At 33.9% G+C, this 230,686-nt stretch carries 217 protein-coding genes, 2 tRNA genes, 2 pseudogenes and 1 riboswitch (2 of these 222 running past the window's edge); of the genes and pseudogenes, 113 read left to right on the top strand and 108 right to left on the bottom strand.

Going from position 1 to position 230,686, the window contains the following annotated elements; genetic code table 11:
- The 3 genes from CJ739_RS02400 to CJ739_RS02390 form a co-directional block, all read right to left on the bottom strand.
- Positions 1-842, bottom strand: partial view of a RagB/SusD family nutrient uptake outer membrane protein gene (locus CJ739_RS02400; RefSeq protein ID WP_162880101.1) — the 5' portion only. 631 nt of this gene lie to the left of the window's left edge; the window shows 842 of its 1,473 coding nt (coding positions 1-842); the start codon lies at positions 840-842; the stop codon falls past the left edge of the window.
- Between the two features lie 10 nt (positions 843-852).
- Positions 853-3,978 (bottom strand): SusC/RagA family TonB-linked outer membrane protein, encoded by a 3,126-nt coding sequence (locus CJ739_RS02395; RefSeq protein ID WP_117172460.1) that lies wholly within the window; start codon positions 3,976-3,978, stop codon positions 853-855.
- A 117-nt stretch (positions 3,979-4,095) separates the two neighbouring features.
- Complete coding sequence (locus CJ739_RS02390; RefSeq protein ID WP_236951587.1) at positions 4,096-5,721, bottom strand: POTRA domain-containing protein; 1,626 nt, start codon at positions 5,719-5,721, stop codon at positions 4,096-4,098.
- A gap of 246 nt (positions 5,722-5,967) precedes the next feature.
- Here CJ739_RS02390 and rpsL point away from each other — a divergent pair, with 246 nt between their 5' ends.
- From rpsL to CJ739_RS02210, 36 genes are all read left to right on the top strand, one after another.
- Positions 5,968-6,381 carry a 30S ribosomal protein S12 gene (gene rpsL / locus CJ739_RS02385; RefSeq protein ID WP_100616309.1) on the top strand — a complete coding sequence of 138 codons (414 nt, stop codon included), beginning with the start codon at positions 5,968-5,970 and terminating at the stop codon, positions 6,379-6,381.
- Between the two features lie 22 nt (positions 6,382-6,403).
- Entirely contained in the window at positions 6,404-6,880 is a 477-nt protein-coding gene (gene rpsG, locus CJ739_RS02380; RefSeq protein ID WP_117172458.1) for a 30S ribosomal protein S7, read from the top strand.
- A 6-nt stretch (positions 6,881-6,886) separates the two neighbouring features.
- Entirely contained in the window at positions 6,887-9,013 is a 2,127-nt protein-coding gene (gene fusA, locus CJ739_RS02375) for an elongation factor G (RefSeq protein ID WP_117172457.1), read from the top strand.
- A gap of 11 nt (positions 9,014-9,024) precedes the next feature.
- On the top strand, positions 9,025-9,330 hold the full coding sequence (gene rpsJ / locus CJ739_RS02370; protein WP_111309258.1) for a 30S ribosomal protein S10: 306 nt from the start codon (positions 9,025-9,027) through the stop codon (positions 9,328-9,330).
- A 237-nt stretch (positions 9,331-9,567) separates the two neighbouring features.
- Positions 9,568-10,185, top strand: coding sequence for a 50S ribosomal protein L3 (rplC, locus tag CJ739_RS02365; protein ID WP_117172456.1), 618 nt, complete (start codon positions 9,568-9,570; stop codon positions 10,183-10,185).
- Entirely contained in the window at positions 10,185-10,814 is a 630-nt protein-coding gene (gene rplD, locus CJ739_RS02360) for a 50S ribosomal protein L4 (RefSeq protein ID WP_117172455.1), read from the top strand. The genes rplC and rplD overlap by 1 nt, the downstream gene beginning before the upstream one ends.
- 5 nt (positions 10,815-10,819) lie before the next feature.
- The gene (gene rplW / locus CJ739_RS02355) at positions 10,820-11,110 is read left to right on the top strand and encodes a 50S ribosomal protein L23 (protein WP_117172454.1); all 291 of its coding nucleotides are present in this window, start codon (positions 10,820-10,822) and stop codon (positions 11,108-11,110) included.
- A gap of 10 nt (positions 11,111-11,120) precedes the next feature.
- Positions 11,121-11,945 carry a 50S ribosomal protein L2 gene (gene rplB / locus CJ739_RS02350; RefSeq protein ID WP_117172453.1) on the top strand — a complete coding sequence of 275 codons (825 nt, stop codon included), beginning with the start codon at positions 11,121-11,123 and terminating at the stop codon, positions 11,943-11,945.
- A gap of 3 nt (positions 11,946-11,948) precedes the next feature.
- Positions 11,949-12,227, top strand: a complete 279-nt coding sequence (rpsS, locus tag CJ739_RS02345; protein ID WP_117172452.1) for a 30S ribosomal protein S19 — start codon at positions 11,949-11,951, stop codon at positions 12,225-12,227.
- A gap of 6 nt (positions 12,228-12,233) precedes the next feature.
- The gene (gene rplV / locus CJ739_RS02340) at positions 12,234-12,641 is read left to right on the top strand and encodes a 50S ribosomal protein L22 (RefSeq protein WP_117172451.1); all 408 of its coding nucleotides are present in this window, start codon (positions 12,234-12,236) and stop codon (positions 12,639-12,641) included.
- A 9-nt stretch (positions 12,642-12,650) separates the two neighbouring features.
- A complete protein-coding gene (gene rpsC, locus CJ739_RS02335; RefSeq protein WP_117172450.1) occupies positions 12,651-13,382 on the top strand; it encodes a 30S ribosomal protein S3 in 732 nt (243 codons plus the stop codon).
- A 21-nt stretch (positions 13,383-13,403) separates the two neighbouring features.
- Positions 13,404-13,823 (top strand): 50S ribosomal protein L16, encoded by a 420-nt coding sequence (gene rplP / locus CJ739_RS02330; RefSeq protein WP_117172449.1) that lies wholly within the window; start codon positions 13,404-13,406, stop codon positions 13,821-13,823.
- Positions 13,824-13,836: 13 nt separating this feature from the next.
- Complete coding sequence (gene rpmC, locus CJ739_RS02325; RefSeq protein WP_117172448.1) at positions 13,837-14,028, top strand: 50S ribosomal protein L29; 192 nt, start codon at positions 13,837-13,839, stop codon at positions 14,026-14,028.
- Between the two features lie 12 nt (positions 14,029-14,040).
- Complete coding sequence (gene rpsQ / locus CJ739_RS02320; RefSeq protein WP_117172447.1) at positions 14,041-14,298, top strand: 30S ribosomal protein S17; 258 nt, start codon at positions 14,041-14,043, stop codon at positions 14,296-14,298.
- 2 nt (positions 14,299-14,300) lie between these two features.
- Positions 14,301-14,669 carry a 50S ribosomal protein L14 gene (gene rplN / locus CJ739_RS02315; protein ID WP_100610627.1) on the top strand — a complete coding sequence of 123 codons (369 nt, stop codon included), beginning with the start codon at positions 14,301-14,303 and terminating at the stop codon, positions 14,667-14,669.
- Positions 14,670-14,683: 14 nt separating this feature from the next.
- Positions 14,684-14,995 carry a 50S ribosomal protein L24 gene (rplX, locus tag CJ739_RS02310; protein ID WP_117172446.1) on the top strand — a complete coding sequence of 104 codons (312 nt, stop codon included), beginning with the start codon at positions 14,684-14,686 and terminating at the stop codon, positions 14,993-14,995.
- A 2-nt stretch (positions 14,996-14,997) separates the two neighbouring features.
- The gene (gene rplE, locus CJ739_RS02305) at positions 14,998-15,549 is read left to right on the top strand and encodes a 50S ribosomal protein L5 (protein WP_117172445.1); all 552 of its coding nucleotides are present in this window, start codon (positions 14,998-15,000) and stop codon (positions 15,547-15,549) included.
- 3 nt (positions 15,550-15,552) lie between these two features.
- Positions 15,553-15,822, top strand: coding sequence for a 30S ribosomal protein S14 (rpsN, locus tag CJ739_RS02300; protein WP_117172444.1), 270 nt, complete (start codon positions 15,553-15,555; stop codon positions 15,820-15,822).
- Positions 15,823-15,890: 68 nt separating this feature from the next.
- Positions 15,891-16,289, top strand: a complete 399-nt coding sequence (gene rpsH / locus CJ739_RS02295; RefSeq protein WP_117172443.1) for a 30S ribosomal protein S8 — start codon at positions 15,891-15,893, stop codon at positions 16,287-16,289.
- An 11-nt stretch (positions 16,290-16,300) separates the two neighbouring features.
- A complete protein-coding gene (rplF, locus tag CJ739_RS02290) occupies positions 16,301-16,843 on the top strand; it encodes a 50S ribosomal protein L6 (RefSeq protein WP_117172442.1) in 543 nt (180 codons plus the stop codon).
- A 10-nt stretch (positions 16,844-16,853) separates the two neighbouring features.
- Positions 16,854-17,210 carry a 50S ribosomal protein L18 gene (gene rplR, locus CJ739_RS02285; RefSeq protein WP_117172441.1) on the top strand — a complete coding sequence of 119 codons (357 nt, stop codon included), beginning with the start codon at positions 16,854-16,856 and terminating at the stop codon, positions 17,208-17,210.
- A 6-nt stretch (positions 17,211-17,216) separates the two neighbouring features.
- Entirely contained in the window at positions 17,217-17,741 is a 525-nt protein-coding gene (rpsE, locus tag CJ739_RS02280) for a 30S ribosomal protein S5 (RefSeq protein WP_117172440.1), read from the top strand.
- An 11-nt stretch (positions 17,742-17,752) separates the two neighbouring features.
- Positions 17,753-17,935, top strand: a complete 183-nt coding sequence (gene rpmD, locus CJ739_RS02275) for a 50S ribosomal protein L30 (RefSeq protein WP_117172439.1) — start codon at positions 17,753-17,755, stop codon at positions 17,933-17,935.
- Between the two features lie 14 nt (positions 17,936-17,949).
- Entirely contained in the window at positions 17,950-18,402 is a 453-nt protein-coding gene (gene rplO, locus CJ739_RS02270) for a 50S ribosomal protein L15 (protein WP_117172438.1), read from the top strand.
- 15 nt (positions 18,403-18,417) lie between these two features.
- Complete coding sequence (gene secY, locus CJ739_RS02265; RefSeq protein ID WP_117172437.1) at positions 18,418-19,764, top strand: preprotein translocase subunit SecY; 1,347 nt, start codon at positions 18,418-18,420, stop codon at positions 19,762-19,764.
- A gap of 9 nt (positions 19,765-19,773) precedes the next feature.
- Positions 19,774-19,989: a translation initiation factor IF-1 gene (gene infA / locus CJ739_RS02260; RefSeq protein WP_028289261.1), complete on the top strand. Its 216-nt coding sequence runs from the start codon at positions 19,774-19,776 to the stop codon at positions 19,987-19,989.
- A gap of 85 nt (positions 19,990-20,074) precedes the next feature.
- Positions 20,075-20,191 carry a type B 50S ribosomal protein L36 gene (gene ykgO, locus CJ739_RS02255; protein WP_074961360.1) on the top strand — a complete coding sequence of 39 codons (117 nt, stop codon included), beginning with the start codon at positions 20,075-20,077 and terminating at the stop codon, positions 20,189-20,191.
- A 2-nt stretch (positions 20,192-20,193) separates the two neighbouring features.
- Complete coding sequence (gene rpsM, locus CJ739_RS02250) at positions 20,194-20,568, top strand: 30S ribosomal protein S13 (RefSeq protein WP_117172436.1); 375 nt, start codon at positions 20,194-20,196, stop codon at positions 20,566-20,568.
- Between the two features lie 101 nt (positions 20,569-20,669).
- Positions 20,670-21,062 (top strand): 30S ribosomal protein S11, encoded by a 393-nt coding sequence (gene rpsK, locus CJ739_RS02245; protein ID WP_117172435.1) that lies wholly within the window; start codon positions 20,670-20,672, stop codon positions 21,060-21,062.
- A 180-nt stretch (positions 21,063-21,242) separates the two neighbouring features.
- Positions 21,243-21,848, top strand: coding sequence for a 30S ribosomal protein S4 (rpsD, locus tag CJ739_RS02240; RefSeq protein WP_117172434.1), 606 nt, complete (start codon positions 21,243-21,245; stop codon positions 21,846-21,848).
- A 94-nt stretch (positions 21,849-21,942) separates the two neighbouring features.
- Complete coding sequence (locus tag CJ739_RS02235; protein WP_117172433.1) at positions 21,943-22,935, top strand: DNA-directed RNA polymerase subunit alpha; 993 nt, start codon at positions 21,943-21,945, stop codon at positions 22,933-22,935.
- 139 nt (positions 22,936-23,074) lie between these two features.
- On the top strand, positions 23,075-23,551 hold the full coding sequence (rplQ, locus tag CJ739_RS02230; protein WP_117172432.1) for a 50S ribosomal protein L17: 477 nt from the start codon (positions 23,075-23,077) through the stop codon (positions 23,549-23,551).
- Positions 23,552-23,663: 112 nt separating this feature from the next.
- Positions 23,664-24,770 carry a glutamine-hydrolyzing carbamoyl-phosphate synthase small subunit gene (gene carA, locus CJ739_RS02225; RefSeq protein WP_117172431.1) on the top strand — a complete coding sequence of 369 codons (1,107 nt, stop codon included), beginning with the start codon at positions 23,664-23,666 and terminating at the stop codon, positions 24,768-24,770.
- Between the two features lie 152 nt (positions 24,771-24,922).
- Positions 24,923-26,215, top strand: a complete 1,293-nt coding sequence (gene eno / locus CJ739_RS02220) for a phosphopyruvate hydratase (RefSeq protein ID WP_117172430.1) — start codon at positions 24,923-24,925, stop codon at positions 26,213-26,215.
- A 173-nt stretch (positions 26,216-26,388) separates the two neighbouring features.
- Positions 26,389-27,675: a citrate synthase gene (locus CJ739_RS02215; protein ID WP_117172429.1), complete on the top strand. Its 1,287-nt coding sequence runs from the start codon at positions 26,389-26,391 to the stop codon at positions 27,673-27,675.
- 65 nt (positions 27,676-27,740) lie between these two features.
- Positions 27,741-28,655: a dimethylarginine dimethylaminohydrolase family protein gene (locus tag CJ739_RS02210; protein ID WP_117172428.1), complete on the top strand. Its 915-nt coding sequence runs from the start codon at positions 27,741-27,743 to the stop codon at positions 28,653-28,655.
- Between the two features lie 7 nt (positions 28,656-28,662).
- Here CJ739_RS02210 and CJ739_RS02205 read toward each other — a convergent pair whose 3' ends face one another.
- Positions 28,663-29,604, bottom strand: a complete 942-nt coding sequence (locus CJ739_RS02205; RefSeq protein WP_117172427.1) for a LamG-like jellyroll fold domain-containing protein — start codon at positions 29,602-29,604, stop codon at positions 28,663-28,665.
- A 164-nt stretch (positions 29,605-29,768) separates the two neighbouring features.
- Here CJ739_RS02205 and ctlX point away from each other — a divergent pair, with 164 nt between their 5' ends.
- Complete coding sequence (gene ctlX / locus CJ739_RS02200; RefSeq protein ID WP_117172426.1) at positions 29,769-30,704, top strand: citrulline utilization hydrolase CtlX; 936 nt, start codon at positions 29,769-29,771, stop codon at positions 30,702-30,704.
- Positions 30,705-30,982: 278 nt separating this feature from the next.
- Here the strand turns inward: ctlX and CJ739_RS02195 are convergent, their stop codons facing one another.
- On the bottom strand, positions 30,983-33,037 hold the full coding sequence (locus CJ739_RS02195; RefSeq protein ID WP_117172425.1) for a tetratricopeptide repeat-containing sensor histidine kinase: 2,055 nt from the start codon (positions 33,035-33,037) through the stop codon (positions 30,983-30,985).
- Positions 33,038-33,478: 441 nt separating this feature from the next.
- On the opposite strand from CJ739_RS02195, the gene argS reads away from it, so the two are divergent.
- A complete protein-coding gene (argS, locus tag CJ739_RS02190; RefSeq protein ID WP_117172424.1) occupies positions 33,479-35,254 on the top strand; it encodes an arginine--tRNA ligase in 1,776 nt (591 codons plus the stop codon).
- A gap of 27 nt (positions 35,255-35,281) precedes the next feature.
- On the opposite strand, the gene CJ739_RS02185 is transcribed toward argS, so the two are convergent.
- From CJ739_RS02185 to rsfS, 6 genes are all read right to left on the bottom strand, one after another.
- The gene (locus CJ739_RS02185) at positions 35,282-35,548 is read right to left on the bottom strand and encodes an acyl-CoA-binding protein (protein WP_117172423.1); all 267 of its coding nucleotides are present in this window, start codon (positions 35,546-35,548) and stop codon (positions 35,282-35,284) included.
- Positions 35,541-36,197, bottom strand: coding sequence for a phosphatidylserine decarboxylase family protein (locus tag CJ739_RS02180; protein WP_117172422.1), 657 nt, complete (start codon positions 36,195-36,197; stop codon positions 35,541-35,543). The genes CJ739_RS02185 and CJ739_RS02180 overlap by 8 nt, the downstream gene beginning before the upstream one ends.
- On the bottom strand, positions 36,187-37,008 hold the full coding sequence (locus tag CJ739_RS02175; protein WP_117172421.1) for a phosphatidate cytidylyltransferase: 822 nt from the start codon (positions 37,006-37,008) through the stop codon (positions 36,187-36,189). The genes CJ739_RS02180 and CJ739_RS02175 overlap by 11 nt, the downstream gene beginning before the upstream one ends.
- 1 nt (position 37,009) lies before the next feature.
- Positions 37,010-37,618, bottom strand: coding sequence for an LUD domain-containing protein (locus CJ739_RS02170; RefSeq protein WP_117172420.1), 609 nt, complete (start codon positions 37,616-37,618; stop codon positions 37,010-37,012).
- 122 nt (positions 37,619-37,740) lie between these two features.
- Complete coding sequence (gene ftsH, locus CJ739_RS02165; RefSeq protein WP_117172419.1) at positions 37,741-39,678, bottom strand: ATP-dependent zinc metalloprotease FtsH; 1,938 nt, start codon at positions 39,676-39,678, stop codon at positions 37,741-37,743.
- Positions 39,679-39,687: 9 nt separating this feature from the next.
- Positions 39,688-40,059: a ribosome silencing factor gene (rsfS, locus tag CJ739_RS02160; protein WP_117172418.1), complete on the bottom strand. Its 372-nt coding sequence runs from the start codon at positions 40,057-40,059 to the stop codon at positions 39,688-39,690.
- A 95-nt stretch (positions 40,060-40,154) separates the two neighbouring features.
- Between rsfS and CJ739_RS02155 the strand changes: the two genes are divergently transcribed.
- The gene (locus tag CJ739_RS02155; protein WP_117172417.1) at positions 40,155-40,886 is read left to right on the top strand and encodes a biotin--[acetyl-CoA-carboxylase] ligase; all 732 of its coding nucleotides are present in this window, start codon (positions 40,155-40,157) and stop codon (positions 40,884-40,886) included.
- A 167-nt stretch (positions 40,887-41,053) separates the two neighbouring features.
- Here the strand turns inward: CJ739_RS02155 and CJ739_RS02150 are convergent, their stop codons facing one another.
- Entirely contained in the window at positions 41,054-41,449 is a 396-nt protein-coding gene (locus CJ739_RS02150; RefSeq protein WP_117172416.1) for an SRPBCC family protein, read from the bottom strand.
- Between the two features lie 72 nt (positions 41,450-41,521).
- Positions 41,522-42,166, bottom strand: coding sequence for an orotate phosphoribosyltransferase (gene pyrE, locus CJ739_RS02145; RefSeq protein ID WP_117178679.1), 645 nt, complete (start codon positions 42,164-42,166; stop codon positions 41,522-41,524).
- A gap of 183 nt (positions 42,167-42,349) precedes the next feature.
- Here pyrE and CJ739_RS02140 point away from each other — a divergent pair, with 183 nt between their 5' ends.
- Together CJ739_RS02140 and CJ739_RS02135 are read left to right on the top strand one after the other, a co-directional pair.
- Positions 42,350-42,931 (top strand): NUDIX hydrolase, encoded by a 582-nt coding sequence (locus CJ739_RS02140; RefSeq protein WP_117172415.1) that lies wholly within the window; start codon positions 42,350-42,352, stop codon positions 42,929-42,931.
- Positions 42,932-43,042: 111 nt separating this feature from the next.
- A complete protein-coding gene (locus CJ739_RS02135) occupies positions 43,043-44,707 on the top strand; it encodes a SulP family inorganic anion transporter (protein ID WP_117172414.1) in 1,665 nt (554 codons plus the stop codon).
- 114 nt (positions 44,708-44,821) lie between these two features.
- On the opposite strand, the gene coaD is transcribed toward CJ739_RS02135, so the two are convergent.
- Together coaD and CJ739_RS02125 are read right to left on the bottom strand one after the other, a co-directional pair.
- Positions 44,822-45,277, bottom strand: a complete 456-nt coding sequence (coaD, locus tag CJ739_RS02130) for a pantetheine-phosphate adenylyltransferase (RefSeq protein ID WP_117172413.1) — start codon at positions 45,275-45,277, stop codon at positions 44,822-44,824.
- A gap of 202 nt (positions 45,278-45,479) precedes the next feature.
- A complete protein-coding gene (locus tag CJ739_RS02125; protein ID WP_117172412.1) occupies positions 45,480-46,457 on the bottom strand; it encodes a D-alanine--D-alanine ligase in 978 nt (325 codons plus the stop codon).
- A gap of 157 nt (positions 46,458-46,614) precedes the next feature.
- Between CJ739_RS02125 and CJ739_RS02120 the strand changes: the two genes are divergently transcribed.
- Both CJ739_RS02120 and CJ739_RS02115 read left to right on the top strand, forming a co-directional pair.
- Positions 46,615-47,244: a PASTA domain-containing protein gene (locus tag CJ739_RS02120; RefSeq protein ID WP_117172411.1), complete on the top strand. Its 630-nt coding sequence runs from the start codon at positions 46,615-46,617 to the stop codon at positions 47,242-47,244.
- Positions 47,245-47,288: 44 nt separating this feature from the next.
- Complete coding sequence (locus CJ739_RS02115; RefSeq protein WP_117172410.1) at positions 47,289-48,332, top strand: RluA family pseudouridine synthase; 1,044 nt, start codon at positions 47,289-47,291, stop codon at positions 48,330-48,332.
- A 387-nt stretch (positions 48,333-48,719) separates the two neighbouring features.
- Here CJ739_RS02115 and CJ739_RS02110 read toward each other — a convergent pair whose 3' ends face one another.
- The gene (locus tag CJ739_RS02110; protein WP_117172409.1) at positions 48,720-49,289 is read right to left on the bottom strand and encodes a superoxide dismutase family protein; all 570 of its coding nucleotides are present in this window, start codon (positions 49,287-49,289) and stop codon (positions 48,720-48,722) included.
- Between the two features lie 123 nt (positions 49,290-49,412).
- Between CJ739_RS02110 and hemN the strand changes: the two genes are divergently transcribed.
- Complete coding sequence (gene hemN, locus CJ739_RS02105; protein ID WP_117178678.1) at positions 49,413-50,777, top strand: oxygen-independent coproporphyrinogen III oxidase; 1,365 nt, start codon at positions 49,413-49,415, stop codon at positions 50,775-50,777.
- A gap of 161 nt (positions 50,778-50,938) precedes the next feature.
- Positions 50,939-51,772, top strand: a complete 834-nt coding sequence (locus CJ739_RS02100) for a universal stress protein (RefSeq protein WP_117172408.1) — start codon at positions 50,939-50,941, stop codon at positions 51,770-51,772.
- Positions 51,773-52,097: 325 nt separating this feature from the next.
- Here CJ739_RS02100 and CJ739_RS02095 read toward each other — a convergent pair whose 3' ends face one another.
- The 10 genes from CJ739_RS02095 to CJ739_RS02050 form a co-directional block, all read right to left on the bottom strand.
- Complete coding sequence (locus tag CJ739_RS02095) at positions 52,098-53,405, bottom strand: IS110 family RNA-guided transposase (RefSeq protein ID WP_117172209.1); 1,308 nt, start codon at positions 53,403-53,405, stop codon at positions 52,098-52,100.
- 288 nt (positions 53,406-53,693) lie between these two features.
- On the bottom strand, positions 53,694-54,395 hold the full coding sequence (locus tag CJ739_RS02090) for a sulfite exporter TauE/SafE family protein (RefSeq protein WP_117172407.1): 702 nt from the start codon (positions 54,393-54,395) through the stop codon (positions 53,694-53,696).
- Positions 54,396-54,397: 2 nt separating this feature from the next.
- Positions 54,398-54,844, bottom strand: a complete 447-nt coding sequence (locus CJ739_RS02085) for a FixH family protein (RefSeq protein ID WP_117178677.1) — start codon at positions 54,842-54,844, stop codon at positions 54,398-54,400.
- Positions 54,845-54,983: 139 nt separating this feature from the next.
- Positions 54,984-56,408 carry a cytochrome c oxidase accessory protein CcoG gene (gene ccoG / locus CJ739_RS02080; protein WP_117178676.1) on the bottom strand — a complete coding sequence of 475 codons (1,425 nt, stop codon included), beginning with the start codon at positions 56,406-56,408 and terminating at the stop codon, positions 54,984-54,986.
- Between the two features lie 48 nt (positions 56,409-56,456).
- Complete coding sequence (locus CJ739_RS02075) at positions 56,457-57,389, bottom strand: cbb3-type cytochrome c oxidase N-terminal domain-containing protein (RefSeq protein WP_117172406.1); 933 nt, start codon at positions 57,387-57,389, stop codon at positions 56,457-56,459.
- Positions 57,386-57,571: a CcoQ/FixQ family Cbb3-type cytochrome c oxidase assembly chaperone gene (locus CJ739_RS20505; protein WP_117172405.1), complete on the bottom strand. Its 186-nt coding sequence runs from the start codon at positions 57,569-57,571 to the stop codon at positions 57,386-57,388. Before CJ739_RS20505 ends, CJ739_RS02075 begins: the two co-directional genes overlap by 4 nt.
- Before the next feature lie 103 nt (positions 57,572-57,674).
- On the bottom strand, positions 57,675-59,858 hold the full coding sequence (ccoN, locus tag CJ739_RS02065; protein ID WP_117172404.1) for a cytochrome-c oxidase, cbb3-type subunit I: 2,184 nt from the start codon (positions 59,856-59,858) through the stop codon (positions 57,675-57,677).
- 11 nt (positions 59,859-59,869) lie between these two features.
- Positions 59,870-60,055, bottom strand: coding sequence for a cbb3-type cytochrome oxidase assembly protein CcoS (ccoS, locus tag CJ739_RS02060; protein WP_117172403.1), 186 nt, complete (start codon positions 60,053-60,055; stop codon positions 59,870-59,872).
- Positions 60,056-60,174: 119 nt separating this feature from the next.
- Positions 60,175-62,592 carry a heavy metal translocating P-type ATPase gene (locus CJ739_RS02055; RefSeq protein ID WP_117172402.1) on the bottom strand — a complete coding sequence of 806 codons (2,418 nt, stop codon included), beginning with the start codon at positions 62,590-62,592 and terminating at the stop codon, positions 60,175-60,177.
- 293 nt (positions 62,593-62,885) lie between these two features.
- Positions 62,886-63,773 carry a diacylglycerol/lipid kinase family protein gene (locus CJ739_RS02050; RefSeq protein ID WP_117172401.1) on the bottom strand — a complete coding sequence of 296 codons (888 nt, stop codon included), beginning with the start codon at positions 63,771-63,773 and terminating at the stop codon, positions 62,886-62,888.
- A 63-nt stretch (positions 63,774-63,836) separates the two neighbouring features.
- Between CJ739_RS02050 and CJ739_RS02045 the strand changes: the two genes are divergently transcribed.
- The 9 genes from CJ739_RS02045 (at position 63,837) to CJ739_RS02005 (ending at position 75,494) form a co-directional block, all read left to right on the top strand.
- Positions 63,837-64,802 (top strand): App1 family protein phosphatidate phosphatase, encoded by a 966-nt coding sequence (locus tag CJ739_RS02045; RefSeq protein ID WP_117172400.1) that lies wholly within the window; start codon positions 63,837-63,839, stop codon positions 64,800-64,802.
- 112 nt (positions 64,803-64,914) lie between these two features.
- A complete protein-coding gene (locus CJ739_RS02040; protein ID WP_117172399.1) occupies positions 64,915-66,159 on the top strand; it encodes a PAS domain-containing sensor histidine kinase in 1,245 nt (414 codons plus the stop codon).
- On the top strand, positions 66,156-67,211 hold the full coding sequence (locus tag CJ739_RS02035; protein ID WP_117172398.1) for a response regulator: 1,056 nt from the start codon (positions 66,156-66,158) through the stop codon (positions 67,209-67,211). Before CJ739_RS02040 ends, CJ739_RS02035 begins: the two co-directional genes overlap by 4 nt.
- 120 nt (positions 67,212-67,331) lie before the next feature.
- Positions 67,332-68,171: a universal stress protein gene (locus CJ739_RS02030; RefSeq protein WP_117172397.1), complete on the top strand. Its 840-nt coding sequence runs from the start codon at positions 67,332-67,334 to the stop codon at positions 68,169-68,171.
- A 52-nt stretch (positions 68,172-68,223) separates the two neighbouring features.
- Positions 68,224-68,901 (top strand): Crp/Fnr family transcriptional regulator, encoded by a 678-nt coding sequence (locus tag CJ739_RS02025; protein ID WP_117172396.1) that lies wholly within the window; start codon positions 68,224-68,226, stop codon positions 68,899-68,901.
- A gap of 87 nt (positions 68,902-68,988) precedes the next feature.
- Complete coding sequence (locus tag CJ739_RS02020) at positions 68,989-70,116, top strand: vWA domain-containing protein (protein ID WP_117172395.1); 1,128 nt, start codon at positions 68,989-68,991, stop codon at positions 70,114-70,116.
- A gap of 92 nt (positions 70,117-70,208) precedes the next feature.
- Positions 70,209-71,675 (top strand): MoxR family ATPase, encoded by a 1,467-nt coding sequence (locus tag CJ739_RS02015; RefSeq protein ID WP_117172394.1) that lies wholly within the window; start codon positions 70,209-70,211, stop codon positions 71,673-71,675.
- A gap of 302 nt (positions 71,676-71,977) precedes the next feature.
- Entirely contained in the window at positions 71,978-74,062 is a 2,085-nt protein-coding gene (locus tag CJ739_RS02010; protein WP_117172393.1) for an HAD-IIB family hydrolase, read from the top strand.
- A gap of 163 nt (positions 74,063-74,225) precedes the next feature.
- Entirely contained in the window at positions 74,226-75,494 is a 1,269-nt protein-coding gene (locus CJ739_RS02005) for a glycosyltransferase (RefSeq protein WP_236951586.1), read from the top strand.
- Positions 75,495-75,497: 3 nt separating this feature from the next.
- Here CJ739_RS02005 and CJ739_RS02000 read toward each other — a convergent pair whose 3' ends face one another.
- The 10 genes from CJ739_RS02000 to CJ739_RS01955 form a co-directional block, all read right to left on the bottom strand.
- Complete coding sequence (locus CJ739_RS02000) at positions 75,498-76,070, bottom strand: YdeI/OmpD-associated family protein (protein WP_117172391.1); 573 nt, start codon at positions 76,068-76,070, stop codon at positions 75,498-75,500.
- Positions 76,071-76,075: 5 nt separating this feature from the next.
- Positions 76,076-77,722 (bottom strand): M1 family metallopeptidase, encoded by a 1,647-nt coding sequence (locus CJ739_RS01995; RefSeq protein WP_117172390.1) that lies wholly within the window; start codon positions 77,720-77,722, stop codon positions 76,076-76,078.
- Positions 77,723-77,746: 24 nt separating this feature from the next.
- Positions 77,747-79,054, bottom strand: a complete 1,308-nt coding sequence (locus CJ739_RS01990) for a M28 family peptidase (RefSeq protein ID WP_409446078.1) — start codon at positions 79,052-79,054, stop codon at positions 77,747-77,749.
- Positions 79,055-79,082: 28 nt separating this feature from the next.
- A complete protein-coding gene (locus CJ739_RS01985) occupies positions 79,083-79,553 on the bottom strand; it encodes a DUF6265 family protein (protein WP_117172388.1) in 471 nt (156 codons plus the stop codon).
- Positions 79,554-79,916: 363 nt separating this feature from the next.
- Complete coding sequence (locus CJ739_RS01980) at positions 79,917-81,722, bottom strand: acyl-CoA dehydrogenase FadE (protein WP_117172387.1); 1,806 nt, start codon at positions 81,720-81,722, stop codon at positions 79,917-79,919.
- Positions 81,723-81,761: 39 nt separating this feature from the next.
- Positions 81,762-82,115 (bottom strand): four helix bundle protein, encoded by a 354-nt coding sequence (locus CJ739_RS01975; protein WP_117178674.1) that lies wholly within the window; start codon positions 82,113-82,115, stop codon positions 81,762-81,764.
- Positions 82,116-82,161: 46 nt separating this feature from the next.
- Complete coding sequence (locus CJ739_RS01970) at positions 82,162-83,352, bottom strand: acetyl-CoA C-acyltransferase (protein WP_117172386.1); 1,191 nt, start codon at positions 83,350-83,352, stop codon at positions 82,162-82,164.
- 111 nt (positions 83,353-83,463) lie between these two features.
- A complete protein-coding gene (locus CJ739_RS01965; protein ID WP_117172385.1) occupies positions 83,464-85,857 on the bottom strand; it encodes a 3-hydroxyacyl-CoA dehydrogenase/enoyl-CoA hydratase family protein in 2,394 nt (797 codons plus the stop codon).
- A 5-nt stretch (positions 85,858-85,862) separates the two neighbouring features.
- Complete coding sequence (locus tag CJ739_RS01960) at positions 85,863-86,309, bottom strand: MarR family winged helix-turn-helix transcriptional regulator (protein ID WP_117178672.1); 447 nt, start codon at positions 86,307-86,309, stop codon at positions 85,863-85,865.
- Between the two features lie 274 nt (positions 86,310-86,583).
- A complete protein-coding gene (locus tag CJ739_RS01955) occupies positions 86,584-88,353 on the bottom strand; it encodes an AMP-dependent synthetase/ligase (RefSeq protein WP_117172384.1) in 1,770 nt (589 codons plus the stop codon).
- 201 nt (positions 88,354-88,554) lie between these two features.
- Between CJ739_RS01955 and ppdK the strand changes: the two genes are divergently transcribed.
- The 4 genes from ppdK (at position 88,555) to CJ739_RS01935 (ending at position 96,862) form a co-directional block, all read left to right on the top strand.
- Entirely contained in the window at positions 88,555-91,284 is a 2,730-nt protein-coding gene (gene ppdK / locus CJ739_RS01950) for a pyruvate, phosphate dikinase (protein ID WP_117172383.1), read from the top strand.
- A 295-nt stretch (positions 91,285-91,579) separates the two neighbouring features.
- Complete coding sequence (locus tag CJ739_RS01945; protein WP_117178670.1) at positions 91,580-94,639, top strand: HD domain-containing protein; 3,060 nt, start codon at positions 91,580-91,582, stop codon at positions 94,637-94,639.
- Positions 94,640-94,800: 161 nt separating this feature from the next.
- Positions 94,801-95,793 carry an AlbA family DNA-binding domain-containing protein gene (locus tag CJ739_RS01940; protein WP_117172382.1) on the top strand — a complete coding sequence of 331 codons (993 nt, stop codon included), beginning with the start codon at positions 94,801-94,803 and terminating at the stop codon, positions 95,791-95,793.
- A 187-nt stretch (positions 95,794-95,980) separates the two neighbouring features.
- Complete coding sequence (locus CJ739_RS01935) at positions 95,981-96,862, top strand: energy transducer TonB (RefSeq protein ID WP_117172381.1); 882 nt, start codon at positions 95,981-95,983, stop codon at positions 96,860-96,862.
- A 372-nt stretch (positions 96,863-97,234) separates the two neighbouring features.
- On the opposite strand, the gene purL is transcribed toward CJ739_RS01935, so the two are convergent.
- Positions 97,235-100,924: a phosphoribosylformylglycinamidine synthase gene (gene purL / locus CJ739_RS01930; protein WP_117172380.1), complete on the bottom strand. Its 3,690-nt coding sequence runs from the start codon at positions 100,922-100,924 to the stop codon at positions 97,235-97,237.
- Between the two features lie 175 nt (positions 100,925-101,099).
- Positions 101,100-102,314 carry an RsmB/NOP family class I SAM-dependent RNA methyltransferase gene (locus CJ739_RS01925; RefSeq protein ID WP_117172379.1) on the bottom strand — a complete coding sequence of 405 codons (1,215 nt, stop codon included), beginning with the start codon at positions 102,312-102,314 and terminating at the stop codon, positions 101,100-101,102.
- A 125-nt stretch (positions 102,315-102,439) separates the two neighbouring features.
- On the opposite strand from CJ739_RS01925, the gene CJ739_RS01920 reads away from it, so the two are divergent.
- From CJ739_RS01920 to CJ739_RS01905, 4 genes are all read left to right on the top strand, one after another.
- Positions 102,440-103,018 (top strand): RNA polymerase sigma factor, encoded by a 579-nt coding sequence (locus CJ739_RS01920; RefSeq protein WP_117172378.1) that lies wholly within the window; start codon positions 102,440-102,442, stop codon positions 103,016-103,018.
- Between the two features lie 38 nt (positions 103,019-103,056).
- Positions 103,057-103,380, top strand: a complete 324-nt coding sequence (locus CJ739_RS01915; RefSeq protein WP_117172377.1) for a hypothetical protein — start codon at positions 103,057-103,059, stop codon at positions 103,378-103,380.
- A gap of 2 nt (positions 103,381-103,382) precedes the next feature.
- Positions 103,383-103,889, top strand: a complete 507-nt coding sequence (locus CJ739_RS01910) for a Spy/CpxP family protein refolding chaperone (RefSeq protein WP_117172376.1) — start codon at positions 103,383-103,385, stop codon at positions 103,887-103,889.
- Positions 103,890-104,541: 652 nt separating this feature from the next.
- Positions 104,542-105,591 carry a WD40/YVTN/BNR-like repeat-containing protein gene (locus CJ739_RS01905; RefSeq protein ID WP_117172375.1) on the top strand — a complete coding sequence of 350 codons (1,050 nt, stop codon included), beginning with the start codon at positions 104,542-104,544 and terminating at the stop codon, positions 105,589-105,591.
- Positions 105,592-105,909: 318 nt separating this feature from the next.
- Here CJ739_RS01905 and CJ739_RS01900 read toward each other — a convergent pair whose 3' ends face one another.
- The 7 genes from CJ739_RS01900 to CJ739_RS01870 form a co-directional block, all read right to left on the bottom strand.
- Positions 105,910-106,335, bottom strand: coding sequence for a hypothetical protein (locus CJ739_RS01900; RefSeq protein WP_162880100.1), 426 nt, complete (start codon positions 106,333-106,335; stop codon positions 105,910-105,912).
- Between the two features lie 10 nt (positions 106,336-106,345).
- Positions 106,346-106,849: a hypothetical protein gene (locus tag CJ739_RS01895; protein ID WP_117172373.1), complete on the bottom strand. Its 504-nt coding sequence runs from the start codon at positions 106,847-106,849 to the stop codon at positions 106,346-106,348.
- A 120-nt stretch (positions 106,850-106,969) separates the two neighbouring features.
- Positions 106,970-107,512 carry an RNA polymerase sigma factor gene (locus CJ739_RS01890; protein WP_117172372.1) on the bottom strand — a complete coding sequence of 181 codons (543 nt, stop codon included), beginning with the start codon at positions 107,510-107,512 and terminating at the stop codon, positions 106,970-106,972.
- Between the two features lie 306 nt (positions 107,513-107,818).
- Positions 107,819-109,645 carry an ABC transporter ATP-binding protein gene (locus CJ739_RS01885; RefSeq protein ID WP_117172371.1) on the bottom strand — a complete coding sequence of 609 codons (1,827 nt, stop codon included), beginning with the start codon at positions 109,643-109,645 and terminating at the stop codon, positions 107,819-107,821.
- Between the two features lie 81 nt (positions 109,646-109,726).
- On the bottom strand, positions 109,727-111,457 hold the full coding sequence (locus CJ739_RS01880) for a phospho-sugar mutase (protein ID WP_205419384.1): 1,731 nt from the start codon (positions 111,455-111,457) through the stop codon (positions 109,727-109,729).
- Positions 111,458-111,555: 98 nt separating this feature from the next.
- A complete protein-coding gene (locus tag CJ739_RS01875) occupies positions 111,556-112,506 on the bottom strand; it encodes a glycosyltransferase family 2 protein (RefSeq protein ID WP_117172370.1) in 951 nt (316 codons plus the stop codon).
- A gap of 40 nt (positions 112,507-112,546) precedes the next feature.
- Complete coding sequence (locus CJ739_RS01870) at positions 112,547-113,062, bottom strand: DUF4199 domain-containing protein (RefSeq protein WP_117172369.1); 516 nt, start codon at positions 113,060-113,062, stop codon at positions 112,547-112,549.
- A 213-nt stretch (positions 113,063-113,275) separates the two neighbouring features.
- Between CJ739_RS01870 and CJ739_RS01865 the strand changes: the two genes are divergently transcribed.
- From CJ739_RS01865 to CJ739_RS01855, 3 genes are all read left to right on the top strand, one after another.
- Positions 113,276-113,527 carry a type B 50S ribosomal protein L31 gene (locus CJ739_RS01865; protein WP_117172368.1) on the top strand — a complete coding sequence of 84 codons (252 nt, stop codon included), beginning with the start codon at positions 113,276-113,278 and terminating at the stop codon, positions 113,525-113,527.
- 153 nt (positions 113,528-113,680) lie between these two features.
- Entirely contained in the window at positions 113,681-114,856 is a 1,176-nt protein-coding gene (locus tag CJ739_RS01860) for a GlmU family protein (RefSeq protein ID WP_117172367.1), read from the top strand.
- 207 nt (positions 114,857-115,063) lie between these two features.
- Entirely contained in the window at positions 115,064-115,960 is an 897-nt protein-coding gene (locus CJ739_RS01855) for a TolB family protein (protein WP_117172366.1), read from the top strand.
- Here CJ739_RS01855 and CJ739_RS01850 read toward each other — a convergent pair.
- Positions 115,957-117,576 carry an ABC transporter substrate-binding protein gene (locus tag CJ739_RS01850; RefSeq protein WP_117172365.1) on the bottom strand — a complete coding sequence of 540 codons (1,620 nt, stop codon included), beginning with the start codon at positions 117,574-117,576 and terminating at the stop codon, positions 115,957-115,959. The two genes, CJ739_RS01855 and CJ739_RS01850, sit on opposite strands and share 4 nt — an antisense overlap.
- A gap of 90 nt (positions 117,577-117,666) precedes the next feature.
- On the opposite strand from CJ739_RS01850, the gene mtaB reads away from it, so the two are divergent.
- The gene (gene mtaB / locus CJ739_RS01845) at positions 117,667-118,992 is read left to right on the top strand and encodes a tRNA (N(6)-L-threonylcarbamoyladenosine(37)-C(2))-methylthiotransferase MtaB (protein WP_117172364.1); all 1,326 of its coding nucleotides are present in this window, start codon (positions 117,667-117,669) and stop codon (positions 118,990-118,992) included.
- 198 nt (positions 118,993-119,190) lie between these two features.
- Here the strand turns inward: mtaB and CJ739_RS01840 are convergent, their stop codons facing one another.
- Positions 119,191-119,487 carry an N-acetyltransferase gene (locus CJ739_RS01840; protein ID WP_117172363.1) on the bottom strand — a complete coding sequence of 99 codons (297 nt, stop codon included), beginning with the start codon at positions 119,485-119,487 and terminating at the stop codon, positions 119,191-119,193.
- Between the two features lie 170 nt (positions 119,488-119,657).
- Here CJ739_RS01840 and CJ739_RS01835 point away from each other — a divergent pair, with 170 nt between their 5' ends.
- Both CJ739_RS01835 and CJ739_RS01830 read left to right on the top strand, forming a co-directional pair.
- Positions 119,658-120,323 (top strand): alpha/beta hydrolase family protein, encoded by a 666-nt coding sequence (locus tag CJ739_RS01835; RefSeq protein WP_117172362.1) that lies wholly within the window; start codon positions 119,658-119,660, stop codon positions 120,321-120,323.
- Between the two features lie 35 nt (positions 120,324-120,358).
- The gene (locus CJ739_RS01830; protein WP_117172361.1) at positions 120,359-121,288 is read left to right on the top strand and encodes a lytic transglycosylase domain-containing protein; all 930 of its coding nucleotides are present in this window, start codon (positions 120,359-120,361) and stop codon (positions 121,286-121,288) included.
- 1 nt (position 121,289) lies between these two features.
- Here CJ739_RS01830 and CJ739_RS01825 read toward each other — a convergent pair whose 3' ends face one another.
- Complete coding sequence (locus CJ739_RS01825; protein ID WP_117172360.1) at positions 121,290-121,865, bottom strand: DUF2892 domain-containing protein; 576 nt, start codon at positions 121,863-121,865, stop codon at positions 121,290-121,292.
- Between the two features lie 293 nt (positions 121,866-122,158).
- Between CJ739_RS01825 and rpmH the strand changes: the two genes are divergently transcribed.
- On the top strand, positions 122,159-122,320 hold the full coding sequence (gene rpmH / locus CJ739_RS01815; RefSeq protein WP_038527912.1) for a 50S ribosomal protein L34: 162 nt from the start codon (positions 122,159-122,161) through the stop codon (positions 122,318-122,320).
- 113 nt (positions 122,321-122,433) lie between these two features.
- A complete protein-coding gene (gene carB, locus CJ739_RS01810; RefSeq protein WP_117172358.1) occupies positions 122,434-125,286 on the top strand; it encodes a carbamoyl-phosphate synthase large subunit in 2,853 nt (950 codons plus the stop codon).
- A 242-nt stretch (positions 125,287-125,528) separates the two neighbouring features.
- Here carB and CJ739_RS01805 read toward each other — a convergent pair whose 3' ends face one another.
- Positions 125,529-126,176 carry a sulfotransferase family protein gene (locus CJ739_RS01805; protein WP_117172357.1) on the bottom strand — a complete coding sequence of 216 codons (648 nt, stop codon included), beginning with the start codon at positions 126,174-126,176 and terminating at the stop codon, positions 125,529-125,531.
- Between the two features lie 56 nt (positions 126,177-126,232).
- Between CJ739_RS01805 and CJ739_RS01800 the strand changes: the two genes are divergently transcribed.
- Together CJ739_RS01800 and CJ739_RS01795 are read left to right on the top strand one after the other, a co-directional pair.
- On the top strand, positions 126,233-126,988 hold the full coding sequence (locus CJ739_RS01800; RefSeq protein ID WP_117172356.1) for a phosphorylase family protein: 756 nt from the start codon (positions 126,233-126,235) through the stop codon (positions 126,986-126,988).
- Complete coding sequence (locus tag CJ739_RS01795) at positions 126,978-128,015, top strand: glycosyltransferase family 2 protein (RefSeq protein ID WP_117172355.1); 1,038 nt, start codon at positions 126,978-126,980, stop codon at positions 128,013-128,015. Before CJ739_RS01800 ends, CJ739_RS01795 begins: the two co-directional genes overlap by 11 nt.
- 25 nt (positions 128,016-128,040) lie before the next feature.
- Here CJ739_RS01795 and CJ739_RS01790 read toward each other — a convergent pair whose 3' ends face one another.
- The 16 genes from CJ739_RS01790 to CJ739_RS01720 form a co-directional block, all read right to left on the bottom strand.
- Positions 128,041-128,358 (bottom strand): glycosyltransferase, encoded by a 318-nt coding sequence (locus CJ739_RS01790; protein ID WP_117172354.1) that lies wholly within the window; start codon positions 128,356-128,358, stop codon positions 128,041-128,043.
- Positions 128,359-128,474: 116 nt separating this feature from the next.
- On the bottom strand, positions 128,475-128,771 hold the full coding sequence (locus tag CJ739_RS01785; RefSeq protein WP_162880099.1) for a hypothetical protein: 297 nt from the start codon (positions 128,769-128,771) through the stop codon (positions 128,475-128,477).
- Positions 128,772-128,903: 132 nt separating this feature from the next.
- A complete protein-coding gene (locus CJ739_RS20235; RefSeq protein ID WP_162880098.1) occupies positions 128,904-129,071 on the bottom strand; it encodes a hypothetical protein in 168 nt (55 codons plus the stop codon).
- 1 nt (position 129,072) lies between these two features.
- Complete coding sequence (locus CJ739_RS01780; RefSeq protein WP_117172352.1) at positions 129,073-130,758, bottom strand: ATP-binding cassette domain-containing protein; 1,686 nt, start codon at positions 130,756-130,758, stop codon at positions 129,073-129,075.
- Between the two features lie 2 nt (positions 130,759-130,760).
- Positions 130,761-132,131: a B12-binding domain-containing radical SAM protein gene (locus CJ739_RS01775; protein WP_117172351.1), complete on the bottom strand. Its 1,371-nt coding sequence runs from the start codon at positions 132,129-132,131 to the stop codon at positions 130,761-130,763.
- Positions 132,128-132,904 carry a class I SAM-dependent methyltransferase gene (locus CJ739_RS01770; protein ID WP_117172350.1) on the bottom strand — a complete coding sequence of 259 codons (777 nt, stop codon included), beginning with the start codon at positions 132,902-132,904 and terminating at the stop codon, positions 132,128-132,130. Before CJ739_RS01770 ends, CJ739_RS01775 begins: the two co-directional genes overlap by 4 nt.
- 2 nt (positions 132,905-132,906) lie before the next feature.
- A complete protein-coding gene (locus tag CJ739_RS01765) occupies positions 132,907-133,845 on the bottom strand; it encodes a hypothetical protein (protein WP_117172349.1) in 939 nt (312 codons plus the stop codon).
- Positions 133,846-133,855: 10 nt separating this feature from the next.
- Positions 133,856-135,361: a B12-binding domain-containing radical SAM protein gene (locus tag CJ739_RS01760; protein ID WP_236951585.1), complete on the bottom strand. Its 1,506-nt coding sequence runs from the start codon at positions 135,359-135,361 to the stop codon at positions 133,856-133,858.
- On the bottom strand, positions 135,348-136,250 hold the full coding sequence (locus tag CJ739_RS01755; RefSeq protein WP_117172348.1) for a nucleotidyltransferase domain-containing protein: 903 nt from the start codon (positions 136,248-136,250) through the stop codon (positions 135,348-135,350). Before CJ739_RS01755 ends, CJ739_RS01760 begins: the two co-directional genes overlap by 14 nt.
- 32 nt (positions 136,251-136,282) lie before the next feature.
- Positions 136,283-136,828: a YceI family protein gene (locus CJ739_RS01750; protein WP_117172347.1), complete on the bottom strand. Its 546-nt coding sequence runs from the start codon at positions 136,826-136,828 to the stop codon at positions 136,283-136,285.
- A gap of 163 nt (positions 136,829-136,991) precedes the next feature.
- Positions 136,992-137,363, bottom strand: a complete 372-nt coding sequence (locus tag CJ739_RS01745; protein ID WP_162880097.1) for a hypothetical protein — start codon at positions 137,361-137,363, stop codon at positions 136,992-136,994.
- Between the two features lie 17 nt (positions 137,364-137,380).
- On the bottom strand, positions 137,381-137,746 hold the full coding sequence (locus CJ739_RS01740; RefSeq protein ID WP_117172345.1) for a hypothetical protein: 366 nt from the start codon (positions 137,744-137,746) through the stop codon (positions 137,381-137,383).
- Positions 137,747-137,756: 10 nt separating this feature from the next.
- Positions 137,757-138,605: a DUF5777 family beta-barrel protein gene (locus CJ739_RS01735; protein WP_117172344.1), complete on the bottom strand. Its 849-nt coding sequence runs from the start codon at positions 138,603-138,605 to the stop codon at positions 137,757-137,759.
- Between the two features lie 50 nt (positions 138,606-138,655).
- Positions 138,656-139,252 carry a T9SS type A sorting domain-containing protein gene (locus tag CJ739_RS01730; RefSeq protein WP_117172343.1) on the bottom strand — a complete coding sequence of 199 codons (597 nt, stop codon included), beginning with the start codon at positions 139,250-139,252 and terminating at the stop codon, positions 138,656-138,658.
- A 15-nt stretch (positions 139,253-139,267) separates the two neighbouring features.
- Positions 139,268-139,645, bottom strand: a complete 378-nt coding sequence (locus CJ739_RS01725) for an OB-fold protein (protein ID WP_117172342.1) — start codon at positions 139,643-139,645, stop codon at positions 139,268-139,270.
- Positions 139,646-139,825: 180 nt separating this feature from the next.
- A complete protein-coding gene (locus CJ739_RS01720) occupies positions 139,826-140,902 on the bottom strand; it encodes a hypothetical protein (RefSeq protein WP_236951584.1) in 1,077 nt (358 codons plus the stop codon).
- A gap of 110 nt (positions 140,903-141,012) precedes the next feature.
- Here CJ739_RS01720 and CJ739_RS01715 point away from each other — a divergent pair, with 110 nt between their 5' ends.
- Genes CJ739_RS01715 through CJ739_RS01705 form a run of 3 tightly spaced genes read left to right on the top strand, consistent with a single transcriptional unit; the run spans position 141,013 to position 144,996 of the window.
- Entirely contained in the window at positions 141,013-141,537 is a 525-nt protein-coding gene (locus tag CJ739_RS01715) for an RNA polymerase sigma factor (RefSeq protein ID WP_117172341.1), read from the top strand.
- Between the two features lie 47 nt (positions 141,538-141,584).
- Complete coding sequence (locus CJ739_RS01710; protein ID WP_117172340.1) at positions 141,585-142,496, top strand: FecR family protein; 912 nt, start codon at positions 141,585-141,587, stop codon at positions 142,494-142,496.
- Entirely contained in the window at positions 142,480-144,996 is a 2,517-nt protein-coding gene (locus CJ739_RS01705) for a TonB-dependent receptor (RefSeq protein ID WP_117172339.1), read from the top strand. The genes CJ739_RS01710 and CJ739_RS01705 overlap by 17 nt, the downstream gene beginning before the upstream one ends.
- A 20-nt stretch (positions 144,997-145,016) precedes the next feature.
- On the opposite strand, the gene CJ739_RS01700 is transcribed toward CJ739_RS01705, so the two are convergent.
- From CJ739_RS01700 to CJ739_RS01660, 9 genes are all read right to left on the bottom strand, one after another.
- A complete protein-coding gene (locus CJ739_RS01700) occupies positions 145,017-145,562 on the bottom strand; it encodes an acyl-CoA thioesterase (protein ID WP_117172338.1) in 546 nt (181 codons plus the stop codon).
- Positions 145,555-146,268 (bottom strand): DUF3307 domain-containing protein, encoded by a 714-nt coding sequence (locus CJ739_RS01695; protein ID WP_117172337.1) that lies wholly within the window; start codon positions 146,266-146,268, stop codon positions 145,555-145,557. Before CJ739_RS01695 ends, CJ739_RS01700 begins: the two co-directional genes overlap by 8 nt.
- Positions 146,265-146,876, bottom strand: coding sequence for a transcriptional regulator (locus CJ739_RS01690; protein WP_117172336.1), 612 nt, complete (start codon positions 146,874-146,876; stop codon positions 146,265-146,267). Before CJ739_RS01690 ends, CJ739_RS01695 begins: the two co-directional genes overlap by 4 nt.
- A 134-nt stretch (positions 146,877-147,010) precedes the next feature.
- Positions 147,011-147,352, bottom strand: a complete 342-nt coding sequence (locus CJ739_RS01685; protein WP_117172335.1) for a DUF8785 domain-containing protein — start codon at positions 147,350-147,352, stop codon at positions 147,011-147,013.
- Positions 147,353-147,710: 358 nt separating this feature from the next.
- The gene (locus CJ739_RS01680) at positions 147,711-149,039 is read right to left on the bottom strand and encodes a DNA recombination protein RmuC (protein WP_117172334.1); all 1,329 of its coding nucleotides are present in this window, start codon (positions 149,037-149,039) and stop codon (positions 147,711-147,713) included.
- An 84-nt stretch (positions 149,040-149,123) separates the two neighbouring features.
- Positions 149,124-150,848, bottom strand: a complete 1,725-nt coding sequence (locus CJ739_RS01675; protein ID WP_117172333.1) for a tetratricopeptide repeat protein — start codon at positions 150,846-150,848, stop codon at positions 149,124-149,126.
- A gap of 275 nt (positions 150,849-151,123) precedes the next feature.
- The gene (locus tag CJ739_RS01670) at positions 151,124-151,918 is read right to left on the bottom strand and encodes an ABC transporter ATP-binding protein (RefSeq protein ID WP_117172332.1); all 795 of its coding nucleotides are present in this window, start codon (positions 151,916-151,918) and stop codon (positions 151,124-151,126) included.
- Between the two features lie 199 nt (positions 151,919-152,117).
- A complete protein-coding gene (locus CJ739_RS01665; protein WP_117172331.1) occupies positions 152,118-153,149 on the bottom strand; it encodes a FecCD family ABC transporter permease in 1,032 nt (343 codons plus the stop codon).
- Positions 153,150-154,292, bottom strand: coding sequence for an ABC transporter substrate-binding protein (locus tag CJ739_RS01660; RefSeq protein ID WP_117172330.1), 1,143 nt, complete (start codon positions 154,290-154,292; stop codon positions 153,150-153,152).
- Between the two features lie 71 nt (positions 154,293-154,363).
- Positions 154,364-154,651: riboswitch (cobalamin riboswitch) on the top strand.
- Positions 154,652-154,719: 68 nt separating this feature from the next.
- Here CJ739_RS01660 and CJ739_RS01655 point away from each other — a divergent pair.
- Positions 154,720-156,591 carry a TonB-dependent receptor plug domain-containing protein gene (locus tag CJ739_RS01655; RefSeq protein WP_117172329.1) on the top strand — a complete coding sequence of 624 codons (1,872 nt, stop codon included), beginning with the start codon at positions 154,720-154,722 and terminating at the stop codon, positions 156,589-156,591.
- Between the two features lie 147 nt (positions 156,592-156,738).
- Here CJ739_RS01655 and CJ739_RS01650 read toward each other — a convergent pair whose 3' ends face one another.
- The 3 genes from CJ739_RS01650 to CJ739_RS01640 all read right to left on the bottom strand — a co-directional run bounded on the left by CJ739_RS01650 (position 156,739) and on the right by CJ739_RS01640 (position 160,236).
- Complete coding sequence (locus CJ739_RS01650) at positions 156,739-157,455, bottom strand: Dph6-related ATP pyrophosphatase (RefSeq protein ID WP_117172328.1); 717 nt, start codon at positions 157,453-157,455, stop codon at positions 156,739-156,741.
- A gap of 55 nt (positions 157,456-157,510) precedes the next feature.
- On the bottom strand, positions 157,511-158,716 hold the full coding sequence (locus tag CJ739_RS01645; RefSeq protein WP_162880096.1) for a hypothetical protein: 1,206 nt from the start codon (positions 158,714-158,716) through the stop codon (positions 157,511-157,513).
- 89 nt (positions 158,717-158,805) lie between these two features.
- Positions 158,806-160,236, bottom strand: a complete 1,431-nt coding sequence (locus tag CJ739_RS01640) for a GFO_1087 family putative carboxy terminal peptidase (RefSeq protein ID WP_117172326.1) — start codon at positions 160,234-160,236, stop codon at positions 158,806-158,808.
- 146 nt (positions 160,237-160,382) lie between these two features.
- Between CJ739_RS01640 and CJ739_RS01635 the strand changes: the two genes are divergently transcribed.
- The 4 genes from CJ739_RS01635 (at position 160,383) to CJ739_RS01620 (ending at position 162,584) form a co-directional block, all read left to right on the top strand.
- On the top strand, positions 160,383-160,892 hold the full coding sequence (locus CJ739_RS01635; RefSeq protein ID WP_117172325.1) for a GFO_1088 family ECF-type sigma factor: 510 nt from the start codon (positions 160,383-160,385) through the stop codon (positions 160,890-160,892).
- Positions 160,879-161,379 carry a PG0215 family putative anti-sigma factor gene (locus tag CJ739_RS01630; protein WP_117172324.1) on the top strand — a complete coding sequence of 167 codons (501 nt, stop codon included), beginning with the start codon at positions 160,879-160,881 and terminating at the stop codon, positions 161,377-161,379. The genes CJ739_RS01635 and CJ739_RS01630 overlap by 14 nt, the downstream gene beginning before the upstream one ends.
- 91 nt (positions 161,380-161,470) lie before the next feature.
- Positions 161,471-162,031, top strand: coding sequence for a GFO_1090 family protein (locus tag CJ739_RS01625; RefSeq protein WP_117172323.1), 561 nt, complete (start codon positions 161,471-161,473; stop codon positions 162,029-162,031).
- Positions 162,032-162,041: 10 nt separating this feature from the next.
- Entirely contained in the window at positions 162,042-162,584 is a 543-nt protein-coding gene (locus CJ739_RS01620) for a GFO_1091 family lipoprotein (RefSeq protein ID WP_117172322.1), read from the top strand.
- Positions 162,585-162,637: 53 nt separating this feature from the next.
- Here CJ739_RS01620 and CJ739_RS01615 read toward each other — a convergent pair whose 3' ends face one another.
- The 3 genes from CJ739_RS01615 to CJ739_RS01605 form a co-directional block, all read right to left on the bottom strand.
- Entirely contained in the window at positions 162,638-162,829 is a 192-nt protein-coding gene (locus CJ739_RS01615; RefSeq protein WP_117172321.1) for a hypothetical protein, read from the bottom strand.
- Positions 162,830-162,837: 8 nt separating this feature from the next.
- Entirely contained in the window at positions 162,838-164,181 is a 1,344-nt protein-coding gene (purB, locus tag CJ739_RS01610; protein ID WP_117172320.1) for an adenylosuccinate lyase, read from the bottom strand.
- A gap of 294 nt (positions 164,182-164,475) precedes the next feature.
- Entirely contained in the window at positions 164,476-165,048 is a 573-nt protein-coding gene (locus CJ739_RS01605) for a HEAT-like fold family protein (protein WP_117172319.1), read from the bottom strand.
- Positions 165,049-165,394: 346 nt separating this feature from the next.
- On the opposite strand from CJ739_RS01605, the gene CJ739_RS01600 reads away from it, so the two are divergent.
- The 4 genes from CJ739_RS01600 to CJ739_RS01585 all read left to right on the top strand — a co-directional run bounded on the left by CJ739_RS01600 (position 165,395) and on the right by CJ739_RS01585 (position 171,614).
- Positions 165,395-165,868, top strand: coding sequence for a heme-binding domain-containing protein (locus tag CJ739_RS01600; RefSeq protein WP_117172318.1), 474 nt, complete (start codon positions 165,395-165,397; stop codon positions 165,866-165,868).
- Positions 165,869-166,013: 145 nt separating this feature from the next.
- On the top strand, positions 166,014-167,246 hold the full coding sequence (locus CJ739_RS01595; protein WP_117172317.1) for a glycosyltransferase: 1,233 nt from the start codon (positions 166,014-166,016) through the stop codon (positions 167,244-167,246).
- 86 nt (positions 167,247-167,332) lie between these two features.
- Complete coding sequence (locus CJ739_RS01590) at positions 167,333-169,831, top strand: LTA synthase family protein (RefSeq protein ID WP_117172316.1); 2,499 nt, start codon at positions 167,333-167,335, stop codon at positions 169,829-169,831.
- A gap of 55 nt (positions 169,832-169,886) precedes the next feature.
- A complete protein-coding gene (locus CJ739_RS01585) occupies positions 169,887-171,614 on the top strand; it encodes a glycoside hydrolase family 26 protein (RefSeq protein WP_162880095.1) in 1,728 nt (575 codons plus the stop codon).
- 182 nt (positions 171,615-171,796) lie between these two features.
- Here CJ739_RS01585 and CJ739_RS01580 read toward each other — a convergent pair whose 3' ends face one another.
- Positions 171,797-172,243, bottom strand: coding sequence for a KTSC domain-containing protein (locus CJ739_RS01580; RefSeq protein WP_117172314.1), 447 nt, complete (start codon positions 172,241-172,243; stop codon positions 171,797-171,799).
- 129 nt (positions 172,244-172,372) lie between these two features.
- Here CJ739_RS01580 and CJ739_RS01575 point away from each other — a divergent pair, with 129 nt between their 5' ends.
- The 4 genes from CJ739_RS01575 (at position 172,373) to CJ739_RS01560 (ending at position 176,395) form a co-directional block, all read left to right on the top strand.
- The gene (locus CJ739_RS01575) at positions 172,373-174,010 is read left to right on the top strand and encodes an ABC-F family ATP-binding cassette domain-containing protein (RefSeq protein ID WP_117172313.1); all 1,638 of its coding nucleotides are present in this window, start codon (positions 172,373-172,375) and stop codon (positions 174,008-174,010) included.
- Between the two features lie 64 nt (positions 174,011-174,074).
- Positions 174,075-174,464 (top strand): DUF1398 domain-containing protein, encoded by a 390-nt coding sequence (locus CJ739_RS01570; RefSeq protein ID WP_117172312.1) that lies wholly within the window; start codon positions 174,075-174,077, stop codon positions 174,462-174,464.
- Between the two features lie 186 nt (positions 174,465-174,650).
- A complete protein-coding gene (locus CJ739_RS01565) occupies positions 174,651-175,259 on the top strand; it encodes a YkgJ family cysteine cluster protein (RefSeq protein ID WP_117172311.1) in 609 nt (202 codons plus the stop codon).
- Between the two features lie 65 nt (positions 175,260-175,324).
- Positions 175,325-176,395, top strand: a complete 1,071-nt coding sequence (locus CJ739_RS01560; protein WP_117172310.1) for a DUF3667 domain-containing protein — start codon at positions 175,325-175,327, stop codon at positions 176,393-176,395.
- 21 nt (positions 176,396-176,416) lie between these two features.
- On the opposite strand, the gene CJ739_RS01555 is transcribed toward CJ739_RS01560, so the two are convergent.
- Entirely contained in the window at positions 176,417-177,097 is a 681-nt protein-coding gene (locus CJ739_RS01555) for an SIR2 family NAD-dependent protein deacylase (protein ID WP_117172309.1), read from the bottom strand.
- A 672-nt stretch (positions 177,098-177,769) separates the two neighbouring features.
- On the opposite strand from CJ739_RS01555, the pseudogene CJ739_RS01550 reads away from it, so the two are divergent.
- Positions 177,770-178,423: pseudogene (locus tag CJ739_RS01550) on the top strand (TrmH family RNA methyltransferase).
- Positions 178,424-178,471: 48 nt separating this feature from the next.
- On the opposite strand, the gene CJ739_RS01545 reads toward CJ739_RS01550, so the two are convergent.
- Positions 178,472-179,227 (bottom strand): hypothetical protein, encoded by a 756-nt coding sequence (locus CJ739_RS01545; protein ID WP_117172308.1) that lies wholly within the window; start codon positions 179,225-179,227, stop codon positions 178,472-178,474.
- 95 nt (positions 179,228-179,322) lie between these two features.
- Positions 179,323-179,651 (bottom strand): annotated as a pseudogene (locus tag CJ739_RS01540) (carboxypeptidase-like regulatory domain-containing protein); the annotation flags it as partial.
- Positions 179,652-179,958: 307 nt separating this feature from the next.
- Between CJ739_RS01540 and CJ739_RS01535 the strand changes: the two are divergent.
- Positions 179,959-180,486 (top strand): SRPBCC family protein, encoded by a 528-nt coding sequence (locus CJ739_RS01535; protein WP_117172307.1) that lies wholly within the window; start codon positions 179,959-179,961, stop codon positions 180,484-180,486.
- 47 nt (positions 180,487-180,533) lie between these two features.
- Here CJ739_RS01535 and CJ739_RS01530 read toward each other — a convergent pair whose 3' ends face one another.
- The 3 genes from CJ739_RS01530 to CJ739_RS01520 form a co-directional block, all read right to left on the bottom strand.
- Complete coding sequence (locus tag CJ739_RS01530; protein ID WP_117172306.1) at positions 180,534-181,307, bottom strand: carboxypeptidase-like regulatory domain-containing protein; 774 nt, start codon at positions 181,305-181,307, stop codon at positions 180,534-180,536.
- 105 nt (positions 181,308-181,412) lie between these two features.
- Entirely contained in the window at positions 181,413-183,284 is a 1,872-nt protein-coding gene (locus CJ739_RS01525; protein ID WP_117172305.1) for a DEAD/DEAH box helicase, read from the bottom strand.
- Between the two features lie 143 nt (positions 183,285-183,427).
- On the bottom strand, positions 183,428-184,324 hold the full coding sequence (locus CJ739_RS01520) for a LysR family transcriptional regulator (protein ID WP_117172304.1): 897 nt from the start codon (positions 184,322-184,324) through the stop codon (positions 183,428-183,430).
- A gap of 236 nt (positions 184,325-184,560) precedes the next feature.
- Between CJ739_RS01520 and hutH the strand changes: the two genes are divergently transcribed.
- The 3 genes from hutH to hutI are packed head-to-tail and all read left to right on the top strand — an operon-like array spanning position 184,561 to position 189,294.
- Positions 184,561-186,051, top strand: coding sequence for a histidine ammonia-lyase (gene hutH, locus CJ739_RS01515; RefSeq protein ID WP_117172303.1), 1,491 nt, complete (start codon positions 184,561-184,563; stop codon positions 186,049-186,051).
- 7 nt (positions 186,052-186,058) lie between these two features.
- Positions 186,059-188,056, top strand: a complete 1,998-nt coding sequence (gene hutU, locus CJ739_RS01510) for a urocanate hydratase (protein WP_117172302.1) — start codon at positions 186,059-186,061, stop codon at positions 188,054-188,056.
- On the top strand, positions 188,056-189,294 hold the full coding sequence (hutI, locus tag CJ739_RS01505) for an imidazolonepropionase (RefSeq protein WP_117172301.1): 1,239 nt from the start codon (positions 188,056-188,058) through the stop codon (positions 189,292-189,294). Before hutU ends, hutI begins: the two co-directional genes overlap by 1 nt.
- 147 nt (positions 189,295-189,441) lie before the next feature.
- On the opposite strand, the gene CJ739_RS01500 is transcribed toward hutI, so the two are convergent.
- The 3 genes from CJ739_RS01500 to CJ739_RS01490 all read right to left on the bottom strand — a co-directional run bounded on the left by CJ739_RS01500 (position 189,442) and on the right by CJ739_RS01490 (position 192,070).
- On the bottom strand, positions 189,442-190,674 hold the full coding sequence (locus tag CJ739_RS01500) for a M48 family metallopeptidase (RefSeq protein ID WP_117172300.1): 1,233 nt from the start codon (positions 190,672-190,674) through the stop codon (positions 189,442-189,444).
- A 42-nt stretch (positions 190,675-190,716) separates the two neighbouring features.
- On the bottom strand, positions 190,717-191,064 hold the full coding sequence (locus tag CJ739_RS01495) for a GIY-YIG nuclease family protein (protein ID WP_117172299.1): 348 nt from the start codon (positions 191,062-191,064) through the stop codon (positions 190,717-190,719).
- A gap of 196 nt (positions 191,065-191,260) precedes the next feature.
- Entirely contained in the window at positions 191,261-192,070 is an 810-nt protein-coding gene (locus CJ739_RS01490; protein WP_117172298.1) for a TrmH family RNA methyltransferase, read from the bottom strand.
- A gap of 127 nt (positions 192,071-192,197) precedes the next feature.
- Between CJ739_RS01490 and CJ739_RS01485 the strand changes: the two genes are divergently transcribed.
- Positions 192,198-194,813, top strand: coding sequence for a T9SS type A sorting domain-containing protein (locus CJ739_RS01485; RefSeq protein WP_117172297.1), 2,616 nt, complete (start codon positions 192,198-192,200; stop codon positions 194,811-194,813).
- On the opposite strand, the gene CJ739_RS01480 is transcribed toward CJ739_RS01485, so the two are convergent.
- Together CJ739_RS01480 and CJ739_RS01475 are read right to left on the bottom strand one after the other, a co-directional pair.
- Positions 194,799-195,878 (bottom strand): DUF3810 domain-containing protein, encoded by a 1,080-nt coding sequence (locus tag CJ739_RS01480; RefSeq protein WP_117172296.1) that lies wholly within the window; start codon positions 195,876-195,878, stop codon positions 194,799-194,801. The genes CJ739_RS01485 and CJ739_RS01480 overlap by 15 nt on opposite strands.
- A 45-nt stretch (positions 195,879-195,923) precedes the next feature.
- Positions 195,924-196,613 (bottom strand): hypothetical protein, encoded by a 690-nt coding sequence (locus CJ739_RS01475; protein WP_117172295.1) that lies wholly within the window; start codon positions 196,611-196,613, stop codon positions 195,924-195,926.
- Positions 196,614-196,780: 167 nt separating this feature from the next.
- Here CJ739_RS01475 and CJ739_RS01470 point away from each other — a divergent pair, with 167 nt between their 5' ends.
- Positions 196,781-198,244 (top strand): aminoacyl-histidine dipeptidase, encoded by a 1,464-nt coding sequence (locus CJ739_RS01470; RefSeq protein ID WP_117172294.1) that lies wholly within the window; start codon positions 196,781-196,783, stop codon positions 198,242-198,244.
- A gap of 166 nt (positions 198,245-198,410) precedes the next feature.
- Here the strand turns inward: CJ739_RS01470 and CJ739_RS01465 are convergent, their stop codons facing one another.
- The 7 genes from CJ739_RS01465 to CJ739_RS01435 all read right to left on the bottom strand — a co-directional run bounded on the left by CJ739_RS01465 (position 198,411) and on the right by CJ739_RS01435 (position 205,077).
- A complete protein-coding gene (locus CJ739_RS01465) occupies positions 198,411-198,776 on the bottom strand; it encodes a DUF2200 domain-containing protein (protein WP_117172293.1) in 366 nt (121 codons plus the stop codon).
- 168 nt (positions 198,777-198,944) lie between these two features.
- The gene (gene yidD / locus CJ739_RS01460) at positions 198,945-199,169 is read right to left on the bottom strand and encodes a membrane protein insertion efficiency factor YidD (RefSeq protein WP_117172292.1); all 225 of its coding nucleotides are present in this window, start codon (positions 199,167-199,169) and stop codon (positions 198,945-198,947) included.
- 333 nt (positions 199,170-199,502) lie between these two features.
- A complete protein-coding gene (cysS, locus tag CJ739_RS01455) occupies positions 199,503-200,984 on the bottom strand; it encodes a cysteine--tRNA ligase (protein ID WP_117172291.1) in 1,482 nt (493 codons plus the stop codon).
- A 229-nt stretch (positions 200,985-201,213) separates the two neighbouring features.
- Positions 201,214-201,390 carry a four helix bundle protein gene (locus tag CJ739_RS20500; RefSeq protein ID WP_236951583.1) on the bottom strand — a complete coding sequence of 59 codons (177 nt, stop codon included), beginning with the start codon at positions 201,388-201,390 and terminating at the stop codon, positions 201,214-201,216.
- A gap of 97 nt (positions 201,391-201,487) precedes the next feature.
- Positions 201,488-202,165: a GTP cyclohydrolase I FolE gene (folE, locus tag CJ739_RS01445; protein ID WP_117172290.1), complete on the bottom strand. Its 678-nt coding sequence runs from the start codon at positions 202,163-202,165 to the stop codon at positions 201,488-201,490.
- A 256-nt stretch (positions 202,166-202,421) separates the two neighbouring features.
- On the bottom strand, positions 202,422-203,942 hold the full coding sequence (locus CJ739_RS01440) for an OmpP1/FadL family transporter (protein WP_117172289.1): 1,521 nt from the start codon (positions 203,940-203,942) through the stop codon (positions 202,422-202,424).
- A 25-nt stretch (positions 203,943-203,967) separates the two neighbouring features.
- Positions 203,968-205,077, bottom strand: coding sequence for a hypothetical protein (locus CJ739_RS01435; RefSeq protein ID WP_117172288.1), 1,110 nt, complete (start codon positions 205,075-205,077; stop codon positions 203,968-203,970).
- 99 nt (positions 205,078-205,176) lie between these two features.
- Between CJ739_RS01435 and proS the strand changes: the two genes are divergently transcribed.
- The 4 genes from proS to CJ739_RS01415 all read left to right on the top strand — a co-directional run bounded on the left by proS (position 205,177) and on the right by CJ739_RS01415 (position 207,739).
- A complete protein-coding gene (gene proS, locus CJ739_RS01430; RefSeq protein ID WP_117172287.1) occupies positions 205,177-206,655 on the top strand; it encodes a proline--tRNA ligase in 1,479 nt (492 codons plus the stop codon).
- A gap of 172 nt (positions 206,656-206,827) precedes the next feature.
- Positions 206,828-206,899: transfer RNA gene (locus tag CJ739_RS01425), tRNA-Glu, on the top strand.
- A gap of 27 nt (positions 206,900-206,926) precedes the next feature.
- The gene (gene rpsT, locus CJ739_RS01420) at positions 206,927-207,178 is read left to right on the top strand and encodes a 30S ribosomal protein S20 (protein WP_117172286.1); all 252 of its coding nucleotides are present in this window, start codon (positions 206,927-206,929) and stop codon (positions 207,176-207,178) included.
- A 207-nt stretch (positions 207,179-207,385) separates the two neighbouring features.
- Positions 207,386-207,739, top strand: a complete 354-nt coding sequence (locus CJ739_RS01415; protein ID WP_117172285.1) for a hypothetical protein — start codon at positions 207,386-207,388, stop codon at positions 207,737-207,739.
- 366 nt (positions 207,740-208,105) lie between these two features.
- Here the strand turns inward: CJ739_RS01415 and rho are convergent, their stop codons facing one another.
- Positions 208,106-209,779 (bottom strand): transcription termination factor Rho, encoded by a 1,674-nt coding sequence (gene rho / locus CJ739_RS01410; protein ID WP_117172284.1) that lies wholly within the window; start codon positions 209,777-209,779, stop codon positions 208,106-208,108.
- 196 nt (positions 209,780-209,975) lie between these two features.
- Here rho and CJ739_RS01405 point away from each other — a divergent pair, with 196 nt between their 5' ends.
- The gene (locus CJ739_RS01405) at positions 209,976-210,386 is read left to right on the top strand and encodes a DUF4293 domain-containing protein (protein WP_117172283.1); all 411 of its coding nucleotides are present in this window, start codon (positions 209,976-209,978) and stop codon (positions 210,384-210,386) included.
- Between the two features lie 186 nt (positions 210,387-210,572).
- On the opposite strand, the gene CJ739_RS01400 is transcribed toward CJ739_RS01405, so the two are convergent.
- Both CJ739_RS01400 and CJ739_RS01395 read right to left on the bottom strand, forming a co-directional pair.
- Positions 210,573-211,001, bottom strand: coding sequence for an FKBP-type peptidyl-prolyl cis-trans isomerase (locus CJ739_RS01400; protein WP_117172282.1), 429 nt, complete (start codon positions 210,999-211,001; stop codon positions 210,573-210,575).
- Positions 211,002-211,416: 415 nt separating this feature from the next.
- On the bottom strand, positions 211,417-211,908 hold the full coding sequence (locus CJ739_RS01395) for a metallophosphoesterase family protein (protein WP_117172281.1): 492 nt from the start codon (positions 211,906-211,908) through the stop codon (positions 211,417-211,419).
- Between the two features lie 625 nt (positions 211,909-212,533).
- Here CJ739_RS01395 and CJ739_RS01390 point away from each other — a divergent pair.
- The 3 genes from CJ739_RS01390 (at position 212,534) to CJ739_RS01380 (ending at position 216,499) form a co-directional block, all read left to right on the top strand.
- Positions 212,534-213,820 (top strand): vWA domain-containing protein, encoded by a 1,287-nt coding sequence (locus tag CJ739_RS01390; protein WP_117172280.1) that lies wholly within the window; start codon positions 212,534-212,536, stop codon positions 213,818-213,820.
- Between the two features lie 166 nt (positions 213,821-213,986).
- Positions 213,987-214,730 carry a tRNA pseudouridine(38-40) synthase TruA gene (gene truA, locus CJ739_RS01385; protein ID WP_117172279.1) on the top strand — a complete coding sequence of 248 codons (744 nt, stop codon included), beginning with the start codon at positions 213,987-213,989 and terminating at the stop codon, positions 214,728-214,730.
- A complete protein-coding gene (locus CJ739_RS01380) occupies positions 214,730-216,499 on the top strand; it encodes an ABC transporter ATP-binding protein (protein ID WP_117172278.1) in 1,770 nt (589 codons plus the stop codon). Before truA ends, CJ739_RS01380 begins: the two co-directional genes overlap by 1 nt.
- Here the strand turns inward: CJ739_RS01380 and CJ739_RS01375 are convergent.
- The 3 genes from CJ739_RS01375 to folP form a co-directional block, all read right to left on the bottom strand.
- Entirely contained in the window at positions 216,496-217,281 is a 786-nt protein-coding gene (locus tag CJ739_RS01375) for a diadenylate cyclase (RefSeq protein WP_117172277.1), read from the bottom strand. The two genes, CJ739_RS01380 and CJ739_RS01375, sit on opposite strands and share 4 nt — an antisense overlap.
- A 201-nt stretch (positions 217,282-217,482) precedes the next feature.
- On the bottom strand, positions 217,483-218,172 hold the full coding sequence (locus tag CJ739_RS01370; RefSeq protein WP_117172276.1) for a hypothetical protein: 690 nt from the start codon (positions 218,170-218,172) through the stop codon (positions 217,483-217,485).
- A gap of 74 nt (positions 218,173-218,246) precedes the next feature.
- Positions 218,247-219,071 (bottom strand): dihydropteroate synthase, encoded by an 825-nt coding sequence (folP, locus tag CJ739_RS01365; protein WP_117172275.1) that lies wholly within the window; start codon positions 219,069-219,071, stop codon positions 218,247-218,249.
- A gap of 161 nt (positions 219,072-219,232) precedes the next feature.
- On the opposite strand from folP, the gene CJ739_RS01360 reads away from it, so the two are divergent.
- From CJ739_RS01360 to CJ739_RS20495, 8 genes are all read left to right on the top strand, one after another.
- Entirely contained in the window at positions 219,233-219,769 is a 537-nt protein-coding gene (locus tag CJ739_RS01360; protein ID WP_117172274.1) for a DUF1599 domain-containing protein, read from the top strand.
- Positions 219,770-220,002: 233 nt separating this feature from the next.
- Entirely contained in the window at positions 220,003-221,097 is a 1,095-nt protein-coding gene (locus CJ739_RS01355) for a BT_3928 family protein (RefSeq protein WP_117172273.1), read from the top strand.
- Positions 221,098-221,300: 203 nt separating this feature from the next.
- Positions 221,301-222,377 (top strand): ABC transporter permease, encoded by a 1,077-nt coding sequence (locus tag CJ739_RS01350; RefSeq protein ID WP_117172272.1) that lies wholly within the window; start codon positions 221,301-221,303, stop codon positions 222,375-222,377.
- A 34-nt stretch (positions 222,378-222,411) separates the two neighbouring features.
- The gene (locus tag CJ739_RS01345) at positions 222,412-222,900 is read left to right on the top strand and encodes a TlpA family protein disulfide reductase (RefSeq protein WP_117172271.1); all 489 of its coding nucleotides are present in this window, start codon (positions 222,412-222,414) and stop codon (positions 222,898-222,900) included.
- 41 nt (positions 222,901-222,941) lie between these two features.
- On the top strand, positions 222,942-223,691 hold the full coding sequence (gene tpiA, locus CJ739_RS01340; protein WP_117172270.1) for a triose-phosphate isomerase: 750 nt from the start codon (positions 222,942-222,944) through the stop codon (positions 223,689-223,691).
- A 159-nt stretch (positions 223,692-223,850) separates the two neighbouring features.
- Positions 223,851-224,687: a 50S ribosomal protein L11 methyltransferase gene (prmA, locus tag CJ739_RS01335; RefSeq protein WP_117172269.1), complete on the top strand. Its 837-nt coding sequence runs from the start codon at positions 223,851-223,853 to the stop codon at positions 224,685-224,687.
- A gap of 14 nt (positions 224,688-224,701) precedes the next feature.
- On the top strand, positions 224,702-224,977 hold the full coding sequence (locus tag CJ739_RS01330; protein WP_117172268.1) for an ATP-dependent Clp protease adaptor ClpS: 276 nt from the start codon (positions 224,702-224,704) through the stop codon (positions 224,975-224,977).
- 127 nt (positions 224,978-225,104) lie between these two features.
- Positions 225,105-226,469 carry a transposase gene (locus CJ739_RS20495; RefSeq protein ID WP_117172267.1) on the top strand — a complete coding sequence of 455 codons (1,365 nt, stop codon included), beginning with the start codon at positions 225,105-225,107 and terminating at the stop codon, positions 226,467-226,469.
- A 481-nt stretch (positions 226,470-226,950) separates the two neighbouring features.
- Here the strand turns inward: CJ739_RS20495 and CJ739_RS01320 are convergent, their stop codons facing one another.
- Entirely contained in the window at positions 226,951-227,364 is a 414-nt protein-coding gene (locus CJ739_RS01320; protein WP_117172266.1) for a DUF6691 family protein, read from the bottom strand.
- Between the two features lie 4 nt (positions 227,365-227,368).
- Positions 227,369-227,926 carry a YeeE/YedE family protein gene (locus CJ739_RS01315; protein WP_117172265.1) on the bottom strand — a complete coding sequence of 186 codons (558 nt, stop codon included), beginning with the start codon at positions 227,924-227,926 and terminating at the stop codon, positions 227,369-227,371.
- A gap of 119 nt (positions 227,927-228,045) precedes the next feature.
- On the opposite strand from CJ739_RS01315, the gene CJ739_RS01310 reads away from it, so the two are divergent.
- Positions 228,046-228,119: transfer RNA gene (locus tag CJ739_RS01310), tRNA-Arg, on the top strand.
- Between the two features lie 236 nt (positions 228,120-228,355).
- A complete protein-coding gene (locus CJ739_RS01305; protein WP_117178662.1) occupies positions 228,356-229,606 on the top strand; it encodes a site-specific integrase in 1,251 nt (416 codons plus the stop codon).
- Positions 229,607-230,586: 980 nt separating this feature from the next.
- Here the strand turns inward: CJ739_RS01305 and CJ739_RS01295 are convergent.
- Positions 230,587-230,686: the final stretch of an RNA polymerase sigma factor gene (locus CJ739_RS01295; RefSeq protein ID WP_117172263.1), read on the bottom strand. The gene runs 572 nt beyond the window's last position; 100 of the gene's 672 nt are visible here — the last part of the coding sequence; the start codon falls outside the window, past its right edge; the stop codon is at positions 230,587-230,589.

The raw sequence follows: 230,686 nt of genomic DNA, 5'->3' as shown, positions 1-230,686 counted from the left end.
TTAAAACCAGCTCCCCAATTTGAAGAAACAACAGCAGAAGTGGCATTGCCACCATAAGCAGCTTTAGCTGCGTTAGATGCACCTAACCAATCATCTTGCGTAACTAAGAGAACACGTGCTAAAATTCCTTGTGCTACGGCTTTGTTTATATAACTTTTACCTAACCTAGTTGTAGGTAAATCTGGAATAGCAGTTTTTAAATCATCCAATATAGAGGCATAAAAATCACTTAGAGGTACAGGTGCGTTACCTTCAGATGATCCACTAGCCTTTTCGGTATATAGTGGTAAACGCACTAAACTTCTATTGTTATTGTAATTAGGAGCAAACTCTAAAGCAATTTGAAAATGGTGGAACGCTCTTATTGTTTTCCCTATAGCAATAAATTCTTTTTTAACACTTTCTTCAAAATCACTTTCTTCAACACCAGTAATTAGTGTATTGGCATAGTTAACAGATTGGTAGTTAAAAAACCAAGCGAAATTAGTCCTTCTATAAGTAGGCTCTCTATTTTCATGTGCATAATCAAATTGAAAATGGCTTACCCCTAATCCAACATCACTTCCTTTTATCATTCTAGCAAAATACATAGAATATAAGCCACCAGTGTCAGGACTAGAATTATTTACACCATCTGAAATATCATCATCCCATTGGCCTTTATAATTTGCATAGATACCCGATATAAATGCTTGGGTAATTTCTTTGCTGGTAAATACAACAGATTCATTTATACCAGATGTATTTTGTGGCTCCTCTAAAAACTCTTTTGAACAACCAACAAATGTTAGAGCTAAAAGCAGTATAGAAACACTTCTCTTTAAAATATTATTATTTTTCATTTCTTTTTTTTTAAAATTCAATATTAACACCTATTGCAGTAGTAGCTTGTAGTGGTGATCTCCTATTGGTAACACCGCTAAAAGCTTGTTCAGGTTCGATGCCTTCATGTGATTGCCATGTAAATATATTATCTGCTTGAGCGTATAATCTAACCTTGCTTAAACCTATTCTTTTTATGGCCGTTTGAGGTAGGCTGTATCCAAAAGTTAAGCTTTTTAATCTAATATAATCGTTTTTGTATAAAAAACGAGTTGATTGAGAGGCATGATCATTATTAGCAGCAAGTAATAAAGGAACATTGGTTATGTCTCCTGGGCTTTTCCAAGCTTTAAAGTTGTCTGGATGTGCGGCACCTCCTGGGCTTTCAAAAACGTTTATAAGACTAGAGTAATCTGTATCTAATAAATAAGCACCAAAACTGAAGTTGAATAGCACACCTAAGTCAAATTGTTTGTAAGTTATTAAATTTGTAAAACCACCAATTACATCTGGTAATGATGTTTCTCCTTGTTCGTATCGGGTAGCTTCACTATAAACTTTAGTTGTAACTTTATCTATAACCTCACCATCTACATCTAAAACATCTTTAAACCACATGCCAAAACCATCTGCGGGATCTACACCTGCCCATTCTTGAATATAAAAATCAAATAATGAATTTCCTTCTTTCCATAGTTTTGAGCCACTAACAAATTGATCTTGAGTAAGTTCTTTTATCTCATTCTTGTCTAGTGAGAAATTAACGCCGGCTTCCCAAGAAAAGTCTTCTTTATTTATAATTTTGGAATTTAAAGCAAACTCCCAACCATAATTTCTTAGTGTACCATTATTGGTTCTAATTTGTTTAACTCCTGTTGATGGAGCTAGTGGTACATCATAAATTAAAGCTTTAGATTCCTTGTTATAATAATCAACACTACCAGAAAGTACACCATTGAACAAATTAAAATCTAAACCAAAATTTGCTGAAGCTGTTTTTTCCCAAGATAATAAAGGGTCCACAACACCTTCTAATAATATTCCAGAATTTCCTTCATTAGTATAACCAGACTGGAAAACTGATTGATAAGGGAATAGGCCTATCCCTCTGTTATTACCTAACTCACCATAGGATGCCCTTAGTTTTAAATAGTCAACAACATTACTGTTTTCTAAGAAAGATTCATTAGAAACTATCCAGCTACCACCAGTAGAAAAGAAGTTACCCCAGCGTGTGTCTGTAGCAAAACGAGTAGAGCCATCTCTCCTTCCAGAAAACTCTAAATAGTATGTTTTGTCAAAATTATAAGCAACTCGAGCTAAATAACTATTTAATCTTTCTGAAATTTTTAAGCCTCCTACACCTTCTGGTGTTGATGCATCACCAAGTTGTCCTTGTCCAGGTAAAAAACCTGTACCTTGACTTCTTAAATCATTCTGTGTACTTGTGTAAGCTTCAGTTATAGCATCAATGGATATGTTGTGATTCCCAAAACTTGTTTGATAATTTAAGCTTTGTATAGCATTTAAAGTTGTTAATATGTCTCGGTTTTGAGTCACACGACCTTGCACATTTGAAGCAGCTCCAATTTTATCATCATCAAAGCTATATTGATCAAATAAATAGTTTTCATAACTTAAGCTTGTTTTAAACTTTAATCCTTCAACTATATTAATTTCAGCATACGCATTCCCAACATAGTTGCTTCTAACAACATCTTCTTTGCCTAGCAGTAGTGATGCATGAATACTTTCTCCACTATATACAGGTCTAGAACTGTTTACTACTTGACCCGGTACCAAGCCATTTCCTAAATCATAAATTAATCCACCTTCAGTATCTCTGATAAAGTTACCGTTAGCATCACGAGCATAAACAGGATATACACTTGACATACCGTATATCCAAGTGATAGCTTGCGTAGTACTACCTGATGTTTGATCAGGCGATCCTGATTGAGACCTAGAAAAGCTATTATTTATACCTACTTTCAACCAATCTTTTAATTGGGATTCTAAATTTAATCTTGTTGAAACTCTTTCGAAATCTGATGTAATCACAGGACCATCTTCATTTAAGTAATCTAAAGAGAAGAAGTATGTGGTTTTGTCACTACCCCCAGAAATGTTAAGGTTGTGATTTACTCTTGTTACATTATTATTAAACACTTCGTCCTCCCAATTTGTTTCCCATAATAATGAAGCACCAGGTACTAAGTTGCCATTAACATCTATAGGAGTGGAAACATTATATGGGTTGTAGCCTAGATAATCAGTTAAATCGGCAGTTGCATTTGTAGCGGCTGCTGCGGCAGATTGCCCAGATACGTATTGATTTGAGTTTCTGAGAGCTTGCCATGTTAGTTTCATGTAATCTTCACTACCTACCATGTCATGGATCCCTTCAGTATTTTTAGATACACCAAACTGAGATCTAATACTTACAAGAGGATCTGTGTTTCTTTTTCCTTTTTTTGTGGTAATTAAAATAACACCATTGGCACCTCTAGAACCATATAAAGATGTAGAAGAGGCATCTTTCAATACAGATATGGATTCAATTTGGTCTTGACTTATAGTGTTTAAGTTACCATTAAACGCAGCACCATCAAGAACAATAAGTGGAGCCTGGTCAGCATTTATACTAGAAAATCCCCTGATTCTTATATCAGGATTATTTCCTGGTTGACCACCAGCAGTTAATAAATTAACACCTGGAACGGAACCTTGTAAAGCTCTTAAAGGAGAAGTTACTTGTTGGTTGCCTATTGTTTCAGAGGATACAATTCCAACAGATCCGACAATGGATTCTCTTGTTTGCGTACCATAAGCAACAACAATAACTTCTTCAAGAGATGTTGCATCATCTTTTAAAGTAATATTGATGGTATTTGAAGCTCCAACTGTAACTTCGGTAGTTACATACCCAACAAAACTAAATACAAGCGTAGCGCCTTGATTAGCTTTAATTGAATAATTACCATCGAAGTCTGACGATGTACCGGTTGTAGTACCTTTTAGTAAGACAGTAGCTCCAGGTAAAGGTAAACCAGATGCATCTGATATTGTACCTGAAACAGTCTTTTCTTGTGCGAACGTTAGTTGCACGACAAACGCTAGTAATAGCGTTAGAATTCCACTAAACTTTGTTTTCATTTTTATAATTATTGAGTTAGTCAATGCCAAAAATCATAATAAAAAGTTAATAAAGCAATAAACAATGGTTAAAATTTATGATTTAGGGCGAAAAATTAAAAAAATGACAATTAAAGACTAGAAATTAGCTGTCAAACTAAGATGTATTTTGGAATTTGAAAGTTTAAATGACGTATCTTCAGTTTTCCCATTGGCGTAGTTGAACTTTAGTAGACCGGTTTTAGTTAAAATGCCAAAGCCAAAACCTATCCCTAATAGTTTTTCTTCGGTGCTAGAAATTTTATTTTCAAAGTAGGCTATATCGGTAATGGTATGGATGTAGATAGAGTTGTTAAGTTGAAATCGGTATTCAGTGTTTGTGACTCCCAATAATGTTGCGTAGATACTGTTTTCTTCAAAACCTCTTATGGAATTGATGCCACCAAAGCGGATAAGTTCATTTTCGAAATAAGTTTTGGAGTTAAGCGTCGCACCATTTACTCTTAAATAGATACTGTTTTTAATATCTAGATTAAAAATTTTAAAAGCATCAATATTTAATAAGGATTGTTTTTCTTGTTGGTTTGATTGGTTTCTTTTTCCAAAGTTACTTTCAAAGTATAGTTGTGAATTAATAGGGAACAGCAGATTGAAACTTTGGTTCTTTAAAAACTGATAAGCAAAGGTGTAGTAAGTTGTTTGGTAATCAAATATAGCCGACGAGGACACTTGATTTAATAAATTACTGGATTGTGTAGATGAAATTCCCGAATAAACTTTATGCTTAGCGTTTATTTGATAATGTATTTTGGCGTTCTGATTTACCGTAGAAAATGATGAATCTCTTTTAAAAATACGTAATGTAAAATCTAATCCAATAGGCGATTTAAACAAATAGGGGAGCGATAAATTAGTTTCGAAAGTCTTTTGGTCGTTCTCATCACTTTTGTAAAGAAGCCTAAACGATTCACCGTAATTTAAATTATTAGTTAAGTTTAGATTTAAATAACCATCAAATTGCAATTTATTGGTGTCTTCATTCGTGCCAAAACCTAAAAAGCCGTCAAATGAATTGCTCTTTGTTTTTTGAAGATATAAATATAAAGTTGTAGAATCTTTCGAAAATAAAACTTCAGGCGATTTTATTTCGCTTGCAAACTTTAAATTATTTAATTGCTCGGTTTTTGCTTTTATAACATTGAGACTAAATGTTTGATTGGGTTTGATTTTTAGGTAGTGTTTTAGATACGAACGCGGAAATTTATCATATCCTTTTATTATAATGTCACTTATTACTCGTTTTTGATGTGTTGATTCTACAATCAAGTTCGCTTTTAAACTAGACTTGCTAGCTACTTCAATATTTGATAAATACAATTTTGAAAATGGAAATCCTTTTTCAGATATCTTTGAGTTTATAAAATTTAACGTGTTTTCAAGTTCGCCAACAGGTATGGTGAAATAATGATCAAATACTTTTTTTGATAGAGTATTTAATAGTTTTTGGGAAATAAGCGATTTATCATAGTATATAGAGATGCTGCTATACTTTTTTTTCAGATGAATTTCGGTAGAAAAAACAGAGTCATTAAGCCTATTAATATGTTTCAATTCATTTTCAATGTAACCAATTCTATATAGGGTTTTTTGAAGCGAATCTACTTCTCTTTTAATAGATAAATAATTTTCATGGTTTTTAGTATAATTCAAAGAGTCGATAGTAGCAGTTTCAGCCACAGTGCTTCCCTCAATCTTAAGTTGCAAGTTTTGGCAAAACAGTACTGAAGAACATAGTAGATATACAATAAGGTATAAAAGGGATGTTTTACGCACGGCTTAATGACTGTTTTATCATGTAAATCTAACGGAAAATTGACACTAATAATATAACTAATAAAAAAATATTATAAATGATATGAAAATTAATGAATTAGGATTTGAATTTTACATTTTAATTTCTACCTTTGCAGCCCTCTTAAAAGAGGATTATTAAATTTATATATAATATATATGCCAACAATTTCACAATTAGTACGAATAGGAAGAGCCAAAATAACCAAGAAGAGTAAATCGGCTGCTTTAGATTCGTGTCCACAAAGACGTGGGGTTTGTACGCGTGTTTACACAACAACACCTAAAAAACCTAACTCAGCAATGCGTAAAGTAGCAAGGGTAAGGTTAACAAATGGTAATGAGGTAAATGCGTACATCCCAGGTGAAGGTCACAATCTACAAGAGCACTCGATAGTATTGGTTAGAGGTGGAAGAGTAAAAGATTTACCAGGAGTTAGATATCACATCGTTCGTGGTGCCCTAGACACAGCAGGTGTTGCAGGGAGAACACAACGTAGATCTAAGTATGGAGCTAAACGTCCAAAACCAGGACAAGTAGCTGCAGCTCCAGCAAAAGGTAAGAAAAAGTAATTAAAACTTTTAAGAAGAAGACATGAGAAAAAGAGCAGCAAAAAAGAGACCGCTTTTACCAGATCCACGTTTTAACGACCAGTTAGTGACTCGTTTTGTTAATATGATGATGTGGGATGGAAAGAAGTCTGTGGCTTTTAAAGTATTTTACGATGCGATTGACATTGTAGAGTCGAAAAAAACAAACGAAGAAAAAACAGCTTTAGAAACTTGGAAAGATGCTTTGTCTAACGTTATGCCTCACGTAGAAGTACGTAGTCGTCGTGTTGGTGGTGCAACATTCCAAATTCCAATGCAAATTCGTCCTGACCGTAAAGTTTCAACAGCAATGAAATGGCTAATTAGCTATTCTCGTAAAAGAAACGAAAAATCTATGGCACAACGTTTAGCTTCAGAAATTTTAGCAGCAGCTAAAGAAGAAGGAGCAGCGGTTAAGAAAAGAGTTGATACTCACAAAATGGCAGAAGCTAATAAAGCATTCTCTCACTTTAGATTTTAATACGACATGGCAAGAGATTTAAAATATACAAGAAATATAGGTATTGCTGCTCATATTGATGCTGGTAAAACAACAACAACAGAGCGTATCCTTTATTATACAGGAGTTTCCCATAAAATAGGGGAAGTACATGATGGTGCTGCAACAATGGACTGGATGGAGCAAGAGCAAGAGCGTGGTATTACTATCACATCTGCTGCGACAACTTGTGAATGGAAATTCCCATTAGAAAATGCAGAGCCAACTCCAGAGACTATGGAATATCATTTCAATATTATTGATACTCCTGGTCACGTTGATTTTACTGTGGAAGTTAACCGTTCATTACGTGTATTGGATGGATTGGTCTTTTTATTTAGTGCAGTTGATGGTGTAGAGCCACAATCTGAAACTAACTGGAGGTTAGCTGACAACTACAAAGTGCCACGTATTGGTTTCGTAAATAAAATGGACCGTCAAGGTGCTAACTTTATGGAAGTATGCCAACAGGTAAAAGATATGTTAAAATCCAATGCAGTGCCAATCGTTTTGAACATTGGTGATGAGATTGATTTTAAAGGTATTGTTGATTTAGTAAAAAACAGAGCTATCGTATGGCATGATGAAACTCAAGGGGCAACTTTTGATGTTATTGAAATACCAGAAGAGCTTAAAGCAGATGCAAAATTACTTCGTGGCAAACTTATAGAAGAGGTTGCCGCTTATGATGAAAATTTGCTTGAAAAATATATGGAAGATGAAGATTCTATTACAGAAGAAGAAGTGCACGCTGCACTTAGAGCTGCTGTAATGGATATGTCAATCATTCCTATGATTTGTGGTTCTTCATTTAAAAATAAAGGGGTGCAGTTCCTATTAGATGCTGTATGTCGTTATTTGCCTTCTCCAATGGATAAGGAAGGTATCGTAGGTATTAATCCTGATACTGAAAAAGAAGAACTTCGTAAGCCAGATGTAAAGGAGCCTTTTGCTGCTTTAGCATTTAAAATTGCTACCGATCCTTATGTTGGTCGTTTAGCATTCTTCCGTGCATATTCTGGTCGTTTAGATGCAGGTTCTTATGTGTTGAACAACCGTTCAGGAAACAAAGAACGTATTTCCCGTATTTATCAAATGCATGCTAATAAGCAAAATGCTATTGATTATATTGAAGCAGGAGATATAGGTGCAGCAGTAGGATTTAAAGATATTAAAACTGGTGATACCCTTTCGGCTGAAAAAAGCCCTATTGTTTTGGAAAGTATGAACTTCCCAGATCCGGTAATTGGTATTGCTGTTGAGCCTAAAACCAAAGCAGATGTTGATAAATTAGGTATGTCTTTAGCTAAATTAGCTGAAGAAGATCCAACATTTACAGTTAGAACTGATGAAGCGTCAGGACAAACGATCATTTCTGGTATGGGTGAGCTTCACTTAGATATTATTGTGGACCGTTTACGTCGCGAATTTAAGGTTGAAGTAAACCAAGGTGCGCCACAAGTAGAATACAAAGAAGCTATTACTCGTAAAGCTGAACACAGAGAAGTTTATAAAAAACAATCTGGTGGTCGTGGTAAATTCGCTGATATCGTATTTACACTTGAGCCAGCTGACGAAGGTAAAACAGGGCTAGAGTTTATATCTGCAATTAAAGGTGGTAACGTTCCTAAAGAATTTATTCCTTCCATTGAAAAAGGATTTAAAATGGCTATGCAAAATGGTCCATTAGCAGGATACGAAGTTGATGCTATGAAAGTAACATTAACTGATGGTTCTTACCATGATGTGGATTCTGATCAATTATCATTCGAATTAGCTGCAAAATTAGGATTTAAAGCTGCTGCAAAAGCTGCAAAAGCTGTAATTATGGAGCCTATTATGAAACTAGAGGTTATTACTCCAGAAGAAAATATGGGTGATATTGTTGGTGATTTAAATAGACGTCGAGGACAAGTAAATGATATGGGTGACAGAGCAGGAGCAAAAACTGTAAAGGCACACGTACCATTATCAGAAATGTTTGGTTATGTAACTACATTAAGAACATTGTCATCAGGTCGTGCAACATCAACTATGGAATTTTCACATTATGCTGAAACACCTTCAAATATATCTGAAGCAGTTATTAAAGCAGCAAAAGGCGTTGAAGCTTAAAATCTAAGAAAATGAGTCAAAAAATCAGAATAAAATTAAAGTCTTACGATCACAATTTGGTAGACAAGTCTGCTGATAAGATTGTAAAAACAGTAAAAAGTACAGGTGCGGTGGTAACAGGTCCAATTCCATTACCAACAAACAAGAAAATTTTCACTGTATTACGTTCTCCACACGTAAATAAAAAGGCTAGGGAACAATTTCAATTAAGCTCTTATAAGAGATTATTAGATATCTATTCTTCGTCTTCAAAAACAATTGATGCTTTAATGAAACTTGAATTACCAAGTGGTGTTGAAGTGGAAATCAAAGTTTAAGTATAAACTTTGATTTACATCCCGAACTTGTTTCGGGATCTCAAAGAAAAGAGATTCCTGCTGTCGCAGGAAGTAAAAATGTCCTTAACGATGGTTAAGGAAAAACGGTAAAATACAATTCAAGGCTGAAATGTATTTTCAGCCTTGAATTTTTTTAAGGTCAAATCGCGAGTTGACCATAAATAGAATAAAAATGACAAGTCGCGACTTGTCAATAACAATAAATAAATAATAAATATGTCTGGGTTAATTGGAAAAAAAATCGGTATGACCAGCATTTTCGATGAAAATGGAAAAAACATTCCATGTACAGTAATCGAAGCTGGACCATGTATCGTTACCCAAGTCAGAACTGAAGAAGTTGATGGTTATAAAGCCGTTCAACTTGGTTTCGATGACGCGACAGAAAAAAGTGCTACTAAAGCTGACTTAGGTCACGCTAAAAAAGCAGGGACTTCTGTAAAACGCAAAATCGTTGAATTCAAAGGTTTTGATAAGGAGTACAAATTAGGTGATGCAATCACTGTAGAGCACTTTGTAGAAGGTGAGTTTGTTGATATTTCTGGAATATCAAAAGGAAAAGGTTTCCAAGGTGTTGTAAAGCGCCATGGATTTGGTGGAGTTGGACAAGCAACACACGGTCAGCATAACCGTTTAAGAGCCCCTGGTTCTATCGGTGCTGCTTCGTATCCTGCAAGAGTTTTTAAAGGAATTCGCATGGCAGGAAGAATGGGTACAGACTCAGTAAAAGTTGAAAATTTAAGAGTTTTAAAAGTAGTAGCAGATAAAAATCTACTAGTTGTTAAAGGTTGTATACCTGGACATAAAAATTCTTATGTAATTATTAGAAAATAATGAAAGTAGCAGTTTTAGATATAAACGGAAAAGATACAGGAAGAAAGGCAGACCTTTCTCAAGATGTATTTGCTATTGAGCCTAATAATCACGCAGTATATTTGGATGTTAAACAATATTTAGCAAACCAAAGACAAGGAACTCACAAAGCGAAAGAGCGTGCTGAGATTTCTGGAAGTACTCGTAAGATTAAAAAGCAAAAAGGAACTGGTACCGCGAGAGCTGGTAGTATTAAGTCTGGAGTTTTCAAAGGTGGTGGTCGTATGTTCGGTCCAAGACCAAGAAGTTACAGCTTCAAGCTTAACAAAAACGTTAAACGTTTAGCGCGTAAATCGGCCTTAAGTATAAAAGCAGGAGAACAATCAATTGTAGTATTGGAAGACTTTAATTTTGATACAGCAAAAACTAAGAATTTTACAGCTATTTTAAAGGCTTTAAACTTAGAAAACAAAAAATCTCTGTTTGTGTTGGGTGGGTCAAATAATAATGTATATTTGTCGTCACGCAATTTAAAAGGTTCGGAAGTCATAACTTCCTCAGAATTAAACACTTACAAGATTTTAAATGCTAGTCAAGTAGTGCTTTTAGAAGGAGCCTTAGAAGGAATTGAAACAAATTTAAGTAAATAGAAACCATGAGTATCTTAATTAAACCTATAATCACAGAAAAAGCGACAGCAAATAGCGAGTTGAGAAACTGCTATACTTTTGCGGTGAATACAAAGGCGAACAAGGTAGAAATCAAAAAAGCGGTGGAAGCTGCTTATGGTGTTTCTGTTGAAAAAGTTCGTACTATAAATGTCCGTCCAGAAAGAAGAACTCGTTATACAAAAACGGGTATTCAACATGGTAAAACAAATGCTGTTAAAAAAGCAATTGTACAACTGGCGGAAGGTGAAATGATTGATTTATACAGTAACATGTAATTAAAGACTAATGTCAGTAAGAAAATTAAAACCAATCACACCAGGACAGCGATTTAGAGTAGTAAATGGATTTGACGCCATTACTACTGATAAGCCGGAAAAGAGTTTACTCGTTCCGAACAAAAGGTCTGGTGGTAGAAACAGTCAAGGAAAAATGACCATGCGCTATATAGGTGGAGGTCATAAAAGAAAGTATCGTATTATCGATTTTAAACGTAATAAAGCTGGTATCCCTGCTGAAGTTAAGTCTATTGAATACGATCCAAACAGAACCGCTTTTATCGCATTATTGAATTATCAAGATGGCGAAAAAAGATATATCATTGCACAAAACGGTTTGCAAGTAGGACAAACTGTAGTTTCAGGAGAAAATGTTGCTCCAGAAATTGGAAATGCAATGCCACTTAGTCAAATTCCATTAGGAACCATTATTTCTTGTGTAGAGTTACGTCCAGGTCAAGGAGCTATTATGGCTCGTAGTGCTGGTGCTTTTGCTCAGTTAATGGCAAGAGATGGTAAGTTTGCAACTATTAAATTGCCTTCTGGTGAAACAAGATTAATCCTTGTTAACTGCTTAGCAACTATAGGTGTTGTATCTAACTCAGATCACCAATTGTTAGTGTCTGGTAAAGCGGGTAGAACAAGGTGGTTAGGAAGACGTCCACGTACAAGACCAGTAGTAATGAACCCTGTTGATCACCCTATGGGTGGTGGTGAAGGTAAATCTTCTGGAGGACACCCACGTTCTAGAAACGGTATTCCAGCTAAAGGTTATAGAACACGTTCTAAAAAGAATGCAAGTAATAAATATATTGTAGAACGTAGAAAGAAATAAGACATGGCAAGATCATTAAAAAAAGGACCGTTCGTTCATTATAAATTAGAGAAAAAAGTGGCTGATAATGTTGAAGCTAACAAAAAAACCGTAATCAAAACGTGGTCTAGAGCCTCTATGATTACTCCGGATTTTGTTGGACAAACTATCGCAGTTCACAATGGCCGTCAATTTGTGCCAGTATATGTAACTGAAAACATGGTAGGTCATAAATTAGGAGAATTTTCACCAACACGTTCATTCCGTGGACATGCAGGTGCTAAAAACAAAGGTAAAAAGTAGTAAGCTATGGGAAGTCGTAAAAAACAAATGGCAGACGCTATTAAGGAAGGAAATAAGCTAGTTGCTTTTGCTAAACTTAATAATTGTCCTACGTCACCGAGAAAAATGCGTTTAGTAGCCGATTTAGTAAGAGGTGAAAAAGTAGAAAAAGCACTTAATATCTTGAAGTTCAATCAAAAAGAAGCTTCGTCTAAATTAGAGAAATTGCTTTTATCGGCAATTGCCAACTGGCAATCTAAAAACGAAGAAGCTAGCATTGAAGATGCAGAGTTGATTGTAAAAGAAATTAGAGTTGATGGAGGAGCAATGTTAAAAAGATTGCGTCCAGCACCACAAGGTCGTGCACACAGAATTAGAAAACGTTCAAACCACGTAACAATCGTAGTTGGAGCTAACAATAACACACAAAGCTAAGATAGAAGTATGGGACAAAAAACAAATCCAATCGGAAATCGCTTAGGTATTATCAGAGGATGGGAATCTAACTGGTACGGAGGTAATGATTATGGAGATAAGCTTGCCGAAGACGATAAGATTAGAAAATACGTACACGTACGTTTAGCTAAAGCTAGTGTAAGTAGAGTAATTATTGAAAGAACTCTTAAACTTGTAACCGTTACTATCACAACGGCTCGCCCAGGTATCATTATTGGTAAAGGCGGTCAAGAGGTAGACAAGTTAAAAGAAGAGCTTAAGAAAATTACTGGAAAAGAAGTTCAGATTAATATTTTTGAAATCAAAAGACCTGAACTTGATGCATTTTTAGTAGGATCTAGTATTGCACGTCAAATTGAAAATAGAATTTCATACAGACGCGCTATAAAAATGGCTATTGCTGCTACAATGCGTATGAACGCTGAAGGAATTAAAGTTCAAATTAGTGGTCGTTTAAATGGTGCTGAAATGGCACGTTCAGAGCACTACAAAGAGGGACGTATTCCTTTATCAACCTTTAGAGCCGATATTGATTACTCACTTGTTGAGGCACACACTACTTATGGTAGATTAGGTGTGAAAGTGTGGATTATGAAAGGTGAAGTATATGGTAAAAGAGAACTTTCTCCGCTAGTTGGATTATCCAAAAAGCAAGGAAAGGCAGGTGCAGCAGGAGCACCACGTGGAGGAAATAATTCTAAACCACGTCGTAGAAAGTAATTTTTTATAAAGTAAAGAGAAATGTTACAGCCTAAAAGAACAAAATTTCGTAAGCAACAAAAAGGACGTATGAAAGGTCTTTCTCAAAGAGGACACCAACTTTCAAATGGTACTTTTGGTATAAAATCACTCGAATCTGAGTTTTTAACATCGCGACAAATAGAAGCTGCACGTATTGCCGCTACACGTTACATGAAAAGAGAAGGTCAACTTTGGATTAAAATATTTCCAGACAAGCCAATAACAAAGAAACCTCTTGAAGTACGTATGGGTAAAGGTAAAGGTGCCGTTGAGTATTGGGTAGCGGTTGTTAAACCAGGAAGAATGCTTTTTGAAGTAGGAGGAGTATCGTTAGACATCGCTAAAGAAGCGTTACGTTTAGCAGCTCAAAAACTACCAGTTAAAACTAAGTTTATAATTGCTCGCGATTACGAAGCATAATTTATTTGATATTATGAAACAATCAGAAATTAAAGAATTATCAGTAGCCGAGTTACAAGAGAAACTTGGTGAAATAAAAAAGAGTTATTCAGACCTAAAATTAGCTCATGCAATATCTCCTTTAGAAAATCCAATCCAGTTACGTAACGTAAGACGTTCAGTAGCTAGAATTGCGACAGAATTAACTAAAAGAGAATTACAATAATTCTGCTACAAGATGGAAACAAGAAATTTAAGAAAAGAACGTATAGGAGTTGTTACTAGTAACAAAATGCAAAAATCAATAGTTGTTGCAGAGGTTAAAAAAGTAAAACACCCTATGTATGGTAAGTTCGTGTTAAAAACAAAAAAATATGTTGCACACGACGAAACAAACGATTGTAACATTGGAGATACTGTAAGAATCATGGAGACAAGACCTTTAAGTAAATCTAAATGTTGGAGATTAGTTGAAATCATAGAAAGAGCTAAATAATTATGGTACAGCAAGAATCAAGATTAAAAGTAGCAGACAACACTGGAGCAAAGGAAGTTTTAACTATCCGTGTTTTAGGTGGTACTAAAAGAAGATACGCATCTGTAGGAGACAAAATTGTTGTTTCTATAAAAGACGCAACACCTAATGGAAACATTAAAAAGGGTGCTGTATCTACAGCAGTTGTAGTACGTACTGTAAAAGAAGTAAGAAGACCAGACGGATCTTATATTAGATTCGACGATAACGCATGTGTGCTTTTAAATGCTCAAGGAGAGATGAGAGGAACACGCGTATTTGGTCCTGTTGCTAGAGAACTTCGTGATAAACAATTCATGAAAATTGTATCATTAGCACCTGAAGTGCTTTAATACATTAATTTAAGATGACAAAGCTTAAAATAAAAACTGGAGATACTGTAAAAGTAATTGCTGGAGACCACAAAGGTGCTGAAGGTAAAGTACAAAAAGTATTAATAGACAAGAACAAAGCGATTGTTGAGGGTATTAACATGGTTAAGAAACATACGAAACCAAGTGCTAAAAACCCTCAAGGAGGAATCGTTGAAAAAGAAGCTCCTATTCATATTTCAAACTTATCGTTGTTGACTTCTAAAGGAGAAACAACAAGAATTGGATATAGAATAGAAGGCGATAAAAAAGTAAGATTTTCAACAAAATCTAATGAAGTAATATAGTTATGGCATATTCACCGAGACTTAAAGAAGAGTATAAAAGCAGAGTAATTGCAGCTCTTACAGACGAATTTGGATATAAAAATGTAATGCAAGTTCCTAAGCTAAAAAAGATAGTAATATCTAAAGGTGTTGGGGCTGCAGTTGCAGACAAAAAGTTAATTGACTACGCAGTAGAAGAATTAACTACAATATCTGGACAAAAAGCTATAGCAACAATTTCTAAAAAAGACGTTGCATCTTTCAAATTACGTAAAGGTATGCCAATTGGGGCAAAAGTGACTTTACGTGGCGAGAGAATGTATGAGTTTTTAGATCGTTTAGTTACTTCTGCACTTCCACGTGTAAGAGATTTTAACGGAATAAAAGCTACAGGATTTGACGGACGTGGTAACTACAATTTAGGTGTTACCGAGCAAATTATATTCCCAGAGATTAATATTGATAAAGTTAATAAAATCTCAGGTATGGATATTACATTTGTAACTTCTGCTGAAACTGATAAAGAAGCAAAATCATTATTAACCGAATTAGGATTACCTTTTCAAAAGAACTAAGTTATGGCTAAAGAATCAATGAAAGCCCGCGAGGTAAAAAGAGCTAAAACAGTAGCTAAATATGCTGAAAAACGTAAAGCTTTAAAAGAAGCTGGAGATTATGAAGCATTACAAAAGTTACCAAAAAATGCTTCTCCTATTCGTATGCATAATAGATGTAAATTAACAGGAAGACCTAGAGGGTATATGAGAACATTTGGAATTTCTCGTGTAACTTTTAGAGAAATGGCCAATAACGGTCTTATTCCTGGAGTTAGAAAAGCAAGTTGGTAATATTATTTAAATAATCAGATTTAAGGTTCAACATAGGTTGAAAACCAAAATCACAAAATCAATTCATTATGTACACAGATCCAATTGCGGATTATTTGACAAGAATTAGAAATGCAGTGCGTGCTAACCACAGAGTGGTTGAGATACCAGCATCTAATCTTAAAAAAGACATCACTAAAATATTATTCGAACAAGGATATATTTTAAGTTACAAGTTTGATGATTCTTCAGTACAAGGTACTATTAAAATAGCGCTTAAGTACAATAAGGAAACTAAAGAGCCTGTAATAAAACAGATTCAAAGAATAAGTAAACCAGGTTTACGTAAATATGCAAGTTCAAAAGAACTTCCTAGAATTCTTAATGGTTTAGGTATTGCCATCGTTTCTACTTCTCATGGAGTAATGACAGGTAAACAAGCTAAAAGAGATAATGTAGGTGGAGAAGTATTGTGTTACGTTTACTAAAAAGATAAGATATGTCAAGAATAGGTAATAACCCAGTAGTAATTCCAGAAGGCGTTACAGTTGATATAAAGGACGGAGTAGTTACAGTAAAAGGAAAATTAGGAGAATTAACTCAAAATTACGATTCTGTAAATATTAAAGTTGAAGATGGAAATGTTTTAGTAACACGTTCTTCTGATTCTAAAGATCAAAAAGCTAAACATGGTTTATATAGATCATTAATGCTAAACATGATTGAAGGCGTTTCTAAAGGATGGACTAAAGAATTAGAATTAGTAGGGGTAGGATACAGAGCTAGCAACCAAGGTCAAAAACTGGAATTAGCTTTAGGTTTCTCTCATGCTATAGTTATGAGTTTAGCTCCAGAAGTTAAAGTTGAAACAGTTTCAGAAAAAGGAAAAAACCCAATCATTAAACTAACATCTCACGATAAGCAGCTTGTTGGACAAGTTGCTGCTAAAATCCGTGGATTTAGAAGACCAGAACCTTACAAAGGTAAAGGTATCAAGTTTGTTGGTGAGGTATTAAGAAGAAAAGCAGGTAAATCAGCTTAATAAGTAAGTTATGGCATTGACAAAATACGAAAGAAGAATAAGAATTAAAAGCAGAATACGCAAGATAGTTTCTGGTACAGAAGCTAGACCGAGATTAACTGTTTTTAGAAGCAATAAAGAAATTTATGCTCAAGTTGTAGATGACGTAACTGGTGTAACAATCAGTGCAGCATCTTCAAGAGATAAAGATATTAGTTCTGCAAAAGCAACTAAAATTGAAGTAGCTAAATTAGTAGGTAAGGCGCTTGCTGAAAAAGCTTTAAAAGCAGGTGTAGAGACTATCGCTTTTGATAGAGGTGGTTATTTATATCATGGTAGAGTAAAATCATTAGCTGAAGGAGCTAGAGAAGCAGGACTTAAATTCTAAGAAATTATGTATCGTAAATATAAAAGCGCAGAATTAGTAAAACCAGGTGGATTAGATCTTAAAGATCGTTTAGTTGGTGTACAAAGAGTTACAAAAGTAACTAAAGGTGGTAGAGCATTTGGTTTCTCAGCAATTGTTGTAGTTGGTGATGAAGCTGGTGTTGTAGGACAAGGTTTAGGAAAATCTAAAGACGTTGCTAGTGCAATTGCAAAAGCTGTTGAAGATGCTAAGAAAAACCTGGTTCGTATTCCTTTAAAAGGGAAAACTTTACCGCATGAGCAAAAAGGTAAATTTGGTGGAGCAAGAGTAAACATTATTCCTGCTGCCCAAGGTACAGGTGTTATTGCTGGTGGTGCTGTAAGAACAGTGCTTGAGGCAGTTGGTGTACATGATGTATTATCAAAATCTCAAGGATCATCAAATCCTCATAACGTTGTAAAAGCAACTTTTGATGCTTTATTACAATTAAGGGATGCCAATACCATTGCTCGAGATAGAGGTATTTCACTTGAACAAGTATTTAAAGCTTAATACAGACAGAGATGGCAAAAATTAAAGTAACAAAAGTTAAAAGCGCAATCAATTGTCCGCTAAGACAAAAACGAGTATTAATATCTCTAGGTCTTAAAAAGATCGGTCAGGTAAAAGAGCACGAAGCTACATCAAGTATTCTTGGTATGGTAAGTAAAGTAAATCACTTAGTTTCTGTTGAAGAAATTAAATAATAATATACTGAAAAATGGATTTAAGTAATTTAAAACCTGCAGAAGGTTCAGTTAAAAATCAAGGAAAAAGAATAGGACGTGGACAGGGTTCTGGTAAAGGTGGTACGGCAACCCGTGGTCACAAAGGTGCTAAATCCCGTTCTGGTTATTCTAAGAAAATAGGATTTGAAGGAGGTCAAATGCCACTTCAAAGACGTGTTCCTAAATTTGGTTTTACTAACGTTAACCGTGTAGAGTATCAAGGTATCAATTTAGATACCTTACAACAATTGGTTGATGATAAAAAAGCAACTGACACCGTAGATTTTGAAACATTATTCACTAACCGTTTAATTGGAAAAAACGACCTAGTTAAAATATTAGGTAGAGGTGAGTTAAAAACAAAATTAAAAGTATCAGCACATAAATTTACTGCTTCAGCAAAAGCTGCTATCGAAGCTGCTGGAGGAGAAGCTGTAACGTTATAAGACCTTATTGTAAGTATGAAATTTATAGAATCGTTAAAGAATGTTTGGAAAATAGAAGAACTAAGAAACAGAATCATAGTTACACTTGGTCTGTTATTGGTTTACCGTTTTGGTGCTCAAGTAGTGCTGCCAGGTATTGACGCTGCCCAATTAGAGGGTTTAGCCGATAGTGCCGATGGTGGTTTATTAGGGTTACTTAATGCTTTTACAGGTGGTGCTTTTGCAAATGCTTCGGTTTTTGCATTGGGTATCATGCCATACATTTCAGCTTCTATTGTTGTTCAGTTAATGGGAATAGCAATTCCTTATTTACAAAAACTACAAAAGGAAGGTGCTAGTGGTCAAAAGAAAATTAATCAAATTACACGTTGGTTAACTATTGCAATCTGTTTGTTACAAGCACCAGGTTATTTAGCTAGTTTACCAGCATTGGGAATACCTACAAGTGCATTTTTACTAGGCACAGGACCATTATTCTATTTCTCTTCTGTTACTATTTTAGTAACAGGCTGTATCTTTGCCATGTGGTTAGGAGAAAAAATTACCGATAAAGGTATTGGTAATGGTATTTCCTTATTAATTATGGTGGGTATTATAGCAACAATGCCAGCATCATTTATTCAAAATGCAGCTACAAGATTGGAAGGTAACAACGTGATGCTTATTCTTTTTGAATTGGTATTATGGTTCGTTATCATTCTTGGATGTATTATGTTAGTTATGGCTGTTAGAAAAATTGCAGTACAATATGCAAGAAGAACTGCTTCAGGCGATTACGAAAAAAGCGCCATGGCAGGTTCTAGACAGTATATTCCATTAAAGCTTAATGCTTCTGGAGTAATGCCTATTATATTTGCACAGGCAATTATGTTTGTTCCTAGTTTAATTGGTGGCTCTTCACTTTTAAAAGAAACTACTTTTGGATCTTGGATGCAAACTAACTATGCAGATATTTTCGGGTTGGCCTATAACATCACATTTGCTATATTAATTATAATATTCACATATTTTTATACAGCAATTACGGTGCCTACCAATAAAATGGCAGACGATTTAAAACGTAGTGGTGGTTTTATTCCTGGTATTCGTCCAGGTTCTGAAACTTCTGAATATTTAGATAAGATAATGTCTCAAATTACCTTACCGGGTTCTATATTTTTAGCATTCATAGCTGTGTTCCCAGCGTTAATAGTTAAAATTATGGGCGTTCAACAAGGATGGGCATTATTTTTTGGAGGCACTTCATTAATCATTTTAGTGGGTGTAGCTATAGATACTATGCAACAAGTAAACTCTTATTTGTTAAATAGACACTATGATGGCTTGATGAAAACAGGTAAAAATAGAAAAGCAATAGCTTAATATTATACTATGGCAAAACAGGCAGCAATAGAACAAGATGGAACCATTATAGAAGCATTATCAAATGCGATGTTCCGTGTTGAATTAGAGAACGGTCACATTGTGACAGCACATATTTCCGGTAAAATGCGTATGCATTATATTAAATTATTGCCAGGAGATAAAGTGAAATTAGAAATGAGTCCTTATGATTTATCTAAGGCGAGAATAACTTATAGATACTAAAGATTAAGTTGAAAAGTTATAAAGTAAAAAGTTAATACTTAAACAACTTTAAACTTTAAACTTTAAACTTTTAAACTAGAAAAAGATGAAAGTAAGAGCATCAGTAAAAAAAAGAAGTGCAGATTGTATAATCGTACGTAGAAAAGGTAGACTTTACGTGATAAACAAAAAGAATCCTAGATTTAAACAAAGACAAGGGTAATTATGGCAAGAATTGCAGGTGTAGACATACCAAAAAACAAAAGAGGAGTTATAGCTTTAACTTATATCTATGGAGTAGGTAGAAGTAGAGCTAAAGAAATATTAGCAGCAGCTAATGTTGATGAAAGTATTAAAGTTCAAGATTGGAACGACGACCAAATTAGTGGTATTCGTGAAGCTGTTGGTACTTTTACAATCGAAGGTGAATTACGTTCTGAAATCCAATTGAACATTAAACGTTTAATGGATATTGGATGTTACAGAGGAATTCGTCACAGATCGGGGCTTCCGTTAAGAGGGCAACGTACAAAAAACAACTCTAGAACTAGAAAAGGTAGAAGAAAAACTGTTGCTAACAAGAAAAAAGCAACTAAATAACAATTAGTCTTTAGTATTTAGACGTTGGAAGGAATCTGTTTGAAATTATAAAAGGTTTAGGATTCTAGCGACTATCAACTAATAACTGAAAACTATAATAAATGGCAAAATCAAACACAAAAACTACAAAAAAACGTAAAGTTATTGTAGACTCTGTAGGAGAAGCTCATGTTAATGCTTCTTTCAACAACATTATAATTGCACTTACCAACAAGAAAGGAGACGTAATTTCTTGGTCTTCTGCTGGTAAGATGGGATTTAGAGGTTCTAAGAAAAACACGCCTTATGCTGCACAATTAGCTGCTGAAGATGCTTCGGCTGTTGCTTTAGAGGCTGGTTTGAAGAAAGTAAAAGTATATGTTAAAGGTCCAGGAAATGGTAGAGAATCTGCTATCCGTTCTATTCATAATGCAGGTATTGAAGTAACAGAAATTATTGATGTTACGCCACTTCCACATAATGGATGTCGTCCTCCAAAGCGTAGAAGAGTATAAATTTTATACATTAAAATAAAAATTAATATCAATTGTTTTTAAATAGTTGATATCAATTTTTTATGTGTAAATTTGCAAACTGAAAAAAATAATAACAAGTATCAAAAAGAGATCAACGATTATCGAAGGATAAGATTAAGACCTTAATTCATAATCACTCTTAAAAAAAACAATTTTAAAATGGCAAGATATACTGGTCCTAAAACTAAAATAGCTCGTAAATTTGGCGAAGCTATATTTGGAGAAGATAAATCTTTTGAGAAAAGAAATTATCCTCCAGGTCAACACGGTAACGCAAGAAAACGTGGAAAAAGATCTGAATACGCAATCCAATTAATGGAAAAGCAAAAGGCAAAATACACATATGGTATTTTAGAGCGTCAATTCAGAAATATATTTAAAAGCGCTAGAGCTGCTCAAGGTATTACAGGTGAAGTTTTATTACAACTTTGCGAATCTAGATTAGATAACGTAGTATATAGAATGGGAATAGCTCCTTCTAGAAGCGGTGCTAGACAATTAGTATCACACAGACACATTACTGTAAATGGAGAATTAGTAAATATTCCTTCATACCAATTGCAAGCAGGTGATGTCGTAGCTGTAAGAGAAAAATCTAAATCTCTTGAGTCTATCGAAAGATCTCTTTCAAACTCAAGTCATGTTTATGAATGGATTACTTGGAATGACGATACAAAACAAGGAACTTATGTTTCTGTTCCTGCAAGAATTCAAATTCCAGAAAACATAAACGAACAATTCATCGTCGAATTATATTCTAAATAATAAATTAATCATATTGGTATTTGGCCAAAGGGTTTTTTAGTCTTCTTCAAACTTTTAAACCGCGCAACTAAATAACAATTAAAACGAAGAACATATGGCAGTATTTAATTTTCAAAAGCCCGACAAAGTAATCATGATTGATTCAACAGATTTTGAAGGGAAATTCGAATTTCGCCCTTTAGAACCTGGTTATGGTTTAACAGTAGGTAACGCATTAAGAAGAGTTTTACTATCTTCATTAGAAGGATTCGCCATTACATCAGTTAGAATAGAAGGTGTAGATCATGAATTTTCAGCAATTGCTGGAGTGGTTGAAGATGTTACTGAAATCATTTTAAATTTAAAACAAGCTCGTTTTAAAAGACAAATTGAAGATATCGATAATGAATCTATTTCTATTTCAATATCAGGTCAAGAACAAATTACAGCTGGTGATTTCCAAAAATTCATTTCTGGATTCCAAGTTTTAAATACAGAGTTAGTAATCTGTAACTTAGATCCTAAAGTTAATTTCAATATGGAAATTACTATAGAAAAAGGTAGAGGCTATGTTCCTGCAGAAGAAAACAAAAAAGCTGCTGCACCAGTTGGAACTATCTTTACAGATTCTATATACACGCCTATAAAGAATGTTAAATATAGCATTGAAAACTATCGTGTTGAGCAAAAAACCGATTACGAAAAACTGGTTTTTGAAATCATTACTGATGGTTCAATCACACCTCAAGATGCATTAACCGAGGCTGCTAAAACATTAATTCATCACTTCATGTTATTCTCTGATGAGCGTATCACTTTAGAGGCTGATGAAATTGCACAAACTGAAACTTATGATGAAGAATCGCTTCACATGCGTCAGTTGCTTAAAACTAAGTTGATCGATATGGATTTATCTGTACGCGCACTTAACTGTTTAAAAGCTGCAGAAGTTGATACTTTAGGAGACTTGGTATCTTTCAACAAAAATGACTTAATGAAATTCAGAAACTTTGGTAAAAAGTCTTTAACAGAGCTTGAAGAGCTTGTAAACGTTAAAGGTTTAAACTTCGGAATGGATTTAAGCAAATATAAATTAGATAAAGACTAGAAGATTTTAGATTTACGAATTACGATTTTAGAATTTTAATATCGTAATTCATAAATCGTAAGTCGTAAATAAAATTAACCCATCATAGTTTGCTCCCTTAACATAGGTATAGAAGCAAGATGATGATAACAACAATGTCATGAGACACGGAAAAAAAATAAATCATTTAAGTAGACAAACTGCGCATAGAAAATCTATGTTGGCTAATATGGCTTGTTCTTTAATAGAACACAAGCGTATCAACACTACTGTTGCTAAAGCAAAAGCTTTAAAACAATTTGTAGAGCCTATGATTACTAAGTCTAAAGAAGATACAACCCATAACAGACGTATTGTTATGGCGAAGTTAAGACAAAAAGATGCCGTAGCAGAATTGTTTAGAGATGTAGCGGCTAAAGTTGCTAATCGTCCAGGAGGTTACACAAGAATTATTAAACTTGGAAACCGTTTAGGTGATAATGCCGATATGGCAATGATTGAGCTTGTAGATTATAATGAGCTTTACAATGCTGGCAAGCCAGAGAAGAAAACAACACGTAGAAGTAGAAGAGGCGGATCAAAACCTGCAGATGCTCCGGTTGTTGAACCTAAGGCAACAAAAGAAGAGGAAGAATAAATGTTAATAAGCATTTAAAATATAAAGGATAAACTATTTTAGTTTATCCTTTTTTTTTAGCAATTTTGCAAAACTTTGTTCCCACACAGTCGGGAATCTCATATAAATCAGAATGAAATATCAAAAACGACAAAAAGCCATCATTCTTTTAGCAGATGGCACCATTTTTTACGGAAAAGCAGTAGGAAACAAACAAGGAACAGCATTTGGTGAAGTATGTTTCAATACTGGAATGACTGGTTACCAAGAAATTTTTACAGACCCATCTTATTTCGGTCAGTTAATGGTAGCAACCAATGCGCATATTGGAAATTATGGGGTTAATGATGAAGAAATAGAATCCGATTCTATTAAAATAGCTGGATTAATATGTAAAAATTTTAGTTATGATTATTCTCGTGAAGCAGCCGACGGTTCGTTAGAGGATTTTTTAAACAAAAACAATCTATTAGCTATATCGGATGTAGATACCCGAGCTTTGGTAAGCTATATAAGAGATAACGGTGCCATGAATGCTGTTATTTCTACAGATGTTGATAATATAGAAGGCCTTAAAAAGCAGCTTGCCGATGTGCCTGATATGGAAGGCTTAGAATTAGCATCAAAAGTGTCTACTAAAGAACCTTACTATTTTGGAGATGCTAATGCCACTTATAAAATAGCAGCTTTGGACATCGGTATTAAAAAGAATATCCTTCGCAACATAGCAAAAAGAGATGCTTATATAAAAGTGTTTCCTTATAACGCTAAGTTTGAAGATTTAGAGGCTTTTAAACCAGATGGCTACTTTTTATCCAACGGGCCTGGCGATCCCCAACCTTTGGTTGAAGCGCAAACCTTAGCGAAAGAAATTATTAAAAGGGATTTACCATTATTTGGTATTTGTTTAGGACATCAAGTGATAGCGCTGGCAAATGGTGTTTCAACTTATAAAATGCATAATGGACACCGCGGAATTAATCACCCGGTAAAAAATATAAACACAGGAAAAGGTGAAATAACATCTCAAAATCATGGCTTTGCCGTGAATAGAGAAGAAGCAGAGGCACATCCAGATTTACAAGTGACGCATGTACATCTAAACGACCACACGGTTGCAGGATTAGCTATGAAAAGCAAAAATTGTTTTTCTGTACAATACCATCCAGAAGCCAGTCCAGGCCCGCATGATTCGTCATACCTTTTTGATCAGTTTATAGAGAATATAAAAAATAAGTAGTACGAAATCCTCAAAAAGATATAATTTTTTTTGAGGATTTTGTTTACTAAAACGTTATAGACGCTTTTTTGAATATTTCTGAAAGAACATCTCAAAATAAACAAGATTTAAGCGTAAATTTGAAATATTAAAAGTTTAAAAAATAACCAATTATGAGTGTAATAATTAATATCCATGCTAGACAAATTTTAGATTCTAGAGGGAATCCTACTGTTGAAGTAGATGTTGTAACCGAAAATGATATTTTAGGAAGAGCTGCAGTACCATCAGGAGCATCAACAGGAGAACATGAAGCTGTAGAACTACGCGATGGTGGTAAAGCATATATGGGTAAAGGTGTTTTAAAAGCTGTAGATAATGTAAATTCTATTATCGCTCCTGAATTATTGGGCGTTTCAGTTTTTGAACAAAATTTGATCGATCAAATTATGATAGATTTAGATGGCACCAAAAATAAATCAAAATTAGGAGCTAACGCTATTTTAGGTGTTTCTTTAGCGGTTGCAAAAGCAGCAGCAAATGAACTTAATATGCCTTTATATCGTTATGTTGGTGGTGTTTCTGCAAATACACTTCCTGTACCAATGATGAATATCATCAACGGTGGTTCGCATAGCGACGCGCCTATTGCATTTCAAGAGTTTATGATTATGCCTGTTAAAGCTAAAAGCTTCACACACGCTATGCAAATGGGAACTGAGATTTTCCATAATCTTAAAAAAGTATTACACGACAGAGGATTAAGTACTGCAGTAGGTGATGAGGGTGGTTTTGCACCAACTTTAGCCGGAGGTACCGAAGATGCTTTAGATTCTATTAAAGTTGCTGTTGAGAAAGCGGGATATACTTTTGGAGGCGATATAATGATTGCTTTAGATTGTGCTGCGGCAGAATTTTATGTAAACGGAAAATACGATTACACCAAGTTTGAAGGCGAAACAGGTAAAGTAAGAACATCGGCTGAACAAGCAGAGTATTTAGCTGAATTAGCTGCTAAATACCCAATCATCTCTATTGAAGATGGTATGGACGAAAACGACTGGGAAGGTTGGAAATTACTAACCGATAAAATTGGTGATAAAGTACAATTGGTAGGAGATGATTTATTTGTAACCAATGTAGAACGTTTATCAAGAGGTATTGAGCAAGGTATTGCAAACTCCATATTAATTAAAGTAAATCAAATTGGTTCGCTAACCGAAACCATTGCAGCTGTAAATATGGCTAAAAATGCAGGTTATACATCGGTAATGTCTCACCGTTCTGGTGAAACTGAAGATAATACGATAGCCGATTTAGCAGTGGCTTTAAACTGTGGTCAGATAAAAACAGGTTCTGCGTCTCGTAGCGACCGTATGGCTAAGTACAACCAATTACTTCGTATTGAAGAACAATTAGGTGAAGTAGCTTATTTTCCACAGGAAAAAGCATTCAAAATAAAATAAGAAAATTAATTTTTTTTAAAAAGCGGTTATTATTTTAATAATCGCTTTTTTTTTTGCATTAATTTCAAACAATTTGTTAAATGATTAAATCTTTGCTTTCAACACTTCTATTAATAAGGGGATATTTCGTAAATTAGCAATCCAATTTAAGAATTAAAAAATCATTCACATTTATGGCAAATACTGCGACCATTGAAGTCAACGGAAAAAAAATAGAGCTTCCTGTAATAGAAGGAACAGAAAAGGAACTAGCTATTGATATTTCAAATTTTAGAAGCGCATCAGAAGGTGTAATTACCATTGATCCGGGGTATAAAAATACAGGTTCTTGCGAGAGTGCTATTACGTTTTTGGATGGTGAAAAAGGCATTTTAAGATACAGAGGATATTCTATTGAAGAGTTGGCTGAAAAAGCCGATTTTTTAGAAGTTGCTTACCTTTTGATTTTTGGAGAACTTCCAACTAAAGAGCAAAACGAAAAGTTTCATAACGATATAAAAGCACAATCGGTAGTAGATGAAGATGTGAAAAAAATTGTAGAAGCATTTCCGAAATCTGCTCACCCAATGGGGGTTATTTCTTCATTAACCAGTGCATTAACAGCATTTAACCCTTCTTCAGTAAATGTAAATTCTGAGGCAGATATGTACAAATCTGTGGTGAAAATAATGGGTAAATTTCCAGTGTTGGTAGCTTGGACTTATCGTAAAAAATTAGGATTGCCATTAGATTACGGAGACGATTCTTTAGGTTATGTAGAAAATATTTTAAAAATGATGTTTAAAAAACCAAATGGTGATTATAAACAAAACAAAATATTAGTTGATGCTTTAGATAAATTATTGATTTTACATGCCGACCACGAACAAAACTGTTCTACATCTACCGTTAGAATTGTAGGTTCATCGCACGCAGGTTTATTCGCTTCACTATCTGCTGGTATTTCAGCACTTTGGGGACCACTTCATGGTGGTGCTAACCAAGCTGTATTAGAAATGCTTGAAGCCATAAAAGAAGATGGAGGTGATACTAAAAAGTATATGGCTAAAGCGAAAGACAAGGAAGATCCATTCCGTTTAATGGGCTTTGGTCACCGTGTTTACAAAAACTTTGATCCACGTGCTAAGATCATTAAAAAAGCTGCGGATGAAGTATTAAGTGATTTAGGTGTCGAAGATCCTATTTTGGATATAGCTAAAGGACTTGAAAAAGAAGCCTTGGAAGACAAATATTTTGTAGATAGAAAATTATATCCTAATGTCGATTTCTACTCAGGAATCATATATAGAGGTATGGGCATACCAACCGATATGTTTACCGTGATGTTTGCATTAGGACGTTTGCCAGGTTGGATTGCACAATGGCGTGAAATGCGTTTACGCAAAGAGCCAATTGGAAGGCCAAGACAAATTTATACAGGAGCTACCGAAAGGTCTTTTGTACCCATAGAAAAAAGATAATTTTTAGTGTAAAAAAATAAGAAGCTCCATGACTAAACATTGTGGAGCTTTTTTATATTTACACCATGCTAGAACTCAATATAAAAAACGAAATCTCAAGGTTAAGAGCCGTTATTTTAGGAACTGCCGAAAGTAACGGTCCCATACCACGTGTAGAGGATTGTTATGATCCTAAAAGCATCGAACATGTATTGGCTGGCACATATCCTCAAGAAGCTGATATGATTCTAGAAATGGATGCTGTGGCAGCCGTTTTTAAAAAGTATGATGTTCAGGTTTTTAGACCTCAAGTTATTAAAGATTGTAACCAGATATTTTCGCGTGACATTGCCTTTGTTATTGAAGACAAAATTATTAGAGCTAATATTTTGCCAAACAGAGAACCTGAAATTGAAGCCATTCGCTATGTTTGGAATCAAGTTGATAGAAAAAACCGTATTGTATTACCACCAGAATGTCATGTAGAAGGAGGTGATGTGGTACCTTGGAATGATTATATTTTTATTGGGACCTATTCTGGTGAAGATTATCCTGAATTAATAACAGCCCGTACCAATATGGATGCGGTTATTGCCATACAAGAATTGTTTCCGGAGAAAACGGTCAAGTCGTTCGAACTTAGAAAATCCAACACCAATGCCAAAGAAAATGCCCTGCATTTAGATTGCTGTTTTCAACCTTTAGGCAAAGGAAAAGCCATCATACATAGAAATGGGTTTTTAATAGAACGTGAGTATAATTGGCTGGTTAATTTCTTTGGAAAAGAGAATGTTTTTGAAATTACCAAACAAGAAATGTATGATATGAACAGTAATATTTTTTCAATTTCTGAAGATGTTATCATCTCAGAAAAAAACTTTACACGACTAAACACATGGTTGCGCCAACAAGGGTTTACGGTTGAAGAAGTACCTTATGCAGAAATTTCAAAACAGGAAGGCTTGTTGCGTTGTACCACCATGCCTTTAATTAGGGATTGATTTTAAATTAATTTGTAACAATAATTTTTTGAACAGAGCTTCTGTTCATGTAATTAATCGCTACAAAATATATCCCAGCATTTAAATTATTACAATTAATTTCTAATTCATGGGTACCTGTATTTTTAAAACCTTCAAAAATAGTCGCTATTTCTTCTCCATAGACATTAATCAATTTAATAGAAACTTTTGAAGATTCTGCTAGTTGGTATTTCAATAGGCCAAATGATAGGATAGGGTTGGGGAAAATTTGACTCATCGATTGATTGTCTTCAGCATTTTTTACATTTAAATTTTGTCCAATCTCCATAAAATCTTCAGGATTAAGTGCATCATGAGTTACTTTTACAGAATGGATAGCTCCTTTAAACCATGAAACCTGATTCATTCGAACACCTAATGAGGTTTGTCCAGAATTTACAACTTGATAATTTACGGTGCCTTCCAGCTCTTTTTCTCCATTAACATAATGCACCATGCCGCCATCTTTAAACACTAAAGCTGCGTGCACCCATTCATTCAAATTGTGAGCATAGGCGTAATCTAATAATGCTTGACTAGAACTTCCCGATTTTATAAACGTATCAAGGCTCCAGTTCATATGGTCGTTATTTCGCAATTCTATAAGTATTCTATTATTGTCGTCTTGCTGTAAATGAAGAAACCGCTGTTCTATACCTCCGCCAGTATAAGGTTTAAAAATAATTTCAATAGTAAATGCAGTTGCTCCAGCTACAGGATTGTTGTTTACAATTAAGCCATCACCAATACCATTAAATTCAACAACATCGCCTATTTCCGTATTTATGATCTTAGGGTTTCCAATAACCTGTACATTATTTTCGCCAATTTGGGAAAGATTATCAACACGCCAAAATTTAATATCAGCTTGAGCCTGTATGATTAATGAGGTCATACATATTAAAATTAATAAAATAGTTTTTTTCATTTTAATTTTTTAGATGCAAAGAGAAAATTTAAAAACGCTTAAATATAAAGGTAGAATAGTAAATTGGTTATTAACGAAGTTATTATTTTTTTTAACATAAAAGCAATGATAGTAATCTGAGTTCATTATATAAATAGTTATACTTTTGTAATATAAATTATGTTATGCAACAGACTACAAACACCATTTTAATGATTCGCCCTATAAATTTTAGGATGAACGAACAAACGGCGGTAAACAACTATTACCAAAAAGTAATAGATACTATATTGCCACAAACGGTTAATGCCAAAGCGCAACAAGAGTTTGATGGCTTTGTTGAAAAGCTTCGTGGAGTTGGTGTAAATGTCATTGTGGTGAATGATACTAATGAATTTGATACGCCCGATGCTATTTTTCCAAACAATTGGGTGTCGTTTCACGAAAATGGCAATGTTGGTTTGTACCCTATGTTTGCAGAAAACAGACGTTTGGAACGTAATGAAGATGTGCTTGAAGCTGTCGAAAATGCAGGCTTTGTTATTAAAAATATTTTTGACTACACAGATGCAGAGGAAGAAGGTGTGTTTCTTGAAGGCACTGGAAGTGTATTGCTGGACAGGGTAAACAGAAAAGCCTATTGTGCCTTGTCTCCCAGAGCTGACGAAGAGTTGTTTATTGAATTTTGTGAAGATTTTGAATACATGCCCGTTATTTTTACGGCAAACCAAACCGTAAATGGGCAACGAAAAGCCATTTACCATACCAATGTTATGATGTGTGTGGGGGAAACCTTTGCGGTTATTTGTTTAAGTAGTATTGATGATAAAAAAGAGCGTAAGAATGTCATTGACCATTTAAAGCAAGATGGTAAAGACATCATTGATATTACCGAAGCACAGGTCAATAATTTTGCTGGTAATATGTTACAAGTTAAGGGAGCTAATGATGAGCGGTATTTAGTGATGAGCCAAGCAGCTTACGATTCTTTAACTGCAAGTCAAATAGAAAGGCTTAAAAAACATACCAATATACTTTCCAGTTCTTTGGATATTATTGAAGCTTGTGGTGGTGGAAGTGCACGCTGTATGATAGCTGAAGTGTTTTTGCCTAAAGCTTAGAGCCTGTTTAAATTTGTATCAATTGGATCTTCTATACCCCTTTTTGCGCCAAATTTCGTTGAAACCTCATCAAATGGCCCTGCCATTATCTTCGATTTCGCCTCATTTTGCATCAAAAATGAGCTATAGAAGATCCAATTGATACAAATTTAAACAGGCTCTTAATTTGAATTGAAACTGGGTTTGCGTTAGGGATGGCAGTGAAAATCCTTTTTGAGAGACACGAACAAAAAGATTGCAACGAACAGCCCGACCCTTGGGTAACGCCCAAATAAACACTACGACGGTCTAGATTTTGGTAATTGCACGTAAAAGGTACTACCAACATTAACGGTACTTTCTACCCAAATTTTACCATTGTTTAATTCTACCAGTTCTTTACAAATTGATAACCCTAAACCTGTGCCTTTTTCGTTATTGGTGCCTACGGTAGTAAACGAGCTGCTTTTAAATAATTTGTCTATATTTTGTTTAGAAATACCAACCCCTGTATCGGCAATGCTAATAATACAGCTACCGTTACTTATGTGGTTTGAAATGGTAATGGTGTCGCCATTTTTACAAAATTTTAAAGCATTGGCAAGCAAATTTTGTATAACTATCTCAAACATACTTCTATCGGCATAGGCAAAATCGCGTAGCGAATGGTCTATTAATTTGATGCCTTTACTTTCCATGCGTTGTTCTATAAGCCTTATTTTTTCCTCAAAAACCTCCTGAACATCGAACAATGTTGGTTTGGGTTCTAATGATTGCATTTGTGATTTAGACCAATTTAATAAGTTAAATAGCAACAACGAGGCATTGTTGGCGTTTTCACTTAGTTCTGGAATTAAATTATCGAATTCTTCTCTAGATAAAGAACCATCCTTTAATAAATCTATAAAGCCATTTATTGAAGAAAGCGAGTCTTTTAAATCATGCGATACAATTGAAAACAATTTATCCTTTACATTATTAACGTTTTCTAAATGCTTGGTTTGCTCTTGAAAGGCTTCGTTTTGTAATTCAATTTTAAGATTTTTTTCTTCTAATTCTTGAGTGTATTTTATGTTATTATTTCGCTTTAAATAAATTAATATTAAAAAGGTAGAAACAATGGCAAGTGCTGCTAAAAGTCCGTAAAAAATCAATTTGAACTTATCTGATTTTTCATTTAAACCAATATAGGAATTGCTGGTGTCAGTTTCAGTAAGGTTGTTTGTCAACTCTTTTTCAAAATCTGGATTGAAGTCTAATTGAATCGAATCTGGATGTTTTGAATTATTGGAGTTATTTAGGCTGCTTTTTAAATTATAATACTCACGTTGCCACATAAAAGCGCTTTCAAATTTGTTTTTTGTAGAGTCTAAGGCAATCATTAATTTATAATATTTAAGTAACTCCGGTTTGTTATTAATGCTTTTGGCAATAACACCCGCCTCATAAAGTTGCTGTTCGGCTAAAACTAATCGGTTGGTTTGTAAATTTAATTCTCCAAGACTATTTAAAGCCAATAATATGCCTTCTTGATTATTAAGCTTTCTGTTAATATTTAAACCCTCAATTAAGTATTGAGATGCTTTTTCGTAATCGTTGAATTTTAAGTATTCGGCACCTAGTTTTGGATAAATAATAGCTTGTAGAGAGTCTATATTTGTCGTTTTACCATCCAAAATCTTTTGGTAATATTCAATAGCTTTTCTGTTTTCGTTTTTAGATGAATATAGTTCCGCTAACTGGTGGTACGATTGCGTAAGTGCAGTATTATCGTTTAATTGTGTTTGAACTTCTACAGCTTTTAAGTTAAATGCTATAGCTCTATCAATGGCATCTATATTTTGATATGCTTTTGCTAAATTGCTATAAGCCAAACTAAGGTCTTTTTTAAGATTTTGTTTTTCTAATTCTTTAATGGCTGACAGCGAATATTGTAATCCTTTGGAATAATTACCACGTTTAATTTCTATAAAGCCAATACTGTTGTTAACTTTTGCAATCCCGAGGGCATCATTTAAATGTTTAAATAGTTCTTTAGCTTTTTCATAGCCACTTATGGCATTAATATAGTCTCCTTTTTGAGCGTAAATAAGCGATTTAAAATAGGTTGTTTCGGCAATGCCTTTTGTGTAATTTAGATTGGTTGAAAGTTTTTCGCTTTCAATAGTATATTTTAAAGCCTTATCATAATCCTCAATCTCATAAAGTGATTTAATAAGCTTTAAAGAGGTTTTTATTTTTAAAGAATCTTGGGTTTCATAAGCAAGTTGTATGTAAAGACTATCCAACTCTTTGGTTTGAGAGAAACCTAAGAATACAGATAAAAGAATAATTAAAATAATTATTTTCCTCATACTAGCATTATATTACAACAAGTAATAAAACCATAATTAAGTATGTCTTATTTGAGGGAAATAAGTATTACCTATTAAGCTGTAATGTTTTTTAGTTGGTTAAAAAAAATCCGTTGAATGGATGATTAATAGCTTTACTTAACAAAAGTTAGAAAAAGCATCATCAAAATCTAATTTCTGCGTTTTTCTACCAATAAATTAGATAAAAGGATATACCAAAAAGAGGCAAAAATCCGACGAATAGATTAACGGCAAAAATCATGGAAAAAGAGCACTTTTATCGACAAAATGCACATCTATTTTAATGGCTTTTTTGAAGGTTTTTGATGATGCATTTTACTTGGATGGTAGGAACTATTTACCTTGTTTTTAATAAACCAAATTTTGCAATAATCCTTTAATAAAAGTTTTATCTTTGCTCTCCTAAAAAACACACTATTAATGAGCCTTCAAGAAACTTTATCAAACCAAGTAAAACAAGCCGTTTTAGCATCTTTTAATATGCAATTGGAATCGGTGGAATTTCAAGCCACGAGAAAAGAATTTGCGGGAGATATTACCGTGGTAATATTCCCCATGTTGCGTTTTATTAAAGGAAATCCAGTTCAAATTGGCGAAACCATTGGTAATTATTTAGTGGAAAAAGTTGTAGAGGTTAAGGCATTTAATGTTGTAAAAGGGTTTTTAAACATTGAAATTAGCGATGCTTATTATTTAAACTTTTTTAATAGTATTAAAGATGAAAAAACCTATGGTTTTGTATCACCAGAAGCAGACGATAAAGCTATTATGGTTGAATATTCGTCGCCAAATACCAACAAACCCTTGCATTTAGGACATGTTCGAAACAACCTTTTAGGGTATAGTGTCGCTGAAATTTTAAAAGCATCAGGTAAAAAAGTTTATAAAACGCAAATTATAAACGACCGAGGCATTCATATTTGTAAAAGCATGTTGGCTTGGAAGCTTTTTGGTAACGGAGAAACTCCAAAAAGTACTGGTTTAAAAGGCGATAAATTGGTAGGTAATTATTATGTGAAGTTTGACCAAGAATATAAGAAAGAGATAGAAATGCTAAAAGCTTCTGGTAAAACTGAGGATGAAGCCAAAAAAAGCGCCCCACTTTTGTTGGAAGCTCAAAACATGCTTCAAGAATGGGAAGCTGGCGATGAAGAAACCGTAGCGCTTTGGAAAAAAATGAATGGTTGGGTATATGATGGTTTCGCCGAAACTTATAAAAATTTAGGCGTTGATTTTGATACCCTATATTACGAAAGTGATACCTACTTATTAGGGAAGGAATTTGTTGCCGAAGGCTTAAGGTCGGGTGTGTTTATACAAGAAACTGATGGTTCGGTTTGGTGCGATTTAACCGAAGATGGCTTGGATAAAAAAATAGTGCAACGTTCAGACGGCACAGCCGTTTATATGACGCAAGATATCGGTACAGCTATACAACGAATTAAAGATTTTCCAGATGTAGGCGGTATGGTTTATACCGTGGGTAACGAGCAAGATTACCATTTCCAAGTACTGTTCTTAATTTTGAAAAAGTTAGGGTTTGAATGGGCTAAAAACCTATATCATTTAAGTTACGGTATGGTTGATTTACCTAGTGGAAAAATGAAAAGCAGGGAAGGAACCGTGGTTGATGCCGATGATTTAATTGATGAAATGGCTTCAACAGCAGGCGAAATATCGGAAGAGTTAGGGAAATTGGATGGTTATAGTGAAAAAGAAAAGCAAGCGTTATATAAAACCATTGGCTTAGGTGCTTTAAAATATTATATTCTTAAAGTCGATCCTAAAAAACGTATTTTGTTCGACCCCAAGGAATCTATCGATTTTCAAGGCAATACAGGGCCCTTCATTCAATATACTTATGCAAGAATTCAGGCTATTTTAAGAAAAGCAGATTTTGATTTATCTGTTAATATAGATATACCGCTTCATGCAAAAGAAAAAGAACTATTAAAGCAATTAGAATTGTTTCCTGAGATTATTCAAAATGCAGCTTCACAACACAGTCCGGCATTGGTTGCTAATTATACATACGACTTGGTAAAAGAATTTAATTCGTTTTATCAAAATGTTTCTATTTTAGGCGCAGATAATGAAAATGAAAAAGTGTTTAGGGTACAGCTATCAAATAAAGTAGCACAGACTATTAAAAACGCGTTTAGCGTTTTGGGAATACAGGTACCTGAACGTATGTAACAAATAGTATTTGGTGAAATGAACTTTTTATCTTCCGTACAAAAAATACTTATTTACTAAGTCGATATACAAGCGTTTCGCTTCGTTTTGGGAAATATCTTTTGCTTGAAACAATGCATTGGTTTTAAAAGCATTTATAATGGCTTTTTTACTGCCAGGGCGACTGTAATTATTGGTGGCTTTTTTGTAATAGGCATACAGGTTTAGAAGCACATCGGCAGGAAAAGGTTCGGTGTAGGCATTTACACGTTCAACCGCATCTAGAAATTCTATTTCTAATTCTTCATCAGTCATTTGTTTCTGCAATAATACTTTCACCTCCTCGAACTTTTTGGTTAAGTTGTACTTTTATTTTTGTTCCTATTGGTAAAAATAAATCAACCCTTGAACCAAATTTTATAAATCCAGACTCACCACCTTGGATTACTTTATCGTTTATTTTAGCATAGTTCACAATACGTTTTGCCAAAGCTCCGGCTATTTGTCTGTATAATACTTTGCCATAAGTTTCATTTTCAACAACAACTGTAGTACGTTCGTTTTCTTCGCTAGCTTTAGGATGCCATGCAACTAAATATTTGCCAGGATGGTATTTACTAAATATCACATTGCCGCTAATAGGGTAACGTGTAACATGAACATTTATTGGAGACATAAAAACACTTACCTGTAAACGTTTGTCGTTAAAATATTCTTTTTCAAAAACTTCTTCAATAACAACGACTTTACCGTCAACAGGAGACACAACACTTTTGTTATTTAAAGCAGTACGACGTTTTGGGTTTCTGAAAAATTGAAGAATAAGTATTAAAAATATTAATAACACACTTAAAACAATGGTTCGTAACCAAGTTATGGGTATGAAACTGTCGGCCAATAAAGAACAGCCAACAACAAATACAAATGTTAGAAATATTATTTTATGTCCTTCTTTATGAAACATAGTGTAAAATTCTTAAAAATAAATAAATAAAAGGAGCAGCAAAAATAATGCTGTCCAATCGATCCAACAAGCCACCGTGACCAGGCATTATAGTACCACTGTCCTTTACGTTTGCTTGTCTTTTGAACTTAGATTCTATTAAGTCGCCCAACGTACCAAATACGGTTATAATGATACCTAAAATAAGCCAACTTGTAAAATCTAAAGTTTGTGTAAAGGTAGCAATAAAATAACTTGCTATGCACGAAAAAAGCAAACCTCCTAGAAAACCTTCTACTGTTTTTTTTGGTGAAATTTTTTCGAAAAGCTTTTGTTTACCAAAATTTTTACCAATTAAATAAGCAAAAGAATCGTTCACCCATACTAAAATAAAAGCTCCTAATAGAATGTTCGGATTGTAGTTTTCATGATAATCGGCTATTAAAACTAAAAAAACAAAAGCGCTTGAAATGTAAAAGGTGGTTAATATAAATTGTTTAGAAGTAAATAGTGGTGTTGTTTTTTCTGAAAACAAGTCTTTAATTAAAAACAATTCAATAAATATAGTTAGTACCATTAGTATTTGAATAGCTTCGTCGATACCGGCATTTGTATTTAAAATGAGCTGCCAATACACAAAAAAAGCATATAGGACACCAAATATAAAATACGGGATGATGTTTTTAAGCTGGATGAGCTTTTTAAATTCGGCTAAACAAACAATGCCAAACACAAAAAACAAAGCAATTAGTGATTGTAGATGGCTTAAACACAGAATTAAAAGCAAGACATAGAGTAAACCAGAAAGTGATCGAATAAGAATTTCTTTCATCTTATAAGTCTTCTAAAAGAAGTAGGTATAGGTTTTTGGCACTACTTCCATAGCTTAAAAAATCTTTTTCGTCGTTAGATTTAAAATGTTTTATGGTTGTAATGTTTGTTGGAATTTTTTGTTTGTTTTTAGCCTTTATACCTCTTAAGCCTTCACCAATATTTTCGACGATCTGACTTGTTGTTGCAAAAACAATAAAGTTAGCAGGTAATTCAGGTAATTTTTTTTCGAAAATTTGTTTTGAGGAAATAAGCAGGGAACCATCGTTTGCAATTAAATTTTCACAAGTAGTTAAAAAAATAGTGGAATTGCTAATGTTAGTAGTAGGCTTTAAATTGGAGTCTTTAAATTTATCTTTTATATTCTCGTCCAATATCAGTGTTTCCTTGTCGTCCCAATTGTTTTCCTCAACAATGTGTTGTAAATTCTGGAATATTTCATTTAAATTTTCACAATACAAAAACTTTCCGCCATTACCTTTAAAGTTTATGGTAAACTTTTCGTCAATTGGCAGTTTTATTTCAGGCATGTATTTGCCTCTTTCAGAAGACTTTACTCCTTCATCTGATTGATCTGGTTTCAGTCCGAAAATTTTTCTAAAAAGGCTCATTTAGTAAGCTGCTATTAATATAATTCTTTTTGAGGTTATCAAATATAAAAAATCTTAAACTAAACACGTGTTTAATTTAAGATTTTTACTAATTATCTAAACATTATAGTCGATAACTTGTTTTATTGATTATCAACGTCTTCTTTTTGAAAAGCACGTTCACCAAATATTTTCTCTAAGTTGTCTTTAAAAATAACCTCTTTTTCAAGAAGAACTTCTGCTAGTTCTGTAAGTTTATCTCTGTTATCTTCAAGTAATTTAATAGCACGTTTATATTGTGTTTCAATAATGTCTGAAATCTCTTTGTCTATTAATTCTGCTGTTTGTTCGCTATATGGTTTTGTAAAACCATATTCGTTTTGCCCAGAAGAATCGTAATAGGTTAAGTTGCCAATTTTGTCACTTAGCCCATAAATGGTAACCATGGCTCTTGCTTGTTTGGTTACTTTTTCTAAATCGCTTAATGCACCTGTAGATATTTTATTGAAAATAACCTTTTCGGCAGCGCGACCACCTAAAGCAGCACACATTTCGTCCAGCATTTGTTCTGGGTGAACAATTAAACGTTCTTCTGGCAAATACCATGCAGCACCTAAAGAACGTCCACGTGGTACAATGGTAACTTTAACCAATGGTGCAGCATGTTCTAACATCCAACTAACTACGGCATGACCCGCTTCGTGGAATGCCACGGCTCTTTTTTCACTTGGGGTAATAATTTTATTTTTCTTTTCTAAACCACCAATAATTCTATCTACGGCATCAAGAAAATCTTGTTTGTCAACAGACTTTTTGCCTTTCCTTGCAGCTATTAAAGCGGCTTCGTTACAAACATTTGCAATATCGGCACCAGAGAACCCTGGCGTTTGTTTTGATAAGAAATCAAGGTCTAAGTCTTTTGCTTTTTTAAGAGGTCTTAAATGCACTTCAAAAATTTCCTTGCGCTCACGAACGTCTGGTAAATCAACATAAATTTGTCTATCAAAACGACCTGCACGCATTAAAGCGGTATCTAAAATATCGGCTCTGTTGGTTGCGGCAAGTACGATAACATTGGTATTTGTACCAAAACCATCCATTTCCGTCAGTAATTGATTTAAGGTGTTCTCACGTTCATCATTACTTCCAGACATGGCGTTTTTTCCTCTGGCACGACCAATGGCATCAATTTCATCAATAAATATAATTGAAGGTGATTTTTCTTTAGCTTGTTTGAATAAATCTCGAACACGAGAAGCACCAACACCCACAAACATTTCAACAAAATCGGAGCCGGATAGTGAAAAGAAAGGTACTTTAGCCTCGCCCGCAACCGCTCTCGCTAATAAGGTTTTCCCTGTTCCTGGAGGTCCTACAAGAAGTGCGCCTTTTGGTATTTTCCCTCCTAAAGAGGTGTATTTTTCAGGGAACTTAAGGAAATCTACAATTTCCTGAACTTCTTCTTTAGCACCTTCTAGACCTGCTACATCTTTAAAAGTCGTTTTTACTTCGGTATTTTGATCAAAAAGTTTGGCTTTTGATTTTCCTATATTGAATATCTGACCTCCAGCACCACCTCCAGCACCACCAGACATACGGCGCATAATAAAAATCCATACTGCAATAAGTAAAATAAAAGGCAAAATGCTCATTAAAAGGCTGCCCCAATTATCGGTTTCAGTATCAAATTTTATAATAGGTTTACTAGGTAAATCCTTAGCAACTTCATTTAACTGGTTTTCAAAATTTTGAAGATCACCAAACTCAAATTTATAGTTTGGCAATTTTGTGGCAGATGGAAGAAATGTTGTAGGTTTCGATTTTTTATGAATCTCTTTATTCTCCGCTTCTGAAGTTAAATAAACTTTAGCTACTCGCGTGTTTTTTATAATATCAACTTGAGCAACATCACCAGCTTCCAAAAATTTAAAAAATTCTGAAGGAGTTGTAGCACTTCCATCTTGATAAGAGTTGTTGCTGAACAATTGAAACCCTAGAAACAGGGCTATTAATATACCGTAAATCCAGTAGGGACTGAATTTTGGTTTGTTCTCATTTATTTTTTTTTTATCGTTTGCCATCCTTAATTTTTAATAACTAGTTTGTATAACTGTTGTTTTTGCATCACCCCAAAGGCTTTCAATGTCATAGTACTGTCTTATTTGTTTTTGAAACACATGTACCACAACATTAACATAATCCATAAGTACCCATTCGGCATTATCCATACCTTCTGTGTGCCAAGGATGATCCTTAAGTTCTTTGCTTACTTTTTTCTGAACAGAATTAACTATAGCGTTAACTTGCGTGTTTGAAGTTCCTTCGCAAATTATAAAATAATCGCAAACCGTATTTTCAATCTCTCTTAAATCAAGAATATTTATTTCTTTTCCTTTAACGTCTTCAATGCCACTAATTATAACCGATATTAATTGGTCTGCACTTATATCTTTTTTCGCCATTAAAATTTTTTAAATTTTTGCAAAGTTATTATTTTTTTAGTTCTTTATGGCTTAAAATTATCATAAGATTTTATTGACTAATAATAACTATTTTAATGCATATAATCAAACTTAATGCCACCGATTCTACAAATAGTTATTTAAAAACACTTTGCACCAACGAGTGTGTTGCCGATTATACAGCTGTAGTGGCTAAGGAACAAACGAATGGAAGAGGGCAAATGGGTACGGTTTGGAGCTCGGAGTCGTCTAAAAACCTCACATTCAGCGTGTATAAGGATGTTTTGGGATATGATTTAGAGCATCCATTCTATATAAGTATTGTCACTTCACTGGCGATATTAAAGACCTTAAGATTTTTTTCTATTACTAAATTAAGCGTAAAATGGCCTAACGACATTTTGTCAGAAAACAAGAAAATATGTGGTATTTTAATAGAAAATGTGATTAAACAAAATAATTTCAGCAGTTCTATTATTGGAATTGGGCTAAATGTTAATCAAGTTGAATTTGATAATTTGCCTAAAGCATCTTCTTTGAGACTCATCTCTGGGCGTATTTATGATTTAGATGAAGTGACACAGGCTGTCATCAACAATTTAAAACATTATTTTAATATATTGAAGAAAGGACAAGTAGATGTTTTAAAAGCAAAATATGAAGCATCTCTTTTTAGAAAAAATAAACCTTCAACATTTCAAGATGCCGAAGGTTTGGTGTTTTCTGGTTTTATAAAAGGAATTTCAAATTCTGGAAATCTTCAAGTGTTGCTTGAAGATGCTGTTATAAAAGAATTCGATTTAAAAACAATTACTCTTTTATATTAAGAAACTGTTTAAATTTTATCTAAAAGCCATTTTTGTTTCTTTTTGACCCATATTTCGTTGAATTTTTTTCTAATAGCTCTGCTATTAAAAAAATCCGTCTCATCTGATCCAAAAATAATTCAAAAAAGCATCAATAAACAAAACTTAAACAGTTTCTAAGTGACTGTCTAAATAACTTTAGGAATGCTTGTAGCAAGTGTTTCTATAAATTTGCTTATGGGACCTTTAATCATCATAGCCATCATGGGGTTAAAGTCACCCGAAAATTCTAATTGCACTTCGCAAGAAGTCTCGTCTATTTTTGTGATATTACCAATAAGCGAAAAGTCTATTTTTCCGCCAGCGGCACCTAAAACTATTTTATTAGGTGGCACAACTTCTTTCTTTTTTAAAATTATTTCTGGCATGCCTTTTAGAGCAAATACAAAGGTATCCTCGTTTAAAACTTCAAATTTACTAATGTTTTCTGGCATTAGTGATTCAAAATTTTTAACATCCGTTAAAAAGTCAAAAACACTTTCTGGAGATTTGCTAACGCTTATTTTTGGAGATTCTAATTTCATCTTTTTATTTGTTTTTTGTTAAGCTGATTGAAGTTATTTTCGACTAAACGACTTCACAACCTCACATGTATATCAATTAGCGTTCCATTCACTTGGGTTGGTGTTCCATTCCAATAAGGTTTTTAATTCTTTTTCAGAGATGTAATTGGTTTTCAATGCCTGTTCAAGTAGGCTGTTATAGTCGCTTAAGGTTTGTAGTTTGATGTTTTCTTTTTCGAAATTCTTAATCGACACATCAAATCCATAAGTAAAGATGGCAATCATGCCTTTTACATTTACATGGGCCTCTTTTAAAGCTTTTACGGCATTTAAACTGCTTCCGCCAGTACTTATTAAATCTTCAACAACAACAACATTTTGGCCGTGTTCAATAAAACCTTCTATTTGGTTTTGGCGTCCATGGCTTTTAGCGTCAGGTCTTACATAAATAAAGGGCAGTCCCATATATTCGGCAACCAACATGCCAATGCCAATGGCTCCGGTAGCAATACCAGCAATAACATCGGGTTTTCCATACTGTTTTTCAATTTGTTTCGCCATGGTTTCACGAATGTAATTTCGAATGGGCGGAAACGATAATACAATACGGTTATCGCAATAAATAGGCGATTTCCATCCAGAAGCCCAAGTAAAAGGCTTCTGTGGGCTGAGCTTTATAGCATTAACTTGCAATAAAACTTCGGCAGTTTTTCTAGCGGTATCTTTGTTAAAAATCATAAAGGCAAAAATAAACATAAATTTAATTTTATGTTGCAGTGATGCATTGAATAAAAATATTTTTTTCAACAATGTCTAGTTTGTAACTAAAAATGATATTTTTACCAAAGTGTAATTGAAATCGTCTTGATTTTTTCGTTTCAATCAAAAAAGTCAAGATTGAGTTCATTATTAAAGTAAAGCATGTACAAAATTTTTGTTGGCGATAAACCTATAATTTTAACCACAGTTGTTGAGCAAGAAACTAATTTTAAAAACTATTTACTAAATACCGTAAATATAGGTAAGGTTATAAAAGAGCTTAATACGACCAAACTAGAGGAAGTACGCCTTATTCATAAAAATGGCGAAAAGCTTTTAAAAAAGTTTTTAAGAAAATTGCCTAATGTGGTTGCCGGTGGCGGCAAGGTGTACAACGGTAACGACGAGATTTTATTTATATATAGAAATGATAAATGGGACTTGCCAAAAGGTAAAATTGAAGGCAATGAATCTATTGAAAAAACGGCCATTCGTGAAGTTACGGAAGAAACAGGTGTTGCTGGATTGGAAATTACCAAACCCCTAGAAACTACTTACCATATTTTTAAGCGTAATGGAAACCATAAAATAAAGGTAACCTATTGGTTTGAAATGAAAACCAGTTTTGAAGGCAATTTATATGCCCAAGAAGAAGAAGGTATTACCAAAGTAGAATGGTTAAACCAAGAACAGGTTTTTGATGCGCTTACAAACTCCTATGCCAATATAAAAGGCTTAATTTAGAAAGGAGCCTTGTGTCCTACTCAAACGATTTAGTACAATTTAAGGCTTAAAAATAGGTTTCTACTGGATATACTTATTTATTGGTAATAAATTTGCTCCTTAAAAATAACCATGACAGAATTTGTAAGGAAGATAATGCCAAATGCTAAAGATGATGTTTTGGCAGGTATTACAACATCTTTGGCCATGATTCCCGAAGTAGTTGCCTTTGCCTTTGTGGCTCAAATAGATTCTTTGGTGGCACTTTCAGGCGCTTTCATTATAGGCTTAATTACAGCTGTTTTTGGAGGCAGACCCGGTTTAATTTCAGGTGCAGCAGGTGCGGTTGCAGTTATTTTTGTGCATTTAATTTCAGAAGGGCATGCCAAAGGCTTGTTGTTCGACACGCCTGTGGAAAACATGGGTTACTTCTATTTACTGGCTGCTGTTGTATTAATGGGTGTGTTCCAAATAGGTGCTGGTTTGTTTAAATTAGGAAAGTTTGTAAGACTCATTCCTCATTCAGTAATGATGGGGTTCGTTAATGGATTGGCTATTGTTATTTTTCTAGCTCAAGTGCGTATGTTTTCCCATAAAGAATTAGAAATATCCACAGAAGGTGTAAAGTCATATAGTAGTATCCCTATGCATGGTACAGAACTATACGTTATGCTAGGTTTGGTATTGCTTACCATGGGCGTTATTTGGTTGTTGCCAAAATTAGCCACCAAAATTCCAGCAGCTTTAACGGCTATTCTTGTTACTACAGCTATTGTGGTTTTTGGGGGTATTGAAGTAAGTACTGTGGGTTCTTATATTATTGAAGGCGGAGGAAGCGGTTTAAAAGGCGAATTTCCAACACCCAATTTACAGCTTTGGGAATATTTGCCTTTTAATATAGATACACTTATGTTTATATTACCTTATGCTTTTTTAGCGGCATCGGTAGGGTTAATTGAATCATTAATGACCATGAATTTGGTTGATGAATTAACCGAAACAAGAGGAAACGGAAATAGAGAATGTTTGGCACAGGGAGCTGGTAATATGGTAAGCGGTTTATTTGGCGGTACAGGTGGTTGTGGTATGATTGGGCAAACAGTTATAAATATTAATGCAGGTGGTCGTGGAAGGCTATCGGGAATTATGATGGCAGTAACGCTACTGACATTTATCTTATTTGCCGATAAATATATTGAACAAGTGCCCATTGCGGCATTAGTGGGGGTTATGTTTATGATGGTTATAGAAACTTTTGCGTGGTCCAGTTTTAGAATTATTAGAAAAATACCAAAATCGGATGCTTTTGTGTTGGTAATAGTATCTGCGGTAACTGTTATTTACGATTTGGCAATTGCCGTTTTTGTTGGGGTTATTATTTCGGCTTTAGTTTTTGCTTGGGAAAATGCCAAAAAAATTAGAGCAAGAAAGCGTTTTTCTGAAGATGGAAAAACCAAAACCTACGAAATTTGGGGCCCTTTGTTTTTTGGTTCCATTCAGGCTTTTAATGAAAAATTTGATATAAAAAACGATCCCGAAAATGTGGAAATAGACTTTGTTGAATCGCGCGTTAGTGACCATTCGGCCTTAGAAGCTATTTTTAATTTGGTGAATAAATATGAAGCCGAAGGAAAAACAATAAAATTGAAGCATTTAAGTGAAGATTGTAAAGTGTTGCTCTATAAAGCGAGTCCTAAATTTAGGGAAGTTATTGTTGAAGCTGTAGACGACCCTCGTTATTATTTAGCCGAAAATCCAGAAAAATTCCCAAAATCTTTATCGGAGTATAAGTTTTAAAGTTTCAGAGTTTCAAAGTTGAAAAGTTTCTGAGCTACATAGCTTCAGAGATACAAAGTTTATGAGTTCGATGTAATATTCCAGCCTGTAAACCCAGAACCCAAAACCCAGAACCTATTTCACCCTCACACTATCAGGCACAAACTTGGTATAGTCGCCATTGTTTTTAATAACATCACGCACTATTGAAGACGATATAAACGATGTTCTTGACGAGGTTAGTAAAAATACTGTTTCAATGGTAGCTAAGCTCCTGTTGGCGTGGGCTATGGCTTTTTCAAACTCAAAATCGGCAGGGTTTCGTAAACCACGTAAAATAAAACCAGCTTCAATTTCTTTACAGAAATCAACGGTTAACCCTTTGTAAGTTACTACTTTTACTTTAGGTTCGCCTGAAAAAGCATTTTCAATAAACACTTTTCGTTCTTCAAGAGAGAACATGTATTTTTTATCGGAATTCACACCAATTGCCACAATGACTTCATCGAAAAGGGTAACGCCACGTTTTATAATATCGTAATGTCCTAATGTTAAGGGGTCAAAAGACCCAGGAAATATGGCTCGTTTCATTCCAAATTTTTGTTTTTATTGTTTGAATGACTGATATCAAATATAGTCAATAATTATTAATGAGAATCAAGGGTTTAAAATGAGCCTTGTGAATCAGGGAAATAGCTTTTCCTAAGTTTTGAACTTTGCAAGAGATTAGACCTGAACTTGTTGAATATTAATATTCTTGAAAACCCAACCCCTGATTCGCATTATTATTATATTAATTTTTTAAAGCTTCGGCAATAGCATTATCAAATAATTCTACTAAAGTAATACCTGCTGCCGCGGCTTGTTGAGGTAAAATACTAGCCAAGGTTAATCCGGGTACGGTGTTTACTTCTAATAAATGGGGCTCACCATTTTTGAAAATATATTCGCTTCGGCTAAAACCTTTCATTTTTAAAACCTCGTACACTTTTTTTGCAATGGCTGTAACTTTTGTTTCTTCATCATGAGTTAATCGGGCAGGAGTTATTTCCTGTGATTTTCCTAAGTACTTAGCTTCGTAATCGAAAAAATCATTTTCACTAACAATCTCTGTAATTGGTAAAACTTTGGTTTCGCCTTTAAAGTTTATAACACCTACCGATACTTCGGTGCCATCTAAAAACGATTCAATGATAATTTCATCATCTTCTTTAAACGCCACTTCAATGGCATTTTTAATAGCTTCTTTTTTGTGCACTTTGGTTACGCCAAAACTACTTCCTGCTTTGTTGGCTTTAACAAAACAAGGTAACCCAACTTTGGCAATAATGGCATCTTCGTTAATGGTATCGCCTAAATTTATATAAAAGGATTCGGCAGTTTTTATGCCATAGGGTTTTAAAACACTTAAACAATCACGTTTATTAAAGGTTAATGCCGCTTGATACATATCGCAACTTGTTTGTGGTATGTTTAGTAGTTTAAAATACGCTTGCATAAACCCGTCTTCCCCCGGAGAACCATGAATGGCATTAAACACACAATCGAATGTGACTTTGGAGTTGTTTATAGTCACTGAAAAATCGTTTTTATCAATAGGGAATTCTTTATTATCACTATCAACATATACCCACTTTTCTTTAAAAATATGGATTCTATAAGCGTTGTATTTTGAAGCATCTAGGGTTTCGTAAACCACTTGCCCGCTTTTTAATGAGATTTGGTATTCGCTTGAATAACCTCCCATAATGATAGCAATATTTTTTTTCATAAATTATATTTTGTCATTCCCTCGAAGGAGGGATCTTTTTTTAGTCTAAAAATTATAATAAAACGTATCTATTATTAGTTAAGCTAAAATATCACTTAAATTGCAAAAGAAAAAACAGTTCTGTTTTTATATATTTGCCTAATCGAAAATTTTATACATGAGCGTTATTAAATTTCTAACCAGTAAAGTGTTTTTCAAACAATTATTATTAGCAATGGGAGCCATAGTGGTGTTAAGTTTTATCATTTTACGATGGCTAAGCTATACAACAAACCATGGTAAATTTGAAACCGTGCCCGATTTAAAAGGTAAATCTTTAAGTGTTGCAGCGATAGAATTAGACGAGAATAATTTAGAAATGCAAGTTCAGGATTCGGCTAATTACAACCCCGATTATCCGAAATTTTCTGTTATAGACCAAGCGCCTGCTGCAGGTGCCAAAGTAAAAGAAGACCGCAAAATATATATTACTGTAAACCCTTCTGGATACCGAAAAATTACAGTTCCAGATTTAAAAGAGCGCACCTTTAGACAAGCAAAACCAACTTTAGAAGCAGTAGGTTTTAAAGTAGGAAAGCTTACTTATGTTGATAATATTGCTAAAGACTTGGTTTTAGAAATGACATATAAAGGCGAAAAAATAAAACCTGGGGATAAGTTATCAAAAACAACTGCGATAGATTTGGTTATTGGGAATGGTAATAGACCATCTTCGGGAATGTCTGGTGATGAGGGGGAACCTTCAAATGAATCTGGCGATAGTATCCCTTCGGAAGGTTTAAATTAAATTATTTAGAAAATTGCTGTGGTGTATCGCAGTTAATATATTACATGGAAGATTATACCCCAGAATTTTTAGAAGATGAAAGTGACCTTTACGAGCATCATGCTTTTGATGTGGAAAAAGGGCAGAAGCCACTGCGAATTGATAAATACTTAATGAATTTTGTTGAAAACGCCACTCGTAACAAAATTCAAGCTGCTGCCAAAAACGGAAGTATTTTTGTGAACGGAGTTCCCGTAAAATCAAATTACAAAGTAAAACCTTTCGATAAAATTAGGGTGTTATTTACGCATCCACCTCACGAAAATTTGTTGGTTGGTGAAGATATTCCACTTGACATCGTTTATGAAGACGATGAGCTATTGGTTGTAAACAAACCAGCAGGTATGGTAGTACATCCTGGGCATGGAAATTATTCGGGGACGCTTATAAATGCATTGATTTATAGGTTTGAAAACTTGCCAAACAATTCAAGTGAACGCCCCGGTTTGGTACATAGAATAGATAAAGATACCAGTGGACTTTTAGTTATAGCAAAAACCGAACAAGCGATGACACATTTGTCATTGCAATTTGCTGAAAAGACCAGTGAACGTGAATATGTTGCCATTGTTTGGGGAAATATTGAAGAAGAGGAAGGCACGATTGAAGGCAATATTGGGCGTCATCCTAAAAACCGATTACAAAATACAGTCTATCTTGGTGATGATGCCGATAAAGGAAAGCCTGCTGTGACGCATTATAAAGTCATAGAGCGTTTGGGTTATGTCACTTTGGTGTCATGCAAACTCGAAACAGGACGTACACACCAAATCCGTGTTCATATGAAACACATAGGGCATACCTTGTTTAACGATGAACGTTATGGTGGGGAAAAAGTATTAAAAGGCACGACGTTTACCAAATACAAACAGTTTGTGGATAATTGCTTTAAAGTGTTGCCAAGACAAGCGCTACATGCAAAAACATTGGGGTTTGTACATCCAAAAACAGGTAAATTTATGAGTTTTGATACGCCAATTCCAGACGATATGGTACAATGTATTGAAAAATGGCGTACTTATTCAAAACACCAAGGCGCAGAAGAATAAACTTCTTCAATAGTCAAACTAGCAAATTCAATTGCTTTTCAGAAATAACAATTATATAGCACCAAGAGTATGTTCTTCAGTTATATCGGTATCATGACAATATTATAAATCGTTAGTGTTTGATTAAAGGTTCAAGACCGTATCCTAAAAGAACATAGAATAAAGAAAATAGACTAAATGACAACAAATTGATATTTGCATGTCTGTTTTTAATAATCACAAATCAACTTATCATTACAAAAAAAAGGACACAAATTAATAATCTCCTTAAAAAGTCATTATTACTGTGTTTGCAGAGAATTATAAAAGTTTTATTGGACAACAATATTATAAATATAAAAGCTACTTTATTAGGGTAGCTTTTATATAGCTGTTTTTATGTTTATTTTATTCAATGATGCCACCGCAGCTTACACGCCCACCAGCATCACCAGTTGGTTGAGTTGTAAAGTCGTCAACGCCGGCATGTACAATAATGCCTTTGCCAATAATGTCTTTGGTTTCATCGCCACAACCAATGCACCATTCATCTGTTGAAATAGAAATACTGGCATTACCGTTTTCATCGGCAGTAAAATTTCCAATATCGCCTTTATGGTAACCTGTTTCAGCACCCCATTTTCCATGTGGTTGGTTTGTTGGGTTCCAATGGCCTCCTGCAGATTTTCCGTCGGGTGACGAACAGTCTGACGATTCGTGTATATGTATAGCATGTGAGCCAGGTTCTAATCCGCTTGCGGTAGCCAACATGCTTACAGTACCATTTTTATCAGTAAAAACAACGGTTCCGCTAACGTTACTTTCGCTTTTAGCCGATAATTCTACAGTAATACTTTTAGGTTCTACTACTTGGCTTTCAATAGTTTCATCTTCAGTGGTTTCAGTATTTTTTTTCTCGTTTTTACAAGAAATGATGCTTAGGGATAAAGAGATTAATAGTATACTTAAATTTTTCATTTTTTGATGATTTTTATTTTAAGAAAGTTAAAACACTAATATACGAATTGCAAATGTTATACATGATATATATCATATATTTAACAAACGCATCTGTATATTTTTGATACATAAATGTCAGGTATGTTAAGTTCATTAGTAAATAAATATAATATTGCGGGGCCTCGTTATACAAGCTATCCAACAGTTCCATATTGGAATCAGAATACATTTTCTTTAAAAAATTGGAAAACTTCGTTGATAAAATCTTTTAAGGAAAGTAATGCCAAAGAAGGCATAAGTTTGTATATTCATTTGCCTTACTGCGAAAGCTTATGCACGTTTTGTGGATGCAATAAGCGTATAACCAAGCAACACGGTGTAGAAAGACCTTATATAGATGCGGTTTTAAAAGAATGGCAACTATATTTAGAATTGTTTGATGAAAAACCAATAATTAAAGAGTTGCACCTTGGTGGCGGTACCCCCACTTTTTTTAGTCCAGAAAATTTAACCCTACTTATAAAAGGCATTTTAAAAACCGCTCTAGTTGCCGATGGACATGAGTTTAGTTTTGAAGGACACCCAAACAATACGACAAGAGCACATTTAGAAGCGCTTTACAGTGTAGGTTTTAGACGGGTAAGTTATGGTGTGCAAGATTATAACGAAACGGTGCAAAAAGCCATTCATAGAATGCAACCTTTTGAAAACGTAAAACGTGCTACGGAAATGGCAAGAGACGTAGGATACACATCTGTTGGCCATGATATTATTTTCGGTTTGCCATTTCAAACGTTAGAGCATGTAAGGGAAACTATTTTAAAAACCAAGGCTTTGTTGCCCGATAGGTTGGCTTTTTATAGCTATGCCCATGTGCCTTGGATAAAAGGAAATGGACAACGTGGGTTTAATGATTCCGATTTACCATCGGCAGATTTAAAAAGACAGCAATATGAGTTAGGTAAGCAATTGCTTGCCGAAGTCGGCTATCACGAAATTGGTATGGATCATTTTGCATTGCAAACCGATTCACTTTATAAATCGATGCAAAATGGCGATTTACATAGAAATTTTATGGGTTATACTCCATCAAAAACCCAAGCTATGATTGGTTTGGGCGTATCAGCCATAAGTGATAGTTGGTATGGGTTTTCCCAAAATGAAAAAGGCATTGAAGCTTATTACCATTTGTTAAACGAAAATATTTTGCCGGTTTACAGAGGGCATATTTTAAATGAAGAGGATTTGGTTATTCGAAAACATATACTTAACTTGATGTGCCAGTTTAAAACAACATGGTCTGGTCATTCACTTTATTTTAAAGAACTTCCCGAAGTCCTTATTAAATTAAAGGAAATGGAAAACGACGGATTACTCAATATCGGTTCAAATACTATTGAGGTTACTAAAAAAGGCCAACCATTTGTTAGAAACATTTGTATGGCTTTCGATTTGCTTTTACAACGAAAACAACCCGATACGCAGTTGTTTTCCATGACTGTATAATTTAAAATAAGCATAATAAAGCACCCATGAGAATGGCATTTACACGCACGAGATGATTATGAAGGGCGTTCCGTCTGCCAAATAAAAATTTCTTGAAAATAGACTATTTTCGTGGTAGAGCCTTCAGGGAATTATTTAGATTAAAAAATAAATATAAACAGATGAAAAAAATTATTGTACCAGTAGATTTTTCTGAACATTCAGAATATGCATTACATGTTGCAGCAAAACTTGCAAAAAAATACAACGCCGAGATATTGGTACTGCACATGTTGGAAATGTCCGATATTATGCTATCTGCATCTGATGGTCTTCAATATGAAAAGGCAGCTTATTTTTTCAAGCTATCTGAACAAAAGTTTGAAACCTTTTTAGAGAAAGACTATTTAAAAGGTGTGAAAGTAACACCAATAATCAAGCATTTTAAGGTTTTTAGTGAGGTTAATGATGTGGCTCAAAAAAATGATGCCGACCTTATTGTTATGGGGTCTCATGGCTCTAGTGGTGTTAAGGAATTTTTTGTTGGTTCCAATACAGAACGTGTCGTTAGAAATGCCGATATTCCTGTATTGGTTGTAAAAAACAGGTTAGAAGATATTAATTTTGAAACAGTGGTTTTTGCTTGCGATTTTTCAGAAGAATCCATAAAACCGTATATCAATGCTATTAAAATGTTCAATAAAATGAACTCTAAAGTATATATGGTTTACGTGAATTTACCCAACGAACGTTTTAAAACTTCTGCGGAAATTGAAAAAAGTGTGGTTAATTTTTTCGCCAAAGCCGATAGAAACCTAGATAGAATGAGCGAAGTGCATTATGTGTCTGATTATACTGTTGAAGCTGGCATTATAAACTTTGCATCAAAAGTAGGAGCTGATATTATAGCCATACCTACACATGGTAAAAAAGGATTGGCACATTTTTTAGAAGGCAGTATAGGTGAAGATGTTGCAAACCATGCTGAATTCCCTGTAATAACCTTTAAGATTTAGAAACTGTTTAAATTTTATCTAAAAGCCATTTTTTGCTTCTTTTTGACCCATATTTCGTTGAATTTTTTTCTAATAGCTCTGCTATTAAAAAAAAATCCGCCTCATCTGACCCAAAAATAATTCAAAAAAGCATCAATAAACAAAACTTAAACAGTTTCTTAGTATATTTTAATTATTTAGTGTTTTTTTCTATTAAAGAGGCTGTCTAAAAGTCTAGTTCTATCTCATATTGAGCACTTTGACAAGCTCAGCACAGGCTTTGTCGAAATATTTTAACCTACTGATAACCAATATCGGTTTCGACAAGCTACCATTGACGTATTTGCTAAACCGCTGTTTTATAGCTAATTGACAAACCAAGTTCTCTTGCCATTTTCATAATGTTCTTTTGTTTATTAAACAAGATCTTCTCCTCATAATCTTTGATTCCCTTCTCTACATATGACAGTCCTTTAACAAATAGCTTCCAATAGAGCTCTGCCAGTTTTCTTGCCATTGCCTTTATTGCCGGTGATGCCCCTTTCTTTGCCCTTATCTTTCTGCCAAAAGCACCCAATGCAATTTTCTTGCTGTTGAGCAGGCTCGTGGCCGCTTGCTTAAATATCAGGCCGGCCTTTGGTTGTCCTTTAGCCTTATAGTTTTTTTTCATCTTGCCCGAATGGTGCTGTTTTGGCGCCAGTCCCAACCAGGAAGTAAAATGCTTTTCTGTTTTCCATTTATGTAAATCAGTCCCTATTTCCGATAGGAGCTGCATCCAATTATAATCTGTTATACCGGGTAGGACCGTAGCATCTTTGCCTTCAAATATTTGCAATAGATAACGGTCCATTCCTTCTATATTTGGTTTGTGGTGCCTCACGTTTTTTCGTGGAGTTGCCTTATTTGATACTTTAGGCCGGTTTGCCCCCATCTTTTTAAGGACTTCTTCCATTTTCAGATCACAACCGGCAATTTGTTGTTGATAAAAATCATAGCACACCACTGCTTGGCCCAAAGCAAATAGCCCTGCTTCATTGTAGTGCCCTTTCAAGGATTTAAGGATCAGTTCCTTTTTTGTTTTCAACACACTCCCATGGCATAGCTTTACCAAAACCCCGGGATCCCTTTCGCCCTTTAAGATCGCCCTGATTATTTTCAATCCACTTACCCCGTGAACTTGGTCCAGAACTTCTTTTAGCCGAACGTTCATCAGGGTCAGTGCTTTTTGCATATGGTTAATATGCATAGCAGCACTACGGATGTGATCTTCGCGCAGGCGTTGATAGCTCCTTAGTTCATGTACCAGTTCATCTGCAACAAAACAACGGTTCAACAAACCATAGCTGTGCAATTGCTGTATCCATTGACAGTCCTTTACATCGGTCTTTCTGCCTGGAACTTGTTTTGTGCTCCTGCCATCCACCAACCATACATCGATGCCTCTTGCCTTCAATATATCATAGAGGATGACCCAATACACTCCCGTGGCTTCCATGGCCACTGAGGTTACATTGTTTTCCTCTAAGTAAGATACCGCCTGTTCCAGATCTGATGTGAAGGTATCAAAACTGCGAACCTCCTTATCTTCAAGACCTATGAAGATTTTTTTGGCTCCGATATCGATCCCTCCTGCGTTTTTCCTGATTTTTTTCATCCTACATTATTTTTTAAAATCACACCCAGAAAATTTTTATGCTTGCTAGACTACCATTCGGGCATTATTATAAATAAGCACCATAATCGCTACCCCTATTTTCTGAAAACCATACTCAACCACAGGTATATAAACACTACGCTGTGCCTCGGAAATATTGTGACTTTTTGTTAAACTTGCACAAAATACGTCATCGCATTCGCTAGTTAAAAACTTTAACAAAAGTCTCAACCTGACAAATTAAATTTAAAGGACTTTTAGACAGCCTCTTTTTTGTATAACCTGGGTTTAATGGCAATTTATTTGGCTTGAGACCATATCACCAATAGGAGCAGGCGAGATGTAAGGAATACCTAAGCCTAAGCCCCGGAGTATAAACAGAATACCAATAAGTACCACAAAAACAGGAATGGCTTTTTGTATTTTTTGTCGTATATTTCCCTTTAAAAAATGACTGAAATAAATAGCTGTCGTCATTAACGGGATAGTTCCCAGTCCAAAAATGGCCATATACAAACTACCACTTAAAGCATTACCACTGGCGATAGCAGCAAATACTGCCATATAAACCAACCCACAAGGTAAAAAGCCATTAAGAAAACCAATCGTTAAAAAGGTGTCTGCTGTTTTTTTCTTTAAGGCGCTGCCTAAGGCTGATTTAACTTTACTTATAAGTTTGTAGATGGGTTTAGAAACACGGTATTTGTTAAAAGTATGTTGTGGAATTATAACAAAAACAATCATTAAAATACCAATGGCAATCGATAATTGTTGCTGAAAACCAAATAGGTAAAAGCTTTTGCCAACAAGTCCGAAAACCAAGCCTATAATACTGTAAGCCAATAATCTGCCAAAGTGATAAATAGTTATTTGAGATAGTTTTTTATAAGCATTTGTTCTGTCTACGGGAAGCATGAAAGCAATAGGTCCGCACATGCCAACACAATGAAAACTTCCTAGTAAACCTAAAACAAAAGCTGAAATAAGCATAATTAATAATTTATTATTTCTTTGTACAAATACAATTCGTTGTTGTATTGCCAATCCACTTTAATGTTCCAACGACCACCTACCAAACGTTTGTCAGGTATGAGCAAATAAGGTTTAGACAGTGATATAGTAGTATCAAAGTCTAATTGTTTGTTAGATGGTCTATATAGGAACACATTTCCTGAAATTTTACTAAAATCTATATTTTTAGGAAACACAATAAGTAAACCTTTATCAGTGCGTTCGTAACTTATATTTTTATCCAAATTTTTGGCATTGTTTAATTTATCAATATCGTTTTGGTAGCTTAGTTCCTCGGCATAATAATCTTCGGTAACCAAGTCGTGGTTGTACTTATCATTCACATTCAAAGTGATAATAAAATACATAATAAAGCTTATAAAGCCTATAAAAGCCAATACAATACCTGTTCCCCAATTTATTTTCATCTTGTTATATTTTTTTTTCATTTCCTCGAAGGAGGAAATCTATTAGTCTTGTCATCCTGAACTTGTTTCAGGATCTCATTATTACTTTTTTAGCATGCCCTTTTTCCAAGACCCAGTGCCCAGTGCCCAATACCCAAAACTACCTATAACTCCTAGGTCCTAAAAAATTAGCCGTTGTGGTTTCAATTAATGTGTCGCCTTGATAAACGCCAATTTTTATTTTGTTCCTATCGCCAGTTAAAACCGCATTATTAATTTCAACAAACAAGGTTCCTTTGGCAATACCAGACTTAGGAACCGTAAAACTATTGCTAGTTGCCACCAACTTTAAGGTGCCTTTATGGGACAATAATTTAAAGCTCACGTCTTCAATATCATTCGTCGTTTTATTTATCAGCTTATAAGTAAACACATTACTGATAATGTTGTTTTCTTTATGTTCAAATAGCTGTCCTGGTAATCTTAAAACAGTGGCTTCTACATCATTCCTTAAAAATAGCATCCCTATTAGCAAGCCAACTAAAATAGTGAGGACGGCCATATAACCCTTCATTCTTGCTGTGAGTTTAAAGGGTGTTTTTTTCTCGATATTATCTTCACTGGCGTATCTTATCAAACCTTTAGGTAAGTTAACACTGTCCATGATGCTATCACATTCGTCAATACAAGCGGTACAATTCACACATTCTAATTGGGTGCCGTTTCTAATATCAATACCTGTTGGACATACATGCACACATTGAAAACAGTCTATACAATCTCCATATCCCAAAGCATGTCTATCTTCATTTTTCCTGATTTTCTTTCTGCCTTTTTCACCTTCTCCACGTTTGTGGTCGTAAGCCACCACAATCGATTTGTTATCTAACAATACGCCTTGTAACCTACCATAAGGACAGGCAATAACGCAAACCTGTTCTCTAAACCACGCAAAGACAAAATAAAATACAGCCGTAAAAATGAGTAAGGATATGAGGGTGCTTATATGGTTAAGAGGATTATCGGTTATATAACTTATTAGTTTATCACTGCCTATTAAATACGCTAAAAACACATTTGCGATTAGGAAGGAAATGAATAGGAAAATAATCAGTTTCAACCCTTTTTTTCTTATTTTTTCGGCATTCCAAGATTGTTTGGATAAACGTATTTGTTTGCCTCTGTCGCCTTCAATCCAATATTCTATACGTCTGAACACCATTTCCATAAAAATGGTTTGCGGACAAATCCAACCGCAAAAAATGCGTCCAAAGACAACCGTAAATAGCGTAATAAATACCACACCAATGATCATTGAAATTACAAACAGGTGGAAATCTTGTGGCCAAAATGGAAACCCGAAAATATTAAAACGGCGTTCTAAAACATTGAACATTAAAAATTGGTTGCCATTTATTTTTAAAAATGGAGCCGTTAGTAAAAATACCAGCAGGATATAACTGACCCATTTTCTGTATGTATAGAACTTTCCACTAGGTTTTTTAGGAAATACCCAAGCACGCTTACCCTCATTGGTTACGGTACTAATGGAATCTCTAAATACTTCGTTTTCTGGTGTTTCCAAGATTTGGTAATTTAAACCTGCCAACGTTTAAATTGACAGGTTTGGTTATTATTGATTAGTCACTGCTTGTATTGAATCTGTTGCCGTTTCAGCAGGGGTTTCTAAAGTGTTTTCTCCCCAAAGGTCGCCTTCTGGTTCTTTTGGATTGGCAGGCGTAGTGCCTTGAAATGCTAAAACATAGCTGGCAACTTGTGCCATTTCAAGTGGTTTTAGTTGTGCTTTCCAAGCAATCATCCCTTTGCCGGAACGTCCGCCTTCAGAAATGGTATGAAATACACTTTTAATGTCACCACCTAAAATCCAATGTTGGTCGGTTAGGTTTGGACCAATACCACCTCCGCCATCTGCCATGTGACAAGCAATACAATTGGTTTCGAAAATGGTTTTGCCTGCACTTAAATCGGCAGTATCGGTAAGTAAAGTTACGGTATTGGCATCTACCAAATCTTTAGCCGTTTTTTTGTAGGCTTCAATGGCAGTTTGTGCATCAGCTAATTCGGTTTCTAGTTCATCGTACTGGTTGGCCCCATTAAATACATGGTATCTTAACAAATATACGGCTCCAAATATAATAGATATGTAAAAGCCATACAGCCACCATGGCGGTAAAGCATTGTCTAGCTCTTTTATACCATCGTAATTGTGGTCTAAGATAATTTCGCTTTCTTCTTCAATAGGTTTAGAACCTAAAAGCTTTTTATAAGTGTTTTTTAGCCACGTAAATTTATAAACGCTTTCTTTTTCGGCCAAAAAGCGTGCTTTTGCTTCTTCATCTAGCTTATAGAGCATCACATTTTCTAAAGCACTAACTATGGCTTCAATAGCAATAAGGATAAGCAGTACCAGAAAAAGGAATAGCAATACGGCAGGGTATTTTATAAATGCAGGTTTTTCACCTGAATCGATAACATATTCTGTTAATCCGAAGATGATGAAGAATACAATAGGAACGCGTATCCAAGATGGTATTAAGTTTCTCATAATAAATCGTCGTTTTGGTTGTCTAATGGCAAGTTGCTAACTGTTTTTAGGTACTCTTTTTTTGCTGTATATACCCACCAAAAAAGCAATACGAAAAAAGTGAAAAATATTAGTAATGATATAATAGGGTATATTTCTATTCCTGAAATACTGTCCATATGATTTTTTACGAATTTTAACATGGTATTTAATGGTTTTTGGTTTTTGGTTGATGGTTAATGGTTGATGGTTGATGGTTGATGGTTGATGGTTGATGGTTGATGGGTTATTGCCATATACTACCAATTACTTTATAGCTGTTTCTACTTTGATGTCTGTTCCTAAGCGTTGTAAATAGGCTATAACGGCTACGATTTCCCTGTTTTTCATTTCAATAAAAGACTCGTCATTATCTTTAGCATATGTTTTATCTGCTTCATAAGCATTCACAAAATCAGGATCGCTATAGAGGTTTTTCTCAATTTTAGTTCCTTGTTTCAGCATATTGTCTTGAGCATTGGCTATATCTTCCTCGGAATACGGGACACCTAACGACACCATTGCTTTCATTTTGGCTTCAGTTTGCGATTTATCCAATTCATTTTTAATCAACCAAGGGTAGCGAGGCATGATGGAACCAGATGAAGTACTTTGTGGGTCGTACATATGGTTAAAGTGCCAGTTATCGGAATATTTCCCACCAATTCTATGTAAATCGGGCCCAGTACGTTTACTGCCCCATAAAAAGGGATGGTCGTAAACATATTCACCAGCTTTTGAGTATTCGCCATAGCGTTCTACCTCGCTTCTAAACGGACGAATCATTTGGGAATGACACCCCACACAGCCTTCGCGGATGTAAATGTCGCGTCCTTCCAGCTCTAATGGTGTGTATGGTTTGACGCTGGCAATGGTCGGTATGTTGGATTTTACCATGATGGTCGGTACAATTTGTATAATACCGCCAATTAATATGGCTATAGTCGCTAAAATGGTTAATTGTATAGGTCTGCGCTCTAACCAAGAGTGCCAACCTTCACCAGAAGTACGTTTTTTGGTAACACGTTCTAGTGCAGCGGCTTCGGCTAATTCGTCTTCAGCCTTACTACCTTGTTTTATGGTTACAATCACATTATAGATCATAATGAGCATTCCGGTAATGAATAGAGTACCACCAATAGCACGCATCCAGTACATAGGCATGATTTCAGTAACGGTTTCTAAAAAGTTTCCGTAAGTTAAAGTACCATCTGGGTTAAATTGTTTCCACATACTGGCTTGGGTAAATCCAGCTACGTACATGGGCAGTGCGTACATAATAATACCTAAAGTACCAATCCAGAAATGTAGATTTGCTAATCCAATAGAGTATAATTTAGTTTTAAAAAGTCTTGGTATTAAATAATAAATCATACCAAATGTTAAGAATCCATTCCACGCTAGGGCACCAACGTGTACGTGGGCAATAATCCAATCGGTAAAATGTGCAATAGCATTCACGTTTTTAAGGGATAATGTAGGGCCTTCAAACGTTGCCATACCATAACCTGTGATAGCAACGACCATGAATTTTAAAACAGGATCAACACGTACTTTATCCCAAGCACCACGTAGTGTTAACAACCCATTTATCATACCACCCCAAGATGGCATTAACAACATCACCGAAAACGCCACACCTAAATTTTGTGCCCATTCTGGTAAAGCGGTATATAATAAATGGTGAGGTCCTGCCCAAATATAGATGAAGATTAACGACCAAAAGTGAACTATGGAAAGCCTGTAAGAATAGATAGGTCTGTTAGCTGCTTTTGGTACGAAATAGTACATCAATCCTAAAAACGGTGTGGTTAAAAAGAATGCTACGGCATTATGCCCGTACCACCATTGTACCAAGGCATCTTGTACCCCGGCGTAAACGGAGTAGCTTTTTAAAGCACTTACGGGAAGTTCCAAACTGTTAAAAATATGTAATACGGCCACGGTTACAAACGTGGCTATGTAAAACCAAAGAGCAACATATAAATGGCGCTGTCTTCTTTTTAAGATGGTACCTATTAAATTCCATCCAAAAACGACCCATACAAAAGCGATAGCAATATCAAAGGGCCATTCCAATTCGGCATATTCTTTAGATGATGTGTAGCCTAATGGTAACGTTATGGCAGCTCCTACAATGATAAGTTGCCATCCCCAGAAATTGATTTTGCTTAATACATCACTAAACATTCTGGCTTTAAGTAAACGTTGCGAAGAATAGTAAACTCCAGCAAAAATAGCGTTACCCACGAAGGCGAAAATAACGGCATTGGTATGTAATGGTCGTAAACGGCCAAAACTTAGCCACGAAATACCATCGGTTAAGTTTGGGAATAAAAACAGAAATGCAAGAAGTAAGCCTACCAACATACCTACAACCCCCCAAAGCATGGTGGCATAGATAAAGTTTTTAACGATTTTATTATCGTAGTGAAATTGCTGGATGTCCATAGTTGTGATTGTTAATCTTTTTTGGTTAGTATTGATTTTTTAGGTTTTTCTTTAATCAGTTCATCTTCAAATAGCATGCGAACGGATGGGGTGTAACTATCGTCGAACTGTCCGTTTCTTATCGCTACTATAAAAGCGATGAAAAAGCCAACTGCCACAACAATGCTAATCGTTAATAAGACATAAATAACACTCATACCTACTTGAAGTTATGGTTCAAAATTACTTTCATAGGATTTCTTAAAATATGACATTTGTCATGTTTGATTTTTTCCTCTCCCTAACCCTCTCCGAAGGAGAGGGAACTGTTATGTGCTTACTCATCCTCAACATTTTTGGACAATGGTTTCCTCCCCTTTGGGTAGGCTAGGTGGGGAATATTGTTTGTGCAAATGGTTGTAAAAGCAACAATGCTAATAGAACTTAAAGGCATTAAAATAGCGGCTACAACGGGTTCTAATTGGCCTGTAACCGCAAAGTAAAGTCCGATGCAGTTGTATAGGAACGACAATAAAAAACTCCATTTAATGATGTTGATAGCCGATTTTGACACTTTTATATAGTGATATAATTCGTTGAATTTTGATGCGTCCAAAATAGCATCGCAAGCGGGAGAGAATACATTCACATTTTCTGAAAGGGCAATACCAACATCACTCTGCGCTAAGGCACCGGCATCATTTAAACCATCACCAATCATCAATACCTTGGCGCCTTCACTTTGATGGTATTTAATATATTCCAGTTTGTCTTCTGGTTTTTGGTTGAACAACAACTTGGTTTTTGTTGGAAGCAACTTGGTAAGATTGTCTTTTTCCCCTTCGTTGTCGCCTGAGAGAATCACCAAATCATAATCTTGTTTTAGTTTGTTGAATAGTTGGGACAATCCTTTTCGATACGCATTATAAAACGTGAATTTTCCTTTATACGTGTTGTTACTGCTTATATGAACGGCTGTGTTTAATGTAGCCGTTTCAGAAGTGTGGCCTACAAAAGGCGCCGAACCAATCTTTATGGAATCTTGTTTATATTGCGCTTCAATGCCTTTACCTAAATGTTCTTCATAGCTATCTAAAGTGAGGATGTTGTTTTCGTTTAAAAGATGGTACAACGATCTGCTTAAAGGATGATTAGAACCTCTCAACGTGCTTTTTAGTAACATTTCTTCATCTTTAGAAAGCGAGATGCCTTCATAGGCGATGGACGTTTCTTTATTGGCGGTAATGGTTCCTGTTTTATCAAAAATGATGGTGTCTATTTTAGCCAATTGTTCAATAACGCTGGCATTTTTTAAGTAGAATTTTTTCTTGCCCAAAATGCGAAGTACATTACCAAAAGTAAAGGGAGCAGCCAAAGCCAAGGCGCAAGGACAGGCAATGATGAGCACCGATGTAAAAACATTTATGGCCTTGCTGGAGTCCACTATTAACCAAAATGAAGTGGCTAATACCGCGATTATTAAAATGCTTATGGTAAACCGCTTACTTATTTGGTTGGTAATATTTGTAAATGCCAATGATTTGTCTTTTTTAAACACATCGTTACTCCAAAGTTGTGTTAAATAGCTTTGTTCAACCGATTTTAAAACATCAACTTCAATAGTGCCGTTGAGTTGTTTGCCGCCTGCAAAAAGTTTGTCGCCCGATTGTTTACTAACCGTTTTGGATTCGCCCGTTACAAAACTATAATCTATTCGTGCGTTTCCTTTTATTAAAATACAATCAACAGGAATGAGTTCTTCATTTCTAATTAAAAGGCGGTCGCCCTTTTCAATATCATAAACTTGTATGGATTCTTCGTTTCCTTCCGGAGTAATTTTTGTAATGCCAATAGGAAAATAGGATTTATAATCGCGCTCAAACGATAAAAAGGCATAGGTTTTTTGCTGAAAGAATTTCCCAAGTAATAAAAAGAAAATAAGTCCGGTTAAACTATCGAAAAACCCAGACCCTAAATCGAAAATAATTTCAATAGTACTTCTAATAAATAAAACTGAAACACCTAGGGCTATAGGAACATCAATATTTAAAATTTTAGACCGAAGTCCTTTGTAAGCCGAAATAAAATAATCTTGCGACGAATAAAATACAACTGGTACAGAAAAAGCAAACATAAGCCATCTAAAGAGGGGTTTAAATTGCTCGAGCCAAAATTCGCCCACTTCAAAATACTCTGGAAACGATAAAAACATCACGTTTCCAAAAGCAAAACCGGCAACACCAAGTTTATAAATTAAAGACCTATCAATATGTTTTTTGCCAACACTGTAATCATCTAAACTAATGAAAGGCTCGTAACCAATAGTACTTAATAACGTAACCAGGTTTTTTAGCGACAGGGTTTCGGCATTAAAAGTCACCCGAACGGTTTTTTTGCCAAAGTTTACAACAGAAGCACTTATGGAAGGGTTTAATTTGTTGAGGTTTTCAAGAATCCAAATACAGGAACTGCAATGGATGTGCGGAATGTAAAGTGATATAATTTGGGTGGAACCATCATTAAATTCCAGTAATTGTTCAATTATTTTGATGTTCTCTAAAAAGTTGTATTTGCCCTCAATATCTTTGGGTGTTGCTCCAGGAGCGGTTTGTAAATCGTAGTAACAAGTTAAATCGTTTTCAGAAAAAATTTGATAGACGGTTTTGCAACCTTCACAACAAAATGTTTTTTCATCATAAACAATGTCTTGTGTTGATGCGTCTAAACCGCAGTGAAAACAGGTGTGTTTGTCCATTTAATATTTGCTCTATTTATACCTAGTGTTAAGTTAAGCATAATTTAGCCGACCCAAGTCTTGTTCTTTTTCCCTTTTACTGCGTTAAAAAAACGTACCGTAGCTACGGCTATGCTATGTTTTTTTTAGCCTTGTAAAAGAAAAAAATAGCAGCGACTTAACCGACACATTACACTTAACTTAACACTAGGGCAAATTTCAAAATTGATGTATCTTTAAAATATGATATTAGTCATGTTTTTAAAGAACCGTAAGGGCCTAAGAAAAGTGTCACCAACAAATTGAAAATTAATTTAAACTGTTTTTCTTGGCAACATAATTTTTATTTTTGAAGGTACTATGCTGGCCTCAATAGTGTTAACTTCACCAATGTATTCGCCATCAACTTGAAGAGGTATTTTTTTCTTGCAGTGTATCACTACTTTTTTTGTAGCGAAGCACTCTACAAATTCAGGATCTCTTAAAGACGTTTCACTTAGGGTGTTTAAAATATCGATGACATTCATTTTTCTGAAAAGCAACACTTCAAAAATAGCATCATCGATTTTTCCATCGGGATTAATAACAGCTCCAGTACCAAATTGATTGGCGTTTGCAATGGCTATCATGATGCCTGCTTTTTGTATTTCTTTTCCGTTTATTTCTATTGAAAAACGATAGGGCAAATCAGATTCTACAAGCGTAGGAATGGTTTGAAGGGCATACCCTAATTTCCCTCTCATAGACGAGTTTTCGTAGTTTTTAATTAAAAGGGCATTAATACCAATATCAGCAATATGAAGGCAAAGATGGTTGTTTACTGAAATAACGTCCATATTAATAAAATGATTCCCTAAGACAATTTTAACTTGTTCTTCGAGGTTGTCCGGTAAGTTGAAATTGGATGCTAATCCGTTAGCAGACCCAGCAGGAATAATGCCGAGAGGTATGTTTGATTCTAGAATAGCTTTTGCAACTAGCTGTATGGTGCCGTCTCCACCTGCAACCAAAATCCTATCAATGGATTTTTTTTCTACAATGTCTTTAATATGTTTTTCATCATTATCGCCTGTGGTTTGGTAGGTTTCTAATGTCGCATGCTGATTTAGAACGATATTTTGTATGTCTTTAGTAATTACACCTTTTTCAGAACCTCCTGAAATCGGATTGATAACCAATAGCAATTTTATTTTTGATTTCATAAAACCTTTATAATTGTTTAAAATTAAGTAATTTGTGGGTCAATTAAGTAAATAAATTCTGATTTGGTAAAACTTGATTTAAAATTATATAGAGGTTATGTAAATGATGTGGAACTTGTTGTTTCTGGGCATGTATTTCAATCATGGGCTCCAGATAAATACCGACTTGATAATAAAGGTATTAGGCATGCGGTTTCCATTATTCATATGTTTAGAATAAAACCCTATCCAAACGCTGTAGTGACTTTAAAATTTAAAAACCTTGAGATAACGACAAAAACTTTAAATGACGGTTTTTTTAGATTTACGCTGCCATTCAACGAACCACTTGAAAGTGGCTGGCATCCTTATGAAGTGATTTGTAAACTTCACAATTTTGGCATTGTGAATGTTGGGGAGATTTTAAAACCTTTTAATAGCAAACTTGGCATTATTTCGGACATAGATGACACCTTTCTTATATCACATAGCAAAAGTTTTTTTAAAAAAATATATGTGCTTTTATTTAGAAACATTAACAACAGAAAAATTTTTGAAGATGTCGTGCAACATTATAAAGCCTTAAGCATTGCAGGGCAAACCAACGAAGTAGCTTCCAACTCCTTTTTTTATGTGTCGAGCAGTGAATGGAACTTATATGAATTTATTGATGCTTTTGCAAGATTGCATGAGCTACCAAAAGCGGTTATTAAACTAAAAGATATAAAGGCAGGAATTTCAGATTTTCTCTTTACAGGGCGTGGTAGTCACAATCATAAATTTGTTAAAATAAAAGAAATTATTTCATTTTATCCACATTTGCAATATGTATTGCTTGGGGACGATAGCCAAAAGGATCCTTATATTTATGAAGAAATTAGTAAAGTCTTCCCAAAAAACATAAAAGCCATTTACATAAGAAAAACATCTAAAACAAAAACCAAAATTGTTAAAATCCTTGAAAATATTGAAAGTTTAGGTGTATCGGTTTGTTATTTTAAATTTAGCAATCAAGCTATAGCACATTCAAAAAAAATAGGGATTATTTAAAAAAACATACACTGTTTTATTTGATTTACGAGGTTTTAAGTATTTTTACCAAGCTTCCATTTTAAGTAGGTTTTATTTTAGTAAATAAAAATTTTAAATGTTATATAATTAAATGTATCAGAACGACAAAGATGTTTTTAATGTGCTTTTTGAAGCTGTGTCAGAAGGTGTTATTGTAGTAAACAATCAGCAACATATTGTTGAAACAAATGCTTCAGCAGAGCGCATGTTTGGTTACAATAAAGATGAACTTATAGGCCAACATCTTAATGTGTTAATTCCACAAAAATACCATGCTGGCCATGCTGCCCATGTAGAAGGTTTTATGGATCATAAGGAAAGTAGGCAAATGGGACGTGGGCGTGATTTGTTTGGGGCTCACAAAAACGGCAACTCATTTCCTGTAGAGGCAGGTTTAAATCCTTTGGAAATTAATGGGGAATCGTTTGTAATGGCATTGGTTATAGATATTTCTATACGCAAGCAACAAGAGCTTGAATTGCTGGAACTAAACGATCAATTGGAAAAAAAGGTTAGTGAGCGTACAAAGACTTTAAGTGATACTGTAGAAGAATTAAAAATTGTAAACAAAGAACGAGATGCCGAAATTAAAAAACGGATTGAGGCCCAAAATAAAATAAAAAACGCTCTTAAAAAGGAAAAGGAACTCAACGAATTAAAAACAAAATTTTTATCGTTAGTCTCCCATGAGTTTAAAACGCCTTTAAGTGGTATTTTAACTTCGGCTATGTTGTTGAGTAAATATAAGTTGACCGAACAACAAGAGAGAAGGGATAAGCACATAAAAACCATTTCAGACAAAGTGCATTATCTTAATAATATTTTAAATGATTTCTTATCCATTGAAAAATTAGATACCGGTAAAATTAATTATAAATTCAGCACGTTTAAAATAAGCAAAATTGTTAATGAAGTGGTATATAACGCCAATATGCTTTTAAAAGAAGGCCAAGAAATAAAATATCCTGAAAATATTGATGATTACTCCATGTTTCAAGATGAAAAAATTGTAGAGTTGGCATTGTCCAACTTGGTACATAATGCCATTAAATACTCATCAGAAAACACCTTGGTAGATATTCAAATAAAGCAGAATGATAAAAATACCACGTTTAAGATTAAGGATAATGGTATTGGAATTCCCCTTAACGATCAAAAAAACATATTTAATCGTTATTTTAGGGCTGAAAATGCACTGCTTACCCAAGGAACTGGCATTGGGCTGAATATTGTAAAAAGCCATTTAGAAAATTTAGGAGGCACAATAAGCTTTACTAGTGAAGAAAATATGGGAAGCGACTTTACATTTATATTACCAAATAAAGTGAAACAATGAAGAAAATATTACTGATAGAAGACGATGTTATTTTAAGGGAAAATACAGCGGAATTATTAGAACTGTCCGATTATAATGTTATCACAGCTCCAAACGGTAAAATTGGTTTGGACATGGCAAGAAAGGATTTTCCAGATATTATTGTGTGTGACATTATGATGCCCGAACTTGATGGTTATGGTGTTTTGGAGGCCTTGGCTGAAAATGAAAAAACCAAACACATTCCTTTTATATTTCTCTCTGCAAAAACAGAGCGTAAAGATGTTAGAAAAGGTATGGATTTAGGCGCAGACGATTACATCACCAAACCTTTTGAAGAAGAAGAATTAATAAGTGCCATTGAAAGTAGGTTAGCTAAGGCCGCTATTTTAAAAGACAGAAGTTTCGAAGCTCAAAAAAATTCTATTTCTAATCAAGAGGATGAACTTAGAACACTTAATGACCTCAAAAACTTTTTTGATGATAACGGCAATGAAATAAGCTATGCTAAAGGTGATATTATTTACGAAGAAGGGCAAAATTCCAATAATATATTTTTAATATCAAAAGGATTGGTTAAATGCCACAAACTGGACGAACAAGGTAAGGATTTAACAACGGCTCTATATAAAGAAGATGATTTGTTTGGTTATACCTCCTTTACACAGAACACGCCCTATCAAGAAACGGCAACAGCTATAAAAGATTCGGAATTGGTGGCACTTTCTAAAAATGAATTGAAAAATGTGCTCAATACCAACCATAATGTCACTTTGGAACTCATACAGTTGTTAACGGACGATTTAACGGTTGTAAAAGAACAATTGTTACAAATGGCATACAGTTCGGTTAAGAGAAGAACGGCTACCACCATACTGAAATTTGCCGAAAAGCTTAACCATAAACCCAATGATTCTATTAGAATTTCCAGAAACGATTTAGCTAGTGTTGCAGGTGTAGCCATAGAGAGCCTAATAAGAACACTTTCAGGCTTTAAGGATTTGGGTATTATTGAAATTGAAGGTAGAAATATTAAAATTTTAGATATTAATAAACTACAGCAAATAAGCTAAGAGACTGTTTAAATTTTATCCTTTGGTTCTTTTTTTATTCAAATAAAAACCAATTATGATTTTGGTCATATTTAGTTAAAGCCCATGCCTTTACTTTTGTTTCTTAGAAGACAAATAGGCATGAAGAATATTTTAATACCAACAGATTTTTCTGAAAATGCATGGAATGCTATAGATTATGCACTCAAATTTTTCAGTAAATCGTCCTGTAACTTTTATTTATTACACGTTAATACAGCTGGTACATTAGTAACTAGTGGAAGTGCTGGCGTGCAAAATAAAAGTGTTGCTTCTGAAACTTTAACAAAATCCCCAAAAAAGTTATTGCAGGAAACTTTAAAGCGGATTTACGACAATCTTCCAAGAAATCCTAAGCATCGGTTTTTTATAATTTCAGATAGTAATTATCTCGTCGATTCCATTAGGGAACAAGTCGTTAAAAATAGAATTAATCTTATTGTAATGGGAACAAAAGGTGCTTCGGGTTTAAAAAAAATAGCCATAGGCACCAATGCGGGAAATGTTATTACAAAAGTAAAATGTACAACCATGGTTGTGCCGGAAAATGCCAAGTATACAGAACTCAAAGAGATTGCATTTCCAACCGATTTCTCCATTTTTTACCGACCAGAGACGTTGCAGCCCATACTGGATATTATTGAAGTAAATAATGCAACGGTTAATGTGTTACATGTAAATAAATATGGTTTGGAGCTTAACGAAGACCAACAAAAAAACAAGGAATATTTAGATGATTATTTTACTAATTACACCCGTAGCTTTCATTTTTTAACTAATAAACATATAGAGAATGCCGTGCAGCAGTTTGTAGATGAAAGAGGAATTAATTTAATAACCATGTTGGCGAAGAATTTAAATTATTTCCAGCTCATTTTATTTCATCCAACCGTCAATGAAATTAGTTATTATAAAGATGTGCCTTTTTTAGTATTACATTAAAATGATGGCTTAACAAATCTTATAATGTTTTTATAACCTTCAATCAACAAGAATGGGAAAGTGTGAACAATGTATTATTAAACAATTCAACGCGCTTAAATCTTTAACTAAAGAAGAGCTTGTTCGAATTTCAGGTTGTAAAACCTCTAAGTTTATTAAAAAAGGTGAAATTATTTTTGATGAAGGCGAATCTATTAACGGTGTTTATTGTGTAAAAGAAGGTATTTGTAAATTGTCTAAGCTAAGCGAAAATGGTAAGGACCAAATAGTAAAAATGGTTGTAAAAGGCCAATTATTAGGCCAGCGTTCCCTTATTACCGACGAGGTTTCAAATTTACAAGCAGTAGCCTTAAACAATATGGAAGTTTGTTTTATTCCTAAAAGAGAAATAATTAACAATTTACAAAATAACCCAAAGTTTTCATTTGATGTTTTAAAGGAAATGGCTCACGATTTAAAAGAAGCAGATAATATTATTGTGAATATGGCTCAAAAATCGGTACGGCAGCGTTTAGCAGAAACCTTGGTTTATATTCATGATAGTTTTGGTGTGAATCCAGATAAAACCTTAAGTATCCTATTATCCCGCGAAGATTTTGCAAACATTGTTGGTACAGCAACCGAGTCTGCCATTCGGGTTTTATCGCAATTTAAAAAAGAAGCCTTAATTTCTGTTGTTGGAAAACAAATACGAATTGAAAATCTAGAGGGCTTAAAACGTGTTGAATAACATCTATAATTTTCACATGTTAAAGAATAGATAAATCTGATTAAAGTATCTTCATTTTTGTATAAAAAACAGTATTTTTATACAGCTATGACAAAATACACGACTTCAAGAAAGGGTTTCGTTTTCAAAAAATACGAAGCTCCAGAACAGGCACCCTTCGATAAACTTTTTGATATTTTTAAAGAGCTTATTACGCACACATCTGGCGATTTTGACGAAGCCATGGATTGGTTGCGGGAATTAGACAAAGAATACGAATTAACAACTCCAGATTATACCATTGATGATTTTATAGAAGACCTTAAAAAGAAAGGTTATATAAGAGAGAAAATAGATCCCAATGGAAATGGAGGCATGGCAATTACTGCTAAAACAGAACGTGCCATTCGTCAACAAGCACTCGACCAGATTTTTGGCAATATAAAACGCAGTGGTCAAGGCAACCATAAAAGTAAGAGTCCTGGTATTGGCGATGAGCATACGGGCGATTTTAGAACCTATCAATTTGGAGATGCTTTAGATAAAGTTTCTATGACCGAAAGTTTGAAGAACGCCCAAATAAATCATGGTATTGGAAATTTTAGTATTTCAGAAGATGATTTGGTTGTAGAAGATACACTCCATAAATCCCAAATGAGTACTGTATTAATGATTGATATTAGCCACAGCATGATACTTTATGGTGAAGATAGAATTACACCAGCAAAGAAAGTAGCCATGGCTTTGGCAGAATTAATCACCACACGTTACCCCAAAGACACATTGGATATTTTAGTGTTTGGTAACGATGCGTGGCAGATAGAAATCAAGGATTTGCCCTATCTAAAAGTCGGTCCTTACCACACAAATACCGTCGATGGTTTACAGTTGGCTATGGATTTACTTAGAAGAAAGCGAAATACCAATAAACAGATTTTTATGATAACCGATGGGAAGCCAAGTTGTGTGCGTATGCCAGATGGCCACTATTATAAAGACAGTGTTGGGTTAAATCCATTTATTACCAATAAGTGTTACGCTATGGCACAACAAGCCAGACGGTTGCACATTCCCATAACAACTTTTATGATTGCTAAAGATCCTTATTTAATGCAATTTGTACGAGAGTTTACTTATGCCAACCAAGGAAAAGCATTTTATACTGGATTAAAAGGCTTGGGTGAAATGATTTTTGAAGATTATGAAACTAATAGAAAAAAGAGGATAAGGGGATAGGATTATAAGTTATGAGTTATAAGTTATAAGTTATGAGTTAAAAGTTATGAGTTAAAAGTTACTCATATGATTTTTGAAATTAAAATGAAACTATGGAAATAAAGGATATTAAGACACTAGGCGACTTAAAAAAAATAGGCTATAAAAGTAAATCTATAAAAGATGAATTGCGGGATAATCTCATTCAGAGAATAAAAAATAATGAAACCACTTTTGAAGGTGTTCATGGTTATGAAAACACCGTAATTCCTGAGTTGGAACGGGCCATTTTATCGCGTCATAATATTAATTTGTTGGGTTTGCGTGGACAAGCAAAAACACGTTTAGCACGGTTAATGTTGAATTTATTAGATGAATACATTCCGTATGTGGAAGGTTCTGAAATTAATGACGATCCCTTTCAGCCTATATCAAGGTATGCCAAAGAATTAATTAATGAAAAAGGAGATGATACACCCATTTCGTGGTTGCACAGAAGCGAACGTTTTGCTGAAAAGTTAGCAACACCAGATGTTACGGTGGCAGATATTATTGGTGATGTGGATCCGATTAAAGCAGCCAATTTAAAACTGAGTTATGCCGATGATCGCGTCATTCACTACGGGATGATACCTAGAGCCAATCGTTGTATTTTCGTCATTAATGAGTTACCGGATTTACAAGCAAGAATTCAAGTCGCTTTATTTAATATTTTGCAAGAAGGCGATGTTCAAATTAGAGGTTTTAAGTTGAGGTTACCGTTGGATATTCAGTTTTTATTTACCGCAAATCCTGAGGACTATACAAACAGAGGAAGTATTGTAACCCCATTAAAAGATCGGATTGGGTCTCAAATTTTAACCCATTATCCAGCAGATATAGAAACTGCAAAGCTAATTACGGCTCAAGAAGCTAAGGTTTTAGAAAGTCAAACAGCGTCTGTTACAGTACCAGATTTAGCTAAAGATTTGTTAGAACAAATTGTATTTGAAGCCAGAAAAAGTGACTATATAGATGCAAAAAGTGGTGTGAGTGCCAGATTAAGTATTACAGCCTTTGAGAATTTATTAAGTACAGCCGAACGACGCGCTTTAAAATCGGGAGACGATAAAACCACGGTGCGTTTAAGCGATTTTGTGGGCATCATTCCATCTGTTACCGGAAAGGTTGAGTTGGTTTATGAAGGCGAACAGGAGGGAGCTGCCATAGTTGCGTATAATTTAATTGGTGAAGCGGTTAAAAGTTTATTTCCAAAGCTTTTTCCTAAAATAGAAAAACTAAAAAAACAAGAAGAGGAAAGTCCTTATGACGACATTGTATCTTGGTTTTTCAATCAAAGTGACGGTTTTGAATTATTGGACGAAATCAGGGATAAAGAATACAAAAATATACTGGATGCCATTTCTTCTTTAGATGATTTACTGGGGATATACCAACCAAATTTAAGAAAAGAAGATTCCTATTTTATGAAGGAGTTTGTGCTTTGGGCATTGGTTGAATTTAAGTTACTCAGTAAATTCAGGTTTACAGAAGGCACTCAATTTAAAGATCCTTATGGTAGTTTTATAAGTGGTATTTGACGAAATAAGCTTTTAACTATTTTATTTTTTTGGAACAGGCTTAAAATAATTTGATTTTAAGCCTTTTTTATGACTTTCCTTTATTACTCAGTATTCTGATGTCATTTTCTTATTTGCGTCAATCTTATTTTCATTTTTGATAATATAAACTTTTATTTTGTTTTATATTTATACGTTTTTTCTCACTATTTAAGAAGTGATTTTCGATGATAAATTTAATTTTTTGTATATTGGGATATAACACCGCGTCAAGGGCGTTTGGCACTTAACCTGTATAATTTAATATATTATCACAATAAAATATGGATGTAAAAAAAAGTAATAAACAACATGATATCAAATTATTATCCTTTGATGTGGATAATACATTATTAGAGTTTCATACCCTTAAAACTAATTTTACTACTATATGGAATACCTATAAACCAGATTCTGAGGTTTTATTAACCTATAATTCAGGACGGTTAATCGACGATGTTCTAAACCTAATAAAAAAGGGGGTTTTACCCGAGCCACATTATATAATAGCTGGTGTGGGAACGCTTATTTACGACTATAAAAATAAATCTATAGTTAAAGAGTTTAATGACGTTCTAGATGAGGGTTGGGATTTGGAAGCTGTTGAAGAACTTATCAGTAATATTAATTATCCCATAAGTGAGCAGCCTACTAAATTTCAACATGCTTATAAACGAAGTTATTATTTACACGATGCTGGCCCAGAGCTTATAGATAATATAGAAGAAGTTTTTGCAAGCGCAAAAATGCATGTTAATGTTGTTTATTCGGGCGAAAAATTTTTAGATATTTTACCAAAGTGGGCCAACAAAGGCAACGCATTGCAGTGGTTATTAAACAAATTAGATGTAGAATCGCATAGTACGTTAGTGGCTGGCGATAGTGGAAACGATTGCGCCATGTTCGATATGGAAGATGTAAAAGGTATTGTAGTCGCCAATGCCCATGAAGAACTCTATAAATATACCAAGCACCGACAAGTGTATCATTCCGAAAGCGACTATAGTAATGGTATTATAGAAGGTTTGGTTTATTATGGTATCTTGCCTGAAGATGCTATAAATACGAATAATGAAGATCATTCCGATGATTTTTTTATAAAAAAGGAACTAAACAATGCAGCTGCTCATGAAGATGAAGATGAAAAAATAGCTTTGATACGCGAAGGCTATGATAAAGCCATTGAAGCATTACGAAAAAATATCACACCACTTGGTTTTTCGGCGTGTTCCATGAAGGATAATGTGCCTAATGGCACCGACGAAAATTATCATAGCGTTTGGGCTAGAGATGGAGCTATAACTGTTATAGGGTCACTTCCTTTATTACATGATAAAGAAATCCACAAATGTCAACGCCAAACACTACTAACCTTAATGGAGCATATTTCGCGTAGTGGACAAATTCCTTCCAATGTACGCATAAAAGATAATGTACCGGATTATTCTGGAGTAGGAGGTATTTGTTCCATTGATAGCGGACTTTGGGTTGTCATTGCCTTTTTCGAATATGTGAATGTAACAAAGGATATTGCTTTTTTAAGGGACCATGTTTCAGATATAAAAGAAACCATGCGATGGCTTGGTGCACATGATGGTAATAACGATGCGTTACTGGAAATACCGGAAGCAGGGGATTGGACTGATTTGTTTGGGAGGAGTTATAACATTCTATATGATGAAATATTATGGTATAGAGCCAATGTATGTTTTGGTCGTATGTTGGAAATGTTAGGTGATTATGAGCAAGCTGGGGAGTATATTCGTTGGTCTCAAGTTATAAAAAAGGAAATACTTCAAAATTTTTGGCCTTCTACACAACAAAAATTATTTCAATCGTTTTCTTTTGCTGAAAGGCAATTTAGTTTAGGGGATACTACATATTTGATTGCTCAAGTAACACCGTTTGATTTTAGTTGGCGTTGCGATATTTTAGGCAATGTACTTGCTTTTTTACACGGTACAATTGACGCAGATAAAGCACATCAAACTTTACGTTTTATGCTAGGAGTAGGTGTTAACGAGCCTTTTCCTGTGGCGAATGTGTATCCCGTTGTAAGCCCGGGAGATCCAGACTGGCGGCCTTATTATACAGTGAACCTTTTAAATTTACCAAACCACTATCACAATGGAGGTATATGGCCTTTTGTGGGTGGTTTTTGGGTTAAATTCATAAATAAACTTGGCTTAAAAGAAATGGCAATAGCCGAATTGCATAAACTAGCTTTAATCAATAAAGAAGGAGTAAATGAAGCATGGGAATTTACAGAATGGGCACACGGAATTACCGGAAAGCCCATGGGTAAATCCTACCAGGCATGGTCTGCAGCACAATATATTTCTGCATGCCATGATTTAAAAATAATTTAAACAGTCTCTTAAAACTAAAATTAAAATTATGAAATCGCCATGATTTGGAAACGCAATTGATAATCATCGAACACCAATGAAAATAGAGCGATAACACCTGCCTGCCGGCAGGCAGGTATAACCTTTAAAAAACAATAAATATTTACATATGAAATCTATATTAATGATCTCTTTACATGGTTATGTCGGCGCCCATGCCGAATTAGGAAAACCAGATACCGGTGGGCAGGTGGTATATGTTTTAGAACTAGCAGAACGCTTTAGTAGGTTGGGGAAACGAGTAGATTTAGTGACTCGTCAATTTGAAAATCAACCAGAATATGATATCGTAGATGAGAATTTTAGTGTATGGCGTATTCCTTTTGGCGGAAAAAAGTTTATCCGAAAAGAAGATATGCACGATCACTTAAAAAAGTTTGTGACCAATTGTTTAACAGCAATTAAAAAGGAACAAAAAAAATATGATATTGTTTACACCCATTATTGGGATGCCGGTTGGGCTGGACAGAAAATTGCTGAAGAGTTGGGGATCTCGCATGTACATACACCACATTCTCTTGGATGGTGGAAACGGCATACGATGGGTAGTGATATGGACGAAAAAGAAATGGAGAAAACTTACCGTTTTAAAGAGCGTATTCGAAAAGAATATTTTGTGTATCAAATGTGCAATTATGTTATTGCGACCACACTACCACAGGTAGATTTACTTACTAAACAATATGATATGTTACCTCGGAATTGTGGTATGATTCCTCCAGGAATTGATGAAAATCGCTTTTTTCCAGTACCTTCCAAAGAAAATGACAAGGTTCGTTCTAAGTATGATATCCATCCTAATGATATTCTTGCTCTTGGTCGTATGGCACATAACAAAGGTTACGATCTTCTTTTACAGGCTTTGCCAACGGTAATGCAACTTTGTCCGGAAGCACGTTTGGTTGCGGCGATTGGTGGCGATCAATCTGCTCAAGATATGGAAGGCTTGGAAAAGCTTAAAAAATTGGCAGGTGAGTTAGGTGTATTAGATAAAATAAAATGGAAAAATTATGTAGAAGATGAAGATTTAGCCAATGTTTATAGATCCGCAAATATTTTCGCCATGCCCTCTAGGTACGAGCCTTTTGGAATGGTCGCTATTGAAGCGATGGCATGTGGTACACCTAGTGTTGTAACGGTTCATGGAGGCTTATACGATTTAATTGATTTTGGGCATCAAGCGCTATTTGCAGATCCTCATCGCCCAATAGAATTTGGAGCCATGTTATCAATGCCTCTTTTATACCCTAAATTGCGAAATGAATTGTCTGTAGAAGGAGCTAGGTTTGCACGCCGTAATTTTGGATGGACAGGTATCGCGAAACGTATCCTTGAGATATTTAATAATTCCATCAATTTACGTTCAATGGAATCAAATATATATTCACATTAGAGATTACCAATCGCTTCTGCTTTTAATATTATTAGCGCATAACTGAATGATTTCGGTGATGCGCTTTTTTCTGGTGTCTTCTCTTTTGGCTTGATTTAACCAATAGAGATAACTTTTCCTGTAAGAAGGAGCAAAGTTTTGATAATTAGAAAAGGCTACTGGATTTTTATCAAATTGTAATTGTAAGTCGTTAGGAACGATACCATTTTCAACAGCATCTAAAACGGTCCAATTACCATTTTCTTTTGCTATCCCAATAGTTTTTAATCCACTTTCGTGCATCAAATCATTAGCAATTAATTCTTCAATATACTTTTTGTTTAATGCACTCCAGACACTTTTGGGGTTTCTGGGTGTAAAATATTGCCTTCGCTTACCATCTCCCAAACTTTTTACTGTAGAATCTATCCACCCATAGCATAGAGCTACTTTAACCGCTTCTTCCCAACGCATGCTGTCATTTTCATGCTGAACTTTATAAAATATTAAATAAGCACCTTTGTATGATTTATGATTTTTGTGCAACCAATCACGCCACTCTTTATCTGTTTTAAAATATAATTCGGGTAGTTCCAAAAGAATTAAAGCTTTTTTGTTTCAACATAAAAGTCTGGGTCTATTTCAAATGACACATTTTTACTGTCTAAAATTTTTGTTTTCCATTCGGCTTTTGGGAATAACCATTCTTCTTGACCATCAATAGATACTTGAATAGGCATATCAAATTTGTCTATAATATTTGTCCATCTATATTTTAATTCCTTATTTTTTATGGTATATTCTAAAGTTGGAATTTTTGTGGTTCTTAAATACTGATTGAAAAACTCGGTCAAATCAATACCGGTTTTCTCGCTCATATAATTTTCAATTTGTTGCGTGGTGACCGTTTGATGATAAAAAGTTCTGTTTAAGCCACGCAAAATTTGTCGCCATTTTTCATCATCTTCTACTAATTGCCGTAAGGTGTGTAGCATATTTCCTCCCTTTGGGTACATATCTGCAGAACCTTCCGTATTTACATGATAGTAACCTATAATAGGGCGGTCATTTTGTATACCTTTTCTAGTGCCTATAACATATTCTGCACCCGCTTCTTTGCCATAATAGTATTCCAAAAATAAACTTTCAGAATAATTTGTAAAGCTTTCATGAATCCACATATCTGCAATATCGATATAGGTTATATTATTTGCAAACCATTCGTGGCCAGATTCGTGTATGATAATGAAATCGAATTTTAATCCCCAACCTGTACCCGATAAATCTTTTCCTAAATAACCTTGCATGTATTTGTTACCATAAGTAACCGAGCTTTGATGTTCCATCCCTAAATAAGGCACTTCAACTAATTTGTAGCCATCTTTATAAAAAGGATATGGACCAAACCAATGTTCAAAAGCCTTCATCATTTTGGGTGCATCTTTAAAATGGACTTTAGCTTTTTCTAAATTATCTTTTAAAACATAATAATCCATATCTAAATTTCCATTTTCGCCATCAAATACTTCTGAGAAATGCGCATAATCACCAATATTGATATTTACACCGTAATTGTTTATTGGGTTTTTTACAATCCAATGATAGGTTTTTGTATCTCCATATTGTTCTACACTTCTTAACCTGCCATTAGATACATCCATAAGCTTGCTGGGCACATTAACGCTAATAAGCATGCTATCTACTTCATCGTACATGTGGTCTTTGCATGGCCACCAAACACTGGCACCCAAACCTTGGCAAGAAGATGCTATAAAATGATTACCGTTTTCGTCTTTTTTCCAAGAGATACCACCATCCCAAGGTGCTCTTACGGCTTCTCTTGGATGGCCTTCATAATGGACATCGATACTATTAATATCATTTACCTTTTGAGGGTCTTTTAAAGTTATAAAATGTGCATTGCCATCATGCCTTATGTCTAACTCTTTGTTGTTTTGGACTGCCTTTGTGATTTTTAATGGTGGTTGCAAATCAATTTGCATCACCGAATTGTTTTCGAGTACTTTGTATTGAATGGTGTTCTTTCCAGAAATATATTTTTCATCTGGCTTTACTTTAATGTCTAAATGATAATAAGTTAAGTCCCACCAAACACGTTCTGGAGTGATGCTTCCTCTTAGTGTATCTTGTCTGGTGAAATTGTTTTTTTCTGAAAGTAAACCTTGAGCTTGCACTTTTGCAGTTGAAGCTAATAAAACAATCGCCCATATTACTAATAAACGTCTCATCATATATTTAAAATAATTAATGTTCTAAAATACAGTATTTGGGAAAACCACAACACTTTCAAAGCCATTTTCTCCAACGGATGCTATGCCAAAAAAATAGTTATCAACAACAATACCATCTAATGTGAATTCGGAAACTTCACCGACATATCTACTATAATCCCAAGTAGGCGAGGTAGTATCTCTCCAATAGATTTTATAGCCAACCGCACCATCTACCTTATTCCATTTCAATTTTGCCGAAGGTTCTACGGCACCACCAATAGAAACATTTTTTGGTGGTGGTGGCGCAGATGCTAAACTTGCTAAGTTAATGGCATTTACAGCAGTTAGCTTTTTAACATAATCAAAATTTACATGTTCAATAATATCACCATATTTAATACCGTTTTCTTCTCTAATATCTTGATGCTGTTGGTCGTAATTTTCGTGAGCTTCCATAATTCTGATCCCTGAAAAACCTAAATCATTAAACGGACGATGATGTCCGCCACGACCAAACCTATCCAATCTGTAAACCATCATCGGGTTCATTTCCGGCATATACGTTTTTGTGGTTTTATAAACATATCTGGCTAGTTGTCTGGAAATCCCATCAACTTCACCACCATAAAAGCGTCTTAGTTGTCGTTCCCGTTCTGTTTCTGTTGGTGGAACAGGTTCCGAAAAAATTCTAAACGTCCTATTATCAATAATTCCATCCAATCCTTTAATATTTCCAATCATATCATTATTGAAAACTCCAACAATATCCCAGTGATGTTCTTTTGCATAGTTGGCCAATCCAGCACCGCCAAACAAACCTTGTTCCTCTCCCGAAAGTCCAACATATATAATGCTATTTTCAAATTTGTATTTGGATAATACTCTGGCAGCTTCCATCGTTCCTGCCATACCAGAAGCATTGTCGTTAGCTCCGGGTGCATCTGTAATAAAATCCATGGTATTACTAGCACGAGAGTCTATATCTCCACTCATAATAATATATCGGTTTGGATACTTTATGCCTTTTTGAATAGCGACTACATTCACTACCCAAGCATCATGAGGCACTCTATTATTGCCTTTTTTAGTCACAAAATCCTTTTGATAAAAAACCTGAAGGCAATCATCGCAATTACTGGAAATGGTTTCAAATTCCTGTTTTATCCAGCGTCTAGCAGCTCCAATGCCTCGTGTATTTGACACCGTGTCACTAAAAGTGTTGCGTGTGCCAAAATTTACAAGTGTCTGGATATCTTTTTCAAGGCGTTTTTCAGAAACAGCATCTATGATGTTATATAGATCTTGAGGAGTTTGCGCATATGAAACTACACAGAATAGGAATAACATTAATAGATTTTGAAATTTCATGGATTTTTTACTTTTTATAATTGAATTTTACAGTTTCAACAGTGCCATTTTCCTGTTGTAGATCTACAAAAACATTCATTTCATTGGCATTAATCTTTTCAAAAACCATGCCTTCAAAAGCCACTTTGTTTGCTGTTATTTCCTTTAATGGAAAATCGACTGTTTCATCTTTTGCTTCCCAACCTTTCAAATCGTTATTAAAATGTTTTATCTGAAGTATTAATGTGTTATTTACTTCCCTAATTATTTCTATTTCGTAAAAAGTAACTTTATTGTTTACTATTAATTTGAAGGTTGCCATCATCGAGTCGCCCGATGGTTCGCTCCAGTTTTCTTCGGTTAATCCTCCAAATGCTTCGCCTTTCCAATTGCCCGAAATCCAAGCTATGTTTTCTAATTTTGGCTCAAGTACTTGCTCCTTTTGCGCATAAATTGCAGTAGATATAAAAAGCAGAATAAGAATACTTAATTTTTTCATTTGATATTTTTTACTAAAATACTTAAAAGTGGTTTAAACTTTTCTAATTGGCTAAAAAATCGCCCTTTTTTGCCCACTCTACATCTTTTTTCTTTCCGTAGCTTTTCCAACGCGACAAGCTGGCTCCTTCTCTAAAAAGGTTTACTAAACCTTTTCTTTACGCTCGGCCCTAACTCGAAAAAGGCTTTAATTGGACAAAATTGCCATTGCGCTGGCTGGCTCGTTTGCTAAAATAACCCACTGGGTTATTTTTTCACGCTCCGTCCTGCTTCAATTGAAAAGTTTAAAACCACTTTAAAATTAAAAAGCGTTTCAAAAAATATATTTTTGAAACGCTTTAAGAATTGAGTCAGTCACTATTTATTAAAAGCAGTATTTGTTTTCTTTAATAACTTTACTTGCTATAATATTTCTTAATTCTATAATGTTTGGCATATTTACGTATTTAATATAGCGTTTTAAACCCATTAGCATCATACGTTGCTCATCACCAGTTGAGAATGAAATGATGGAGTGTTTGCCTGCAGTTTCAATAACATCAATAGCATGGAATAAATTTAATTTTGCCATAGCTATTTGTTCTTTAGCTTTTTCTTCACCTTCTTTTTTAGCTATTTTTTCAGCACGTAGAATAGCAGATTCAGCTAAGTATATTTGAATTAAAATATCTGAAGCAGCCAACATGAGTTGTTGACGTTTTTCAATTTCCTCACCATATTTCTGTAAAGCCGCTCCTGCAACCATTAAAAATAATTTTTTAAGATTGACTATAATACTTTTTTCTTCTGAAAATAATTCTGAAAAATCAGGCGTGTCAAATGATGGGATACCTGTTAGTTCATTAGCAACAGCAGTTGCTGGTCCTAATAAATCCAGGTGCCCTTTCATGGCTTTTTTAATAAGCATCCCTATACTTAACATGCGGTTAATTTCGTTGGTGCCTTCATAGATTCTGGCAATACGGGCATCTCTCCAAGCCGATTCAATAGGTGTTTCTTCAGAGAATCCCATGCCTCCAAAAATTTGAATGCCTTCATCGGTACACCGTTGTGTAAATTCAGAAACAGCTACTTTTAGTATAGAACATTCAATGGCATACTCTTCAACGGCTTTTAATTCGGCTTCTTGGTGGGTGTCTTTTCCGTTATTCTGACGAAGAATAATACGGTCTTCAATATTTTTAGCTGCACGATAACTAGCAGTTTCCCCAACCCAACAATTGGTTGCCATTTCTGCTATTTTTTGACGAATAGCCCCAAAACTGGAAATTGGTGTGTTAAATTGAATACGTTCATTAGCATATTTAACCGATTCTGTTATAACACGACGTTGCGCATCCAAACAAGCGGCGGCTAATTTAATTCTACCAACGTTTAAGGCATTCATGGCTATTTTAAAACCATTGCCTCTGGTTGACAACATATTTTCAACTGGAACAACGGTATCATTAAAAAACACCTGTCTTGTTGAAGACGCACGGATACCTAATTTGTGTTCTTCTTCACCCATGGTAATCCCGTTAGGGTTGTTTTTATCGTATTCAACAATAAATCCCGTAATGTATTTATCGTCTTCAATTCTTGCAAAAACAATCATTAAACTACAAAACCCAGCATTGGAAATCCACATTTTTTGCCCCGTAATGCTATATGATTTTCCATCGGCAGATAAAACAGCTTTTGTTTTACCTGAATTGGCATCACTACCAGCACTAGGTTCAGTTAAACAGTAAGAACCAAACCATTCTCCGGTTGCCAATTTTGGAATATACTTTTGCTTTTGTTCTTCGGTGCCATATAATAGTATAGGTAAAGTACCAATACCTGTATGCGCACCAAAAGCGGTACTAAAAGAACCGGTAGCACCAGAAATATAATCACATACCAACATGGTATCTACAAACCCCATACCCATACCACCATATTCAGTGGGAACAGAAACGCTTAAAAACCCCATTTCACCAGCTTTTTGCATGCAAGATTCTGTTAAGGCATAATCTTTAGCTTCAAAGCGAGGTTTGTTTGGCCAAATTTCCCTGTCAACAAATTCGGTAACAGCCTCTTTCATCATCAATTGTTCTTCCGAAAAGTCTTCAGGCGTGAATATGTCTTCGCAGTTTGTTTCTTTAACTAAAAACTGACCGCCTCTTAAAATATCTTTTTCTTCCATTTTCTTTAGATTTATAGAATCAAGAATCAAGAACCTAGACTATAATTTTAGTCCAGATTGGAATCCTGAAATCATTTTTTGTATTTGTTTAATTTTTTGTTCTAATTCATTAAATTTTTCTTTCGAAAGATATCTCTTATTATATGCAATATTAAGTTGTGTTTCCCATTCAAAGGCTGAACCTAAACTATCTTCTAAATATTTATTAAAATGTTTATCTGAGCTTTTACTAGAGCCTTCAGAAATATTAGAAGGAATAGAAACTGCACATCGATTCATTTGACTCGTTAACCCATAAGCTTCAAATTCAGGAAGAGTACGAGTGAGCTTGTATGATTCTGAAACAAGTAACATACTTTCATCCCAAATTTTTAATTTCTTAAAATTATGCATAGTCTTTTTTTGGTGTCTTGATTCTTGGATCTTAAAATCTTGATTCTTAACTAAGGAATTCAAAAATACCACAAGCACCTTGTCCTGTACCAACGCACATGGTAACAGCGCCATATTTGTTTTTCATGTTACGTTTGCGCATTTCGTCAAATAATTGCACAGACAGTTTAGTACCCGTACAACCAAGTGGATGCCCTAAGGCAATAGCGCCTCCGTTTACATTCACAATATCTGGGTTTAAACTTAACTCTCGAATGACGGCTAACGATTGTGATGCAAAAGCTTCGTTTAATTCAATAAGTTCTAAATCTTTTTGTTGTAATCCTACAAAATTTAATGCTTTTGGAATCGCTTTAACGGGGCCAATACCCATAATACGAGGTTCTACGCCAACAGCAGCATAACTTACTAAACGGGCAATGGGTTCGAGGTTTAATTCTTTTACCATATCTTCACTCATAACCATTACAAAAGCAGCACCGTCGCTCATTTGTGATGAGTTTCCTGCTGTGACACTTCCACCAGCAGCAAATACAGGTTTTAATTTAGCCAGTGCGTCTAGACTAGTTCCAGCACGAGGCCCTTCATCTTTAGTTACAGTATAAGATTTTGTTGCTTTTTTTCCGTTGTCGTCAATATAAATTTGCTCCACATTTATAGGAACAATTTGGTCTTGGAATCTATTTTCAGCTAAAGCTTTCAATGCCTTCATATGAGAGTTGTAAGCAAACGCATCTTGGTCTTCACGAGATACTTTAAATTGGTTGGCAACAGCTTCAGCAGTGTTTCCCATACCCCAGTAGTAATCTTCATGTCCAGCTTTTACAGTATCATAATTCAATTCGGGTTTAAAGCCAGTCATAGGCACCGAGCTCATGCTTTCTGAGCCACCTGCAATAATGCAATCGGCCATTCCCGTTTGAATTTTTGCTGCAGCGATAGCGATAGTTTCAATGCCTGAAGAACAAAATCGGTTTACCGTTACCCCGGGTACATCAACGCTGTTTAGTCCAATTAATGAAATAAATCGTGCCATGTTTAGACCTTGTGCGCCTTCTGGCATGGCATTACCAACAATAACGTCGTCAATACGTTTTACATCAAGGTTAGGTAATTCTTTCATCATGTACTGGATGGTTTCAGCACCTAATTCATCTGCTCTTTTAAAGCGAAAGACACCCTTTGGTGCTTTGCCAACGGCGGTTCTGTATGCTTTTACTATATATGCTTGTTTCATTTTTCCTCTCCCTAACCCTCTCCGAAGGAGAGGGGATTTTAACGGGTATATTTTAATTATACATTATTTTTAGTTTCCAAGTCCCTCCCCTTTGGGGAGGTTAGGAGGGGACTAGTTGCGAAGTGGTTTCCCAGTTTTCAGCATGTGTTGAATACGCTCTAAGGTTTTACGCTCTGTACATAAACTTAAAAAGGCTTCACGTTCTAGGTCTAGTAAATATTGTTCGCTTACTAAAGTAGGTTCCGATAAATCGCCACCTGCCATCACATAGGCTAATTTGTTGGCGATTTTATGATCGTGTTCACTTATAAAGTTAGATGCTTCCATGGAATCGGTGCCCACTAAAAACATACCTAAAGCTTGTTTACCAAGTACTTTAACATCGGTACGCTTTATGGGTTGTGTATAGCCAGTTTCTGCCATTAATTTAGCATAAGCTTTTGCGGTAGCTATTTGGCGATCTTTGTTAACAACTACCACATCTTTTCCTTTTTGAAGTACACCCATATCGAACGCTTCGTAAGCCGATGTTGCCACTTTTGCCATACCAATGGTTAAGAAATATTCTTGTAGCGTATTCAATTCTACATCGCCTTTTCTAAAGGTGTCGGATGTTCGTAAAGCCATTTCTTTTGAGCCACCACCACCTGGAATAACGCCAACTCCAAACTCAACCAAACCAATATAAGTTTCGGCAGCAGCCACAACTTTATCAGCATGCATCGATAGCTCGCAACCACCACCCAGCGTCATACCATGAGGCGCTGCAATGGTAGGGATTGCCGAATAACGCATACGCATCATGGTGTCTTGAAAATATTTAATGGCGGCATTAAGTTCATCATATTCTTGCTCGACAGCCATCATGAAAATCATGCCTATATTGGCACCAACCGAGAAGTTTGCTGCTTGGTTACCGATAACCAAACCAGCAAAATCTTTTTCAGCAATGTCTATAGCTTTATTTAGTCCTGCCAACACATCGCCACCAATGGTGTTCATTTTTGATTGGAATTCGCAGTTTAAAATACCATCGCCCAAATCTTCAATCACAACGCCTGTATTTTTAAATACTTCTTTGGATTTTCGAATGTTATCTAAAATGATGAAGGCATCTTGACCAGGTATTTTTTCTTGCGATTTTTTCGGGATATCATAAAAATATGTAGCACCATTTTTTACAGAGTAGAACGAGGTGTTTCCTGAAGCTAACATCTCATTTACCCAAGCGGCAGGTTCTAAACCTTCGGCTTTCATTATTTCTATGCCTTTTTCTACACCTATGGCATCCCAAATTTGAAACGGACCATGTTCCCAACCAAAGCCAGCTTTCATGGCATCATCTATCTTATATAATTCGTTTGTGATTTCTGGAATTCGATGTGATACATAAGCGAACATTGAAGCGAAATTTTTTCTGTAAAAATCGCCTGCCTTGTCTTTTCCCGAAACCAAAACTTTAAAACGGTCGATAACTTTATCAATGGTTTTTGTAAGTTCTAAAGTTGCAAAGTTTGCTTTTTTTGAGGGTTTGTATTCTAGTGTATTTAAGTCTAATGCTAAAATATCTTTACCTTCCTTTTTATAAAATCCTTGTCCTGTTTTGCTTCCTAACCATTTTTTTTCCATCATGGTATGGATGAAATCGGGTAGTTTGAAAAGTTCGTGGGCTTCATCATTAGGACAATTTTCATAAATACCATTGGCAACATGCACCAAGGTATCTAATCCAACCACATCGACAGTTCTAAAGGTTGCCGATTTTGGACGTCCAATAACGGGACCTGTTAGTTTATCAATTTCTTCAACCGTTAGGCCTAATGATTTTACTTGATGGAATAAGCTTTGAATACCAAAAATCCCAATACGGTTTCCTATAAATGCCGGTGTGTCTTTGGCGATTACCGATGTTTTTCCTAAAAATTGTTCGCCGTAACCATTTAAAAAGTCTAAAACTGAAGCATCAGTTTTAGGTCCAGGAATAATTTCAAATAGCTTTAAATACCGGGCAGGATTGAAAAAGTGTGTGCCGCAGAAATGCTTTTGAAAATCCTCACTGCGTCCTTCACTCATAAAATGAATAGGAATGCCTGAAGTGTTGGAAGTAATTAAAGTGCCTGGAGTTCTATATTTGTCTAGCTTTTCAAAAACACTTTTTTTAATGTCCAATCGTTCAACAACAACTTCCATAATCCAATCTACTTGGGACACTTTAGCAATATCATCTTCTAAATTACCCGTAGTAATTCTACTGGCAAAACTTGAATGATAAATAGGAGAGGGTTTCGATTTTAATGCAGCTGCCAACGCTTCATTTACCAATCGGTTTCTTACTATTTTGTCGTTAAGTGTTAATCCTTTTGCTTTTTCGGCATCATTTAATTCTCTGGGAACTATATCGAGCAACAACACATCTACACCAATATTTGCGAAATGACATGCAATACCGCTTCCCATAATTCCAGAGCCAATAATGGCCACTTTTTTAATTCTTCGTTTGCTCATTTTAATTACTTATCGTTTTGATCGTATATTTTTTTGTTTAAAATCATGTCGTTAATCATTTCGGTAACTTCATAGAAATGGTTTAATTTCTCTTCTGAAACATTTTTTTTGATGCTTTCATTGAAGATTAAAACTTTTTCTTTGGAATGGGCTCTTTTTTCACGTCCAAAATCAGTAAGACGGATAATAACACCTCTGCCATCTTCAGGATTAGGATGACGTTCTATCAATCCTTTTGCTTCCATTGTTTTTAATATTCTTGACAAACTGGTAGCTTCCATCCCCATTTTTGGGCCTAAGGCTGTAGATGCTGTTCCTTTTTCTGGGTCTATACTCAATAATGTAAAGCCAGTAGCCATGGTGCTGCCAAATTTTGCAGCTTCTTCATTATACATTTTCTGAACAGCAAGCCATGTGGTCCGTAACATATAATCAATTGTTTTCTCTTTCATTTTTTTTGGTTGGATAGTCCAAATATATGAAAATATATTATGCATGCATAATATATTAAGAAAAATTATGACGTTTTTTTGATTGAACTCGTTTAAAATTTTTTGATTGAAGCGAAAATCAGTTATTTAGTGCTCGGTTGAAGGCTTTTTTGAGTTGCATAGCAGGGCTATGGAAGGAAGAAAAGGCAAAAAAACGAGTGCTAAAGGACTATTTTTTAGCCAATTGTGAAAAGTTTTAAACGAGTTCATTTTTAAGCTTATTTAAGATATGTAACTAAGGTCTATAAATTTTTTCGATAAGGTCAGCGTATTTTTCTTTAATCACTTTACGCTTTAATTTCATGGTAGGAGTTAAGTGTCCTGCATCTATAGACCACACATCTGGTGTTATTTCAAATTTCTTTATTTGCTCCCAATTACCAAAGTTGGTGTTGGCTTTATCTATTTCGCTTTGTATGCGTTCCAATAGTTTTGGGTTTCTAATAAGGTCGCTACTATTGTTAAAAGCAATATGGTGTTTTCTTGCCCATTCTTTAACAAAATCGAAGTTAAGTTGTATTAAAGCGGCAGGCATTTTTTCGCCATCACCAATAACCATGATTTGCTCTATAAAACGCGATTGTTTAAATTGATTTTCAATAAGTGCTGGAGCTACATATTTTCCACCAGAGGTTTTAAACATTTCCTTTTTGCGGTCTGTGATTTTTAAAAAGCCATCAGCATCAAATTCGCCAATATCTCCTGTATGAAAGTAATCGCCCGTCATTACTTCTGCTGTTTTTTCGGGGTCTTTGAAATAGCCTATCATGACATTAGGACCTTTTACAAGAATTTCGCCATCTTCAGCAATTTTAACTTCAACATTATCAATTGTTTTTCCAACGGTTCCAATTCTAAAACCACCGCTTCTCATATCGTTTACTGAAATTACGGGCGAGGTTTCGGTAAGTCCGTACCCTTCCATAATAGGTAAATCAGCTGCTGCAAAAACACGGGTTAACCTTGTTTGTAGCGCTGCACTACCAGAAACCATAATTTCTAAATGGCCACCCAAGCCTGCTTTCCATTTGCTAAAAATGAGTTTTCTAGCTATTTTTAACTGAAATTCGTACCACCAGCCATTTTTTCCGTAGGGCTCAAATTTTAAGCCCAAATTTAAAGCCCAAAAGAACAGCATTTTTTTAATGCCTGTTAAATCGGCGCCTTTTGCTACAATTTTATCATATACCTTTTCGTAAAGTCGGGGAACAGCTGTCATAACATTCGGACCAACTTCTTTAAGGTTGTCGCCCATTTTTTCAATAGATTCTGCAAAATAAATTTCGACACCGCAGTATATATATAAGTACAGAATCATACGTTCAAAAACATGGCAGATGGGAAGGAAGCTTAAAGCTTTGGATTTTCCATAACGAAATGGTACCCGTTTTTTGCTGTCCAGTACGTTTGAAACTAAGTTGTTATGGGAAAGCATGACGCCTTTTGGTCTTCCTGTAGTTCCCGAGGTGTAAATTAGGGTTGCCAAATCGGAAGGTTTTACGCTGTCCTTAGTTGCTTCAACTTCTGTTTGATTGCTAGTGTCTTCACCTAGTTTTAAAACATCGGTCCAATGGTTTTCACCTTCAATAGCATCAAAAGTATATATGTTTTTTAAGTTTGTTTTACTTTTTATGACGTTTAACTTTTCAAGAACTTCAACATCAGAAACAAAGCAATATATGGATTCTGAATGATTCAGAATATATTCATAGTCTTCCGAAGCAATGGTTGGGTAAATAGGTACGTTTTGTGCACCCGTTTGTAGTACACCTATATCCAGAACATTCCATTCGGTTCGATTCGTCGAAGAAATAACAGCAATTTTATCGTTTGGTTTTACGCCTAAGCGAAGCAAACCTCGACTAATAGCATTCGCTTGATTAATAAATTCCTGAGTAGAAATTGATTTCCATTCACCGTCATATTTTGTAGTGAAAGCCTTGTTTAAATTATAGGTTTCAAGCTGATAATAAGGGAAATCGAAAATCCTGGTAACATTCATCATTGGTTCCTTGGTAATTTGTATGATGCAAAGTAAGAAATTAAAAGTAATTTACAAATTTGCTTATTTAAATCTGTTTTTTTTATCTAAGGTAAAATATATTAATACTTAATGATAATATGATTTATATCATTGAAATTACCCTTTTTACAATGTAACTTTAGAGGTCATATCTATATTTTTTTAATTTATAAATTATTTGTTATGGAACTACTACAAGAAGCAAAAAAAAGAGTTTACAGATTTGGAAACAAAACTGCTGATGGAAATAGCAACATGAAAAATTTATTAGGAGGTAAAGGCGCTAATTTAGCTGAAATGAGTTCGATTGGAATTCCTGTGCCCCCTGGTTTTACAATCACTACGGATGTATGTACCGAATATAATTTATTAGGAAAAGAGGCTGTTGTAGATTTAATAAAAGAAGATATAGAAGAATCAATTGCGAATATTGAATCTCAAATGACTGCTAAATTTGGCGATAAAGTAAACCCTTTATTGGTATCGGTACGTTCAGGAGCCAGAGCTTCTATGCCAGGGATGATGGATACCGTTTTAAATCTTGGAATAAATGATGAGGTTATTAAAGGATTGGCTAAGAAAACAGGAAATGACCATTTTGCATGGGATTCTTATCGCCGTTTTATTCAAATGTATGGCGGTGTAGTGCTTGGGATGAAACCAGCTTCTAAGGAAGATATAGATCCTTTTGAAGAAATTATGGAAACCCTTAAAGAAAAAAGAGGGATCCGCTTAGATACGGAATTTTCTGTTCAGGATTTAAAAGATTTAGTTTCTGATTTTAAGGAAGCAGTAAAAAAGCAAACGGGTCATGATTTCCCAACAGATCCATGGGAACAGCTTTGGGGGGCTATCATAGCGGTATTCAATAGTTGGAATGGGGATCGTGCTATTTATTACAGAAACATGCATGGATACCCAGAAGACTGGGGAACAGCCGTAAATGTTCAAGCTATGGTATATGGCAATATGGGGGATACTTCTGGAACAGGTGTCTGTTTTACTAGGGATGCAGGAACTGGCGAAAACGTTTTTAGCGGTGAATATTTAATAAACGCACAAGGTGAAGATGTTGTTGCCGGTGTTAGAACGCCTCAGCAAATAACAAAACTGGGTTCACAGCGTTGGGCAGAATTAGCAAAAGTTAAAGAATCTGAAAGACTGGAAACATACCCATCATTAGAAGAATTGATGCCTGCTGTTTTTGATGAACTCAATGCGTATCAAAAAACACTTGAAAATCATTATAGGGAAATGCAGGATATGGAGTTTACTATTCAAGATGGTAAACTATGGATATTGCAAACCCGCAATGGTAAGCGCACAGGAGCCGCCATGGTAAAAATTGCAATTGATTTATTAAAAGAAGGAAAGATTGACGAAAAAGAAGCATTATTACGAATTGAACCTAATAAACTAGATGAATTATTACATCCGGTTTTTGATACGTCCGCTTTAAAACGAGCACATGTCATTGCCCAAGGATTGCCAGCTTCTCCTGGTGCTGCAACTGGTAAAATTGTGTTTTTTGCTGATGAAGCATCCAAATTTAAAAGCAGCATTTTAGTACGTATTGAAACATCACCTGAAGATTTGGAAGGGATGCATATCGCCAAAGGTATTTTGACGGCTCGAGGTGGTATGACCTCACATGCTGCTGTTGTTGCCCGTGGTATGGGTAAATGTTGTATTTCTGGGGCTGGTGCTTTAAAAATAAATTATAAAGCAAGAACACTTACTGTTGATGGCCACGAGTACCATGAAGGTGATTGGATTTCTTTAAATGGTTCCACAGGAAATATTATTGAAGGTAAGGTTGAAACTGTTGAACCCGAATTAAGTGGTGAATTTGCAGAAATCATGAAATTGTCTGATAAGTATGCTAACATGAAAGTGAGAACCAATGCAGACACTCCAAAAGATGCTAAAATTGCTAGAAATTTTGGAGCACAAGGTATTGGCTTAACCAGAACCGAGCACATGTTCTTTGAAGTGGATAGAATTAAAGCCATGCGTGAAATGATTTTATCCGATACCGTAAAAGGCAGAAAATCAGCTTTAAATGAATTACTGCCCATGCAGCGAGCAGATTTTGAAGGCATTTTTGAAGCTATGGACGGCTTGCCAGTAACGATTCGTTTGCTAGATCCGCCATTACATGAGTTTGTGCCTCACCAATTGGCAACACAAAAAGATCTTGCAGATGATATGCATATTTCGCTACAAGCTGTAAAAAATAAAGTAGCAGAATTGGAAGAATTCAATCCCATGTTGGGACATAGAGGCTGTAGATTAGGAAATACTTATCCAGAAATCACGGAAATGCAAACACGTGCTATCATCGAGGCTGCTTTAAACTTGAAAGCTAAAGGCATTGTTTCTAAGCCTGAAATTATGGTGCCTCTCGTTGGTACTGTTAAGGAGTTCGAGATGCAAGAACAAATTATAAGGCACACTGCAACGACTGTTTTTAAAGAAAGAAATGCCCGTATAGACTATTTAGTAGGTACTATGATTGAAATTCCAAGAGCTGTATTAATGGCAGATAAGATCGCAGAACAAGCAGATTTCTTTTCTTTTGGAACGAATGATTTAACGCAAATGACTTTTGGATATTCACGTGATGATGCTGGTAAATTCTTGCCCATTTATATTGAAAAAGGTATTTTAAAAGTGGATCCTTTTGAAGTGTTGGATCAAGAAGGCGTAGGGCAGTTAATAAAAATGGGCATTGAAAGAGGTCGAAGTGTTAAACCAAATTTAAAAGTTGGCATTTGTGGTGAACATGGTGGCGAACCAAGTTCGATAGAGTTCTGCTACCGTAACGGCATGGATTATGTTAGTTGTTCTCCTTTTAGGGTTCCCATTGCTAGATTGGTTTCTGCACAGGCTGTCATTAAAGAAGCTCTATAGTATTAATGGTTTTTTCATGATTTAAAAAAGCCCAGATAATTTCAATTATCTGGGTCTTTTTATAAAGTAAAACAATTTTTTTCTAACCAGCTCTGAGAAGACTGTGACTTCATAGTAATATAAAAGAGTAAGCATATACAAGAAACTGTATTTTACAATTAGGTGTTTTTTTTATTTAATACCTTATTAAAAAAGTAATATATTGCATACATAAAGAATATAACTACAATTGTATTGCTATTTGTTGTGGTTATTTGATTGTTATGCGCCATATAAAAAAGACAACAACGAAAATATGAATGAAATACTATTGACAAGCAAAGCTGAGAAATTAGCTGAAAAAGCTGAAAGTTTAAAATCCTTTAGCGGACTTAAGTTGTTGCATGTAAAACGACAAGTAGCTCATATACTTGGACAAATTGGTAGAGATGGAATTTTTGACGAGTATACCAAACATGATATAAGCCATATTGATTTCATGCTCGATTCTCTCGAATGGATAATTCCAGAAGAAACTCAAGAAAAGTTAACACCTGCTAATTGGCTTATGCTGACCCTATCAATATATTTTCATGATTTAGGTATGCTTGTGACCAAAGAAGAATTTAGGGAAAGAAAAAAATCAACTTTCTCTACATACAAACAATTAATAATTGACGGACAGTTTGGCTTAGATTACAGAGATAAAATTCTATCTCTTATAAATGAAGAAACACAAGATAGATTTATTTATCAAGAACTTGTTAGAAGGACTCATGCAGAAAGAATAAAATATTGGATACTTGATGAACCAAATCCTAATTTCCAACATGAATTACAGGTTGTTGTAGAAATAAAAAAGCTTATTTCCAGCATTGATTATATGTTTAGAAGAGACTTAGCTCTTATTTGTGAAAGTCATCATTTATCTGATTTAGATGATTTTGATAAATACAAACCAAATCAACAGTATGGTCCTTCAAAAGAGGAACTTGTTAATTTACATTATTCCGCATTAATCTTAAGGACTGCAGATTTGCTTCATATAACTTCAGACCGAACCCCTTCAATTGAATTTAATCTAATAAATCCGACTGACCCAATTAGTCAGGAAGAATGGGCGAAGCAACGAGCAGTTAAAACTATTAGACCTCAAATTAAGAAAAACAAAGAAGGAGTTGCTGACGATTTAATTCCAAAAGACACTTTAGAAATTATTGCACTTTTCGAAGAAGAAAAAGGCTTTTTTGGTTTAGTTTCATATATAAATTACGCAAACAAACAATTAAAGGACAATTATAAATACAACGAAGCAGCAAATAAATTATATGGAAATTCTTTTAACTATCCTTGGAGGAATATAGATGATTCAAATATTGAAACTAAAGATTTTGAAAAGAGACAATTCGAATTCGTCCTTGACCAAACAAAGATCCTTGACCTTTTAGTAGGTCATACACTTTATAATGATCCAACCGTAGTACTGAGAGAACTAACTCAAAATGGAATTGATGCTTCAAAGCTAAAGAAACATGAATTAATCTCAGAAGGAAAAGGTTTAGATTATAATCCAGAAATCAAAATTAAATGGGAAGAGAGAAAGAGAGAGTTGTCATTTATTGACAATGGAACTGGTATGACATTAGATATAATCCAAAACCATCTACTAAAAGTGGGATCTTCAAGATATCAAGATGAAGCGTTTAAAAAGAAATATCCTAATTTTTCACCTATAAGCCGATTTGGAATTGGATTACTAACTTGTTTTCTAATAGCGGATGATATTGACATATTGACAAAATCAAGCGAATCAGATAAAGCCATTTTACTGAAAATAAAGAAAGTACATGGAAAATATCTGTTGAAGTATTTATCTATAGATAAAGTTTGTAATGAAATTAAAAAACATGGAACTGAAATTAAACTTTATGTACGAGCAGATGTAGATCTTTCAAATATAGAAAAAGAACTAAGAAAATGGATACTAATTCCTAACTGCAAGTTGCAGCTAGAGGTAAATGAAAAACTAACCTCTATTGGATACACAAGTCCTAAGGAGGTTTTGAAAAGTCATTTAAAGGGAATTGGATTTGATATTGACGATAAGTACCTAAAGATTAAAGAAGTTGAAAAAGATGGGTTGACATTGGCATTTGCATTACGTTACATTGAACATTGGAAAGAGTGGGATTTCCTAGACTACAGAGAAATTGATAGAAATAATGTACAACCAATTGGAACTTGTATCGAAGGTATTCGAGTTGACTTTAACACACCAGGCTTTAACGGTAGAAACTTATATGCTATAGTTAATACTTCGGGAAAAAATGCACCTAAAACAAATGTTGCAAGGTCCAATATTGAAATAACACCAGAGAGAGAAGCTCTATTGTTTTCAATATATCAATTATACCTTGAACACATTACAAATGAGCTTGAAAACCTAAGAAAAGAAGGTTTTTCTATTACTTGGGCAGCAAATGAAGCAAAGTGGCTATTAAATTCATTCACTCACAATTCGAGATACAATAGTCGAGAAATAAAAATTGAAGATTTAAATTCTTTTGAAAAAGCTTTGTCTAAAGTTCAATGTGTGTTAATCGAAAAAAACACCAACAGAGAAATAATAAGTGTCAATGAACTAAAAGACCTAAACCATTTTTGGTCAATTGATTGTGCATCATATTCTTCTGCAGACTCATTAATTAAAGAAGTGAAATCATCAAACACTTCGGCCTTAGCATTATTAAAAACCATTTTTGGAAACGAGGACTCCAATACAAATCATATTGACTATCTTTTGTGTAATCAACAATCGGATAATATTATAGATAAAATTATTAGAGATAATTTTCAAGTTGATTCTATTAAACTGATTCCCGAACAAAGGAGACTAGATTTAAGATGGTCTTTAGTTAAAGAGAAAATATGGGAAGAAATTATTATTACAGATGATGACTTTAATTACAGTCGGAGTAATTCTAACAGATGCTTTATTCAACTGCGAGATTTTGATATCGACAAATCTATAAGTCAAATTGCGATAAACTCTTCAAATGCACTATTTATCCTCAAAAATTCAGAATTAAATACCTATTTAGTAAAGCTAATTGATAAATTAGCAGATAAAAGTCAAGAAGACAGAATTGCCTTATCTCAAACTGTAAGTCTTCTAAACAGTTTTTTCTATTATAAAGAATTTGACAAAACAAAAGTAGAGGAATTGATTCAATCAAGATTTCAGCGAAAAAATAATCGTGACATTGAAAATATAGTTTGGAGTAGAATAGATAGGGAAGAGTTGATAGCAACAATACTAAAAACTAATTTCATAAAATACGACACAACAATTTGGTATAGACGAGAAATGTATTAATAAAATACGGTACATAACAACATCTACCCAAAAGTGGCAGTTCAGTGGTTAAATCAAGCTAAAGTTTGTGCTTGGTTGACAGTGAATCGTTACAAAATAACCACCTTCGGGTAGCTGTAAATCGTTATAGGTAATGCTAGAAAAGTGTTCAGAATTAAGAAATGGATTTAGATAAAATTAATAGTTACATAGAAAATAAGATCGAGGAAAACCTAAATCTTGATTATAAAGCATCTGGCTCATTACAACGTAATGATAAAAAGACGAACGAAATTTCTAAAGATGTTTCTGCTTTTGCCAATTCTGACGGAGGAATAATAATCTACGGAATTAAAGAAGATAAAATCAATAGACATTTACCAGAATCAGTTGACCCAATAAACCGAAAAGAAATTACAAAAGAATGGCTTGAACAAATTATTCAAAGTAAAATTAGACCAAGAATTAACGGAATTAAAATTCATTCAGTTACTGTAAACGAACAATTAGACGAAGTAATTTATGTAGTTGAAATACCTAAAAGCAATACTGCTCATCAAGCAAACGACAGAAAATACTATAAGAGGTTCAATTTTAATTCAGAACCAATGTATGATTATGAAATAAAGGATATTTTAAATCGGACAAAATCACCAATTATTGACCTTGAATTAGAGATAACAAAAAGGACTTATGAAGTAACAAAACCGAATTATGGAATGCCTTCTTTTACAATCGGAGATAGAGGAATGTTTCAAAAAGCAGAACCAACTAAAGAATATAAAACGAATTACACATTAAGGATTTGGGCTAGAAACAATGGAAAAGTACTTGCAAATTATTTAAATGCTTATATTAATATCCCACAAGAATATTTGGCAGAAAAAGAAGATGTAAAAGATGGAATTGCAAACATATTTATGGAAAATACAATTCGAGATGTTGTGGATTCGACATATATTCCAACAATGAATGGAGGTTATGCTAGTCCTAAATATGGCCCTTCAAGATATGACCCAATTTTACCGACTAGATGTTTACATTTAAAAGACATAAAGCTAAATGAGAAATTTCAGAATTCCGACAAAGTTTTGGAATGGATAGTTTATTCAGATAACGCTGAACCTAGAAATGGGACTACAAAAATATCTGATATTGAAATATTTGATAAATAAGCACTACCTAGAACAATAGTAGCTGTTGTACAACTAAAAAAGAGACATAAAATAGCATTTGTATAATTGCACAAAATTGTAAAGGATTAATTGTCAGGCTTTATTTGTTTTTAAAAACTTTTGCAAAATTAAGTTTTGACTAATTTACCAAGTTGTGCAACAGGCATAACATTTAAAAACAAACATTATGAAATTAAAAACACTATTAGTTATAGCATTAATATTTAGCTTTTTAGCAAAGTCACAAAATCTGAATGATAAAAATTTAATGGGAGAATGGAAAGCTGTTAATGTTGATATTCCAAATTCTGACGAAGTTCCGCAAAAAGAAGCTTTAAAATTAATTGAAGATGCTTTTTTAGGCTCAAAATTCAATTTTAAAGGAAATAAAGTTTTTAGGATTAAATATGGAAAATTAGGAGATGAAAGAATGAAAGAACTATTTTTTCTTGACAATCAAAATTGGATAATAAAAAATGATCAAATACTAATTGGAACAGAGAATGACGGATTTTCTTCTATGCATATTACATTTCAAGAAAACAGTGGTAAAACCTATTTTATTTTGCCTATGATTCGATTAGAAATGGAGAAATTGAGTGACGATAAACCTTCAGAGACTAAAGTTATTGAGTCAAAATCAGAAAAAATAAAAAGTGTTGATTACTCAAAAGCAGAATTAGTAACTAAAGAAATTGATGAATCTCAAATTGTAGAATTTAACGAAGTTGAAAATCCACCATTGGCACCTGACTGTAAATCAAAATGGGACATTGAAAAAAGGAAAGAGTGTACTAACAAGTTTATTCAGCAACACGTAATGAGGAAATTTAATACTGACCTCGCAGCTGATGTTGAACTTACAGGAAAAATAAAGATAATGATTGAGTTTGTAATTGACACAAACGGAAAACCAATAAATATCAATGCTGCTGGCGGTCCTGAAATTATGAACCAAAATGCAATTGAAGTTATTGGATTATTACCAAATTTGGAACCAGGAACAAAAGAAGGAAAACCTATCAATGTTTCTTATAAAATGCCCCTGAATTTCATAATTGCGGATTAAAAAAAACGTTGGGTAACACCGTATTAATTGCTAGTTCAAGCCCAATGTCATTAAGTTAAGCGTGGTTATTCTAAATTGTCACATTGAGCCTTTCGTAAGCTGCGCTTTTATCTTCAAATAAAAATATATTTTCATTTTCGACAATGCTCAAGATAAACTAAAGTCGAAATGCTTGACAGAAAAGGGTTTGGCAAGGGTTTCGACTGCGCTCCTTTAGATTTGTTTTAATAAATTTAAGAAAGAGAAAGAAAATATAATTATGCACATCTCATTGAGCATTAAGTGAAATAATTGTTCAATTCGTTGTGCATTTTAAAAACAAAAAAGCTCTTACCAAAGTAAAAGCTTTTTCAAGAATTTATAAATAACTCCTTATTTTTTTTCTAACCAAAGTCGGGCATTCACAAATGCTTCCAACCATGGTGACACGGCGTCATTTCTGTTTTCAGGATAATATGCCCAATTCCATTGGAATGTAGAACGTTCAATGTGTGGCATGGTTACTAAATGGCGCCCTGTTTTATCGCACATCATAGCGGTGTTAAAATCGGAACCATTGGGATTGTGTGGATATTCACTATAACCATATTTAGCAACAATATTATAATTGTCTTCTGTTAAAGGCAAGCTAAATTTGCCTTCGCCATGTGAAATCCAAACCCCTAAGGTGGCACCTTCTAATGTTGAAAGCATGACCGAATTGTTCTTTTGGATCTTAACGGAAGTAAAAGCGCTTTCATGTTTATGCGAATCGTTATGAAGCAGTTTTCCGTGAACTTCGTGTTCTGGATTGATAAGTTCCAATTCCATCCATAATTGGCAGCCATTACAAATACCTACCGATAGTGTATCTTCTCTTTTAAAGAAATCCTGAATCACTTTATTGGCCTTTTCGTTATATTTAATAGCGCCTGCCCAACCTTTTGCAGAGCCTAAAACATCGGAATTTGAAAAGCCTCCAACAGTACCTAAAAACTGAATATCTTCCAAAGTTTCACGACCTGATATTAAATCGGTCATATGTACGTCCTTCACATCAAAACCTGCTAAATACATCGCATTTGCCATTTCACGTTCGGAGTTACTGCCTTTTTCCCGTAAAATAGCTGCTTTGGGTCTCGCACCCCTTTCCTTTGGAGAGGGGCTGGGGGTGAGGCCCGTAAAGTGACTTGGGAATGTATATTGAAGGGGTTGGTTTTTGTAATTATCAAATCGGTCTTTTGCTAAACCTTCAGCCGTTTGTTTTTGGTCTAATAAAAACGAGGTTTTGTACCAAGTATCGCGTAAACGAGATATGTTTAAAGTGAAAACGTCGTTGTTGTTGGTGATGCTCAAAACATCACTGCTAGTTACTTTTCCAATGTTATAAAAATCAATTTGCGCTTTACTTAATACGGTTTCAATTGAAGCATCTTTTGCTTGGATCACAATACCGGAATTTTCAGAAAATAACACTTTTATGGAGTCTTTTTCAGCTAAAGCAGAAAGATCTAATTCAGCACCTAAATTATTATCAGCAAAACACAGTTCTAACAATGTGGTAATTAAACCGCCGGAAGCAACATCGTGTCCTGCAACTATTTGTTTGTCTTTTATTAATTTTTGAATGGTGTTGAAAACGGTTTTTACGTAAGTGGCACTTTTTACCGTTGGTGTATCGTTTCCAATTTTATTCAATACTTGCGCAAATGAACTTCCGCCTAATTTGAAATGATCCTGTGATATATTGATGTAGTAAATATTACCTGCATTTTTCTGGAAAACAGGCTCAATGACATTGGCAATATCATTACAGTTTCCTGCTGCGGAAATAATAACCGTTCCAGGGGAAAGTACATCGCCATCAGGATATTTTTGCTTCATTGATAAGGAATCTTTCCCTGTAGGCACATTAATGCCTAAATCAATCGCAAATTCTGAAACCGCTTGAACAGCTTCATACAAACGCGCATCTTCACCTTCATTTTTACAAGGCCACATCCAGTTTGCCGATAAGGAAACCGATGTTAAATCATCTTTTAACGGTGCCCAAATAATATTGGTTAAGGCTTCGGTGATAGCATTTCTGCTTCCTGCGATGGGATTAATTAATCCAGAAATAGGGGAGTGCCCAATAGAGGTTGCAATGCCTTCTTTTCCTTTATAATCCAACGACATCACGCCAACATTGTTTAAAGGCAGTTGTAAAGGGCCAGCGCATTGTTGTTTCGCTACTTTTCCGCCAACGCAACGATCCACTTTGTTTGTTAACCAGTCTTTACACGCCACGGCTTCCAATTGCAAAACTTGTTCTAAATACTCATGAAACTTAGTGGCGTCATAACTAATATTAGCATAGTTTCTTTCAACGGTCTTATCGGTCATGATGGTTTTTGGTGAACTACCAAACATGTCTTCCATAGCTAAATCCATTGGTTTGTGGCCATTGGTTTTAGATTCAAATGTAAAACGATTGTCGCCTGTAACATCACCTACAGTATACATCGGGGAGCGTTCTCTATCAGCAATACGTTGAAGGATATCGATATGGTCTTTGTCAATCACCAAGCCCATACGTTCTTGTGATTCGTTACCAATAATTTCTTTATCGGAAAGCGTTGGATCACCAACCGGTAAGGCGTCTAAATCTATTTTTCCGCCAGTATCTTCTACTAATTCGCTTAAACAATTTAAATGGCCTCCAGCACCATGATCATGAATAGAAACGATAAAATTTTCATCACTTTCCACCATGCCACGAATGGCATTGGCAGCACGTTTTTGCATTTCGGGATTGGAACGTTGCACGGCGTTTAATTCGATGCCAGATGCAAATTCACCAGTATCGGCACTAGATACGGCAGCTCCACCCATGCCAATTCGGTAGTTTTCGCCACCAAGAATAACAATTTTATCACCGGCTTGTGGCTTATCTTTTAAAGCCTGATCTTTTTTTCCATAGCCGATACCACCAGCTTGCATGATGACTTTATCGAAACCTAATTTTCTTGCTGTCACATTAAGCTTGTCCAAATGTTCATCGTGTTCAAAGGTTAACACCGAACCACAAATAAGCGGCTGCCCGAACTTGTTTCCAAAGTCGGATGCACCATTGGATGCTTTTATTAAAATATCCATGGGCGTTTGGTATAACCATTTGCGCTCTGAAAAAGCCTTTTCCCAAGGTCTGTTTTGTTCTAATCGAGAATAGGATGTCATGTAAACCGCTGTACCTGCTAATGGTAATGAACCTTTTCCTCCGGCAAGTCTATCGCGAATTTCACCACCCGAACCTGTTGCAGCACCATTAAATGGTTCTACGGTGGTAGGGAAGTTGTGGGTTTCTGCTTTTAATGAAATAACGGATTCGAATGCTTTTGTTTGGTAAAAATCTGGTTTGTCTGCAGTTTTTGGTGCAAATTGTTCCACTTTGGGACCTTCAACAAAAGCCACATTATCTTTATAAGCCGAAACAATACTGTTGGGATGTGTTTCAGATGTTTTTCTAATTAATTTGAAAAGTGATGTTGGTTTTTCAACACCATCAATCACAAAAGTACCGTTGAAAATTTTATGACGGCAATGTTCTGAATTCACTTGAGAAAACCCAAAAACTTCGGAATCTGTTAGCGGACGCCCCATTTTTTTTGCAACTCCTTTTAAATAGTCAACTTCTTCATCACTTAAAGACAAACCCTCTTTTTGGTTGTAAGCTGCAATATCTTCAATATCGAGAATAGGTTCAGGCTTGATATTTATAGTAAATGATTCTTGGTTTAATCCATTGAATTTTTCAGAAATCATCGGGTCGAAACCTTTAAAATCTTCAGAAACTGCTTGGAATTCTTCAATTCTTATAATATCGGAAATGCCCATATTTTGGGTAATTTCAACAGCATTTGTGCTCCAAGGTGTTATCATAGCTGCACGTGGACCAACAAAAAAAGCATCGAGCGATGCTTGTTCTATCTTTGGTTGGTTGCCAAATAACCACGTTAATTTAGCGATGGTTTCGGTTGATAATTCTTTTGTTGTTTGGACAGCAAATACCTTGCTGGTTACGTTTCCAAAGAAATGAATCATTATGTATTGATTTGTGTTGTGTTTAACAAAGTGCAAATTTACTTTTTTTAAGTTTAATTTGGTGTAAATAGTTCAATGAAAATTTAGAGTTATTCACTAGGTTTTGAACATGAAAGCGCATCCTGTTTTGAATTTTGCTTTTGATAATAATCATTTATGCTCTTTAAACCAAAAACTAAACCTTCCGCTCCAACAAAGCCATATAAAATCCATCAAACCCCGATTTGTGGGCTAATACTTTTTTGTCTTTTACAAGCGTGAAATTTTTACCGGATTCTGATGTTAAGAATTTGTCAACTTGTTCCTGGTTTTCTGATGGTAAAATAGAACATGTTGCGTAAACCAATTGTCCGCCAACTTTTACCATTTTAGCATACTGCTGTAAAATGTCTTGTTGGGTTGTTTTTATTTTTTCGATAAAGTCTGGTTGTAATTTCCATTTAGCATCTGGGTTTCTGCGCAACACACCTAAGCCAGAACAAGGGGCGTCAATTAAAACACGGTCCGCTTTATCGTATAGTTTTTTAATGACTTTTGTTGAATCGATAACTCGTGGTTCTATGTTATGGGCGCCGTTTCGTTTTGCGCGTCTTTTTAATTCATGAAGTTTGTTTTCATAAATGTCCATAGCTATAATTTGCCCTTTGTTTTCCATCAAGGAAGCAATATGCAACGTTTTTCCACCAGCACCAGCACAAGCATCAACCACTCGCATACCGGGTTGTACATTTAAAAATTCGGCAACTAATTGAGACGAGGCATCTTGGACTTCAAAAAAGCCATTTTTAAAAGCGTCGGTAGTAAATACATTAGCACGCTCTTTAAGCTTTAAAGCATTTGGGTAGTCTTGTAAATACTCGGTTTCAATATCTAAATCAAATAACTCGGTTTGTAATTTTTCTTTGGTGGTTTTTAAGGTATTTACTCTTAAAATAACATCGGCTTGTTCATTTAAAGCGGTAATTTCCTTGTTCCAAACAGTGTTTCCTAATTCTTTTTCACCTAGTTCGTCTAACCAATCTGGAATCGATTCCTTAAACTTTCTGATTTTTGAAAGCTCATCAAAACGTCCTTTTATTTTTCGGGTTGGTGTGTCTTCAAAATATTTCCAATCGGGTAATTTGATGCCTTTTAAAGTTGCCCAAACTGCAAACATACGCCACAAATTCTCTCTATTAAAAGGTTCTTTTACTTCAGCAATTTCTGCATAAAGGCGTTTCCAACGTACAATATCGTATGTGGTTTCGGCAACAAAAGCACGGTCGCGAGCGCCCCATCGTTTATCTCGTTTTAATAGTTGTTGAATGACTTTATCGGCATAATGTCCTTCGTTAAAAATTAAGGTTAATCCGTCTATAACCGAAAAGCATAAATTTCTGTGTAATCGCATGGTGTTTAAATAAAGCTGCAAAGTTACGTTTAATTTGTGAACTTGTTTGAACTTTTCATTTCTAAGAAAAAGGGTAACGGACTTGATGACTAATTTTATTATTTTGCGGCTATTATACGTCGTTTTTGGAAGAGAAAAGATTTATTAAGGAACTTAAAAATGGAGAGCAGCCTGCTTATAGCAAGTTGATTGACGATTTTCAGCAAAAGGTATTTAGTACGTGTATCTCGTTTGTGCCCAATAAAGAGGACGCCGAAGATATTGCGCAAGAGGTTTTTGTTGAGGTATTCAATTCCATTAAAAAGTTTAAAGGCGATTCTAAACTGTCGACTTGGATATACAGAATCGCCACTAATAAATGTTTGGAGTTTATAAGAAAGAGAAATGCTAAAAAGCGATTTGCATTTTTGCAATCGTTATTTGGAAATGACATTCCTTTAGATAAGACGCCATATTTCACGGAAATGAACCATCCAGGAATTATTTTGGAAAATAAAGAGAAAAGTGAAACCCTTTTTAGGGCGATCAATCAATTGCCCGAAGCTCAAAAAGTAGTTTTTACTTTGAATAAAGTTGAAGGGATGAGCTATAAGGACATCAGTGAGATAACCAATAAAAGCGTACCTTCAATTGAATCATTATTATTTCGCGCTAAAAAGAATTTACAACAATTATTGGAAAATTTTTATAAAGAAGACAACTAACGCAAGTTTTTAAAAGAAATTGTATCTAAATCATTATAATGGAAACAAATAGAAACATACAAAACAAAATTGAGGATGCTTTTAAGGCCATAGATGCCATTGAAAAAGTAAAGGCGCCTCCCTTTTTTAAAGATAAAACCATGCGGCGCTTGTTTGCTGAAAAAGAAGAGCAACACGAATGGTTTTGGTTTTCGCCCCGATTGCAATTGGCAGCTTTGGTTTGTGTGATTATTTTGAATGTATTTGCCTTTACACAATTAAAAACGGATGACTTAAGAACGGATGATTACCATGAAAATATTAGCAATTTTGCCGATGCTTATGGGTTATCTGTTGAAGATGGAAACTCTTTAATGAATTAGTTATGAAGAAAAATGCAGTTCTATATATTTTACTTTTCTTTTTGATTGGTGTCAATGGCTTTTTCTTGTATAATTATATAGGGAAACCTGATACGGAAAAAGAAAGCAGACCCAAAAACCCAATGGATTTTGTTATAGAACAATTGGAGTTTGACAGTGAACAAATGCAGAAAATAGAATTATTAAACAGAGAACATCACCATAAAATGATGAGAATCCGCAATGATAAAAAGGAATTGAAAGATGCTCTTTTTAATAGCATCTCCAATTCAGCTATCGACGAAAATTATGTTGATTCTATTACGACTTTAATAGGTGAAAAAGAAAAAATGAGAGATGTGGCGACCTATTACCATTTTAAAAAGATCCAAGAAATCTGTAATGACAAACAAAAGGAAATCTTTAAAGAAATAATTAATGAAGCCTTGCACAAAGCAGGAAGAAGAGAGCACGGACCACCACCTCACCGGAGAGAAGATGGTCGTTTCCCGCCACCGCCACCTCTGTAATTTTATATCCTAATCATAGGCTCTCAAATAGTGAGAGCTTTTTTTTTTTGAAAAAAAATAAAATACTGCACAAGTTTTTTAAAATAAGTGCATCTAAAAAATCATACCTCAAAAAAAAAGCATGAACAAAAAAAGAATGATCTGTAAAATAAAAGTCTGTAAAATTTGCCTCGCTTTATTGACAATACTATTGTTAATATTAAATATTATATATATTCAGAACTCATTGTGAAATCAGCATGATGAGGAAGGATCGGCCAAGCAAGAAATGAAGATTAGAAAAAAAACAAAAAGATAAACCATGAAGCACCCACAAAAACTTTTAATGTTTCCAATGCTTGTAGTTGCAGTTTTTATAGCTTGTTCAAGTGGAGATGATTCCTTTTCAAAACAATACTTATGACTGGCTTTTTACACCATTTTTCAGCTTGACAAACTATGTTCTACAAAGCCAATTTAAACCATACGGTGTCAGACTGACTTGTCGAAGTCATTCTCTACCTCTTCTTTATTTATCTGGCTTCGACAAGTTCATACTTTGACAAGTTCAATGTGACATTCTTCAATTTTTGTCATGTACTGATATATGTTTTATTAAAAGCTTCATGATAAGTTCATGAAGCTTTTCTACTTTTATGGAAATTTATAATTTATGAAGCGTATTGTATTTGTATTGATAGCTGTCGTTTTATTTTCGTGTAACGGAAAGAAAAAAGAAAGCATTGGAAACTTTAGTAAAGTAGACATAGAAACTATTTTACAAGATTCGTTATTAAGTATTCGAGCTATTGAAATATTAGATGATAACAGTTTAGCTTTTGCTGCCAATACTGGTGCTTTTGGACTTTATAACCCATTGAAATCGAGTTGGACAATTTCAAAGCAAGCGTTTGATAGTTTAGATCTGCAATTTAGAGCCGTGGCACATACAGCAACCGATTTTTTTATGATAAGTATTGAAAGTCCTGCTGTTTTATATAAAACAGGTGATTCTGGACAGATGGAAATAGTTTATAAAGAAGACCACCCAAAAGCGTTTTACGATGCTATGAAATTTTGGAATGACCAAGAGGGCATTGCTATTGGCGATCCTACCGATGATTGTATGAGCATTATTATTACAAGAAATGGGGGAGAAACTTGGAAGAAGCTTTCTTGCGATAAGTTGCCAAAAGCTAAAGAAGGCGAAGCCGCTTTTGCTGCCAGTAATACCAATATTGCTATAGTTGGTAACCATACATGGGTGGCAACCGGTGGTAAAGTAAGCAGCATCTTATATTCGCCAGATAAAGGCAACACTTGGGAAGTGTTTAGCACGCCCATTGTACAAGGTTTAGAAACGACGGGCATCTATTCCATCGATTTTTATGATGATTTAAACGGTTTTGCCATGGGTGGTGATTACACTAAGCCTGAAGACAATATGGCTAATAAAATAAAGACTGTCGATGGAGGCAAAACATGGCAAGTGGTGGCGCAAAACCAAAACCCAGGTTATAGAAGTTGTGTGCAATACATACCAAATAGGGCAGGAAAGGAGCTTGTTGCTATTGGTTTTAAAGGTATTGATTATAGTAATGATTCTGGAAATTCATGGAAACACTTAAGCGATGAAGGGTTTTATACCATTCGCTTTTTAAATGATAGTATTGCTTATGCTGCGGGGGCAGGGCGAATTTCTAAGCTTAATTTTAGAGAATAAAAGAGGCTAAAAAGTCTAGTTCTATGTTATATTGATAGTTTGTCGAAGCTATCTGAAAGAAGTGGCAGTAATGGACTTCGACAAGCTCTGTCTGACATGATCAATTAACAATTAACAATTTGCAATTAACGATTAGCAATACAAATAGCTACTAGTAGATAGTCAAATCAACGAATGAACAATGACAGATAATCAACAATGTTGGTAATTAGGGCTTCGACAAGTTCAGTCTGACAAATTTAAAATTTAAAGGATTTTTTAGAAGACAACATCTCTTGCTTTATCTGTCAGGTTGGGTGTAGTCGGGTCGGAATCTTATCAATGGTGTTTTCTTTTTTTATACTCTTCAAACATTTTTCTTTTAAAGTCGTCTTCAATTCTATGTAGGAGAATAGTTTTTTTTGCTGAAATGACCTTAGTTAAGTTGTTTATATATTCATTTTCAAGTTCTTGCCTTTTATTGTCGTTTAAACGCCATTCCTTTAAAATTTGTTTTGCCTCTTCTTCGGTAATGGTTTCAAAATTTAATTTTTTTCTAGCTTCATAAGCTTCTTTTCTCAATCTTGAATTTTCTTCTTCAAAATTATTGTAAATAGGCCAGAATTTTTGGGCTTCCTTTTCGCTTAAATTCAATTTTTCGGTTATATACGCAATTTTTAAAGTCTTAATCTTATCTCTATTAGACTGCGCAACGGTTATTAGCGAAAAACTTAATATGAATACGATGCTTATAAGTGTTTTCATCTGTTTGTGTTTATTTTGTGATAATATCTTCAATATCTAGGTTGTCAAATATAAAATTATCTAATGTTTCTGAGCTGTAATCATCAGTAATTAAACGAACTTCTGATAAGTCTTCTTTAGTAAAAAGAGATGCAAATTCATCTGTTTCTAAATCTTCGTTTAAGATGTAGTTTTCAATACTTGCCGTTTCTATATTCTCAATGGTAACATCTTTAGTGTTATTAAAGAAAATATTAACCATTAAAATGAGGCAAGCAGCTATAGCAGCGACATAAGACACTTTACGCCATGTAAATAATTTGACTACTTTAATTTCTTTTTGTGGTTGAACCGCATTCATTATTTTGTCTTCTAACGAATCGAAATAATTAACGGGTGTTTTATAACCAGGATCAGATAATCTTTCCTTGAGTTTTACCTCGCTTAAAATAGTATCTTCAAGGGACGCAAAGTAATCTTGAGGAACTTTAAATCCGGTATTATTTATATTATTATGCATTTTATTCTTTTTCATATGTAGGTATATGTTGTTTTTTAAAGGTCATATGGCATCGCTTTAATCTTTATTGGAGCTTATGTTTCTGAATCATGGCGATTTCATTGTATTAATAAGACTCCATATTTTAGTAATAGTTTAATTTTGAGCTAAATAAGTTTCAATTTTTTTTACGGCTATATGATAAGAAGTCTTTAAAGCTCCTTCACTTGTTTCCAATATATCTGATATTTCTGAATATTTTAAATCCTGAAAATATTTCATGTTAAATACTAATTGTTGCTTTCTTGGCAATGTGGCAATAGCCTTTTGTAGTTGAAGCTGAATAGCATCGCCTTCAAAATAAACATCTGATGTTAGTTTGTTGATTGCCGATGATTGAGCTTCTTCACTGGTTATTTGTAGTTTTTTTGCATTTTGGTTAATAAATGTAATGGACTCATTTGTTGCAATGCGGTACATCCAAGAAAACAATTTACTGTCTCCTTTAAAGTTATGAATATTTTTATAAATTTTAATAAAAGTGTTTTGAAGCACATCGTCGGAATCGTCATGAGATTTTACAATATTCCGTATGTGCCAATATAGTCGTTCTTTATATAACGTTATTAACGTTCTAAAGGCTTGTTCTTTATGGGTTTCAGATTTTAATTGATCTACTAATTGTGCTTCGTCAATCACAAAAATACTTTAGTTATTAGACTTATAAATTTACTAAAAGTTTAAAACGGAATTTTTAAATTTTTGGCATTTATTTAATGTGTTAAAAATCAGTAGTTTAAAAACAAAATAATCGACGAAATGCATTATAAACACGATTAAATGCTTTTTTTCTTGTGTAGTATGTTTTTTTGGTTTAAGTTTGCTTCAGAAACCTATTTATGTTGTTAGTCGTTCCCAAGTCTATCAAAAACAACAAAAAAGGATAGAAGCCCCCAAATCTCTATCCTTTTTTAATTTTATAAACTTTAGTGTTTAGACAGTCTCTCAGTCAAAACTTTGCATTTCAACAAGTTTTTGGTAAACACCTTTTTTGGCAATAAGCTCTAAATGCTTACCTTTTTCTACAATTTCACCTTTGTTTAGAACCACAATTTCATCGGCATTTTGTATGGTTGATAGTCTGTGGGCTATAACAATGGAGGTTCTGTTCTTCATCATATTTTCTAAGGCTACTTGTACTAAGCGTTCGCTTTCGGTATCGAGCGCCGAAGTGGCTTCATCCAAAACCATAATTGGTGGGCTTTTTAAAACGGCACGTGCAATACTTAGACGCTGCTTTTGTCCACCAGATAATTTATTTCCAGAATCCCCAATATTAGTTTCGATACCATGAGGCAATTCTTTAACAAATTCCCACGCATTGGCAATTTTTAGGGCTTCAATAACTTCGTCGTCGCTCGCATTGTCTTTTCCAAGTTTCAAATTGTTTTTAATGCTATCGTTAAATAAAATAGCATCTTGCGTAACAATGCCCAATTGTTGTCTTAAAGATTTCGTTGAAAACTCTCGAATATCAATACCATCAATTAAAATGCTTCCTTTGTTCACATCATAAAAACGGGTAATTAAGTTGGCTATGGTCGATTTTCCACTTCCAGATTGCCCAACCAATGCCACTGTTTTTCCCTTAGGAATGGTTAATGAGAAATCTTTTAAAACATAGTCGTTTTCATATTTAAAAGAAATGTTGTTAAATACAATTTCAGAATCGAACCCTGTTTTTGTAATGGCGTTTTCTTTGTCTTTTAATGGGTTTGGGGTGTCTATAATTTCTTGAATACGCTCAGCGGCGGCATTGCCTTGTTTAACATTATAAACGCCTCTTGATATGGCTTTTGCAGGTACCATAATATTGTATGCCAACCCCATATACGCAATAAATGAACTGCCATCGAGTGAGTTGTCTACAAGCACCAATTGCCCACCATACCACAATAAAACAGAAATAACTAAAATACCCAAAAACTCGCTTGTTGGGGAAGCTAAATTTTGTCTGTTAAATAATTTATTTGAAAAATTGTACGAACGGGTTGAAGATTCTTGAAATTTAGCGTCAAATTTATGTTCGGCATTAAAACCTTTTATAATGCGTAACCCTGTTAACGTTTCTTCTATAATAGATAAAATAACGCCTTGTTCTTTTTGAACACGATCGGATTTTCGTTTTAAACTTTTGCCAATCCTAGAAATTATAATGCCAGATAAAGGAATAAATATAAACACGAATATGGTCAGTTTTAAACTTATTATCATCATCATAATTATGGTGAAAATAATGGTAAGAGGTTCTCTAGCAATAAGTTCTAAAACAGGTAGCATCGAGTATTGGAGTGTTGATATATCTCCAGTGATACGCGACATGATATCGCCTTTTCTTTGTTCAGAAAAGAATGAAAGCGGCAGCTCTACTGTTTTTTTGTAAACCTTGTTTCTTAAATCACGTACTACACCATTCCTTAAAAAAACCATGAAGTAATTAGCCAAATACCCAAAAACATTTTTTAAAAGAAATAAGATGATGATTAAGCTAACAACCAGAAACAATGCTTTTTGTGGGTCGTCTTCAGCATATAAATTTACTTGGTATGCGAGATAGTCCTTATAATAATCTTTTAAAGAAGATAGTCCTTCGTAAATGGGTTTAACTGTTGGTTTTATTTGATTTTTTTCAAATAAAATATCGAGCATGGGTATTAAAGCAACAAACGATAACGCGCCAAATAAAGCATATAATATGTTTGAAGCTATGTGTCCTAGAGCATACTTTTTATAAGGTTTGGCATACTTTAGGATATTTAAAAACTGATTCATTAAATAAGATTTGTCTGTTTATAAAACATGCTTTTATGGCTGACATAAAAGCATGCAAATTCTTCGCAAAGATACGGGTTATTATATTAATTTCATGTCTTTTAAAATGGCTTCAGCTTTAGCATCAAGTGCTGCCTCCGTTTTATTAAAATCGGCAACCGAATTCAACTTAGTATTGACGCTCACATAAAACTTTATTTTTGGCTCTGTTCCGCTAGGTCTTAAAGCCACTTGGCTACCATCTTCCAAATAGTAAATAATAACATTTGATTTTGGAATGTCGATAGTGCTTTCTTTTCCGGTTTGTATGTTTTTTGAAATGGATAAATCGTAATCTTCAATTTTTAAAACTTTAGAACCGTTCACAACTTTAAATGGATTTTCTCGAGCGTCCACCATCATTTGTGTAATTTCTTGAGCACCTTCAATTCCTTTTTTGGTTAATGAGACTAACTTTTCTTTGTAACAACCATGCTCCACATACAGGTTTAGAAGTTCGTTGTAAAAAGAACTGCCATTTGCTTTTGTTATAGCTGCTATTTCACAAGCCAATAGGGTAGAGGTTACAGCATCTTTATCACGCACAAAATCGCCAACCATATACCCAAAACTTTCTTCGCCACCACCTATAAAATCAAGCTCAGGGAAGTCTTTTATTAATTTTGCAATCCATTTAAAACCAGTTAAAACAATTTTGCTTTCCACTTTATAAGCCTCGGCAAGTTTGTTTAGCATGGGTGTAGAAACAATGGTTGAGGCTATAAATTCCTTTCCTTTAATTTTTCCATCAGCTTTCCATTGTTTTAAAAGGAAATCGGTCATCATTAGCATGGTTTGATTTCCGTTAAGCAGCTGTAATTTGTTTTCAGAATTACGAACCGCAACGCCTAAACGGTCGCAATCGGGGTCGGTCCCAATAACAATATCGGCATTTACTTTTTCTGCCAACTCTAAAGCCATTTTTAAAGCGGCTGGTTCTTCGGGGTTAGGTGAGGCAACTGTTGGGAAATTACCATCTGGCACTTCCTGTTCTTTTACAATATGAACGTTTTTAAATCCAGCACGTTTTAAAGTTTCAGGAACTGCGGTTATAGAGGTTCCATGAAGCGATGTGAAAACAATAGTTAAGTTATCTTTTGCTTCTTCAGACGTATTAAAGTTGGCATTTTTAACAGATTCGTTTATAAATGCATCGTCAACTTCCTTGCCTATATATTGGATTAAGGAATTGTTTGCTTCAAACTTAATGTCGGAATATTTTAAGCTATCAATAACATTGATGATTTCTCCATCTTGAGGTGGTACCAACTGCCCACCATCTTGCCAATATACTTTGTAGCCATTATATTCTGGCGGATTGTGTGATGCGGTTAGTACGATACCGCAATGACAGTTTAAATGTTTTACAGCGAATGATAATTCTGGAGTAGCACGTAAATCTTCAAACAAATACACTTGAATACCGTTTGCCGAAAACACATCGGCAACCACTTTAGCAAGGGATTTACTGTTGTTTCTGCAATCGTAAGCAATTACCGCTTTTGGTGTTTCGTTAGGAAATGATTTGTTTAAATAATCACTTAAACCTTGTGTGCTTTTTCCAAGGGTATATTTATTAATACGGTTAGTACCTACACCCATAACACCACGCATACCACCGGTGCCAAATTCTAGGTCTTTATAAAAACTTTCTTGGATATCTTTTGGATGGTGCGCAATACTATTTTTTATAATAGATTGGGTTTCTGCATCAAAAGTTGGGGTTAGCCATGTGTTAATTCGATCTAAAATTTTTGGTTCAATATATATCATAATATCTTATGTAAAAGGCTTCAAAAATAAACAATTGAAAAAGAATAATCTTTAAAATGTTGTTGTTTTGAAGGTGATGAAACAGTTTTTTAAAGTTATTAATTTAAATTTAATTCTTCTTTAATTGCGTAGCGTTTTTTGTCTTGTTTGGTGCGTAAAATAATTTCGCCTAAAAAGCCAGCTACAAAAAATTGCGTACCAATTATCATGGTTGAAAGCGATAAGTAGAATTCAGGACGCTCTGTGATTAGCCTTCCAGCTCGGTTTAAAAACAGTTTATCGATGCCTAAGTATAAGGCAAATCCAAAGCCAATGGCACACATTATAACCCCTAAAGCACCAAATAAATGCATGGGGCGTTTGCCAAAACTAGATAAGAACCAAATGGTAATTAAATCTAAAAAGCCGTGAACAAACCGGTTCATGCCAAATTTGGTTTCACCATATTTTCGGGCTTGGTGCTGCACTATTTTTTCGGTAATTTTTGTAAAGCCAGCATTTTTTGCCAAAACAGGGATGTAACGGTGCATTTCGCCATTAACATCAATATTTTTAACAAGCTCTAGTTTATAGGCTTTTAGCCCACAGTTAAAATCGTGAAGTTTGACACCCGATGTTTTTCTTGCTGCCCAATTGAATAATTTGGATGGCATATTTTTGGAGATAACCGAATCATAACGTTTCTTTTTCCAACCAGAAACCAAATGGAATCCATCGTTTTCAATCATACTGTAAAGTTCTGGAATTTCGTCTGGATTGTCTTGTAAGTCGGCGTCCATAGTAATTACCACATCGCCAATAGCTTTTTCAAAACCAGCATGGAGCGCTTGCGATTTTCCAAAATTTTTTAAAAAGCGAATGCCTTTTACGTTTGGGTTTTGTGATGAAAGATTGCCTATGGTTTTCCAAGAATCGTCTGTACTACCATCATCAATAAAAATGATTTCATAGGAAAAACGATTGGATTGCATCACTTTTGCAATCCAATCGTGTAATTCGGTTAAAGAATCCTGTTCGTTAAGTAGTGGTATAACTACTGATATATTCATTTAAAATAATGTTTTCAGACTTCAAAAGTAAAGAAATTATTTATGCATCAGATTTTTTCATTACTAAACCTCCAATTAAAGAATATATGAGTCCGAAAAATAAGCTCATGGCTACCCAAAAAACGCTGCCTGCAATTGGGTTGGAAAAGAATTCAACCATTTTTAATTGCATTTCTTTAGCTTCAACAGGTCCTTCAGATGAGGCAATTTGTTCAGTGGCAAATTCTATCATTTTGGTATTGTATTCTGAATCAACTATGTAATTAAAAATCAGAATGTAACCAACATATACTAAGGCACTAATAAGGGCAACTACCATGCCCGTTTTAATGGCTTCTTTTAGACTTAACAGTCCTGAATTGTTTTTTTTGTATTGACTTATTGCATAGATTATTATTAGAGGGAAGGCTACATAATATATATATACGGGCCATTGCTGTCCTTTAAAAGCCATATCAGTGGCGTACATATATATAGCAATTAGCGTCATAATTCCACCTAAAATCAATCCTAAATTGATTCCAAATTTCCCAGGGGTTACTTCTTTAGATTCCATATTTTTGTATTTTTGTGTTAGTTATTCAGTTAGTATTCAAATATAGTAAATCGTTACATTAATTTTAGTGATAAAAAATGTAAAAAAGTATTGCAAGATTGTAAAAAATGCTTATTTTTGCACTTCCAAAATTGAAAAGAATATTAAAGCTTTAAGCGATGAAGCACTTTTTTAGGTGTTACATCTGTCAGAAGAAAAAATAAATATCAGCAGATGAAAAAAGATATACATCCAGAAAATTATAGAATTGTAGCATTTAAAGATATGTCTAACGAAGACGTGTTTTTAACAAAGTCTACTGCAAGCACAAGTGAAACTTTAGAGGTTGATGGTGTTGAGTATCCACTTATTAAAATGGAGATTTCTAGAACATCGCACCCATTTTACACTGGTAAATCTAAATTAATTGATACTGCTGGTCGTATTGATAAATTCAAAAACAAATATGCTAAGTTTAGTAAATAAACTTAACAAAAACTATTATACAAAGCCTTCATATATTTATATTGAAGGCTTTTTTATTTTATACAATTAGTCTATTTTTGAATAGATAACTAATAGGTTTAAGTTTTAAGCAAACAACTTTGAACTTTGAACTTTTGAACTTTGAACTTAGATATGAACTATATTCTTTTTGATGGACCTTCGCGTAACAATTTATTGCCATTTACTTTTACACGTCCTGTTGCCGACATTAGAATAGGCATTTTAACCATTCGCGAAAAATGGGAAACGTTTTTAGATACTACAACAACAACCATTACCGAAGATTATTTGTCTGACAAGTATCCCATGGTAGAAATGGATGAAAATGTCATGATAAACGCGTCCTACCTCCCAAATTTGGAATTGGTTGAGATGGTAAAAGATTTACAGGAAAATCAAGCCATTTTTAAAGGCGAAGATGTGATGGCATTCTATTCAAAAAATACGCAAGAAGAAGTGGATTTTGAGACTTACGAAGCCATTGAATTTAATGATGATGTAATTAAAATAGAATATACTTGGGACATATTTTCAAAAAACGGTGAAGCCATTCAAGAAGATTTTAATTTATTAACCTATGGCAGACGGTCCCAACCCATTCCGTTTAGCAACAATGTTATTGCTGCTGAAAATATTTTTATTGAAGAAGGTGCCAAATTAGAGTTTACAACACTTAATGCTACTAATGGGCCTATTTATATTGGAAAAGATGCCGAAATTATGGAAGGTTCTTTAGTGCGTGGACCATTAGCACTTTGCGAAGGAGCCACTTTAAAAATGGGTACTAAAATTTATGGGCCTACAACGATAGGGCCATACAGTAAAGTTGGAGGTGAAGTTAATAACTCCGTGATTTTTGCTTATTCCAATAAAGGGCATGATGGCTTTTTAGGAAATTCCGTTTTAGGTGAATGGTGCAACTTAGGCGCCGATACCAATACGTCGAACTTAAAAAATAATTACGACGAAGTGCGTTTATGGGATTATCAAACAGAAGGTTTTGCTAAAACAGGATTGCAGTTTTGCGGACTTATGATGGGCGACCATAGTAAATGTGGTATTAATACCATGTTTAATACTGGTACGGTTATAGGGGTTAGTGCCAATGTTTTTGGCAGTGGTTTCCCAAGGAATTTTGTGCCAAGTTTTAGTTGGGGTGGAAGTGCAGGCTTTACAGTTTATTTAACTAAAAAAGCTTTTGAAGTAGCCGGAGTAGTTATGTCTAGACGTCATGTTGAATTTACTGAGCAAGACAAAGCGATTTTAGAACACGTTTTTGAGGAAACTAAAAAGTATAGGCGCGAATAGTTTTATTAGGAGTCGCAGTCACAGTCACAGTCGCAGTTGCAGTCTCAGTCGCAGTTTCAGTTTTCAGTAATATTCTCATTTTGCTTTGCAACTTTGCGTCTCCGCAAGAACAAATACTTTTAGTATGAGTTTGAAATTTTGAAGCTTTAATTAATTAAAAATAGTATTGCTAAAGTTTTGTATATTTGGATGTTACACTTTATCTAAATGAGAAAATCGCTATACTTTATATTATTTCTAGCAGGTTTTTTGGGGTTTTCACAATCCGAAATATATACCATCAAAAATATTGAGATGAATACCGAATACCCACATTTTGGTTTCATGTTGGTAAACGATTCTCAAATTCTATTCACATCTTATTTATTAGATAACAAAGGCCGATTAAAACGATTTCAAGGAAATCCTGTACTCTCAATTTTTGAAGGGGAGTTATCTGAAAATGGTGTTATCAAGAATATTAAAAATATTGAAATAGCTCCTGATGAAAAAATAAAATATACAACCACTGCTGCTTTATCTCCTGATAACAAAAAACTTTATTTAACTACAACAGCAAGTGATGATTTTAATAAAGACAACTTTCAAATTAAAGTTGGCGAGTTAAAAGAAGGTATAGGGTGGACGCATTTTGAAACTTTGCCATTTTGCAATCCTAAATATTCTTATGCACATCCTACTATAAGTAAAGATGGGAAAACCTTGTATTTTACATCGAATATGAGAGGCGGAAAGGAAACAACCAAAGGTGGTTCAGATATTTTTAAAGTCGATATTTTAGAAAATAATACCTTTAGTGAACCTAAAAATTTAGGTAGTAAAGTTAATTCGTATGGTAAAGAAATGTTCCCTTTTATCAGTTCAGACAACACATTGTATTTTGCTTCTAATAGACCCAGCGGTTTTGGTGGTTTTGATATTTATAAAAGTAAAATGACGGCCGATGGTGTTTTTGAAAAAGCAGAAAAATTACCAGAGCCTATAAACAGTAAGCAAGACGATTTTTGTTTGGTTATTGATAGGGCGAATAAGTCAGGTTATTTTTCATCAAAACGCGATGGTGGTAAAGGTGATGATGATGTTTATTATTTTGAATTAAATTAATTTTTTGTCACTCTTTTTAATTCCAAAACATACACAGGACTGACCTCTAAGCCTTTTACATTTTTTCTAGCAAATCGTACTATTTCATCATAGAAAAGAGGCACTATAGGAGCTTGTGTCATAATTAATGAATCCATTTTCGTGTACAATGAAGTCCTTTTTTCAACATTGGTTTCAGTAAATGCTTCTTCATACCATGTGTCAAATAATTCACTTTTATAGTGTGTGTAATTCGGTCCATTTGGAGCAAAGTTTTTACTATAATAAAGTGATAAATAGTTTTCGGCATCTGGGTAATCGGCAACCCAACTGGCTCTAAAAACATCTAGTTTGCCATTGGCTTTAGCGTCTTTTAAGGCAGATCCAGGAATGACGTCAATGTTAACAATCAGCCCTATTTTTTGAATTTCACGTTGAATATATTCAGAAAAACTTAAGTAATTGCCTGTGGTTGTAATCGAAATTTCTGGGTTTTTAATACCGCTTTCATTTTTAAATTGTTCAACCAATTGTTTTGCAATGTCAGGTTTATAGCTAAATCCGAGTGTTTCACCATAGCCTGGTAGGCCTTTTGGTATAAAACCACCTTCGGCAGGAATGCCTATGCCATTACGCAAATAAATCATCATTTTTTTTCTGTCAAAACCATAATTGATGGCTTTTCTAATGAGTTCAGATTGAATCTCAGGAATTTCAGAATCCATATAAAACGCTAAATATTCGGTGTTTAAATAGGGACCACGAACCATATCAATAGCTTCAGAATATTCATTGCGGAGCTTGCCACTGGCGGTTAAAATTTCATCTTTATAAGAAGCGTCCAACCCGATTATAAAATCTATATTTCCTTGTATAAATTGTAAAAACTCACTCTGTTTATCAGGTAAAAATGTAATGGCAACAGCTTCTAGATAAGGTAAGGCATTGCCTAAGCTGTCTTTTTCAAAATAATGTGGATTCTTTCTGAAAACCAATTTTAGGTTTTCTTCCCATCGTTTAAATTTAAATGGACCTGTACCAATAGGATGTGACCTAAAATCACTACCGTAGAATTCAACAATTTCTTTAGGAACTACCGAGCAATATTTCATAGTCAATAATCCTAAAAAAGCAGGGAAAGGTTGTTTTAATTGAATTTGAAAAAGCGTGTCGTTTATAGCTTTAAAACGTTCTACTTTATCCAATACCCAACCTCCTGGGGATGCTACTTTTTTATCGATTAGCCTATTTAAACTATACTCAAAATCCTTAGCATTCACCGTTCTGGTAGAATCTTTTCCAAAAAGTCTATGCTTATGGAAAAACACATCAGGACGTAATGAAAATGAATATGTTAGAGCATCTTCGGAAATCGTCCAACTTTTAGCGATACAGGGTTGGATATTCAATTTTTCATCCATTTGTACCAATCCATTGAATAGTTGATTCGTTGCCCATATATCTGATATGTCTTTGGAAAAAGCAGGGTCTAAGGAACCGATGTTTTTATGTTCGTTGTACTTAAAAACTAAGTGATTGTTATTTGTATTTGAATTGTTTTCACAAGAAGTGGCGAGTAATATTATACAACTAATTGATAAATAGTTTGTTATTTGTTTTAAAACATGTTTTACCATATAACTTATTAATTGTAAATTTGCAGACTTATTACGAAAGAAGGTAAATATAATGAGATTTCTACCTTCATGGAAATAGCAAAACAATAAATGAGAAAAAAAGTTGCATTTTATACTTTGGGTTGCAAGCTGAATTTTTCTGAAACTTCTACCATTGCAAGAGGTTTTACAGATGAAGGTTTCGATCGTGTAGATTTTTCTGAACAGGCAGATATTTATGTTATTAATACGTGTTCAGTAACCGAAAATGCAGATAAGCGTTTTAAAAGTATTGTAAAGCAAGCACAAAAAGCAAACCCCAAGGCGTTTGTAGCGGCTGTTGGTTGCTATGCGCAATTAAAACCCCAGGAATTGGCAGATGTTAATGGTGTGGATCTGGTTTTGGGTGCTACCGAAAAATTTAAGATTACCGATTATATAAACGATCTTTCCAAAAACGATTTTGGTGAAGTGCATTCATGCGAAATTGAGGAAGCCGATTTTTACGTGGGAAGCTATTCCATAGGTGATAGAACACGTGCCTTTTTAAAGGTACAAGATGGTTGCGATTATAAGTGTACCTATTGTACCATTCCGTTGGCTCGTGGTATTTCTAGAAGTGATACCATGGAAAATGTGTTGCAAAACGCTAGAGAAATTTCAGCTCAAAACATTAAAGAAATTGTACTAACGGGCGTTAATATTGGCGATTATGGCAAGGGAGAATTTGGAAACAAAAAACACGAACACACGTTTTTGGATTTGGTAACCGAACTTGATAAGGTGGAAGGGATTGAGCGTTTAAGAATATCATCTATCGAACCAAACCTTTTAAAGAACGAAACGATTGATTTGGTTTCAAAATCCAGAGCTTTTGTGCCCCATTTCCATATTCCGTTACAATCGGGCAGCAATGAGATTTTAAAGAAGATGAAGCGTCGTTACATGCGTGAATTGTATGTGGATAGAGTTTCAAAAATAAAAGAAGTGATGCCAAATGCCTGTATAGGTGTTGATGTTATTGTTGGCTTTCCAGGTGAAACGGACACTCATTTTTTAGAAACTTACAACTTTTTAAACGAACTGGATATTTCTTATTTGCATGTATTTACCTATTCTGAACGTGACAACACAGAGGCAGTAGAAATGGAAGGTGTTGTTCCTATGAATGTTAGAAATAAGCGTAGTAAAATGTTACGTGGGTTATCGGTTAAAAAACGACGGGCATTTTACGAAAGCCAATTAGGGACTACTAGAACTGTTTTGTTTGAAAGTGAGAATAAAGAAGGGTATATAAACGGTTTTACCGAAAATTACGTAAAAGTTAAAGCGCCTTGGAACCCGGAATTGGTTAATACCCTGCATCCAGTAGCACTTACCAAAATAGATGAAGACGGTTTGGTACGGTTTGAGTTTGTGAATATGGAAGTATTTTAGGAACTAAAAGCCTAGTACCGAAGGTGTATAGTTTCAACTATTGATGGAGGGAGACCAATGAATTTTTTGGTGGTCAGTTTAAATTTAGCCATTAGAGCGTCACTTTACTTAAGATTCTAGATGTTTTTATGATCAGAATCGTATGCACTTCCGCTACCAACTCCATTTTGAAAGGTGTTTTTAAAAGCAATTATGGTACTATATCCTAACTCCCACAGGAAGCATACGTTTGTATTTTCGGTTGCTTCTTACAAACTTAGCGATTTCAGGACTGGTGGGAACAACGCTTAAGTTGCGTTCTTCAATTTGTTCAAAAACAGCAGTCAAAAACTCTTCGCTAAAGGTTTCATTGTTAATTTCTTCAGGAATAATAAGTTTTGTTAAAAAAATCTTTCGTTCTTGTAGGGAGTATTCAATTTTAGCTAAATGGTTGTCGATTTTTAGTTCGTATTGGCGTAAAAAATCATTATCAACTAAATCTGCAACATCAATCATGGCGAGTATTTTTAATTTTCAGGAAACTTTAAATAGTGGGCACTATTACATAACTTTGTTTTGCAAAAATACGAAAAATAATTGTTAATAAAAAGTAAAAAACAGGTTTAATGCCTTATGAAATAAACTATTAGAGGTTATTTGGTGTTTTTATTTTTATATTGAAATGTATGAGTGAAGAGATAATACACGTTTATTTGATGCCAGGAATGGCGGCAAGCCCTAAAATTTTTGAATATATTAAATTGCCGGAAAACCAATTTGAGATGCACTGCTTGGAATGGGTTTTACCTTTAAAAAATGAGTCTATTAGTGCCTATGCTCTAAGAATGACCAGGCATATAGCGCATGAAAATATTGTGCTAGTTGGTGTGTCTTTTGGGGGTGTTTTAGTGCAGGAAATGAGTAAACATTTAACCGTTAGAAAGCTTATTATAGTATCCAGTGTTAAATCTATGCACGAGTTACCAAAAAAAATGGTACTGGCCAAAACAACCATGGCATATAAATTGTTGCCAGTACAGTTGGTGAGTAATATTGAACTTTTTGCTAAGTATGCGTTTGGTAACAATATTACTAAGCGGTTGGAGTTATATAAAAAATATTTATCGGTAAATGATAGTAACTATTTAAGTTGGGCAATAAAAGAGATGGTTTGTTGGAATCAAGAAACCTGTCTTGCAGATATTGTTCACATTCATGGAGACCATGACACGGTATTTCCCATAAAAAATATTTCCAATTGTATTACAATAAAAGGTGGGACACATATCATGATTATTAATAAACATAGATGGTTTAACCAAAATTTACCAAGGATAATTTTAGAGAATTAAACATAATAGTTATCTTTAAATAAAACTTTTTAAAAATGAAGACTATACAGAAAATATTGGCGTTTGTGGGATTATTAAGTTTATGTGCATTATTTGTTTATGCCCTGCAAGAGGCGCCCACTGATGAAAATTTTGAAAAAAGGCTTATAAACGATTATAATGTTTATGCGCTTCAAGTACCTAGCAATTTAGATTTTGCAGGAGAACCCATGCCACTTAAAAGCCCAGATATCTTAGAACGCATGGATAAAGAACTATTGGTTAATACCTATTGGCAATCAAATGGGTTGTTAATGTTTAAACGTGCCAAAAAATATTTTCCAATTATAGAACCTATTTTGGCAAAACATGGTGTTCCGGACGATTTTAAGTATTTAGCAGTTATAGAAAGTGGTTTGACAAACGCTGTTTCGCCAGCAGGAGCTAGGGGCGTTTGGCAAATTATGCCAGCTACAGGAAGGGAAAATGGGTTAGAGATTAATGATAATATAGATGAACGCTATCATTTAGAAAAATCCACCGAAGTGGCTTGTGAATACTTATTAAAATCTAAAAAAGAATTAGGCTCGTGGACATTGGCTGCTGCTGCGTACAATGCAGGTAACTCAGGTATTGCAAAGTATTTAAAGGAACAGAATGTTAGCAATTATTACGATTTGTTATTAGGAGAAGAAACAGGGCGCTATGTGTTTAGAATAGTAGCACTAAAAGAGATTTTAACCAACCCCGTAAAGTATGGTTTTAATTTTAGGGAAAAAGATTTATATAGCAATGTACCTACTTATAAAGTTGAAGTTAATACAGAGATAACCGATTTTACAAAGTTTGCGGAACGATACGGAATCAATTATAAGATCCTTAAAATTCATAACCCATGGTTAAGAGAACCAAAGCTTATTAATAAATCTGGTAAAAGTTATACGATTGAAATTCCTGAGAAAGGATATTATACCGGAGTTAATTAGATTAACTTCTTCTTTTCTGAGATCTAATAGAGCCACCAGCACCAAAATGTTGGTTAGGCATTTGGGCACGCTTCATATTTTCCTTCATCATTTTTATTTGATCGGTCAACATCCCTTGTTTGTCCAATTTTTGTGCTTCAGAAAGTAATTTTTCGGCTTCTAGTTTTCTGCGTTTGGAAAAAGCAATGCCCGATAAATTTAATTTTGCCATAGCCAAATCGTGATTCATGGATAATCCTAAAGCTATCGCTTTCTTAAAATATTTTTCAGCTTCGTTCATATTCGTTTGGGAAACCATCAAACCATGTAAATAATTATAATACCCTTGTTGTTTGGTAACTAAAGCAGTTTCAGGATTTTTAATTTTATCTAACCATTTTTTAGCACCTTCAAAATCTTGTTTACGCAATCTTAAAAATGCCAATAAAATAAACTCGTTTTTAAAATAAAGAAAAACAAAAATTAAAGAAAGCAGTATAAACATAATACCATTACCTATATTTCCTTCAGTAAATTGATAAACGGCAAAGGCTATGATACCAGCAGCTATGATAAGTTTTATAATTTTATTGTACATTTTTTATAGTTTGAGTTGTTGTTGCAGACATTTTTGGGTGCCTGATTCAATTATACAATGCAAAGAAACTAAATTTTTATCAAAATCAATCCATAGATATTTAACAAAAAAGCGATGTTCAACCCAAATAAATAAAGCCTTTATTATGCTATTTAATTCAAAAAAAATAATTAAAAATATTTTTAAAATAAGATTTGCCAAAGTAAAAACTCTTTGTATATTTGCGCTCAGTTTTGGAGAAAGCCAAAATTATAAATAATAAAGTACAATTCAGATTTTAAAGATATAAGATAATGAGTAAAAGAACATTTCAGCCATCGAAAAGAAAAAGAAGAAACAAACACGGTTTTAGAGAAAGAATGGCTTCTGCTAATGGAAGAAAAGTACTTGCTCGTAGAAGAGCTAAGGGTAGAAAGAAATTATCTGTATCATCTGAATCGAGACATAAAAAATAAATGATTAACAATTGTTGATATTTAAAAGGTATTACTTAAGTGTAATGCCTTTTTTTATATCTGTTAATGCCTATTTTTGTAACTTATTAAAAAACACTATTTAAACAGTAAAAATGCCAAAAAATTCAAAACTTAAATCTATTCTAATTATTGGATCTGGACCTATCGTTATAGGGCAAGCATGTGAGTTTGATTATTCGGGAACACAAGCTTTACGATCGTTAAGAGAAGATGGAATTGAAACGATTTTAATTAATTCGAACCCAGCAACGATCATGACCGACCCTTCGATGGCAGATCATGTATACTTGTTGCCTCTTACAACCAAATCAATAATTAAAATTTTAAAAGATCATCCACAAATAGATGCTGTTTTGCCAACAATGGGAGGACAAACGGCATTAAATTTATGTATCGAGGCAGATGAAAAAGGTATTTGGAAAGATTTTAATGTCGATATTATTGGTGTCGATATTGATGCTATTAATATTACCGAAGATAGAGAAAAGTTTAGGGAATTAATGCTTAAAATCGGCATCCCTATGGCACCTCAAGCTACTGCAACTTCTTACTTAAAAGGAAAAGAGATTGCGCAAGAGTTTGGTTTTCCATTAGTTATTAGAGCCTCTTTTACTTTGGGTGGCGCAGGAGCTTCTTTTGTATATAAAGAAGAAGATTTTGACGAATTATTAACGCGTGGATTAGAGATTTCTCCTATCCATGAGGTTATGATTGATAAAGCATTGATAGGTTGGAAAGAATACGAGTTGGAATTACTTAGGGATTCAAACGATAACGTAGTAATCATCTGTTCTATCGAAAATATGGATCCGATGGGGATTCATACTGGAGATTCCATTACCGTTGCACCAGCAATGACATTGAGTGATAGAACGTATCAACGTATGCGAGATATGGCAATTCACATGATGCGTAGTATAGGTGACTTTGCAGGTGGTTGTAACGTGCAATTTGCTGTGAGTCCAGATGAAAACGAAGATATTATTGCCATAGAAATCAACCCACGTGTGTCGCGCTCATCAGCATTGGCAAGTAAAGCAACGGGATATCCTATTGCGAAAATTGCGGCTAAATTAGCCATTGGATACCATCTTGATGAATTACAAAACCAAATTACAAAATCTACTTCGGCATTATTTGAGCCGACTTTAGATTATGTTATTGTAAAAATACCACGTTGGAATTTCGATAAATTTGAAGGGTCTGATAGAACTTTAGGTCTTCAAATGAAATCTGTTGGAGAAGTTATGGGGATTGGGCGTTCGTTTCAAGAAGCACTTCATAAGGCAACGCAATCGCTTGAAATTAAGAGAAATGGATTGGGTGCCGATGGAAAAGAGAATAAAAATTACGATCAAATTATAGAAAAACTAACCTATGCTTCTTGGGATCGTGTGTTTATTATTTACGATGCCATTGCTATGGGAATTCCGTTAAGTAGAATTCATGAGATTACAAAAATAGACATGTGGTTTTTAAAGCAATATGAGGAATTGTACTTGCTTCAAAAAGAAATTTCTACTTATAAAATTGATACCATTCAAAAAGACTTATTGCTTGAAGCGAAGCAAAAAGGTTATGGAGACAGACAAATTGCTCATATGTTGGGTTGTTTGGAAAGTCAGGTTTACAGTAAGCGTGAAGAATTTGGTGTCAATAGAGTTTATAAATTAGTAGATACTTGTGCCGCCGAATTTAAAGCGAAAACCCCCTATTATTATTCAACCTTTGAAAGTGATATGGAAACTGCCGATGGCAGACGCTATGCAGATAATGAAAGTATTGTTACGGATAAGAAGAAAGTCATTGTTTTGGGTTCCGGTCCAAACCGAATAGGGCAGGGTATTGAGTTCGATTACTGTTGCGTGCATGGGGTTTTGGCTGCTGCCGAGTGTGGTTACGAAACCATTATGATTAACTGTAATCCCGAAACGGTTTCAACTGATTTTGACACCGCCGATAAATTATATTTTGAGCCTGTTTTTTGGGAACATATCTATGATATTATTAAGCATGAAAAACCAGAAGGTGTTATCGTTCAGTTAGGTGGACAAACCGCATTGAAACTTGCCGAAAAGCTAACCAAATATGGCATTAAAATTATAGGAACGAGTTATGAATCGCTTGATTTAGCCGAAGATAGAGGACATTTTTCAAACTTATTAAAAGAAAATAACATACCGTATCCTGAGTTTGATATTGCTACTACGGCAGATGAAGCTGCTGCCATTGCCGATGTGTTGGATTTCCCCATTTTAGTTCGCCCTTCTTATGTACTTGGTGGACAAGGCATGAAGATAGTAATCAATAAAGAAGAGCTTGAGAAACATGTGGTTGATCTATTAAGTCAGATGCCAGGAAACCAACTGCTTCTAGACCATTATTTAGATGGCGCTATTGAAGCGGAAGCCGATGCGATTTGCGATGGTGAAGATGTTTATATCATAGGTATTATGGAGCATATTGAGCCTTGTGGTATTCACTCGGGCGATAGTAATTCTACCTTACCTCCATTTAACTTAGGCGAGTTTGTAATGCAGCAAATTAAAGACCATACTAAAAAAATTGCTTTAGCACTTAATACGGTTGGTTTAATAAACATCCAGTTTGCTATTAAAGAGGATATTGTCTACATTATTGAAGCGAACCCAAGGGCATCCCGTACCGTGCCATTTATAGCCAAAGCGTATGGTGAGCCTTATGTTAACTATGCGACTAAAGTGATGTTGGGAGATAAGAAAGTGAAAGATTTTAACTTTAATCCGCAGCTAACAGGGTATGCCATTAAGCAGCCTGTGTTCTCATTCAACAAGTTCCATAATGTGAATAAGAAGTTAGGGCCTGAAATGAAAAGTACAGGTGAAAGCATTTTGTTTATAGATAGCTTAAAGGACGATGAGTTTTATGAGCTATACTCTCGAAGAAAGATGTATCTTAATAAATAGAAATAGAAGAGGCTAATCTAAAAAGGTTAGCCTCTTTCTTTTAAGGGATTTTAAGTATATTTTTGTTTACACCAAATAGAGAGGATGAGTTGTTTGAAAGCTTAAAAAAGGCAGTAAGTAGTGATAAAACTGAAATGCATCAAAAAGTTTTGGAGCAGTTTGAAAGGAAACTTTCTTTTCGGGCTATTGGAGAAGAGATAAAATCAGTTTTTGAGATTTTAGAAAGGAGATCAAATTGAAAATTACTTACTACGGTTTCTAAGACTTCTATAGAAACGCACCATTTTTATTAAGTACTTATTGTAGATTAATTCTTGGCTATTGGAGTCATTAACGTGTGGAAACTCAGAGTTGTTGGTTTTTTGGTTTAAAAAGCCACATAGCTTCTCCCAGCCATCACCTTCTTCAAAACACATAACGAGTAGTTTTTCAGGCGCATTTTTATTGAAAAAATCGATAACAGACTTATTGTGGTTGTTGTAGAAGTCAATATGTTCTTTTTTGAAATCATGAGGCATATAATATCCATAAATGAGTTTTTCAAACTTATTATCAGATATTGTTTTGGCATGTTTACATAAGCTGTTGTACCAAACTTCAGGAGACTTCCTAATGGTAAGAATAAATTTAGCATCATCAAATTCTTGATACATGTCCTTGTAAACCAAAGGCCATGGCCAATCTTCAAAATTGTTTTTGGTTTTAGCTAATGAAATAATGGGGTCTAAATTATTTTCGGACCAAAATTTTGTCAACTCCCATCTGTTTTCAGATTTTGTGTATCGCAACTCCCAATCTAAAGCAAGGCTATCCCTATAGCCTAGAATAGTTAATGCTTTTGCAAGAGATTTTGTGCCTGTTTTATTGAGGCCTATGCCAAAAACTTTCATATAAATATTAAAATAATGCTACATTGCAATATACAAAGGTTAAATTGTAATTTTCAATGGAATTTACCGAATTAAAAAGAAATAAAGCATTTTATAACGAAAAATCGATACTTGATATTTTAGATATTGTTGCATGGAAAAAAAGCAACAAGAGTTACAATTTTGAAACCTTACCTAAAACAGCAATATTATCGTTAAGCCGTTTCCTTTTGAGTAAAAAGCAACGAATTTTCAGCAAGAAACTAAAAGGATTATTCGGGCAGAATTATATTTTAGATGAAAATTACGTCTATTGTTCTGAGTTTGGTAATGGCGCTCCTGCCATAATAGGATTAATGGAAGAGTTGAGGGCTTTTGGAGTAGAGAATTTTATTTTTATAGGCTTAGCGGGCTTGTTAAAAGATGAAGTTGAAGAAAAGGTGTTTATTGTAAATAATGCATTTTCGACTTCAGGGTCTGCTTATTTATATTCGGATAAAGATTCTTTTCAACCTAAAAAAGAGAAGTGGTTTGAATTTTTTGCAAAAGAATTAAACTATAAAGAAAGTATATGTTGGAGTACAGATGCACCGTTCAGAGAAACTGAATCTTTAGTTTTATTTTATCAAAAAAATGAGGTCATGCATGTTGATATGGAATGTGCTTCTATTTATGCTTTTGCTGAATTTTATAAATTGAATGCACTTTGTATCGTTGTATCAGCAGATTCTATATCAAATCTTACTTGGAATCCGCCAAAAAATAAAAGTGAAATTAACTTGGTCTTAAAAAAAGCAATTGAGAAAATAATAGCTATAAAACATGAAGCATGATGAACCACTTGTGTCAATAATTATCACTTTTTATAATGAAGAAAAATTGTTGGCAAGATGTTTGGAGTCGGTTAAAAATCAGATTTATAAGAATTTAGAAGTTGTTTTAATAAATGATGGTTCAACAGATAATTCTTTACAAATAGCTGAAAATTTTGAGTCGTATTTTGAAAACATTAAAATTTTTACTATTAAAAACAGCGGTCTAAGTGAAGCTAGGAATCATGGATTGAGTGCAATAAAAGGAGAGTATGTGACTTTTTTGGATGCTGACGATGAGTTAGAAAAAGAGATGATTAGTATTTGCATCGATAAAATAATAAAAGAAAAGTCAGATTTGGTGTTGTGCAGATTTTCAGTTATAAATAAAAATGGAGATGTTGAGTTTGTTTCTGGTTGGAAAGATAATTTGAAAGATATTAAAAGAACGAGCGAATTAATTCCACAAATGTTTTCATATGGGATTTCTGAGACGGTTTGGGGTAAAATATATAAATCTGATATAGCAAAGAGGATTAAGTTTGTTAAGGGAATATGGTTTGAAGATACCCCTTATTTATTAGAATATTTGTTTTTAGCATCTAATGCTTATTTAATAAAAGAAAGTCTTTTAAAAATACATAAAAGAGATACATCAATAACAAGGAGAGTGCTTGAGGAAAAACGGATTTTAGATTATCAAAGAGTATTTGAATTAGAACTTAGTACTCTTAAAAAATATCAGGGTGAAAGTAAGTTGAAAAATAAAATTGCTAAGTATTATTTAGATATGATTGTTGGTAATTATTTATTTCAAGTTATTGATAAAGATTATATTATAAACCTAACCCATGTTAGAAAAATTTTTCACGATACTTTAATGACCTTTAAAAAAGTGCTTAAGGATGAAAATATTAGTCTTTCAATTAAAGATAAGTTACAATTACAATTATTAGAAATACATCGCTTTTTAGGATGGGATTTATCGAATCAAATTTTCAAATTTTTAAAACAAAAAAGAATACAAGCAATTAATAAATTACGTTAGTTATAAAAAGAATCATAAATTTCCTTTACAGTATAGTATCTTCCATTTTGAATTTCTCAATTCTTTTAGCTTTAAAATCACTTTTTAAAACTGTTAATATTCTATTTTCTAGTTCTGTTTTGTTAGTACTATAGAAAAAAGAATCTTTAATGTTGTTAGGGTTTTCTATTGGAATTGTACTTACTACATTACAACCGGTATAGAGAGCTTCATGTAAAACTGTACCACTACCTTCAAATTTTGAAGTGTGTAGAAATATTTTAGCATTATTCATGTATTCTAAAACTTCTTTTTTTGGAAATACTTCCTGTAAGTAGAATATTGTCTTGTAAATCCAAAGCATTTATTTTTTTTCAAGATTTGCTTTATCACCTGCGTTGGCTCTGCAAATGATGGCTTTTACATCTTTAAATTCTTTTTTTATAATAGATAGAATATCAATAAAAAGAGAATAATTTTTTAATCACTTAAATTACCAACACCTAAAATTGTAATTTCTCTATTGCTAGTATTTAATTGAGGAAATTTTTTAATATCGATTGATACATTAGCAATTCGTTTTGCTTCAATATGATGGTCATTAAGAAATATTAATTTTTGATGTTCGGAGATCATTATTATTTCTTCACCTGATAGTTTTAATAGCTTTGGGTATTTATTAGTTGATTTGGCATCTTGACCTAGCATCCAAATGCGTAGTTTTATTTTGAAAATAGAAGATAATATTTTTCCAAGTAAACTACTTTCTCTATACAAAAAGCATAAAATATCATCATACTTGTTTTTTTTTTTACAAAGATGAAACCTTTATAAATAGCTTTTATTAAATAGGGTAAGAATACATAATATCTTTTGAAACCATTTCCAATGGGATATACATTTACATTGTTATATGTTATACTTGTAAGGTTTCGATTTCGGAAAAAATAGGCTAATTAAATCTACCTCCACATTTTCCGTAAAAGCAGTAGAAAATTGACTTACAAAAGGCACTATATGATTTTCTTTGTCGTTTTCAGGAAATAAAGGAGAAATAAACAATAATCTCTTTTTCATTTTAGAGTAGTTTTAGAGATTTGTTTTCTATTTTATAAATATTTCTATAAAAAATGTCATTATTATCGTTATGTGATACAGATAGTATAGTTGTATTATCTTTTTGATTTATTTTGCTTAAAAAATCAAAGATTACTTTTTCTAAATGCTTGTCTTGTTGATTGATAGCTTCATCTAAAATTAATAATGAAGGTCTTGTGTATAGAGCTCTTACTAATGCTAAACGTTGTTTTTGTCCACCTGAAAGACGAGAACTTTCAAGAGTGATTTCTGTTTCATATTTATTATCCATTTTTTCAATAATTTCATGTAATTCCAGCTTTTTACATAAATAGTAAATATAATTATAATCTATTTCATTAGGGTTTTGCCCTAAAACGATATTTTCTATAATGGTTCCGTTGAAGAGAAAAGGTTGTTGAGGCACATAATTAGCAAAAGGTAAGAAATCATAATTTTCAATTTTTATTTTGTCAATAAAACAATTTCCTTTTTTAGGTTTGATTATCCCTAAGATGATATATAACAATGTTGTTTTTCCTATGCCAGAATCACCTTTTATACCAATAAAAGAACCTTTGTCTATTGTTAGATTTATATTTTCCAGAATAGAATTACCATCATAATCAAAACTTATATTTTCTAATTTTAATTGACTTTCATAATTTATTCTGAGATTATTAATCACATTATTTTGTTCATGACTCAATAAAATATCTAATGAATATCTGTAAGTTTTTATCAATGTTAAAGCACTTAGTATTTTACTGATTGAAGGGATTAATCTCAAACTTGAAGTCCCAAAAACAGTTAAAAGTATAATGACGTTTTTATTGCCAAAATTTATTATTGTAAATAAAATTAACGATATTATTAATGCAAACTCTAGGTACCTACTGTAATTTGGATTGAAAGAAATTAATCGCCCTGTAACTTTGTTAAGGATTTTTTTTTCTTTTTTAAAGCGTTCTAAAAAGATTGGATAATTCCCGGAGTTTCTAATCTCTAAATAACCATTTAAGATGTTTAATAATTCTGAATTTGATTTTGCTTGTGATTCTTTAAAAATAGAATTTATTAGGTTTAATTGTTTTTTTTTGTTTAAGTACATCAATGTTGCCAAAAGAAAAAGGACAAGCACAGCAATTAAGGTTAGTTTAAAATAAGCAATTAGAAGAACAACTAAAATAAGAAATAAGACAATTGTTTCAGTAATTAGATTCACAAACGACAATAGGAATTTGCAACTAAAATCTTCGGGTATTGTGTTGATATCTTGAATGATTTTCCCTTTATTCAAATGTTGATGTTTATTATAGCTTTGGAAAACAAAATTATTTGTGCTTTCAATGGTTATTTCTGTAGATATATTATAAAAGAAAACATATAAAGACGTATTGAATCTTGTTTGTAAAATAATTTTAACTAAGTAAAAAAAGATTAGTAAACCTAAAAAAAATTGAATTTGAAAAGTAGAGATATCTAAATTAAAAGAAAAATACTTAATACTTAATTCTTTGATTTTTTCAGGGTTAAAAAGCAAAATAATTACAGGAATCATTAAAGAAATAGAGATTAAATCCAAAAAAGCAAATAATATACTTCTATATATAAAGTGCTTTATTTTTCTTCTCTTATTATTTGGAATTACACTTTTAATATTTAAATATGTTTGTTTTATACTCACTTTTATCTATTTAAAATCATCAATCCACTTGCTAAAACCGCTTTTGTTTTATGCTTCAGGGCAGCCGTTAAGTTGTTTTTTCTTTTTTTATAAAATTCTACTTCGTTTACTACTTTGGAAACAGCATAATCATAATATTTACGAGAATAGGTTCTTTTAAAATCAATATCTCTATCCGTTGAGGTTTCCCAATCTGGAGCCATTGTTATCTTGTCTTCAATATCATTATATAGGGATGTGCCTTTTATAGGATATGCGATGGTTATGGTATAGTGTGTAGGGTTGGCATCTTTCAAATATTGTATCGTTTCTGAGATGTCTTTTTCTGTTTCTCCGGGATAACCTAGCATAATAAAAGTCCCAGTTTCAATTCCTAATTGATTTGTTTTCTGGATGGCTTCTTTTACCACGTTAACATCAACACGTCTGTCCATTAAATCAATTATTTTCTGTGAACCACTTTCTGCTCCAATCCAAATTCTAAAACAACCAACTTCTTTTAATAACTGTAAAATGTCATCATTTAAACGTTCCGCTCTGGTTATGCATTCAAAAGGAATAACAGCTTCTTGATTTAAAACTTCTTCTTTAAAAGCTAATAACCATTTATGGCTCACCGTAAAAACATCATCTACAAACCATATAGCATCTGGGTTGTATTGTTCTTTTAACAGCTTCATTTCAGCAGCGACTTGTTCTGCAGGTCTTCTTCTATAACTTTGTCCATAAACAGCAGTACTGCACCATTTGCAGGTATAAGGGCAGCCACGTTGTGTAGAAACAGTCATCGAACTTTGTCCGTGATTGTTTTTCCAAGTGTCCAAGTATTTTTGCATGTTTATAGCTTTTCTATTGGGCAATGGTAATGCGTCAAGTTCCCTAAATTTTGTTCGTGCTTTGGTTTGAACCACATTTCCATTTTCTAAAAAAGCAATGCCGTTTATTTCATTATAGTTTTGATTATTTAGAATAGCAGTGTACAATTCAAAAGTGGTTTCTTCTCCTTCACCAATGACTAAAAAATCAGCACCAGTATTTAAGTAATTTTCAATATTATAAGAAACATCTGGACCACCAAGCACAATTTTTGGATGGTTGTATTTTTCCGTTTTTAAGACTTTAATCAATTTAATAACTTCAATTTTAGTCATTAGATTCGTGTAAATACAAACTATTTTTGGTCTTTTGTCTAAAATGAATTGTAGTTGTTCTTTTTGATTTGAAAAAGTGCTATCAAATACAGCATTGGGAATATGTTTATTTAATAAATAAGCAGACACATACAACAACCCTAATGGTGGATAGGGTTTCATTATCTTTTGCTCTTTTGGATCATCAGATAAATAATAAGCATGTGTAAATAAAACACTCATTTTTTTTCTAAGATTATAATGTAATGATCGGCATATTTTGAAAGTAATGACCAGCCTTTGATTCTGTTTTCCAAATGATTTAAAAAATTTAAAAGACCTATTTTATTTTTAAAAAAGGGCTCTAAATAGGAGGGCGGAATAAAAAAGCCAATGGGTTTACTTTCTAGAATATTAAAACTTGTTTTAGCTAAATTTATAATATCTTTTGGATTATAATAATAGGTTGGTACATTTTCTCCATCTACATTAGCTATTGCAACTTCTTTTTTTCGTCTAAAGGCTTTGGAAAATTTTCCTTTTAAAAGGAAGTAAAATTGTTCCCAAGTCGTGTTTTTAGGCATGATTACCAAGGCTAGTTTGCCTCTTTTATTAAGATTGTTGGTAATACTGTTAAAGAAAAGTTCTAGTTCAGTTTTAGTTAAGCAGTTTAACCCACCAAAATTAGAGAAAACCATATCAAACGTTCCAATATCTTTTTTCTCAGGAATTTGATTAATGTCTAAAAGTGCAAAAGTTAAGTTATGATATTGATTTTTTGTTTTTCCAACAGTAATCATTTTTTCAGAAATATCAGTGGCCAATATATTGAAGTTTTGTTTGGCTAACCAAATAGCATCTTCACCAGTTCCACAATTGATTTCAAGAATATCTTTTATTTGATGTAAATGTTTTGAGAGTAATTGGTAAACTAAATTGCGTTGAAGTCTGCCAATCTTTGTATTTGTGAAAGATTGATCATATGTATTTGCTGCTATATCAAAACTGGCTTTCATTATTAATTTGAAATTATTAATGTTCCTCTTTGAAATCTTGTTAAATCTTCAACATTTGTAGTTGAACTATATTTTTTCAAGATATCACTGTGAATAAGTTTGTGATTTAATTCTTTTCTTTCTCTATAATTCTCTCCAATAAAATCGATTACTTTTAGATTGTGTTTTTTGCATAACTCTAAATAAAATAGAAAGGAAAGTCTATTAGTGTAGGCAATAGGGTTTCCTGACCAGAAATTCCAATATTTATCAGAATATCTTAAAAAATTAAATTCTGAAATTTTCTTGTCTTGAAAAAATCCAGGATTAGCATAATGATCTATAAAGTTGATAGTATGAACACTAGTTTCTTTTTCAGCTAAAGTTTCTTTTATAAACTTAAAAATTTCATTTATAATAGTTGGAGGAATGTGTTCTAATACCACTTGGGATGTTATGTAATCAAATTTATGTGAATAGTTTTTAATATCAGCTAAAGTATAAGGAGCAACATATTCAATTTTTAAAATATCAAATACTATATCTAAAGTTTTAGCTTGCTGAAGTATTTCAATTTTCTCAAGAATTTCTTTTTCAGTTAGAACACTGTTAGGGATAATATTTTTTATTAACTCTACGCTTTTTAAATGTTTTATTTGTTTTTTAAATGTTGAAAATTTAATATCTCGCGTTATATCAACAGTAATTATTTCATAAAAACCTAGTAAGGATAAAACAGTAGATGCTATTAATGAATATCCGGTTCCTATTTCAAGAGCAATTTTTTTGGAGGATAAATTTATGTTACTATGACTAAATTTTCTTAAACATTCATAAGTTTGATAAATAGTAACATTTTTATGATAGTTTTTATTTAAGGTTACAGGAATATGGTTAAAGCTATCGCCCAACTTTGTTTTGGATAATATTTTTTGAAGGAGGGCTTTTACTTTCCAATTCATCTTCTTTAGTTTAATTCAATAAATTTCTTTCATAATCTTTGTCAAAGTTTTGAGCTTTGACAAAGGTGCTCAATGCTTTCAATTTCAATTTATCTACAAAACTACTAGGGATATAATAGCCTAATTTTACAATGGATTTCAATTTTATGACAGATGGTTTTGATTGAAAAAGTTGTTTTAAATTGTAAATTCCTTGGCTTTTTCTATATTCTTTATGAACAAAACGCTGTAATTTTCTGTAATAATTTGATGGATAGGTTCCATGAAACATCATGTCTAAATCGTCCGAATCTTTCCAGTTGGCTTTTAGTTTTAAATCATCTTTTACTTTTTCATAAAACTGGGTTCCAGGCAATGGATATGATACTGAAATACCTATATTATCTGGTAATAATTCTTTTACCATTTGTATTGTTTTCTGAATATCATTTTGATTTTCTGTTAGGTAACCAAATTGCAAAAAGAAAGCTACTTTAATATTTTTTTCTTTTAATAATCGAGTTGCTTGGTATATTTCCTCAACTTTGGTGCCTTTATCCATGGCGTCCAAAATTTTTTGAGAAGCGCTTTCAGCACCAACCCAAACTTCTTCCAACCCTGATTCGGCTAAAGCATCAATAGTATCTTCTTTCAATAATAAATCAACACGACTTTGAATAAAATATTTAATTTTGATGTTTTTTTTCTTTAATTCTAGATTGAATTCTTGAACCCAATTGGGTTTCAATCCAAAAATATCATCGCACATCCAAAAACGTGAAACCTGATATGTTTTAACCAAATATGCAATATGTTTTACAATGTATTCTGGCGAATGGGAGTTATACCGATTGCCATAAATGGGTTTTGCGCACCAATTACATTTATAAGGGCAACCTCTGGTGGTAGCAATATTTAAAGTAAATGTGTTACCACCTTGTTTCCAGATGGATTTGTATGCATCCATATCAACTAAATCCCAAGCTGGTAATGAAAACCCGTCTAAGTTTTTGGCGACAGTTCGACTAGGCGTCATAACAAACTCATCATTTTTAAAAAAACAAATGCCTTTTATATTCGAAAAATCTGTATGGTTTATTTTGGCATCAACAAGTTCTTTTAAGGTTATTTCACCTTCTCCCTTTATTACAAAATCAGCTCCAGACTCCATGTATTTTTCATAATGGTCTGTAGCATCAGAACTACAAACAATCACGGTACAATTCAGTTTCTTTGCTATTTTGATCATTTTAAAAGCTGCCTCACGCATGGTGGTTAAACACATTTTTGTGAGGTAATTGAACCCATCATCATAAATGACAAAAATTTTCGGCTTATGTGTTTCTAAAAAAGGTTTAATTGATTGAGGATTGTCTAAAAGATTTGTATCAAAAAGTCCAACTTTATAACCGTTTTCTCTAAGAAATGATGCCGCGTATAGTGTGCCTAACGGTGGGTATGGCGTTTTGTTCTTCCACTGTTTAGGGTCGAATTTGTAATAGTAAGAATGTGAGAATACGACATCAAGCATGTTCATGTTCTAAAGTGATATTATGAATTTTTTTAACTTTAGAATACTTTTCATTTAAAGTATCAATAACCTTTTTTTGAAAATTTTGTGGATGGTGTTTCGACACATTTTTTGTAGATTTCATAGCTATATCAAAACTAGCTTTGTCTAAGTTTTTAAACTTACTTTTCCATTTTTTATAGGTAAATTTCATAAACCAGATATCCAAATAATCTCCAAAATCACTTTTTAACAGACGTTCAGTAAGTTTAACTAGAAAGTTTTTTTTAACGGTGTTGATTTGATCATCTTTTTTTACATAATTAGAAAAATAATTTTCCACCCATTGATTTTCCATATAAAAAGATTGAAAAACATCTTTGCCACACATTGGTATCATGGTGATGAGTTCTGTAGCGGTAAATCTGTTTTTTTCATCAATCTCAAGCATATTGCTTGCAATAAAATAATTAACACAAAAATATTTTCTTGAATTGAGTAAGAATATTTTTTTGTAAAGAACCAGTATGGTGCGTGCAATCCAAAGCCTTTTTTGAGAAGTAATAATAAAGAAATCTATATCGCTTTTTTCATCATGATAACCTTTTGATAATGATCCCGAAATTCCAACACCTTCAACAAAAGGAAATTTGGCAATAAAGTTTGAAATTTTTATTGCTTTAGGAAATATATCGCTGGCCATACTATTTCCAAGTATTCTTCTTTCAACATGAAGACTATTGTTTTCACATAAATAATAGTCGTTTATTTTGTATATAGCTTTTTTTTCCAAAAGTTGTGACAGCTCTTCATCCAAAAGAACCTTGTTTTTCAAATTAGAGAATGAAAATATTTCGTCCCGCTTTAAAGGATATTTAAAAATGGAAAAATACAACAAGGTTTTTAGAGCATTCATTCAATTCAATTTAGACAAACGATTTAAGCATACTATTTTGATTTGAGAAGAAACTCAAATGTTACTTCAATATCATTGGCAATTTTGGAACTTACTATTTTTGGAATTTTAATATCAAAGCTAGAAGCCTTTTCTGTAAAATGACCAGTAATGTTTATTTGTCCTTCTTTTTTGGAGATGCTTACAGCTACTTTTTCAAGAGTTTTGGTTTTTCCGTGGAAAGTAAGAGCCCCATTAAGATAAAATACACTTGGTTTATCGGAAAGTTTATTTATTAAAAAACCATCTATTTTTCCTTTAAAGGTAGCCTTTGGATATTTGTCAGATTCAGCATAGTTTTCGTTGAAATGCTCTTCCATCAGGGCATTTTTAAAGCGGAATCCTTTAACTAAGACCAATGCTGCAAATTCACCATTTTCAGTATTTAAAATAGCAGTTGCAGAATTGTTTTTAGCAGCTACTTCTTCAAAAGAAGGTACCGAAGCTTCAAAATTGACAATCCCCGATTTAGTTATGAATTTAGTCTGGGAAAATGCATTCATGCTTATTAACACAATAATATATACTAATTTTTTCATTTTCTTTTATTTTGATGATTATAACGGCCTGTCTAAAAGGTCTTTAAATTTAATTTGTCAGGTTGAGCTTGTCGAAACCGAAATGGATTACTGGTGAGTTAAAATATTTCGACAAACTCATAGGATGACATAAAACGAGACTTTTTAGAGGGCCTCTTTTAATTTAGTTTTCTAGAAAACCACCATCTTTCCATTGTTGAATAAGATTTTTGTCAGCGTTTGATAAAGGACTGTTAGGTGATGGAGGCATGGGGTTTGATGTGCTGTTTATTCTTGTAATTAATCCTCTAGTTTCTACGGCACTTTTTACTTGACTATATGTTGTTAAAGACATGGGTGCTCCATTTGTAGGTGTACTTCCATGACACGACGTACAATTATTAGTTATAATGCTCTTTATATGGCCATTATAGGTAACTGCAGTTGGGTTTGGGTCTGGTGTTGGATCTGGATCTGAAGGGTCATCATCGCCACTGGAGCAATTAAAAAGTAATACGGTGATTGCTAATAATGATATTATATATTTAAAATTCATAGCATTCTTATTTAAAATTAATTTTCTAAAAGACCATCTGTTTCCCATTTTGTAATGAGATCAATGGTGAGTTGAGGTAACTTTTGACCACCTAGTGGCATTAGCTCTCCTGGACCATTTCCATTAATTTTACTTATTAAATGATTGTTTTGTACAGCAGATTTAACATCTTGATAAGTGATTAAAGAAATTGGTGCGCCATTTACTGGAGGGTTACTATGACAACCTATGCAGTTATTATCTATGATAGGTTTTATATGGTCGACATAGTTAACAATTGCTGGTAGCGAATTTGGATCAATCAAGTCATCCTCACTATCATTTGCACAATTAAAGATTATTAAGGCAGTAAACACTGCAAGTATTAATGATTTTTTTTTCATGGTTTGGGTATTAAAATGTTCTACTTAAATTAAATCCGAAAAATATATCGCCATCACCCCAGTCTCCAGTTGCTTGACCTAAATAGGTGTTTGTATTCATCCCTTGGGCATTGGTAAAATGCATTTGGAATACGTGTCCGCCGGTTTCTAAGTCAAAACCAATAGATAATGGATTTTTATAAGGGGAATTGTCAGCCCTGTTTAAGTGACAGCCATAGTCTAGATTAATGGACCATCGTTTTCCTAATTTGTAACGCCCACCAATACCCAATGCATATTGAGAATTATCCTGCTCGTCTATAGCAACATAATTTTCATGAAAAAATGTGGGTGCTAATTCCAATGACAAATTGGTATTTATTTTTCTTGAGACCAATAATTGAGCTACATAGGTTAAGCGATGTTTGAATTCCAGTAATGGTAAATTATCCTTATTTAATGCCGTGTTTATAAGCAATTCATTAAATCCTACAACCGTAAAGGGTGAACCATTTTCTATTTGTCTTAGAATCCTGTATTTTGTTGAGAACTCATAAATTTTTTGGTAGGAACTTCTAGAAACCCCAACATTGAAACCATCGGATATGCCATAAATAAAGTTGAGTCGTGTTACAGCATCATCCAATCCAAAAAAAGTGTCAAATCCATTTTCAATGCTACCAAATCTATGTGCTACAATAAATGTAAATTGGTTTTTTGCTACTAATTTGGTTGATTCAAAATTGACGATTTTCAGTCCTTTAAAAGTGGCATCTGCATAGTTTGCCCAAGTAGAATCTGTATCTATTTCGTTTAACAAATTGTCTTGTGAAAATGTATATATCGGAAGTAGAAAAAGGATAATTAAAATGTTTTTCATTTGGTTGTTTTTTTAAGTATGGTACTTACTTTATGTTAGACTCAGTTTTATTAAATTTTCACAAATCTTTTGGTTTTGGCATTTCCTAGAGAGGATACTTTTATAATATATATGCCAGTATCCCATTTTGAAACATCAATTTCAGAATCATTTATGTTATTTGAGGTATAAATTTGTTTACCTAATACATTATATATTTCCATAGAAGCTTCCTTCACAGAACTTGGAAAATTTAGTTTTATTGAAGATCGACTGGGGTTTGGGGCTATAGAGAAATTGTTAATTGAAAAGTCATCTAAACTCAAGGTGCCTTCAGCTACTACGGTAATAGTTCCGAACATAGACATAGCGTGTAAATCACATTGATAATCGTTTGTGCCAACAGAGGTAAAAGTGTAACTGTATGTATATCCTAAGCCATTTTTATTTCCACTATCAAAAGATTCTGTGCTTCCAGCTTTGTTTGTAACTGTATGGAATCCAGAATCTCCCCAAACCCATTCTATGGTATCACCTTCTTCAATGGTTTTGCTGGCACTTTCTCCATTAACTCCAAAAGTCCAATTAATTTGATAGGTTTGTGTTTGAGAATTGATATTTAACATTCCAAAGAATATTAAACTGTAAAATAGTAATATTGTTTTCATAATTTCAGTTTTAAGTTAATCAATAATAATACATTGGTCTAGTTTCACTTGTTCTAACAAGTCATCATAACCAATAAAACGACCTTTAATTTTGACTTGGTCAGTATTTAAAGACGTTTGGATTTCGCTTGAAAATTGACAAAACACTTTGTCCTCTATAGTAATGCTTTGTGGATTTTTATCTGAAATACTGCCACTAACTTCAATAGTTTTATTTAAATATTTATTTTCTGATGACATGGGGTTAATTGCAAATTCATTCGAAATATCTGATGCTGTAAGTTTATATGTAGATGTTTCGGTTGCTATATCCCGATGGTCTTGATAAACGTATCTGTAACCTATAATAACAACAACAATACATAGCAATATTAATATGGACCATTTTTTCATAACTTTTTATTTTTTTAAACTGCTTCAGCGGTTAAGCTGAAGCAGTTTTGCTAGTAATCAAATGTTTTAACACTTAAAAAATGACATTTGAAAATGAAATTTTTCTTTTTCATTAGGTATTTCTACTAGCTGTTATTTTTCATTAAATATTTCAACATTCTTTAGTTTATTTTAAGTGCTTTAATTACAACTTTTGGTATATCTTAATCGGTCATTATCTCCAACTCTTAAATCAATCTTAGTTTCGGTATATTTAGATATTTCATGTAAAACCCAATCATTATTGCAATAATCCAGTCCTGGAATATTTACGGTTACTACCATATTGTTACCTTCCCCAGATGCCACCCAAGTGCCGTATGCCGTGATGCCGTCCCAATAAACTGAAAGTGTACCATTAGGGTAAAAGTTGAAGGTATAGCCATCATAGTAATTATCATAATCGTTACCGTAACGTTTTAATTTATCAACTTCCCAGCCTGAGCAATTGGTTAAAACATCCAGTAATTGGTCTTGGTTGCAGTCATTACAATCATCATCATTATAATCGTAATCATCATCTTCATCACAATTATTGTCATAAGTTTCTATAAGGTTTTTTAATTCAACTAGATTGTTAATAGTTAATTCGGTACCATCATAAAGCGTTACCTTAATAGGGAATGTAATGGCAACAAAATCTGAGCTATTTAAATTTTTGATAAACCCATATAGCTGGGCATCGGAAGTTATGGTAATACTATCTATAATTTCGTTGTTTGAGTTGTACAAGGAAGCCGTAATGGGATAGTTAAAATCTAAGCATTCTATATCGTCATCAATTTCATTTTCCCCATTACAAGTACTGGAGTAGTTATATAGTTCTGTGTAATTGTTGATTGTTACACTCGTAAAATCACTGAGAATTATGGTGATTGGAAAAGAAATGGAAATGGTATCAATATCATCATCGTCTTCATCAAAAAGATATTCAATAATTTTATAATCTTCTTCAGAATTAATAATTATGGTATTTCCATTGGCATTTACGGTTATAGGTAGTTTTATATTAAAGCAATTGGCATTATAAACAATGTTATCTTTAGAACCATCGTTGGTAGACGTTTTTTGCATTAAACTGGCAACAGGCGAATTGGCAACCAACACTTCATCTTCTGGTGCTTGTATAAATTCCGTTTCCTCGGACCTGCAAGAAGTTGTTAGCGTCAATACTATTATAAAAATGTAAAAGATAACTTTTTTAGCTATTGTTTTCATAATTTGACCGTATTTAACGGGGGCTTTTAATAATTAAACAACTAGGTACGTAAAACTCCCGAAACTTTTAATAATTTTTTTGTATAACTTTAAGCACTAAATTAAATACTTTGCCAAAAGAACTTAACGACCATATTTGTGAAGACAAAATTTTTGAGCGTGTTTACAACAAATATTCACAAGACTTACTCAATTTTTTATATTATAAATATGGGTCACAAATAAACCCTAATGATGTAGCACAAGATGCTTTTGTTAAGTTATGGGATAATTGCAAAAATGTCACTTTAAGTAAAGCCAAATCTTTTTTGTTTACCGTTGCAAACAATTTGATGTTAAATGAGATAAAGCATCAAAAAGTAGTATTGAAATACCATCAAGAAAAGCCAAAAGATTACACTAACGAATCGCCGGAATTTATTTTAGAAAAAGAGCAATTTTTACAACGCTATCAAAAAGTATTAGAAAATTTAAATGAAGAACAACGTGTTGCTTTTCTATTGAATAAAGTGGAAGGGAAAAAACATAGCGAAATTGCCGAACTTTTAGGAGTTACCCAGAAAGTAGTAGAGTATAGGATTTATAGTGCCTTCAATACGTTGAAGAAAGAGTTGGAAGGATTTAAAATAAAATAATCAGGAGAATTTAGTTTGAAGTTGTTATATATTAAAGTCAAGGATAGATGGACAAAGATAGTTTAATGGAAAAATGGTTAAAAGAAGCCCTTAATGATGCTGAAAAAGAAATGTTTAGTAAGTTGGATGATGCTAAGTTAAGCGAATATATTATTGAAAATGCACAACATTTTAAAGCATCACATGTCTCTAAATCGGATGATTTTAATACCTTTAAGACGCGGTATAAATCATCAAAAACACCTGTTAGAAAATTAAATGGATTTAGGTCGTTGCTAAAAATAGCGAGTGTTGTTGTTATTGGGTTGAGTATTTATTTTGCCTTTTTTTCAAATACATCCACTTATGTAGAAACCTTAGCTGGCGAGAAATCTGCTATTGAGCTTCCAGATCATTCTAAAGTAGAGTTAAACGCCCTATCTTCAATTGAATTTAACACCAAAAATTGGGATGAAAACAGGTTTTTAAAGCTCGATGGAGAAGCTTATTTTAGAGTTGCTAAAGGAAAAACCTTTGATGTTCAAACGGAAAGTGGAATAGTAACGGTTGTGGGTACACAGTTTAATGTAAAACAACGTGAAAATTATTTTGAAGTCAGATGTTTTGAAGGTATTGTAAAAGTAACTTCAGATACCATCACCAGAAAATTATTGGCAGGTGACGTATATCAAATTTTAAATGGTAAATTTACCCAAGGTAAAATAGTGGCATCTGCTCCAAAATGGAGAGAAAACAGGAGTGAATTTGAAGCGATTCCAATAAAAGAAGTACTTTCGGAATTAGAAAGACAATACAACATACAAGTCACTTTTAAAAATATAAATACCAACAGATTGTTTACGGGGGAATTTGTACATAATAATCTCGAAAATGCTCTTATTGCCATAACGCTGCCTATGAATATGACCTATGAATTGAGTTCTTCAAACCTGGTAATAATTCATGGAAAGGAGAATTAAAGAAACAACCATTTTTTTTTGTTTTTTGTTTTTTGTTTTTTTTAGTAGTTATGCTCAAAATACCAATAAGCAAGAAGCGTTAGTTCATGTTATAAATGTATTAGAAGCACAGTACCATATTCAGTTTAATTATGCCGAAGATACTATTGAAAATATTTTCCTCATTTCTCCAGATGCAAGTTTACCGTTAAAGGAAGTCTTAACTTATCTAGAAACCCAAACGGGTTTATTGTTTTCTATGTTGAGCGATGGTATTGTTCTTGTAAAGCCTAAAGAAGATAAAATACTTTGTGGCTATGTAAAAGATAAAGATAATTTACAACCCTTAGCATATGCAACGGTTCAAACCTTAATGAACTCTACCACAACAGATGAACATGGTTTTTTTCAAATTAAAGTTAAAAGCATAACACAGCCCGTCACCATTCGGTTTATAGGGTATCAAACTATCGTCAAACCCTATAATCAATTTTCAAAATCAGGGTGTGCAGATGTTTTTTTGTTTCCTAATTTTCAGTCACTGTCGGAAGTTGTTGTTTCAAATTATATCGCAAGTGGTATAAATAAGATAAACAATGGTTCTTATGAAATAAATTTTTCAGATTTTGATATCCTTCCAGGATTAATAGATAATGATGTTTTGCAGTCTGTCCAGGCGTTTCCAGGGATTCAAAGTATCAACGAGACTGTTTCAAATATAAATATTAGAGGGGGTACACACGATCAAAACCTGATTCTTTGGGATGATATAAAAATGTATCAATCCGGTCATTTTTTCGGTTTGATTTCCATGTATAATCCCCAAATTACCCAAAAGGTTTCATTAAGAAAGAATGGGAGCGATGTGAGTTATACCGATGGTGTTTCCGGAACTATTTCAATGAAAACCAATCAATCAGTTAACAACAAACTTAACGCAACTGTAGGTGTTAATTTAACAGATGCCAATGCTTTTGTTGATGTTCCAATTAATAAAACATCTTCAATACAAGTGGCTGCAAGAAAATCGATTAGTGATTTTATTGAAACACCCACTTACACAGCCTTTTTTGAGAGAATTTCACAAAACACGGAGGTTTCTAATAATACTACAACCATTACCAATACAGATAAAACATTTGATTTTTACGACACGTCCTTGCGATGGATCTATAAAATAAATGATAAGGACGAATTGCGGGTTAATTTTATAAATGTATACAACGAACTTCAGTTTAATGAAAATGCATTTGTAAATGACGAAGAAGAATCTAGGGAAAGTAATTTAACCCAAAATAGCATTGCAGGCGCGGTACATTATAACAGAACTTGGAATGACAAGCTGCAAACGGCATTTGAAATTTATGAAACCGATTATAAACTTAAGGCTGTCAATGTTGATATACTCGATTCCCAACGTTTTTTACAAGAAAACATCGTGTCTGAAACCAGTTTAAAGTTAAAGAGCAATTATGGATTTAATGAGGCTTTGCACATATTGGGAGGTTACCATTTTGTGGAAACCGAAGTCACCAATTTAGATGATGTAGACACCCCGTTGTTTAGGCTTTTGGTTTCGGAAGTCGTTAGAACACATGGTGTTTTTTCCCAATTGGGTTACAGGTCTGCAAATAGAAATTCGAATTTAAATTTTGGTGTTAGATATAATTTTATTGAAAAATTCAGTAAGTCTATTTGGGAACCACGATTAAGTTTTAGTCAGCGTTTTTTAGACTTTTTCACCGTTGAGGTTTTGGGCGAATTTAAGCATCAGAATACATCACAGGTCATTAACTTCCAAAACGATTTTTTAGGAATTGAAAAGCGTCGGTGGCAGCTATCAAATAATAAAGACATTCCTGTAATTACAAGTAAACAGGCATCACTAGGTTTAAATTACAGTCATAGAGGGTGGTTGTTTAATATAGAAGGATATGTAAAGCATGTTGAAGGCATTACAGCACAAAGCCAAGGGTTTCAGAATCAATTTGAATTTTCTAAAAGTACCGGAACTAACCGTATAAGTGGGGTAGATGTGTTATTTCGAAAACACATCAATACGTTTAGTACTTGGATAAGCTACGCATATATGCACAACGAATACCGCTTTAAAGACTTACAACCCAATTATTTTCCAAGTAACTATCATATTAAACATGCTGCTACTTTAGGAATGACTTATAGTTTAACACATTTAAAACTATCTGCTGGATTAAATTGGCATTCTGGAAAACCGACAACGTTGCCAATTGCAGGCAACGAGATTGTAAATGGCGAAGTGAATTATGAAGCTGTTAATATTTCAAATTTAGAAGACTATGTACGCTTGGATATATCTGCCCTTTATAATTTTAAGCTAACCAACAAAACCAAAGCAAATGTTGGAGTTTCGCTTTGGAATGTTTTGGATAGGGAAAATCAGATTAACCGATTTTATAAAATAAATAATGAAGTGGTTAATGAAACCAACCAACGCTCTTTGGGTTTGACTCCTAATGCTGTTTTAAGAATAGATTTTTAAAAATAGTTTTAGACAGTCTCTTAACTTTCAATCAAATCTATTTTAGCATTTTGATCTTTTAAAGAATCTAAATACAGCTCCATTTTAAATTCTGAAGTTCTAAACGCCGTGGTTCTGTTTTTTGCCTGTTCTTGTCTGGCAATACTTCTGGCAAAGCGTCTTACTTTATTTTTAGTGTCTAAAATAATTCCTGGAACAGGTACATTTTTTCCGTTTTCATCTTTAGCAACCATGGTGAAATAAGATGAGTTGCAATGTTTTTTTTCGCCGGTTTGAATGTTTTCGGATTCTACGCGTACCCCAATAACCATAGAGGTTCTACCGGTGTAATTAACTGAGGCTTTAAGTGTTATCAGTTCGCCAACTTCTATAGGATTTAAAAAATCGACTTTGTTTACCGATGCGGTTACGCAATAGTTTCTGGAATGTCTAGAGGCACAAGCAAAGGCGATTTGATCCATAAGGCTTAATATAAAACCACCATGGATTTTTCCGCTAAAATTGGAATGTGATGGCAGCATGAGTTGGGTTATGGTTACTTGTGATTCTTCGGTGGTTTTAAACATGTGTAATAATATAAGTGTATATAATTCCTGTAATGATGGCAATGCCAAAGCTAATGAGTGTGCCTATTAAAATGTATTCTGTAAGTTTTCGGTGTTTAGACTTTTTTAAATCCCCAAACCTAAAAACAGATTTTGCAGTTATTAAAAAACCAACGGCTTCCCAATGGTTAAATATGATGAAAATAAAAACTAAAATACGTTCTAAAATACCAATATACTTACCAGCATCTTCTAACGATTGGTTGTCTTTTGTTAGCTTTTCTATGTTCCATTTCGCAAAAATAATTTTCATGATAATAGAAACTGGAACGGTTAAGAATAATAAGCAAACCAATAACAGTAGACTGTTTTCTGTTACTATGTCATTTAGGTTGAATAGGCTTTCGGTATAAAGATAATAACACAAGAAAATGACTATAATATGAAGTAACTGATCTATAAAAAAGAATAAACGTTTTGTTTTTTTCTTTTGAATTAAAAGTTTTGTAGCATCAATAATTAAATGTGTGATGCCAATGGTTACAACAATAGGCCATAACGAAATATCCCAAAGAAAAATGCCGGTTAAAACAACATGAATTAAAACATGCAGATACAGCTTATCCGACTTTAGCTTTTTCTGTTCTTTTTCTTTGACCCATTTTTTAGGTTGAAGAAAAAAATCACCGATAATATGTGCTAACAAAAGCTTTATTAAAACTATCATAATGAATTCATTTTATGTCTGTACATGTGATCTAACTCTAAAATTTCTTCTAAATGGGCACGTTTTTGACGATTGCTTATCGCATTTTGACTAATGCCTATCAATTGTCCTAATTCGCTTTGTAGCGCCTTCGGGTTTTCTATGCTCAATTTTACAATTTCAGCTGAATTAACACTCCAACTATCCATGGTAATTAATGCGAATCTAAAATATAAATTTAATTCTTTGTTAATTTCGTTGTTCTTGGTTTTAATTCGCAAATTCTGTTTTTCCTTTTTCAAGGTTTCTATCATTTCTCCCGAAAATACAAAAGCTTCGCCATTAGATTCTGTAACATCATTTCCGTCATACGTTTTATTGCCAACACCAATCGCCAACCGAACATCTAAACCTTTAATCATTTTAATAGCGGCTTTTATATAAATAGCAGCCATAAAACTAGCATGATAATCTCTTATTTCTATTTGAAAACTGTCACCCCTGTATATTTCCCAATATTTGGTGTCAGCACTTAAGCCCGATAATACCTTCTTTAAGGTGATCATCCATACTTCAGGCTCTTTTTGTTTTCTAGAGTTTATAATATCTCCCGTTATAACGCTTGTCATTCAATTAAAATTTAAATATCACGCAATTACATGATAAATAAATATATCATTCAATTAAGTGATAAACAAATATATCATTTAATTACATGATAAACAAATATATCACACTTTAAGGTGATATGTTGTATGGGTTATCATTGTAATTCAACCTTTGTTACAAAATATTTGGTATCTCCCAACCAAAACAATGTTTTATAACGTTCAAAATAATGAAGCTTCACCATTTTGCCCTGAAAGTTATTTAAATCTTCAATCACCTGTTTTTCTTTGTCTTCAACTGAAAATACAAATCTTTGGGATTCAGAAACGCCTTGGCTTATTTCACCTTCCCAGGTTTTGAAAACCACGCCTTTATGACTGAACTTAATTAATTCGCCTGCTCTCACACCATTGCTGTAAGTGGCAAAATAAAGAAAACAGACATATACTATAATTATAATACCAATGCCAATACCAATTTTTGTGATGATTTTCATATGTAGATATTTATTGATTTTTAACTGTCTTATGTAATTGCTTCGCCTGTTCGCTATCGCTCGGGTCGTATATCTTCATTGGTATTTATCTCATCGGTTACTATTTTTTTTGGTATTCGATGATTTTCAATTGCGACCAATTTTCGGTCATGCTTATTTCATTATTTATTAATCCGTTGGGTGAAATTAAGAAAATTTAATTTATAATGAATTTTGATTATAATTTAAAGTCAATTTAGTACTCAAGTGTCAGTCTGAGTCTGTCGAAGACACCAGAAGATACATTTCGACAAGCTCAATGTGACAATTTATATAAAATTAGTATTGATAAAGCAATTACACCCAACGGGTTTATTTATTAATCTTGGTCTGAATCTCCATCAGCACGTTTTAGAAGTTTTTGGTTTTGTTCCTTGCTGGCTTTTGCTCCAAGAATTTTTAAATTTTCAACACGTTTGATTAGATTTCCTTTTCCGGTTAATTTAACCATAGCATTCTCATAAGATTTTTGAACGGTACCAATTTGGTTTCCTACTTTTATAAGTTCGTCTGTTAGATTAACAAAAGAATCATAAAGTTTTCCTGCCTGCGTGGCAATCTCTATGGCATTTGCTTTTTGTTTTTCATTCTGCCACATGGTATCAATGGTTTTTAAAACGGCCAACAACGTGGTCGGTGTTACAATAATGATATTTCTTTCAAATGCATCTGCATATAAACTAGGATGTTCCATGGAAGCAATCGCAAATGCCGATTCAATAGGTATAAAGAGAAGGACAAAATCGGGGCTTTCCATCTGATAAAGTTGATGGTAGTTTTTTTCTCCAAGTTCAACAACACGCTTTTTTACAGATAGCACATGACTTTTTAGATGAGGCAATCGCTCGCTTTCATCTGTTTCGTTAATATACCTTTCATAAGAAACAAGCGATACTTTAGAATCTATAATAAGTTTTTTATCTCCTGGCAGATGCACAATGATATCTGGCATAACCCTTCTACCATCATCATTTGTAAAACTTTGTTGAACAAAATACTCAAAATCTTTACGTAAACCACTACGTTCCAAAACCCTTTCCAAAACCAATTCGCCCCAATTTCCTTGCATTTTTGTGTCGCCTTTTAATGCTTTTGTTAGGTTGGTTGTTTCTTTGGTCATTTGCTCATTAAGCTCTTTTAGACCAATAATCTGTCTTCGCAAATCGGCACTTCTATTAATGTCTTCTTTATTGGTTTCTTCAACCCGTTTCTCAAAATTCTGGATTTTATCTTGTAGAGGTTTTAAAATAGCATCTATATTGTCCTTATTTTGAACCGTAAATTTTTTAGAATTTTCGTCTAAGATCTTATTGGCAAGATTTTCAAATTCTTTAGTAAATTTTTCTTGAAGCTTTTCGACCTCTATTTTTTGCTCCTCATTTTTAAGTTTTAAATTCTCAAAATCAGCTTGTTTTCTAGTTAATTCAGCATTTAATGATTCTTTTTCTTTTCTTATGGTTTCACGTTCATCTTCAGTTTTACCAAGGTGTTGTTTTAACTCATTTATGGTGTTTGCCATTTGGTTTTGGCGTTCTTCCAAGGTGCTTTGTTCGCTTTTACTTTTTAATTTAGTAATGGTCATACCAAGATAGGCACCAATACCTCCAGAAATTAGAATGGCGAGAATTAGAATAAGGTTGTCGTTCATTTAAAAAATAAGTTTGACCAAAGATAATTTTTTTAGTCGGAAGAACGAAAAATGATCTTATCAGATATGAAGGATTTAATTGTTTTATAAGATGGATGAGTCAATTTTTATATCGGCATCACTCCAAGCTTGATCAAATTCTTGTTTTATTTTTTTTGCTTCTGTCATTTTGCCTTGTGCTTTAAGACTTTGATATAATCCTGTTAAAGACCATCCGTTTTGTCTTAGTGTAAGTAAATCTTCATTATATATTTTTTCAGCTTCTTCATATTTTTTAGCTTTCATGAGTATAGCTCCCAAGTTTTGTCTAGTAGGGATATGCCATGCGGCAGGTTCGTTATAGATTAACCCATCTTCTAAAACAACAGCTTTTCTTAAGTGTTCTATGGCTGAGGTATAGTTACCTTCCAATCCAGCCAATTCTCCAGAAACAACCTCATAGGCTAATTTTGCAATGGTTGTTCCAGAATCAAATCCTGTAGCTATTATGGTTTCCATCTCAGGATCTTTAATCATTTCATTAATAGCATCCAGCTCTTCTTTAGCTTCTATAATATTGTTTTTTCTGATAAATGCAATACCCCTAGCGTAATGCCAAATAAGTTTTAAATGCTTAATGTTATCATTTGGTTTTGGATAGGAAAGAATATCATTCCACTTTCCAAATCTTGTATATGCCAGAAGTGGCGTAGCGGCAAAGTTTTGTAAAAAATGAAGGTCTTTCATTTCTCCTACTGGGACTTTCTCTGCTGTTTTTCTTGCAGCATCAATGGCCATTTCACTATTTCCTAAAAGACTAGAAGCCGACCAAAGAAAATGTATGTTATGGGGATAATAAACTAACGGATACATGCCTTGGGAAAAACATTGGGAAATATAATCTTCATCAGCTAAAATGGCTTGTTGATTTACTTTTACGGCATCTTTATATCTACCTACTCTAATATAAATATGGGATGGCATATGAACCATATGTCCAGCAGAAGGCATTAAAGCACCCAATTTTTCAGCACTAGGAACGCCTAGTTCTGGATATGGAAGTTCTACCATATGTATGTAATAGTGATTTGCACCGGGATTATCAGGGTTCAATTGCATGGCTTTTTCAAGAGCTGCTTTTGCTTCTTTAATATTTGGTGATGGGTTCCCTTTTTTGTCCCAATAATTCCAAGGTACGGTATTCATAACCGAAGCAGCGTATAACGTTTGAATGTCTGCATCTTCGGGGTATTTAGTGGCTACTTTTGCCATCGCTTCCGAATAAGCCATATTTAAAACAGAAACATCTTTCGATAAATCTTTAGAATATCTATGTGTTAATGCCTCAATGAGTGCTTGCTCTTTTGGAGTAGCTTCATAGGCCAGTTTCATCGCTTTTTCAATAGCCTCATTATATTTGTTTTTTCGTTCATCATCGGGTAAGGGGTCATTAATATTTGGTCCTAAAACATATGCTTGCCCCCAATAGGCCATAGCACATTTAGGGTCTAATCGTGATACTTCCATAAATGACCGATGTGCTTCTGCATGATTGAAACCGTAAGTAAGCCGTAGCCCTTGATTAAAGAAGCGTTGCGCTAATTCGTTTTTTGTATTCACTTTATAGGTATGGTTTCCAAGGTTTTCAAACAAAGGGGCAATCTGTTTTGTCGTATCTATATTTTCTAATAAGAATTTAGCGGGTGTGCAACTTATAGAATTACGGCCAATTTTTTTAGAATAGTCAAAAGTATCTACATTTCTTATTTTATATGAAATGGTTGCTAGCAGAATAATAGTAGTAAATAAAACGGTTAATTTGGTTTTCATATGTAAATATTTATTGTTTTTTAATGGTCATATGGTATCGCTTTATTTTCATTGGTTGTTTTGGTTTCCAAATCATGGCGATTTCATAATGTTCGAAATAATGTTAGTAAAGATCAATAGTGTTTGATCTATAGAATTCCTCGTAGCTCTGCCTCGGGATAGTGCATTTTGCAACTAGTTCTATAAGTAGATTCGAAAATTACTGTACTGGGTTGTTTATCAGGAGATAAGGTATGTGTAAATATAATAAATTTTAAGAAATCAATAAGGAAATATTACTTTTTCACCCGAAAACTTCCTGTTTTCTCATCAAAGGCAATTAAATCTTTAGGAAATAAAGCATCGAACACACCTTTTGAAATTAAATTACAAGGTGTATCGGACACCACTTGGTTAGGAGACATGACAATGAGCGTATCGCAAAGTTGAATGGACAAATCTATTTCGTGTGATGAAAATAGAATGGTTTTTTCAGTTTCTTTGGCTAATCTTTGAAGCAGTTTTAAAATATAGGCTTTGTGATACATATCCAGATGCGTGGTAGGTTCATCTAAAATCATCAAATCGGTATCTTGTGCTAAAGCGCGTGCAATCATCACTTTTTGTAATTGGCCATCACTTAATTCGAAACACCTTTTATGTTTTAAATCCGATATGTTGGTTTGGGTTATGGCTGTGTTGATAATAGAAATATCATGTTCAGATAGATTGCCAACCCAATTGGTATAAGGTTGTCTGCCCAATGCAACCAGCTCGAAAACCGAGAGGTTTTTTGACATCATTTGCTCGGTTAAAACCAGACTCATCACTTTTGCTAAATCAAGCGCCGGAAATTGTTTTATGCTTTTTCCATTGATAAAAATGTCGCCGTCTAATGCATTTTGAACATTGGTAAGGGTTCTTAAAAGCGTCGATTTTCCAATGCCGTTACCACCAACTAAACCAACCAATGCACCTTTGTGTAATTCAATATTAATATTTGAAGCTACAACAGTACGCTCTTTTTTAGAAGCATATCCAATAGATAGGTCTTTGGTTTTTAAAATGGTATGTTGGTTGTCTTTTGTCATTGATTTGATTGAGGTTATAAAGTTATAAAGTTATAAAGTTATAAGGTTATAAGGTTATGGAGTTATAAAGTTTCAAAGTTACAGAGTTACAGAGCTACAAAGTTTCAGAGTTTCAAAGTTTTAAAAGAGTCTAATTTGTCTAACAAGTCTAATTTGTCTAACAATCTAACAGGTCTAACAATCTAACTTGTCTAATAATCTAAAAAACCATTTTCCGTTTCCTAACCAGCAACCAAATAACCACCGGCGCACCTACTAAAGATGTAATGGCATTAATTGGTAAGGTGTAATCGCTATTGGGTACTTGCGCAATGCTGTCGCAAATAAGCATGACGATGGCACCAAATAAAAAAACGGCTGGTAATAATATTTTATGATTGGATGTATTGAAAACCTGTCGTGTTAAATGCGGAATGGCTAAACCTATAAATGCGATGGGTCCCGTAAATGCCGTAATGGTTCCTGCCAATAAACTGGTTGCAATAATAATTACAAACCGACTTCTTTTAATGTTCAAACCTAAACTTTTGGCGTAATTTTCACCTAAAAGCATGGTGTTTAACGATTTTACAGAGGTTAAACTTATTATGAGGCCTAGGCAGTAAATGATAAAAAAGATCATTAACTCATCCCAAGATAAATTCCCTAAGCTACCAAAGCCCCAGAAAATGTATTGTTGCAGTTGTTGTGCAGACCCAAAGTATGAAAGCACGCTTACAATGGCTGCCGTAATGCTTGCAAACATCAGCCCAATGATAAGTATCGCCATGGTATCACGCACTTTTAATGATACCATTAAAACCGCCAGCAACACTAAAAAACTACCTAAACTGGCAGCAATGACAATGCTCCATTTTGAAATTAAAAACGTCATGAAAACACCGCCAAATACCGAGGAGCCCAGAATGACCAATGCGACCCCTAAACTGGCTCCCGAACTTATACCCAACACAAAAGGGCCTGCTAATGGATTTCTAAATAAGGTTTGCATTAATAAACCTGAAATGCCCAAGCCAGAACCAACTAATATAGCGGTTAAGGCTTTTGGTAACCTATAATTTTGAATGATGTGTTGCCATGTTTCCTGTTCGGTGCTACTGCCTATAAGACTATTGAAAACATCTTTAAGCGGAATATAAACAGACCCCAAACTTATGTTTGTTAAAAAACAGAGCATCAGTATAAGAAATAATACCAAAAATGACAGGTTATATGTTTTTGAATTCGGCAATTATTCTAAAGGTTTAAAAAAGTAAAGGTCATGATTTTTTAAGAGTTCTGGATGGCAAATTTTAATAAGATCTTTTAAAATCAAATCGGGTCGGGTAGAACCCAACTCAAAATATAAAATACCGCCGGATTTTCCTGTGGTACTTATAGATGAATAGATAGTGTTGTTTTGAAATGCTTCAAACATGGCATGATGCGAATTCCCGTTTTTAAGGGCTTCCTTACTGGTATAATTAGATGGACTTAACCAAATATCAGCATCTTTGGCTTTGGAATAAACGGTTTCAAAATTAAGCGATAAGCTGCCAGTACCTTTGGAGTCGTTCCACAAATAATTGGCGTTGGCATCCTTTAAAAGTTGTGCTTCGGTGCTGGTGCCATTGGGCAAATACCAAATGTCGTTATGCATGGCACCACTTAGAATAGTAGGTTGGTTTTTAGTGTTTTTAGCCAATTTTTTAGCTTCCAAATAATTTTGTTCAATGGTATTGAAAACAGCATCGGCTTCTTTTTCTTTATTGAATAGTACCCCAAAAAACTTAACCCATTCGGCTTTAGCAAGTGGCGATTCTTCAACCCAATCGCCATTAAAAATTACTGGAATCCCCGATTTTTTTATGGTTTCAAAAGTCCGGTTGTTGCCATCAATACCAAAACCAACAACAACATCTGGTTTTAGTTCTAGCAATACTTCGGTATTAATGCCTTCGTTTTTGCCTAATTCACGAACCAAGCCGTTTTCAATTCTATTTCGGGTTTTTTTAGAAGAAATATAATCGATTCCCGGAAAGCCAACCAATGTTTGCTCCACGTTCAATAATTCTAAGGAAGGAATGTGTGTGGTTGATGTTACGACCAGTTTTTTAATGGGAATCGTAATAATACCTTCAAATTCATCGCTGTTTAATGTGATTTTTGGTAGCATCTCTTCTTGAACTAAAGCAAACCGATAGGTTTTCTCAGCTTTTGGCCACGGATTTTTTATTTCTAAAATTTTATAAGTGCCATAATCTATAACCGAAAATCCTTTGGCATAGTTCAATACTAATGATTCGCCTTCAAGAACTTCGGGAAGTTGTTTGTTAGGGTCGTTTTTACATGCTATGAAACATATAAACAAAAAGAATAAGATGGTTTTTTTCAAGAGTCGGTTTTTTACTTTTTTCAAAAGTAAGATTATTTAATCTTTTGAATAAATCATTATACAAAATGTTTACTTTTGCAGCGAAATTTGGTTTTATCTATTCAAGTAGATGAATTAAAAGGGAATCTGGTGCGTTGATTTACGAATTTAGATTTAAGATTTACGATTGTTGAAATCGTAATTCGTCAATCGTAATTTAACAATTCCAGAACTGTTCCCGCAACTGTAAGTTTTTGCTGAACTTGTTTCAGCACCCCATTTAGGGATGTTATTTACTTCTAAAAACCACTGGCTTTAATGTTGGGAAGGTTAAATAACATAAAACAAGTCAGGAGACCTGCCTTTTTTCAAAACAAATAAGTTAAACTTTCGGGATAAAAGTTTGCGTATGATAATCCATGCGATTCTCGAGTAATTTTTCATTAAAATGAACAAAAAAACAAGTGTTTTTGGTGTACTGTGTTTAAGTATATCATTATGTGGCTTTGCGCAACAGCAAATCGATTCAACAAACGTGCAGCAACTTGATGAAGTCGTTGTTTCTGATTCACGTTTCCAATTAAAGCGTGAACATTCAGGTAAAACGGTTATTAAAATTTCAAGGGCGGAAATTGAGAATAACCAAGGGCGAAATATTTCCGAATTAATAAATGCCAAAAGTGGTATCGAAATTAATGGAACCAGAAGTGTTGAAGGTATAAATTTAGGATATTTTGTAAGAGGAGGTAACAATAGGCAGGTTTTGGTGCTTATTGATGGTGTTCAAGTAAACGACCCGTCTCTGGTTGCCAATGAATTTGATTTGCGTTTGATAGATTTAAATACCGTAGAATCCATCGAGATTATTAAAGGTGCTGCCAGTACATTATATGGAAATTCGGCTGCCACGGCGGTCATTAATATTACGACTAAAAAAGAATCTAGAAAACCAATATCCGCTAGTTTTTTATCGGTGGTAGGGACCAACCAATCGGCCGATGCCCAGAATTACCATGGTGCCAGTTTTAATAACAACGTATCTGTAAATGGAAGTCTGGATAAGCTTAGTTATTTAGCAAGTTTTGCAAACAGGTATGTTGATGGTTTATCTGCAGCAAAATCTGAAAATCCTGAAAAGGATGCATTTTCAAGATTCAATACAAATTTAAAATTAGGCTATACCTTTTGTGATGCTTTTGAATTATCTGCTTTTGCAAGTTATGATAAGCTAAGAACCGATACCGATGGTTTTCCACCACCAAACTATATCTTAGCAGATACAGATGATGCTTATAAAAATGAGCAAAAAAGGGTTGGGATTTCACCAAAATTCACGTATGCCAACGGAAGTTTTCAGGTGAATGCTGCTTACACAGAAATAAACAGGGAAAGTATTTCGGATTTTGTTACAAGTTATGAAGCGGAAAGTTATGTGGTTGATGCTTTTAATAAATATGTTTTTGATGACACATTTTATACCATTGTTGGATTTAACTATGCTGATTATAACACACTGTTTGATCAAGAACGATCTTATACAACGTCCGATCCTTACATAAATGCGGTGTATGTATCAGGTTTCGGATTGAATTTGAATGCTGGAGCTAGATTGAATAACCATAGTGAATATGGTTCCTATCTTGTTTATAGTTTTAACCCATCGTATACTGTTGAAGTAAATTCTGGATATGTTAAGGCTTTGGGGTCGTACGCCACATCGTTTATAGCACCTAATTTATCGCAGTTGTTTGGGTTTTTTGGAGCAAATCCAGATTTAGAGCCAGAAGAAAACAGAACCATTGAAGGTGGTTTGGAATTTTCGAATAGAAAAGGATTTCGTTTGAACGGACTTTATTTTAACCGTAAAGAAGACAACACCATTATTTATACAACTGGTTACCAAAATGCTACGGAAAGTGCCACAGTTCATGGGTTGGAAGTTGAAGCTGCATTTAACATAATTGAAGATTTAACAATTTCTACAAATTATACGTTTACGGAATTGCAAGACGGTTTACGTTTGCGCCTGCCTAAGCATAAAGTGAATGCTAATTTTGGTTATAATTTTTCAGAAAGAACTTATACATCATTAACTTACCAATTTATTGGAGACAGAACTGATACCGATTTTTCAACATATGAAAACGTGGAATTAAAATCATTTTCTTTAATTGATTTATATTTTAGTCAGAAACTAATCAATAATAAAGTGAAACTTTTTGCAACTGTAACCAATCTTTTTAATGAAGATTACAGTGAGATTATTGGCTATACAACCAAAGGTAGAAACGTGAGTTTAGGATTGAATTTGAATTTTTAAAAAATAGATTGAAAAAAGAGGCTAAGAAGTCTAGTTCTATGTCATGTTGAGCTTGTCGAAATATTTTAACTTACTGGTAATCAATATCGGTTTCGACAAGCTCAACCTGACAAATTAAATTTAAAGGACTTTTTAGCCTCTTTTTTTTTATGGAATTAAATCACAATACCAAATTCCATATTTGTCATTTTTACAAATAGAATCGTCTTCTGTTTTTGGGTTGTCATATTCACGATATACCTTTTCACCTGTAGTAAACGGAATGGGGTTTTTGAAGATAGGACCATCAAAACAAAAGGTGTGAAATTCGCCATTTTCGCCACAAGGATCGACACCTTTGGGTAAATTATCAATAAAATTTTTGTCTATAATTGTTCCAACAAAGTCTTCATTAAAGTATTTTGAATTGGCACAAACAACAATGGTTTTAAAACCTAAATCTAAAAATTCATTAATAAGTTCTTTAGTGTTCCGTTTCCATATTGGAAATACAGCTTTTAACTTTTGCTTGGCTAATTGCTCTTCCCTATAAGTTCTTAAATCTTCCAGAAAAATATCGCCAAAAGCACTATGTGTAAAACCTTCGCTTTTTAATCGCGATACGGTTTCTAGCATTTTTTGCTCGTAGATTTCCATACTAGGCATTTCAGGTAGCTCTATAAGATTGGATGTTATGTTTACAGCTTCTGTTTGAGCTATTAAGAGTTCCTTTCTAAGCCCATGCATAGACACACGATTGTAATGGCTATTTATGGTTGTAATTAATTCATCAACAGCATACCGACCATCTTGTAGTAAATAGTAAAGAGCTAGCGCAGAGTCTTTTCCGGAACTCCAATTAAAATAGGTTTTGATTTTTTGCACAAGCTTTTTCTTAATAAATGATTTTTTACTTTTAAGTTAAAACGACATACTTCAATTATGGCTCATGAGGTGATGGCCCTCCCGTATATGTCCTTCCAGTAGTTAATCCAATCTTTTTTACAAAAGTATTGTTTATATATAATGCATAAACACCATCATATAAATGACTTACATCAACTGTTGGGGTTAGACCATGTAATGTCCGTAAGTAGTTTAATTGTGTATACCAAATATTTTGAAGCCTTAGATAATTTGTATCAGATGTAAATTCGTAATCTATATCTAAAGTGCTACCATTTGAATCAATTTTTAAAGCTATTTTTCCAGTAGTTGGTTTTGTATACTTAAATGGTATATATTTAACATTGTCGGTAATACTTTCATTAGATTCATTATTTACGTTATTATTATAGTCAACATCAACAATCATATAATATGTTTTATCGTTTTCTAAATTTAATGAGGAAATGTTGTCATAAAAATATTCAGAAAAAGTAACTGTTTTTTCTGAGTTTGCACTAATAGCTCCTGCATTACCTATTCTATATTCATAAACAGGCTTAGTACCAATGCTAGGGTATTTTGCTTCTTCTGAAACCAATAGCTTATAATTAGAAGACGCTGCATCACCATCATCATTATTATTTATAGTTAACGTAAAAGTATGATTTTCTCCATATTTAAAAATAGGTGTGCTATTTGTTGTTGCTGTAGCATCATATGTAGTTGAACCAACTTTAACTTTAAATCCAGAGAGTGTCAGGTTTGGTTTTGAGTTAGGATTAGAAGTATTGCCACAAGGGAGTCTACTTGCAAACCTGCTCGTTGCACAAACTTCAGAACCTAGAGGAAGCATACTTTCCTGAATAAAACCTCCAAAGAACCATGACTTGTATAAGACTTTAGTAACTCGTAAAGCTATTGTTGATCCATGCTCTCCATTATAAGCGCAATTTTCATTTTCATACCACGATATAAAATACAAATAACCATTACTATAGCTACGATCATAAGAATTAGTGTTCATGTTCACTGTTTTTAGTACATATCCATCTGTTGCAATTAGCTCAAACTTAAAACTATAGTAAATCGAACTTGGTGTAATTGGGTTAGGCTGATCACCACTCAATAATGTATTGGTTGTGTAGTAAAATCGCTGAGTCTTGTCTATTGGTTCAGCTTCATAAGCATTGCCACATTGAGCTTGAGATTTTGAATATGAAATGATAATTAATAAGGAAAAGAGTAAAAGTTTTTTCATGATTATAAATTTAAATTTCATAAAAATAAGAAAATAAAACTTATTGTAAGTAAAAAAAACATTTTATTCAATACAAAGCCTACATGTAGTTATTTAATAACCATCCCTCCTTTGTTAGGATTAAGTTCGTTGCTATCTACTATTAGTTTCAAAGATAATTGTTTTGTTTTTGATTTGATTACAGCTATTTTTGCGGTTGAGTTTTCAATATCAGCCAAGGCGAGTGCTAATAAGGGTTCGTTTACATCTCCCAAAACACCATAGTTAAGAGGTTTTTCCTCATATTCAAATCCAATAGATGGAGTTAATCCTGTATTTGGTACTTTCATGTCATTTTTATTCATGGCATCAGCGACAAGAGGTTGCATTGCATAGGTGTGATTTGGATTTGCACCTTCTCTTTCAAAATTTGGAGAATCATAAAGTGTCCTAGAGGCTTGTGTTTTACCTGTTGTATTTGTTCCTATTTGAATAACTGTAATATATGGGGTCAATCCGTTAATGAGGCCTTCGCTTGCAGAGGCAGATCCTTTAGTGGTTAATACATAAAGTTTGCTTAGACCTAAGCTATTAATTGTATTTCCTTTTTCAATTTGATCAGTAAAATTATAATTGGTAGATTCAAAATTACTGTTATAAATCAGTTTAGTGAATAACTGCCCTTTAAATTGTCCTGTAATCATACTTGCCAAATAAGTTTCTGTACTGACACTTCCACCGGGATTGTATCTTAAATCTAAAACTAGATGCTGTACATTATTAGACTTGAAGTTACTAAAAACAGTATTTAGTTCATTTTCTGAACCTCCAATAAAGCCATTATAAACTAAGTAGCCCACATTTTCACCACCAATATTAAAAATTTCTGTTTGGTAAACGGGGTTTTCTGTATATACTGCTTTGGTTAAATTAATAGTTTCACCATTAGGAACAATAGTATCATCAGTAGTTTCTGGTGTTCCATTGTCATCAAAAACACCCATATTTAAAGTATAAGATTTTTGACTTAAAAATTGAGAATAGTTATTTTCGTTTAAAGCATTGCCATCAATACCATAAAAAATATCGCCTCGTTCAAGACCATTAGTATCTGCACTAGTATTAGGAAGTACCAATCTAACTACGCCTATAACTTGAGTGGTGCTGTTAGGTGCAAAAAATAAACTAAATTCCATACCGTTTACAATTGAAGTTCCCTGAAATTGCTGTTGCAAAGCTATATAATCATCTACAATCCAACTGAATCTATCAATGGTTTCTCTTTGATAAATTAGACTTTCAAATAAATCTTCAGGATTTGAAAAACTGTTTAAATAATCGGCATATACTTCGTCTGTTGTAAACTTGTCGTTTGCAAGGTCAGGGATATTATCTTTATATAAATAAAAAATATTCATCCCTTTCCAAACAAAATCGTTAATTGAACTTGCTGAAATTTGGTTGTCGTCGCTATCTTCAAAACAACTGGTACTTAAAAAGGAAACGATTACTAATAGAATTAGGGCTTTATAATTTTTCATAAACAATTTTTAATACTTAGCTTTCAAACTTAAAAATAGCTATATTATTATGTAAATATAAATATTTTGTAACAAAACAGATGGTCGTTCGTCGTAATCTCAAATAACCTTAACTAAGTTGTTTTTAAACTAATCAAACCAAAGTAATGACTCAAAACGAGTTTTTAAATATTGTGATGCCTTTTAAGGATAAAGTATTTCGTTTAGCAAAGCGATTACTGGTTTCTACCGAGGAAGCAGAAGATGCCACACAAGAGGTATTTTTGAAGTTATGGAATAATAAAACAAAATTTGAAGATTATAAAAACGTTGAAGCGTTTTCAATGACGATGACCAAAAATTATTGTTTTGATAAATTAAAATCGAAACAAGCACAAAATTTAAAAATTGTACATAGTAATTATGAAGACGGCAGCGCATCATTGCAAAAACAAGTTGAGTTAAACGATAGCGTTCATTGGGTGTCAAAAATTATTGAAGACCTGCCCGAACAGCAAAAATTAGTCATTCAATTGCGGGATATAGAAGAATACGATCTAGACGAGATAGCAAAAATGTTAGATATGAACAATACAGCAGTACGGGTAGCCTTGTCTAGAGCCAGAAAAACAATAAGAGAAAAATTAACTAATACACATAATTATGGTATTAAATAATATAGAAAATTTACTAGAAAAGTACGAGAATGGAGAAACATCCATTAAAGAAGAGCGAACGTTAAAAAACTATTTTTCACAAGAAACCGTTGCACCACATTTAGAAATGTACAAACCTATGTTCGTGTATTTTTCAGAAAGTAAGCAAGAACAGTTTACTAAACCCCTTCCATTAAATCCCGACAACTATCGGAATAAAAAGGTATTTAATTATAAATGGATTGCTGTTGCAGCTGTAGCTGTTCTTATGTTAGGAATTTATTTTAAAGAACCTGTTGTTACATCTTATGAAGACTATGTCTATGGTACTTACGATGATCCCGAAGAAGCGCTTAACGAAGTCACCAAACAGTTAGCAATGATTTCAACTCATTTTAATAAAGGAGTTTCAACTGTAAACTATTTAGATAAAGTAAACGAAGGTACAGAAGCCCTTGGGTATTTGAATGAAATAGAAAGCGCCACAAGCATCATTTTTAAAAATTAATAATAAACTCATTTTCGGTTAAAAACAAAAGTCAAAATGAGTCCAATCAAAAAACGAACAAATAAATAAAATCAATTTAAAAACAAGTAAAATGAAAAAGAGAGTAATAGTACTAATCATGGCAATTATGTTATTGCCAATAACCGGAATGGCCCAAGATATTTTTGAAAAATACAGCGATAATTCCGATGTAACCTATGTATCCATTAAACCCAAAATGTTTCAAATGATAGCCAAAATGGGTATTAATGTTGATGAGCCAGAGGCAAAAGCCTATATGGATATGGTAAAAAGCATCACCAGTTTTAAAACCATTGTTACCGACAACAAAACCATTTCTACAGATATTGGCAAATGGGTTAAATCGCGCTCCAGTTCTTTAGAAGAGTTAATGGAAGTGAAAGATGATGGTGCTGAAGTGAAATTTTATGTAAAAGAAGGTAAAGACGCAAACCATGTAAAAGAGCTGTTAATTTTTGTAAATGGGATTAATAAAGTAATGAAAGAATCTGTTGAGATAAATGGACAACAAAGGCGTATTGAAACGGTTATTGTGTCGCTTACAGGAGATATCGATTTAAACGAAATTTCTAAGTTAACCGAAAAAATGAATATTCCAGGAGGTAATCATTTAGAGAAAAAGAAAAAGTAAACCATCAATCATGAACCGAACAGTCACCTATATTATTTTAGCTCTCATTGCAACTGTTACACTAGTAAGTTGTAATGATGGTGCTAGTTTACAACGTTATTTTGTAGATCACCAAGAATCTAAAAATTTCATGACACAAGATATTCCAATATCTATGTTAAAAATAGACGAGACTAAATTTACCAATGAACAAAAGGAGGCTTATAACTCTGTAGAGCGTTTGAATTTTTTGGGCTATAAAGCCAATCAAACAAACGAAGAAACACTAAAAGTAGAATTAGCAAAAGTTAAAACTATTTTGAGCAATGGAAAATATAAGGACCTTGTAGAATTTAGCGATAGAGGTAATAAAGTAGTCGTTAAATATATTGGAAACGATGAAGAAGCGGACGAAGTGGTTGTTTTTGGAAGCTCTAAAGAATTGGGTTTTGGAATTGTTCGGGTATTGGGTGATGATATGAGTCCAGATAAAATGGTGACTTTGGTTAGTATTTTACAAAGCGCTCAGGTTGATAAAGGACAAGTTCAGGATATTATGAACTTTTTTAAATAAATTATAGTATTTCTAATAGTAAAAAGGTTTGCCTGAATTTTGGCAAACCTTTTTTATTTTAAATTGTTTTGTTTTTCTTTTTTGGATTTAGAATAGACCACAAAAAAGTTAGTTAAAATTATTAAAAATATGATAGTTAATAGGGTTTTGATAAGGTAACTATCTAAAACATCTAAAATTCCAGACACAAAAATACCGCCGGCCATAACGCCACAAAGTATTAATGATTGTCTATCGTTTAGCATAGTTAAATTTAAATCCCCGTATAATTACTAGGTGTAATACGTTTTAATTCGTCTTTTATTGTGTTAGACACCTCTAAAGTATCAATAAAATTAGAAATGGAGTCTTTGTTTATTTTTTCATTAGTACGCGTTAAACCTTTTAAAGCTTCATAAGGGTTCGGATAAGCTTCTCTACGTAATATGGTTTGAATCGCTTCTGCAACTACTGCCCAATTGTTTTCTAAATCTTCAGCAAACTTAGCTTCATTCAACAATAATTTATCCAATCCTTTTAATGTTGATTTAAAACCAATCAATGTATGTCCAAAAGGTACGCCCACATTTCTTAAAACAGTGCTATCGGTTAAATCACGTTGCAATCTCGAAACAGGTAGTTTAGAAGATAGGTATTCAAAAATAGCATTCGCAATTCCTAAATTACCTTCGCTGTTTTCAAAATCTATGGGATTTACTTTATGTGGCATGGCGCTACTGCCAACTTCACCTGCTTTAATTTTCTGTTTGAAATAATCCATAGATACGTATGTCCAGATATCTCGGTTTAAATCAATTATAATAGTATTAATACGTTTTAAAGTATCAAACAAAGCAGCCATATGGTCGTAATGTTCTATTTGTGTGGTTGGAAATGAGTGGTGCAGTCCTAATTTTTCTTGGACAAATTTGCTGCCAAATGCTTTCCAATCAATGTTTGGGTATGCGACATGGTGTGCATTAAAATTTCCGGTAGCACCACCAAATTTAGCGGCATTAGGTATATTTTTCAGTAAATTAAATTGCTCTTGTAATCTTACTACAAACACTTCAATTTCTTTACCAAGTCGGGTTGGAGATGCCGGTTGCCCGTGGGTTCTTGCTAACATAGAAATAGCCGCCCAATCTTTTGATAATGTTTTTAGCTTGTTTGATATAATGGTATATTCTGGCACATAAATAGTATCCATAGCTTCCTTAATACTTAAAGGAATAGCGGTGTTGTTTATGTCTTGTGAGGTTAATCCAAAATGGATAAATTCTTTGAATTGTGATAAGCCTAGCGCATCAAATTTTTCTTTTATAAAATATTCAACAGCTTTCACATCGTGGTTTGTAACGCTTTCAATCTTTTTAATTGCCAACGCATCCTCATTACTAAAGTTTTTGTAAATAGCTCTTAAATTATCAAAAACACTTGTGTTTACAGCCTTAAGTTGTGGTAACGGAATTTCGCAAAGCGCAATAAAGTATTCTACCTCAACAAGAACACGGTATTTTATTAAAGCTTCTTCAGAAAAAAATGGGGCTAATTCGTTTACTTTATTTCTGTATCTTCCATCAATTGGAGAGATGGCGTTTAAAGGTGATAATTGCATGTGTTGTTTGATTTTTTGAAGCTGCAAAGATATGAAACATCCATGACTAAATGTTTATCACAAAACAAAAATGATTATATGGGTGCATAACCAAGGTAGAAAACAAAAAAATAAACAGACGACATTGATTTGCGATTCACGATTGATGATTAACGATTAACTACATAACTATATAACCTCATAACCCCATAACCTCATTGACGATTCACGATTCACGATTTACGATTGATGATTGTGAATGCATTTTAAAACACAACTTTGAACTTTTTAAACTCTGAACTCATAACTCTGAACTCATAACTCATGACTTTTTAACTTTTTTAGAATGCGTCTTGCACGTACTTTATAACCTGCACTTTGTGTTTGAAAGTCTTTTTCCAAAATTTGGGTTAATTGCGGATGCACCCACGGATAGTTTTTTCCTAAAAGAAACACTGTGTCCATGGCATAGGCTTTGGCAGCAATTTTTTGTTTGCCTATAAGCCAATCAAAACAAACCTCAATAATTTGTTCTCTATGTTTTGGCTTCAGCATCTTTTTTAAAGTATTGGGTTGTTTAGAGTCGTATTCTTGTGCTATAAAATAGCATACTTTAGCTATGGAACGCACCGCAGAATCTAAATGAATGTTTTTAATATTGTTACAAAACGTATCCAAATATGGTACTATGGCATAAATATAGTTTTCACAAACAAATTCAAATACCCAAGCTGCACGATAGGATACTTTATCATCAATCCTAAACATAATATCAATAAGCTTAGGCAATAGGCTCATATCGTTTAAGACCATATTGGCATATTTTAGGCGGCTTTCGCGTGAAGTCTCTACGTCTTTTAATTCATTGTAAAATTCATTTGAACTCATAATTAATTTACTATTTTTATGCACTGAAGTGGTTTTAACTTTTTCGATTGAAGCGAAAATTAGTCATTTTTTGTTCAATCGAAGCCTTTTTAGAGTTGCATAGCATTGCTACGGAAAGAAAAAAAGACAGGACAGAACGTTAAGAAACAGTCCAGTGGACTGTTTTAGTGAATGGGCCAGAAGGCGCATAGACAAAAAAAGGGCAATTTTTTAGCCAATTGGAAAAAGTTTAAATCACTTCACTTTTATATAATCCGACGTGAAACACCTATGAGAATTACATTCACATACCTATGATTATTCAGGGTGTTCCATTTGACTAAATTAAAACAATAAATTAAAATAGATGAAAATAATAAAAAAGATCTTCTTATTCTTGTTAATCGCATTCGTTATTGCGCAATTTTTTGGACCAGAAAAAAATGAAGGCAATTTAGCGTCTATTGATGCTTTTTTAGCTGAAACAAATCCTCCAGAAGATGTAAAACTTATTTTAAAAGAAACCTGTTACGATTGCCATAGCGATGTTACCCGATATCCTTGGTATAATAACATTACCCCAGTAAATTATTGGATGGCTGGTCATGTAAAAGACGGTAAAAAGCATTTTAATTTCTCTAATTGGGAAGGTAATTCGGTAAAACGTAAAGACCATAAATTTGAAGAATTAATTGAAATGGTTGAAGAAAAAGAAATGCCATTAGAATCTTATACATGGACGCATACCGAAGCAAAACTTAGCGATACACAAATAAAATCTGTTGTAGATTGGGCAAAGTTGGTGCGGGTAAAATATGGTTTAATGGCACAAGCTGAGTAAGATTTAAAGTAGCAAAGTTTCAAAATTGCAAAGTTATTGTTAGGTAGGTCATCGATGTTTTTAGGTTTAACTATCTAAAATGTCTAACTATCTAACAAATCTAATAATCTAAAAGTCTAAAGATCTAAAAATCTAATTGCTTTACATGAAGCATGTCTTAATTATTGGTTTCGTATGGCCAGAACCCAAAAGTTCTGCGGCAGGTAGCCGAATGATGCAGCTTATTTACTTTTTTCAATCACTTAATTATCCCATTACATTTGCAAGTCCATGTACTAAAAGTGATAATGCATTTGATTTAACTACTATAGGAATTAATCAAGTTTCCATAGAACTGAATAATGCCAGTTTTGATGCTTTTGTAAAAGAACTAAACCCGACTATTGTTTTGTTCGACCGTTTTATGATGGAAGAACAATTTGGTTGGCGCGTCGCAGAACAATGTCCAAATGCTTTACGAATTTTAGATACTGAAGATTTGCATTGCCTGCGTAAAGGCAGACACCAGGCTTTTAAAGAAGGAAAGCCTTTTGATACATCCTATTTATTCAACGATACAGCGAAACGCGAAATAGCCAGTATTTATAGAAGTGATTTAAGTTTGATTATTTCGGAAGCTGAAATGGATATTCTTGAAAATCAATTTAAAGTAGCCGACGATTTATTGATGTATTTGCCTTTTATGTTGGAAACTATTTTAGAGGAAACTATTTTGAAGCTTCCCAAATTTGAAGAAAGACATCATTTTATAAGTATCGGTAATTTTTTGCACGAACCCAATTACAATGCGGTATTGTACTTAAAGGAAACCCTTTGGAAATTAATAAAGAAGCAACTTCCAAATGCAGAATTGCACATTTATGGAGCGTATGCATCCCAAAAAGTAAATCAGTTACATAATGAAAAGGAAGGTTTTTTAATAAAAGGATTAGCAGAAGACGTCAATGAAGTGATGCAAAATGCTAAAGTGTGTTTAGCACCCATTCGTTTTGGTGCCGGCTTAAAAGGGAAGTTGATGGATGCCATGCAAAACGGCACGCCTTGTGTTACAACAACGGTTGGAGCAGAAGGAATGTTTGGTGATTTGGATGTTAATGGATTTGTAGAAGATTCTCCAGAAGCTTTTGCAAATAAAGCAGTTCAATTATATGAGGATGAAAATCTTTGGAGTGAGAAACAATTAAACGGATTTCAAGTTATAAACGAACGTTTCAACAGAAATCAATTTCAACAAAAACTTGCAACTATTATTGAGGAAACAACTCAACAACTCAACAACAAACGCCTAAACAACTTCGCAGGGCAAATGCTTATGCACCATACCTTACAAAGCACCAAGTTTATGAGTAAATGGATTGAGCTGAAAAACCTCTGCTAGTTGATGAAAATTTTTATTTAGTTAATAAATAAATTTTAGAATTTAATAGATTATTTTTATTTCTACAATTTTATCTAAAATATTTTATGATCTATACAAAAGCACACTTATACCTTTATACCTTATTCTTTTTACTAGTAAATGAGTGTGTTTTAGCAAAAGAGAACGTTACTTTTGAAGTATTTTCTAGTTCAAAAACAACACAAACCAATGTTGATGAAATTTCTTCTGATTCTCTAACGTTAGTTACCAAAGAAATAGTTTATAACGCACCAAAATCAGGTTCGGTTAATTTTGTGTGGTACAGTGAAAGTTTCAAGAATTCAGAATTGCTTTCTTGGAATATTGGTAGAAAGCTACTTCATAACAATATGTGCACACCTATGGTAGGAAGTCAAGGTGTTTTTAAAGTATCTATAAACATTCCTGTAAATGGGAAAATATATTATGGGTTTTGGATAACCAAGGACAAATCAGGTATGTACACCGATTTATTGGATTGGAAATCGCATCAAGTTATATCTTTTAATAATTCAGATCCAATTGTTATTGAAGCAAATTATTCTTTGCCAGAGAAAAAACTTGAGTCTTCCATTGTTAATATAGGTTGGGTGATATTTACCTCTTTATTAGCAATTTGCTTAATAACCTATCTTATTGTAAAAAAGTTGCTTAAATGCGATACACCTATCTCAGTCGTTTCTAAAGTTTTAATTCTCTTTTCGAGTATGTTTTTATTGCACATCATGGCTCGGTTAGAAATTATAGGGATACACCCAAAAACTTTACTTTCGCATCCCACAAAGTTATTTGAGCTTTTAGGAGCCAGCACAAATGATTTACTATATATTATATTGTTTGCAGGTTTCTTTCTGATGCTTCTTGTACTAACTAAAAGAAAGGTTAAGGCATTTAATGCTGTGTACTTTATATGTATTGGCTTTGCATTTCTTTCTATTTTAATAGCGTTTACAAATATTACAACGGTAATTTACATTGGACAACCTTTTAATTATGAATGGTTGTATTATTCAGATTTTTTGGGAAGCAATGATGTTAAAAGTGCATTGCAAGAAAATTTATCTCTAGCTATAATTCTAAATTTATTGGCTTTGGGGTTATCGTTATTTGTATTATCAAAAATTTTAAAACATCTATATATCGCTATTCTTAACTATAAAATTTTAAAATATTTCACCCTTGCTTTAGGATCTGTAATAATTCTTGTGTTTAGCTATCAAATTGTTTACGCTAAAACTATTAAAGACAAAGGGAAAACAGATAATGCTATTTTATGCATGGCATTATCTATTATTTCTAGTGACCCAAATGCTTCTTTTTTTAAAATGACACTATCTGATGCAAATAAAGTATTTGTGCCCAGTGAAGGTGAAAAGCTTGGAGAATCTCTAGATTCAACAAAATCAAATCAAATTAAAAATGTGCTTTACATAGTATTAGAATCTACAGGAGCTGAATATTTTGACCTCTATGGAGGGCAGTATCATTTAAACCAAAATCTTAATAAATATGAAAATCAGGCTGTGATTTTTGATAATATGTATGCGCATGCACCAGCTACAAACAAATCTTTAGTGTCTATTTTAGGTAGCATATATCCAATGATTTCATATAAAAGCTTAACCTATGAGAAACCTCATTTTAAGCACCCTACAATATCTTCAATTTTAAAAGAAAAAGGCTATGCAACCTCTTTTTTTTCTTCAGCTAGTCTTGATTTTTTAAATAGCAATAAATTTTTAAGCCAACGTGGTTTTGATGTTGTTAAAGATTTTAGAGATATTGATTGTTCTAAACAATTTAAACAAAATACTTATGATGACGGAGACGGTATTGATGATATGTGTTTAGCAGAACAGTTTAGATTATGGTTAGATAAAGTGTCTTCTAAAAACTTTTTCTCTGTACTTTGGACTGTTCAGGGTCACTATCCCTATTTCTTTTCACAGGAAGAGGCAGATTTTGGAGTAAACAATATTGAGTTTAATAGATACCTAAATATTATTAAGCATAATGACAACATGATAGGAACTATTATGCAAGTTTTAAAAGAACGTCAATTAGATTCATCTACTTTAGTTGTTGTTACTGGTGATCATGGGGAATCTTTTGGACAGCACAATCAGTATGGACACGGCACCGGTATCTATGAAGAAAATTTAAAAGTTCCTTTGTTTTTTATAAACCCTAAATTCAAAGGACAACGAAAAGATGACATCGTTTCTATGAAAGATTTGGCAACTACTACGCTTTCGGCTTTAGAGTTGGATATACCAAAAGAATGGCAAGGTAGAGATATTATTAATACACGCTATAATGAAGCGTTTTTCTTTGCGCCGTGGTCTAATTATTTATTTGGTTACAGAAAGGACGAAATGAAGTATATTTTTAATGAAAGTACTGGGCAGGTTGAAGTTTATAATTTAATCCTAGACCCCAAGGAAACCAAAAATCTTTATGATAAAACTCATCCTTCAGATATTGAAAATGCAAGAACGCGTATTGCATCATGGGTACAATATCAAGATAAATTTGTTAAAAACAATTTATTAGATAATGATTAAAATAGTGTTGCTAAATCACATAGTATTGCAGCAAAAAAACAATAAAGTTTTCAACATGAAATTATCGAAATTTAAAAAGATTTTTTTAATAGGTTTTCTCATTATAACCATAATGTTAATTCCTATTGCAATAAAGCATAAAGATTTGCTTAGAGATTTGCTAACCATACGAATAAGCAACACCATTGAAAATACAAACACAGAACCTGTTCTTGCAGTATTTTCATTTGATGCACCTCAAGACAGCAAACTAATAAAGCCATCTTACCATTTGCGTTTAAAATTGTCTAGATCAACCGGATTAAGTTTCGATGAGGAAATACTTAATAAATTTACTGCAGATAATATTCCATTAATAATAACCATTGAAACTTGGGGAACTAATGCCATAAATTCATATAGAAAAAACCCTATGAACGATTTAATTAATGGGAAATTTGACAATGCTATAAAGGAGTTGTGTATTGATTTAATTAAAAAACGACCTAATGTTTATATAAGGTTTAATCCAGAAATAGAAGTGCCATACAAGCGTTACCCATGGCAAGGTTATGTACAAGAGTACATAGATGCTTTTGGCTATCTGGCTAAACTATGTAAAAAATATACACCTCAAATTCAAATGGTATGGGGAGCATCTGGTTATCCCGGTGCGTTGGAATATTATCCAGGAGACCATGTGGTTGATGTTGCTTCGGTAATAATGAAAAGTGATTCCGAAATGAAATTAGAAGTATATCCAAAGGATTATCCTTTAAAGTATGATCTAATAAGAAGACTGCACCGTATGAGATTTCTTGATAAACCCATTTTCGTATTTGGATCTAAAAATATTGCAAAGGACGCTTTGGATAAGGGTATGGTTTCAGAAGTAGTCAAGTATATCCAAGAAGAAAAAAATATTGTTTATTCTAAAGAAAATTATATAAGACCGAACCCAATTGATAAAGACACTATAAGAGGGAATATTAAAATTGGATTGTACGATCCAAATGATTTTTTAAATAATGAACCGTCTATCTCAATTGAACATCTTTTTGCTGATTTTGAAAATATTAATAACGGAACTTTTGAAGGCAGATTTAAGCGTGTTATTGAACGTAACCATGATGTTATAGTTACTTTTGAGCCGTTTCGTCACCACCAAAAAGAGTATGATGCAGAAGTTCTTAAGCATGTGCTACATGGAAATTATGATGAAGAAATTAAGGCGTTTTATAAAATTATTTTAAGTACAAATCATACAGTATATTTAAGATATGCCCATGAAATGGAAATACCAATAACTCGTTATCCATGGCAAAGTCAAGATCCAGTTACTTACATAAATTCATACCGTTATTTTATGACATTTATAGATTCGATTCCAGAAAATGTTAAACGTGTTTGGGGGCCTGCTGGAGACAGAGGTTCTATTGAGTGGTATCCAGGAAATGATGTTGTAGATGTTATGAGCATTGCCATTTATGGTCTACCAGACAAGAATATTACAGACCCCAATATGCAAGAGTCTTTTTCAACTATTTTTAAGCGCAAAACTTGGCGTTTGCGATTTATTGATAAACCACTTTTTATAACAGAATTTGGTGTTAAAGGACCTGAAGAGTATCAAACAAAGTGGTTAGAGGGTGCTGCATTGGTACTTAGAGAAAATCCACAAATTATAGGGGTTAACTATTTTAATATGTCGGATACACCCAAAGCTTGGGGAGAAATAAAACCACCTGATTGGTCAATTACTAAGGAAACATTACTTCATTTTGTAGCTACTTTAAATAAATAATTGTTTTCAAGTTTTTGTAGCTAATTCTTATGCGGGAGTCATTTTTAAGATATGTGATATAAAGTACCAAGTTTATGAGCAAATATTATGGATTGAAGAGAAAAATTCCAACAATCAAAAAATCTAGCAATCTAACAAGTCTAGCAATCTAACCATCTAAGAAGTCTAATAATCTAAGAAGTCTAAGCCTCCACCTCACTTTTCTTAATTTTTCTATAAGTAAACGTATTGAAAATATTGCGTTTTGCAAAACGTGTCATTTTATCAGATTGACAAAGTTTAATATACAACGCTTTGTTCACACCAAAAAACTCATAGGTATTGCCATCTAAAAAAGTCACTTCCAGTACTTGGCCTTTATGTTGCCAATCGATAATAGGACTATTGATGGTTTCGTTGTAATTATCTAAATTAGTCGCTATGGTTTCTGGCGCAATACTCACCAAAAAATGATAGCCGTCAATAATTTGTTTACTTTTTGTTTCGGCTTCAGCAGCTTTATCATCGCCCGCTTGAAACTTATCAGGATGCCACGCTTTTACTAAATTTCTGTAAGTTGATTTAAGTTCTTTTAAATCAATATCTTTTTCAACATTAAACAGTTTTTTGTATTCGTTAATACGTTTCATCTTAGGCTTTTTTTTAAATAAGGCGCGAAGATACTATTTTTAATACATTGAATAACAACTGTTTTTGTAAAAATAATTTTCTTTTTACTAAGCTGCTTTTTTATAGCTTTGCAACTTTAAAAATTTACTATGATTTCAGTTGATAATTTAGCGGTAGAGTTTGGTGGAACTGCCTTATTTAGTGATGTGTCTTTTACCATAAATGAAAATGATAAAATTGCCCTAATGGGTAAAAATGGTGCAGGAAAATCGACTATGATGAAGATTATTGCCGGCGCCCAAAAAGCATCTCGTGGGCATGTGCGTTACCCAAAAGATGCAGTGATTGCTTACTTACCACAGCATTTATTAACCGAAGATAATTGTACCGTATTTGAAGAAGCTTCAAAAGCATTTAATCATGTTTTTAAAATGCGCGATGAGATGGAGCGGCTTAATAGAGAATTGGAAACCAGAACCGATTATGAATCGGATGACTACATGAAAATCATAGAAAAGGTTTCCGATTTAGGCGAGAAATATTATGCCTTAGAAGACGTGAATTATGATGCCGAAGTTGAAAAGGCTTTATCAGGTTTGGGGTTTAAACGCACTGATTTTACCCGATTAACAAGCGAGTTTAGTGGTGGTTACCGTATGCGTATTGAATTGGCTAAAATTTTGCTGCAAAAACCCGATTTAATTTTACTGGATGAGCCTACCAACCATATTGATATTGAATCCGTTATTTGGTTAGAAGACTTTTTATTGAACAAAGCCAAAGCCGTTATGGTCATTTCGCATGACAAAGCATTTATTGATAACATTACCAATCGCACCATCGAAGTAACTATGGGGCGCATTTATGATTATAAAGCCAACTATTCGCATTATTTGCAATTGCGTGAAGATAGGCGTGCCCATCAAATAAAAGCCTATAACGAGCAGCAAAAATTTATTGCTGACAACATGGCTTTTATTGAACGTTTTAAAGGTACCTATTCTAAAACCAATCAAGTGAGTTCGCGTGAGCGTATGTTGGAAAAACTGGAAATTATTGAAATTGATGAAGTCGATACATCGGCACTAAAATTGCGCTTTCCACCAGCACCACGTTCGGGCGATTATCCAGTAACGGTAAAAGATTTATCGAAGTCCTACGATAACCATGTGGTGTTTAAAGATGCCAATATGTCCATTTCCCGTGGAGAAAAAGTATCGTTTGTTGGGAGGAATGGTGAAGGAAAGTCAACCATGATCAAAGCCATCATGGGTGAAATTGATTTTGAAGGCAAATGTGCGTTGGGACATAATGTTAAGGTTGGTTATTTTGCACAAAATCAAGCATCATTATTAGACGAGAACTTAACTATTTTTCAAACAGTTGACGAGGTTGCAGAAGGCGATATCCGTACCCAAATAAAAACCATTTTAGGAGGTTTTATGTTTAAAGGCGACGATATTGATAAAAAGGTAAGCGTCCTTTCAGGTGGAGAGAAAACACGTTTGGCTATGGTGAAATTGCTTTTAGAACCCGTTAATTTGTTAATTCTGGATGAGCCTACCAACCATTTAGATTTAAAATCGAAAGATGTTTTAAAAGAAGCTTTAAAAAACTTTGACGGCACCTTAATTTTGGTGTCGCACGACCGCGATTTTCTTCAAGGTTTATCGCAAAAAGTATTCGAATTTAAAGACCAACGTGTTATTGAACACTTTGAAACCATTGACGATTTCTTAATAAGAAACCGAATTGAAAATTTAAAACAGATTGATTTGAAGAAATAGGTTTTTTTAGAGAAGGATTTATTGTAATTTAACAAACCATTTCACAATTAAAAATCAAAAAGTCATGTTTACAGTAGAACAAATCAAAGCAGCTCATAGCAAAGTAAAATCGGGAGCTGATTTTCCTGCTTACATACAAGACCTAAAAAAATTAGGTGTTACTTATTACGAAACTTTTGTGGCAGATGGACATACGGACTATTATGGCGCAAATAACTATAAAACCACATCTCCAGCAAAGTATCCTGATTTGGCAATTGCAGAAACATCAAACGAAGAGCAATTCAAATCAGATTTAAAAGCGCACCAAGAGGGTAAAACCAATTATCCAACGTTCTGTAGTGACTCAGCAAAATCAGGTATCGAAAAGTGGGCAGTATCTATGGATAAGATGACTTGTACGTATTTCGATATATCAGGAACCAAAATTTTGGTTGAAAACATACCACAATAAAAATCATTTACTAAAAGGACTTGGCAATGAGCTTTGTTCAGTGCTGTTTTTTGGTAAGAAACCATGTTGAGAATTTAAAACAAATTGGTTTTAAAAAATAATTAAGTATTTAAAAATCATATATTTAAAGTATTTCTTTTAAATTTAAATAATGCGCTTTATTTAGGTTACATTAGCCGAAAATTAATGTCTATAGAATCTAAAGTAAGGCAGATTGAACATGTGTTTGAACGTCTTGATGGTGAAATTTCTAAATTTCAAACCCAAACCAATTTACATTGTATAGCAGGTTGTGGTAAATGTTGTACCAAATCAGATATTGAAGCTTCTCCTTTGGAGTTTTTACCATGGGCTTTCCACCTTTTTTTGAATGGTGAAGCAGAAAAAACACTCACAGCGTTAAACAATACAACTAATTCTGTTTGCCATATCTATCAACCCCTGTCATTATTGGATAGTCATAATGGACGTTGTGGAAACTATAAATACCGCGGATTGATATGTCGTCTTTTTGGGTATGCCGGAAGTAGGGATAAGTATGGTCAACTTAGATTGGCAACTTGCACCATTATTAAAGAAAACCAAAATAGTAATTATAAAAGTACAGAAGAAGCCATAAGCAAAGGGCTTTATGTGCCTATTTTTACAGATTACTATATGAATCTTAACCAGATTGATTTTTATCTTGGAAACACCATTTTACCAATCAATCAAGCATTAAAAGTTGCTATTGAAGAAGTATTGAATTATTATATCTACAGACCATTGCCTAACGGATTTAAAAATGCTTCATAACTGTTTTATTGCAGGGAAAATATTTTTACCAAATCGTTTTTTGCGATAATTTAATTAAAGAACTCATGGGAAAAGAAGCGTTACGTCAAGATAAAACCTGTCTTAATTGCAATTATTTTGTAAAGGAACGATTTTGTCAAAATTGTGGACAAGAAAACACGGAAACCCGTAAAAGTTTTTATCATATATTTAGTCATTTTTTTAAAGACTTTACCCATTATGATAACGCATTTTGGAGAACCATTTATAACTTGCTATTCAAACCTGCCGCTTTATCTAAAGCATATATGTCTGGCAAACGTTTATATTATCTGAATCCCTTCCGACTTTATATTTTTATTAGCTTCTTTACTTTTTTTATAATCTCGGTTTTTCCAAATAAAGCCGCCGAAATTAAAATTGCTACAAACGAAAAATCTATAAATCAGCCCTATTATCCTTCAATAGATTCATTGCATATTGAAGCTCGGGGTATTGATGGCCTGACAAAAATAGGTGTGATTTCCCAAAAGAGCAATGACACTATTAAAGAGTTACTTAAGGAAACGAATGAAATTAATTCTAAAGGAATTATAAATTTGGGTTTCAAAAATATTAACGAATTGGATTCATTGGAAAAAAGTGGTGCTAAAAACATAAAGGTGAACTCAGTAAAAAATTATTTTCTTAAAAAGTGGCTTACTGTAGAAGAAGAGCATACGGAAGAGGAGATATTTATGGCATTTTCAGAGTCTTTTAAGCATAATTTCCCAAAGGTATTGTTTATTTATATGCCCATATTTGCTTTTATTTTATGGCTTTTTAATAATAAAAAAAAGTATTATTATTTTGATCACGCCATATTTACGCTTCACTATTTCTCTTTTCTGCTTATAATGATATTAGTGCTCTTTTTTATAGATAAACTAAAACCTTTATTAAGCATATCTCCTGTTTTGGGTTGGGCACATTTTAGTTTGAAAACAGTAGGTATTCTATTCATGTTTTATTACTTTTTCCCTGCCCATCGTCTTTTCTATGGAGATAAGTTTTTCCTTTCTTTTGTTAAAAGTGCTTCGGTGTATTTAATTAATCTGTTTGTTTTTAGTGCGATCTTGGTGTTGTTCAGTTTATATACCTATCTGAATTTAAAATAAGTTTAGGGATGGGATGTCAATTTATTGACTTACTAATGATTTCATTACCTTTTTTATTCCAATGGTTGCACTTTCTGCAATAACAGTGACATGGTTCTTGCTTTCCATAGCCGGTTTAGGGTCTATAAAATAAATGGGTGTTTTTGCAGGAACATAATGCCTTAAACCTGCTGCGGGATACACTTGCATGGACGTACCAATGATAATTAAAACATCGGCAGTTTCACATATCTTTGCAGCCTTTTCAATCATGGGTACATCTTCACCAAACCAAACAATATGTGGGCGTAGTTGATGGCCGTTTGGGCAAGTATCACCTAACTTAATATCGGTTTTACAATCAAAAAAAGTAAATGCATCCACGACATTTCTCGATTTTAGCAATTCGCCATGCAAATGAATCACGTTGGTACTACCTGCACGCTCATGTAAATCATCCACGTTTTGGGTAATAATGCTAACTTTAAAATGGTTTTCAAGCGCTGCTAAATCAAAATGGGCCTCATTGGGCTCTACCTCAAATAGCTGCCTACGGCGTTTGTTATAAAAATCTAAAACAAGTTCGGGGTTAGCATCAAAACCTTCGGGGGTAGCCACTTCCATGACATCATGTCCTTCCCATAAACCATCAGCGTCTCTAAAGGTTTTTATGCCGCTTTCGGCGCTCATGCCCGCGCCCGTAAGTACAACTAGGTGTTTCATGTGTTTATTTTATTTAGTTCACTAAGCTATTATTTGTTAGTGGTGTTCACTGATGTGCTTCGCAGTTGTTTTTCAATGGTCATGCTTTGATAAGCTTCACTTGCTACCTTCGCTGTAAAATATATTTTGCATCTCGCTAATGCTCAGCATTGACTTATAATCATTCCCTTGGGAGGAAAACTTTGCCATGGATGTTTCATGTTATAAATATAATAATTTTAGCAGACTGCGTTAGGGATAGAAACGGAAATCCTTTTTGTGAGGTACGAATAAAAAGATTGCAGTGTATAGCCCGACCACTTGCATTGGGCGGAGCGGGAGGCTGTGGTAACGCCCAAATAGTTTAATTGGACCTGAGCTCGATATAAATTTAAGGAAGTTCGATATTAGTTCAGAGTTCAAAGTTCAGGGTTCTGAGTTTGTATCGATGAAGTTTGTGATACACGATTCTACGGTTACACGCTTAAACCGTTAAAAGTTACAGGTATGTTTGTCAACCAGAACTCAGGTTTTGTAATGATTTTGTTTTTCTATTTATATAACTATTTAAATACTTGGATGTCAAACACGTTACATCGAAGTCACGTTAATTTGGTTGGAATTATAAAGATTGCTTCGTTGAACGCTTTTGATTGGTCGAAACTTTTTTAAATTTGAATTTAAACGATCATTATGATAGATTTAAAACTCCTGGAACATTTAGATACTTTTTTAACCGATTCACGCAAAGAAAAATTCACTAAAGTATTAGCGCAACGTACCAAACATTTTACGGTTGCTACGGAAGATGTGTACCAGTTGCACAACACAAGCGCCGTCATACGAAGTTGTGATGTGTTCGGCATACAGGAAGTTAATGTTGTTGAGGAGCGAAACTCGAAGCGTATTGACAGGGAAATTGCCATGGGAGCCTAAAAATGGGTAGATTTGAATAGATTCCATAGCGTAAAAGAATGCATGGCAGATTTAAAACAAAAAGGGTATCAAATAGTAGCTACCACTCCACATGCTAGCGATTGCGAGTTGCACGAATTTGATGTGACCAAAAAATCCTGTTTTTTCTTTGGAAGGGAAACGGAAGGCTTGTCGGAAGCCGTTTTAAATGCTGCCGATTGTTACTTAAAAATACCTATGGTTGGTTTTACCGAAAGTTTAAACATTTCTGTAAGTGCTGCCATTATTTTACAACATGTCACGACCAAACTAAAGCAAACAACCATTAATTGGCAATTGACCGAAAACGAATTACTTGAAAAGCGTATGGATTGGATTAAGAAAACGATTAAAAGCTATGATAAAATTGTTGGAAGGTACTATAGTCAGTAATTTTTATAATAGAACTCATCATTGTATTAAGCTAATAAGGCTGAATGTTTAGTCTTTTCCTTTTTTGTATTCGGATAGAATAATTAAAAATTCTTTACTATAAGTAATTAGTTTTTCTAACAGAAGGAGGTGATTTTCTTCTAATAGGAGTTTGTTATCTATGTTTTTGTTTTCACAATAATCAAAAAACAATGGGATGTATTCCTTTGGTATTTTTAAATCATTTTTTAAGAGCTTTTCATTCAAAAATTTGTGTTTTGTAAATAAGGAATCTAATTCTTTATAAGTTATTGGTATAACAGAAGTTGTTTTTGAGTTTTTATTATTCTTAAAAAGTTTACCAATAAGTGATGCTATTTTAACAAAATCGATATTTCCACTAGGTGGAGGACTATATAGATGCGGATTGTTCTTTATATCATTTTTTATTTGAAGACCAATATCAGCGGTATAGTTTTCTGCTTTAAATGTTTTTTGAGTTTTGTCCATAAGTAAAACTTCTTCAAGGCTATTCACGATTTTTGAGAGTTCTACAACTATTGTATTTTCAAAAGATTTTTCATTTAATAATACTTTTTTTTCTTCGTGAAAAAGTGAGGTGAATTTTAACGTGTCATGAATTGAAGCATTAATGGAAAAGTCCCCATATTCATTGCTATATGTGAAAATGTTATTATTAGTGTTTAAAATTTTAGCACCTTTTACAGAAGATTCATTATCATAAATTTTACCAGTGATTTGCTGTGATGTGGCAAAAGTTGGAATAAAAATCAAAACAGTTATTACTACTATTAATTTATACATAAAAAAACAAACAATGGTTGGTGAGGCTGTCTATAAATTTAATAAACAGAATGGTTTGTAAGTTATTATTTGTGAGAGTTTAACATAGTAGTTAACTATAATTTAAGATATAAAAAAAGGAAGTATTTGGTTCCCTTTTTATTTCCTCGACTTCTATTTAAAACCTTGTATTCTTCATAGCATTCACTAATCGCATCCAATATTTGAAGGTCGTTCGCCGTTTGAATAAACCCTTTTGAGTAATTACATTGGCTCACAATTTCATCTAAATCAACCCGATCTACATGTAATAATGCCATAAGCATTTCCCTATCTAAACGAGAAGTTAAAAGGTTTCTAATTTCATCATCTTCCTTCATCTTTTTTAATTTACGCATTTCATTTGGGTTTTTTCAACCATGCGATGTAAAAAATCGGCTGGATTGGATTAAAAAAATGATTAAAAGCTACGATAAAATAGTAACACGGTATTATAGCGGATAATTTTTATTACTTTTAAGAGGCTGTTAAATTTTGTTTTTGAAATGTTTTATAGCATATTTTTTGTCAGACAGGGCCGAGCGTATAAAAAAGGTATGGGAGACCTTTTTAGCGAAGGAGCCAGGCTGCCGCGAGGGAAAGGTACATAGCTACGGATCGAAAAAATAGCTGAAGTACATTGGAAAAAGATGCGTAAAAGAACCAAAGGATAAGATTTAGGCAATCTTTAAATTTCTAAAAGCTAATATGTTATGATGGTATTGTTTTATGTTTTTATCGGTATTTTAGTTTCGTTAATAATTATCATGTTTGTAGCTCCTCAAGACTATGAGGTGAATAGGAGTGTTGTTATTAAAAGACCTATAGCGGAAGTCTTTCAATATTTAAAGTATATTAAAAATCAAGATGACTGGTCTCCTTGGAAAAAGAAAGATCCCGATATGCAACAAACGTATGTTGGAACCGATGGTGTAGTGGGGTTTATTGCTAAATGGGAAGGCAATAAAGATGTGGGTATAGGGGAGCAAGAAATTTTAAGTATTAATGAAAATGAAAGCGTAAAATCGAAACTACGTTTTTTTAAACCTTGGAAATCGGAGTCTGAAGCCTATTTAAGGGTTGTTGATTTAACGAAAGACCAAACTAATGTTACTTGGGGATTTAAAGGTAAAAACCCCATACCGTTTAATGCCTTTGCACTATTTTTCAATATAGACAAAAAAGTTGGAAAAGATTTTGAAGAAGGATTGGATAATTTAAAACGGATTTTAGAGAAATAACGATTATTTATGGCATAAAAAAAGGAAGCATTTGCTTCCCTTTTTATTTAAATTTTATTTCCTCGACTTCTATTTAAAACCTTATATTCTTCATAGCATTCACTAATAGCATCCAGTATTTGAAGATCGTTCGCCGTTTGTATAAACCCTTTAGAGTAATTACATTGGCTCACAATTTCATCTAAATCAACCCGATCTACTTGTAATAATGCCATAAGCATTTCCCTATCAAAACGAGAAGCCAAAAGGTTTCTAATTTCATCATCTTCCTTCATCTTTTTTAACTTACGCATTTCGTTTGGGTTTTTGCCAAACATGCGATGTAGAAAATCGGCAGGATTAAATATAGAACCAATAATTTTTGTAATAGTTGATGATTTACCAGCTTCATATCCGCTAGGTAAACCAGAAATACTATATCGGTAATTGTTGTTAATTATAGGAACTTGTTTAATGTCTACTTCCAAGTACCCCGTTAATTTTAATTGATTTATCACGACTTCTTCAAGTGCCAAGGCTAATTCGGTAAGCTCAATTTTAGAACTTCCAAACTTTAACCAGTCGTTAGTGACACGTACTTTTATAGATTTAAAACCTAAATACGATAAATGTAGTGTATCGTTTACTTTGGCAACAATCTGGAAAGTTCCTTCCCTATTGGTCGCTGTTCCCTTTACCTGATTAAGGTTTACAATATTTACGTTTTCAAGCGGTTCACCATTAGATGCGTTTACAACAACCCCCACAACACTATTTATTTCTTGAGACATTGCTGTTGTAGAAATAAATAAACAGATAAAAAGGAGTAGGTAATTCTTCATGTAATTAACTTGTTAACGTAAAATATGGTCATAAAAGTACTAAACGAAACACTAATAATGAATTTCTAAGTTTTTTTTTGACTTAAAATTAACAAAAGCAATTAACTAGCGTCTAGAGCGTCTTGGTCTTGAAATACCAGAATCACTAGGTTTGGAATCACTACCAGAACGTCTTGCCGATCTGTTTGGTACTGAACCATTCGGTTTAAAATCGCCTCCGCTTCTTCTGTCGCCTCTACTTCCAGAATCGCTTCTAGAACTAGAACGGCGTTCGCCTCCGCCACGTCTTTCACCGCCTTTTTTATCATCACGTCTTCCGCCACTACGTCTGTCGTTGCGTCTTCCGCCGCCACCGCGGTTTTCAGAAACTTCAACATTTACAAAACGTCCGTTGTGTTTGTAATCTGTAAAGAAAGCTAATATTTTATCTTTAAGTTCGTTTTCAGTATTGAAGAAAGAAAAACTGTCTTTAACTTCTACTTTAAACACATCGTCTCTACCTAGCTCTAAAATGTCTTTTAAAAAGTCTTTTAACTGCATCCAATCAAAACCATCTTTACTACCAACGTTTATAAAATAACGAGTAGAATCTGAATTCCCACCAAAATCACGACTGCTTTCACGTCCGCCATCTCTATCGCGACTATCGGCATCTGAAACATTTAAGTTTTTGGATTTTTGGTAATAGTTGAAGAAACGTGAAAACTCAACCGAGAAGAATTTTTTAATCAATTCATCTTTAGAAGTGTCTTCAAACAATTCATTGATGCTGGTTAAGTACTTATCGATTTCGTGATTTATTTCAGTATTGTGAATTTTATTGGCAAGCGACATTAATTGAACTTCGCAAATTTCCATACCATTTGGAATGTCTTTTTTCTCGAAGGCTTTATTGATAATGCGCTCAATGCTTTTTATTTTACGCACTTCACTTTTGGAAACAATAACCATAGAAACCCCAGTTTTTCCTGCACGACCTGTACGTCCGGAGCGGTGTGTGTAGGTTTCAATTTCATCAGGAAGTTGGTAGTTTATTACGTGGGTAATATCGTCAACATCAATACCACGAGCAGCCACATCGGTAGCAACAAGCATTTGGATTTGATTGTTTCTAAACGATTTCATTACCAAATCACGTTGGTTCTGACTTAAATCGCCATGTAACGCACCAGCACTATAACCGTCTTCAATTAAACGTTCAGCAACTTTTTGTGTATCGTTTTTAGTTCTACAAAATACTACCGAGAAAATATCTGGATTGGCATCTGCCAAACGTTTTAAAGCATCGTAGCGGTCTCTGGAATTTACTAAATAATATTCGTGGGAAACCTGACTGGTACTTTCATTTTTATTTCCAACCGTAATTTCTTGCGGGTTGCGCATAAAGTTTTTTGCAATGGCAGCCACTTCTCTTGGCATGGTTGCAGAAAATAACCATGTGTTTTTTTCTTTTGGGGTATAACTAAGAATATCGGTGATATCTTCTTTAAAGCCCATGTTTAACATCTCATCGGCTTCATCTAAAACAGCATATTCTATTTTAGAAATATCAACCAACTTTCTGTTAATCATATCTTTCATTCTACCTGGTGTCGCCACAATAATTTGCGCACCTTTTTTAACGTCTCTAGCTTGGTCTGTAATGCTAGAACCGCCATAAACAGCAACCACGTTCAATCCTTTACAGTACTTTCCGTAAAGTTTCATTTCGTTGGTGATTTGCAAACAAAGTTCGCGTGTTGGAGATAAAATTAAACCTTGTGTAGTGCGGCTATCCACATTAATTTTATGAAGCATAGGAAAGCCAAAAGCGGCCGTTTTTCCAGTGCCGGTTTGTGCAAGTGCAACTAAATCGGTTTCAGATGCTAATAAAATGGGGATGGCTTTGTCTTGTACTTCGCTTGGTGTTGTAAAACCTAAATCGGTAATAGCGCGTAAAAGGTCGTCATTAAGACCTAAATCTTGAAATGTGTTCATTCTTGTATAAGTATTCGATTATTTTATGTGGTGTTACATAAGAAGCGAATCGACATACTTAAACCTAAACTTCTAGCAACACATCCTCACTCTGAGGAATTAAATTTCAAGCGGCAAAGGTAATCAATTATTTGATATATCAGCTATATTATGATTTCCTTATGAATTATAGCTAAAATCTTATTCAAAATAGGGTTTTGGTTGTCTTTGTTCCAAATAACGGAAAGGGTGGTTCTTTGCGGAATTTTGCTCAGTTCAATAAATTTTATGTTTGAATTATTTTCCGTTTGAAGTGATTTAGGTACAATGGAAATACCGAAATTGTTTTCAACCAATTTATAAATGGAACCCGCATGAATGGTGTTGTGCGATACTAAAGGATTAAAACCATTGTCATCAAAAATCTCCATTACTTTTTCATAATAAGAAGCACTGTATTCGGGGTCGAATAGAATAAAATGTTCCTCTTTGCACTGTGATAATGTTTTGAAATTTGAAGCATCAATAGGGTGGTTTTTAGGAAGCACTAAACAAAACGGTTCTTTGACAATAGGATGGGTTTCTAAACCTCTCGGTATTTTTTCTAACCGCACAAAACCAATATCGATGTCTTGAGCCAGTAAGCCCTCAATTTGTTTGTTATTGTCCATTTCCTTTAAGCTAAACATAATATTAGGATGTGTTTTTGTGAATTTTAATAGTATCTCTGGAATTATTTGTTGCATCGCAGAACCTACGTAACCAAATTTTAAATGGCCATCTTTACCATCTTCAAGCAATTTAGCATGGTGTAAAATAGCATCTAAGTTTTTCATGTTTTTGGCAAGTTCTGTCTTTAGATACACACCAACAGGTGTTAGCTTTACGTTTCGGTTATGGCGTTCAAAGAGTTTAACTCCAAGACTTTCTTCCATTTCTTTTATTTGTCTGCTCAATCCGGGTTGCGAAATAAAAAGCGTTTCGGCAGCTTTTCTAAAATGTAAATGCTCGGCAACTGCCAAAAAATATTTTAAATGTCTAAATTCTATTTGATAACTCATAGTTATTAATATATTGAATAAATAGTCTTATTAAGTATCAAATTTATCGATAATTTTGTATAGAAAGTATTTTTTGCATGACAAAAAATTGAAGCGTGCCACATTGAGCGCAGTCGAAATGCGATCAAAAACAATACTTCCAATGTCTTCGAGTGCGCTCAGACTGACATCTGAATATATTTGAATTTTTGTCATATAATAAAATATTTAACACCTAACTATTTACAATAAAAACCATGTTTGTTTACGGAACGGATAGATTAACAGCAGATAAAGTAATAGCCATAGCCAATGGATCGCTAAAAGGCGTATTGTCCGATCATGTGATATCAAAGATTAATGCTAGTAGAAGCAAGGTAGAGATTATGGCAGCTTCTAGTAAAGCTATTTATGGCATTAATACGGGGTTTGGACCTTTATGTGATGTGAAAATATCACCGGATGAAACCAGTTTGCTTCAAAAAAACTTACTAATGACGCATGCGGTTGGAGTAGGTAATCCCATTTCTAAGGAGTTATCAAAAATCATGATGATTTGTAAGGTGCATGCCTTATGCAAAGGGTTTTCGGGCATTCGGTTGGAAGTTGTTGAGCGTATTATCTATTTTATAGAGAACGATTTGTTACCTGTAGTGCCCGAGCAAGGATCTGTTGGTGCTTCAGGCGATTTAGCACCTTTGGCCCACTTGTTTTTACCATTAATAGGCGAAGGTGAATTTTGGATGGATGACGCTATTGTGCCTGCTAAAAGCGTTTTAACAGCACATAATCTAAAGCCCATACAATTAGCCGCCAAAGAAGGTTTGGCATTAATAAATGGCACGCAATTTATATTAGCCCACGCCATCATCGGACTAAGTAAAATGGCATATTTGCTCGATTTGGCCGATGTTGCTGGTGCCATGAGTTTGGAAGGTTATCAAGGTAGCGAATCACCATTTAAAGAATTATTGCATAGCATCCGTCCATTTAAAGGGAATTTGGAAGTCGCGAAGCGTATGCGTATGTTGTTTAAAAATTCTAAAAATATAAAATCCCATAAAAATTGTGCCCGTGTTCAAGATCCCTATTCGATGCGTTGTATTCCACAAGTGCATGGCGCATCCAGAAACGCCTATTATCATTTAAGTGAATTGGCAGAAATTGAAATGAATGCGGTGACCGATAACCCCATTGTGCTGAGTGAAACCGAAGCGATTTCAGGTGGTAACTTTCATGGGCAACCGCTTGCCATGGCATTAGATTATTGTTCCATAGCCGCTTCAGAATTAGGCAATATTTCCGATAGAAGGTGTTATTTGCTCATAGAAGGAAAATACGGATTGCCACGTTTACTAACAGCCAGTGGCGGATTGAATTCTGGGTTTATGATTCCGCAGTACACCACCGCTGCTTTGGTAACCGAAAATAAATCATTGTGTTTTCCGCCTTCAGCAGATAGTATTCCAACCTCGTTAGGACAAGAAGACCACGTATCTATGGGAAGCATCTCGGGACGACAATTCAACCAGATATTGGGCAATATTGAAAAAATATTAGCTATCGAATTAATGTATGCTGCACAAGCGATGGAATTTAGGCGTCCCAATACCTTTTCTGAAATTATAGAGACCAATTTTAAAATTATCCGAAGTAAAGTGGCTAAATTAGAAGAAGATCGGATGCTTAAGGATGATATTAATGCACTGATTATGTTGGTTAAAAATCGAAAAATCATTGTGAAATAGTAAGGCTATGACGTTTAAAGAACAACTATTACAAGGGATTCCAAATGAGTTGCCACCAAAATACAACCATTCGTTAGATGCTAACAGAGCGCCTAAGCGAAAAGATATTTTAACAAAAGAAGAAAAGCAATTGGCAATACGTAATGCGTTACGCTATTTTCCCAAAGATTGGCATCAGGAGTTGGCTGTGGAATTTGCCCAAGAATTACAGGATTTTGGACGCATTTACATGTACCGTTTTAAGCCAAGCTATAAAATGTATGCGAGACCCATTTCAGAATATCCTACAAATTGTACGCAAGCAGCGGCTATTATGCTCATGATTCAAAATAATCTCGATCCTGCTGTGGCACAACATCCTGAAGAATTAATAACTTATGGTGGTAATGGTGCGGTATTCCAAAATTGGGCACAATATTTATTGACTATGCACTATTTGGTACAAATGACCCAAGAACAAACGCTTCATATGTATTCGGGGCACCCCATGGGGTTGTTTCCATCGTCCAAGAATGCCCCTAGAGTGGTAGTGACAAACGGGATGATGATTCCTAATTATTCAAAACCAGACGACTGGGAAAAATTTAATGCCTTGGGTGTTACACAATACGGACAGATGACAGCCGGTTCGTTTATGTATATTGGCCCGCAAGGTATTGTGCATGGTACGACCATTACTGTTATGAATGCTTTTAGAAAGGTGTTACCTAAAACCGAAACACCAGCAGGCAAAATATTTTTAACCTCAGGCTTAGGCGGTATGAGTGGCGCACAGCCTAAAGCAGGAAATATAGCAGGTTGTATTACTGTTGTAGCAGAAGTCAATCCTAAAGCAGCTATAAAGCGCTATGAACAAGCTTGGGTAGATGTGTTGGTTGATACGCTGGACGCTTTGGTTTTTAGGGTTAAAAAAGCCCAAAAAAATAGTGAAGTGGTGTCCATAGCATTTATTGGAAATGTGATAGATGTTTGGGAACGTTTTTATGAAGAAAACATATTTATTCATGTGGGTTCCGACCAAACTTCGTTACATATACCGTGGACAGGTGGGTATTACCCCGTTGGTTTATCGTATGAAGCGTCCAATAAATTAATCGCTGAAGCCCCGGAAATATTCAAGGAAAAAGTACAAGCATCATTGCGAAGACATGCTGAAATTATTAATAAACATGCTTCAAAAGGCACATATTTTTTCGATTATGGAAATGCTTTCTTATTAGAAGCCTCCCGTGCTGGAGCCCATGTGATGGCTGCAAATAATATCGATTTTAAATACCCATCGTATGTTCAGGATATTTTGGGGCCTATGTGTTTTGATTATGGTTTCGGACCTTTCCGTTGGGTCTGTACGTCGGGTAAACCTGAAGATTTAGATAAAACTGATGGCATCGCGATGACTGTTTTACAGGAAATCATGAAAAATGCGCCTGATGAAATTCAACTGCAAATGCAAGACAACATCACATGGATTAAAGATGCCAAAAAGAATAATATGGTGGTTGGCTCGCAAGCCCGGATTTTATATGCCGATGCCGAAGGGCGTGCTAAAATAGCCGAAGCATTCAATAAAGCCGTTGCAAAAGGCGACATAGGCCCTGTGGTTTTAGGACGTGATCATCACGATGTAAGTGGTACCGATTCGCCTTATCGAGAAACCTCCAATATTTATGATGGTAGCAAATTTACCGCAGATATGGCCATTCACAATGTCATAGGTGATAGTTTTAGAGGCGCCACTTGGGTATCCATTCACAATGGAGGAGGTGTTGGCTGGGGCGAAGTCATTAATGGTGGTTTTGGGATGTTATTAGATGGCAGCAAAGAAGCCGTAGTGCGTTTAAAAAGTATGCTGTTTTTTGATGTGAACAACGGCATTGCACGCAGAAGTTGGGCAAGAAATGATGAGGCTTTGTTCGCTATTAAACGCGAAATGACACGCACACCCAATTTAAAAGTAACCATCCCCAATTTAGTAGATAATCAATTATTAGAAAATTTATTTTAATGCGAACGCTATTCAAAAATATAAAAGAATTATTGCAAGTTAGAGACCGAAGCGTTTCGTTTGTTTCGGGAAAAAACATGGCCAAATTACCTTCAATAAAAAACGCCTATTTATTAGTTGAAAGAGGACTTATTAAAGATTTTGGTGCCATGGCAAACTGCCCGAATATCGAAGTCGGTAAAACCATTGATGCGACCGGGAAAATGCTGTTGCCAGCGTGGTGCGATTCACATACCCACCTTGTTTATGCAGGAAACAGGGAAAGCGAGTTTGTCGATAAAGTAAAAGGACTTTCATATCAAGAAATAGCCAAAAAAGGAGGAGGCATTTTAAATTCAGCAAAGACACTTCAAGACACTTCAGAAAATGATTTATACGAACAAAGTAAAACACGTTTGGAAGAAGTCATAGCCTTAGGGACTGGTGCTGTTGAAATTAAATCGGGTTATGGGTTAACAGTAGAATCCGAATTAAAAATGCTTCGTGTTATTAAACGTTTAAAGGATAGTTATCCCATACCCATTAAAGCCACATTTTTAGGAGCGCATGCTGTTCCGTTGGCGTATAAAAACAATAAAGCAGGCTATATAAAGTTACTTATTGAAACCATGTTGCCACAGATAGCAGAAACGCTATTAGCTGACTATATCGATGTGTTTTGTGAAACAGGTTATTTCTCGGTGGAAGATACCGAACGTATTTTAGAAGCAGGAAAGCAGTACGGACTCATGCCTAAAATACACGTTAACCAATTCACATCTATTGGTGGCGTGCAAGCAGGGGTAAAGCATCACGCACTTTCTGTCGACCATCTTGAAGAAATGCGCGACGCAGATATTGAAGCACTAAAAAACACGAATACCATGCCTGTGGCTTTACCAGGTTGCTCGTATTTTTTAAGCATACCTTACACACCTGCACGCAAAATGATAGATGCCGGTTTACCCTTGGCATTGGCAACTGATTATAACCCAGGTTCGTCACCATCAGGCAATATGAATTTTGTGGTTTCTACGGCCTGTATAAAAATGAAATTAACCCCAGAAGAAGCCATCAACGCCACCACCATAAACGGCGCGTATGCTATGGGATTGGAAAAAGAGGTTGGGAGTATAACTATTGGCAAACAAGCCAATTTAATACTCACCAAACCCATCAATTCCTATAATTTTATACCATATGCGTTTGGTACAAATCATATAGAAAAGGTGTTTATAAAGGGAAAACACATAAAATAGTATTAAGGTTAGGCTTTAGGCTGTAAGCTTTATGCTTTAGGCAAAGGTTGCTTTTACTAACGTACCCAACACCCAGTATTCAGTATTCAGTATTCAGTATCCAGTATCAGTACCAAACCCCAAACCCTAACAACCAACAACCAAATATTACTTCTTCAAATTCTTAATCCGTTGCAACAGAGTTGGATGCGAATAATGCATAAACACATACGCAGGATGTGGCGTTAAATTACTCAAACTATTTTTAGAAAGTTTTTTAAGCGATGTAATTAGCGGTTCCCCTTTATAAGTGTTTTTAGCATAATCATCAGCTTGGTATTCAAATTTTCTGGAGAATAGGTTCATGATTAATCCTGTAATTTCTGAAATTGGTGCGTATAGTAAACCAAAAGCAATCAATCCAATATGAAAACTAGGAATTTCAACACCCAAAGCTTGAGATAATAACGGATTAGAGATAAACAATGATAAAATATAAAGTGTTAAACCAGTTAATAATATAGAAGCAAACAGGTTAAAAATAATGTGTTTCTTTTTATAATGCCCAACTTCATGCGCTAAAACGGCAACAATTTCTTCATCTTCTAAATCGTTAATTAGCGTATCGTAAAGTGTTACCCGTTTTTCACTACCAAACCCCGAAAAATAGGCGTTGGCTTTTGTGCTGCGTTTAGAGCCATCAATTACAAAAATTTTATCGAGTTTAAAACCAACGGATTGTGCGTATTCCGATATTTTATCACGTAAACTACCTGCTTCCAAAGGGGTTTGTTTGTTGAATAAAGGCACAATAAGTTTGGAGTAAAACATGTTCATAAACATGGTGAAAACCGCCACTAATCCCCAAGCATACAACCAAAAGTAACTTCCTGTAGATTGGTAAAACCAAATAATCAAGGCTAAAATACCCCCACCAACAATAGCCATCATAAGCCAGCCTTTTAGCTTATCAAAAAAGAATGTCTTAATGGTCGTTTTGTTAAATCCGAATTTTTCTTCAATAACAAAGGTACTGTAATAGGAAAAAGGTATGGTTAGAATATCACTACCAATCATGATAATTCCGAAGAATATCAAAGCAATAATTATAGGGTTGTCGCTATAGCTTCGGGCGATATTATCAACAAATTCAAATCCATCGAGAAACAGAAAACCTAAGGTTAAAACTAAAGAAAATGTGGAAGTGATGATACCAAATTTGTAATTGGTAGCTTTATAGTTTTGCGATTTTTTATATTCGGTGTCATCATAAACATCTTGTAAATCTTCCGGTAGTTTATCGTTAAAATGTTTGGCATTTAAGGCATCTAATATTTTATCAACTATAAAATTGATAACGATTATGGCGATGATGATGTAGAAAAGCGTATTTGCAGTCATAATTTATTTAGAATGAAATTTTAATATGTACTATAATAGAAACTATTTGTCACACTGAGCGCAGTCGAAGTGCTTATTTATCAAAATACTTGTAATGTGTATTGCATTTCTACATTCTGCTAATATTTGGAGCATATCAAAGTCTCCACTTATCAAGGCTTCTTTTTTGGCACGAGTCCATTTTTTTATTTTCTTCTCAAAATATATAGCCTGCAACACATCATTAAACGTTTCGTAAAACTTAACTTCTGTTGGTCGTCGATTGTATGTGTAACAATCTTTGTTCTTTCCAAATATATGTTCATTTATTCTTTTATCTAAATTATTTGTAATACCTGTATAATAAGAGCCATCAGAACATTTTAGAATATAAACATAATATGAGTACATTTTGTTTTGGTTTTGTGAGGTCTTCGACTGCGCTCAGACTGACATTAGGAGTAATTGTTACTTAAAACCTGTTTTGAAAGAACATATTCATTTTTAGCAATTAAAACTCTGCTTAATTTGATGATGTTAAGTGCAAATGCATAGGATTTAGTTGCTATTAAATTTTCTTTCACTATCATTAATTATTCATCATTAATTATTCATTATTAATCGTTTGCCGTTGTCTTTTAGCTTCAAAAATAAGAATTCCTGCGGCTACCGATACATTCATGGAATCTATATCACCTTGCATGGGAATAATAATGTTCTGAGTTGCATTTTTTAACCATTCGTCACTTAATCCAGTTGCTTCAGTGCCAACAACGATAGCCGTTGGTTTGGTGAAATCTTGTGTGTGGTAGGTTACCGAAGCCTGTAAAGCAGCGCAATAAATGTTGATGTTTTTTGACTTTAAAAAGGCTATAATTTCGCTAGTCGTTCCAGTGGCAATTTGATTGGTAAATACACAACCCACACTAGATCGGATAATATTTGGGTTGTACAAATCGGTTTTTGGGTTGGCAATAATTACGGCATCTACTCGGGCAGCATCGGCAGTTCTTAAAAGCGCACCGATATTACCTGGTTTTTCGGGAGCTTCGGCAATTAAAATTAACGGGTTTTTTGTGTTTAATTTTAAACTTTCAATACCGTAATTTTTGCTTTTAGCAACCGCTAGAATACCTTCAGTGGTATCACGATAGGCTAATTTTTGATATACTTCGGCAGTAATTTCGATGGTGTCAAGTTGTCTGGTCGTTAAGTCGTTTAGTTGTTCAGAACTAATTATCTCTGGATTAAACAAAATGGTTTCTAATTCGTAACCCCCTTTCAGCGCAAGCGTTATTTCGCGTACGCCTTCAATTAAAAATAAACCACTTTTTTTACGTTCGCGCGACTTGTCTTTTAATTGAACCAGTTGTCGAATAAATTGGTTTTGTGTGCTAGTTATTACCTTTGTGGGCATTCTATTACTATGTTTGTTTCGCAAATTTAAGCTTTATGAAATGACCATGATGAACCAAACGCAAAAAATTATGAAGATTTTCTTTATCGCATTGCATCTGACAATTAAAAAACAATAAAAAATACATATGAAATTAAAAATTACTTTTTTGTTTATTGGTTTGTTATCTTTTGTAGGTTTTTCTCAGATTGCAGGACCACCGCCGCCTTGTGGATATACGCCAGCTTATGCATGTGATGACAATGATGATGGTTTTTCGGTTTTTAATTTGGTAGATTTATTTGGCTTTTATTCTTTATGTCCACCACAAGGTGAAGTTCCAGAAGATTATGGACCATTGGTTTTTTATTTAACGCAAGAAGACAGAGATAACGAAACAAACCCAATAACTAATCCTGAAGCTTATACTAATATATCTAATCCACAAATCATTTATTTTAGAGCAAATGCAATCAATTCTGGGGGAACTTATGAATATTTGACGAATGAAGATCCTTTAGAAGTTAAAAGACTGTTGACTGATATACCAAGTTTAGATGTTTATGATAATGATTCTGATGGGATAGCTGTTTTCGATTTAACTTCTGTGAATTTATTTTGTGGAACAAATGATGAAAGTAATTATGTTGTTACTTACCATGAATTACAAGAAGATGCTGTTAGCGGTATTAATGCTATTTCTGACCCTTCTAGTTTTATGAATAAGACTAATGAAGATTACATTTATGCGAGGGTAGTGCATAAAAATTCTGGCTATGTTGAAGTAACCACATATTTTTATTTAAGAGTTTTATTTGCAGAAGCTAATAAACCAGCTGATATTAATATCTGTGATGATGATTTTGATGCCATTTATGCGTTTGATTTAGAAAGTCAAAATGCTGAAATTTTAGGAGACCAGAACCCAGATAATTTTACGGTTTCGTATTATTTAAACTCATCTGATGCTGAAACCAAAATAAATCCATTACCTGCAATTTATAATGTATCGAATTTACAAACTATTTTTGCAAGGGTTGATGAAAACACCAAAGGAAGCTATGCAATAACATCTTTTGGTTTTTCAGTTTTTACTCCACCAATGGTGAGTCCACTAGACCCATATAAGGTTTGCGATGATGAGAGTCAAGATGGAATGGAAACCTTTGATTTAAGTTCTAAAAACGCAGAAATTATTGGAGGGCAAACAGATGTTTCAATATCGTATTATTCAACACAAGCTGATGCTGATGTCAATACAAATCCATTGCCAACATATTTTACCAATTTTGTTAATCCACAAACCATATATGTGAGAGCTGAAAACCTTTTAACAGGTTGTTTAACAATTACCACATTAGATTTAATAGTTAAAGATTGTTCTACATCGGGTGTCATAAAAGTCAATGCCTTTTATGATGCTAATAGTGATACTACTTTCGATAGTGGTGAAATCAATTTTTTAAGCGGAACGCTTACTTACGAAAAAAATAACGATGGCATTCAACATGTGTTGTATTCTTCAACTGGAATTTTTAATATCATAAGTGATGTAGAAACGGATACTTATGATATTGGATATAGTATATATGATGAATTTCAGGATTGTTATAGTTTAGCAACGTATTTATACGAAAATGTAAGTGTTACTAATGGAAGCCGCGTTAATTACAATTTTCCGGTTACCAAAATTAAGGAATGTAGTGATGTTGCAGTTTATTTAACACCCGTTAGTCCTCCAAGACCTGGGTTTGATTATAGCACCAATTTGATAATTCGCAATTTAGGGATTGAAACGATAAGTTCTGGCTCCGTGGAGTTTATTAAGGATGATTTAGTAACGTTTAAAAGTGTGGATTTTGTGAATTCAGGAAATTCAATCACCAACACTCCCACAGGGTTTATTTTAAATTTTAATAATTTACAACCCAATAGTGCAGAACATGTTGTAGTAAATATGAATGTGCCTGTTTCTGTGAATTTAGGAGATTTATTAACAAGTACAGCAATCTATTCGGTTGATGATTTAGACATATCAAACAATACATCTGCGTTAACAGAAACTGTTATAGGCTCCTATGACCCAAACGACATAGCGGAATCTCATGGGCCAGAAATTTATTATGACGATTTTTCTACCGATGATTATTTGTATTACACCATCCGTTTTCAAAATGTAGGAACTGCCGATGCTATTAATGTGTCTATAGATAATACTTTAGATTCAAAATTGGATAAGTCAACCATTCAAATGCTTAGTGCAAGCCATGATTATGTATTTACAAAAATCGATAATCAACTTAATTGGAAATTCGATGATATCCATTTACCAAGTGAAAGCATGGATGAACCCAATAGCCACGGTTATGTATATTACAAAATAAAACCCACTGCTGGTTTTCAAATTAGCGATATCATACCTAATACGGCCGAAATTTATTTTGATTTTAACCCAGCGGTTGTAACCAATACGTTTGAAACAGAATTTATAGCAACGCTTTCCAGTAAACAATTTAGCAATATTGATTTCTCAATTTTCCCAAATCCAACAAACCATTTTGTTGAAATAACATTCAGTAAAACCACAAATAATAAAGTACGGTTGGGTGTTTATAACATTCAAGGAAAATTAATTCTTAATGAAGAAAGGGAATTGCAAAACAATACAGTAAAACTCGATATATCAAATTTAAGAAGTGGCATGTACTTTTTAAAAGTGAATGATGGTGTTGCTGAAATGATTCAAAAACTAATTGTAAATTAAATCGGGTTCTTTTTCAAAATAATTAACCAACAATGCTACAACATAGCTGTAACTTTCCATGCCTTTTGCTTGTTTATTGGCTTTTAGGTACGAACTGTATGTGCTTTTAAAAAGTGGTTCCAAAGGGTTTTCGTAGCTGTCCCAAAAATCGCGGGCTTCTTTATAATTATTTAAAACACCTTTGTTGACAGTTTGGTATAGTTCATCAAATAAGATTTCATCACGCTTCGCAATTTCATTTAAACAAAAGCGAAGTGCAAAAGTGTAGCCCGAGTAATTAAAGTAAATATCGTCGTGGTTTATGGCGGCTAAACAACCAATAAAATTGGCTTCGTTTTCGGCGGCATATCCTAATTGGTGTGCTATTTCATGCGAGGACGTTGTGGGAAACAAATAAACAGGAATCAGTGCATCAACCTGCGCTTCGTTTGTTAACGGATTTAAATACCCACTAAACCCCATGTAAGTTAAAGGGTAGCTAAACAACGATTTTTTAATGCTTTTTGGGTGGTATTCTAAATCAGGGAAGGTCTTCTTTAAGTTTGTATAGCCCAAAGGAGCCATCCTTAGGATGTTTTTTTTGCTATACGGAATGTCAATTTTTAAGGTGTCGTTTCCAGCTATTTGTGTGTAAATGCCGTTTGATTTTTTAATCAGTCTTTTGGTGACATTAATTAATTGTTCGGTGGTGTAATCAGCGTTTAAACCCAAGCTTTTATGCAGTGGCAAACGGTAATAATTCAGGCCCCAAAACAAATGAAACGCAAAATAGATCATGGACACTGCGCATGCCGCACTAACAATCCACAATTTAGTGTCTCTTAGCAGGTGTTTTTGGTTTATAAAAAACCATCTAATAATGTATATAATAGCGGCTGCATATACTAAATCACCAAATGAAAACGGTAGCCAGCCCAATGTATATCTGAATGCTTTGGAAATATAGGGGTAAACACCTTCGCTGTAATATCTTTCTATAACTTCGGGGTAATTTGATATCCATTTTACCAAAAGGTATTGTGGTATCAATAAAAGTGCAATAATAGTTTTTGTGTTTTTCAGCATGTGCCAAAAATAAACAAATGTTCATTAATGACGATTGATATATTATTAGTATTTAAAAACAGGATAACCGTTTTGGCATTCTATAGATGTAGGCTGTTGTGGAACATCACATGTTGATGAAATGGACCATTTAATATTATATTGTTTTTCAGCTAAATTGTATGCTTCAACTTTTTGCAAAAATTGCACGGTATCAATTTCATTTGAATAAGCAATAAAACCTTGAGGGCCACCACACGCTTTTGTTCCGTAGGGAGTGAAGCTCCAGTTATTAGAATCTGTACAAGAAATACTATGAGATAGTGTACTAATCTCATCAAACAAATTCATTAAATTTTGATGGTCTATTTCTTGTTCTGATAACTCTCTTTTAACAATTAATTGGTTATTATCAAGAGAAATAATTCTCCACTGAAAATTTCCAGGAAAATTTTCAAGAGATATTAATATAAGGGATTCTTGGCTTTTCCATGTTCCTTGATTATCATAAAAAGTTAATGGAGGCGTTCCACACCAGCCAGATGTTCTTTGTATAAAAACAGAATTTTCCTTAAAAGATATACCTGGAGCATTTTCATTTAAACTTACTGCTCGTTGAAACGTTATAGTTTCATTGTCATAACTTGAATCAATCCAATTACCAATTAGTAAATTTTCCGGGTTTACATCTATTTCAGTATTACTTTGACAAGCTAATAGAAGAAGAGCGATTAATAATGTGTATCCAGTTTTCATCTTTTATGATTCTTTATAACTAGATGACAAAAGAATTGAAAGGTTGCGTTAGCTTACATTGATCTTTGGTTTCTATAATAGGTGAATTAATAGTTAATGAAATTTATTAGATTTTCAAGGAACCTAAATGGTAATACTTACCTTTGTAAAACACTATTGGAAATATTATGAATTCAGAAATAAGAGACCTTCAACCACAAACCCTTTGGAATAAATTTGCCGATTTAAACGCTGTACCTCGTCCTTCAAAAAAAGAAGCACGTGTTATTGCTTTTATTAAGGATTTTGGCAAAAATCTAGGATTGGAAACCATTGAAGATGCGGTTGGCAATGTTATTATAAAAAAGCCAGCAACGTCTGGTATGGAAAATAGAACTACGGTCGTGATGCAATCGCATTTAGATATGGTGCATCAAAAAAACAACGATACTGAATTCGATTTTGAGACGCAAGGCATTGACATGTATGTTGATGGCGACTGGGTACGTGCCAAAGGAACTACTCTGGGTGCCGATAACGGTTTGGGTGTTGCCACCATTATGGCCATTTTAGAAAGTAAAGACATCCCACATCCTGCTATTGAAGCGCTGTTTACCATTGATGAAGAAACAGGTATGACGGGTGCTATGGGCTTAAAAGGCGACTTACTTTCTGGTGGTATTTTATTGAATTTAGATACCGAAGAAGATGATGAAATTGGTGTAGGCTGTGCGGGCGGTATCGATGTAACGGCAACGAGAACCTATCAAGAAGAAGAAACGCCCGAGTTTAAAATCGGGTTTAAAATAACAGTTAAAGGCTTGCAAGGCGGTCATTCGGGCATGCAAATCCATGAAGGTTTAGGGAATGCCAATAAAATTATGAACCGCTTAGTATTTGATGGTTTTGAAAACTTCGGACTGCGAATTTCTGAAATTGATGGCGGTAGTTTACGGAATGCCATTCCCAGAGAAAGTACGGCTATTGTTGCGGTTGATGCCATTCATGAAGAAACCTTTGTTACAGAAATTAACGAGTTGGCAGAAATCATTAAAACGGAGCTAAAAACCATGGAACCCGATTTAAAAATAGAAGTTTCTCATTGTGAAACCCCTAAAAGTATTATGGATTTAGGGGTTCAAGAAGGTTTTACAAGAGCTTTGTATGCAGCGCAAAACGGTGTGTATAGAATGAGTGTCGATATTCCGGATTTGGTTGAGACCTCAAATAATATCGCTAGGGTAGTAGTTAAAGAGGGGCAGATTCATGTGGGCTGCTTAACACGATCGTCGGTTGAAAGCTCTAAAATGGATTTGGCAAATACATTGCGTGCCACTTTTGAATTGACAGGTTGCGAAGTAGAATTTTCGGGTGATTATCCTGGGTGGACACCCAATATGAAATCGCCCATTTTGCAAGTGCTTTCTAAAATTTATAAAGATATGAATGGGGAAGAAGCCCATGTAGCAGCATGTCATGCAGGCTTGGAATGCGGTATTTTAGGGCAAAACTATCCAGAAATGGATATGATAAGTTTTGGACCTACTATTAAAGGCGCACATTCTCCAGATGAACGTGCTCAGATTTCATCGGTGCAAAAATATTGGAAGTTTGTATTGGAGGTTTTGAAGAATATACCAGTGAAAAACTAATTTTTTGTCATGTCGACCATAGGAGACATCACATAGTTTATGATGAAAACTTCTTTATACTTGCCGTCACGAGCGGAACGCTCGTGATAGCGCGGAGGATGCGATTCTGAAACAAGTTCAGAATGACGAAAAAAACAATCACTTGTCTAATTCTTATCAAATAGATTTAGGAACCTCGCAATATTTTGTCCATCTTGCGTCCTTTTGCCAATTCATCTACTAACTTATCTAAATATCTTACCTGTTGTGTTAATGGGTTTTTAATGTCTTCTATGCGATAGCCACATATCACACCAGTTATTAGTTGCGTATTAGGGTTTAAGTCAGCATTCTGAAAAAATTGTTCAAAAGTCACTTTTTTTTCAATGAGTTCCTGCAGCTTTTTTTCTTCATAACCTGTTAGCCACTTAATGACTTGGTGTAACTCGTCTTTCGTTCTGCCTTTCTTCTCCACTTTTGTGATATAATGTGGATATACTGAGGCAAATATCATTTTTGCTATACGCTCATCGTGATGGCTTGTATCATTCATAATAGTCGTATTGTTATTAAACGAATATAATTGAAATTTTTTATAGAGTCAAGGAAGAAGGTTAAGAGGAAGGTTCATAAATAGATGAATCCTGAGTCAATGATTTCAGATTTTTACCATTCAAATATATGATGCGATTATGAAACAAGTTCAGAATGACGCTTTTTATTAAGGCACTGGGTCGTAACCCGAACCACCCCAAGGGTGGCAACTAAAAATACGTTTTATAGCCAACCACCCACCTTTAAACAAACCATGTTTTTGTAAAGCTTCTTTGCTGTAGTGTGAGCAAGTAGGTTGGTATCTACATGTTGCAGGCATTAGCGGCGATATAAGTGTTTGATACACTTTTATCAAGAACAAAAATGGTGCAATGAGTAGTTTTTTCAAAATTATTGTTTATTTGCTTGATAGTTCAGCCGAAATATACCTTAGGAGCTTAACGCCTAAACGACAAACAGCTTTACGACGTACTTATTTATTATTATTTGTTTATTTATTGTTTAGTACATGACAAAAACTGCAGAGTGTCACATTGAGCGCAGTCGAAATGCGATTAAAAACAATATTTTCAATGTCTTCGACTGCGCTCAGACTGACATCTGAATATATTTGGATTTTTGTCATGTACTAAAGTTTAGTTATTAAGACGAAACTATCTTCAACAATTAAACGATTCAACGGTTAAACGATTCAACAATTCAACAATTACACAATTCAACAACATCACGACAAACTAAAAGTCGTGCCTTCTTTTCCATCTTTTAACTGAATGCCCGCTTCTGCCAATTCATCACGAATTTTATCCGATAAAGCAAAATCTTTATTCGCTCTGGCTTCTTGGCGTAATTTTATTAAAATAGCAACGGCACTCGATAGTTTGTCGGTCCCTGACTCTGTTTTTGAGGTACTTTCAAGACCTAAAATATCAAATACAAATGCATCAATAGTAACTTTTAAAAGTGACAAATCTTCTGGACTTATAGTTTCAGAACCGTCTTTAATTTGATTGATATATTTTACAGCTTCAAATAAATGGGCAATTAAAATTGGTGAATTGAAATCGTCGTTCATGGCATCATAACAAGTCTGTTTCCATGCGTTTATATTTATTGAAGAAGTTTCAGAAGGTTTTAACTCCCTTAAAAGATTAATGGCGTCCATCAATCTATAAAACCCTTTTTCACTAGCCAATAAGCCGTCATCTGTTAAATCAAGCACGCTTCTATAATGGGCTTGCGCCATAAAAAACCGAATCACACTTGGTGCAAATGCTTTACTAAAGAATTTGTTGTTACCTGAAAGCAATTCATCTGGATTTACCGTATTTCCTGTGGTTTTAGACATGCGTTGTCCATTTAACTCTAACATATTGGCATGCATCCAATAGTTGACAGGTGATAGTCCTTTTGCGGCTTCGTTTTGTGCAATTTCACATTCGTGATGCGGAAATTTTAAATCCATACCACCACCATGAATATCAAATTGGTCGCCAAGGTATTTGGTACTCATAGCGGTACATTCTAAATGCCAACCAGGGAATCCATCACCCCAAGGCGAAGGCCAACGCATAATATGTTGCGGTTCGGCTTTTTTCCAAAGGGCAAAATCTTGCGGATTTTTTTTATCACTTTGTCCGTCTAATTCACGTGTGTTGTGGATTAAATCTTCAAGTTTACGCTTGCTTAGCTTTCCGTAATCGTTGGTTTCATTAAACTTATGAACGTCAAAATAAACAGAACCGTTTACTTCATAAGCATATCCGTTAGTTATAATGTCTTTAATAAGCTCAATTTGTTCAATAATATGTCCCGTAGCCGTTGGTTCGATACTAGGTGGTAAAAAGTTGAAAGTATTTAAAATACTATGAAAATCTACGGTGTAGCGTTGTACGACTTCCATAGGTTCTATTTGTTCTAAACGGGCTTTTTTGGTTATTTTATCTTCACCGGCATCGGCATCATTCTCTAAATGGCCCGCATCTGTAATATTCCTCACATAACGTACTTTGTAACCTAGATGTTTTAGGTAACGAAAAATCATATCAAAAGACATAAATGTTCTCACGTTTCCTAAATGCACATTGCTATAAACCGTTGGTCCGCAAACATACATGCCTATATAACCTTCGTTAATAGGTTTAAAAATTTCTTTATTACCTGTAAGTGAATTGTATATTTTTATTTGGTTGCTTTGGAATAACTGCATGGGTGGTAAGTCGTGAGTTGTTTGTTGTTAAGTCGTTAATATGCTATGATTTGAGAAAATGATTTCGTAAAGCGTTTATTTAGTTGGTTATGGATTTAACTTCAAATCTAGTAATTTTATAAGTTTTTCAGAAATAAATTCAAATTCTTTTGAAACAATAGCTTGGTTTAAAGGCTCTAAGGAAGCACTATTAAGATAAAGCCATAAAATCTACTTTATCTGTATTGGTTCATTTAGCTGTGCCTTCGTCAATATTTGATGAAATTGAAACAGAACATCGACGCATTTGAGAAATTAATCCGAATTTTTCATTATCGGGAAAAGTTTGAGTGATTTTGTATATGCTGGTGCTTAGTTTTATAGCTTCTTTCCAAACTTCTAATTTTTCAAATGAATATTCATGCATCTTAGTTATTGTTTAATTATTTGTTGTTTGTCGTTTAGTCGTTAAGTTGATTTTTAGTTACGACTTAACAACATACAACTAAACAACTCACCCAAATTTAAAATTTTGTGTCTAACTTTATATAATCCAAAAACTCCCTACGCGTAGTTTCTTCTTTAAATTTTCCTCCAAATTCAGAGGTTACGGTGCTGCTATCAACATCTCTGATACCTCTAGAATTTACGCATAAATGTTTTGCATCAATCACACAAGCTACATCTTGGGTTTTTAAAACTTCTTGAAGTTCTTTTACAATTTGGATGGTTAAACGCTCTTGCACTTGTGGGCGTTTTGCATAATAATCTACAATACGGTTCATTTTAGATAAACCAACTACCGAACCACTTGAAATATAAGCAATATGAGCTTTTCCAACAATGGGTAATAAATGGTGCTCGCAAGTTGAATAAACCGTAATGTTTTTTTCAACAAGCATTTCACCATATTTATATTTATTATCGAAGGTAGAAGCGCTTGGTTTTTTCTTTGGATCTAAGCCTCCAAAAATTTCTTTAACAAACATTTTGGCAACACGGTTTGGTGTGCCATTTAAGCTATCGTCTGTTAAATCTAACCCTAAGGTTTCCATAATGTGGCGCACATCATCCTTAATAATGTCTATTTTTTCTTCGTTGGTAAGTTTAAAAGCATCACTACGTAATGGTGTGTCAGACGATGTACCTATATGGTCATCTCCTAAAGAATCGAATTCTTCTATGTTATTTTTAATTTTCATGTGTTGTTGTCTATTGTCTTTAATTTGTCACATGTTACACCCATATTATCCTAAGTTAGTAGATACCTACTTAGTGTTATGGACGTTTCATCTATCAACTAAATCACAATTTTGGTCTGCAAATATACGTTTTTGAATACGATTTACGACTTTTGATATACGATTTTTAATCTTCAAATGTGTTATCTATGTAATTTAAATAATAAAAGCTTGGATTTTTAAAACCCAAGCTTTTATTATTTAAAAAAAATCACTTTTATATATTGAAGCTTAACGATAATGTGACGTTAGAGTTTGTTCTGTCTATAACCGCTGCATCGGTTAAACCAACATTATATAATGGTGTTTTGTTGGTGCGATTTGATTGATCGAAAGTCACATCAAGTTTGGTGTTTCCAAAATTGTAACCAACACCTAGTGAATAGCCAGTTAAATCACCAACAGTAGTACCATCTTTATATGGGCTTTCTTCAAAACGGTATCCGCCTCTAAAACTAAATTGCTTTACTTTATATTCGCCACCAAGTCGGTAGGTAGAGGCATCTGTAAGCGTGTTGGCAATTAGGGCGTTTTGGTCTGTAAAAAAGCTATCAGATTCTGGTTTAAATTTTGTTTTACTATAATCTTTTCTAGAATAATCAAAACTTAATAATCCTTGTGTGCCAAATACATACGCTAAACTTCCTGTTAATTTTGAAGGTGTTTGAAGTTTGTATTGTGGATATACGTTTATTGTTTGTGGGTTAACAACTTGAGTAATATTAGAGCCACCATCGTCTCTAACTGTCGCTAAGTATTGGGAGGTTTCCTCTTCAATAGTGTACCAAATTGGCGAATCGAAGGCCACGCCTAATCTAAACTCTGGACTTAATTTAAAAATACCACCTAATTGAAAAGAGAACCCATTACCAGCGGTAGATAAGTTGTTTTCAAATTCAATGCTGTTTACAATAGAACCTGCGTTTGAGTTATTTTCGAATAATAATGTTGAGCGGTGAAAGTCAATAAAGTGTGAGTTTAAATTCAATCCTAAATATAAATTGTCTTCATATTGTGCGGCCATGTTAAACGAAATTTTCCCGTTATAGCCTGTTGACGCATACGAATAATTATGGTTGAAAGTACCACTAGCTAAATTTGAAAAATAAGTGGTATTAGCATCATCATCGGCATCGGGTTCTAAAATATAAGACTCAAAACCTAAAAATGCTTGTTGATGGGCAAAACCATAAACATTCCCAATATCTGTATAAGCATCAGCTAAAGATTCACCAGGTAGAGCAGAAATTTGGTCCAATCGTTTTCCGTCGGCATAATTTAAAAAGTATAGATCGATGGATTGGTTGTTAGGGTTCGTTCCCCTAGCATTCCAATTATCGTCATAATTATTGGATCTATCGTAAGCGACACCTATTGTAAATTTCCGCCAAGGCGAATTACTTCTGTTCTCAAAAACAAAGGCCGCACCACCTTGGCTTACATCAAAATTGGATTCGCCACTGGTAGTAAAACCATTAAAGTATTGTGTGTCATTGTTAGTGTCAACGTTTGACAAAGTAAAAGAAGCATGGCTTTGTGCAAATACAGCTGAACTTGCAGGGTTGATGCTAACAGCACTCATGTCGCCACCAAGAGCACCAAACGCGCCACTTAAGGCTCTAAAACGAGCGGTTCCTTGAATTTCATCTTGCGAGTAGCGTAACGCATCCGATATGTCTTGAGCGTTTAGTGCAGACACAGATAGTATGCCTATAAATAGTAGGTTTAACTTTTTCATAGTGTAAATTTTTATTTTTTAAGATTTATCCACGTCTTCCACCGCCACTTGAAGAACCAGAACTTCTGCTGCTTCCAGAACCACCGCTAGAAGATCTTGTGCTACTACCCGAAGAAGGACTAGAACTTCTACTAGGTGTATATGTAGAATTGCTTGAAGATGGTCTAGAATATGTTCTTGAATTATTACTATTTGAAGGCGTATAAGTGCTTCCCGAGCTTCGTCTTACTGTAGAAGACGATCTGGTAGTAGAATTCGCTGAAGGCGTACTATAGGTTGTTCTTCTTTGGGTATTTGTATAAACACGTGTACCGTTAGAATTGTTTTGTCTCGAATTATAGGCTGAAGTTGGCGAACTTGCATTTACACTGCTTCTTCTGGAAGTATTATACTTTGAAGTATTTCCAGAACTGTTAGTGCTGCTTCGTCTTGAAGTGCTATAATTATTGTTACTTAAACTTCTAGAGTCGGTGCTATAATTACTGCCTCTTCTGCTGGCACTGTAGGAAACATTACGTCTGCTATAATACCCATTATTGCCATAATATCCATAGTTATTATAGCCATAGTATCTATAAGGATTCCCATAATAGCCATAGCCCCAAGGGTTGTAAAAAGTCCAACTATTATAGAAGCCTCCATAATAAGGAGCATGCCAATATGGATCATAATAACCCCAGTTGTTCCAACCATAACCATAGCCCCAACGGTTGTAATAAGGACTGTTCCACCAATAATTATTGAAACCAAAACCAAAATCAGAATGAAGATTTATAGTGACATTCGATTGCTCCTGTCCCCAACCCCCATAACCTTGGTAGTTATTATTTAAAGAATCATTTTGAATATTGTTGCCTTCATAGGTATCAATATCGGTAAAAATCTCGTTATTAGACGTCATGTACTCTGTTTCCAAAGATTTATTCTTAAAGTAATTTTGATAGTAATTACTATTTGAATTTTGAGGCACTTCAACAACGGTTTCTTCATACTGAACGGTTCTAGGCGTGCTACCATAAATACCATCATTATCTACGCCAACATATTGATACGAACCACATGAGTATAAGCCAAATACTAAGCTAAGAATAGCCAAGTATGGCATTTTTTTTATAAAGTAGGTATTTAATTGCATATCTCTTGATTTTTATTGTTGAACATAACAAAAATAGTTAGTTTTGCTGAACTATTTTTTTATTTAACATAAGCACAATATTTGTGCCAAAACACATATATGAGTAAAAAACTTACTAGTAGGGCAGAAGATTATTCCAAATGGTATAATGAACTGGTTGTCAAAGCAGACCTGGCGGAGAATTCGGCGGTTCGTGGTTGTATGGTCATCAAGCCGTATGGATACGCAATTTGGGAAAAAATGCAAGCAGAATTAGATAAAATGTTTAAAGAAACAGGACATCAAAATGCGTATTTTCCATTATTTGTCCCCAAAAGTTTATTTGAAGCTGAAGAAAAGAATGCTGAAGGATTTGCTAAGGAATGTGCTATTGTAACACATTACAGATTGCAAGCCGATCCAGATAAACCGGGGAAATTACGTGTAGATCCTGAAGCAAAACTGGAAGAAGAGCTGATCGTGCGTCCAACTAGTGAAGCCATTATTTGGAATACCTATAGAAACTGGATTCAATCTTACAGGGATTTACCAATATTGATTAACCAATGGGCGAATGTGGTACGCTGGGAAATGCGTACCCGTTTATTTTTGCGTACCGCAGAATTTTTATGGCAAGAAGGGCATACGGCACACCAAACTAAAGCAGAAGCCATGGCGGAAGCTAGATTGATGAATAATGTATACGCAACCTTTGCTGAAAATTTTATGGCAATTCCTGTGGTGCAAGGGATGAAAACCGAAAGCGAACGCTTTGCAGGTGCCGATGAAACGTTTTGTATCGAAGCATTGATGCAGGATGGGAAAGCGCTTCAAGCTGGGACTTCACACTTTTTGGGACAGAATTTTGCCAAAGCTTTTGATGTTAAGTTTGCTAATAAAGAAGGAAAGCAAGATTATGTATGGGCAACTTCTTGGGGTGTTTCAACACGTTTGATGGGGGCTTTAATTATGACGCATAGTGATGATAACGGATTGGTATTACCGCCAAGTTTGGCACCAAATCAAGTCGTTATTGTGCCTATATATAAGAGTGATGAAGAATTTGCAGCTGTATCTGAAGTTGCTAAAGGTATTTTAAGCGATTTAAGGGCCAAAGGTATTACGGTTAAGTTTGACGACAGGGATACGCAACGTCCAGGAGCTAAGTTTGCACAACACGAATTGCAAGGGGTGCCATTGCGTATCGCTATTGGGCCAAAAGATTTAGAAAACGCTACGGTAGAGTTGGCTAGACGCGATACTTTAACAAAATCGGTAGTTGCTTTAAACGATTTAACCAGTACGGTTGAAAGTTTATTAAAAGAAATTCAAGAGGCTTTATTTAAAAAAGCATTGAGTTTCAGGGATTCCCACATCACGGAAGTTAATAGTTTTGAAGAATTTAAAGATGTTTTAGAGAATAAAACAGGATTTATTTCGGCACATTGGGATGGTACAAACGAAACAGAAGAGAAGATAAAAGAGCTTACTAAAGCAACAATTCGATGTATTCCTTTGGAAATGAAGGAAGAAGAAGGTGTTTGTGTGTATTCTGGAAAACCTTCAAAAGGCAGAGTTTTGTTTGCAAAAGCATATTAAATAATTTTTTTTCAAAAAAGTTTGCGCAGCTATTGCGACATTTAAAAATAGTTGTATTTTTGCATCCGCAATGGAAACGTTGTGAGTTATTTGAAAAAAGTGATGTAAATTTTTAAATTTTTAAAGTTGTAATTTTAAAAATTAAATTTATCTTTGCGCACTCAAAACAAATGGCCCGTTCGTCTATCGGCTAGGACGCCAGGTTTTCATCCTGGTAAGAGGGGTTCGATTCCCCTACGGGCTACAATTTTTAAAAAAAATAAAGTATAAAATGGCAAATCATAAGTCAGCATTAAAAAGAATTAGAAGTAACGAAGCTAAGCGTTTGGTTAACAAATATCAGCATAAAACAACTCGTAATGCTATTAAAAAATTACGTGAGTTAACTGATAAGAAAGAAGCTGAAGCGTTATTTCCTTCTGTTGTTTCTATGTTAGATAGATTGGCTAAGAAAAATGTTATTCATTCCAATAAAGCAGCTAACCTAAAATCTGGTTTAGCTAAGCACATTGCCACGCTTTAAGAATGTTTTTTTTTATAATATTTAAAAGCTTCTCAATATCGAGAGGCTTTTTTTATGAACTTTTTGCACCTAAAGCAGTGTATTTAGAATTATAAAAGTGGTCAAAATTATAAATGTAAAATCATAGAATAAATAGCGATATTTGATTTCTAAAAATTTAAATTTGCAAATACAAAAAAATTAATTATTCACCTAAATATTACCCTTTTGGAAAATAAAGCAGCACTTAAGTTAATAGATAAAATTCTGAATGATCTTGATAAAACAGGTATCAACACAGATACATTAATTAACGATATTAAAGAATTAAGAACTTATGCCTTAGAAGAGCAAATTCCGCTAGTAGTAAAGGTTCTTAGGCTAACTTATGAGCATATTGAAGAGAACGACTCATTTTTGATTCCTATGCTTGTTGATGAAGATGATGATGTTGAAGTTGAAACAGAGAACGAACCTGTTGAAAGCTTAAAGTATTTAATTGCGCTTATAAAAAATCTTAATAACAGAATAAATATATCTGACTTAAAGGAATATAGAGATCTTTTGAATCAATACAATTAGCAATTGGCAGTTGGCATTTAACAATTGGCAATTAACAATTAATAATTAATCCTGAGCGTTTGCTTGGGATTTTTTTTGCTTTGAAGTGGACGTGAATTGTTGTTGGTTGGGTTTTGTCGATGGTTGTTAGGTTTTGGCTGTTGGTTTGTTGAGTTTTAAATTCTGAATTCTGAATTCTGAATTCTGAATCGTCAATAGTTAATCATTAATCGTAAAACAACTCTGTTTGTAAATAAAAAAGCCTTAACAGAAATTTGCTAAGGCTTTTTAGGTTTAGTTTAATGTTTAGTTAGTTAGCTTCCTTGTGGTTGAAGGAATACTATTGTATTGAATACTTTGTTTATATTGAAAAGTATTCGTTTCGAATTATCCATTCATGGATATTAAAAATTCTTCGTTGTTTCTGGTTTGTTTAAAACGTTCGTTAATGAATTCCATAGCTTCAACAGGGTTCATGTCAGCAAGGTACTTGCGCATTACCCACATGCGTTGTATGGTGTTTTCATCTAATAGTAAATCATCGCGACGCGTGCTCGAAGATGTTAAATCGATAGCAGGGAAAATACGACGGTTCGATATTTTTCTATCCAACTGTAGTTCCATGTTACCAGTTCCTTTAAATTCTTCAAAAATGACTTCGTCCATTTTAGAACCTGTATCTGTAAGTGCCGTAGCGATAATGGTTAAAGAGCCGCCGTTTTCAATATTTCTGGCTGCACCAAAGAAACGTTTTGGTTTGTGTAATGCATTGGCATCTACACCACCACTTAATATTTTGCCAGAGGCCGGTTGCACAGTGTTATAAGCTCTTGCTAAACGCGTAATAGAATCTAAAAGAATTACTACGTCGTGCCCGCATTCTACCAAACGTTTTGCTTTTTCAAGGACAATATCGGCGATTTTAACGTGCTCGTGTGCTTCTTTATCAAAGGTTGAAGATATGACTTCGCCACGTACATTACGTTGCATATCGGTAACTTCTTCCGGACGTTCATCAATTAGTAAAATCATTAAATATACCTCAGGATGGTTGGCAGCAATAGCATTGGCAACATCTTTAAGTAACATAGTTTTACCTGTTTTTGGTTGCGATACGATCATACCACGTTGTCCTTTTCCAATTGGAGAAAACAAATCCATAATTCGCGTAGAAATGGTGCTTTGTTTTTCAGCTAAATTGAATTTTTCTTTAGGAAATAATGGTGTTAAATGTTCGAAAGACACACGGTCTCTAACAACTTCTGGTTTCTGACCATTAATTCTTATGACTTTAATTAAAGGAAAGTATTTTTCACCTTCTTTTGGAGGACGTACGTTTCCTAAAACCGTATCGCCTTTCTTTAATCCGAACAAACGAATTTGCGATTGTGACACATAAATATCATCAGGCGATGATAAATAGTTATAGTCCGATGAGCGTAAAAAACCATATCCATCTTGCATAACATCTAAAACACCTTCACTTTCAATAATGGCATCAAATTCAAAATCTGGTTCGCGGTAACGGTTTCTGGTATCTTTATTTCCAGCATCCACATTCACATTACCATTTTTTTGGTTTTTATGTTGATTTTGATTTTTTTGAGATTGGTTTGGGTTGTGCTCTCTTTTTTGGTTTGCCGGTTTTTGCTGATTGTCGTTTGGACGCTCGTTTTGAACTCTAGGTTTTGGTGGGTTAACTGGCTTATTGTCTTCTTTAGTTTCTTGAGGGGCTTTTTCTGTTTTTTCTATAGGAGCCGCTGCTTTTTCAGCTACAGGTTTTTGCTCTTGTTTTATAGGTGTATTTTTTACAGGCTTTGTAACACGTTGCCTAGGTTTTTTTGGTTCCTTTTTTTCTGTTTTTTCTGTAGTATTAACGGTAGGTTGTGGCGTTGGTTCTACAACGGCTTCAACAGCTTTTGGGTTTGCAGCTTGGTGATCTAGTATTTGATAAACTAAATCCGCTTTTTTTAAAGAACGGTATTTTGGGACGTTCAACTTCTGCGCAATCTCTTGTAAATCAGAGAGTTTCTTTTCGTTTAATTGTGAAATTTCAAACATTGATGTTTAATATAATATGTGTTTAGAATATAAATTAGAGTTATTCTGAAAAAAAATGAATTTTATTCTGAAGAATTAACAACCTCTATGTGTGGTTGTTGAGAATTAATACTGCAATTATACAACTTTATTTTAATTTTTTACATTTATTTTACAAAAGAAACTATTATTTTTGCCATCAATATTATAAATTTATATGTTACAGCGCATTCAAACCGTATACCTTTTAATCGCAGCAATTATATCTGGTGGGTTAATATTTGTATTGCATTTATGGGTTACAAATGAAGACGTTATAGTATATGCAAAAGATAGTTTGTTGTATTTAGGATTGTTTCTTGGGTCGGCATTGCTATCTTTGATAACCATATTTAAGTATAAAAATAGGAAGTCTCAATTTATATTGGGACGACTTAACATCATATTAAACTTTATTTTACTAGGATTTTTTGTGTATCAATCTCTAAATGTATCTGGAGAAACGGCGGTTTCTGAGAAAGGTATTGGGATGCTTCTTCCTATTGTTTCTATCGTGTTTTTGGCTTTAGCCAATAAGGCCATCAAGAAGGATGAAGATCTCGTAAAATCTGTAGATCGATTGCGATAAAACCTAATATCTTAGTAGTATTAGTGCGTTAAAACCCAAGGTGAAAGCTTTGGGTTTTTTTATGCCCAACCCTAACCCTTCCCAAAGGGAAGGGAACACTCGGTTCTGAAAAGGAATACTATTTTTACAATATAATATGCCGAAACAGTGGGCGAGTCCTTCCCTTTGGGAAGGATTTAGGAAGGGCTATTTTATTTCAACAAGTTCTAAATCGAATATTAAATCTTGTCCTGCTAATGGGTGATTAGCATCTATAATAATATGTTCTTCATGAACTTCTGCTACACGAAATTGTATTTCAGTACCGTCAGGTTTTTGTGAAACCAACCCCATACCAACTTCCGGAGTCATATCCTGTGGTAATTGGTCTTTATTTACTTCATGAAACAACTCTTTTTGTATATCGCCATATGCTTCTGCAACAGGAATATGAATTGTTTTTTTCTCATTAACCTTCATGTCTATCATACCTTTTTCAAAACCAGGAATCAGCATACCTTGTCCTAAAGTTATTTCTAACGGTTCTCTTTCCAGTGAACTGTCAAAAACTTGACCATTGCTTAATTTTCCTGTGTAATGAACTTTTACGGTATCATTCTCTTTTACTTGACTCATAAATAATTATGTTTTCTGTTTTTAAATTGTTACAAAACTACAATTTATGAATTGACCGACATAATCTCAGCTTATAAATGCTAAGGTTTGGGAAAACATTAACATAAAAGGAGGGTAAAATAGAAAGAAGCGTACTTTTTAAATCAATAGTGTCCGGTTAAAGGTTCAAGGCTTCGTTAAAAGATAAAGAGGCAATAGACAAGAGGCAATAGAAAATAGAATATAGGTTTGAATGGTAATGAATTGACATTCAAATATTTATTTGTGATTCTGTTTTAATAATCGCTAAGCGGCAAATTAGTATAAAAAGCAAGTTCGCAAATCAATAATCTCTTTAAATGCCATTATCACTGTGTTTGCAGATAATTATAAAAGTTTTATCGGACAACAATGCTTTTAAATTAAGTATTGTGGATTATTTCTGAAACTCGATCACTTCTAAATTATCAATCTTGCTACCATCAATAGTAAAGCGCAACATGGTTCTGGTTTTATGAAAGCCGTGTTTACCCACAGCGCCAGGATTCATGTGCAGTAAACCAAGTTTTTTATCTGGCATCACTTTTAAAATATGTGAATGCCCACAAATAAAAAGTCGAGGCGGATTTGCTCGAATTTCATCACGAACCCGAATGTTATAAGCTTTTGGGTAGCCGCCAATATGGGTTATCCAAACATCGACACCTTCACACATAAACCGATTGTTTTCAGGAAATTCACCTCTAATTTTGGCATCATCAATATTTCCGTAAACAGCACGTAGAGGTTTTAGTTTTTTTATGGCATCGGTAACTTGTAAATCACCAATGTCCCCCGCATGCCAAACTTCATCCGCTTGTTTTACGTATTTTAAAATGGTATCATCTATATAGCTATGTGTGTCGGAAAGTAAAAGTATTTTGGTCATAGAATTTAATGGTAGTGCAGTTTGTAAAGTTATAGATAATTGTTTTAATTTTTTTTGATTGTCCGTTATTAATCATAATGAGCGGGTCTCCTCGAGCGCAGTCGAGAGGTTATTAACTTAACGACTTCAAAATTGGGTCTCGACTGCGCTCGACCAGACAACGATATTCTCTAAATGATTGATTACGGATATACAAATTTTTTTACTGTCTAATGATGATTACTTGCCTTAGAAAAAACGAAAATTCGTTTAGAGCCTGTTTAAATTTATATCAATTGTTTTTCTATGCCCCTTTTTTGCGCCTAATTTCGTTGAAACCTCATCAAATGGCCCTGCCATTATCTTCGATTTCGCCTCATTTTGCATCAAAAATGACCTATAGAAGATCCAATCATACAAATTTAAACAGGCTCTTACTCGCAAAAAAAATATTAAAAACGATATTTTTATCAGTGAAATTTTGTAGCACATAATTTCTGGTTAGGTTTGAAAATGTTTTCACGAACAGATATTGCTGGACAAATTTTTAGCCTTATAGCATGGATTTTATTAGTAATGTAATAAAAAATGTTTTTTGGCGCAACCTTTTGATTTTGTATGTATCTAAAATAAAAAACGTACTATCATGATAAGAATAAACGTATTAATAAGATTGACTTTAATAACAATTGTAATATTTACATATGGTTGTTCAAAAGGTGAAACTCCAATAGGAAAAAAGACAGCAACTGGTAAGACAAGTTTGTTTGAAGAGGTAACTGAACCTGAATCAACTCAAACAGGAGCTATTTTAGAAGGAACGTATTTGTCCTTTGCTTCAGAATCTTCTGTCGGAGGCTCAACTGGAGGTACAGGTGATTGGGGAGGTGGGAATCCAAATGGACAATTCGAACCAGGGGTTTTAACTGCAGGTGAATGGAACGATCTTAATAATTGGGATTTCTGGAATAATTTGTTAAATAATCAGGAGTATTATGAAGATGTAAATAAATGGCATCTTAAAGAAATAGAAAGGTATAGTTTTCTGATTGCAGATAATAAAGGATCATTGGTTGCAAATGCTGAAATCAGTCTTTTTTCTAATCAGGTAGAAGTTTGGAAAACTAAAACAGATAATAACGGAATGGCCACATTATGGTCAGATTTAGAACTTGACGAATTAACTGCCCGCGTTAAATTTGAAGAAACTGAAGCGATTGTTAAAGATGTAAAGGAGTTTGCTACGGGTATTAATAAAGTTACCCTAAACAAAGCTATAGTTAACACACAAATAATTGATATATTTTTTGCAGTTGATGCCACTGGTTCGATGGGAGATGAAATTGATTATTTAAAAGCTGAATTAAATAATGTAATTAAACGGATAAAACAAAACAATCCTTCATTAACCATGCGTTTTGGATCCGTATTTTACAGGGATAAAGGTGATGAATATGTAACCCGTCCTTTTGGTTTCACAGCTGATGAAGCAAGTCTGATTTCTTTTATATCAAAACAGTCTGCTGCTGGTGGGGGCGATTTCCCTGAGGCGGTACATACTGCTATGGATATTGGCATTATGCAAAATTCGTGGAACGACAATGCTTCTACCCGCATCATGTTTCTATTATTAGACGCACCACCACACTATACTCAAGAAGTTATTTCAAGTTTGGAATTAAATTTAATTAAGGCTGCGGAAAAAGGTATTAAAATAATACCAATTACAGCTTCTGGTATAGATAAGGCTACGGAATATTTAATGCGTTCTTTTGCAATATTGACTAATGGAACGTATGTTTTCATAACGGATGATAGTGGAGTTGGTAACGCTCACCTAGAACCTACCATTGGAGAATTTCAAGTTGAAAAATTGAATGATTTAATGGTAAGACTGATTGGTGAATATGTTACAGGGAACGTGAATATTTGATTAATGCAGCATTAAACATATTCATTTACTAAACTTATTATTCTCTAGGTAGCCACAACGAGGGTAACGCCCAAAAAAAATCTTTTAATATTTAATTAAGATTCATGCCTTCGGTGGAATGGCAAAACTGTCTATCTTTGCTTTTCATTAAAAGTAGAGAAACAAATTGCGATATTTTATAGAACTTTCTTACAATGGTAGTGCTTATCATGGTTGGCAAAATCAACCCAAAGCCATATCAGTACAAGAAGTTATTGAAAACGCCTTGACTTTACTTTTGAAAGAAGCCGTTTCCATTATGGGAGCAGGTAGAACCGATACAGGCGTACATGCCAAACAAATGTTCGCGCATTTTGATACGGATGTCCATTTTGATGAAGTTGATTTGGTTTTTAAACTCAATTCGTTTTTGCCAAAAGATATTGCCATTCACGATGTTTTTAAAGTGAAATCTGATGCCCATGCACGTTTTGATGCTTTAAGTAGAACTTATTTGTATAGAATTACTTTAAAAAAGAATGTTTTTAATTTTGATTCTGCTTACTACGTGAAGCAGGATTTAGATGTTGATAAAATGAAAGAGGCTTCAAAAATTTTATGCCAGTATAAAGATTTTCAATGCTTTTCAAAAGTAAATACCGATGTAAAAACGTATTATTGTGACATTATGAGAGCGGAATGGTTTTTTGAAGATGAAGAACTTCATTTTGTTATAAAAGCGGATAGATTTTTACGAAATATGGTACGCTCCATAGTAGGAACCATGGTAAATATGGGGTTAGGTAAAATAGAAAAGGAAGATTTACATGCTATAATAAAATCCAAGAATAGGAGTGAAGCTGGTTTTTCGGTACCAGCACATGCACTTTATTTAATAGAAGTAGAATACCCCAACGATATAAAATTATAATGGCTAAAGTGAAGGAAAATATTTTTGATTTTACATTATTCAAACGCCTGTTTCAATATATAAAGCCCTATCAAGTAATCTTTTTTAGCTTATTAGCTTTGGTTATTTTGTTGGCAATTTTAAGTACGGCAACACCTTACATCACCAAATATGCTATAGATAATAGTATTGCGGTTCAAGAGTCTAAAAGTTTTTTGTTTTATGTGCTTATTATGTTTGCTGTTTTAATTCTACAAACCGTATTTCAATTGGCGTTTATTTATTATGCGGCGTGGTTGGGTCAAAATTTGGTAATGGATGTGCGTGTCAAACTGTTCAACCATTTGCTGAGTTTTAAAATGAAGTATTACGACAATTCTTCGGTAGGTGTTTTAATTACCCGAGCAGTGACCGATATGGAACGTATTGCCGATATTTTTGGACAAGGCTTGTTTACCATTTTTAGGGATTTACTCGCCATGATAGTTGTTTTTGGAGCGATGATTTACATTAACTGGCGATTGAGTTTAATCGTTTTTATCATGTTACCATTACTCATGTATGCCACCCGAGTTTTTCAAAAGTATATGAAAATTGCTTTTGAAGACGTTAGAAATGAAGTGTCTAACCTGAATTCGTTTGTGCAAGAACGCTTAACAGGTATGAAGATTTTACAGATTTTTACACGTGAAGATATTGATTATAAAAACTTTATTGATATAAATGAACGACACAAAAGGGGCTGGTTAAAAACAGTTTGGTACAACTCTATTTTCTTTCCTTTGGCCGATTTGGTGTCGTCCATAAGTATAGGCTTGGTGGCTTGGTACGGTGGTTTAAACATTGTTTTAAGAGGCACCGAAGTATCCCAAGGCGATTTGATTGCTTTTGTTATGTTTATTCCTATGCTGTTTAGACCGCTGCGTCAAATGGCCGATAATTTTAATACGCTTCAAATGGGTATGGTGGCTGCAAATCGGGTCTTTAAGATCTTAGATACCACGTCGCATATAGACGATAAGGGTACACATGTCGCCGAACATTTTAAAGGCAATATCACTTTCCATAAGGTATTTTTTAATTATGTTGACGATGAAGATGTTTTAAAAGGTATTTCTTTTGACGTAAAATCGGGTGAAACCATCGCTATTGTTGGAGCCACGGGTGCAGGAAAATCTACCATCATCAATTTGTTAAATCGTTTTTATGAAATTAAGGATGGTGTTATATCCATTGATGGTATAGATATAAAACAAGTTACCTTAGCATCGTTGCGTACTCAAATTGCGGTAGTTTTACAAGATGTGTTTTTGTTTGCCGATACGATCTTAAATAATATTACCTTAAATAATCCTGAAATTACAGAAGAAGTAGTAACTCAGGCAGCCAAAGAAATAGGGGTTCATAATTTTATTGCCAGTTTGCCGGGAGGTTATCATTATAATGTAAAAGAACGGGGTGTGATGTTGTCTTCGGGTCAGCGTCAACTTATTTCGTTTTTAAGAGCTTATGTTACAAATCCTAGTATTTTGGTGTTGGATGAAGCTACTTCCTCGGTCGATTCCTATTCCGAGCAACTCATTCAAAATGCTACCGATAAAATGACTAAAGGCAGGACCTCTATAGTTATTGCCCACAGATTAGCCACTGTAAAAAAAGCAGATAGAATCATTGTAATGGATGCTGGTGAAATTGTAGAAGAGGGCACACATGCCCAGCTCCTTAAAAAAGAGAATGGGTATTATAAGAACTTATATGAAGTGCAGTTTTTGAAAGAAGAAGTGGTTTAAGCCAAATCTTTCTTAATCATTAAATTTAGCTCTGCTGTATCTTCAAAAACAACAAATTCCCCATCTTTAAAGTATGAAATAGTACCTGTTTCTTCGCTAACTACAAGTGCTAAAGCATCGGTTTTTTCAGTAACTCCAATGCCTGCTCTGTGACGTAAACCAAAACGTTTTGGAATGACTTTTTCATTATTTAAAGGCAGAATAACTCGAGTTGCTTTTATAATATTATTACTCACTATAATGGCACCATCGTGTAAAGGGCTGTTCTTAAAAAAGATACTTTCAATAATAGGTTGCGTCACTTTTATATTCATTTCATCACCACTGGTAGTTAAAAAGTCTAAGTTGTTATTACGCTCAAAAACAATTAAAGCACCTGTTTTTGAATTTCCCATTCTAATACAAGCCGATACAATGGCATCTACATTGGTTTCGTCGCTAGTTTCGGTTTTTAGGAAACTAAACTGTTTGAAAAGTTTCCCTCGTTTACTAAAATTTGTAGACCCAACCATCAATAAAAACTTTCTGATTTCTGGTTGAAATACCACAATTAAAGCAATAATTCCCACTTTCATAAACCCACCAAAAATACCCGAAAGTAATTCCATGTTTAAGAAATTGGTAAGTCGCCACACTAAATAAATAATGATGATACCAATAAAAATGTTAATGGCTACAGTGCCTTTAACCAATTTGTAAGTGTAATAAAGTAGCAATGCTACCAGAATAACATCTATAATATCAACTACAGAGAATTTTAGGAGGTCATTAAAAATTTCCAAGGCACATGGGTTTTGGTAAATTTAGTAAAATAAGATTAGAAGTGGTTTAAACTTTTTCCAATTGGCTAAAAAATCGCCTTTTTTTGCCCACTCTATATCTTTTTTTCTTTCCGTAGCAATGCTATGCAACTCGAAAAAGACTTCGATTGGACAAAAAAAATGACTGATTTTCGCTTCAATCGAAAAAGATTAAACCACTTCTTATTTAAAAATGAATTCGTGGTTTGATGTGGTAACATCTTTTAAATCTAATGTTGATATTATGGATTTAAAAGTTATGTAATCTTGAAATGTTAAATTTTGGTTGAAGCTTAAGATGATTTCAACGGTGTCCAGTTCATTTGCCAGTACACGTTTAATGTCTTTTATTAAATTGGATTTTTTCGAGACCAAAGTACTTAAATCGAAAAGCGGAAACTCTATATAAATATCTTCCGAAGTAGTAAATTCAATTTTCATTTTGTTTGAAAAGTCTAAATTTGAATTTGTTGACACATAATCAAGAAATGATATGTTATGATAAACCACATCTGTAAATTCAATAAACCCTAAGTTCTTTTTGCTGGTATCGTTACAGGTAAAATAGTTTTTGGCATTGTCATTTTTGTGGCCAGCATTTTGTTTTTTCTCCTGTAAAAATTTAATATGCGGAATGGCTTGTTTCAATGTTAACCGTTTATCAACGTTTACTAACCAGTTAGTCGTACTAATCAAATTTTTTCTATTGAATTCTAAGCTATCTGGCAATGTTTCGTCATAAAATAAATAAGCAGCAGATACATCATTAATTTCTGAGATTTCAGAATGGTTTATTTCTGGAAGCTGCACTACCTTATCTTTTCCACATGAAAAGATAAACAGTAAAGTAACAAGCAGTGATATGTTTTTCATAGATTTAGACGGTTAGACGGTTAGATAGTTAGACGGTTAAATGGTTAGAATAAACAATTAAACGATTCAATGATTCAACAATTCAACGACTCAACTAATTTAATGGTTTCCATAGCTTCTTTTACATCGTGAACTCTTAAGATAGACGCTCCTTTTTGTAATGCAATGGTATTTAAAACAGTGGTGCCATTAAGCGCTTCGTTAGGGGTAGTTCCTAAGGTTTTATAAATCATAGACTTTCTGGAAACGCCCACTAAAATTGGTTTTTCAATCATTTTTAATAATTGTAATTGATTTAGCAACTGGTAATTATGTTCTAACGTTTTTGCAAAACCAAAACCGGGGTCTACAATAATATCTATAATTCCTAAGGCTTTGGCGGCTGCGATGCGTTCAGAGAAATAAAATAAAATATCCTTGGTTAAATTGGTGTAATTGGCGTGTTGTTGCATGGTTTGTGGCGTGCCTTTCATGTGCATCATAATATAAGGAACATGTAAATTAGCTACGGTTGGTAACATATTTTCATCTAGTTTTCCAGCAGAAATATCATTAATTAAAGTAGCTCCAGCTTCAATGCATTGTTTGGCAACATCACTTCTAAAGGTGTCAATGGATATTAAAGCCTCAGGGAAGTTTTTTAAAACGGCTTCAACTATTGGTAATATGCGTTGTAGTTCAACTTCTTCACTTACAAAATCGGCATTTGGGCGCGAGCTATAAGCACCAATATCTATAAAAGTGGCGCCTTGATTGAGCATTGATTCTACATGCTTTAAAATGGAAATGCTATTTTTATGAATACCTCCATCGTAAAACGAATCGGGGGTAATGTTTAAAATTCCCATCACTTTTGGTGATGATAAATCAATGAGCTTTCCTTTGCAGTTTATGGTCATTTTGCAGTTCTAAATTCCAGGTTTAAAGTTCAAAGTTAAGTTAAATATCTAAAAATTTGTACATACTTGGGGCATTAAGCTCTAAACATGAAACTTTAAATTGTATAAACTTTGAACTTTAAACTATTTAAGCGAAATTTACGCAAAATTCATTTTATTACATGCAAGATACTTCAAAACAATACGATGCCGTCATTGATATCTGTAAAAGTTTATTTATAAAGAAAATGTCCGATTACGGAAGTGCATGGCGCATCTTGCGTTTGCCATCGCTTACCGACCAAATATTTATTAAGGCGCAGCGTATTCGTGGGCTTCAGCAAAATGCCGTTAGAAAAGTTGATGAAGGAGAAGAAAGCGAATTTATAGGTATTATAAACTATTGCATCATGGCTTTGATTCAGTTGGAAAAAGGTGTGGTAGAGCAACCCGATTTATCAACCAAAGAAGCCACCGAATTGTATGAAAAGCATGTAGCCATTACCAAAAAATTAATGGAAGACAAAAACCACGATTACGGTGAAGCGTGGCGCGATATGAGAGTAAGTAGCTTAACCGATTTAATTTTGCAAAAACTATTACGTGTTAAGCAAATTGAAGATAATAAAGGAAAAACGTTAGTTAGTGAAGGTATTGATGCCAACTATCAAGACATGATTAATTATGCGGTTTTTGCTTTAATTCATTTAAAAAGGTAATAATTTAAAAGGAATGTCACGTTGAGCACAGTCGAAAGGCCTGATATAAAAATTATGAAATCGCCATTAACAATAAGTTTGCTTAAGCAAGCACCTATGAAGAGAAAGCGATAATATATGATCTTTAAAAACAATAAAAACCCATATAGGAAACACCCATGAGAATAGCATTCACGCATACGAGGATGATTATTTAGGGCGTTCCATCTGGCCAAATTAAAATATATAAACAGATGAAAGTATTAGTAAGTATCTCAAGAATTTTAGTAGGTGTTTTATTTATTATTTCTGGTTTAATAAAGCTAAACGACCCGCTAGGGTTTTCATATAAGTTACAAGAATACTTTAGTGTTGATGTTTTAAATCTCCCGTTTTTGGAATCCTATGCCTTAATCATCTCGGTATTAGTTGTCGTTTTTGAAGTGGTTTTAGGGGTGTTTTTAATTATTGGATACAAACCTAAGTTTACTGTTTGGAGTTTGTTGTTAATGATTGTGTTTTTTACATTTTTAACCTTTTATTCGGCTTATTTTGATAAAGTTAGAGATTGTGGCTGCTTTGGTGATGCTTTAAAGTTAACGCCATGGGAAAGCTTTACCAAAGATGTTATTTTATTGGTTTTAATACTCATTTTATTTTTTGGTGTTAAATATATAAAACCAGTTTTTAGTAAATTAACAACTACGGTTTTCGCACTTTTAAGCTTTATTTTCAGTTTTTGGTTGGGTTATCATGTGCTAATGCATTTGCCTGTGGTAGATTTTAGAGCTTATAAAATTGGGAATAATATTTCAGAAGGGATGTCAATTCCAGCCGATGCACCAAAACCAGTTGTAGAATATTATTGGAAGTTTAAAATTAATGGTGAAGAGAAAGTTATCACTACCGATGGTTCGTACCCAGATGTCGAAGGCGATTATATTGGAGTTGAGACCAAAGTTATAGATGAAGGTTACCAACCGCCCGTGGTAGATTTTTCAATAGAAAGCGATGATGAAGATTTAACCCAACAGTTTCTTTCAGAAGAGAATCTTATCATTATTGTTTCATACAACTTAGAAAAAATGGAAAAGGCAGGTGCAGAAAAATTAAAAGCGATGTCTGATGAAGCTATTAAAAAGGGGTATCAAGTTATTGGTTTAACAGCATCAGGTAAAGAAGCAAAGCAACAAATAAAAAAGAAATACCATTTAAATTTCGACTTTTATTTATGCGATGAAAAAGCTCTAAAAACAATAGTACGTTCAAACCCGGGTATTCTAGAGTTAGACAAAGGCACCATCAAACAAAAAGTACATTGGAATGATATAGATGATTTAAAGTTATGAGTTATGAGTTATGAGTTAAAAAGTTAAAAAGTTAAAAAGTGTTTCGACTACCAGCTTTCTATTAAAGGCCCAAACACTACAAACCAACACTCAAGACCAAGACCCAACACTCAAGACCCAAGACCCAAGACCCAACAACCAACAACCAACAACCAACAACCAACAACCAACAACCATCAACCAAACACCCAAAAACCAAAAACCTGATAACCTATCTACTAAATAAAATCACATACGCACTACTCACTTTGTTTGGGGTAGTTACCGTTATTTTCTTTTTATTTAACGTGCTTCCGGGAGACCCCGCACAGATGATGTTGGGACAGAATGAGGGTAGCGAACAATTAGCCATTGTAAAGCAAAAATATGGCTTCGATAAACCCATAAGCACCCAATACTTTTATTATTTGAATGATTTGTCGCCCATATCCTTTCATTCAAAAGACGTTCAAGATTATACCTTTTTAAAAACAGGGAAATACTCAGCAGTAGAATTATTTTCAATTGGTAATACAACAACCGTTTTAAAGTTTCCATATTTACGCGAATCGTTTACCAAACAAGGTAAAAAAGTAAGTGAGGTTTTGGGTGAAACACTCCCAAATACGTTTGTGTTGGCAGTTTCTGCGATAATAATAGCTATGCTTGTCGGTATTTTTTTAGGCATTGTTTCAGCACTTTACAAAGACCGTTGGGTAGATAAAACCATACAGATATTCAGTACGTTTGGTATGAGTGTGCCATCGTTTTTTAGCGCCATTTTATTCGCATGGTTTTTTGGTTTTGTATTGCATAAGTACACAAATTTAGAAATGACAGGAAGTCTTTATGAATTAGACGATTTTGGAGAAGCCAATCATATGAAGTTAAAAAATCTCATACTCCCAGCTATTGTATTGGGTATTCGTCCGTTGGCGGTCGTTATACAACTTATGCGAAATTCGTTGCTGGAAGTCTTTAACCAAGATTATATCAGAACCGCAAGAGCAAAAGGCTTAAGCGAGTTTCAAATTATAAAAAGACATGCTGTTAAAAATGCCCTAAACCCAGTAGTTACGGCTATTTCAGGATGGTTTGCTTCCATGCTGGCAGGTGCTGTTTTTGTGGAGTATATTTTTGGTTGGAACGGACTTGGGAAAGAAATAGTAAATGCCTTAAATACTTTGGATTTACCTGTAATTATGGGTTCGGTGTTAATAATAGCGTTATTCTTCATAATAATTAATATTTTTGTCGACGTCATTTACGTTTGGTTAGATCCTAAGGTGAAATTAGAATAGTTCCTAAGCAGACAGAAATCCCATAAATAGAAAAATGAAAAAAATAAACTACATATTAATCTTCGTCTTGAGTGTTTTAAGTTGTAAAGCACAAGAAACACCTACTAAGTTTTCCGAGGCTGCATTAAACGACACCTTTATTACATTAGATGGAAACTCAATAAGCTTTAAAGAAATTTTAGAAGCAAATAAAGACAAAACCATTTTGGTTGATGTTTGGGCATCGTGGTGTAAAGATTGTATTGGTGGTATGCCTAAAGTTAAAAATCTGCAAAAAGCCCATAAAAATGTGACCTATGTATTTTTGTCTTTAGATAAAACCCAGGAAGCTTGGAAAAAAGGCATTGAGAAATATAATGTGCAAGGGCAACATTATTTTATGCAATCTGGTTGGAAAGGCCCTTTTGGTGAATTCATTCAATTAGATTGGATCCCCAGATATATGGTAATCGGCCAAAACGGAAAAATAAACTTGTTTAAAGCTATTGAAGCTGACGACATAAAAATTAAAAAGATATTATAAAACTTAATAAAAAATCCCTTCATTAAAAAGGTAAATTAAAAATGAGACAACAAATTGTAGCAGGAAACTGGAAAATGAATAATGATTTAGCACAAACCGAATCATTAATTAGTGCTTTAAAAACTAAATCGAAAACATCAAATGCCGAGGTTATGGTAGCACCAACCTTTACAAACCTTTTTCCAGCATTTCAAGCATTAAAAGACACCGGTATAGAAGTGATTGCACAGAACATGCATTTCGCAGCAAATGGTGCTTACACAGGTGAAATTAGTGCGAGTATGCTTAAGAGTGTTGGTGTAAAAACCGTTATTTTAGGTCATAGTGAACGCCGTGAGTATTTTGGTGAAACAGATGCAATTTTAGCTAAAAAAGTAGATGCTGCTTTAGCAAACGATTTACGTACTATTTTCTGTTTTGGCGAAGTTTTGGCCGATAGAAAATCGGGTAACCATGAAAATGTTGTAGAAAGCCAAATTAAAAACGCCTTGTTTCATTTAGAATCTTCGGCATTTAAAAACATTGTGTTAGCATACGAACCTGTTTGGGCTATTGGCACTGGCGAAACTGCAAGTCCAGAGCAAGCACAAGATATGCATGCATTCATCAGAAAAACGTTAAGCAATAAATATGGTGTCGCTGTAGCAAACAGCGTATCCATTTTATATGGAGGAAGTGTGAAACCAAACAATGCACAGGAAATTTTCTCAAAACCAGATGTAGATGGAGGTTTAATTGGTGGTGCTGCACTTAACGCAGACGATTTTTTTGCCATTGTAAACGCATTTTAAAAATGTAATCTTTTAGGCGTTACCCAAGGGTTGCGCTATACACTGTATCTTTTTGGCGCTTTTGGCGCCAAAAAGGATGCCGTTTCTATCGCTAACGTAAATTCGTGAATCGTGAACCGTGAAATGTAAATCAATCGTAATCGTAAATCAAAAATCTATATGTCAAACATCATTTACATAGGTTATGAGTTTAAAGTAACACCAGTACAACCTGGAGTAGAAATACTTATTGCAGAACTTGGTTATGCAGGTTTTGAAAGCTTTGTAGAAACCGAAGAAGGTGTTACAGCATACATTCAAAAAGAGGAATGGCATGAAAATATCTTGGAGGATATCCAAATATTAAACTCTGAAGAATTTAAAATCGATTTCACGTTTAACGAAATTGAACAAACCAATTGGAATGAAGAATGGGAAAAGAACTTCAATCCCATTGTGGTAGATAATATATGCTCAGTTCGTGCACCATTTCATGAAAAACCAAATACCCCATACGATATTATTATAGAACCCAAAATGAGTTTCGGAACAGGACATCACGAAACCACCCACATGATGATTCAGCATATTTTAAAAACCGATTTCACCGATAAATCGGTTTTAGATATGGGTTGTGGTACTGGTGTTTTAGCCATTTTAGCCGAAATAAAAGGCGCAAACCCCATAGATGCGGTTGATTACGATAATTGGTGCTATTTAAATAGTTTAGAAAATGTAGAGCGTAATAATTGCAAGCATATTACTGTAATAGAAGGCGATGCCAGTGTTTTAACAGGTAAAAAATACGATATAATAATTGCGAACATTAATCGTAATATTTTATTAAACGATATGGAAACTTACATATCGTGCTTAAATAAAGGCGGTCTTTTATTTTTAAGCGGATTTTACAAAGATGATATTCCGGTTATTCAAGAAGCATGTGAAAAGCACATGTTAAAATTTGAAGAAAAATTGGAAAGAAACCATTGGGTTGCCTTAAAATTTTTAAATTAGTAAAAATTTAACCTATGAGTACTCAAGAAAAAACATTGGAAGAAGTACTACTAAAAGAAAAAGTACTTACCCAAAACGAGATTGTGTTATATAACGACGATGTTAATACCTTCGATCATGTTATAGACATGCTTATTTATGCTTGCGAGCACACCGCAGAACAAGCAGAACAATGTGCACTCCTTGTGCATTATAAAGGCAAATGCACCGTAAAAACTGGTTTATACGATGATTTAAAACCACGTTGCTCCATGCTACTTGAAGCAGGATTAAGCGCTGAAATTGTTTAATGTTAACTTAGGCATATTCATAATAATATAAACTATTGTTTTTCAATAAAATAGGTATTATATTAGAAGGAACAAACCCCGAAATTGCTCCAAACGGGCCAAAAACGGGGTTTTCTTTTAAAGTGTGATGCCAAAAATAATACGTTTAAGCGAATTTCAATACGAAATTCCAATTTTCGCCATCAATAAAGATTTTGATGGATTTTATGCCCAATTTCTAAAAACCGATTTGGGCAAAATTTACCTTTCCACGCCTTTTTCCGAGCTTGGTCAATCTTTCAAATTGAAAGATTCTAAAAAAGGAACCCATTGCTATTTTAGTCCCAAAGGGAAAATTGCCCTGATGATGCTCAAAAACTATTATGGATGCTCGGACAAGAAACTGATCGAGCTTTTGAATGGAAATATTTTCATGCAGTTTTTTTGCGATATTCTAATTCCCATCGATAAACCGCTGACCAACTTTAAGATCGTGAGCCAAATCAGGATGGAGCTTTCCAAGGGTTTAAATATTAGAAGATCCCAAGAAGTACTTGCCAAGAACTGGATTCCTTATATGAAGGACCTGGACAAAATGTTTACCGATGCGACCTGTTACGAGAGCGAAGTGCGTTTTCCAACCAATCAGAAATTGCTTTGGGAATGCGTTCAGTGGAACTACAGACAAATGGAATCCTTATGCCGCACTTTGAAAATCAAATTGCCCAGGACCAAATATCTGGATTGGTGCAGACGCTATAACGAGTATTCGAAAAAACGAAAGAAACAATCCAAATACCGCACAAAAGTAACCCGAGGGTTACTGAAATTACTGTACAAACTTAACGGTGCACTGGGTCAGATAGAAAATCAATATCCATTTGAATCCACCGCTAAATACAAGCGACAACGATCCATTATTGCCAAAGTTTACCGGCAACAGGCACAAATATTTAAAACAGGAAAAAGTGTTCCCGATAGAATCGTAAGCATCAGCAAAAGTTACATTCGTCCAATTGTGCGGGGCAAAGAAACCAAACAGGTAGAATTTGGAGCAAAAGTGAACAAAGTTCAAATAGACGGAATCAATTTTATTGAGCATATCCAGTACCGTGCCTTCAATGAAGGGACCCGTTTGCAGAGCAGTGTATCTTGCGCCCAAAACCTGACCAAGACTAAAATAAAAATACTGGGGGCAGATGCTATTTATGCTACCAATAAAAACCGAACATTTACCTCAAGTCGCAAAATCCAGACCGATTTTATCAGAAAAGGAAAGGCTGGTAAAAACGAAGAACAGCGTAAAATTTTGGCCAGAGAAATCAAAAAAGAACGTTCCACACGTCTTGAAGGAAGCTTTGGTAAAGAAAAAGAACATTACAACCTGAAAAAGATCAAGGCCAAAACCCAAAAGAGCGAGATTCTCTGGATTTTCTTCGGAATCCATACAGCCAATGCTCTTGAAATTGGAAGAAGAATTTACAGCTCTCGATTTAAAAACTTAGCTGCTTAAAAAAACGAAAGCTAACTTCGATGGGATACTTGTGTCCTGTTGGAAACAAAAACGCATTCTTTTCTATAAAATTATCCTTAAAAAACTCCAAATAACAAAAATGACCGATTTTGAAAATCAAAATCGGTCATTTTTTATGTTAGTTTTACTCAAAAGTACTCTTACTTCTGAATGTGCCAACTTACTTTTATTCTGCGAATAATATATAGCTAACATTCGGTTTTGCTTTTGTGTTAATAGCATTTTTTTCGCCAACTAAGGATACCCATGTTGTTTAGTAAATCCTTAGCTTTTCTAATTCCATTCCATTTTAAACTTTTAACCTCTACGGTTGTTGTTTATTTTAAAGTAGAAAAGGAAAAAAGGTGTTTTATTGCGGTCATTTTCAAAGCCTAGATGGTATTATAAAATAACAAAACGGAAGTGGCTAGTTGTAAGATTTTTGTTATATAAGTTTTAAGCTTTGTTGATTGGATAAAAATTAATGAGGAAGTTTGTCTTTTAAAATGCCGTAAATAAAAGTGCCTAAAACAGCGGCAGCAATTACAATTAACATGCTATAAACACCTGTACCCAATAATATATACATAGGTCCTGGGCAAGCACCAATAAGCGCCCAACCAAAACCAAAAATGGTTCCACCTACAATATATCTAATAAACCCATTTTCTTTTTTAGGCACAAATATATCGGCTCCTTTAATGCTTTTTATATAGCCTTTCTTTGAAATTTGAAGGAATAGAATGCCACAAGCTATGGCAGTTCCTATGATACCATACATGTGGAAGGATTGAAATCTAAACATTTCATAAATACGGTACCACGAAACAGCTTCAGATTTAACTAAAACAATACCAAAAAATATACCTACTAGTAAAAATTTAAAATATTTCATTTGCTTAAAAAATTAATGGTAAAATAAAGTTAGCCATTAGCAATCCGCCAATAAAAAATCCAATAACGGCGATAAGCGAAGGTTTTTGTAAGCTACTAAGCCCGGTAATGGCATGACCAGAAGTGCATCCGCTTGCGTATCGCGTGCCAAACCCTACAAGCAACCCGCCAATAACCAATAGCAATAAACCTTTGGTGGATTTTATGGCTTCTAGGCTGTATAGTTCAGTGGGGACTAAATGAGCACCTGCATTCTCAAACCCCATTTGTTGTAATTCTGTAACAGTGTTTGGGTTTAAATCGGTGATACGATCGTTTGATAAATAGTGGGTAGCAATAAATCCACCAATAATAGCGCCTGCAATAATAGTCAAGTTCCACGATTGGTCTTTCCAATTAAACTTAAAAAAATCAGAAAATTTACCAGCTCCGAGCATGGTACACATGGTTTTTAAGTTTGAAGACATGCCAAATGTTTTTCCAAAATAGAGTAACAATGACATAACAAGGGCAATAAGTGGTCCCGAGATATACCAAGGCCACGGATTTAAAATAGAGTTCATACCTATCGATTTAATACAAATGTAAATAGAAGTTTTTTAAGAATTAAAAATGAATTATAAAATTGAAATAAATTTGGTGGTATTTTAATAAAATTATTATATTTGCACCCACTTTAAAAGGCCTCGTGGCGCAACTGAATAGCGCACTTGATTACGGCTCAAGAGGTTACTGGTTTGAATCCAGTCGAGGTCACTAAGAAAACTTGTAAAAAGTTACAAAACCGTGCAAATCCTATGGTATGCACGGTTTCTTGGTTTTTAGGACCACATTTTAATTGATTTGTTTTCATTTAAAATAGTAGCAAACCGTCAACAAAAATTTAGACCGTCAACAATGTTGACGATTTGATTTGTGAACACATAAGGTACTCAATATAGTTGATTTGACTTTCGTCTCGATAAATGTTTAATAATTTAAAGACGACAACTATGAGAACATCAAACACATTTTCAATTTTATTTTGGGCATATGCTTCACGTGCCAAAAATAATCAAGCTGGTATGTACCTCAGAATTACGGTCAATGGAAAAAAAGTTAATATCAGCCTAAAGTATAAGGTAGATTTACAGATTTGGGATTCCAATAGACAAAGAGCAAAGGGTAATAGTGCAGCGGCAAGGGAACTTAACCAATATTTAGATCAGGTTCATGCTCAAATAGTACAGTATTATCATGATTTAAAATTCAAAGGACAATTAATTACGGCGGATTTAATCAAGGCCGAATATCTTGGTGAAAGTGATAATGCTAAGACACTTCAAAATCTTCTAGAATATCATACGAAGAAAATTGAAAAAACATTGGCGACTGGTACGATTAGGAATTTTGGTATAACTCAAGGTTATTTAAATAAATACCTAAACAACGTATTAAACACTTCTGATGTTTATTTAAAAGAACTCGATTATAAATTCATTTGCGATTTTGCGAATTTTTTATATTGTTTCTGGCCAAAAGGGCACCCGAAAGCAATGGGTAATAATACTGTAATGAAACATATTCAGAGGTTTAGAAAGATTGTAACTTTAGGCTATCATATAGAATGGTTGGATAGAGATCCATTTGTGAGATGGAAACCAACTTATGAAAAAAGGGAACGCCCTTTTTTAACTGATAACGAACTAGCTAATATTGAAAGCTATTATTTTCCCATAGCACGACTCGAAAGGGTTAGGGATTTATTTGTTTTTAGTTGTTATACAGGAATTGCTTACGTTGATATTATGAATTTAACCCAGAATAATATTCTTAAAGGCATTGATGGTGAGGAGTGGATATTTACCAATAGACAGAAGACTAAATCTTCGGTAAAAATTCCTCTTTTAGCAAAGGCAAGGGATTTAATTATTAAATACCAAAATCATCCTATGACCCAAGTAACGGAAACTTTATTTCCAGTAATAACTAATGAAAAATTAAACCTATATTTAAAAGAAATAGCAGACGCTGTTGGATTGAATAAAAATTTAACCTTTCATATGGCTCGACATACTTTTGCAACGACAGTTACCTTAAGTAATGGGGTACCTATTGAGACAGTATCTAAGCTTTTAGGTCACTCTAAAATTGCTTCTACACAAGTCTACGCAAGGGTAGTAGAGAGAAAAGTAAGTGAAGATATGCAGATACTAATGAATAAAATAGATCCATCTAACGTCAATAAGATTAAAAAAAATTGAATTAGAAATGTATAAAATGCTTTTGATTATCCCAAAAGCATTTTTTGCTTCATAACGTTGAATTTATTTTTAAGCTCAATTCATACAATATTCCCGAATACTTCCGATTTATAACTTTTAGTTTTATTTGGGCGTATCACCGCCCGCATTCTGCCCACGCATGATAGCCTCCGCAAAAATGCAAGCGGGCCGGGTTATCCACTATATCTTTTGTGGCTCTAAGGAACCACAAAAGGATGCCGCTTCTACCCCTCACGCAATGTGCTGTCCAGAAATTGGTAGTTTAGATAGTGCCCTCAGCCCATTCCCCTGCATTCCAACAAGCTCCATTTCGGGAAAAGAACTTCGGTATGGGGTCTTTGACACAACTAAAAAGGTTCCGATTTCCATTCTACTTGCTCACATGTTCCCGAGAAAATTTGGGAAGTGAACAAACTCTACTTCGGCCCCGGTCATGTAAAGGTATTTCCAATCTCCATCTTTAAAGGCTAGTCCGTTTAATAGGAGTTCCATAATTAATTTAAATGATGAAATTTGTGTTTACTATTTTAATTTATACATAACCTATTTTACAATCATTACCGTACCAAGAATAAGGCTACCATATTTTTTAAATTAATTAGATAATATTACGGTTCCATTTTTTAAGCCGCCAAGGGTAATTCATAGGTAAATATTTTTTAATTATCACTTAATTTTTTTTTGATTGTTAAGTATGGATCACCCTGATTGGGTGAAACTTTTTTGAGTTATTTCGAGTGCTTTTAGTAAGTAAATTTTAGAATCCTCAGGGGGGATGAATTCTCCGCCAGCTCCATCTTCATAATAGTGATTTGTTCCCCATATTGAATACTTATACGGTAATGTGTAATTTATCTTGATATAGAATTTTAAAGTACATTGAGGTTATCCTTTATTTTTATTTTGTTGTTGAGATATTAATTTCGACTAAATTTTTCCATTATACTTTGTTAGGTACATTATTTTGTTAGTTTCATTACGTTTTCTGTTATTCTGTCACATCTGCTAAAACCAAATTCAAATATATTTTTATTATTCGCCACTTCATATAGTTTTTCT

The organism is Mariniflexile sp. TRM1-10, from assembly GCF_003425985.1.
Taxonomy (GTDB): domain Bacteria; phylum Bacteroidota; class Bacteroidia; order Flavobacteriales; family Flavobacteriaceae; genus Mariniflexile.
The sequence above is the reverse complement of the archived record's forward strand: the minus strand, read 5'-3'. Positions and strand labels throughout refer to the sequence as shown.

Excerpts from the sequence above, each read along its gene's own strand:
- CJ739_RS02395 (WP_117172460.1), bottom strand. The coding sequence starts at position 3,978 with ATGAAAACAAAGTTTAGTGGAATTCTAACGCTATTACTAGCGTTTGTC.
- rpsL (WP_100616309.1), top strand. The coding sequence starts at position 5,968 with ATGCCAACAATTTCACAATTAGTACGAATAGGAAGAGCCAAAATAACC.
- rpsG (WP_117172458.1), top strand. The coding sequence starts at position 6,404 with ATGAGAAAAAGAGCAGCAAAAAAGAGACCGCTTTTACCAGATCCACGT.
- fusA (WP_117172457.1), top strand. The coding sequence starts at position 6,887 with ATGGCAAGAGATTTAAAATATACAAGAAATATAGGTATTGCTGCTCAT.
- rpsJ (WP_111309258.1), top strand. The coding sequence starts at position 9,025 with ATGAGTCAAAAAATCAGAATAAAATTAAAGTCTTACGATCACAATTTG.
- rplC (WP_117172456.1), top strand. The coding sequence starts at position 9,568 with ATGTCTGGGTTAATTGGAAAAAAAATCGGTATGACCAGCATTTTCGAT.
- rplD (WP_117172455.1), top strand. The coding sequence starts at position 10,185 with ATGAAAGTAGCAGTTTTAGATATAAACGGAAAAGATACAGGAAGAAAG.
- rplW (WP_117172454.1), top strand. The coding sequence starts at position 10,820 with ATGAGTATCTTAATTAAACCTATAATCACAGAAAAAGCGACAGCAAAT.
- rplB (WP_117172453.1), top strand. The coding sequence starts at position 11,121 with ATGTCAGTAAGAAAATTAAAACCAATCACACCAGGACAGCGATTTAGA.
- rpsS (WP_117172452.1), top strand. The coding sequence starts at position 11,949 with ATGGCAAGATCATTAAAAAAAGGACCGTTCGTTCATTATAAATTAGAG.
- rplV (WP_117172451.1), top strand. The coding sequence starts at position 12,234 with ATGGGAAGTCGTAAAAAACAAATGGCAGACGCTATTAAGGAAGGAAAT.
- rpsC (WP_117172450.1), top strand. The coding sequence starts at position 12,651 with ATGGGACAAAAAACAAATCCAATCGGAAATCGCTTAGGTATTATCAGA.
- rplP (WP_117172449.1), top strand. The coding sequence starts at position 13,404 with ATGTTACAGCCTAAAAGAACAAAATTTCGTAAGCAACAAAAAGGACGT.
- rpmC (WP_117172448.1), top strand. The coding sequence starts at position 13,837 with ATGAAACAATCAGAAATTAAAGAATTATCAGTAGCCGAGTTACAAGAG.
- rpsQ (WP_117172447.1), top strand. The coding sequence starts at position 14,041 with ATGGAAACAAGAAATTTAAGAAAAGAACGTATAGGAGTTGTTACTAGT.
- rplN (WP_100610627.1), top strand. The coding sequence starts at position 14,301 with ATGGTACAGCAAGAATCAAGATTAAAAGTAGCAGACAACACTGGAGCA.
- rplX (WP_117172446.1), top strand. The coding sequence starts at position 14,684 with ATGACAAAGCTTAAAATAAAAACTGGAGATACTGTAAAAGTAATTGCT.
- rplE (WP_117172445.1), top strand. The coding sequence starts at position 14,998 with ATGGCATATTCACCGAGACTTAAAGAAGAGTATAAAAGCAGAGTAATT.
- rpsN (WP_117172444.1), top strand. The coding sequence starts at position 15,553 with ATGGCTAAAGAATCAATGAAAGCCCGCGAGGTAAAAAGAGCTAAAACA.
- rpsH (WP_117172443.1), top strand. The coding sequence starts at position 15,891 with ATGTACACAGATCCAATTGCGGATTATTTGACAAGAATTAGAAATGCA.
- rplF (WP_117172442.1), top strand. The coding sequence starts at position 16,301 with ATGTCAAGAATAGGTAATAACCCAGTAGTAATTCCAGAAGGCGTTACA.
- rplR (WP_117172441.1), top strand. The coding sequence starts at position 16,854 with ATGGCATTGACAAAATACGAAAGAAGAATAAGAATTAAAAGCAGAATA.
- rpsE (WP_117172440.1), top strand. The coding sequence starts at position 17,217 with ATGTATCGTAAATATAAAAGCGCAGAATTAGTAAAACCAGGTGGATTA.
- rpmD (WP_117172439.1), top strand. The coding sequence starts at position 17,753 with ATGGCAAAAATTAAAGTAACAAAAGTTAAAAGCGCAATCAATTGTCCG.
- rplO (WP_117172438.1), top strand. The coding sequence starts at position 17,950 with ATGGATTTAAGTAATTTAAAACCTGCAGAAGGTTCAGTTAAAAATCAA.
- secY (WP_117172437.1), top strand. The coding sequence starts at position 18,418 with ATGAAATTTATAGAATCGTTAAAGAATGTTTGGAAAATAGAAGAACTA.
- infA (WP_028289261.1), top strand. The coding sequence starts at position 19,774 with ATGGCAAAACAGGCAGCAATAGAACAAGATGGAACCATTATAGAAGCA.
- ykgO (WP_074961360.1), top strand. The coding sequence starts at position 20,075 with ATGAAAGTAAGAGCATCAGTAAAAAAAAGAAGTGCAGATTGTATAATC.
- rpsM (WP_117172436.1), top strand. The coding sequence starts at position 20,194 with ATGGCAAGAATTGCAGGTGTAGACATACCAAAAAACAAAAGAGGAGTT.
- rpsK (WP_117172435.1), top strand. The coding sequence starts at position 20,670 with ATGGCAAAATCAAACACAAAAACTACAAAAAAACGTAAAGTTATTGTA.
- rpsD (WP_117172434.1), top strand. The coding sequence starts at position 21,243 with ATGGCAAGATATACTGGTCCTAAAACTAAAATAGCTCGTAAATTTGGC.
- CJ739_RS02235 (WP_117172433.1), top strand. The coding sequence starts at position 21,943 with ATGGCAGTATTTAATTTTCAAAAGCCCGACAAAGTAATCATGATTGAT.
- rplQ (WP_117172432.1), top strand. The coding sequence starts at position 23,075 with ATGAGACACGGAAAAAAAATAAATCATTTAAGTAGACAAACTGCGCAT.
- carA (WP_117172431.1), top strand. The coding sequence starts at position 23,664 with ATGAAATATCAAAAACGACAAAAAGCCATCATTCTTTTAGCAGATGGC.
- eno (WP_117172430.1), top strand. The coding sequence starts at position 24,923 with ATGAGTGTAATAATTAATATCCATGCTAGACAAATTTTAGATTCTAGA.
- CJ739_RS02215 (WP_117172429.1), top strand. The coding sequence starts at position 26,389 with ATGGCAAATACTGCGACCATTGAAGTCAACGGAAAAAAAATAGAGCTT.
- CJ739_RS02210 (WP_117172428.1), top strand. The coding sequence starts at position 27,741 with ATGCTAGAACTCAATATAAAAAACGAAATCTCAAGGTTAAGAGCCGTT.
- CJ739_RS02205 (WP_117172427.1), bottom strand. The coding sequence starts at position 29,604 with ATGAAAAAAACTATTTTATTAATTTTAATATGTATGACCTCATTAATC.
- ctlX (WP_117172426.1), top strand. The coding sequence starts at position 29,769 with ATGCAACAGACTACAAACACCATTTTAATGATTCGCCCTATAAATTTT.
- CJ739_RS02195 (WP_117172425.1), bottom strand. The coding sequence starts at position 33,037 with ATGAGGAAAATAATTATTTTAATTATTCTTTTATCTGTATTCTTAGGT.
- argS (WP_117172424.1), top strand. The coding sequence starts at position 33,479 with ATGAGCCTTCAAGAAACTTTATCAAACCAAGTAAAACAAGCCGTTTTA.
- CJ739_RS02185 (WP_117172423.1), bottom strand. The coding sequence starts at position 35,548 with ATGACTGATGAAGAATTAGAAATAGAATTTCTAGATGCGGTTGAACGT.
- CJ739_RS02180 (WP_117172422.1), bottom strand. The coding sequence starts at position 36,197 with ATGTTTCATAAAGAAGGACATAAAATAATATTTCTAACATTTGTATTT.
- CJ739_RS02175 (WP_117172421.1), bottom strand. The coding sequence starts at position 37,008 with ATGAAAGAAATTCTTATTCGATCACTTTCTGGTTTACTCTATGTCTTG.
- CJ739_RS02170 (WP_117172420.1), bottom strand. The coding sequence starts at position 37,618 with ATGAGCCTTTTTAGAAAAATTTTCGGACTGAAACCAGATCAATCAGAT.
- ftsH (WP_117172419.1), bottom strand. The coding sequence starts at position 39,678 with ATGGCAAACGATAAAAAAAAAATAAATGAGAACAAACCAAAATTCAGT.
- rsfS (WP_117172418.1), bottom strand. The coding sequence starts at position 40,059 with ATGGCGAAAAAAGATATAAGTGCAGACCAATTAATATCGGTTATAATT.
- CJ739_RS02155 (WP_117172417.1), top strand. The coding sequence starts at position 40,155 with ATGCATATAATCAAACTTAATGCCACCGATTCTACAAATAGTTATTTA.
- CJ739_RS02150 (WP_117172416.1), bottom strand. The coding sequence starts at position 41,449 with ATGAAATTAGAATCTCCAAAAATAAGCGTTAGCAAATCTCCAGAAAGT.
- pyrE (WP_117178679.1), bottom strand. The coding sequence starts at position 42,166 with ATGATTTTTAACAAAGATACCGCTAGAAAAACTGCCGAAGTTTTATTG.
- CJ739_RS02140 (WP_117172415.1), top strand. The coding sequence starts at position 42,350 with ATGTACAAAATTTTTGTTGGCGATAAACCTATAATTTTAACCACAGTT.
- CJ739_RS02135 (WP_117172414.1), top strand. The coding sequence starts at position 43,043 with ATGACAGAATTTGTAAGGAAGATAATGCCAAATGCTAAAGATGATGTT.
- coaD (WP_117172413.1), bottom strand. The coding sequence starts at position 45,277 with ATGAAACGAGCCATATTTCCTGGGTCTTTTGACCCCTTAACATTAGGA.
- CJ739_RS02125 (WP_117172412.1), bottom strand. The coding sequence starts at position 46,457 with ATGAAAAAAAATATTGCTATCATTATGGGAGGTTATTCAAGCGAATAC.
- CJ739_RS02120 (WP_117172411.1), top strand. The coding sequence starts at position 46,615 with ATGAGCGTTATTAAATTTCTAACCAGTAAAGTGTTTTTCAAACAATTA.
- CJ739_RS02115 (WP_117172410.1), top strand. The coding sequence starts at position 47,289 with ATGGAAGATTATACCCCAGAATTTTTAGAAGATGAAAGTGACCTTTAC.
- CJ739_RS02110 (WP_117172409.1), bottom strand. The coding sequence starts at position 49,289 with ATGAAAAATTTAAGTATACTATTAATCTCTTTATCCCTAAGCATCATT.
- hemN (WP_117178678.1), top strand. The coding sequence starts at position 49,413 with ATGTTAAGTTCATTAGTAAATAAATATAATATTGCGGGGCCTCGTTAT.
- CJ739_RS02100 (WP_117172408.1), top strand. The coding sequence starts at position 50,939 with ATGAAAAAAATTATTGTACCAGTAGATTTTTCTGAACATTCAGAATAT.
- CJ739_RS02095 (WP_117172209.1), bottom strand. The coding sequence starts at position 53,405 with ATGAAAAAAATCAGGAAAAACGCAGGAGGGATCGATATCGGAGCCAAA.
- CJ739_RS02090 (WP_117172407.1), bottom strand. The coding sequence starts at position 54,395 with ATGCTTATTTCAGCTTTTGTTTTAGGTTTACTAGGAAGTTTTCATTGT.
- CJ739_RS02085 (WP_117178677.1), bottom strand. The coding sequence starts at position 54,844 with ATGAAAATAAATTGGGGAACAGGTATTGTATTGGCTTTTATAGGCTTT.
- CJ739_RS02075 (WP_117172406.1), bottom strand. The coding sequence starts at position 57,389 with ATGAGAAACTTAATACCATCTTGGATACGCGTTCCTATTGTATTCTTC.
- CJ739_RS20505 (WP_117172405.1), bottom strand. The coding sequence starts at position 57,571 with ATGTTAAAATTCGTAAAAAATCATATGGACAGTATTTCAGGAATAGAA.
- ccoN (WP_117172404.1), bottom strand. The coding sequence starts at position 59,858 with ATGGACATCCAGCAATTTCACTACGATAATAAAATCGTTAAAAACTTT.
- ccoS (WP_117172403.1), bottom strand. The coding sequence starts at position 60,055 with ATGAGTGTTATTTATGTCTTATTAACGATTAGCATTGTTGTGGCAGTT.
- CJ739_RS02055 (WP_117172402.1), bottom strand. The coding sequence starts at position 62,592 with ATGGACAAACACACCTGTTTTCACTGCGGTTTAGACGCATCAACACAA.
- CJ739_RS02050 (WP_117172401.1), bottom strand. The coding sequence starts at position 63,773 with ATGAAATCAAAAATAAAATTGCTATTGGTTATCAATCCGATTTCAGGA.
- CJ739_RS02040 (WP_117172399.1), top strand. The coding sequence starts at position 64,915 with ATGTATCAGAACGACAAAGATGTTTTTAATGTGCTTTTTGAAGCTGTG.
- CJ739_RS02035 (WP_117172398.1), top strand. The coding sequence starts at position 66,156 with ATGAAGAAAATATTACTGATAGAAGACGATGTTATTTTAAGGGAAAAT.
- CJ739_RS02030 (WP_117172397.1), top strand. The coding sequence starts at position 67,332 with ATGAAGAATATTTTAATACCAACAGATTTTTCTGAAAATGCATGGAAT.
- CJ739_RS02025 (WP_117172396.1), top strand. The coding sequence starts at position 68,224 with ATGGGAAAGTGTGAACAATGTATTATTAAACAATTCAACGCGCTTAAA.
- CJ739_RS02020 (WP_117172395.1), top strand. The coding sequence starts at position 68,989 with ATGACAAAATACACGACTTCAAGAAAGGGTTTCGTTTTCAAAAAATAC.
- CJ739_RS02015 (WP_117172394.1), top strand. The coding sequence starts at position 70,209 with ATGGAAATAAAGGATATTAAGACACTAGGCGACTTAAAAAAAATAGGC.
- CJ739_RS02010 (WP_117172393.1), top strand. The coding sequence starts at position 71,978 with ATGGATGTAAAAAAAAGTAATAAACAACATGATATCAAATTATTATCC.
- CJ739_RS02005 (WP_236951586.1), top strand. The coding sequence starts at position 74,226 with ATGATCTCTTTACATGGTTATGTCGGCGCCCATGCCGAATTAGGAAAA.
- CJ739_RS01995 (WP_117172390.1), bottom strand. The coding sequence starts at position 77,722 with ATGAGACGTTTATTAGTAATATGGGCGATTGTTTTATTAGCTTCAACT.
- CJ739_RS01990 (WP_409446078.1), bottom strand. The coding sequence starts at position 79,054 with ATGTTATTCCTATTCTGTGTAGTTTCATATGCGCAAACTCCTCAAGAT.
- CJ739_RS01985 (WP_117172388.1), bottom strand. The coding sequence starts at position 79,553 with ATGAAAAAATTAAGTATTCTTATTCTGCTTTTTATATCTACTGCAATT.
- CJ739_RS01980 (WP_117172387.1), bottom strand. The coding sequence starts at position 81,722 with ATGGAAGAAAAAGATATTTTAAGAGGCGGTCAGTTTTTAGTTAAAGAA.
- CJ739_RS01975 (WP_117178674.1), bottom strand. The coding sequence starts at position 82,115 with ATGCATAATTTTAAGAAATTAAAAATTTGGGATGAAAGTATGTTACTT.
- CJ739_RS01970 (WP_117172386.1), bottom strand. The coding sequence starts at position 83,352 with ATGAAACAAGCATATATAGTAAAAGCATACAGAACCGCCGTTGGCAAA.
- CJ739_RS01965 (WP_117172385.1), bottom strand. The coding sequence starts at position 85,857 with ATGAGCAAACGAAGAATTAAAAAAGTGGCCATTATTGGCTCTGGAATT.
- CJ739_RS01960 (WP_117178672.1), bottom strand. The coding sequence starts at position 86,309 with ATGAAAGAGAAAACAATTGATTATATGTTACGGACCACATGGCTTGCT.
- CJ739_RS01955 (WP_117172384.1), bottom strand. The coding sequence starts at position 88,353 with ATGATGAATGTTACCAGGATTTTCGATTTCCCTTATTATCAGCTTGAA.
- ppdK (WP_117172383.1), top strand. The coding sequence starts at position 88,555 with ATGGAACTACTACAAGAAGCAAAAAAAAGAGTTTACAGATTTGGAAAC.
- CJ739_RS01945 (WP_117178670.1), top strand. The coding sequence starts at position 91,580 with ATGAATGAAATACTATTGACAAGCAAAGCTGAGAAATTAGCTGAAAAA.
- CJ739_RS01940 (WP_117172382.1), top strand. The coding sequence starts at position 94,801 with ATGGATTTAGATAAAATTAATAGTTACATAGAAAATAAGATCGAGGAA.
- CJ739_RS01935 (WP_117172381.1), top strand. The coding sequence starts at position 95,981 with ATGAAATTAAAAACACTATTAGTTATAGCATTAATATTTAGCTTTTTA.
- purL (WP_117172380.1), bottom strand. The coding sequence starts at position 100,924 with ATGATTCATTTCTTTGGAAACGTAACCAGCAAGGTATTTGCTGTCCAA.
- CJ739_RS01925 (WP_117172379.1), bottom strand. The coding sequence starts at position 102,314 with ATGCGATTACACAGAAATTTATGCTTTTCGGTTATAGACGGATTAACC.
- CJ739_RS01915 (WP_117172377.1), top strand. The coding sequence starts at position 103,057 with ATGGAAACAAATAGAAACATACAAAACAAAATTGAGGATGCTTTTAAG.
- CJ739_RS01910 (WP_117172376.1), top strand. The coding sequence starts at position 103,383 with ATGAAGAAAAATGCAGTTCTATATATTTTACTTTTCTTTTTGATTGGT.
- CJ739_RS01905 (WP_117172375.1), top strand. The coding sequence starts at position 104,542 with ATGAAGCGTATTGTATTTGTATTGATAGCTGTCGTTTTATTTTCGTGT.
- CJ739_RS01900 (WP_162880100.1), bottom strand. The coding sequence starts at position 106,335 with ATGAAAACACTTATAAGCATCGTATTCATATTAAGTTTTTCGCTAATA.
- CJ739_RS01895 (WP_117172373.1), bottom strand. The coding sequence starts at position 106,849 with ATGAAAAAGAATAAAATGCATAATAATATAAATAATACCGGATTTAAA.
- CJ739_RS01885 (WP_117172371.1), bottom strand. The coding sequence starts at position 109,645 with ATGAATCAGTTTTTAAATATCCTAAAGTATGCCAAACCTTATAAAAAG.
- CJ739_RS01880 (WP_205419384.1), bottom strand. The coding sequence starts at position 111,457 with ATGATATATATTGAACCAAAAATTTTAGATCGAATTAACACATGGCTA.
- CJ739_RS01875 (WP_117172370.1), bottom strand. The coding sequence starts at position 112,506 with ATGAATATATCAGTAGTTATACCACTACTTAACGAACAGGATTCTTTA.
- CJ739_RS01870 (WP_117172369.1), bottom strand. The coding sequence starts at position 113,062 with ATGGAATCTAAAGAAGTAACCCCTGGGAAATTTGGAATCAATTTAGGA.
- CJ739_RS01865 (WP_117172368.1), top strand. The coding sequence starts at position 113,276 with ATGAAAAAAGATATACATCCAGAAAATTATAGAATTGTAGCATTTAAA.
- CJ739_RS01860 (WP_117172367.1), top strand. The coding sequence starts at position 113,681 with ATGAACTATATTCTTTTTGATGGACCTTCGCGTAACAATTTATTGCCA.
- CJ739_RS01855 (WP_117172366.1), top strand. The coding sequence starts at position 115,064 with ATGAGAAAATCGCTATACTTTATATTATTTCTAGCAGGTTTTTTGGGG.
- CJ739_RS01850 (WP_117172365.1), bottom strand. The coding sequence starts at position 117,576 with ATGGTAAAACATGTTTTAAAACAAATAACAAACTATTTATCAATTAGT.
- mtaB (WP_117172364.1), top strand. The coding sequence starts at position 117,667 with ATGAGAAAAAAAGTTGCATTTTATACTTTGGGTTGCAAGCTGAATTTT.
- CJ739_RS01840 (WP_117172363.1), bottom strand. The coding sequence starts at position 119,487 with ATGATTGATGTTGCAGATTTAGTTGATAATGATTTTTTACGCCAATAC.
- CJ739_RS01835 (WP_117172362.1), top strand. The coding sequence starts at position 119,658 with ATGAGTGAAGAGATAATACACGTTTATTTGATGCCAGGAATGGCGGCA.
- CJ739_RS01830 (WP_117172361.1), top strand. The coding sequence starts at position 120,359 with ATGAAGACTATACAGAAAATATTGGCGTTTGTGGGATTATTAAGTTTA.
- CJ739_RS01825 (WP_117172360.1), bottom strand. The coding sequence starts at position 121,865 with ATGTACAATAAAATTATAAAACTTATCATAGCTGCTGGTATCATAGCC.
- rpmH (WP_038527912.1), top strand. The coding sequence starts at position 122,159 with ATGAGTAAAAGAACATTTCAGCCATCGAAAAGAAAAAGAAGAAACAAA.
- carB (WP_117172358.1), top strand. The coding sequence starts at position 122,434 with ATGCCAAAAAATTCAAAACTTAAATCTATTCTAATTATTGGATCTGGA.
- CJ739_RS01805 (WP_117172357.1), bottom strand. The coding sequence starts at position 126,176 with ATGAAAGTTTTTGGCATAGGCCTCAATAAAACAGGCACAAAATCTCTT.
- CJ739_RS01800 (WP_117172356.1), top strand. The coding sequence starts at position 126,233 with ATGGAATTTACCGAATTAAAAAGAAATAAAGCATTTTATAACGAAAAA.
- CJ739_RS01795 (WP_117172355.1), top strand. The coding sequence starts at position 126,978 with ATGAAGCATGATGAACCACTTGTGTCAATAATTATCACTTTTTATAAT.
- CJ739_RS01790 (WP_117172354.1), bottom strand. The coding sequence starts at position 128,358 with ATGCTTTGGATTTACAAGACAATATTCTACTTACAGGAAGTATTTCCA.
- CJ739_RS20235 (WP_162880098.1), bottom strand. The coding sequence starts at position 129,071 with ATGAAAAAGAGATTATTGTTTATTTCTCCTTTATTTCCTGAAAACGAC.
- CJ739_RS01775 (WP_117172351.1), bottom strand. The coding sequence starts at position 132,131 with ATGAGTGTTTTATTTACACATGCTTATTATTTATCTGATGATCCAAAA.
- CJ739_RS01770 (WP_117172350.1), bottom strand. The coding sequence starts at position 132,904 with ATGAAAGCCAGTTTTGATATAGCAGCAAATACATATGATCAATCTTTC.
- CJ739_RS01765 (WP_117172349.1), bottom strand. The coding sequence starts at position 133,845 with ATGAATTGGAAAGTAAAAGCCCTCCTTCAAAAAATATTATCCAAAACA.
- CJ739_RS01760 (WP_236951585.1), bottom strand. The coding sequence starts at position 135,361 with ATGAACATGCTTGATGTCGTATTCTCACATTCTTACTATTACAAATTC.
- CJ739_RS01755 (WP_117172348.1), bottom strand. The coding sequence starts at position 136,250 with ATGAATGCTCTAAAAACCTTGTTGTATTTTTCCATTTTTAAATATCCT.
- CJ739_RS01750 (WP_117172347.1), bottom strand. The coding sequence starts at position 136,828 with ATGAAAAAATTAGTATATATTATTGTGTTAATAAGCATGAATGCATTT.
- CJ739_RS01745 (WP_162880097.1), bottom strand. The coding sequence starts at position 137,363 with ATGAATTTTAAATATATAATATCATTATTAGCAATCACCGTATTACTT.
- CJ739_RS01740 (WP_117172345.1), bottom strand. The coding sequence starts at position 137,746 with ATGAAAAAAAAATCATTAATACTTGCAGTGTTTACTGCCTTAATAATC.
- CJ739_RS01735 (WP_117172344.1), bottom strand. The coding sequence starts at position 138,605 with ATGAAAAACATTTTAATTATCCTTTTTCTACTTCCGATATATACATTT.
- CJ739_RS01730 (WP_117172343.1), bottom strand. The coding sequence starts at position 139,252 with ATGAAAACAATATTACTATTTTACAGTTTAATATTCTTTGGAATGTTA.
- CJ739_RS01725 (WP_117172342.1), bottom strand. The coding sequence starts at position 139,645 with ATGAAAAAATGGTCCATATTAATATTGCTATGTATTGTTGTTGTTATT.
- CJ739_RS01720 (WP_236951584.1), bottom strand. The coding sequence starts at position 140,902 with ATGAAAACAATAGCTAAAAAAGTTATCTTTTACATTTTTATAATAGTA.
- CJ739_RS01710 (WP_117172340.1), top strand. The coding sequence starts at position 141,585 with ATGGACAAAGATAGTTTAATGGAAAAATGGTTAAAAGAAGCCCTTAAT.
- CJ739_RS01705 (WP_117172339.1), top strand. The coding sequence starts at position 142,480 with ATGGAAAGGAGAATTAAAGAAACAACCATTTTTTTTTGTTTTTTGTTT.
- CJ739_RS01700 (WP_117172338.1), bottom strand. The coding sequence starts at position 145,562 with ATGTTTAAAACCACCGAAGAATCACAAGTAACCATAACCCAACTCATG.
- CJ739_RS01695 (WP_117172337.1), bottom strand. The coding sequence starts at position 146,268 with ATGATAGTTTTAATAAAGCTTTTGTTAGCACATATTATCGGTGATTTT.
- CJ739_RS01690 (WP_117172336.1), bottom strand. The coding sequence starts at position 146,876 with ATGACAAGCGTTATAACGGGAGATATTATAAACTCTAGAAAACAAAAA.
- CJ739_RS01685 (WP_117172335.1), bottom strand. The coding sequence starts at position 147,352 with ATGAAAATCATCACAAAAATTGGTATTGGCATTGGTATTATAATTATA.
- CJ739_RS01680 (WP_117172334.1), bottom strand. The coding sequence starts at position 149,039 with ATGAACGACAACCTTATTCTAATTCTCGCCATTCTAATTTCTGGAGGT.
- CJ739_RS01675 (WP_117172333.1), bottom strand. The coding sequence starts at position 150,848 with ATGAAAACCAAATTAACCGTTTTATTTACTACTATTATTCTGCTAGCA.
- CJ739_RS01670 (WP_117172332.1), bottom strand. The coding sequence starts at position 151,918 with ATGACAAAAGACAACCAACATACCATTTTAAAAACCAAAGACCTATCT.
- CJ739_RS01655 (WP_117172329.1), top strand. The coding sequence starts at position 154,720 with ATGAACAAAAAAACAAGTGTTTTTGGTGTACTGTGTTTAAGTATATCA.
- CJ739_RS01645 (WP_162880096.1), bottom strand. The coding sequence starts at position 158,716 with ATGAAAAAACTTTTACTCTTTTCCTTATTAATTATCATTTCATATTCA.
- CJ739_RS01640 (WP_117172326.1), bottom strand. The coding sequence starts at position 160,236 with ATGAAAAATTATAAAGCCCTAATTCTATTAGTAATCGTTTCCTTTTTA.
- CJ739_RS01635 (WP_117172325.1), top strand. The coding sequence starts at position 160,383 with ATGACTCAAAACGAGTTTTTAAATATTGTGATGCCTTTTAAGGATAAA.
- CJ739_RS01630 (WP_117172324.1), top strand. The coding sequence starts at position 160,879 with ATGGTATTAAATAATATAGAAAATTTACTAGAAAAGTACGAGAATGGA.
- CJ739_RS01625 (WP_117172323.1), top strand. The coding sequence starts at position 161,471 with ATGAAAAAGAGAGTAATAGTACTAATCATGGCAATTATGTTATTGCCA.
- CJ739_RS01620 (WP_117172322.1), top strand. The coding sequence starts at position 162,042 with ATGAACCGAACAGTCACCTATATTATTTTAGCTCTCATTGCAACTGTT.
- CJ739_RS01615 (WP_117172321.1), bottom strand. The coding sequence starts at position 162,829 with ATGCTAAACGATAGACAATCATTAATACTTTGTGGCGTTATGGCCGGC.
- purB (WP_117172320.1), bottom strand. The coding sequence starts at position 164,181 with ATGCAATTATCACCTTTAAACGCCATCTCTCCAATTGATGGAAGATAC.
- CJ739_RS01605 (WP_117172319.1), bottom strand. The coding sequence starts at position 165,048 with ATGAGTTCAAATGAATTTTACAATGAATTAAAAGACGTAGAGACTTCA.
- CJ739_RS01600 (WP_117172318.1), top strand. The coding sequence starts at position 165,395 with ATGAAAATAATAAAAAAGATCTTCTTATTCTTGTTAATCGCATTCGTT.
- CJ739_RS01595 (WP_117172317.1), top strand. The coding sequence starts at position 166,014 with ATGAAGCATGTCTTAATTATTGGTTTCGTATGGCCAGAACCCAAAAGT.
- CJ739_RS01590 (WP_117172316.1), top strand. The coding sequence starts at position 167,333 with ATGATCTATACAAAAGCACACTTATACCTTTATACCTTATTCTTTTTA.
- CJ739_RS01585 (WP_162880095.1), top strand. The coding sequence starts at position 169,887 with ATGAAATTATCGAAATTTAAAAAGATTTTTTTAATAGGTTTTCTCATT.
- CJ739_RS01580 (WP_117172314.1), bottom strand. The coding sequence starts at position 172,243 with ATGAAACGTATTAACGAATACAAAAAACTGTTTAATGTTGAAAAAGAT.
- CJ739_RS01575 (WP_117172313.1), top strand. The coding sequence starts at position 172,373 with ATGATTTCAGTTGATAATTTAGCGGTAGAGTTTGGTGGAACTGCCTTA.
- CJ739_RS01570 (WP_117172312.1), top strand. The coding sequence starts at position 174,075 with ATGTTTACAGTAGAACAAATCAAAGCAGCTCATAGCAAAGTAAAATCG.
- CJ739_RS01565 (WP_117172311.1), top strand. The coding sequence starts at position 174,651 with ATGTCTATAGAATCTAAAGTAAGGCAGATTGAACATGTGTTTGAACGT.
- CJ739_RS01560 (WP_117172310.1), top strand. The coding sequence starts at position 175,325 with ATGGGAAAAGAAGCGTTACGTCAAGATAAAACCTGTCTTAATTGCAAT.
- CJ739_RS01555 (WP_117172309.1), bottom strand. The coding sequence starts at position 177,097 with ATGAAACACCTAGTTGTACTTACGGGCGCGGGCATGAGCGCCGAAAGC.
- CJ739_RS01545 (WP_117172308.1), bottom strand. The coding sequence starts at position 179,227 with ATGTATAAATTAATAGTAGTAATAACTGTTTTGATTTTTATTCCAACT.
- CJ739_RS01535 (WP_117172307.1), top strand. The coding sequence starts at position 179,959 with ATGATGGTATTGTTTTATGTTTTTATCGGTATTTTAGTTTCGTTAATA.
- CJ739_RS01530 (WP_117172306.1), bottom strand. The coding sequence starts at position 181,307 with ATGAAGAATTACCTACTCCTTTTTATCTGTTTATTTATTTCTACAACA.
- CJ739_RS01525 (WP_117172305.1), bottom strand. The coding sequence starts at position 183,284 with ATGAACACATTTCAAGATTTAGGTCTTAATGACGACCTTTTACGCGCT.
- CJ739_RS01520 (WP_117172304.1), bottom strand. The coding sequence starts at position 184,324 with ATGAGTTATCAAATAGAATTTAGACATTTAAAATATTTTTTGGCAGTT.
- hutH (WP_117172303.1), top strand. The coding sequence starts at position 184,561 with ATGTTTGTTTACGGAACGGATAGATTAACAGCAGATAAAGTAATAGCC.
- hutU (WP_117172302.1), top strand. The coding sequence starts at position 186,059 with ATGACGTTTAAAGAACAACTATTACAAGGGATTCCAAATGAGTTGCCA.
- hutI (WP_117172301.1), top strand. The coding sequence starts at position 188,056 with ATGCGAACGCTATTCAAAAATATAAAAGAATTATTGCAAGTTAGAGAC.
- CJ739_RS01500 (WP_117172300.1), bottom strand. The coding sequence starts at position 190,674 with ATGACTGCAAATACGCTTTTCTACATCATCATCGCCATAATCGTTATC.
- CJ739_RS01495 (WP_117172299.1), bottom strand. The coding sequence starts at position 191,064 with ATGTACTCATATTATGTTTATATTCTAAAATGTTCTGATGGCTCTTAT.
- CJ739_RS01490 (WP_117172298.1), bottom strand. The coding sequence starts at position 192,070 with ATGCCCACAAAGGTAATAACTAGCACACAAAACCAATTTATTCGACAA.
- CJ739_RS01485 (WP_117172297.1), top strand. The coding sequence starts at position 192,198 with ATGAAATTAAAAATTACTTTTTTGTTTATTGGTTTGTTATCTTTTGTA.
- CJ739_RS01480 (WP_117172296.1), bottom strand. The coding sequence starts at position 195,878 with ATGCTGAAAAACACAAAAACTATTATTGCACTTTTATTGATACCACAA.
- CJ739_RS01475 (WP_117172295.1), bottom strand. The coding sequence starts at position 196,613 with ATGAAAACTGGATACACATTATTAATCGCTCTTCTTCTATTAGCTTGT.
- CJ739_RS01470 (WP_117172294.1), top strand. The coding sequence starts at position 196,781 with ATGAATTCAGAAATAAGAGACCTTCAACCACAAACCCTTTGGAATAAA.
- CJ739_RS01465 (WP_117172293.1), bottom strand. The coding sequence starts at position 198,776 with ATGAATGATACAAGCCATCACGATGAGCGTATAGCAAAAATGATATTT.
- cysS (WP_117172291.1), bottom strand. The coding sequence starts at position 200,984 with ATGCAGTTATTCCAAAGCAACCAAATAAAAATATACAATTCACTTACA.
- CJ739_RS20500 (WP_236951583.1), bottom strand. The coding sequence starts at position 201,390 with ATGCATGAATATTCATTTGAAAAATTAGAAGTTTGGAAAGAAGCTATA.
- folE (WP_117172290.1), bottom strand. The coding sequence starts at position 202,165 with ATGAAAATTAAAAATAACATAGAAGAATTCGATTCTTTAGGAGATGAC.
- CJ739_RS01440 (WP_117172289.1), bottom strand. The coding sequence starts at position 203,942 with ATGAAAAAGTTAAACCTACTATTTATAGGCATACTATCTGTGTCTGCA.
- CJ739_RS01435 (WP_117172288.1), bottom strand. The coding sequence starts at position 205,077 with ATGCAATTAAATACCTACTTTATAAAAAAAATGCCATACTTGGCTATT.
- proS (WP_117172287.1), top strand. The coding sequence starts at position 205,177 with ATGAGTAAAAAACTTACTAGTAGGGCAGAAGATTATTCCAAATGGTAT.
- rpsT (WP_117172286.1), top strand. The coding sequence starts at position 206,927 with ATGGCAAATCATAAGTCAGCATTAAAAAGAATTAGAAGTAACGAAGCT.
- rho (WP_117172284.1), bottom strand. The coding sequence starts at position 209,779 with ATGTTTGAAATTTCACAATTAAACGAAAAGAAACTCTCTGATTTACAA.
- CJ739_RS01405 (WP_117172283.1), top strand. The coding sequence starts at position 209,976 with ATGTTACAGCGCATTCAAACCGTATACCTTTTAATCGCAGCAATTATA.
- CJ739_RS01400 (WP_117172282.1), bottom strand. The coding sequence starts at position 211,001 with ATGAGTCAAGTAAAAGAGAATGATACCGTAAAAGTTCATTACACAGGA.
- CJ739_RS01395 (WP_117172281.1), bottom strand. The coding sequence starts at position 211,908 with ATGACCAAAATACTTTTACTTTCCGACACACATAGCTATATAGATGAT.
- CJ739_RS01390 (WP_117172280.1), top strand. The coding sequence starts at position 212,534 with ATGATAAGAATAAACGTATTAATAAGATTGACTTTAATAACAATTGTA.
- CJ739_RS01380 (WP_117172278.1), top strand. The coding sequence starts at position 214,730 with ATGGCTAAAGTGAAGGAAAATATTTTTGATTTTACATTATTCAAACGC.
- CJ739_RS01370 (WP_117172276.1), bottom strand. The coding sequence starts at position 218,172 with ATGAAAAACATATCACTGCTTGTTACTTTACTGTTTATCTTTTCATGT.
- folP (WP_117172275.1), bottom strand. The coding sequence starts at position 219,071 with ATGACCATAAACTGCAAAGGAAAGCTCATTGATTTATCATCACCAAAA.
- CJ739_RS01360 (WP_117172274.1), top strand. The coding sequence starts at position 219,233 with ATGCAAGATACTTCAAAACAATACGATGCCGTCATTGATATCTGTAAA.
- CJ739_RS01355 (WP_117172273.1), top strand. The coding sequence starts at position 220,003 with ATGAAAGTATTAGTAAGTATCTCAAGAATTTTAGTAGGTGTTTTATTT.
- CJ739_RS01345 (WP_117172271.1), top strand. The coding sequence starts at position 222,412 with ATGAAAAAAATAAACTACATATTAATCTTCGTCTTGAGTGTTTTAAGT.
- tpiA (WP_117172270.1), top strand. The coding sequence starts at position 222,942 with ATGAGACAACAAATTGTAGCAGGAAACTGGAAAATGAATAATGATTTA.
- prmA (WP_117172269.1), top strand. The coding sequence starts at position 223,851 with ATGTCAAACATCATTTACATAGGTTATGAGTTTAAAGTAACACCAGTA.
- CJ739_RS01330 (WP_117172268.1), top strand. The coding sequence starts at position 224,702 with ATGAGTACTCAAGAAAAAACATTGGAAGAAGTACTACTAAAAGAAAAA.
- CJ739_RS20495 (WP_117172267.1), top strand. The coding sequence starts at position 225,105 with ATGCCAAAAATAATACGTTTAAGCGAATTTCAATACGAAATTCCAATT.
- CJ739_RS01320 (WP_117172266.1), bottom strand. The coding sequence starts at position 227,364 with ATGAAATATTTTAAATTTTTACTAGTAGGTATATTTTTTGGTATTGTT.
- CJ739_RS01315 (WP_117172265.1), bottom strand. The coding sequence starts at position 227,926 with ATGAACTCTATTTTAAATCCGTGGCCTTGGTATATCTCGGGACCACTT.
- CJ739_RS01305 (WP_117178662.1), top strand. The coding sequence starts at position 228,356 with ATGAGAACATCAAACACATTTTCAATTTTATTTTGGGCATATGCTTCA.